The following is a 223,321-nucleotide window of genomic DNA, read 5'->3' as shown; positions in this document are numbered from 1 at the left end:
TCCATCAATTCTCCTTCTTTATTCTTGTTCTCTGATTCTATCATAAAACAAAAAAGTTTTCCACAGGTCAGAAGATAAAAGTTTCTCTAGTTATCCACAGATGGAAAAAGACAATTCACATTGTGCACAAGAGTTATCCACAAGTTGTGAATAAAAAAAGAAACCCTCTAAAATAAAGGGAGAGCAACATTTTTATGATGTGGATAAGTTTGTTTCTTTTTTCTCATCAATTCACAGGTCAAATTAGCTTGTTGATAATTCTGTTAAAATCTTCTTCCGTCGAAAAGTGGATCTGAATAGTTCCAGAGTGATTTTTGTGATAACGAAGAGTAACGGGGAGACCAAGTGATTTTTCTAGTTCTTTTTCTTTATCCTTTATGTGAATATCTTTTTTTGATTTTTGTTTTTTAGGAAGTTCTTGAAGTCTTTTTTCCAGAGTACGAACGGACCATTTTTCAGTAAGCACCTGATGATAGATAGTTAATTGCTTTTGGGTATCCTCAACAGATAAAAGCGCTCTAGCATGTCCTTGACTCAGTTTGCCATTTTCGATACTTGTCTGTATCTCTTTGGGAAGTTGGAGGAGTCTGAGAGCGTTACTGATATAGGGCCTGGATTTCCCCATAGCTTTTGCCAGTTCCTCGTGACTGTAAGCTAACTCATTAATTAAACTACGATAGGCCTTTGCTTCTTCAATAGGATTGAGATTCGAGCGTTGTAAATTTTCAATAATAGCTTGTTTACGACTCTCTTGATCTGAGACTTCCTTTACGACTGCAGGGATTTCTGTCATTCCCAGACGTTTACAGGCACGTAAACGTCTTTCCCCAGCAATTAGTTCATAACCAATAATGTCCGATTTTCGGACAATGATTGGCTGTATCAGTCCATTTTCAGCGATTGATTGGCTCAGTTCTGCTAATTCTTCATCAGAGAATTCTATACGAGGTTGAAAAGGATTTGGGTAGATTTCACTAATAGATAAAGCTTTGAGTTGTTCTTGCATGTTATTCCTTTCCAAAAAAGACCTTTACATTATTGTAAAGGTCTTTTGACAGATTTGTCAATGACTTAGTCAGATAAGTCTTCTGTAGATTTTGTTAATTTAAGTTCTTCAGTTTTCTTCTCTTTACCACGATAGAAGGTTACCTTGATTGTATCTCCGATACTATGGCTGTAAAGATTGGTTTGAATATCAGTTTTTGAGCTGATTTCCTTACCGTCAATTTCAGTAATAACATCATTTTCTTGAAGTTTACCATCAGCTGGCATACCTTTTTGAACGCTACCGACAACAACTCCAGATTTAACTTCATCTGGTAAATCTAATTTAGAAGTTGCACTGCTAGAAAGGCTATTAAGATCGGCCATTGAGATTCCTAGGGCTGGGCGTGTAACTTTACCGTCTTTTTCCAATTGATTAATGATTTCGACAACATCGTTTGATGGAATGGCGAATCCCATACCTTCAACGGCACTACCAGCGACTGCTGACGTTGATGAAATCTTACTTGAGTTAATACCGATAACTTGTCCTTCAATATTGACTAAGGCACCACCAGAGTTACCAGGGTTAATGGCAGCATCTGTTTGGATAGCATTTGTTGAGACAGTTTCACCATTGTCGTTTTGCATAGTTACGGTACGGCTAAGGCTAGATACGATTCCCTCTGTTACTGAGTTGGCGTATTCGGTACCAAGTGGGCTACCGATAGCAATTGCCTTTTCACCAACTGTGAGGGAGTTTGAATCTGCAAATTCTGCGACGGTTTTTATTTTATCTGAAGAAACTTTGACAACTGCTAGGTCAGAGTAAGTATCTTTACCAACGAGTTCACCAGTAATTTTTGATCCATCTGAAAGCATGATTTCAAGTTTTTTAGCACCATCAACAACGTGGTTGTTGGTTACGATGTAGGCCTCTTTCCCATCTTTTTTATAGATAACACCGGAACCTTCACCAGCGACTTGCAATCCATCAGAATCTTTTGATTTGTCTTGGCTAGAATCAGAACTATCATCTCCACCAAAAATACGACCATAAAGTTCATTTAGGGAATCTGAAGATGAGCCTTCTTGGTAATTGATGACAGAAACAACGGCATTTTGTACTTTCTTAACGGCCTTAGTTGTATCTGTTGTATTGTTGTATACGGTCTTAGCTGTTTTAACACCTGTATCTGTTGTATTGGTAAAAGATACCCCTGCTGCTGTTAATAGGATAAAGGCACCTAGTAGACCACCTAGTAAGCCAATAACAAGCATTGCAATTGGCGCTACTATTTTTTTCCAGTTAAATTTTTTCACGTTTAGTCCTCCTTTTTGATAAACATATCAAAGTAAGCTTAATTATATCATAAAGTGATTTTAAAAAACAGTTATCAACAGTCTGTGGATAAGTTTCAAAAAGTGTAGATAAAAAGCGATTTTATAAGGATAACTATAGATGCTTGACACGAAAAAGGTGTGGATAAGGTGTTAAAAGATTGTGGATATGTGCTATAATAAGCCTATGAAAGTTAAATTGATTACCGTTGGAAAACTGAAAGAAAAATATTTGAAAGATGGCATTGCGGAGTATGTCAAACGACTAGGACGCTTCACAAAATTTGAATCTATAGAATTAACGGATGAAAAGACGCCAGATAATGCAAGTGAAGCTGAAAATAAAGCTATCCTAGACAAAGAAGGACAGCGTATCTTGGCTAAAGTAGGTGATCGTGATTATGTCATTGCCTTAGCTATTGAAGGAAAACAATTTCCCTCGGAACAATTTGCTAAAGAGTTAGAGCAAGTGACCCTTAGAGGCTATTCAGATATTACTTTTATTATAGGGGGCAGTTTGGGACTCTCTCCAACAGTAAAAAAGAGAGCTAATCGATTGATGAGTTTTGGTCTCTTAACATTCCCTCATCAGCTTATGCGCCTTGTATTAGTAGAACAAATTTATCGTGCATTCATGATTCAGCAGGGAAGTCCTTATCATAAGTAGAAAAAAGGAAACAGACATGTTCAGAATGAAAAAACGCTCCTATCGTGTTTTTGAAGGATTACGAGTAGCAACTCTAGTTAGTTATATAGGAGGCTTCATTGATGCCTATACTTACAATACTCAAGACGGTCGATTTGCAAGTATCCAGACAGGCAATCTCCTCTATTTGGTCATTCACCTTGTTGAGGGGCATATTGCAAGAGCTTTTAGCTATGTAATACCTATTTTTTTCTTTGTTTTAGGTCAGTTTTTTGTTTTTTTTGTTAAGAAGTGGCTCATTAACCATAAGTGGGGATGGCATTTGCAAGCGATTAGACTTGCCCTTCTCTTGATGACTATTCTTGCAATTATTACACCATACGTTGATTCTACTATTACGATTGCAGGCTTGGCATTCTTCGCCTCTCTTCAAGTAGGTATTTTTAAGCGAGTCAGAGGTGTAAATTATGCTTCCTTTATGATGACTGGTAATATTACTAATACTTCTTTAACCATTGCTAGGGCTATTGACGAGGGTGATGCCAAAGTGCTTAAACAAGCTTCTTATACAACTGTTATCATCTTTACATTTATGGTAGGAGTCGCAGCCTCAACTTGGTTTGCTCAATATTTACATGAATACAGCCTATATACGACTTTGCTTCCCTTGTTTGTTTTAAATTATTTCTTATTTATCGAGGCAAAAGAAAAACGCAACTAGAGATTCTAGATTGCGTTTTTTTATCTGATCCCAGCAGGATTCGAACCTGCGACCGTTCGCTTAGAAGGCGAATGCTCTATCCAGCTGAGCTATGGGACCAATAACTCTATTAGTTTACAAAATATATAGCAACATGTCAATACTTTGTAAAAGCAAGATAAAAACTAACGTAAAATTCGAATAAATTTAGCAAAATTTAATATTTTTTTTGAAAAAAAGTATAGACAAAATCGAATACTCTGATATAATAATAAGAGTATTAACGAGATAAAAATCTCAGAACTTGGTCCGTTGGTCAAGGGGTTAAGACACCGCCTTTTCACGGCGGTAACACGGGTTCGAATCCCGTACGGACTATTTTTGCTACTTAGCAGTTTTATCCGCCATAGCTCAGTTGGTAGTAGCGCATGACTGTTAATCATGATGTCGTAGGTTCGAGTCCTACTGGCGGAGTGATAAGACACCTCAAGTTGTATAGCTTGAGTTTTTTTGTACCCAAAGTTAAATAGGTCTGGAACACTTGTTCCAGACCTATTTAATTTAAGATAATCAGCTTTTTTGAATAATAGTTGTTTTTCTGATGAAGTAAGCGTAGCAACAAAATATGATACTTGCCAATAGACTAATCAATGAACCTGTCTTAAGTCCATAGGGAATAAAGGTTAGAACAACTTTTCCTCTTCCACTAGGGACATCGACTTTCATGAACCCCTTTTGAGCTCGTTGAATCTTAACTTTTTTATGATTTATGGTCGCTGTCCATCCCTTATCATATGGAATGGTAAAGAATAGTGACGCATTCGTTTTACTGCTATAATCAACGAACACTTTATTTTTTGACGTAGTAACCTTGCTATCACGTTCATTAATAGTATCCATAGCTATCTGATAGTTTTGAGTATCAAGGGCATAAAAACTAGGATTATCAAAGGATATTGCTTTATTGCCAGAGAAACTAAGTTTGATGGTAACCATTGACTCTGTTTCAAAGTAGCCAAGGTCAAAAAAATCAAAGGTATTGTCAGTAACTTGATTCTTTGCCACACCGTTTACAGTAATTGACAGAGAGTGGTTATTGTCATCAGACCAAGAAATATTAGGAATACTAACATAGAGTTGACTATGTGGTGGAGCAATAACTTGATAGGTGATTGTTACAAAATCTTTATTCGAGTTGCTAACGTTTTTAGCCACGCGCTGATTCAAAGATCTAGCATCCTTATCAAACAGTTGAGATGGAGCTCGTTTAAAATAGGTTAAGTTAAGTCCAGAGAGAGTATTCAGCAAGCTAGTTTGATTGTCAAGCGTATTGACAGTGAAGTCAATATTATTGTAAATGCCATCAGTTAAGATAGCAAGCTGGCTTGCATTATTATTTTGATAAAGTCCCATTGTTTTCTCAGAAGTTATGTGATTAAAACCATACTTATTAAGGTCAAAGTTCGATAAATTATATTTTATTCCGAAGAGACTATCAGCGATAATGGTGTTATTTTGGTAACGTAGGTTTAAATTAGTCCCTTCAGATTTGAAGCCTAACCTATCGAGTGTTGAGCTTGAAGCGGTATTTCGAATGGATGAAAACTGAGAAATACCATTATAATTGAATTTCATACTGTCGTTACCAGTTTGAGCCTCTAACCTTTCAGTACGGTAAAAAGTCTTATTCGCTTGCTTAGTTTTTGAAACTAGTTTTGTAATGGCAGACATATTTTGTAGATAGCCTTCACGAGTTGGGAATACCCACTCATTTCCAAGAGCTCCAACAACATAGTAAGTACTTAATGTAAGCTCAAAAATGCAGAATAAGAAGGTGAAACAGCGAAAAACACTCCCAGGAACCTGCTGGCTAAAATAGCTAGTAAATAGAATGGCATAGGCTAGGAGAAATGCTAGACTTAATAGCCAGGAGACTGGTTCAATGAAGCTATAGTGAGATTGAAAGATCCAAGTTAGTAAGTAAGCGGTACTCAATCCTAAGAAAGATAGGAGGAGCCTTTTAAAAGAAAACTTTCTAATTCGGTTGAGTGTTTCTCCTGCTAAAAGAACAGTTAGGAGAGATAGGAGCCAAGAATAGCGATGGAGAAACATGTTAGGCGTGTGCATACCTTGCCAAAACAAATCAAGAGGTTGTAAGTAGAAACTAGCGATAAAGAAAGCTACTAATAAGAGGTAACCTAGACGTAATGATAGCTTGATTTCCCTACTAATAAAGAAAAGTAGAAAAAGAATCAAAGGTAAGATTCCCACATAAATCATAGGGATTGATCCGAATTTAGTAGTATCATAAACTCCAACGAGATTTTTCGCAAAGAAGTCAAAATAATAGGTAGACTCTGTCAACAAACTTGACGCACCTGTAAATTTTTCACCATGTGTTGTCAAGTCAAGTAGCGTTGGCAGCAGCATGACAGCACTACTTAAACCAGCTAGTATAGAGACAATTCCAAAGTCTATGAAATGAAGAATCTTACTCTTCCACCCCTTGATAGTTATCAATTGTACTATGGTGTAAAGGGTTAGGAAAATAGCCATCATATATCCAAAATAGTAGTTTTGGATAAAAAGGCAGGTTAGACTAAAAAAGTATAAGCCCCGTCTATTGAATCTTAGTAAGAGGTGTAAACCTAATATGATTAGAGGTGCTAGAATAAAGGCATCTAGCCAGGTGTTAATTTCTAACTGACTGGTAGCAAAGCTCATCAAAGCAAATCCTGTAGAAAGACATAGGATGAAACTTCTTGACACTTTTGTAAAGAGACGCTTAAAGCTAAAAGCTCCTGAGAGCCCAATAAGACCAAACTTAAGCAGTGTTATATAATAAAAAGCATCGGCCATTTGGTTGACAGTAAAGAAATAGTAAAGTGGAGACAAGAAGGAACCTAAGTAATAGCTTGTTAGAGCATAGAAATTAAGACCTAGCCCACTTGTAAAGGTGTAAAAGAGGCTTCCATCTCCATGAAGTATATTCCTAAGTCCAGTTGCAAAAATCACATACTGATGAAAACCATCACTTGTTAAAATAGTCCGCTCACTACCAGGATAGATTTTTTGGCTATACAGAACACCTATCATGATTAGTACTGGCAAGAAAAAGGCAGCCAGATAAAATAATAAAGTCGTATGGTATTTTTTATTTGTCATAATGATACTAAGACAGGTTGGGATATCCCAACCTGCATCTTTTTATAGTTTAATCAGCCCATAGTGCTTTGACTTTAGCTTGCACTTCTTCATTTTCAAGGAATTCATCATAAGTTTCATCAATACGGTCAATAACCCCATTTTTAGAAACGACTACGATGTGGTTCGCTATTGTTTGGATAAATTCATGGTCATGACTGGCAAAGATAACAGACTCTTTGAAGTCACGGACGCCATCATTCAGACTTGAGATTGATTCCAAATCCAAGTGATTAGTAGGATCATCTAGAAGAAGGACGTTAGATTTCAAAAGCATGAGCTTAGAAAGCATGACACGTACCTTTTCTCCCCCTGAGAGAACACTAACAGATTTATTAACCTCATCTCCTGAGAAGAGCATACGTCCAAGGAATCCACGCAAGAAGGTATCATCATCTTCCCCTTTTTCGGCAAATTGACGGAGCCATTCGAGAATTGATTCACCGGATGCAAAGTCTTTAGAATTATCTTTTGGAAGGTAAGAGTGGCTAGTAGTAACACCCCATTTGATTGTACCTTCGTAGTCAATATCATCAGCAAGAGCACGAATTAATGCAGTTGTTTGAATATCGTTTTGACCGATGATGGCAGTCTTATCTCCTGGTCGCAAGATGAAACTAATGTTATCAAGAATAGTCTCACCATCCATCTTAACAGTGAGATTTTCAACTGTTAGAAGGTCATTGCCGATTTCACGCTCTGCTTTAAAATTGATGAATGGATATTTACGACTTGATGGGACGATTTCTTCTAGTTCAATTTTATCAAGCATTTTCTTACGAGAAGTCGCTTGTTTAGATTTTGAAGCGTTGGCAGAGAAACGTGCAACGAATTCTTGAAGTTCTTTGATTTTTTCTTCTGCTTTTGCATTACGGTCAGCCTGCAAGCGTGCAGCCAATTCTGAAGATTGTTTCCAGAAGTCATAGTTACCGACATAGAGTTTGATTTTACCAAAGTCAAGGTCGGCCATATGCGTACACACCTTATTCAAGAAGTGACGGTCATGGGATACGACAATGACCGTATTTTCAAAATCAATCAAGAAATCTTCAAGCCATGAGATTGACTGGATATCAAGACCGTTGGTAGGTTCGTCAAGAAGTAGTACATCAGGTTTACCAAAGAGTGCTTTTGCAAGGAGCACCTTCACCTTGTCACCATTAGCCAATTCACTCATGTTTTGATAGTGAAGGTCTTCTGAGATATTTAGGTTCTGAAGCAATTGTGAGGCTTCGCTTTCAGCTTCCCAACCACCCAATTCAGCAAAGAGTCCTTCTAATTCAGCAGCACGGACACCATCTTCATCTGAAAAATCTTCCTTCATGTAGATGGCATCTTTTTCTTTCATAATATCGTAGAGGCGTTCATTCCCCATGATAACAACATCAATGACGCGTTCATCTTCATAGTCAAAGTGGTTCTGACGAAGAACAGAAAGACGCTCATCAGGACCAAGAGAGATATGTCCTGTTGTTGGTTCGATATCACCAGCTAAAATTTTCAAAAAAGTAGATTTACCAGCACCATTGGCACCGATAAGACCGTAAGTATTACCTGGCGTGAAGGCAATATTAACATCATCAAAAAGTTTACGATCGCTAAAACGAAGCGATACATCCGATACAGTAAGCATATAATATCCTTTATTTTTATTCTTAACTACTATTTTACGAGAAATTAGACTTTATTTCAATCGATTTTATAAGGGATTAATAAAGTCATTTGGAACTCTTTGGTAATCTTTTTGGAGGCTAAATCCACGTCCCATAACTGTAGAAGCAGGAACAATGACGATAAAGGCAGTTTCATCTATTTTTTGGATTTCTTCTTGAACTTTTGGAACCTCATGAGTTGACAAGGTAGTCATAATCATATTTTGTGCATGTCCAGTATGTCCACCAAGAACTGGAATTTTTGTTGCACCTCTATCAGCCACTCTAGTGATGTATTTTAGGATTTGTTCACTATTTTGCGAAATGATTAGAAGATTTCGTGATGAATTGAGTCCGACCATCATTTTATCAATTGTAAGAGAAACAACTCCAAGTGAGAGAATGGAGTACATAACAGTATCAGGTGGAAAGGCAATAGCACTGATTGCGACAATGATTCCATCAACAATAAGTAGTACCATTCCTAGTGGGAGTGGCGTATACTTGTGGAGAATTTGTGTGATAATTCCAGTTCCCCCAGTTGAGGAATTTCCATAAAAGACTATTCCTAGTCCTAACCCTAATACAATCCCACCAAAAATAGCAGCCAACAAAGGTTGTTTGGTGAGTGTAGGTAAGCCCTCGGTTAATTTAATAAAAGTTGGGAAGATAAGAGACCCATAGAAGGTTTTTAGGAGAACTTCGCGACCAAGAAAGCACCAACATAAAATTAACAAAGGGATGGTGGTTGCTAAGACGAAGTTAGCATTGTTCCAACCAAAAAGGGCGTTTAAACTAATGGCTAGTCCCCCGACACCACCCGAGGCAATATTATTCTTAACTAAAAGTGAATTATAGCCAACCGAAGCTATAAAAGAACCGATTGTAACTAAAAGTATATCTATTATTCGACGTTTCATATATTATCTCCTAGAAATGATATTCTTATTATCAAGTCTTTTTTAGTTTCCGTCAAGTATTGACTATTTTGGTTGTATCTAAGGTTGTGTTTCACGTGAAACTAGAAACATAATCTTGACAAGAATAGATAAAACAATGTAGAATAATAGTCATCAGAAGAGTAATTCTTTCCTTTTTTATAGAGAGCTGGTGGTTGCTGAAAACCAGTATGAAGGTGGAATGAATGGGCTGAAGAGAATTGACGGTTAACGTGAACACATAAACGTTAGGTTTGGCACCCCTTATCGTGCAACTTCTTTGTTGAGAAGGTTTGAGATGATAGCTTCAGAAAGAGTTATCAACTGAGGTGGTACCGCGTATCAAAAGTGATTAACGCCCTCACGCATGTTTTTGCGTGGGGATTTTTTTGTATTAGAGAGGTAATTATATGACGAAACCTATTATTTTGACGGGAGACCGTCCAACAGGGAAACTTCATCTAGGACACTATGTTGGTAGTTTAAAAAATCGTGTCCTTTTACAAAACGAAGATAAATATAACATGTTTGTCTTTTTGGCTGATCAGCAAGCCCTTACGGATCACGCCAAAGAGTCAGAGATTATCAAAGAATCAATTGGGAATGTTGCTTTAGATTATCTCTCTGTAGGTTTGGATCCAACGAAGTCGACTATTTTCATTCAAAGTCAGATTCCTGAGTTGGCTGAGTTGACTATGTATTACATGAACCTAGTTTCATTGGCACGTTTAGAGCGTAACCCAACGGTTAAGACGGAAATTGCTCAAAAAGGCTTCGGAGAATCTATTCCAACAGGCTTTTTAGTTTATCCAATTTCTCAGGCAGCTGATATCACGGCCTTTAAAGCAAATTATGTTCCTGTAGGTAATGACCAAAAGCCAATGATTGAGCAGACACGTGAAATTGCACGTAGCTTCAATCATACTTATCATTGTGATATTTTGGTTGAGCCAGAGGGAATCTACCCTAAAAATGAAGCTGCAGGACGCCTTCCAGGTCTAGACGGAAATGCTAAGATGTCAAAATCCTTAGGTAATGGTATCTTCCTTTCAGATGATGAGGACACTGTTCGTAAAAAAGTCATGAGCATGTATACGGATCCAAATCATATTCGTGTGGAAGATCCAGGCCAAATTGAAGGTAATATGGTTTTCCATTATCTTGATATCTTTGGTCGCGAAGAGGATGCTACTACAATTGCTGAAATGAAAGAACATTATCAACGAGGTGGTTTAGGAGATGTGAAGACAAAACGTTATCTTCTAGAAATCTTAGAACGTGAGTTAGCTCCAATTCGTGAACGTCGTTTAGAATATGCCAAGGATATGGGAGAAGTTTTCCGTATGCTTGAAAAAGGTAGTCAAGCAGCGCGTGAAGTTGCTGGACAAACATTGGCGGAAGTAAAAGAAGCGATGGGAATTAAGTATTTCTAAGAAATAAAAAGTAGGGACTCAAGATAATCTGGAGCTCTATTTTTATTTGGAAAAAGGTTTTCTTAGAATCTTATGCGAAATCTGTTGACAAATCATTTTAGCATGATATGATATTAACAATTAAAAAATAGGCTGGGGTTTTTGTACCTCAAAACTTTGAGAAAAGAGGACGATTATAATGTCAAATTGGGACACTAAATTCTTGAAAAAAGGTTACACTTTTGATGACGTATTGCTTATTCCTGCGGAAAGTCATGTTCTACCAAACAACGTCAACTTGAAGACGAAATTGGCTAAAAATTTGACATTAAATATCCCAATTATCACTGCAGCCATGGATACGGTCACAGATAGTAAGATGGCTATCTCAATTGCTCGTGCAGGTGGTTTGGGTGTCATTCACAAAAACATGTCTATTGCGGAACAAGCTGAAGAAGTTCGAAAAGTAAAGCGCTCTGAAAATGGTGTCATCATTGATCCATTCTTCCTAACGCCTGAAAATAAAGTTGCTGAAGCTGAAGAGTTGATGCAGCGTTACCGTATCTCAGGGGTTCCAATTGTTGAGACACTTGAAAATCGTAAATTGGTTGGTATTATCACAAACCGTGATATGCGTTTTATCTCTAATTACGATACTCCAATTTCAGAACACATGACTTCTGAGAAATTGGTCACTGCTCCAGTTGAAACAGATCTTGAAACAGCTGAAAGTATTCTTCATGAGCATCGTATTGAAAAGCTACCTCTAGTTGATGAAGAAGGTCGTTTATCAGGACTTATTACTATTAAGGATATCGAAAAAGTTATTGAGTTTCCTAATGCAGCTAAGGATGAGTTCGGTCGTCTTTTGGTAGCAGGTGCTGTAGGTGTTACTTCTGATACCTTTGAACGTGCAGAAGCTCTTTTTGAAGCAGGCGCAGATGCTATTGTCATTGATACTGCACATGGTCATTCAGCAGGTGTTCTTCGTAAAATTGCTGAAATTCGTGCCCACTTCCCAGACCGTACTTTGATTGCAGGAAATATTGCAACAGCTGAAGGTGCGCGTGCACTTTATGAAGCAGGTGTCGATGTCGTTAAAGTAGGTATCGGACCAGGTTCTATTTGTACAACACGTGTGGTTGCGGGTGTAGGTGTTCCTCAAGTCACTGCTATTTACGATGCTGCAAGTGTTGCGCGTGAATACGGAAAAACAATTATTGCTGATGGTGGTATCAAATACTCAGGTGATATTGTAAAAGCTCTTGCAGCAGGTGGTAATGCTGTAATGCTTGGTTCTATGTTTGCTGGTACTGATGAAGCACCAGGTGAAACTGAGATTTTCCAAGGTCGTAAATATAAATCATACCGTGGTATGGGATCAATTGCAGCGATGAAGAAGGGATCAAGCGATCGTTACTTCCAAGGTGCAGTTAATGAAGCGAATAAACTTGTTCCAGAAGGAATTGAAGGCCGTGTAGCTTATAAAGGTTCTGCTGCTGATATTGTATTCCAATTGATTGGCGGTATCCGTGCAGGTATGGGTTATACAGGTGCAGAAGATATTCAGGCTTTACATGACAAAGCTCAGTTTGTTGAAATGTCAGGTGCAGGACTTATTGAAAGTCACCCTCACGATGTTCAAATTACCAACGAGGCGCCTAACTACTCAGCTCATTAATAAACATAAAAGTACTTATCTCAGATAAGTACTTTTTGTTTACAGAGATATTTACAATAAGTTTACAACGTATTTACGTGATTATGGTTGTTGATAAAAGGGTTTAGGCGAAAATGATTTACAGCTTATTGGGTAACGCTTGTCACATGTGTCAATCACGAAAAATAGAAAAACAAGTCATTTAATCGACTTGTTTTTCATAAATATCACCATTCTTAACTAAGAAGGTCTTTAAATCAGGTGGTAGGTTACTCAGATGATCAAGTGAAGTTGTCGTCATGAAGGTTTGAACCTCTTCGTCAATACTTTCTAACAGTTTAAGTTGACGGTGATTGTCAAGCTCACTCATGACATCATCGAGGAGAAGAATAGGAAATTCACCTGTTACTTTTTTTATCAGAGCAATCTCAGCCATTTTTAAAGAAAGTATGAGACTACGTTGCTGCCCCTGACTACCGAAAGATGCGTTCATGTCATTAATGTAAAATGTTAAATCATCCCTATGCGGACCAACACCAGTGTTCTTTTTGAAGATATCTCTTTTGTGATTTTGCTTTAACGTGGTTAAAAATGATTCGCGAATAACTTTGTTATTTTCCAGTGGGATATTAGATTCGTAGGAGATTTTAAGGCGCTCTATCTGATTTGAGAGGTTACTATGATGTCTATCTGCCTCCTCCTCTAATTGCTTGATAAATTCTAGTCTATGTTCGATAACTCGTGTTCCAAAATCGGAAAGCTGTTCATCTAACACTGAGAGGAAATTAATGTCTACATTGTCAGTAGATTTGAGATAAGCATTACGTTGTTTGAGTACATGATTATAACTTGATAAGTCTGAGAGATAAACAGGCTTAATCTGTCCTAAATCAATATCTATAAATTTACGTCTCAGGCTTGGAGATCCTTTTACAAGTTGTAAATCCTCAGGAGCAAATAGCACCACAGTCATGTGACCGATATAATCGGATAATTTAGCTTGTTTGAGGTGGTTAACCTTTGTTATGCGTCCTTTATTAGATAAACTGATTTCCAGAGGTAGCTTCCCACTATGACGATGCACGATGCCGTTAAGTTTGAGAGTATTTTGTTGAAATTGAATCAGTTCTTTATCTGAACGGGTCCGATGACTACGTGTCAATGCTAGAAAATAGATGGCCTCAAGAATATTTGTTTTTCCTTGGGCATTGCGACCAAGAAAAATATTGAGATGAGGTGAGAAGCTCACAGAGGCTTCAGTATAATTTCTAAAGTGTTGAATATCAATTTTTTCGAGCCACATAGTTAGGTTCCTGGGAAACGAACGGGTTTTCGTTTAGTTTTATTGCTTTCTTTTGACGGATGTGCTTTTTGTTTCTTTTTATTATCCTGATTCATTTTTTTAACAATGGCAGCAACACGTGCTTTTTCAGCGACTGCTTTTTGATGTTCTTCAATTTCATTTGTCGTAGGAGCTACAATCGTTATTTCAAGTTCCTCAGACGGAATGGTAATAACATCTCCATAACGAAGTTTTTTTCCACGACGTTTTTCATCCTCACCGTTGAATAAAACGGTATTATTAGCCAAGAAACCTTTTATAGCTCCTCCACTATGAATGATACTTAATTCTTTTAAAAGTGCCTGCAGTGTGATGTATTCACCAAATAATTTATATTCCATAGTACCTCAACTTTCTCTTGAGATAAGATAGCATAAAAATGGTATAATTGGAAGCATAAACTTTTTAGAGGTTATCAATGAAAATTGCTGATGGTGTCTATGTACACTTCATTCCAACACAAAAATATAAAACTAATCGTATTGTTTTTCGAATGACAGGATCTTTGAATAAACAAACAATTGCTAAACGAGCCCTAGTTTCACAAATGTTAGCTACAGCCAATCAGACGTATCCAACAGTACAGTCTTTTAAAGAGAGACTAGCTTTTCTTTATGGAACACAGTTGTCAACTAGAGTGTCAACTAAAGGATTGACACATAGCGTTGACATCGAGTTGACATATCTGAAAGATACCTTTATCCCTACGAATGATGGATTGTTTTGGGAAGTGCTAGGATTTTTGAAAGAGTGTCTTTACAAGCCACTGTCAAGAGTAGCCCAATACCAAAATAAAGTATTTGACATAGAAAAACAAAATTTAATGACATACCTGGATGTTGACACGGAGAATAATTACTATTACAGTGAAGTTAAAGGAAGAGAGCTTTATTTTGTAAATGAGGGCTTGAAAGTTCCAAAATATGGTCAAGCAGAACTTGTTGAAGCAGAGACCTCGTTTACAGCTTATCAAGAATTTCAAAGTATGTTGACAAGAGATCGTATTGATATCTTTATGGTTGGAGAATTTGATGATTATCAAGTACTCCAAGCTTTACATCGTTTTCCTTTGGAAGGACGTCAAGTTGATTTACAGTTTAGCTATAGTCAACCTTATGTCAATGTTGTGAAAGAAAAGATAGAACCTAGACAGAGTAGTCAATCTATTTTACAGCTAGGGTACCAATTTCCGTGTCAATATGGAGATAAAGATTACTTTGCTTTAATTGTATTCAATGCAATGTTCGGTGAATTTGCCCATTCAGCCTTGTTTACAACACTTCGAGAAAAGGAAGGGTTGGCTTATTCAATTAGTAGCCAATTTGATATCTTTACAGGTTTACTAGAAGTTTACGCTGGAATTGAAAAATCTAATAGAGATCAGGCTATGCGAGGAATTAGTAGAGAATTGAATTACATTAAATTAGGACGTTTTTCAAGCTCTCTCCTGAATCAAACCAAAAAAATCATACGAATGAATGCTCTACTCTCTGAAGATCATGCCTTAACATTAGTGGAACAACGTTTTAATAAGGTGATTTTTGGCGATAAAAGTCTTTCATTGGAGAATTGGTTAGATGAGATTGAGAAGGTTACTAAAAAAGATGTTTGCCGTGTAGCACGTCAAGTTAAGCTACAGAGTTTGTTCTTTTTAGAAGGAGTGTCTTAAAATGGCTGCTTTGAAGAAACGTTATTATCAAAAAATTGATGAAGAAGTTTATTCAGCAATTTTAGATAATGGTATGTCTTTATCAATCATTAAGAAAAAAGGATTTGTAGAAAAAGTCGCCTTTTTGTCAACAAATTTTGGGGCGCTAGATAATCACTTTTATATTGATGGTGAGTCACAATCTTACCCTGCAGGTATTGCTCATTTTCTTGAACACAAGCTATTTGAGGATGAGCAGGGAAGGGATGTGACATTGGATTTTGTCAAGCTTGGAGCTGATGTCAATGCTTTTACAACATTGGAGAAGACAACATATTATTTTTCTACCCTTGACCACTTTGAGGAGTCTTTAGAGCTTTTATTAAAGTTTACATCGAGCTTTACAAGTTCTGAAGATGCTGTCAATCATGAAAAAAGAATTATTGAACAAGAGATAAATATGTATCAGGATGATCCTGACTACAGAGTTTATCTAGGTTGTTTACAAAGTTTGTATCCTAATACTATATTAGGACAAGATATTGCTGGAAGTGTTGATAGCATTGAAGAAATTACTGTAAAGGACTTAAAAGATAATTTTGATTGCTTTTACAGGCCAGCAAACTGTCATCTCGTCTTAGTGGGCGATTTTGATGTTGGAAACATTTACACTCTTGTCAATGAAAAACAAAGTAAGTTTACACCACCTGAGAGAATAGTCGAGAAAGAAAAGCACCCTATTGAGTCAGATATCCAAAAATTAGATAGTCTTCAAATGGAGATATTCATCTCAAAACTAGCCATTGGTTTTAAGAGTGTTCCTTTTACTGATAATCGTATGAGAGAAAATATACTGGTACAGTTATTGTTCAATTTACTGTTTGGCTGGACGTCTCCTTATTATCAAAATTGGTATGCTGAAGGAAAAATAGACGAGTCTGTGTCAATTGAATACGAGGTATCTAATCGATATTCATTTGTCGTTATGACTATGGACACTGCAGAGCCTATCCGTATGTCAAGTTTAATTCGTCAAGTGATGACATCGGCAGATAAAAAACGATTGTTGACGGAAGAAGCATTGGATTTACAAAAGAAAGCCTTGTATGGTGAATTTTTACGTAGTCTAGACAATATCCAGAATTTAGGGAGCCAATATTTAGCGTATTTTGAGAATGATAAAACATACTTTGATTTTGGTCAGGAACTGATGAGCATTACTTCCAAGGAGTTGAAGGATTTTTTGAATCACTATCTCTCAAATATGGAGATTACCGATTTTGTTGTCTTCCCTAAATAAGTGATTATTTGCTATAATAGAGACACGAAAACAAAGAAGAATATTAGAAAGGGGAAAAATGAAGTTACACTCTCTAGGTGAGCAATTACGTGCAGCGCGTATAAAGAAAGAGTTAAGTTTGTATGATGTAGAAAAATTTTCTGGAGTCGAAGCCCAGTTTCTTCTGGCTATGGAAATGGATCAACTTAAGGCTTTGCCAGAGGACATTCAGCAAGAGGCGCTTGAAAAGTATGCCACTTCGGTTGGTTTAGATGGAAAACGTCTGTTTGAGGAGCAGAGACAGAATGAGCAAAAACTAAAAAAAGAGAAGAAACCAGTTGAACGTAAGGAAGATACCTTAGCTGCTAAAGCTCCCATGTCACGCTTTTTAAAGCATAAACGTGAAGAAAAAAGAAAGTCTAACTATCTACCTTTACTAGTGCTTAGTGCGGTTTCGTTACTTATCATCTGCTCAGTAGGTTATATTATTGTTAGACATCTTTCTAATCAACCTCAAGTGATAAAACCAAATACTATCTCTACAGTTAATCATCTGTCGACGGCTAGTAAGGCTAAATCGTCACGAAGCATTTCTGAGGTTACCGTTTCGGGGGCAAATGTTACAACGACAACTCAAGGTAATCAACTAATGGTTGATTTCTCCAATGTAAATTCTTCAGTAGTTTTAGATGTGGAGTTATCAAAAGATAGTGATGACACATGGTTTTCAGTAGATAACTCAGATACTTCAGAGAGTTACCTCCTTTCAAAAACGAAAAATTCAAAATACTCTTTAGATTTTTCTGGTAAAACTAAACCAACTCAAATTATTATTGCTCAATCTTCAAAAGTAACTCTAAAGGTAAATGGGGAGTCACTTGATTTATCTCAATTAGATAAAAATACACCTAGCTACCTCACATTAAGAATCCAATAGAATCGAGAAGAAATGTTTAAAAAAGAAAATTTACCTAATTTATTGACACTTGCTAGAATTGTTTTGATTCCTATCTTTTTACTGATGACATCACTTGCGTCAAGTAATGTCATGCATATTGCTGCGGCGGTTGTCTTCGCTATTGCCAGTATTACAGATTATTTAGATGGCTATTTGGCACGAAAATGGCATGTTGTTACTAATTTCGGGAAATTTGCAGACCCATTGGCAGATAAGATGCTAGTGATGTCAGCATTTATTATGTTAGTCGGTATTAATCAAGCACCAGCCTGGGTGGTTTCAGTTATTATCTGTCGTGAGCTTGCAGTCACAGGTCTTCGTCTTTTATTAGTGGAGAATGGTGGTACAGTTCTCGCTGCAGCTATGCCTGGTAAGATTAAGACAGTGACTCAGATGTTATCTATTATTCTATTATTGTGTCATCTGCATTTTGTAGGAACAATTATGCTTTATATTGCTTTGTTCTTTACAATTTACTCAGGCTATGATTATTTCAAAGGTGCAGGTTTCTTATTTAAGGATACTTTCAAATAGTACGATAAATCAATGATTGAAATAAAAAATTTAAAGTTTAAATATCATCAAGATCAACCATCCTATATTCTTGATGATGTATCGTTTCACGTGAAACGTGGGGAATGGTTATCCATTGTAGGGCATAATGGTTCTGGAAAATCCACGACAGCACGTCTTATTGACGGACTATTAGTGGCAGAGTCTGGGCAGATTATTGTTGATGGTCAAGAATTAACAGAAGACAATGTCTGGGATATCCGTGATAAGATTGGTATGGTCTTTCAAAATCCAGATAATCAATTTGTTGGGGCAACTGTTGAAGATGATGTTGCTTTTGGTCTTGAAAATAAAGGTGTTCCCTATGAAGAAATGGCTTCAAGAGTTCAAGAGGCTCTGGAATTTGTAGGAATGTCAGAATTTAAGGATAGAGAGCCAGCTAGATTATCTGGAGGCCAAAAACAACGTGTGGCTATCGCAGGTATTGTAGCTATGAGACCATCTATTTTGATTTTGGATGAGGCAACTAGCATGCTTGACCCAGAAGGTCGCCAGGAATTGATTCAATCTATTAAAGCTATTCGTAAAGAATACGGAATGACTGTTTTATCAATTACTCATGATCTCGATGAGGTCGCTTTGAGTGACCGTGTTTTGGTTTTGAAAAAAGGTAAAGTGGAGTCTGTTTCAAGTCCTCGTGAACTATTTAGTAGAGGCTCAGAGTTAGTTGACTTAGGTTTAGATATCCCTTTTAGTGCATTATTAACTCAAAAGCTAAGAAATAAAGGTCTGATAGATTGTGAAGACTATCTGACAGAAAAGGAATTGGTAGAACAACTATGGGAATCTCTCTCAAAAATGTAAGTTATATCTATCAAGCGGGTACTCCTTTTGAGGGGCGTGCCCTTTTTGATATGACGACGACGATAAAAGATGGTTCATATACGGCCTTTATTGGACATACAGGAAGTGGTAAATCTACTATTATGCAGCTCTTGAATGGCCTTAATTTACCCACTAGTGGTCAGGTTCACGTTGATGATACGATCATAACCAGTCAATCAAAGAATAAGGACATAAAACCAATTCGTAAGAAGGTAGGTTTAGTTTTTCAATTTCCAGAAAGTCAGTTATTTGCAGAAACTGTTTTAGAAGATGTTGCCTTTGGACCTCAAAATTTCGGAGTTTCTAAGGAAGAAGCAGAACAACGTGCTATTGAAAGTCTAAAATTAGTTGGACTCCCGGAAGAGTTTCATGGACAGAATCCTTTTGATTTATCAGGGGGACAAATGCGACGTGTTGCCATCGCAGGGATTCTAGCTATGCAACCAGATATTCTAGTGCTGGATGAACCGACTGCCGGTCTAGATCCACAGGGCCGGAAGGAATTGATGTCTCTCTTTAAGGAGTTACATCTTTCTGGAATGACGATTGTTTTAGTTACTCACTTGATGGATGATGTTGCCGATTATGCGACAGCTGTGAATGTTATGGAAAAAGGGCAACTAGTGTTGTCGGGAGCTCCTAAAGATGTTTTTCAAAAGGTTACTTTTCTTAAAGAAAAGCAGTTAGGTGTTCCTAAAATCACAGAGTTTGCGCTACAGCTACAAGAAAAAGGTTATCAATTTGAAAGTCTCCCTATTACAATCGAGGAATTCGTAGAGGTGGTGTCGCATGGATAAGTTAATTATTGGACGTTATATTGTTGGGGACTCTTTTATACACCGATTAGACCCTAGAAGTAAATTATTAGCCATGCTGATTTATATTGTTATTATCTTTTGGGCTAATAATCCCTTAACTTATGCTGTAATAACTTTATTTACACTTTTCTTGGTTTTCTTGTCTAAAATAAAACTTGGTTTCTTTTTAGGTGGAATCAAACCAATGATTTGGATTATTTTATTTTCTACCCTATTTCAAGTTTTCTTCAATACAAAAGGGAGTGTGCTTTGGTCTATCGGCTTTTTAAAGATTACGGAAGTCGGTTTAAATCAAGGTTGGATGATATTCCTTAGATTTATCCTCATTATTAGTTTTTCCACCCTACTTACTCTAACGACAACACCTTTAAGTTTATCTGATGCAGTTGAATCACTTTTAAAACCTCTTACTGTTTTCAAAGTGCCAGCACATGAAATTGGTTTAATGCTATCTTTGAGTCTACGTTTTGTACCAACTTTGATGGATGATACGACTCGTATTATGAATGCTCAAAAGGCGCGTGGTGTTGACTTTGGTGAAGGAAATATTATTCAAAAGGTACGGTCAATAATACCTATTTTAATTCCTTTGTTTGCATCAAGCTTTAAACGAGCAGATGCTTTGGCGATTGCTATGGAAGCACGAGGCTATCAAGGTGGTGAAGGACGAATAAAATATCGTCGACTTTCATGGAATGGTCGAGATACCTTATCAATTATTGCTATTTTAGCTTTAGGATTAATGCTTTTTTATCTTAAGAGTTAATTCGTTGAGATAAATAAAAACTAGATCTTAAGACCTAGAAGTTTTAGATGGACGCCCACGTAGGCGTTCTTTTTTCGTCTAATCCCAACCTACTTGTAATATTTTTAATATCCCTAACAAGGGGATGTTATATTTCCAAGGTATCATAGATACATGGTTATAGTTCTTCAGCTTAATCTGGATTGAGAAATCCCTATATAGAGAAAGCAAGTTGATTTACCCATTAGTCATAAACAATAAAATAACTTAAAATCTTTGACTAATATGGATTGGACTATAAATAGATAAAGGAGCATCATCATGCAAAAAAAGAATACATCTAACACTAAAAAATTAGGTCTTTTTGGACTTGTTACAGTAGCAACACTTGGGGCAACAGCTTTAGCTAATGCAGAAACTTACACAGTTCAAAAAGGTGATACACTTTCAGCTATTGCTAAGAAAAATGGTACGACCGTAGATGAAATCGTTTCAAAAAACGGTATTCAAGATGCCAATAAGATTTCTATTGGTCAAAGCTTAACAATTAATGAAACAACTGAAGAGACTACAGAACCTTCAGCTACAACAGCTACAGCGGAAGCAGCTGTTGAATCAACACAATCAACAGAGTCTACACAAAGTGAAGATACTCAAGCGACCAATACAAATCTTTCTTCTTCAGAGGTAGCTGCCAAAGAAGAAATCGCTCAACGTGAGTCAAGCGGTAGCTATACAGCTCAAAATGGGCAATATTATGGACGTTACCAATTAGCATCATCATATTTGAACGGAGACTTGTCTCCTGAAAATCAAGAGAAGGTAGCAGATAATTATGTAGCAAGCCGTTATGGTTCATGGACAGCAGCTCTTGCTTTCTGGAATGCTAATGGTTGGTACTAAATCATTATTACTGACTTATGAGGAAAACTTGTAAAACCTCATACAAATAAGGGGAAAATGCCAGAATCTTGGCATTTTTTTATTAAAATGATAAATCATTGTAACATTAGACATAATACAAATAATCGGCAGTAATATTACTAAGTTATGATGAATGTAACTAGAATTAACTAGGAGGGATTTATGTTTAAAAAAAGTTATAAGGGACGCCGTATCAAATTAGCAGCGAAGAAATCATTGGCGGTACTAGTGGCAATTGTAACAAGTTTTATTGTCATTTTGGCAGTATCACTGTCTACACTAATTAATAAAGGGTTGGTTAATGCATTTTCAGATTCTGTTACCCCAGCACCTTCAACAGCATCAACAACGTCAGAATCGACAGCAGATTTAGTTAAATCAACAGAAATTAGCTCAAGCAAAGAGAATAAAGCTAACAAAGAAAAGGTTGAAGAAAGTAAGCCTCAGTCAGAAACAACAGGAGAATCGGTAGAATCAGCTGAAAAGTCTCAGTCAGATACTGCCACTATAAGCGCTGCTTCAACGAATACTGATACTACGTCGACTCAAATACTTGGAACAGCTCCTTCGGTTGCTGCAACTGGTAGTGGGTCAGTTGTTCTCTCAAATGGGAACACTGCAGGAGAAGTTGGTTCTTATGCGGCGGCACAGATGGCAGCAGCTACTGGTGTTCCTCAGTCAACTTGGGAGTCAATTATTGCGCGTGAGTCAAATGGTGATCATACTGCAGCAAATGGTTCAGGTGCATCAGGTCTTTTTCAAACAATGCCTGGATGGGGCTCTACTGCAACAGTTGAGGATCAAATTCAATCAGCCTTGAATGCCTATAACGCACAAGGTTTGTCAGCTTGGAATTACTAATATTAATAGAAGTTGGGAGCATGCTCTCAGCTTTTTAATTTGGATGTAGGTAATCTGTTTTATAGAGCTACTTGTTATTACTAGGTAGGGTATGGCCTTTTTGTTATAATAGGAATGAAAGGTATAGCAATGAAACAAATTTTTAAATCAAGAGAAAAGTTGTGGGTTTCTCTTATTATTATAGCTTTTGCTGTGTTATTGGTTACACCACAACTACTTACAAGAAAAGTCATTTTAGGTTCAGATTCCATCTTTCACTATAACAGGTTCTATGAAGCTGCTATGCAACTAAAAAATGGTAACCTTTCTTACTTTTTATCTTTATATGGATTCCAACAGTCAGGCCGCATTGTCAATGCTCTTTACGGTCCTTTTTTTGCCTATTTACAAGGAGGGCTTATTTTAATAAGTGGCACTTGGTTTCGTTATCAGATTGTGTCAAGGGTATTACTACATATACTAGCAGAGTCCTCAATGTATGCCTTGCTCAAGCAGTGTAAAGTTAAGACAAACATTGCCTTGTCACTAGGTTTACTCTATGCGACAACATTCTCTATCCAATACTGGACGATGCGTCAGGGTTTCTCTAGTTGGGGAGCAGCTTTACTACCTTTTTGTTTTATTCCAGCAATTCACTATGTCTTTTATCAAAAAGTAGAACCAATTAGACTTGCCTTGTCTATGGCATTGATTTTTCAGGTTCACGTACTCAGTGCTTTGATATTAGTGATGATGTATCTTCCTTTTTATCTTTACACTTTTGTAAAGTCTCCTATCGCTAAGAAAAAGGAAACCTTCGTTCAAGTCCTTATAGCAGTCATTCTATTCCTCTTACTGACTGTCAATGTCTGGTTAGTACTCCTATATTTGAGAGGGACTAATCATCTCTTAGATCCATTTATAAATAGAGAAATAGGTAAGAATGGGATAGATGGGACAGCAAGATATTGGCTATATACCCCAATTTCCTTAATGGTGTTACTCATTTTACAGTTTCTTTACGCTGTTTTGAATTGGAAGAAATTTGCTAGATGGAAAAAAATACTGCATTTTATTTATTTTGTCTTTTTCTTCTTGTCGACAGGTCTTTTTCCGTGGCAGCATCTAGTAGAAAATGGAAACACATTTGCTGAACTGATTCAATTTCCATTTAGATTCTTTGTTCCTGCCACCATTTTACTTTTAGCAATTACGGGGTTAACGGTCACGCGATTTGTAAACTGGCGAAAAAGTATTGCTGTTTTACTCTTTGCCTTTGCGGGTGTTGGTCTCATTCAGAATATGATGGATACTACCGATCGTGTAAAAACTGCGGCACAAGATGGTGAACTTATTTCCATTGTTAAACATACTTACGTTGAAGGAGATTACCAGACGATAAGTCTTACCATGAATGACAGTGACTTGTCACAGTTTTTAAATTTAGTTGTCAAACCCACACCAGATTACGTACCTATTTATGGGACAATAGGTAAGCAGAACACTTATGATCTTTATTACGAAAATATCGTTACGAATCAGAAGGCAGAAAAGCTACTAGAAGATGGTAATCTTGTATTAACTTGGCAAGCTGCTGAAGGGGAGGAACTGAATCTACCGATAGTTGTCTATAAAGATTCCATCTTGACACTAAATGGTAAAGAATTAGACAAGGATGCCTATAACTTGTCAACGATTGGTACACCGACCGTTTCATCACAAGAAGGACAGAATAAACTTGTGTTAAGTTATAAGGAGCCAGGATGGCTATTTGTAGCGTTATTGATTCCAATAATAGTCTTAGGAGTAATAGGTTTACAGTGGCTTTACACGAAAACAAGTATCAAAAAGGTTGCCTAGTGGTAACCTTTTTGCATTATTCTTTAATCATGATATAATTAAGCTTGCGTGCTTTTACGCTTCAAAATCGATCTTCAAATCGATATTTGAATAACTAGACCCTTCAAGTCTATGTTAATTTTTATTTGATGGGAGGAGTTATCTATGACTGATAATTCAAAAACACGTGTTGTTGTCGGTATGAGTGGTGGCGTTGATTCATCAGTAACAGCCTTACTTTTAAAAGAGCAAGGTTATGATGTAATCGGTGTTTTCATGAAAAACTGGGATGACACAGATGAATTTGGTGTGTGTACCGCAACCGAAGATTATAAAGATGTAGCAGCAGTAGCTGATCAGATTGGTATCCCCTATTACTCTGTCAACTTTGAAAAAGAGTACTGGGATCGTGTATTTGAGTATTTCTTAGCAGAGTACCGTGCAGGCCGTACCCCTAATCCAGACGTTATGTGTAATAAGGAAATCAAGTTTAAGGCTTTCTTAGATTATGCGATGACATTGGGAGCGGATTATGTGGCTACAGGACATTACGCTCAAGTTGTTCGCGATGAAGACGGCATTGTCCATATGTTGCGTGGTGCAGATAACAATAAAGATCAAACCTACTTCCTTAGTCAACTTTCGCAAGAGCAGTTGCAGAAAACGATGTTTCCTTTAGGACATCTACAAAAGCCAGATGTTCGTGAGATTGCTGAACGTGCAGGTCTTGCAACAGCCAAGAAAAAAGATTCAACAGGAATATGTTTTATTGGTGAGAAAAACTTTAAAGAGTTTCTTAGTCAATACTTGCCAGCTCAAAAAGGTCGTATGATGACTGTCGATGGTCGTGATATGGGTGAACACAACGGACTCATGTATTACACTATTGGTCAACGTGGTGGTATGGGTATTGGTGGCCAAAAAGGTGGCGATAATGCTCCTTGGTTTGTAGTAGGAAAAGATCTTTCTAAAAATATTCTTTACGTGGGTCAAGGTTTCCACCATGAGTCCTTGATGTCAACTTCTCTTGACGCTTCAATGATTCACTTTACTCGAGATATGCCAGAAGAATTTGAAATGGAATGCACAGCAAAATTCCGTTATCGTCAACCTGATAGTAAAGTTACTGTAAAGGTTAAGGGTGATAAAGCAGAGGTTGTTTTTGCTGAACCTCAGCGTGCTATTACACCAGGTCAAGCCGTTGTTTTCTATGATGGTCAGGAATGCTTGGGCGGCGGTATTATTGACCAAGCGTATAAAGACGGAAAAGTTTGTCAGTATATCTAACTGGAGTTAAGTAAAAACGATGAGTTCTCAATTTTTTTATGCATTTATGGCATTTTTCGCTATAATGAACCCAATTTCAAATCTTCCTGCTTACATGGCTTTAGTAGCAGATGATAGTCAAAAAATTTCACGAAAAATTGCTTTTAGGAGTCTTTTGATTGCCTTTGTTATTGTAACTGTTTTTATCTTTTCAGGAGATTTCATTTTTAAAGTATTTGGAATTACAATTATTTCTTTCAGAATTGCTGGCGGAATATTAGTGGCTGTTATCGGTTATCATATGATTAATGGTAATCATTCACCCAGCTATAAAGGAATGGAGCAGCAAGCAGTAAATTCAGATCCAATGTCTATTGCTATTTCTCCTCTTGCAATGCCACTTTTTGCGGGACCAGGTACAATTACAACTGCTTTAAGTCTGGCTAATGGAGGTTTGCAGAATCAACTGATAACCGTAGTTGCTTTTGCTCTACTATGTGTCATCACTTATCTCCTGTTAAGAAGTGCAAAACAAATTGCAGGCTTCTTGGGAGAAAATTTGATGAAAATTATAACGAAAATGATGGGACTTTTACTATTCTCCATAGGTATACAGATGATTATTGTCAGTGTGCAGACCTTGCTCAAACAGTGATTTGCATTGACAAAACGATTTGATTTGATAAAATAACTTTAACAATAGTCATGATGGTCAAAGCTCATGGATGTTGCAGGCTTTTTGTTCTGCACTTCTCAGAGTTTTGACTATTTTTGTGTGGTTTCGAAAGGAAGTAAAATGAGGCAAAAGGATTTTCGGACGAAAATAGATTCTACTGTTTTTGGTGTGAGAGCGACTGCTTTGATTGTAAAAGATAATCGCTTGTTTGTCATTGAAGATGAGGACGGCTGTTACACAATCGGAGGTGCTATTCAGGTCAATGAAACTACAGGAGATGCTGTAGTTCGGGAAGTCAAAGAGGAACTTGGTGTTACATCTAAAGCAGGTCCGCTAGCTTTCGTGGTTGAAAATCGTTTCGAACAAACTGGTGTTCACTATCACAACATCGAGTTCCACTACTTAGTAGACTTACTTGAGGAGGCACCTTTGGTCATGCAGGAAGATACAAAGCAATTACCTTGTCGTTGGATTGCTTTAGATGATTTACATACTGTTGACCTGAAACCGGCCTTTTTAAAATCAGCCCTACCAGACTGGGACGGAAAATTACGACACATCCATCTTGAGAAATAGGAGAAATAGAATGAATTATAACTTTATAGAAGAATACGATATCATTGTAATCGGTGCTGGTCACGCTGGTGTGGAAGCTAGCTTAGCTGCAGCCCGCATGGGATGTAAGGTTTTATTAGCGACTATTAACCTAGAGATGTTGGCTTTTATGCCATGTAATCCTTCTATTGGGGGATCTGCCAAGGGGATTGTTGTCCGTGAGATTGATGCCCTTGGTGGAGAGATGGGTAAAAATATTGATAAAACTTATATTCAGATGAAAATGTTGAATACCGGTAAGGGACCTGCTGTCAGAGCTTTACGTGCACAAGCCGATAAAGCCTTGTATGCTATGACAATGAAGCATACAGTTGAGCGTCAGGAAAACCTGACTCTCCGTCAGTCCATGGTTGATGAAATTCTTGTTGAAGATGGTAAGGTAGTTGGTGTAAGAACAGCCACAAATCAAAAATATGGAGCTAAAGCGGTTGTTGTCACAACAGGAACAGCTTTGCGTGGTGAAATTATCCTAGGTGAGCTCAAATATTCTTCAGGTCCTAATAACAGTCTTGCATCTGTTACATTGGCAGATAACTTGAGGGATCTTGGCCTTGAAATAGGAAGATTTAAAACAGGTACCCCTCCTCGTGTCAAGGCATCATCAATTAATTATGAAGAAACTGAAATTCAACCAGGTGACGAAAAGCCGAATCATTTTTCATTCTTGTCGAAGGATGAAGATTATCTTCAGGATCAAATTCCTTGTTGGCTAACTTATACGAATCAAGAGAGCCACGATATTATCAATAACAATTTACACCGTGCCCCAATGTTTTCAGGTATTGTCAAGGGTGTAGGACCTCGTTATTGTCCATCAATCGAAGATAAAATTGTCCGATTTGCCGATAAGAATCGCCATCAACTTTTCCTTGAACCTGAAGGAAGAGAGACTGAGGAAGTCTATGTGCAAGGCCTGTCAACTAGTCTGCCAGAAGATGTTCAAAAAGAGTTGATTCACTCAATTAAAGGTCTCGAAAAGGCAGAGATGATGCGAACTGGTTATGCGATTGAATATGATATCGTGCTCCCTCATCAACTACGTGCAACACTTGAAACGAAGTTGATTTCAGGTCTCTTTACAGCAGGACAGACCAACGGAACTTCTGGATACGAGGAGGCAGCAGGTCAAGGTCTAGTTGCTGGTATCAATGCGGCTCTTAAAGTTCAAGGTAAACCAGAACTTATTCTCAAACGTAGTGATGCCTATATTGGTGTAATGATTGACGATCTTGTCACAAAAGGAACCTTGGAGCCATATCGTTTATTGACATCACGCGCAGAGTATCGTCTCATATTACGTCATGATAATGCTGACATGCGCTTGACACCTATTGGTCGAGAAGTTGGTTTGGTTGACGATGAACGTTGGCGTATCTTTGAAATTAAGAAAAATCAGTTTGACAGCGAGTTGACACGTCTGTCAAAAGAAAAATTAAAACCTATTAAAGAGACGAATGAAAAAATTCAAGCTCTAGGCTTTAAGCCATTGACAGATGCCATGACAGCTAAAGAGTTTATGCGTAGACCAGAGATTGATTACGCCACAGCTACTCAGTTTGTAGGTCCAGCTGCAGAAGATTTGGACGCGAAGATAGTAGAGTTGCTTGAGACCGAAATCAAGTATGAAGGTTATATTAATAAAGCTTTGGATCAAGTAGCTAAGATGAAACGTATGGAAGAAAAGAGGATTCCAAAAAATATTGATTGGGATGCTATTGATTCCATTGCTACCGAAGCTCGTCAAAAATTTAAGAAAATCAATCCTGAGACCATTGGTCAAGCGAGTCGTATTTCAGGGGTCAACCCAGCAGATATCTCAATTTTGATGGTTTATCTTGAAGGTAATAATAAGGCCCGCAGGAAAGTAGACTAACGGTGCTAACACGTTTAAAAGCCTTTTAATTAAGGCTTTTTTATGTTATAATTGTTAGATTAAGAGGTTTTATATGAAAAGATTTCACTTTGCAACGATTCATCTTGTAATGATTGGGCTAATTCTTTTTGGAATTGCTACTATTTTTGTTCGCGTACTAAAATCGGAGTCTGCACTCATTTTTGCGCTTTTTATTATTATGGTAGTAGTTGTTGCCTTATTGCATTACCAAAAGACAACATATGAGTCCTTAGAAATAGAGCAATTAGATGAACTGAATCAGGATGTTGAAGATTCTTTGAAGACCCTTCTCGGAAAGATGCCTGTTGGGGTTATTACTTTTGATGAGAACGATCATATTGAATGGTTCAACCCCTATGCGAAGCTAGTACTTTCGGATGAAAATGGAAATTTCAATAAGCAGTTGATTGCGGATTTTATTTCCCAGAAACGAAAGGGGTCACCTTCGAATGTGATAACCGTTGGTGATAATAAATATGCCGCTTTTGTGGATTTTGACAATAAGTTGACATATTTTATTGACAATGTTTATGATCAAGATGAAAATGCTGATCCAAATATGACTCGTCCTGTTATCGGGATTATTTCAGTTGATAACTACGACGATGTGACAGGAAGTTTACCTGATGCCGATGTTTCAAAAATCAACACATTTGTGGCAGGGTTTATTTCTGAGTTTGCTAAGGCCAAGCATATTCATTATCGACGTATTGAAGGTGATCGTTTTTACTTCTTCACCAACTACAGTGTTTTGACAGAATTCATGGATCAAAAGTTTTCTGTCTTGGATGACTTCCGTCAGCAGGCTCAGGAGCGTGGTTTACCACTGACTTTGAGCATGGGAATTTCATTTGGTACGCTTAAGCATGATCAAATCGGTCAGGTTGCCTTGCAGAATTTAAATATCGCACTAGTTCGCGGTGGAGATCAAGCTGTTGTCAAGGAAAACGATGATCACAAGGAACTTCTTTATTTTGGAGGAGGTTCTGTTTCAACAGTAAAACGTTCTCGTACAAGAACAAGGGCCATGATGACTGCAATCTCTGATAAGTTGAAAACAGTCGAAAAAGTGTTTGTTGTCGGACATAAGAATCTCGATATGGATGCTCTAGGGGCAACTGTCGGTATGGCTCATTTTGCCAGTCAAATTGTTCGAAAAAGCTATGCTGTTTACGATGATACGGCTATGAATGCAGATATTGAGCGTGCAGTCGAACGGCTAAAAGAAGATGGTCAGTCACCTCTTATTACACTTTCAGAGGCCGAAGAGTTAGTCAACCAACATTCGTTGTTAATTATGGTTGACCATTCTAAAATCAATTTAACCTTATCTAAGGATTTTTATGATCGATTTAATGAAGTTATTGTTGTAGACCATCACCGTCGAGATGATGATTTTCCTGAAAATGCTGTTTTGACCTTTATTGAAAGTGGGGCGAGCTCAGCCTGTGAATTGGTTACGGAGTTGTTGCAATTCCAAGGTGCCCCAGAACGTTTGAGTAAAATCCAAGCCTCTATCCTTATGGCAGGTATCATGTTGGATACTAAAAATTTCTCAACTCGTGTGACTAGTCGAACCTTTGATGTCGCCTCTTATCTGCGTAGTTTAGGAAGTGATAGTGGAGAAATCCAAACGATCTCTGCTACTGATTTTGAAGAGTATCGACGTATCAATGAGCTAATTCTAGCAGGTGAACGTATTACAGATGATATCATTGTTGCCTCAGGTGATAATCCTAAATGTTATAATAATGTTGTGATTTCTAAGGCAGCAGATACGATGCTTGCCATGGCAGGTATCGAAGCAACTTTTGTTGTCGCTAGGACCAGTGATTCTACTGTGAATATATCTGCTCGAAGCCATAAAACGATTAATGTACAACGTATTATGGAGAAAATGGGTGGTGGAGGCCATTTCAACTTAGCGGCCTGCCAATTGCGAGACTGTAGTGTTGCTCAAGCAAAAAATAAATTGATTGAAACTATTATGGGAGAATTGGCTCCCAAGGAGGACTAAAATGAAAGTTATTTTCTTACAAGACGTTAAAGGTAAAGGTAAAAAAGGCGAAATTAAAGAAGTACCATCAGGTTATGCCCAAAACTTCTTGATTAAAAAGAATCTTGCTAAGGAAGCGACAAACCAAGCTATCGGTGAGTTGAAAGGCAAGCAAAAATCTGAAGAAAAACATGCAGCAGAGTTGTTGGCTGAAGCGAAGCAAGTTAAAGAGCAACTTGAAAAAGAAGAAAATCGTCTTCAATTTACTGAGAAGGTCGGACCAGACGGACGTACTTTTGGTTCAATTACAGCCAAAAAGATTGCAGAAGGACTTCAAAAACAATTTGGTATAAAAGTTGATAAACGTCATATTGAACTTGAACATCCTATTCGTGCGATTGGTCTGATTGAGGTTCCTGTAAAGCTTCATAAAGAAGTGAGCGCACAAATTAAACTTAACATCAAAAATAGTGCTGAGTAATTCGTTGACACTATAAGTAAATCTTGTAAAGGAGGGAATAATTGTGGCAGAGGCTCAAGAATTACGAGTACAACCTCATGATTTAGTAGCGGAACAGTCTGTTCTAGGGGCTATTCTCATTAACCCGGAAAAGTTGATTACAGTTCGAGAATTTATCGAAGCAGACGACTTTTACAAGTATTCCCATCGTGTCATTTTTAAAGCAATGGTAACGCTGTCGGATCGAAATGATGCCATTGATGCCACGACAGTACGTACCATTTTAGATGACCAAGATGACCTCCAAAATATAGGGGGTATTTCTTATCTTGTAGATTTGGTCAATAGTGTCCCAACATCCGCAAATGCTGAGTACTATGCTAAGATTGTGGCTGAGAAAGCCATGCTTCGACGTATTATAAATAGGCTGACAGAGACTGTCAACCAAGCATATGAGGGCGCAACGGAATCTGATGAAATTATTGCGAATGCTGAGAAAGCCTTGGTTGATGTTTCAGAGCATAGTAATCGTAGTGGTTTCCGCAAAATATCTGAAGTTCTTGACGTCAATTTTAATACCTTGGAGATGCGTTCTCAGCAAACATCAGATGTTACTGGATTACCAACAGGTTTCCGTGACCTTGACAAGATTACAACAGGTTTACACCCTGATCAATTAATTATTTTAGCAGCTCGCCCCGCAGTTGGTAAAACAGCCTTTGTGTTGAACATTGCTCAGAATGTTGGCACCAAGCAAAATAAAGCTGTTGCAGTCTTTTCATTAGAGATGGGTGCAGAAAGCTTGGTTGATCGTATGTTGGCAGCTGAAGGGATGATTGATTCTCATGCTTTACGTACAGGTCAATTGACAGAGCAAGATTGGAATAATGTTATGATTGCTCAAGGAGCACTGGCTGAGGCACCGATTTACATAGATGATACCCCTGGTATAAAGATTACTGAGATTCGTGCACGGTCCCGTAAATTGTCACAAGAAGTAGAGGGTGGTCTTGGTCTCATTGTGATTGACTACTTGCAGTTGATTACAGGTACGCGACCAGAAAATCGCCAACAAGAGGTTTCAGATATTTCAAGACAGTTAAAAATCCTGGCCAAGGAGCTCAAAGTTCCTGTAATTGCCTTGAGTCAGTTATCTCGTGGGGTTGAACAACGTCAGGACAAACGTCCAGTCTTATCTGATATCCGTGAGTCAGGATCTATCGAGCAGGATGCCGATATTGTCGCCTTCTTGTATCGTGATGATTACTACCGAAAAGAGGGTGAAGAACCAGAAAATGCGATTGAAGATAATACCATCGAAGTTATCCTAGAAAAAAACCGTGCTGGTGCGCGTGGAACAGTCAAGTTACTATTCCAAAAAGAATACAATAAATTTTCATCGATTGCTCAGTTTGAGGAATCATAATTTTCAGATTTAAGGAGATATATATATGAGTGATGCATTTGCAGATGTTGCTAAGATGAAAAACATCAAGGAAGCTATTAAGTCACATGAAGGTCAGCTAGTAGAATTGACCCTAGAGAATGGGCGTAAACGTGAAAAGAATAAAATTGGTCGATTGACAGAAGTTTATCCATCATTGTTTATTGTTGAATATCAAGACTTCAGTTCCCAAGCAGGAGCTATTAATAATAGTTATGTTGAATCTTACACTTATTCAGATATTTTGACTGAGAAGACTCTCATTCGTTATTTGAGTCCTGAGGAACAAGCTGAAATCGAAAATAAATAAGAAAAAGCCTTTACTTGGGCTTTTTTTCGTGGTAAAATATTTAAGTATGTGAAATAATAGCAGGATAAAATGAAGCTCGTCAACAGGAAGTCGGCTAGAAAAGTAACCTTTGCTGTTTGGGCGAAGTCTTTCTGAACGAATCAGGTTTATCTAAAACGTTATTTCCTAAAAATATTTTTTATAGGAGGACATTATTAATGTCACGTTATACAGGTCCATCATGGAAACAATCACGTCGCCTTGGTTTCTCACTTACAGGCACAGGTAAAGAATTGGCACGTCGTAACTACGTACCAGGTCAACACGGTCCAAACAACCGTTCAAAACTTTCAGAATACGGTTTGCAATTGGCTGAGAAACAAAAACTTCGTTTCTCATACGGTTTGGGTGAAAAACAATTCCGTAACTTGTTCGTACAAGCTACTAAAGTTAAAGGTGGAACACTTGGTTTCAACTTTATGGTTCTTTTGGAACGTCGTCTTGACAACGTTGTTTACCGTCTTGGTCTTGCAACTACTCGTCGTCAAGCACGCCAATTCGTAAACCACGGTCACATCCTTGTTGATGGTAAACGTGTTGATATCCCTTCATACCGCGTTGAAGTTGGTCAAGTAATCTCAGTTCGTGAAAAATCAGCTAAGGTTCCTGCTATCCTTGAAGCAGTAGAAGCTACTATCGGACGTCCAGCATTTGTATCATTCGATGCTGAAAAACTTGAAGGTTCATTGACACGTCTTCCAGAACGTGATGAAATCAACCCAGAAATCAACGAAGCACTTGTCGTTGAATTCTACAACAAAATGCTTTAATTTTAAGATTATTGTATCGAAAAGCCTGTTGTTATGGGCTTTTTTGTTTGTCTTAAATCATTGATTTCTAGGTTTGTTCAGTTACAAGTTTCCTAAAGCTATTTCATAGAATGAGACGGCTTTTTGTTTTCGAATATTAAAAAGACCCCTAGTCTGATACAAGTGACTAAGGGATTCGTAACATGATGACAGATGATTTTGAGGTATAAATTATTTATTATCCAATCCGCCTTCAAAATCTGCTGAAACGTTTGAAACGTAGTTGGTGAAGTAGCTTTCAAAATCTTTTTTTAGTTGGTCGTACTCCTCTTCGGAGTAATCTTTATCCTCTATATAAGCCTGAAATCTAGGAATTCCCAAATCTTTTTGGAGACGTTGGATTACTTCTGTCTTTGTCATAAGAACCTCTCTTTCATTCTTTATTTTACCATATTTCAAATTGTATGAAGCATACATGTTGTTTTAAAAGTTTACTTTTGATATACTGTCAAAGTTATTTAAGAAGGAGGCTACTATGTCTATTATTACACTAATCTTAGCTGGGATTGTTGCTTTGGAGCATCTCTATATCATGTATTTGGAAACTTTTGCGACACATTCAGACATGACTAGTCGTGTTTTCAATATGAGTAAAGAAGAACTTCAACGTGATTCTGTTACAAACTTATTTAAAAATCAAGGGATCTACAATGGTTTGATTGCTGTATTCCTCTTGTATGGGATTTTCACAAGTAGTCAGCTACTTGTAACTGTTTTTGTACTCAATGTTTTCTTTGCTGCTATTTATGGTGCTATGACTGCAAATAAGAAAATTATTTTAACTCAAGGTGGACCCGCAATCTTGACCTTACTTTCACTTATCATTTCCTTATTTTAAGGTTTTTATTGTAAAAGAAAAAGCTGCTTTAACTGTTGAAATGGTTTGCAGCTTTTTATGCTTTTGAAGTTGTTTTATTGTGGAATAAATCGTAGAAGAAAATCTGTCATTTCTCGGGGGGATTCTTTCTTTCCTTTATTTATCCAGGCTTGACAAGCACCAAAAATAGCGTGTGCAAAATAAATACTGGCATAGTCTTTCTCAAATCCTTTTAGAGATCTTTCTTCAGCAGTAGGGACAATGAAGTCCTCAGCTATCATACGCTGAAGTTTATGTATCAGAAAATCTTGAATTTCTTTTGATCCATTGGTAGACAAAAGAGCTGATAGGAGTTTTTCACGAGTAAGAAATTCAAAGATTTCGAGGAAGGCTCCCTCCTTCTTTCCTTCGTATTTATCGAAGATATACTCTAGTTTATGGAAAAGCTCTTTCTGATAACTATCAATCATTTCATACTTATCTTTGTAGTGGGTATAAAAACTTGAACGGCTAATCCCAGCTGTTTGAACCAGACGAATGGTAGTAATATCATTGAAATCTTGGTTTTTTAAGCATATTACTAAAGCGTCTAAAAGAGCTTTTTTAGTTTGAGCTCGCCTTTGATCTTTTGACATACAAATCTCCTTTTATACACTTTTAGACTATGTGTCCAAAAACTAATTGTTTAACATTGATTTTCATGTAAATGAGTTTATAATTGATTATATCATAAAAATAAACACAATGTCTAAAAAGGAGAAATATGTTAGCAGAATTAAAGGCGCTTCTTAAAAGTCCAAAGCTCTGGATAACTATTATTGGTGTCTCATTGATACCCGCTTTATATAATCTAATCTTTTTATCTTCTATGTGGAATCCTTATGGAAATGTAAAGCATCTACCAGTAGCCGTAGTGAACAAAGATAAGAGCGCTAGTTTCCAGAATAAAACTCTAAATATTGGTCATGACATGGTAGACAATATGTCTAAAAATAAAAATCTAGACTATCATTTTGTGACTGAAAATGAAGCCAAAAAAGGAATTGATGATGGTGATTACTATATGGTAATCACTTTTCCAGAAAATCTCTCAAGTAATGCAGCAAGTCTTTTGACAAATGATCCTAAGAAACTTGAAATTTCTTATCAGACAACAGCAGGGCATAGCTTCGTTTCTTCAAAAATGAGCGATTCTGCCATGTCTAAGTTAAAGGATACCGTTTCTAAAAATATTACGTCAACTTATGTTGGAGCTGTCTTTAAGAGTATGTCTCAACTTCAGGGTGGTATGGGAACTGCGGCGAATGGAGCTAGTCAATTATATGCAGGTGCAGGCGCACTTCAGTCTGGGAGTCAGACTTTATCAAGTGGTTTAGGAACTCTTGCTGGTTCTACACAGACATTGGCTACAGGTGTTGATACCTTGAGTTCAGGTGCATCTGCCTATACTTCAGGTGTGTCAACTTTGTCAGGTGCTCTGTCACAGTTAAACGCTAACTCTGAGGCTGTTAATTCTGCTGCAGGTCAATTTGTATCAGGAGCAGATGCTATGAGTACCTTAGTTACTGGTGCAGATTCTTTGTCAAGTGCACTCAATCAAATGGCTACGGCAACAAGTTTATCTGAAGAACAGCAAGCACAGTTGTCAACCTTGTCAACTAATTTAACCGATTTAAATACAGCAATTCAAAATCTCAATACAGCGGTAAGTAACACATCATTACCTAGTGGAACATCAACAACATCAGTAGATACAAGTTCAATAGCGACTTATCTTTCAAATATTTCTTCTGCGGCTAGTTCTATAGCTACAGCTAGTGCCACTGACAAAGCGAATGATTTGGCTGCGGTACAAGGAACAGCTGCTTATCAAAGCTTGACGGCAGATCAACAAGCAGAGATTACATCGGCAATTAGTAACGCAGGATCTACGGCTAGTAGTTACGCTTCAACTATTGCATCAGAAGTGTCAAGCATGTCAACAGCCTTATCTAGCTTGACAGGTACGACAACAACTAGTAGCGGAGATTCAAGTAGTTTAGCTTCTCTACAAACATCTATCTCAGGCATTGCAAGTTCGGCGAATGCACTTCTTCCTGTAGCTTCATCAACGGTATCATCAATGCAAGCTAATATTGCTAATGTCAATTCAGTACTTGTCAATCAATTATCACCAGGAGCAACTCAAGTGGCATCAGGTGTGTCAACAGCTCAAAGTACTCTAGCAACAGGTGCAAGCTCACTTTCAACTGGTTTGTCAACTTATACTGGTGCTGTGTCAACGATTGCCAGTGGTGCTCAAACTCTAGATGCTAACAGTAGTAGTTTAATGACTGGTTTTTCTACTCTTCAAAGTGGTACAAGTGCTCTCAATGCAGGTGCTCAACAATTAGCAACTGGAGGAAACACCTTAACAAATGGTTTGACAAGTCTGTCAACTAACCTTTCTACATTATCTGATTCATTAAACAAAGCTAATCAGCAACTCTCTCTTGTTTCTGTAAACTCAGACAATACAAAAATGGTGAGTGCTCCACTCAAAGAGAAGAAAACTGATAAGGATAAGGTTGACACTAATGGTGTGGGAATGGCTCCATATATGATTTCTGTTTCTCTTATGGTTGTCGCTCTTTCAACTAATGTTATCTTTGCTAAGAGCTTGACGGGAAGAAACTTTACGGGCCGTTTTGATTGGGCTAAAAATAAGTTACTTATCAATGGTATTATTACAACTATGGCTGCTATTGCGCTTTATATTGCCATTCGATTTGTGGGAGTTGAACCAAATCATCCATTAGCTACATTTGGTATGATTCTCCTTGCAGCATGTACTTTAATGGCGCTGGTTACAGCCCTTGTAGGTTGGAATGATAGATATGGCGCATTTGCTTCCATGATTATGCTGCTTTTGCAACTAGGGTCTAGTGCAGGGACTTATCCAATTGAACTTAGTCCTAAGTTCTTTAAGGTCATCCAACCTTTCTTACCAATGTCCTACTCCGTATCAGGTCTTCGTCAAACTATTTCAATGACAGGACAGATCTCAGATCAAGTTCGTATGCTATTTATTTTCTTACTTATCTTTGTAGTTGTAGGTATTATTATTTATAGACCAAAGTTTGAAAATGAATAAACTAAAAGCCAGCTCTAATGTGAGCGGGCTTTTTTATGTTATTCAACAGTTATATCACCGAGATCTGAGGTAATGGTAAGTGTATTATCCTTTGAAATCTTAAGGTTATTTGTAATGTCAACCTCTCCTGAGTGACTATCGGCTTGAACATTGAGCATATAATCTTTAAGAGCTAGTTCAATATCACCAGATGTAACATCAAGTTTATTGTGACCATTGAAAATTAGGTTATCTCCAGAGTAATCTCCCATTGCAATAGATAAATCTGAGTTAGTAAAAAGTGTATGATTACTATCAACACTACCAACATCAAGGTTAGCTTTTAGGTTGCTGACAATCATTTTAGTAAAAGTTAGGTCCCCTACATTTAGATTGATATCTGCTTGTTTGATGGTGCTATTACTTAAATCTAGATTTCCAGTTGCTAAATCAACCTTTAAAAAATCAATCGTTTGTTTTTTAGGGAGTGTAATGACAATGGTTTTATTTCTGACTTCCTCGTTGAGAGTAGAAAGCTCTACTAAATCTTTTAATCCGAAAAAGTTAATATGTTTGTTAGAAGTTGAATCTAATTCAGAGTTGCTATCATTGATAGTCAATTGATCATCCTTTACAGATGTGTCAATTGGATTTTTTGTTTTTTGGTAGTAAGAAAGCGTTGCTTTGTCAACATCACCATTTTTTATAAGCACATTGTAGTTACTACTTTTAATATCAATTTTATTGAAGTTCTCAACTTCTTTCTTGACATAATCTTGCTCACTTATAGTTTGATTTTGTAAATCTGTTAAGCCACCTTGGCTATAACCCCAAGCTACTAATCCTCCTCCTAAAAATAGAGAGATAAGAGACACTCCGAGGACAATCTTTTTCCAAGTTTTCATGATTTTCTTCCTTTCTTGATGAGCCATTTAATCAATAGGGTAATTAGCTTTACAATAAGTTTACAGATTTCAAATGAAATCAAAAGCAGTAAGAGTGCTCCTCCAAACATCAATAGACCTAGACCTACTCCAAACAGTGTTGAAGCTAGTGAAATATTTAAGAGAGAGAAGCTTGTAAAGAAAGTGTAAACACCACTAATGAGTAAAGCAAAAGTAAGAGCTAAGGCAGTCACTATAACTGCGAAAATAATCATAAGAAGTGTCACTATCATAGCTAAGAAGAATAGTAGAATTGGTAAGGCGACTGGACTGGCTAAAACAGCTAGAATCGCAATCCAAAGGATAGTTGTTTTATTGCGTAAGCTACTCTTTTCCTCAATAATCTTTTCGTCTAGAAGACGACTAATGACTTCATGTGCTGCTTCCTTAGGTGTACCCAGTTCTGCAATAACCCGAGCTTCATTCTCAGGTCCAGCCTCTTCAAAATATTCCATGAAATATTCGAGGGCCTCTTCATAGTCCTTTTGTGGTAATTTTCGTAGATATTTTGTTAATTTGGCTATATATTCAGTCCTTGTCATGTCTTAATCTCCCTTCTACAATACCATCCATAGTTTCTTTGTAGGTTAACCATTCTTCATTAAGAAATTGAAGTTGATTTTTTCCCTCTTGGGTAATACTATAATATTTACGTTTACGCCCTTGATACGCTTGGCTATAGGTGGTCATATAGCCTGCTTTTTCAAGCTTTTTTAGAATAGGATAAAGTGTTGACTCCTTGATATTAGCTGCAAGCTTTATGGTTTGACTAATCTCATAGCCATAAGAGTCTTCTCTATCGATAATAGCTAGTATTAGGAACTCTATCAGGATTGACGATGTTGGAAAATACATAGTGTGCTCCTTTGCTTTTAGATATGTATAAAAATTATATATAATTATTTTACACATTGAGTGTATCTCTTTTAGAAAGATATGTCAATATTTTATATATAAAAATTTTATATAATAGGGTTATCTTCTTTTTTATGATAATATGAAGTCAAGGAGTTCTTATGACTATTAAAGATAAACTAGCTCATTACGAGCCGAAGCCACTAGGGGAGAAAGGACGCTATGCAGTGCTTTTACCCTTGATATATGATATAAAAACTGATAAGTATCAAATCCTTTACCAAGTACGAAGTGAGCATATTTCTCAACCAGGTGAGGTCTCTTTTCCTGGTGGCCGTGTCGAAGATGGTGAGACTTTTCAAGAAGCTGCTATACGAGAAACGTGTGAGGAACTAAACTTAATTCCTGATCAAATTGACATTTGGGGAGAGATTGATTATCTGATTCATCAGGGGAGAACCATCCATTGCTTTGTTGGAAAGATAAATATAGAAAATTGGGAGGATATTCATCCGAATGAAGAGGTAAAACGATTATTTACAGTTTGTGTTGACAGGTTATTGACAGAGAATCCGATTTATTATAAAGTGACTTCTACCTTGAGTGATGCAAAAGATTTCCCATTTTTCCTCGTAAAAAACAGAGAAAAATACAATTTTGGGTATAGTGAACGTCATATTCCTTTTTACAGAAACTTGACAGAAAATATATGGGGAATGACAGCTATGTTTACACATAGGTTTACAGAAATTCTGAAAGATTTAGAGTAAAAATAAAAGATCAACGGTAATATGTTGATCTTTTTACTATTACTTAAATTGTTAATTTGCTACCAAAGGAGTGAAATTCATTTCTGAAATAGGATACTAGAGTATTCCTGAAATTATTTTCAAAATTAGTATCGAAGCTTTTAGCGAGGAGGTCAACTTCATAGTGAACATGATTTTTTTCGTTTCATTTGTGTCATTCCTATGCTAAAAAGATGGGGGGGGATACAGGCAGTTATGCTTTGGTATTATTCTGCCTAAGATTGATGATTCTATTGATATTTCTTAGGGAGTAACCTATGTTGAAGAGAAGGTAAAGCATATAACTATAAATAGTAAAGCTCCAAAAATCTGGGACAATACTGAGACTATAGACAAATAAGACTGTTGCACTAACAAAAATTAAACAGCTACATATTATTGAAAGTAGAGGATATCCTTTTGAAAATAATAGGCTTTCTACGATTAAGGCAAGAGCAGGCAGCAACAGTGTTAGGATGATAATAATAAAAATGAAGCGTTGTGTATCATCTAGCATCAAGTTACCCAATGATTTACCTAGGTAAAAACGAGAATCACTCCCACCAGGGTAAATCAATTCTCTTGTCAAGGGACTAACTAGGATTAGGGTGTCAAATAGTGAGAAAGCCGCCCATCTCCAAATAGGGAAAGACCATTCTTCCTCAGATAATTCGTTCTGAGTTCTTACTTCAGTTACTTCTAATTTGATTGCCATCAATATGTACCTCTTTTGGAAAGTCGTTATTTTGATTTAAGATATACCGTCCATCTGGTAGTTCAGAGTTTTTTAGTACTTGTTCTAATTGAGAATGTAAGTCAATTTCTTTAGTCGTGGAACCAGAAGGCAAACTCAATTGGACAGTAAGTTGTTTGTTTCGTAGAGCATCTTTAAGTGAAAAATCATAATAGCCACCTAGCGCTTTAGAATGTCCCCTCTCATAAGTATAGAGCGTCGTGTATGGTACAGGTTCTATCTGAACAATAATATTTTTTAAATCTTTCTCGGTACTTAAAGCTTCAGAGATATCATTGATAAATTTTTGATTTCTAGGGTTGATTTTAATAGACTTCTTAACAAAGTCGTCCCCATATTCTCTTTCATCAGGTAAAATCTTATATTCACTATTTTGGCGATTAAAATCTGAGTCGTTTTCTGTTGGGCTGGCAATGTAAGGATAGAGTAAATCTTGAATATGGAGAGGCAGTTGAGTCTTTACATGTGCTGTTTTGTTATTAATAGTCTCTTGATAATCAATATGGAAAATCAGGTAATGTTTAACCTCATCTTCTTCATTCATACGATAAGTAATTTTATCTGCCCAACCGATGCCAGTTATTTGTACTTTCCCTTGAAATCCACGAGTTTTATAAAACCCTTTAATATTTTCTTGAGCGTTGTTATAGAAAAAGATAGCAATCATGGTCAATAATAAAATAAAGGGCATAGTGATTTTAAGGTATTTGAAGCTATTTTTTACCATATTAGTTATGACTCTCCTTAACTAGTAGGTTGTAGTCTTTTTGACTTTTAACTTGCTCGAGGCGTCCAGTAGTTGTATTAGTGCTTGTAAAATACCAATAGATATCCTCCTTATCTGGTGTTAACTCTTTTTGCAGTTTAACAGCATCATCCAGATTAAGTGAGTCAGTTGTTACGATGATTAAGCTAAATCTTTTTTTGAGCGATTGGTCACTATATTTATTGTCATCTTGATCTTTGTAATCAGCAAAATTTCTTTCTTTGGTCCAGATAAGGGGCATGGAGTTGATAGTGAGGGAATCATCTTTATAACCTATAGAAAAATTATCCTTTGAAAGGAGATAGCGGTAAGGTTTAGCAAATCCGTGGTATCGACTGACTTTTGATGGTTTGGTTCTGGTTGCCTTATGGGTGCGTAAATTGACATAGAATACTTTTTTGTTGTCATAGGATGAAAATTTCACAAACTCATCCCTACCATCGGAGTACATGGTATTATCCATGGAACCGGGATTATTATATCCTAGTTTTTTAGCAAGGCCTAGTACATTAATAGTGTGTCCTTTTCCAGTATCTTTACCAAGCTGATAATAGTGAATAATATCATAATTTTTAGAGTCTTTCTTGTTTTTAGATAGTTTATACCTAGATTCTTGGAAGGCTAGGTAGGTGCGACCAACAGCTAATTGACTTCTCTCCAGTGATTTTTCATTTCCAAACTTAACACCTAAAACGTTAAAGTTTCCAATTTTGACGTTTTGAAAGGATGTTACAGTAACTTTTTTGTTAGTATAGTCGTAAAGTCTATCGTCTAAGGAATAAGCGGCCTGAATTCTATAACCATGGCGAACGAATGTACCTGTAAGTAGAATGGTTATAAAAATAAGGAGGTAAACATGCCACATACGCCATCTAAATGTTTCTAATTTAGTCATAGGACCTCCTCCTTGAGTAATAGAAAAACCATGAAAATCTTATTTTCATGGTTTTTAATTCAATTATTTTACCTCATCTGAAATTAAATATTATCTTGGTCAAAATTATGAGATTTTAGTTGAAATAGAAGAGGTTGATTACTTCGATACGGACTTTAGCAGAGCATCTCATCGACTTTCTTTGGCTGAAATAACTGAAATTGTTAAATATCAAAGTATGGGACAATGTTTGAAGCAATTACCAGAAGGCATAGGAAAAGGTGAAAGGGAATATTGGGAAAACAACTATAAAATAGATAGATAATGGGCTATTTTGATTGTTCACGGGAACCAAAATCTGATATTGCTTTTGCGGATATGAGATCTTTCTATACTAGTGTTGAGTGTGTGGAACGTGGATTGCATCCTTTAAGGACCTCGCTTTGTGTGATGATTAGAGCAGATAATTCAAACGGATTTATCTTAGCTTCCTCTCCAATGTTCAAGAAAGTCTTTTGAGCACCACAAGAGGCGAAGTCACAAACTCCGCCTCCTTCTACATATTTTTTGTTGTAATAGAATATTTTATTTGAAATATCAAGACTTATGCTTGATAAAGCTAGAAAACTTACCCTTTTCCAGCAAGAATATCTGATACTTTATACAATCCTGGGGAATATGTCCGACCAAATAGTTTTTTCGTCAAGGCATTAAACGTATAATGGTCATCTAAAATCAAGACTTCGTCATACGTTTTTAAGAGTGCAATAAAGTCATCGTCTGTTAAATTGGAATCATCTCTAGTATCGATATTTTTATTGCTGAGGTAATAACTTGTTGCGCTGTCGCTGTATGATGCCATTAAATCTAAAAATTTTTGGTCAACCGACACAAAATTTTCTCTGGCATCAACATTGACATCCCACAGATAATAACGACTAGCATATTGGGCAAAATAATTATCTACATTCTCCTTATCTGCTGTTACAACCAAAATTCTATCCGTTGACGAATTACTCTGACTTCCAGTAAACTGACGAATTTCTTTTGCGACCTCGTTTGTTTCCTGATTGTTATTGTAAACAATGCTATTATTTTCTGACAAGAACATTCCAATGGCATAAACTGTCAAAACAAGGCTCGCGTATTGGTACAAGTGTTTATTAAATAAGCTCTTGTAAGACCTAGCATTACGTTTACTAATGATTTTTTCATACAGACACTTGTCCATTACCCATGCTAAAGCCATGGTCAAACAACCAACAGCAAAGATAACGATGCTCGAAGCATAGCGCTCAAATCCTGCTAATTCTAACGCTTCATCAGTCGGCATTGCTGTCAGATACATGAGTAAAATGCCAATATAGTAAGTCACAATCGAAATATCAACAAATCCCCAAGTCAACAAGACAAATTTCTTATATTTCAAACGAATGCCAATCACAATAAAGGCAATCAGCATAATCAGATTGATTATCAAAATTCCATTGCTTGCCAAACTGTCAAACGTAAACACCGATTTGACAAAAAGAGTGATAATTTTTTGTGGGACGCCTGACAGATTTCCAGTCAATACCTGACCAAGTTCTGACATGGACACCGCATGCTTGGCACTTGAGGCATTTGGGAAATTATCCGTCACATGCTTTTGCCAAATAACAAAAGGAAGACAGCTGACTAGCAAGGTCATTATGAGCAGCACTAGTGCTTTTAAACGTGCTCTTTTACGAACAAGTAAACGCACAATACAAACCACATAAACTACTAAAACGAGAGCGACAAAGAAAAGTCCACTTACTTTGACGATACTTAATAATCCAAGAATTACCGCCGTATTTAGCGACAAAAACCAGAAACGATTACGATAGACAAAACAACCTGCTATGGCTGCCAAGGCCAAGGCCGGAAGCAGAAAATCAACCAGCAAATTATTTAATCGAATAGCAACGTTGAACGTATTAAAAACAGCAAACGAAGCAAAAATCATGCTAACCATTAAGACACGTCGATCATCACGAAGTGCCGCAAACATGGCATAAAGACTGGAAGCAATCAAGAAGAATTGCCCGACCAACATACTACCTTCTGAAAAGCCTACGATAGTCGTGAAAAAATAAATGAAAAGTGAACTTCCAACAGGATAGGTATAATAACTAATAATCGTATCCTGCTGTGTTGGCAATGCATTATTGATATGGAAAAATTTTACAATCGTTGCCCAATGCGTAAAATTATCATAATGTAAAAGCGGTGAATGCCAGAGCGTTATTCCAAACAAAAGCAAATAAGCCATCATTCCAAGCGCAATATAATCAAGTCTCCTAAAGCGATATTTCTTTTTCCATACCGCCCAAAGATAATAAAGACTCAAAAGACAGCCCAAAACAGAAATGGCATACACGGTCTGCAACATAAAGCCTAACAAACTACCAAGGTACAATACCAATGTAATGACTGAAAATGTAAACACCCATGTCAGACGGCGATTCATCTTCACAGTATTACGGAAAAAGGCATTGTACCCCATGGTAATCACAAAGAACAACAGTAATCTAGCAATACTAATCATACTCTCCCTCTCCATTCATTTGCTAAGGCTTTAAAAGCAGGTAAGCTATCCAAATCCGCTAAATTGGTAACTCGATAAAGCGATTCGTCTCTATCAGTATCATAGGACACAAAAGTCAACTGAATTGGCAAATCTTTGTAGGTAAATGCGACATTCGGTTCTTTTTTAGGATTTGTCAATTTTCCAGAAAATGTCATGTAATAATAATCTGTCTTTCTAAGCTGGCATTTGTTTCCAGCAACCTGAACCTCTTCATTGACACGAACTTTCGGAAAAGCTACTTGGTCATAGGCTGAAACAGGACGTTCATTATTTTGGAAACGTTGACTAAAGTTCTCAAATAAATCATCCCATGTTGTCATCCAAGGGTCTTTTTCCTTCGGAAGATTGTAATTAATGCGGTCATAAATGTACTGATAAAATTCGCGCTTATCAGCTTCAGGAACTTCTGAAAATTGAACGCCGTAGCGCCAACCATTATCAATCGCAAAAACACGAACAACATGACCTTTTACCCTCGCATGGTAATCACGTGATTGCAAATTAAGCGTCAGTTCTTTTTCTTTCGGCAAATACAATGGTAAATCCGTATAGAATGAAATCCCCGTTTCTGAAATATCACAGACTCTCACTTGGTAAGAATCATCATCAACCTCAATAACCATAGCTTCATCAACAGTAAAACGCTCACTTGAGCGATAAATCGGACGACCAAGCGCACAGAAAATCGCAAAGGTCAAATTGATGATATGATAAATCAACCAAAAACTGATAATACTTCCATAAAAAAGCTCTGAACCAAATTTTCCATAGTTAAAAGTCACCAAACCATAAACGGCTAATCCCCATAAAACAAGATAAGGAAGCGCATAAAGGTACAACGTCCACGACGTATCATTTCCCTTACGTGTCACCTTAAATTTTTTATCGCTAATGCCAAAGGACTCCAACATCATGGGAATAAACAAATACGGAGCAAAAATCGTTTCCACAATTTCTCCCCAAACCTGTGTTCGGTATTGTTTTGAGACTTCTCGCATTGACAAGTGTGTCAATGCGTAACTTGGCAACCAGAATAGGAACAGTAGCCAGATATTTGACACCACCACACGCACATGGAAAACCGTATATAAAATCGGTGCCAAGATATACAATAACCGTCTAAAGAAAGACCACCAATAAAGATAGCCATTAATATAAACAATTCTTTGCCCCTTTGTCAATTTGGGATTAAAGAAGATATTCATATTGTAGCTACTGCGAATAACGCCACGTCCCCAGCGCGCGCGCTGTTTGATGACACTCTTCAAATCTGTTGGCGTTAACCCACTAGCCATTGGACTTTTCGTCGAATAATTTACATAACCAGCCGCATTCATCCGAACACCTAGCTCGAAATCCTCCGTAATGGTATCTGTCGGAAAACCACCAACATCTTCAATCGCCTTGCGGAAAATAAGCGTATTAGACCCCGTATAAACCGCTGCACCGTGCGAATTATTGCAAACATTAATTTCTTTGGAAAAGAAATCTTGTTCGTTTGGTAAGGTTGATTCTGAAAACAAGTTAAATTGGAAAATATCAGCATTGTAAAAACTTTGTGGCGTTTGAATCAAACCAACTTTTGACTTATCATAATCGTCACCATTTTCATAAGCCTCAACTTGTTCAACAAAATAAGGCACAGTTTCCAACAGGAATTCACGATAAGGAATCATATCCGCATCAAATGTCGCCACCAAAGGTGATGACGTCTGACGTAAAGCATTATTGTAGTTTCCTGATTTGGCATCTTTATTATCCGCCAAACCAAAATAACCAACACCAAGCTCATCAGCCAATTTGGCAACTTCTAGACGATTGGTATCATCACAGACGTAGATATGCACCTTAGACTTATCAGGATATTCCATAAAAGTGCAGGCATTAATCGTCTTATAAAGCAACTCTGGATCCTCATTATGCGTTGCAATCAAAACATCCACATCTGGGTAACGCTCCTTAGCAATCTCAGGCTTTTCAAGCTCAAAGTCCTTTTGCTTATTCCAAATGAGAATGTAGCCTGTAATGGCTGAAACTAACTCACTTCCCCACAATAAAATCCCAAAGATCAGCGCAAACCATGAATCATGCCACGGAATAGTCGCCACCAAACGCCAAGTTAAATAAAAGGCAGTCGTTACAAATGCAATGAAATAGAGTATCCTCTTACTAGTCTTCATTCTCACCTCCACTAAAAATCAAATGTTTTTGCACAAAATAACTGACAAAGAAAAGTGTACCGTCAACTAAAATCTTCACCAATGAAATTGGCAGCGCCGCCAAGGCATTTCCTAGAACTGTTACCAATAAACTTGACAAAACAATCTGTACTACCACCAAAGTGAAGTATTTTATCGCACTATTTGATTGACCTCGTTTAAAGACCACCTTATGATTCAAGGTGAAATTAACAACAGATGATATCACACGCGCTAAAATCGAAGCTAACGTCACCGCACTAAAACTCAATCCATTAAACAAAGAAATTAAAATCGTAAAAGCAATAATATCAACCAAGAAGGAAAACAATGATGCAAAAATGTACTTGAAGAAAACCTTGTAAATTCTAATCGAGTCACGAATCGCATCAAAATGCGACGACTGATTTTCATCCAAATAAATCGTTGCAATGCCAACTTCACAAATCAGAATATTATCCTCTTTTGCCTCAAGTAACATATTCATCTCAAATTCATACCGTTCACCCTCCACGGTTAAGAGTTTTGGCAACCATGACATAGGAATCACACGAAGTCCCGTTTGCGTATCAGAAACGTGCACACCTGTCATAGCCCCCAAGACGTCTCTTGTCAATAAATTTCCAAATTTACTACGTAAAGGAACAGATTTTTCAAATGTTCTAACACCCAGCACCAAACTATCAGGATGTTGCAAAAATTCAGCCAAACATTTCATCATGTCTTCGTAGGTGTGTTGACCATCAGAATCAATCGTCACAATTCCTTTGGCATTAGGAAAATTGTCCAAAATATATGAAATAGCCGTTTTTAAAGCACGACCTTTTCCTTTATTATCAGCATGTCTTTGTAAATGACATGCATAGTTACTCTGCGCTATTGCAAATAACGGTGCAAAATCAGCTCCACTACCGTCATCGACTAGAATAATGTCAAACATTTGATTTTCCTTATCCCGAATATTTTTCAAAAGTTCTAACAAACGGTCATCAGGTTCATAGGCAGGAATGACAATAACAACATCTTGAAACATCATCGACGTTCTCCTTTCTGACTTTTAATTTCGTACATTTTCCTATCAGCTATTGCAAATAACGGTGCAAAATCAGCTCCACTACCGTCATCGACTAGAATAATGTCAAACATTTTATTTTCCTTTCTGACTTTTAATTTCGTACATTTTCTTATCAGCTATTGCAAAAAAATCAACGAAGTTTTTATGTGATTGATAAGAGTCCGTATAAGCACCTAAAGATGCTGTAATCCTCATATCTTTGAGAGTCATTTCTGCTTGAACAAGTTTTATTAAAAATTCAGCTTGATTTTCAGAAACTCCAGGGAGTAAAACCGCAAATTCATCTCCACCTAACCTTGCTATTACAGCACTTTCAGGCATTATCTTCGTTAAAATATCACCAAATTCAATTAGAATCTTATCTCCCGTAGCATGTCCAAAGGTATCATTTGCTTCCTTGAATTTATCCAAATCAGATATAATAACCGTAATTTGTTCTTCTTTACGTGTCAGACATTCCTCAAAAGCAAGCTCAATATATCGTCGATTATGAACCCGTGTTAAAACATCTTCGTATGCCATCCTCTGTATTTCAAGTTCATGAAGTCTCTGCTCTGTAACATCAAGAACAAAACAAAAAACACCAATCACTTTTTGGCGATTGTTATAAATGGGAGAATACATATTTTGCCAGTAAAGCGTTTTGTCGCCTGTCTTAATAGTATCCATAAATATAAATGTTTCACCCTTTTTCGCACGATCAACATTTGCTTTTAAACGCGCAGCATCTTCACTATTAAGATAATTCATTGGAAAGTCACCAATTTTGGGAGTGAAATAAAAGATTTCTTCCATGAGCCGAATATCATTCCTATTAACCGCAATAAAACGATAATCTAAGTCTACAGCATAGACGTTAATAAGTTTCGAACTCTGTAAGATAAAGTGGGATAGCATATGCTGTCTTCGATTAAGGTAAGATGCTAGGGTCCAAAGAACTAGTATTCCTATAAAGATTGCTAAAACGATGGGATTATCATGGTCAACCAAAACATCATCATACACTAAGCGCATTAATAACATTAACGCAGCAAAAATACTTAAGTACGTTAACAATCTTTGATGCTTGATTAAAAAATCACTTACTTTTCCTAATACCATTACAGCCTCACCATTCTAAGTAGTTTTAATACCTTCAGCATCCAAACTGTCTGTAACAAAACGTCCTGTAAAACCACCGATGAAGCCCGTAGCAGTATTGTCAATTCCTAAACGTTGTAGAATACGGCTGACATTAATCCCCTTACCGCCAGCGAATTTATCATCACTCTCTATACGGTTAACTTCACCAATCTCTACCTTGTCGATACGAACAATGAAGTCGATTGATGGGTTTAGCGTCACAGTATAAATCATACTTCAATAACCCTCGTTTTCTCTTTTAATTATTTAAGGAGCCCTTCGTCCGAAGCATTTGTGATTATGGTTACTTTCTCAACCTCGGCTACCTTAGCATAGGTAACCTGACCAAGTTTAGAAGCATCAGCTAGAACATAGGCTTTTTGCGCATTAGCTATCACTGTTCGTTTAATGACCGCCTCTTCCATATCTGGCGTTGTGAAATAATTGGCATCAACTCCATTAGCACCAATGAAAGCACAATCAAAATTCAGTTGTCTGATTTGTTCCAGAGCTGTACTTCCAATAGAGGCATCTGTTGAATGTTTAACCTTACCACCAATAATCCTAGTACTAATACCGAGATCTACCAGCTTAACAGCATGATGGATAGAATTAGTCACAACCGTCACCTGACGATTCATTTCCTCTAGATATGGTGAATATTTGTCATAAGTTCTAAGCCCAGCCTCAACGTGACCAATACTTACTTTATTGTAAAATGCAACCAATCCAGCAGCAAAAGTTGTTGTAGTATCACTATGAACTAAAACCAAATCAGGTTGTTCTTTCTTAACAACTGGATCAAAATTAGCCAAAATTTTAGAAGTAATTTCCTGAAGTGATTGATTTTTTTCCTATGATATCCAAATCATAATCAGGAACTATTTCAAAAGTCTCCAAAACCTGGTCAAGCATTTGATGGTGTTGAGCTGTGACTACTGTAATAGTATTAATGGTTTCTTGATGTTATTTCAACTCAAGAATTAACGGCGCCATCTTAATTGCCTCTGGTCTTGTCCCAAAGACAACCATAATATTTAATTTTCCCATAAGATCCCCCCTATGACCTATACAAAATCAATATAATATTGACAAATAAGACTCTACATTATCACTTTATTATCCCCAATAAAAAGGAAAATGAGTTATCCTTTCTCCAAAAGCATTAAAGGGAATGCCCTCGCTATTGGTCTTGTTTTGCAAATGATGTAAAGTAGATAAAGAAAAAGGTCTCAATAAAAAGACTATCATTACGTATAAAATTCAAGAAGTAAGACAAGAAAACTAAGTCATATCATCCAAGGATATCAATTGTTTTGAGATTTTCTAGTCTTCTCCCCCGAATTTAAAAATACACTATTTAATAAATAAAAAAACTGCAGGAGAAAAAACGCTTTGCTAATAAAAGTGTTTTTGAATCCAGCAGTATTGCTAATTTACATATATTTCATAAAAACTTCTCCCCATTTTAAAGAGCGTCCCCTTTACTTACGCTCTACCCCTATCTTACAAATCAAAATATCGGTATGATAACCCTATCCCAATACCATATCATATAGTACCAAGCACCAACACGTAATCGTATAAAACTCTCCCTAAAAGAGTTGAAAGATTACAATCAAGTTGGCTTAAAGTTACTACTACCAATATTCCCTATTCATATAGACGCTATAATTATAACATGTTATTTTTATTTTTCAACCTTTTTTAATTTTTTTATTATTTTAATGTATGTGACAACCATTATAATGAAGTCGTTTAAATTAAACACTCCTACTTAACAAATACTAATCAAATGATATTTATCTATATTTTAATAAATAATAATTAAACACCCTTTGGCTTTTAAATGGATTTGCATAAAAAAATCAGAATTCCTATTAAAATTCTGATGTACAGTAAAATCTGTACTTTTGTTTTTTTAAAATAATATAAAAAGCACTCTAGCTTCTATAGTTTAAACAAAACTACAGATTTTAGAGCGCTATTACTAAAAGAATAGAGTATTAATATTGATAATTAGACATTAGTCCTAATTAATTAATTCAAGGAGGGATATTTATGGCAAAGGGAATACTAATTAAAGCTCCAGATCTTTTTACAGTTGACGAACAGTTAGATATTCAAAAACAATTTAAAAGTGATGACATTGAGATTGCTTTCCTTAAGGGGGATCAGATTCAAGCTTCGTTCAATTCTTTTATTGAAATGTTGATTAATAATGATTTTTTGAATGATCTTGAAATAGCTCTATGTGTAGATATTTTGAAAGATATTATTAAGATTATTTCTAAGATGAAAAAAAAGAATGTAGTTATACTTGATGCTAAACAAAATGAAAAAACTGCTAAACTGACCATTAAATCTAATACCAGTAAAGGAACAATATATTTAGAAGTGCCATGCGATATTTCTGAATATGAACTCCAAGAGTCGATAGAAAAAATTATCGAAGCAAAAAGTATTCTCGATAATAATAGTAATGAAGGTCTAAATGATTTATATATTGTTGAAGATAAATCTGGAAATTTGTCAATTATGACATTAACCGAGTATATTAATTACAGGAAAAGTATTAGATAAGATATATTGCTATTATTTAATCAAGATTAAGTTGACTTGGCTCATTACGAACAGAAATCAATTAAGAAAAAGGTAGAGCAAAAGGTAGAGTTTGAATTGAAATACAGTGCAATATACTGCATTTTGCAAAAAGAAAAAACGCTTGAAATCAGCGTTTTTCTTTTGTATTGATTCGTATTGAAACCTTATTTTACCTCAGTGAGCGTAATGTATGGTTTAGTAATATTCATGATTGACAGAAACGTTGATTTTATGGGCTTTTTAACTTTTCAATTGTTGATGAACTTGGGTGATTTTGACCTTGCTTTAGTTTTAATCAGATAAAATCCTACTCATTATATCCCTGAGCATAGTAAGGAATATACTGCATGAATTTGTTCCCTGCATTTTCATCATATGGTTTAACTTTTCCGCTTTTGACTGCCGAAGAGATAATTTTTGTAGCTAATGCTGATTGCTTTGAAGTCAACCCAAAGCGGTCACGAACTGTTTTATTCGTCATGTAGTCATTTTCTACATACAGAATAGATGCATGATAGAATATTGCATTAACTCTTTCTTTATCGTTCATCTCGCTAATATTTTTTCTCTTGAAAATAGTAACGGAAGTATTATCCCCCTTGGCTGAAATGTCGGGTGCAGGAAGATTCTCACTTTCTAGAGTAATGATGATTTTATCAATTCCACTGCCACGAGATTCAACAAGGTGCATTTTTCGAAAAAGATTTGCTAAATCTTCATTACGAGAAATAGGCGGGAGGTCAAGTAATCTATCGGGTTCATTGATAGGAACACCAGGATTTGTAAACTCTATACGATTATCGTAAATTTCAATCATCGGATTCGTCCCAGATATAGAAAAGTCTTGGTGTACTATTTGATTAGCAACAATCTCTCTAATTACGATATCAGGATAGTCTGTTCTCTCAATTCTTTGGCCATTTTTATCATAAATTTCAGTAGTTAAAGGGAGTCTCATTCTAATATAATTAAGTAATCCCTCAAAACCGACAGCAACACCTTTTCCTGCGGTGATATCTTCTTTGGCATAGAACTTATTGTTTCCGTCGTAGCGGATAACTCTTATGGCATGTGACTTTAGTTTTTCAAAATTAGAGAGATTCTTAGCAAATGTATAGGCTCCCATGTTGGTTATATTGAAGCCACTACCTGATTGTTCAATAATGTTATCGTCAATCATGTGTTGCAATAATTCATCGTAGCTAGATTCAGGAGGATAATTTAACATTTTTCTGTATGTTTCGCAGTCTAGAAGTGAAATTAAATCATCGGTAGAGCAGTTGGTTAGTGCAAATTCTTTTTCAAAAGTACGTGCTTCAAAAGATTTCCACAATAATCGTTCCTTCTCTGGAAATTCAGCCAGATTTTTTAATGATGAGCCACTACGAATATATCTAGTCCCCTTAAAAGCAACGGGTCTTCCAACAGTCATATGAATAATCAAGGCAACAACTTTTAAACTTTCGACCTCAAATTCTTGAAATTGAATTGAAATTCTAGGGTCTAAGTTTCTCTCTAACCAAGATATTAGAGGCTCACCTCCATTTATTTTTTCTTCATATGGGAAAAAGTTAGTACCTATTATTTTTTTTTCATCAGAAATACCCCAAATAAGATAAGAAAATTGTTTGTTGAGCATTGCAGATGAATTAGCCAAAGCTGATATATATTTACCTAACTTTTCAGGTTCAATCTTATTACTTTTAAATTCTAGCAATTCAGATTCATCAAGTCTCATTAATTCTTGTAATTTTAACTCGTCCATCTTTATTTTCCATCTTTCTTCTTTTTAGAAGATTTAACTTCTCTAAACACTGTCAAATCAACTCTTTGCTTATTTTCCAAATTAAATCCAATAGCTGATGTTATCTATTTCTCCGCCCAGTCAGTCCAATCATCAAAGGTTGTATTATGGTAAAGTTCTATCAGTCGAGGTCTGATAGATTGGATAATATCGACTAATTCATGACCTTCATAAAATTGTGAAAAAGGCATACCAACTGTTGCTTGGGATATATCTGAAAGTAGCTGTCTTGTTGTTTGGCTATCCGCAAGTGTATTTATCAGAAAACCAAGTAAGTAATTGGAATCATAGCTAACTTCTACGCCTACTTGAGGTGAATCTTTAAGTAGGCGTTCATAGCCTTTTTTAACTTCTTGTTTGATTTTATCTTTGGTAAGATTTTCTAGATTTCCGATAAAATCATATGAAGTATAGATTTGATTGGCAAAGTAATCAGAAAGTTCTTTGACTTTAGTATCATCAAGTCCCCTTTGCTGACTTAGAAAGTTCTGAGCTTCCTGTCTAATTGAATTTTTTAGCGTGTCATAGAGCATTTCAAAGAAGATGTCGTCTAAGTAGCCTTCACTTGGGTAACCAAAATCATTTTCCCAGTCAGGATTTTCAAATGTTCCAATGCTTACCCCTCCGTTAGTTGTGACTGATTGTATTGGATCTGTTTTAATCCTAAAAAGCTCATCTTTTATCTTTAATGGGGTTTCAGGATATTCGTCTAGAAATTTACCATAACCGAGTTTTCTAAGATAAAGTTCAATGTATTCTTCTAATTCTCCATAGTAAAACCAACCTACAGGTTTCCCATAGATTTTTGACACTTTCTCTAAAACTTCAAGAGGAGCTAAGTTATCCCCTCTAACATATGCATTAATGGTTGATTTTTTGAGTCCTAGACGATTTCCAAAATCTGTAAAGGATAAATTCAATTCATCCTTGACTTGTCTAAGTCTTCGCCCCACAGACTTTTTATCAGGTTTAAGTATTTCAAACATAAGTTACCTCTTAGACCATTATAACACAGGAGTTTATAAAATCGTACATTTTTTGGAGATAACACTTGACATCGTGTATGATATCGTATATAATTATTGGCGAGCATTAGGATTGCTCAAAAAATTTTACACCATTCGTACATAAAAACGTATATGTTCGATAGAAAGGAGCTAACCTAACAATCAAAAAAGAAAGGAAGGTACAAAAAATCCTTGAACAACCTAGTACATCGTTCAAGGACAGTAAATCTAATTATTGTAATTATACCATCTATTTCGGATAAATGCTAGTTATCCAAAATCAGAAAAGGGGGTAATTATGAATTTAACAGGTATGGGACTACAAATAATAGAGTGGGTAGTCTACTTACAAGAGACAAAAGAGATAGTCTTAATAAAACCAGAGTATTGTAATGATTTGGATGCCAGATAACTCTATCACCTTATCAAGGGTACGGGATCTGAGCGATTAATTGAATCTAGAGCTTTGCAGATTGCGACTGACTTTCTCAATCAGAAAACACAGGTAAGCTAATGAATGAATACGATTATCAAGAAGTTGTGGACAGGGTTGACGGTCTTAACTCAGTTTCAACACTGAAAAAGTGGCGATTAAAAATTGAAAGCCTGACCGATACTCAATTTAAAGAAAGTAGGGTGAGAACGGGTCGAAACTCATATTCTAAAGTTTATCTTTTTACAGAAGATGACCTAAACCATTTTCAAGCGATTGCTGATAAGAAGTCTTCGTTGGGGCTAGAAAGTGCAATTCTAAGCGCTTATGGGTTTTCTAAAGAAAATGATTCTCAAAAGCCTATTAGAGAACTTGTTGATGAGCTAGAGGTCTCCTTTAAGGAAATCCAAGAAGATTATCGAAGGAACCTAGCAAAGTTGAAACAGGAGTTAGAAGTGCTTCTGGCTAGAATCCAGACCTTGGAGAAAGAGACGGAAGAGAAATCATCTAAGAGACTTGGATTCTTTCATCGATGAAGACGGTTCGCCACCCCACCGCTGGGCGAGTGGTCAACACGGTAGCCCAGAGCAGGTGGGGAAGGTGGCAAACGGCTGAACTCGATTTGACATTTGCACCCCAGCCCCTATTAGGGGGTGCACACATACATGAAATGTGGTCAAATCCCTTGATACGCAAGGAATTTGGTGATTTGAAGCAAAATTCACGAAAGAACCTTTATAAAGCCCATGATATCAATGGTTTACGACAGATTTCATGTAGGCGTAGTTTTTATGAACAGGAGAAAAATACATGACAAAATTTAACTTAACAGACGAAACTGTAAAAGTAGGCGATTTGAAATTGGATAAATCACAATTTGACATTCCAAAGAAAGTGACTATCCTTTCTTCACGGGTTGCTCCAGTCTATAAAAATATCAATGGCGAAAGCATTGCGACAGATGAAGTGGCTAAAATTACTTGTTCTGTACAAGATACAGACAAAATTCAGGCCTTGAAAGACTTGGGTTATTCCCCTGATGACCTTAAGAGCATTCGTTTGGAGATTGTAGATAATCTTGACAAGTTAGTTAAATCCGTTGAGAAGGATGAGCTGAATTCTCTCGTAGTAGAACTTGTAAATCCAGAAGTCCACCTTGGTTGGCGAGCTAACAGTAATGGTGGTGGAAATTGGGGTGGCTTAAAGCTAGTGGCAACCGATATTAAATTTATTGGAGCCTAAACATGGATAACTCAGTGATGTTAGACTATTTAGCTGTAACGATTAAAGGCTTAGCCCCAGATGATGTCATTGAGAAAATCCTCATTCTTCCTAAAGACAAGTTTGTCCTCAATGAATGGGGTATAAACAAGTACCAACGGCATTATGCCTTCTCAGAGATAAAGGTTTATTTCAATAAGGATTGGGAATCGAAAATGGGGGTCTTTATCGAACTGAGAGGGCAGGGGTGCCGTCAATATGAAGAATACATGGAAAGCAATGTCAATAATTGGGTAACATTAATGAAGCGTATTTCTGAATATCATAGTAACGTCACAAGGCTAGATATCGCCAATGATATCTTTGACGACAGCCTATCCGTCCCACTTATTTACAGTTACTGTAAAAGGCAACTCTGCATATCAACTGCTAAAACCTTTGATTACCATGAAAAGAGTATTCTTGAAAATGGTGAAAAGGTTGGTGAGATGGTAACGCTTGGTGTTAGAGGTACTCAGCAATGGTGTATCTATAACAAGCTGTTAGAGAAAAAACTAGACAAAGATTTACCAGAAACGCCATCATCATGGACAAGAGCAGAGCTTAGATGTTGGCAAGAAAAGGCAAATTTATTAGCTAAACAGATAAAAGATGGGCGACCGCTCAAAGAGATTTACTTTGAGGCAATTAACGGACATTATCGTTTTGTCAGTCCGAGAGACAAGGATTCTAACCGTTGGCGAAGAAAAAATGTAAAGTGGTGGAATGACTACCTAGAGACAAAAGAAAAGACTGTCTTGAGTGTTAAGCGAACGAAGCCAACTCTAAAACAGTCTGAGCTATGGACAGAAAAACAAGTCTCACGAACACTCGGGAAACTCTATGTGGCAAAAGCAGAATCACATGGACAAGAAAAGGCAGATAATTATATTCAGCACCTACTTGAGCTTGGTATATCTAAGCTAACGAAAGTAGACGAAACAGACATTCAGCAGTACAAACAAGAGCAATTAAGCTCAGCCTATTGGGGCATAAGAAAAGACGACTTGTAAAACGCTACAATCCGCCTTTCTAAAAATAACTATCTTGACTATAACTAGAATAGAAGGAGAATTCAATGGCAATATTAAAAACAGAACATGATTTTGACTTGACCCGTAACTGGTACCGAAAATCCGTCTTTTTAGATGAACTCTGGCATGGCATGACAGTTGTAACACTTAATAGCTATATTCGTCAGATGAAAGACAGTCCATACGCCTTCGGCATCAAAGGAACGCATGGCAACGTCTTTATCCACTCGGAAGTCTTTGTAGTATGGTTTGACTACAAAATTACTAACCAGTATGTTGCAAAGATAGTGTAGGGGGTACCTATGAGAGATAATGGTTCAAGAGTACTCATCATCAGTTCTTGGCGACCAGACCCTAATAAGGCGGGTAACGTCTTAGTGAAATTCGCTATGCGATTTACCCACCCTATTACTAAAAAATCTCACAAGAAATACCTTTCTACAGGTGCTAGTAAAGGGTGGTTTACTACTAAGGCAAGACCAAGTAAGAAAACATCATCTGGGAAAGAGCGTCTCTTGGTCAGTGATATAAAAAACTCGCAACTGATTACACAGGTCACGCAAGAACTAAATAAGTTAGTTGATGACTATATTGCTGAGGTAACAGGCGTAACACCCAAGAAAGCAAAGAGGATTTTAACCCTAGAAGAAATCGCCAAGCCCTTTGATGAAGATGGAAATCTTTATGGTAAAGCCTTTAGAGCATGGCATGAGAGGGTCAAGCCAGCCAATAATACCCTTAAAACAAGAGTTACTATCTACAACCGTTATATTGAGCCTAACTTTGATACAAGAATATCTATCACAAAATTTGCCTCTATGACAGATGAAATTCAAAATCTTATCAATGTTTCTTCTATGCACATGGCAAGAAACCTGCATATCTACCTTAAGATGATTTTTGACTGGTCAGTGGAAAATGGACAAATTACTCTTACACAAGACCCGATTACTAATAACAAGGTTAAAAGGCGAGTTCTGACAAAGAGTGAGGAGCAGAATAAGAAACGTGAAGACATTGCGGAAAAATACTTAGAAGCAAGCGAAGTTAACTATGTTCTCCGCCTGATAGAAAGCTGGACAGATAGGTCTGATAATCAACTTATTGCAGACGTGTTGAGAATGATTTTCCTAACAGGCATGAGACCAAGTGAGGTTTTGGGTTTGAATGAAGATATGCTTGATTTTGAGGGAAAGTGGATAAAGGTTCATTGGCAGAGGGCAAGTAAAAATAAATCAGATGAGGTTATGGAAGCTCTTAATCTTGATGAAAAGGAACGTTACCGAGCAGACCTTAAGACTAAGGAAAGTGTCCGTACGATTCCAATGAGTTCTGAGGTAGAGAAAATCTTGCGACACTACATTGACAGAAATAAGTTTCAAGCTCAATTCAATCCGACTTACCAAGACTTGGGCTATCTCTTTACTAGAACCTATATCAGGGCAGGTAATAGGCAAGGTTCTCCGCTTTATCACAACGAGCTATCACAATTCCTGAGAGGTGGTTCTAGTCAGTCAGTAAAGTATAATAAGAAGGCAGGTAAGTCCTATAAGGATATTGATAATTTCCTAGACTTTGGGAGACCGATTCATGTCATTCCTCATATGTTTCGTCATAGCTTTATTTCCATTATGGCAAGTGAAGGCATTGATCTCCCAACCATTCGAGAATTTGTCGGACACTCGGAGGATTCTAAGGAGATTGAACGTGTCTATCTCCACGTGATTAAGAAACAAAAAGACACCATGAGAGGAGCGGTTGAAAAGCTAGAGAAGTTGATTGAGTAACAAAAGTTAAACTTTAATCAGATAAAAACTAGATGAAATAGAATTTTGAACATTAGAAAAAAGCCTAGAAACATGCGTTTCATAGGCTTCTTTCTTAAAATGTTTGTTTCTTAATATGGCTTACTTTAGTGATGAAAGTCAAAAGAAAGAGTAGTGTAGATAGGATGATAGCTGGAAGGAAAAGACCTGTCCAATTAGTCATTCCCATTTTCAACAATCTGAGTGAATGGTTCATCAGACCAATCATTGCAAGGTTAATCACTAGGGAAATAAAGAACGCTAGTCCCGTTATAATAAGACTTTCCCAAAGTTTTGTATGCAACAGTTGAGCAGGGGAAACTCCTAATGTGGCTAACTGTTCCTGCTCTTTGGCCTCCTGGCGGACAGACAATAATGTCATGGAGACTACGTTTGCTAATATTAATAGTACAGGAGCTAGGAAAAAGGCAATAAAGGAAACTAATAATTCTAATTCACCGTCTTCTTGAAAGAAAGAAAAGATATTTTGCGAGAGTAGTTGAAAACTCCCAACCAATGTAATTCCAGCAACAACCGAAGCATTAATGGCTTTAAGGTAAGATTTTTGACTTAAAATTTGCCATTTTGCAAGGATTGGGGCATACCTGTGGCTAAGTAGTACGGGTGATAAAAGTTTGATAATACCAATTTGAAGATAGGGAGATAGAGCATAGATAGCAAAAACATTGACTAGCATGAGATAAAGCAAGGAACCAGTACCCAATAGTGGTTCTGAATGATAAAACATAAATAAAAGGGAAGCATATAGGGCAACTAAAATAGCCCATGGGACTGCTTTCTTAACAATTATCCAAAATTTAAAAGTTTTTCGTTCGACTTTCTGTTTAAGGAGTTTACTGGTATAGAAGTACCCACTAACAAAAGCGAGACTTGAAATTAAAGCTACGGTAGCAAGCAGTGCCAACGGTTGAGAACCAAAGTTTAAATCTGGCATCATACCTTTGCCAAAATACTTCTGTAAATAATAATAGTAGTAACGGCTTATCGGTGTTGCAATGAGAGCACCAGGTATACTGGAAATAAATGCCATTAAACTAATTTGTCCAGCAACTAAAATTGACAACTGCCAGCGGTTAGCACCTAAAATTTCCCAAAGTTGATAATCCGATTTGAAATAATTTAAAAGACTAGCAATGAGACTGGAAATAATAAGAAAAAGAGTTAGCCCGCCAAAGAAAATGGGCATAAGGAATACTGGGCTTGGGTCTGTTTGAACACTGAGTAGTACGTCCTTGTTTGCTATAATATTAAAGTCGCCTGAAAGGGATATCCCTGAAATGAGACTTGCCATAAAAAAGACAGGTACAGTTGCGGTCCATTCTTTCCAACTATATCTCCATTGGTAATAAATGAGTTTTAACATGATTTATCTCTCCCTTACATCAGTCTCTATACCTAAAGCCTTAGTTAATTCTTCAGACTTAGGTTTTATAATTTCTTGGGAAATCAAACCATCCTTAAGGATGAGTGCTCGGTCAGTTTTTGAAGCTAGCTCAATATCGTGAGTAACCATGAGGATACATTTCCCCTGATTAGCTAGTGTTCTTAAAATATCAAAAACAATTTGACGAGAGGTACTATCAAGCGCACCAGTAGGCTCATCTGCAAAAATAATCTGACTATCTGCTAAAATAGCTCGTGCAATAGCTATTTTTTGTTGTTCACCACCAGATAAGGTTGAAGGGAAGGCTTTGCTATCTGCCTTGAATTGCAATTTTTCCAGTAATTCAAGTATCTCTTGGTTGTTGACCTTTTTGCCTGATAATCTTAAAGGTAAGGCGATATTTTCAATAATAGGTAGTGCAGGTACCAAATTATAGGATTGGAAGATAAACGCTAAGGACTCACGTCTTAGTTTAGCAAGTTTATTAGGACTAGTTTGATAGGGATCTAAACCTTGAATCTCAACCTTTCCTTGACTTGGTTGCAATAGACCTGACATACATTTTAATAGTGTTGATTTTCCAGAACCACTGACACCTAATATAGATATAAATTCACCATAGTTAGCTGATAAACTGAGACCGTTTAAAATCTGAACAGTCTTACCCTTGCTTAATTCAAACGACTTAGCAAGGTTTGTTACTTCGATTGCCTGTGTTTTCATAGTCATTCTCCTATAAGTTGACTTTTTTCTATTGTATCATTTTTAATAAGCTGTTGTAAGTGAATAAATAATAGTTTGGTAAATAAAAGTTAGAAATAATTCAATCAGACAAAAATCAGACAAAACCGCAATTTAAGCACGAAAAAAGCCTAGAAACATGAGTTTCATAGGCTTTTCTTATCTTAATTATTTTACCTCAGTAAAGATTACGTGTTTACGCAATTTTGGTGAGTATTTTTTCAATTGAAGACGGTCTGGAGTGTTACGTTTGTTTTTTGAAGTAAGGTACAAGCGTTCACCAGATTCTTTGTGTTCAAGTGTAATATTTACGCGCATGGTATCTCCCTTCTATTATTTAGCTGCGTTAGCTTTAGCGATTTTACGTCCTTTGTAGTATCCTTTAAGTGATACACGGTGTGAACGTGAGTAATCTCCAGTTGTTTCGTCAAATTGTACTGATGGAGCAGTCAATTTGTAGTGTGTACGACGTTTGTTTTTCTTCGCTTTTGAAGTGTGACGTGCAGGTACTGCCATTTCTTTATTTCCTCCGAATTAATATTTATGTTCTTGATTTTAAATCAACTATAACAGAATAACATATCTTTTTTGTAAAGTAAAGTTACTTGACAAAAAACTTTCCAAGAAATGATATAGTTAAAAACTATATCATGAGATAACAAATACATATTTCACAGCTATAACAGCAAGTGCTAGAATAGGCTTATTATTACATTAAGTGAAAGCATAAAAAGGAGTAAATAACTATGAGTAAAGTTCATTATCATTTTGATCATGTTGGTTCTTACCTTCGTCCACAAGCTTTAAAAGAAGCACGTGAAAAATTTGCCAATGGTGAGATTTCGCAAGAAGAATTGTTGAAAGTACAAGATGAATTGGTTAAGGAATTGGTTCATCATGAGGTAGAAAATGGTCTTCAAGTAGTTTCTGATGGTGAATTTGGTCGTTCTTGGTGGCACCTTGATTTCCTATGGAACCTAACTGGTTTTGAAGCTTACCAACAAGAAGATTCATATAAATTCCATGGAGCTAAGACACGTACTACCAACGTTCGTATCAATGGTAAAATTGCCGAAAATCCTAATCATCCTTTCTATCGTGACTTTGAATATCTTAAATCAGTGACTCCTGAAGGAATTACTCCAAAAGTAACTATTCCAAGTCCATCACTCATCATTAACCGTGACCACCGTAGTGATCTTTATGCAGATTACTATGATTCATGGACAGATTTTCTTGATGATTTGGCAAAAGCTTACCATGATACCATCCAACATTTCTACGATTTGGGTGCACGTTATGTACAGTTGGATGATACGACTTGGGGTTATTTGATTCAACAGTTTGAGAATGAAAAAAATAATCCTGAGAAAACAGCTGAGTTGGCAAAAATTGCTGAGGATGATGTATACACTATCAATAAAGTCTTGGAAGGTCTTCCAGAAGATTTGACTTTGGCTACTCATATTTGTCGTGGAAACTTTAAATCAACTTATCTTTTTGAAGGTGGCTATGATTCAGTAGCTAAATATCTTGGGAAATTGAATTATGATATCTTCTTCTTGGAATACGATGATGCGCGTTCAGGTAGCTTCGCACCACTTCCAACGATTTGGAATAACCGTGATCATGTTGAATTGGTGCTTGGTGTGATTACTTCTAAGGATCCAGCTTTGGAAGATGTAGATGCTGCCATCGCTCGTATCCATGAAGCGGCTGAGCTTGTACCACTTAAGAACCTTGGTATATCAACTCAATGTGGTTTTGCATCAACTGAAGAAGGCAATATCTTGACTGAGCAAGACGAGTGGAATAAATTACAATTGATTAAAACAATTACTGATAAAGTTTGGTCATAATAGAAAAATGTAGAGGACAGGCTCAGCTTGTTCTCTATTTTTATGAGTATAGAAAGGAAGTGTCATGAACTATAAAGAGACAGGACAGAAGATTTTAGATGCTGTAGGAGGAAAGGAGAAAGTTCAGAATCTTGTAAACTGTGCTAAACGTTTATGTTTTACCTTAGCAGATGATTCTAAAGCTGATGATAAAGTTGTTCAAACTATCTAAGGTATTGTGAGTTTGGCTAAGAGTGGTGGCCAGTATCAAGTTGTTGTTGGGAGTGATGTACCAAATGTATACCGTGCTTTAGAAGGCTTATTAGACCTAGATGAAGTGTCTAAGGAATCATCGGAAAAACAAGACAGAACTCCTCTTCAAAGCTTTTTAGCCCTTATTTCTGGGATTTTCACACCAATCTTACCGGTAATTACAGCAGCAGGGATGACCAAAGCCGTTTTGTCTCTTTTGGTTGTCTTTAAGGTAGCAGCTGTAGATGATGTTAACGATCAAGTTCTTAATTTTATTGGTGATGCTGGATTTTATTTTTTACCTGTATTTTTAGGTGCTTCAGCAGCTCGATAGTTTAAGACAACCGCTCAATTGGGGATGTTGATTGGTGCTATTTTATTACACCCAACTTTTACGCAGATTGTGACAACTGCCAAGGAATCAGGTCATGGCGTCTATTTCTTTAGTATTCCCCTTACATTAACTTCTTACTCATCAACGGTTATTCCTGTTATTTTGGCAGTTTGGTTTATGAGTTACGTGGAGCACTTTGCAATTAAAATTTCACCAAAGGCTGTTAAATTTTTCTTGGTGCCTATGATTACGACCTTGATCACTGCAATCGTAACACTTTTGATTTTAGGTCCAGGTACTTTGGCTTCGAATGTGGCTCAGGGGGAGTAGCCCTTGCTATTGCTTTAAAAACTAAGGATACCAATAAAAAAGCTCTGGCTTCATCTGCTGGAATTACTGCAATTTGTGGGATTACGGAACCGGCTCTTTATGGGGTAACTTTGCAAAATAAAGCTGCCTTCATAGGATCTATTGTTGCAGGGGGAGTAGGTGGCTTCTTCCTTGGTATTTTAGGTGCGAGAAATTTTGCAGGTGCTTCCCCAGGTCTCTTGACGATTGCAGCCTATATCGGTGAAGATACACTTAAATATTTTTACACAGCTATTGCAGGTCTTGTAATTTCTGTTGTGATATCTTTTATTGTGACCTTCGTTCTTTATAAAGAAGATTAATGATTGTCGCAGGCCAAGAGGTCTGTTTCTTTCTTACGTTGAAAAAACCTCTACCATTTCCCAAAAGCTATGTAAATTATGATAGAATAGAGTGATTATATCTGTAATAACGGAAAAGGAGGGCAGGTCTATTTGAGACCTGTATCATTATTATGAAGCTTCAAAAACCTAAGGGAACGCAGGATATTTTACCTGCTGATAGTGCTAAATGGCAGTACGTAGAAAATGTTGCACGTGAAACATTTAAGAAATACAATTATGGTGAAATTCGTACACCTATGTTTGAACATTACGAGGTCATTTCACGTTCAGTAGGTGATACAACTGACATCGTTACTAAGGAAATGTACGATTTTCATGATAAGGGAGACCGTCATATCACACTTCGTCCAGAAGGAACAGCACCGGTTGTACGCTCTTATGTAGAAAATAAACTCTTTGCGCCAGAGGTTCAAAAACCCGTTAAAGTTTATTATATTGGATCAATGTTTCGTTATGAACGTCCTCAAGCAGGACGCTTGCGTGAGTTCCACCAACTTGGTGTAGAGTGCTTTGGATCAAAAAATCCAGCCACAGATGTTGAAACCATTGCTATGGTCTACCAACTCTTTAATACGCTTGGCATCAAGGAAGTTATCCTTCATTTGAATAGCCTTGGAAATACTGAGAGTCGTCTGGCTTATCGTCAGGCCTTGATTGACTACTTGATACCAATGCGTGATACTTTATCAAAAGATAGTCAACGCCGTTTGGATGAAAATCCTTTGCGAGTACTCGATTCAAAAGAAAAAGAAGATAAGGTTGCAGTTGAAAATGCACCCTCTATTCTTGATTATTTAGATGACGAAAGTCAAGCGCACTTTGACGAAGTGCGTGCCATGCTCGATAGTCTTAACATTCCTTATGTGATTGATACTAATATGGTACGTGGTCTTGATTACTATAACCACACGATTTTTGAATTTATTACCACTATTGATAATTCTGAATTGACAATCTGTGCGGGCGGTCGTTACGATAGTTTGGTTGAATACTTCGGTGGTCCAGAAACAGCTGGTTTTGGTTTTGGACTTGGTTTAGAACGCTTGCTTTTGGTTCTTGATAAACAAGGTATTGAACTTCCGGTGGAAGAAAGTCTAGATGTTTACATTGCAGTACTTGGTTCAGGTGCTAATGGTAAAGCTCTTGAGTTAGTTCAAGCTATCCGCTATCAAGGATTTAAAGCTGAACGTGATTACCTTGGACGGAAGATTAAGGCACAATTCAAGTCAGCAGATACCTTCAAGGCCAAGACTGTTATCACATTAGGTGAGAGTGAAGTGGAGTCAGGTCAAGTTAATGTCAAAAATAATTCTACTCGTGAGGAAGTTACTGTAAGTTTCGAAGAGCTAACTAAGAACTTTGCAGCAGTCCTCAAACAGTTAGAAAAGTAGGGGGCATATGATTAGTATAGTTGATATGCTCAAACGGAGTGAAAAGTTTAGTTTGGCTTTTGATCGTAGTATGCCTATTCGTTTCCAACAACAGTTTTGGCAGTTGATTGCTTTTCTTGATAAGCATGAAATTACTTGGTTTAATGATGAGCCTGCAAGTGATCATGCGATGTGTCAGCAATTACTTGGTCAAGTTTGGCGTCAAGATTGTCAAGATGTAGTCTTGAGTTTTGAAACTCAGGAACGTTATTTGGGATGGCAGGTAGACGAGGAAACTGATGAACTTAGTGTTATCATTGAAGATGTTTACGGTTTCCGCTGGAATAGTTTACTTGACTTAGAAACAGCTGATTATCGTTTTGAAGATTTTGAAGAGTTTGCTGAAGATTACGTGGATACTAGTGATTTGTTGAAACAATTTGGCAAATAGTTTGATAAAAAAGAAAGTCTATTAAAATTCTAACCTGAAATGGGTGGGGTTTTGATGGGCTTTTTGCTATAATAGTTAAGACTAAAAAATTAACGAAAGAAGTGTATTTATGGAACGTTCTATGTATGCCGGACGTGTTCGTAGTGAACACATCGGAACTACTATTACTTTGAAAGGTTGGGTATCTCGCCGTCGTAACCTTGGAGGTTTGATTTTCATCGATCTTCGTGACCGTGAAGGTTTGATGCAGTTGGTTGTTAACCCTGAGAATGCGGATGCAACTGTGGTTGAAACAGCTGAGAGCTTGCGTAGCGAATTTGTTATTGAAGTAACAGGAACTGTTGAAGCGCGTGAACAAGCTAATGATAACTTGCCTACAGGTGCTGTCGAACTTAAAGTTGAAGACCTTAAAATCCTTAATACTGCCAAAACAACACCATTTGAAATCAAAGATGGTGTTGAGGCTAGTGATGATACACGTATGCGTTACCGCTACTTGGATCTTCGTCGTCCAGAGATGTTGGAAAACTTTAAGCTCCGTGCAAAGGTAACTCACGCCATCCGTAATTATCTTGATGACTTGGAATTTATCGATGTTGAAACACCAATGTTGACAAAATCTACACCAGAAGGTGCTCGTGATTACTTGGTTCCAAGCCGTGTTAGCCAAGGCCACTTTTATGCTCTTCCGCAAAGTCCCCAAATCACTAAACAATTATTAATGAATGCTGGTTTTGACCGTTATTATCAAATTGTTAAGTGTTTCCGTGATGAAGATTTGCGTGGAGATCGTCAACCTGAGTTTACACAAGTTGACTTGGAAACCTCATTCCTTAATGAGCAAGAAATCCAAGATATTACTGAAGGGTTGATTGCTAAAGTCATGAAAGAAACTAAAGGTATTGAAGTTACACTACCATTTCCACGTATGTCTTATGATGATGCCATGAATAACTATGGTTCTGACAAGCCAGATACACGCTTTGACATGCTTTTACAAGACTTGACAGAGGTTGTCAAGGGGGTAGACTTCAAAGTGTTTGCTGAGGCACCAGCTGTTAAGGCAATTGTTGTCAAAGGAAATGCAGACAAATACTCACGTAAAAGCATTGACAAGTTGACAGAGTTTGCCAAACAATTTGGCGCTAAAGGTCTTGCTTGGGTTAAGATGACTGACGGAGCTCTAGCTGGTCCAGTTGCTAAATTCTTGACAAGTATTGAAGAAAAGTTGACAGATGCTTTACACCTTGAAGAGAATGATCTAGTTCTTTTTGTAGCAGATACTCTTGAAATCGCTAATAACACACTTGGTGCTTTGCGTAATCAGATTGCTAAAGAACTTGACATGATTGACAATACTAAGTTCAACTTCCTTTGGGTTGTCGATTGGCCAATGTTTGAGTGGTCTGAAGAAGAAGGACGCTATATGTCTGCTCACCACCCATTTACTTTGCCAACAGAAGATTCTGTAGCAGAGCTTGAAGGTGATCTTTCCAAGGTTCGTGCTGTGGCTTATGATATTGTCTTGAATGGTTATGAGCTTGGTGGGGGTAGTCTACGTATCAATCATAAAGACCTACAGGAACGTATGTTGAAAGCCCTTGGCTTCTCTGAAGAATCAGCCTACGAGCAATTTGGATTCCTTCTTGAAGCTATGGACTATGGTTTCCCACCACATGGTGGTTTGGCTATCGGTCTTGACCGTTTTGTTATGCTTCTTGCAGGTAAAGATAATATCCGTGAAGTGATTGCCTTCCCTAAAAATAATAAAGCATCAGATCCTATGACTCAGGCTCCAAGTCTTGTGGCTGATAAACAGTTGGAAGAACTTGCCCTTCATGTAGATTTAGAAAATGAATAAAGCACCTCTTCATAAACATGTTAAATTTGTAGCGAAAAAGTCTGCGAAGAGAATGGGCGTTTTGCAGGCTGTTCGTAGTATTTCCCGTGAAAAGTATACTGAAAAAGTCTCAGCGTCTTTACTTTATGGGCTCTTATCGTCAATCGCCGTTAATTTCTTTTTTCAACCTGGACATGTTTACTCCAGTGGAGCGACAGGTTTGGCACAGGTTTTATCGGCATTGAGTGTTAGAACTTTGGGCTTTGAGATACCAGTATCATTGACTTTCTACGCGATTAATATCCCTCTCTTGATTTTGGCTTGGTATAAGATTGGCCATAAATTTACTATCTTTACCTTCATTACAGTAACGATGAGTTCCCTTTTTATTCAGGTGATGCCACATGTAACCTTGACAGAGGATCCTTTGATCAATGCTATCTTTGGTGGTTTGGTCATGGGAACAGGGATTGGTTTCGGTTTAAAATCTCGTATCTCTAGCGGAGGGACGGATATCGTTAGCCTCACTATTCGTAAGAAAACAGGCCGTGATGTTGGTAATATCTCCTTGATTGTCAATGGGATTATCATGGTTTTTGCGGGCATTCTTTTTGGTTGGAAATACGCTCTCTATTCAATGGTTACGATTTTTGTTTCTAGTCGAGTAACGGATGCGATTTTCACTAAACAAAAGAAAATGCAGGCTATGATTGTTACAAGTAATCCAGATCCAGTTGTACGAATGATCCAGAAGAAACTCCACCGTGGAGTAACGTTGATTAATGATGCGGAAGGAACATATAATCACGAAAAGAAAGCCGTATTATTGGCGATTATTACGCGTGAAGAGTATACTGACTTCAAGCATTATATGAGAAAAGCAGACCCTAAAGCTTTTGTCTCCATTGCAGAAAATGTACATATTCTAGGTCGTTTTGTTGATTTAGATGACTAACAAAAAAAGAAAGTTGACGAACGTTAGCTTCTTTTTTGTTGGATAGAATTCTTGACGAAATGCTTGCTTGACTTTACAATATCAGTATGATTAGATTTTTAATTCCAACCGCAAAAGAAATGAAGGCCAGTAAGGAAGTTCCGTCTCAAAAATTATCTGAAAAGAGTGCGGCTATCCTAACTGAAATGGCAAAATTATCCACAGATGAATTGTCCACAGCTTATAAAATAAAGCCTGAGCAGGCTGAGAAAGAGAAGCAGCGCTGGGCTGCGATTTTGTCTGGAGAAGCGAAGAACTATCCGGCTGTCGAGCTTTTTAATGGACTGATGTATCGTCACATCAAACGTAGTGACTTATCCACATATGAAAAAGATTTCTTAGGCCAACAAGTATTCATCACATCTTCCTTTTATGGGATTATTCCCGCTTTTTATCCGATTCAAGAACATCGTCATGATTTTCATACGAAGATCAAGGTTAATGGTCAGTCCTTAAAAAACTATTGGCGTGCTGAATATGACCAATTTCTAGAGGAGAGTCAAGCTCCAGTTGTTTCTTTACTTTCAAGTGAATTTGAGGATGTTTTTAGTCCAACTCTTCGTAAGCAGTTATTCACGGTTAGCTTTATGGAAGACCGCAATGGGGTTCTTAAGACTCACTCTACGATCTCCAAAAAGGCAAGAGGGGCTTTTTTGACAGCTGTTATGGAGGAGAATTGTCAAACGATTAATGCTTTACGAAAATTGTCTTTTGATGATTTTAACTATCGTGAGGATTTATCCTCTAACAATGAGCTAGTTTTTGTTAAAATCGTCTAAAAAAGTCTGAGTTATCAACTCAGACTTTTTCTTATAGCATATCTTTACGATCAACTTGTTCATAGTTAGTTTGACCGTCATTTAGTTTGTCCCAAATAACGACTGCTCCTTGATCAAGAGATTTTTTGACATCAATAATACGTTGATTAGATGATCCTCGAAACTGGAGCATAAGATTCTTTTTAGTGATGTCAAAGCGGCCGTCAACGAGAATATCAACGAGTTGAAGAAGTTCTAGTTTATCAGGGGTTTCAAGCATCAACTCCTCCCAAGTATACCCAGTCCAAGACCAGATATCTTTTTCCGGGAGTTCCTTACGAATGCGTTTGACTAAGGGAATGAGAATTCCTGTGTTTAGGAAGGGTTCACCACCAAGTAGCGTGAGACCTTGTACGTAAGGTTGAGCTAGATCCCTCATGATTTGTTCTTCAAGTTCTTTAGTATAGGGAATTCCTGCCTTAAAGGACCAAGTGGCAGCGTTATAGCATCCCTCGCAATGAAACATGCAACCAGAGACGTAAAGGGAGTTACGTACGCCTTCACCATCAACGAAATTAAAAGCTTTGTAGTCAATAATGCGTCCTAGGCTAAGCTCTTCAGACTTCCATTCCTGTGGTTTTGGTGTATTCCATGTCATGATTCTACTCCAAATCTATCCAATAGCGCTCAGTTTCATGGCGAATGTCCTCCAACTGACCACCGTTGGCTAATATAACAGCTCGGCTAGCAGGATTCTTGATACTACAAGTGACCAGAACACGATGAATATTCTTTTCTTTAGCTATTTGTAAGCCTTGACGGAGAGATTCTTTCGCATAACCCTTTCCTCGTTCGGATGGACGGATAGAGTAGCCGATATGGCCCCCTTTTTCTAGTAAGTAGTCATTTAATCGGAGACGAAGGTTGAGAAAGCCAAGAGCCTGGCCTGCTTCGTCAAAACTAACTAGCTGGATAGCAGGAACCCAGTTTTCAGGAATATTGAGTCCCGCTTCCGCTTGAAGATTTTCTTCTAGCCACTCTTCATAAACAAAATTGTAGGCGTTCCAAAATCCACCATCATGAGCAGCTTGCTCCCTTTCAAATTCAGCCATCATCTCTAAGATAGCTTCTTTATCTGTTTGACTTGGACGGCGTAAAATCATATTACTTCTTCTTTCCAGCTTTTTTCAAAAGGGCTTGGACACGTGCTTTTTTATCATTTTTGACGGTTGCATTTTTTTCGTGGTAACGTTCCACTTGTTGCATACCTTTATAATCTAATTGATATTTTCCCATAATATTCCTTTCTAAAAATGAAATAAGCAAAGCAGTTGGAAGGTATCATCCAGCTGCTTCTAGTTTATTATAATGTATTCTAGGTCGTATTAAAGGTGTTTACCTTCATATTTTATGGTTGAACCGTTCATGTGTTTGACTCGAGCTGAGATTTCTTTGTGGCGTCCTTTAACCATTGGGCGTGCCTGTGGATTTCCTAGATAACCGCAAGTACGTTTGACAACATCAACTGTTTTAGGATCTGTGTTGCCACAGTTAGGACACATGAATCCACGTTCTGTTGGGGTGAAGTCCCCTTCAAAGTCACACTTGTAGCATTTATCTATTGGAGTATTCGTTCCAAGATAACCGACACGGTCATAAGCAAAGTCCCAGACAGCTTCGAGTGCTTTAGGGTTTTGCTGGAGGACTGGATATTCACAATAATGGATGAATCCACCAGTTGCGCCAGCTTCTGGGTAAGCTTTTTCGAATTCTAATTTTTCAAATGGTGTTGGATTTTTACGAACATCGTAGTGGAAAGAGTTGGTGTAATATTCTTTATCTGTGATATCAGTCACGACACCGAATTTTTCGGTATCCAAACGACAGAAGCGATCAGTCAAACTTTCTGATGGTGTTGAATAAACAGAGAAATGATAATCATATTCGTCAGACCAACCTTCACAAGCATTTTTCATAGCTTTTACGATATTTAAAGTAAATGCCTTGGCTTCTAGATTTGTCTCCCAGTCACTACCATAAAAAACAGATGCTACTTCATAAAGCCCAATATAACCAAGTGATACGGTTGCACGGCGATGTTTGAAGAGTTGATCTACATTGTCGAATTTACCTAGACGTTGGCCAAAGGCCCCATACTGATAAAGTATAGGCGCATTAGCAGGTGTAGCTTCTTTGACACGTTCAACTCGATAGACGAGTGCATCTTTGGCAATTCCCATTCTTTCTTCAAAAATTTCCCAAAATTTATCTTGGTCTCCCTTAGATTCTAGGGCAATTCGAGGAAGATTAAGGGTTACAACCCCCAGATTCATTCGTCCAGAATTAACTTCAACACCATTTTCATCCTTCCACCCCTGTAGGAAGGAACGACATCCCATAGGAGCCTTGAAGGAACCCGTCAATTCAATGACTTTGTCATATGATAGGACATCCGGGTACATACGCTTTGTTGCACATTCAAGAGCTAGTTGCTTAATATCGTAGTTAGGTGAGCTAGGCTCTAAGTTAAGTCCACGTTTTAAGGTAAAAATCAGTTTAGGGAAAATAGCTGTACGGTGTTCGGAGCCAAGTCCTAAAATACGAACTTGTAGGATAGCCTTTTGGATTTCACGCTCAAACCAGCTTGTTCCCAAACCGAAACCTAGAGAGGTAAAGGGAGTCTGTCCATTTGAAGTGAAAAGCGTATTAATCTCATATTCAAGAGATTGCATAGCATCGTAGATATCTTTACGCGTTTTGGCGCGTGCATAATCTTCACGTTTTTCTTCAGCTACCCACTCTTTAGCATCAGCTAAGTGTTTTTTGTAGTTAAGTTCTGCGTAAGGAGCTAAAAACTCATCGATTCGGTCTGCAGTACATCCACCATATTGACTAGAGGCAACATTTGCGATGATTTGTGAAATTTGTGCTGTTGCAGTTTGAATGGATTTAGGACTCTCAACTTCAGCGTTACCAATTTTAAAACCATTTGCCAACATGCCTTTGAAGTCAATCAAACAACAGTTGGTCATAGGTGTGTAGGGGCTGTAGTCTAAATCGTGGAAATGGATATCTCCTTTTTGATGAGCATTTGCCACGTGTGGAGGAAGCATCTTAAGTCCTACAGACTTTCCGACAATTCCTGCGGTTAGATCACGTTGTGTATTGTAAAGGTCGCTATCTTTATTAGCATTTTCATGAACAACAGCTTGATCTTTATTAACAAGTTTACTGATGGTGAAATTGATGTCAGTAGCCTGAGAACGCTCAAAATCACGTTTGGTACGATAGTTAATATATTCTTGAGCGATAGCATATTCGTTAGCTTCGAGTAACTCATGCTCTACAATGCTTTGGATTTCATATATTTTGATATTTTGAGTGAAGCGGTCATTAATTTCAGCAACAATACGGTTGGCAATTCCCTCCAATTTTGCTTCAATTAAGGGTGTGATAGGTGTAATAGCTTCACTCGCTTTGAGAATAGCTTCATATATTTTACTTGAATCAAAGACAACCATACGACCATCACGTTTGATGACTTTGATATCAGGGTTGATTGTAACCATTTCTTTTTCTAATGTAATCATCTAAAAATCACCTCGTTACTAATTATAGCACTAGGCAAAAAAAAATCAATATATTGTGGTATATTTTTATCTCAACCACTATATATTGATTTTTTGACCTATTTTAGGACGTAAACAGTGTATCGTTCAACGCCTTTTACAGGGGCTTTTTTATAGTTTTTTGAAAGTGTAGATTTAACATCAGAAGGTAGTTGTGTATCCTGTTGGACAACGATATATTGTGCTGAATCTTGGATAATAGTATCTGAGAGAGCTTTCTGATGACTAGATTTAGCTGTGTTAAGTTCTGGAAGAACAAATTGTGAGGCTGCTTTACGACCGCTTTCCAAATAAATTTTTGCTGAGGAATCATAAACGTAGATAGTTTCATCTTTTTTGGTATTTTTAGCGAGGTAATTTGCAACAGTACTACGTTCAGTATTATTCCCTAAATTAAATAGGAACATAATGATTGGCATCGCAAAAGCGAATGCAAAGACTGCAATAGGTAAGAAGTAATTACGACTAAGGAAGATACCAAAAACTTTAAGTGTGTGAATTTGGTTACCATTACGACGTCGGTGAGAAGTTCGCTCTGCTCTCTTTTTAATAGCATCATCTAAAGAAAGTGCTGTTAAGACTAGACCATAAGGTACGATATTGAGCATACTGTAAAGTCCAAAGCTTTGAGAGAACAAGCTGTAAACCACTGTAAAGATAAAACTAAGGAGCAGTACCCACTTGATGCTCTTATCTTTAGCCTCGCCAAGAAGGTGGTTGCTTGTAGTAAGTGCACCAATAAGTAACCCAGAGCCTAAAACAGCAAAGCTTTGATAGGCTAATGTAAGTAGAAAGTCATTTTTTTCTACAGCGAGTTGTGTAAAGTTGTAAACCAAAACTTGGTTAATGTAGTCCGATGTAATTTGTAAATTAAGGATAAAGTAAAGACATAGATACAATACTAGAATATTACCAAAAACAATACAAAGAACTTGATAAAAACCACGAGCAAAGTGTTTGTTGACAAGGTTGTAAACGAATATTGTCACAAGTGACAATATCCAGAAAATAAGAGTTCGAGCTTCAAAGAGGGCCCCGGCAGTTCCAGCAAAGCCGTAAAGAATAAAGGCTTCGTCACGACTATGACCCGCAAAGTAACGAGTTAAGAAGAAGATTGCACCTAGGACAAAAGGCATAGCAAATTGGATAGGGTAAAGCCCACCAAAACCAAGTGTTCCATTAGTGACATAGAAAATAATACTAATTAGAGTGGCAATTTCCTTCTTACTTGTCATGTGCATGACAGTCTTGTAAAGGTAACTACCAGAAAGATAGTAGGCGAGGAATTGTATAGGAATTAGCCAAAGCGTTGATCCTAAACGGAAAGCCAGAGAAACCAGGAGGTAATAAAAGAATCCACCTGTCGCAAAAAAGTCAGAGTAAGGTAAGCTACCATTGGCAAACATTTTTGCAATATAAAGGTTTTGAGACTGTATATTATTGGCAAAGTCTGTAAAGCAGGGAACTGATATACTAAAAATACTTAAGATCAAACTGAAAATCAGGATATGACCTTTATGCTTCCATGGAAGTGAGATCTTAGTTTTTTTCTCTATTTGAGAAGAATCTGATTCTTCGTTATGTCCTTGAATTGTCACTTCAATCTTTTCGGATTGACTATCTTGTGTATGAGATCGATGGTGGCTTCGATGATAACCTTGGTAGCCACTTGAATCTACAGTATTGTCTTCGTTGTATGGACTCACAATTAAACTCCTTTGTTGACATTTGGAAAGTTATAAATAGAAGGGTCTTGCCTCCTAATTGTCTTATTTAAAGTATATCAGATAATACCATTTAGTCAATTTTCCTCTAATTTCTTACATTTAATAAAAAATATCTAAAAAAGAGACTGAGATACAATATCCCAATCTCTTTTTAACAAGCCATTTCTTTGCCTATGGCATTGAATATTTTTAGTTTTCGTCGATAAAGCTATTGAAAACTTCTTCGATCATATCCCATTCAGCATCTGAATCTTCAGGGATTGGTTGAAGGTCGCCTTCAGTACCGTCTTCATTTTCAGTGAATGAGTATGCTTGTATTTCGATTTCTCCATTAGCATCTTCTTCAGCACCAGCTGGTACTAAAAGAACATAGTTTTTACCAAATTCTTCGCGTCCATCAATAGTCAACAAGATTTCAAAAAGTGTTTCATTTCCTTGTTCGTCTACTAAAGTGATGACTTCATGATCATGGTTGTGGTCGTGATTGTGTGACATATTGTTCTCCTTTTTGAAGAGAGCGCTGAATAGTGAGGAAAATCTAGTATATTTGCTTGTCAGTTTACTAGATTGTCACTTGACTATTAGGTCTCTATTACACTTTCTTAAAACATTCGATCGAGGTAGTTTTGTAGAATAAGTTGGGCAGCTAATTTATCAATAACTTTTTTACGTTTACCACGGCTGACATCTGCTTGTTCAACTAACATACGCTCGGCTTGAACAGTTGTCAAGCGCTCGTCTTGGTAATCTACAGGAATTCCAAAGATTTCCTTGATTTTGTCACCATAGGCTTTGCTTGCCTCAACACGTGGTCCTTCAGTGTTATTCATGTTTTTAGGAAGACCAACAACAAATTTTTCTACCTTATATTCTTTAACAAGCTCGCCTAGTCGGTCGAAACCAAACTCTTCAGCCTCCTCGTCAATTTTGATAATTTCAACGCCTTGGGCTGTAAAACCGAGGGGGTCACTAATCGCAACTCCTACTGTTTTTGAGCCAACATCAAGTCCCATTACTCGCATTAGAGGTCAATTCCATTTCCTTTAAGATAATAGCGAACGAGTTCTTCAACGATTTCATCACGTTCGTATTTACGAATCTGGTTACGGGCGTCATTATAACGCGGAACATAAGCAGGGTCACCGCTCAGAACATAACCGACGATTTGGTTGATAGGATTATAACCTTTCTCAGCCAACGAACGGTAAACATTTGTCAAAGTATTACTGATTTCATCTTTGCTACCGTCGTCTAGGTTGAAACGAACAGTTTCATCTGTAAATCCCATACTGACACCTTCTTTCTATAAGAATTATCTGTTAGTTCTTTATTATAACATAAATATACCCAAAAGGGAAAGACGATAAATAAAAAAAGAGACGACTAAAGTCATCTCTCTTAATATCCAATAAGATTAAACGCGTTCAACTTTACCAGATTTAAGCGCACGAGCTGAAGCCCAAACTTTTTTAGGTTTACCATCAACAAGGATAGTAACTTTTTGAAGGTTAGGTTTAACGGCACGTTTAGTTTTGTTCATAGCGTGTGAACGGTTGTTTCCAGAAACAGTTTTACGTCCTGTAAAGTAACATACTTTAGCCATTTCGTGTTTTCCTCCTAGGTAGAATTTATTACGGATGTGCTAGCACCACATACCAAAACATTCTATCATAAGAATTTAGGTTTGACAAGAACTATTTATAATTTCTTTTTGTAACAAAATAGTATATGCTTATTATAATAAGAAAAAATCAGTTAAAAAAGGAGAGAAGATGCCAGATAATCTTGCTCTACGCATGCGTCCACGTACAATTTCAGAGGTGATTGGTCAGAAGCATCTGGTTGGTGAAGGTAAAATTATTCGCCGTATGGTAGAAGCTAATATGCTATCGTCAATGATTCTCTACGGGCCACCAGGAATCGGGAAGACCTCAATAGCTAGTGCTATTGCAGGAACAACAAAATTTGCTTTTAGAACCTTTAATGCTACAGTTGATAGCAAGAAACGCCTGCAAGAAATTGCGGAAGAGGCTAAATTTTCAGGTGGCTTAGTTCTGCTTCTAGATGAGATTCATCGTTTAGATAAAGCTAAACAAGACTTTTTATTACCACTCTTAGAGAATGGTAATATTATCATGATTGGGGCTACAACGGAGAATCCGTTTTTTTCTGTAACACCAGCCATCCGTAGTCGTGTACAAATATTTGAGTTGGAACCACTCTCTAACGAGGATATTAAGGAAGCTATCCTAGGTGTTTTAGAGGACAAGGAGCGTGGTTTTGACTTTGATGTCCAGTTAGATGATGATGCTCTAGATTTTATTGCTACAGCTACTAATGGTGATTTACGTTCGGCTTATAATTCGTTGGATCTAGCTGTCATGTCGACGCCAGCTTCAGAAGATGGGCTTCGCCATATTACTTTAGATACAGTGGAAAATAGTTTACAACGTAGCTATATCACCATGGATAAAGACGGTGATGGACACTATGATGTGCTCTCTGCTTTGCAAAAATCTATTCGAGGCTCTGATGTTAATGCCAGTCTTCATTATGCAGCGCGTTTGGTTGAAGCAGGAGATCTCCCTAGTCTAGCGCGTCGCTTGACTGTGATTGCATACGAGGATATTGGTTTAGCTAATCCTGATGCGCAAGTTCACACGGTTACAGCTTTGGAAGCTGCACAGAAAGTAGGTTTCCCAGAGGCGCGTATTTTGATAGCCAATGTAGTTGTTGACTTAGCTTTATCTCCTAAGTCGAATTCGGCTTATATGGCTATGGATGCTGCCTTGGCAGACCTTAGAAAATCAGGAAATTTACCGATTCCTCGTCATTTGAGAGATGGGCACTATGCTGGAAGTAAGGAACTGGGCAATGCACAAGATTACAAGTATCCCCATGCTTATCCTGAAAAGTGGGTCAAGCAACAATACCTTCCGGATAAATTAAGAGGTGTGAATTATTTCCACCCCAATGAAACCGGGAAATATGAAAGAGCTCTTGGAGCTAATAAAGACCGAATCGATAAGTTATCTAGATAATGCGAGAGGAATCAACGAAAACGATTGCAAAAAAATAGATTTTTCCTCTTGCAATAATTTTCAAAAGTGGTATTATAAAAACATAGAAATTGCTGTGGTATACGAATCCACATATAAGTGTTGACCGACTAATTTTTGTATTATCGGGAGACAGAGGTCTATTAACAGTGTGCAGGCTGGCTCACCCAGAAGCAACTGAAGTTAGTAGCGAGTCGCCCACCTGCTTTTTTACGTCGCGGGTTCAATACAAACCGTGGATCATCGGTACCAATACAGCATCCAGCCTCCTTAGCTCAGTTGGTAGAGCAGTGGACTCTTAATCCATGGGTCACAGGTTCGAGCCCTGTAGGGGGCATCAAACTTCAACAGTAAAAGCCTTGATAACCAAGGCTTTTTTGCTTGTCTTAAGAGCATTTGCCCCATCGTTTGCCCCACATTTTTTTATGAGCAATCTTTCCAGATATCTCTGATTTGATTAAATTCCTCAAAAATTTTCTCTTCTAAAGTGTGTCCATATACTTCTACCAACATTGAAATATCTCTATGCCCTAGAATTTTTGCAATAACTCCAAGGTCAAACCCTTTGTGCCAGAGGTAGCTTCCATAGGTGTGACGTGCTCCTTTTGTCGTGATAATTGGATAAATGTCCAACTCATTTAAGAGAACACTCAAAGCTTTATTGACACTTGCAATATCTGGTACCAAGTGAATATATCCATAATGCTGAAAAATCATTTTATACCTATTCTTGATTCCTAGCTCTTTATTAGCCTTCTCCTGTTCAATTTTTAGGACTTGTAATATCTTAATGCATTCTTCATCTATCGGTACCATCCGAATAGACGTTTTGTTTTTTGGAGGGACAAATTTATGAGAAAGGGTATTAAACCTCCTATATGTTTTTAGTAGTCCTCTGTCAAAATCAACTTCATTCCAAGTTAACGCTATTAACTCTCCAAACCTCATGCCTGTTTTTAATAGAAAATAGACGATATAAGGAACAATTGAACGTTGGTAATCAAATTTTCTCTTTACTGCTAAAAGTAAATCCAGATAGTCCTTTTCTGTATGTAAATATTTCTCTTCTGTCATCTGTTGTTCTTTGGATGAAAATAACTCGACATGTTGTGTAAAATCATCTATTAGAACTTTGTCTGCAATTGCCATTTGGATGCTCTGATGAATCCCCGTATTCAATCTACCAAGAAAATTTCTCCCAACTGTTTGTCCATACTTATTCATTATTCTTTGGTATTCACTCGCACGAATTTGAGTGACTTTTTTATTTCCAAATAATCTTTCAATTGTGTTTTTACGGAGAAGATATTTTTTCTTTGTCTCTTCCGACCTACTACTCGGTAGAATTTTTAGTTCAAGCCATTCTTGATAGAGATCGACAAGAGAAATATCTCTAGAAATTCTTTTCCCTAAACGAAGTTCTTGCAGAATCGGCTCAGCTTCTGACTCTGCAAGTTTTTTTGTTTTAAAACCGCTATTATGAGCAACAGTTTTTCCTTCGTTACGAATTTCATAGGTCCATAAGTTACTATCTCCTCGCTTTCGATAACGAACACTTGCCATATTACGCCACCTCTGTTCCTAGAATCTCATTTACAACACTTTTTGGAACAACCATCAAACGTTTACGATTATAAAATGTATAACCTCGTGATACAAGTAATTCTCTTGCCTGATGGATAATATCATTTGCAGTGTGAGGGCGATAGCCCATTTCAATTAATTCTTTGTTACTAATTAAATTATGATCCATAGTTATCCTCCTTATTTATTTTCTAAATTCAGAAACTCGCCTACAAGCAGTTGTAATTCTGTATTTAATTTAGGGAGATTATGTATTAATACTTCTTTTAATTCTTCCGCAAATTGGTTCGTTTCTTCTCTCAATAGTTTGCGGACTCTTGTTTTTTTCTTTTTGATGCTATCTGATTTTAAATTTGGAAAAGCCAATGACAACAGTTCAGGATTGTTGAGAAAGATAATTGTAAATGCTCTTTGCTCCACTCGAATATGTTCTAGCTTATAAAATCCGAAATTATCAAGTCGATTCATAATATCTTGGACCATCTCCTCCCCAATCGCTTTGGTTCTGAGTTGGAACTCTAGTCTCCACCAAAACGGATTTACAGCCAAATCTAGCTTCTCTTCTCGCTTGTGAGCAATGATTTCTTTATTCTTATCATATAACCTAACTTGTACATTACTACCGCTAGAACCCCAATATTTCGTCTCTAATTCGCCCCCTCGACCATAGAAGACCTTATGGGTAACACCACCTTTAATATGTTGCAAATTAACGATCTCAGGCCTGTTGAAAATGTCAAATGCCAAATCAAAACGAGACAAACGTACCGTCAATGAATTCAATCTGGCAAAGTACATTAATTGCCTCCATACTTTCATTCCATCAAATTCTTTTAAAGTGTTAGGATTGAAATCAATCCGAATCAATTGTTCACCTCCATAAGTGGATAATTGAAAAAATATAATATTGATTGAATCATACTCATTAAAATCTTTAGCTAAAGTAAAGACATCATCTCGAACATTATCATATATTTCAAATGAATCAACTCTTGTACTTATTGCCTGTTTCAGATTTTTGAAAATCCGCCTTAGGGAACCAGTATCTGTATCCCAGATAACCGTTAGTCTATCAATACTGACATCTAACCTCTGTACTAATTCTCCTATTTCACATCGTTCTTGAATGCTTCTTAAATCTTGTATAGAAACCAACAAAATTGTCCCCCCTTCTTTTAGATTTTTTAGGTCTCAGAAACACCGTCAAATCAACGTTTGTCCGTTCCGTCGTTCTTTGGACGTTGTCCTAAGTGTACCTTTTTGCTGGCTGTTAGAATAGCCAGCTTTTACTTGGCTAGAAATTGTCTGGACGTCAGTCTGCAGGACTTCGCCTGACTTCCCGTCAGGCTCGTCCCTTGTCCTTGTCCACACAATTTCTAGCTCCAAGGCTTCGAATAGTCATAAGTCATAGTCTCGTCCTCAACTTCTTCCTCACTCACTATTCCTAAACAGATGAACTATTTTGTATTATTTATAACTTATTTTTAAGTTATAAATATATTTTATAAAAAATATTTTTGGAAGTCAATTAAAAACTTGATTTGTAAGTTTATAGGTGATAGAATAAGTTTAAAATAAAAAACAGGAGTTCATCATGACCTTTATTATTCAAAATTTTGGACCCAATTTGGCACGACTACGCATAGAAAAAGGAGTGAGTCAAACTCAACTTGCGGAAGATTTAGGAATCGGTAAACAATCCATCTCTGACTACGAAAAACAAAAAAGCTACCCCACCTTTGCAAATTTAGATAAGATAGCAGAATATTTTAATGCAACTCCAACTCAACTTTTTGGAACTAGTAAAGAGATTGAATTAGAAAAGAGTGTTCTTGAATCGAATGAATACTCTGATAAAGTAAGTGAGATCTTAAAGGCTGTCAAATACATCGAACATTTTCTACAAACTGATGGACAGTACTTAGAGGATTTACTTTACCTAACAAGAGGCAACCAACTATACACAGAAGATGGAGATGAGTTGTATATTGATCCAACTTCTCAGAAAAGAACACTCCATAACCAATATGAACCTGGTTTTATTGTAGCAAGAGATAGATCCCCACTAGAACTCTTAATTGAAAATAAGGACCTATTAGATTAAAAAAAGCGAGGATATGTACTGATCCCAAAAGTTAGATTTTTTCTGTCTAACTTTTGGGGTGCAGTACATTTTCAACTCTCTTATTTATTTTCTTATCTCACATAATTACTTCACATATTCAGGCTCATCAAATTCATTTTTTTCAATAACATATGCCACATTTGCATCCTTATTGATCAAAGAACATATATCTATTAAACTACAAAAGCTCTCTGACCGCAAAATTCCGTTAATTTACAACCTTATTCCTACTTTCTATTTTACTTTTCTGACAGATAAGATTATAATAAGAAGTATTTATTTTCGGAGGTTTTTATGTCATTTCTATCAAAAAATTGGGCAGGACTGTTAGTCTGTCTGATCATTTCTATCATCTCTTGGGTTTTAGGAGGCTTTCTGCCTGTTGTGGGAGCACCTGTTTTCGCCATTTTTATCGGAATGATTCTCTACCCCTTTCTCACTCCCTATAAACAACTGGATGCTGGTTTGACTTATAGCTCCAAAAAATTGCTTCAGTATGCTGTTATCTTACTTGGTTTTGGACTCAATATCTCTCAAGTTTTCGCAGTTGGAAAATCTTCCCTTCCTGTCATCCTTTCGACTATTTCTATCGCTTTAATTATTGCTTTCTTTTTCCAACGATTTTTTAACATGGATACAAAGCTAGCTACCTTGATTGGGGTAGGCTCTTCTATCTGTGGCGGTTCTGCCATTGCAGCGACTGCTCCTGTTATTCACGCCAAGGAAAAAGAAGTAGCCCAAGCCATTTCTGTTATCTTTTTCTTCAATGTCTTGGCAGCTCTTATCTTTCCAACTCTAGGTTCTTGGCTCCATCTCTCCAACGAAGGTTTTGCTCTCTTTGCGGGTACTGCGGTCAACGATACTTCCTCTGTAACAGCCACAGCTAGCGCCTGGGATAGTCTGTATCATACCAATACTCTAGAATCTGCAACCATTGTCAAACTGACTCGTACCTTAGCTATTATCCCTATTACTCTCTTCCTCTCCTATTGGCAAAGCCGTCAACAAGACAACAACCAAGGAGTAAAGCTTAAAAAAATCTTCCCCGTTTTCATTCTCTACTTCATCCTAGCTTCTCTGCTAACTACCGTCCTTACTTCTTTTGGTGTTAGCAATAGCTTCTTTTCACCTCTCAAACAGCTCTCCAAATTCCTCATCATCATGGCTATGAGTGCTATTGGTCTCAAAACTAACCTAGTTGCTATGATCAAATCCAGTGGAAAATCCATTCTTCTTGGAGCCCTTTGCTGGATCGCTATCATCCTGACTAGTCTTGGCATGCAATTACTCATCGGTATTTTCTAAGAAAAAAGGGAGCCTAAAGGCTACCTCAGAACGTAGACAAACGTCATTTTTGGCGTTTGTCTTTTTGTATCTTCAAAGATATTTTGTCTTATCATCTACTATTCCATCCAAAAATCTGATTTAAAGCAAAATAAAAAGGGATATTCTGTTCTGACCCCAAAAAGTTAGACAAATAATTTAAGCAAAGGATTTAGTTCTGTATTGTACAGGACTGAGTCCTTTTAGTTTTACCTTAATGCGTTTGTTGTTGTAATAATTAATATAGTCTACAATAGCTTGTTCCAAATGCTCAATTGACTTGAACGTCTTCTCATAACCATAAAACATCTCAGACTTAAGAATGCCAAAGAAGGATTCCATCATGCCGTTGTCTGGACTATTGCCTTTACGTGACATAGATTGTTGGATTCCCTTGTCCTCTAAAAAATGATGATAGAAATCATGTTGATATTGCCATCCCTGGTCACTGTGTAGAATAGTGTTCTCATAGTACTTCTCTGTGAAAGCTTGTTCCAACATCATTTTTACTTGTGCTAAGTTGGGCGAAGTAGAAAGATTGTAGGCGATAATTTCGCTGTTAAAACCATCTAAAACTGGTGATAAATAGAGTTTTTGGCTGCTTGCTGGAATGGCAAACTCTGTCACATCTGTGTAGCACTTTTCCATTGGTTTTGATGCTTCAAACTGGCGTCGAATGAGATTTTCTGCTTTCTTACCAATCTCTCCTTGATATGAAGAGTACTTCCGTTTTTGGCGAATTCGAGCACTTAAACCAAGAGCCTTCATCAGACGTTGCACTTTCTTATGATTTACCACGAAGCCACGATTTCTCAATGCAAGAGTGATGCGACGATAGCCATAATTTCCTTTGTGTTCAGTAAAAATAGCTTGAATTTCAGCTTTGATAGTTTGATTCTTATCCGTTTGATCCAGCTGTTTTAAGTGGTAATAATAGGTCGAACGAGCAAGCCTAATAATCTTTAGAAGAATCTCTAAAGCAAACTCTGTTACCAATTCTAGAACAATTTCCGTTTTTCTTCTTGCTCTTTCTCGTCCTTCAATCGGAGTTCTCTTAACTTTTTTAGAACAGCGTTCTCCGCTCTCAAGTACTCATTTTCTGCTTGAAGTCGCTCTAGTTCTGTCATCTCTTCAGGTTTCTTCTTTGGCTTACGTCCCATTTTAGGCGGTCTCCCTCTTGCTTTCTCAACAATAGTATACCCATTTTTCTTGTATTGTGCTATCCAATTGTTAAGCAAACCTTGATTGGAGAGGCCATAGTCCAGAGAAACACTTTGTTGGGAACAACCTTCAAGCAGAACCTTATTAATCATTTCTCGTTTTAATTTAGGAGAATAGTAACGCTTCTTTCCCTTTTTGACGATGTTTATTCCATAACGGTCAATTAATTTCACCATGTACTTTAGACCAGAAACGTTCACCTCAAATTGATTTGAAAGTCGTTTAAAGCTTTCTCCTTGCTTTCTCAGTTCATATATTTGAACTTTATCTTCATAAGTCAATTTCATAATAAAAACACCCCAAAAGTTAGATTTTTTCTGTCTAACTTTTGGGGTGCAGTTCATTCCCTATCCATTTCGATAATTTTTTCATTAATTTGTTTTTCCATTTTATCCTCCGATTAGTCTCGCACTGATATTTATTGATAACAACACTATATTTCTAGTATAGCATAATCATTAGATATTATAGGTTTTCAAACCAAATGAGAGTCATTCGTTTTTGCCCCACTTTTGCCCCATTTTTAAATCATGACATTGGAAATACCTAAAAGTACTTCCCTAAAATCACTTATATTTCAATATTTTTAATTACTCTCAATATGAAAATCCTTTCCAAATCCATGTAGGGGGCATCTTAATATCGGAAAGAGACTTGCTTATAAGTCTCTTTTTATTTTTCTAAGAAAGAACTCACTTTAAACAGAAATTTACGTGCTTGTTTGTCTAAACGAGAGTTGTTCCCAATGATAATTTCTTCTAAAATATATGCTTTGTGTTATGATAATAGTCAAGAAACAGAAATGAAAAAGGAGACATGAGTTGAAAATTGCAATCATTGGCTATAGCGGCTCTGGAAAGTCGACTTTGGCAAATTTTTTAGGTCAACACTACAATTGTGAGGTTCTTCATTTAGATAAAATTCATTTCACATCAAATTGGCAAGAGCGAACAGTTGATGAAATGACTGGCGATATATCAACATTTATGCTACAAAGTGATTGGATTATTGAAGGGAATTACTCGGCCTGTCTTTATGAAGAACGTATGAGGGAAGCTGACTGTATTGTCTATTTCAACTTTAACAGAGTTAATTGTCTCTATCGGGCGTTTAGGCGTTATTTAACATATAGGGGAAAGACACGTCCTAGCATGGCAGAAGGTTGTAATGAAAAATTTGATTTTGCATTTGTGAAATGGATTTTATTAGACGGACGTTCTAAAAAATATGTAGAGCGATATAATGCAGTTGTTAAAAATTATTCTGACAAGACAATTATTTTAAAGAATCAAAGGCAGTTAAATGATTATATGAAGCAGGTTAAATAGCTGATAGTTGTACATAAGAAGCAAGGTTAAAAAGATATAGTAAATAACTAGTTGCAATCTTAGCTATAACTGTCAGAATATTTTGTAAGAAGCGCTTTCAACGTTGAACAAATAGACTTTTTTCTGCTATAATAAACTGTAACGCAAAACTTGTGGGTGAAATTCCCACCGTGAAGTTTTTCAAGAAAGGTGGGGACAGCCTCGTAAAGGTGGAGCTGTCCGTTATCAAAATAATATGACATCAGTAGTTGTTGTGGGTACCCAGTGGGGTGATGAAGGTAAAGGAAAAATTACAGATTTCCTAAGTCAAGATGCCGAAGTGATCGCACGTTATCAAGGTGGAGACAATGCAGGTCACACGATTGTTATCGATGGTAAGAAATTTAAATTGCACTTGATTCCATCAGGTATTTTCTTCCCAGAGAAAATATCTGTTATCGGGAACGGTGTAGTGGTCAATCCTAAATCACTTGTCAAAGAGTTGGAATATCTTCATGCAGAAGGTGTGTCAACAGAGAGCCTTCGTATTTCTGACCGTGCACACGTTATTTTGCCGTACCATATTAAACTTGATCAACTGCAAGAAGCCGCCAAAGGTGACAATAAGATTGGTACAACTAACAAAGGTATTGGTCCTGCCTATATGGATAAGGCTGCGCGTGTAGGTATCCGTATTGCAGACCTTTTGGACAAAGAAATCTTTGCTGATCGTTTGAAAACGAACTTAGCTGAGAAAAACCGTCTTTTCAGTAAGATGTATGAAGCTGAAGAATTATCATTCGATGAGATTTTTGAAGAATACTACGCTTACGGACAACAAATTAAGCAATATGTCACAGATACATCCGTTATCTTGAATGACGCTCTTGATGCAGGTAAACGTGTCCTCTTTGAAGGAGCTCAAGGGGTTATGCTTGATATTGACCAAGGTACTTACCCATTTGTAACGTCATCAAACCCAGTTGCGGGTGGTGTTACAATCGGTTCTGGTGTTGGTCCATCTAAAATTAATAAGGTAGTCGGTGTATGTAAGGCCTATACGAGTCGTGTTGGTGATGGTCCTTTCCCAACTGAGTTATTTGATGAAGTTGGTGAACGCATCCGTGAAGTTGGTCATGAATATGGAACAACAACAGGACGTCCACGTCGTGTAGGATGGTTTGACTCAGTGGTGATGCGCCATAGTCGTCGTGTATCAGGCATCACAAACCTCAGCTTGAACTGTATCGATGTTCTCTCAGGTCTTGACACTGTAAAAATTTGTGTAGCTTATGACCTTGATGGTGAGCGTATTGATCACTACCCAGCTAGTCTTGAGCAACTGAAACGTTGTAAACCAATCTATGAAGAATTGCCAGGTTGGGAAGAAGACATCACAGGTTGTCGTAGTTTAGATGAGCTTCCTGAAAATGCTCGTAATTATGTTCGTCGTGTTGGTGAATTGGTAGGTGTACGTATCTCTACTTTCTCTGTAGGACCAGGACGTGAACAAACAAACATCCTTGAAAGTGTTTGGTCAAATATCTAAAGCCAACAAAAGGAGAATCTAGGAAACTAGGTTCTCTTTTCTCACGCCTTAAACATATAGATTAATATGAATGTTGCAACTGTTAAAAAAGGTTACTAATTTTTCGATATGATTAGGAAAGAAACCTTTCTATTTGATTAGTTTTTCGGTATAATATGGATTGATTAAATGAAAATTAATGAGAACCTACTTTCATGATTTAAAAGTGTGTTCATAATTTTGACGAAGAAAATAAGTGAGCATATCTCTTAATAGTTTTGGGCAAGAGGTGAATAATGAATAAGATTGTATTTGTTTGTCTGGGGAATATTTGTCGTAGCCCAATGGCAGAATTTGTGATGAAAGAGCTGGACCAAGAAAAGTCTTTGCATATCGAAAGTCGCGCGACATCTTCATGGGAGCATGGAAATCCAGTTCATCAAGGAACCCAAAAGATTTTAAGGAAATATGCTATTTCTTTTGACTCTTACAAGGGCTCACAACAGATTAGTCAGGCCGATTTTGAGTTCTTTGATTTAGTTGTGGGAATGGATGAGTCAAATGTTGAGGATCTTCTACAGATATCTGCAGGGCGTTATGACGATAAAATCAAGCTTTTCAGACCTGGTGGAGTTCCGGACCCATGGTATACAGGTGACTTTGAAGAAACATACAAATTGGTAACTGCAGGTTGTCGAGACTGGTTACAGTGGATTAAGGATAGACAATGAATTTTAAACAACTAAAGGATTTTGATTTTAAAAATATTGATATTGACCGAAATCAATTTGAGCGTATTACAGTAGGGGTTATTATTTTATGCGCCCTGTCCTTGTTTTTGGTGACTATAAAAACGCAACATTCTATCAAGATTGATGGGACTAAGATTGCCTATAAAGGTCAGATGCAGAACCATCGATTGAATGGTCAAGGAACTTTGACCTATGATAATGGTGATACCTATACGGGAGAATTTAAGAATGGTTCCTTTAATGGTCAAGGAACCTTCAAATCTCATGAGGGTTGGATTTATCAAGGAGAGTTCAAGTCTGGTCAAGCCGATGGTCAAGGAAAATTGACTACTGAAAATAAGGTTACCTACAAAGGAAAATTTAAACAGGGGATTTTTAAAGGATGAGAATTAACTGGTTTTCTTATATTCGTGTGACAGGACTTCTTTTGGTTCTGATTTATCATTTCTTCCCAAGTATTCTTCCTGGGGGCTTCATCGGTGTTGATGTCTTCTTTACCTTCTCAGGGTATTTGATTACAGCACTTTTGATTGATGAGGTATCTAGGACGCATCGCATTGATTACCTTGGTTTTATGCGACGACGCTTCTACCGGATAGTACCACCACTTGTGTTGATGGTTCTTATCTGCACCCCTTTGGCACTCTTGGTTCGAAATGATTTTATTGCAGGTATTGGACGTCAAATCACCTCTGTTATCGGTTTTGTAACTAACTATTATGAGATTTTGACCGGGGGAAATTATGAGAACCAGTTTAACCAGCATATTTACCTCCATACATGGAGTCTGGCTATTGAGGTTCACTATTATATTCTTTGGGGTGCCTTGCTTTGGTTCTTAGCTAAGCGTGTTAAACATCAAAATAAATTTAGAAGCCTAGTCTTTATGGTATCTCTTGCCTGCTTTATGGTGAGTTTCCTATCAATGTTTATTAGTGCTTTCTTTGTTGATAGTTTTTCTCGCTTATATTTCTCGTCAATTACGCATGCCTATCCGTTTTTCCTAGGTTCGCTTTTTGCGACACTTTCAGGTGTGTATGAAACGACCGCTAGGTTCAAGAAAAATATACGCCTTTGGACTCTGAAAAAGACAGTCCTTTATATGGTAGGAAGTTTTGCCTTGCTCGTATTGTTGGGCTTAGTTCTCCATTTTGAGGAACGCATTACCTATCTATTTGGTTTTGTTTTAGCTAGTTTGTTCACGGCTGTTATGATTTACTCTGCCCGTGTCCTTCATGAGAAATTGCCTGGAAAATCAGAGCCTGCTCTTATTAGTTATTTGGCAGAGATTAGCTATAGTGTCTATCTTTTTCACTGGCCACTATATATTATCTTTAGTCAATTGACCAATAATATTATTGCAGTCATTCTGACAACGATTCTGTCAATTGTTTTCGCAACACTTTCCTACTATATAATAGAGCCATTTATTGCAGGAAGAAAGGCCAGTCTCTTTGGAATAGATTTAGACTTGACGCCGTACCGACATATTGTGCTTTATGTTTTTAGTGGTCTTACTTTAATTACAGTGCTTATTTCTCTCTTTGCGCCAGCTGTAGGAAACTTCGAGAAAGATTTAGAAGCTAATGGTTTGTCGCAAGCTCAGACTAAGATGAAATTAACGCGTACCAATGCGGAAAACAGTCAGGCTACTTCATTTGGTGTGAATAAGGGAGTGACAGTTTTAGGGGACTCCGTAGCTCTTAGATCAAAAGATCAGCTGGAATCAAGTATTGATAATGTCGCTATAGATGCAGTTGTCAGTCGTAACCTATCAACAATCAATGATTTGCTTAAAGATTACGCGGATAGTAATGCTCTTGCTAAGGATGTTGTCATTGCTGGTGGTGTTAATGAGATTGACGACTATAAAGGCGTTATTAATAAAATCATCAAGAATTTACCTAAGGGTCACCATATTATCTTTGTGACACCATATAATGGTAGTAAATCTGGTAATGAGGCCCAATCTTTGATTCAGTTACGTAAGTATGAGTTAGAGATGGCTAAGAAATACGACTTTGTGACGGTTGCTGACTGGTATCAAGTGGCTAAAGAAAATATTTCTATCTGGAATGGTACAGATGGGGTTCACTTTGGATCTGATAGCGACTCTATTAACCGTGGTGCTAAACTCTATACTAAGACAATTAAAGAAGCTATAGAGAAAGCTGATAAGGCACCAGTTAAGGGTGGTAAGAAATAATCAAAAGAGAAGGCAAGTCTTGTCTTCTTTTTTATGGACAAATTTTGACTGCATTTTTTGTTTTGTGCTAAAATAAGCCTATGGCAAGAATATTAGATAATGATTTACTAGGAGATGAAGAGTATGTTGAGCGTACCCTTCGTCCTCAGTACTTTAAGGAATATATTGGTCAAGATAAGGTTAAGGACCAATTAAAGATTTTTATAGAGGCAGCTAAACTTCGTGATGAAGCATTGGATCATACTCTTTTGTTTGGTCCTCCAGGTTTAGGGAAAACGACCATGGCTTTTGTGATAGCTAATGAGATGGGCGTCAATTTAAAGCAGACGTCTGGGCCAGCAATTGAGAAGGCTGGAGATCTGGTTGCCATACTAAATGACTTGGAGCCAGGTGATATCTTATTTATTGATGAGATTCATCGAATGCCTATGGCAGTGGAAGAAGTACTTTATAGTGCTATGGAAGATTACTACATCGATATCATGATTGGTGCAGGTGAAACAAGTCGTAGTGTTCACCTAGAGTTACCACCGTTCACTTTAGTGGGTGCAACCACACGAGCAGGTATGTTGTCAAATCCATTGAGGGCTCGTTTTGGGATTAATGGTCATATGGAATATTATGAGTTACCAGATTTGAAGGAAATTATAGAACGCACTTCAGAAATCTTTGATATGACTATAACACCTGAGGCTGCCCTAGAGTTAGCACGTCGTAGTCGTGGAACGCCACGTATTGCTAACCGCCTACTTAAGCGTGTGAGAGACTATGCACAAATTATGGGTGATGGCATCATTGATGATAAGATTGCAGACAAGGCGTTGACTATGTTGGATGTGGACCATGAAGGACTAGATTATGTCGACCAAAAAATTCTCCGAACCATGATTGAGATGTATGGTGGTGGACCGGTTGGTCTAGGGACCTTGTCAGTTAATATTGCTGAAGAGCGAGAAACGGTAGAAGATATGTATGAACCCTATCTAATTCAAAAAGGATTTATTATGCGAACACGAACAGGACGTGTTGCAACGGTTAAAGCCTATGAACACATGGGGTACGACTACACTAAAGAAAGTTGATAAAAAATCCATCGAAGGTGGATTTTTTTGTTTAGTCAAAAAGAAAAAAGAAAAAAACTTTAAAAATCCCTTGCAATGAGTGGGTTCTTTTGTTATTATATTATGGTGCTGTAAATACAGCGCTTAGCTATGATACAAGAGGTTGCGACACGCCTGGTTGCACTGCCACGCAATCCGTGTTGGTTTTCTTGAGGAGCTAGCCTATTATCTTAAATAGACGAAAGAGGAGAAAAAATGGCAAACAAAAAAATTCGTATCCGTTTGAAAGCTTACGAACACCGTACGCTTGATACAGCGGCTGAAAAAATCGTAGAAACTGCAACTCGCACAGGTGCGACAGTTGCTGGACCAGTTCCACTTCCAACTGAACGTAGTCTCTACACAATTATTCGTGCGACTCACAAATATAAAGATTCTCGCGAACAATTTGAAATGCGTACACACAAACGTCTTATCGACATCATCAACCCAACTCAAAAAACAGTTGACGCTTTGATGAAACTTGATCTTCCAAGTGGTGTGAACGTAGAAATCAAACTTTAATTTAAAGTTTGATTCAATGAGCATAAAAAACGCTCGTTAAAAACTTTTTTGAGCATAAAAAACGCTCATAAAAAACTTTTTGAAAAAACAATAAAGTAAAGGAAATATTTTCTCATGACAAAAGGAATCTTAGGGAAAAAAGTGGGAATGACTCAAATCTTCACTGAAGCAGGTGAATTTATCCCTGTTACTGTCATCGAAGCTACTCCAAACGTTGTGCTTCAAGTTAAAACTGTTGAAACAGACGGTTACGAAGCAGTTCAAGTTGGTTTTGACGACAAACGCGAAGTATTGAGCAACAAACCTGCCAAAGGCCACGTAGCGAAAGCTAACACAGCTCCTAAGCGCTTCATTCGTGAATTCAAAAACATTGAAGGCTTGGAAGTTGGATCAGAAATCACTGTTGACACATTCGAAGCTGGAGATGTTGTTGACGTAACTGGTACTTCAAAAGGTAAAGGTTTCCAAGGTGTTATCAAACGCCACGGTCAATCACGTGGACCTATGGCTCACGGTTCTCGTTACCACCGTCGTCCAGGTTCAATGGGACCTGTTGCGCCTAACCGTGTTTTCAAAAACAAACATTTGGCAGGACGTATGGGTGGCAACCGTGTGACAATTCAAAATCTTGAAGTTGTACAAGTTATCCCAGAGAAAAACGTTATCCTTATCAAAGGTAACGTACCAGGTGCTAAGAAATCTCTTATCACTATCAAATCAGCAGTTAAAGCTGCTAAATAATAAGAAAGGAGAAATCAGTTAAAAATGGCAAACGTAAAACTATTTGACCAAACTGGTAAAGAAGTTAGCACAGTTGAACTTAACGACGCTATCTTCGGTATCGAACCAAACGAATCAGTAGTATTTGATGTCGTAATCAGCCAACGTGCTAGCCTTCGCCAAGGTACTCACGCGGTTAAAAACCGTTCAGCAGTATCAGGTGGTGGACGTAAACCATGGCGTCAAAAAGGGACTGGACGTGCTCGTCAAGGTTCTATCCGCTCACCACAATGGCGTGGTGGTGGTGTTGTCTTCGGACCAACTCCACGTTCTTACGGATACAAACTTCCACAAAAAGTTCGTCGCCTTGCATTGAAATCTGTTTACTCAGCTAAAGTTGCAGAAGATAAATTTGTAGCAGTTGAAGCTCTTTCATTTGCAGCTCCAAAAACTGCTGAATTCGCAAACGTTCTTTCAGCTCTTAGCATCGATTCTAAAGTACTTGTTATCGTTGAAGAAGGAAACAAATTCGCTGAACTTTCAGCACGTAACCTTGCAAACGTAACTGTTGCAACTCCTGCAACTGCAAGCGTACTTGACATCGTAAACGCAGATAAACTTCTTGTTACTAAAGAAGCTATCTCATCAATCGAGGAGGTTCTTGCATAATGAATTTGTATGACGTAATCAAAAAACCTGTTATCACTGAGAAATCTATGATTGCTCTTGAAGCAGGAAAATACACTTTCGAAGTTGATACACGTGCACACAAACTCTTGATCAAACAAGCAGTTGAAGCTGCATTTGAAGGTGTTAAAGTTGCTAGCGTGAACACTGTAACTGTTAAACCAAAACAAAAACGTGTTGGACGTTACACTGGTTTCACTTCAAAAACTAAAAAAGCTATCATCACTCTTACAGCTGATTCTAAAGCAATCGAGTTGTTTGCAGCTGAAGCTGAATAATCAAAGGAGAAATTAACGTGGGTATTAAAGTTTATAAACCAACGACAAATGGCCGTCGTAACATGACTTCTTTGGATTTCGCAGAAATCACTACAAGCACTCCTGAAAAATCATTGCTTGTTTCTCTTAAGAACAAAGCTGGTCGTAACAACAACGGTCGTATCACTGTACGTCACCAAGGTGGCGGACACAAACGTCACTACCGTTTGATTGACTTCAAACGTAACAAAGATGGCGTTGAAGCAGTTGTTAAAACAATTGAGTATGATCCAAACCGTACTGCAAACATCGCTCTTGTACACTACACTGACGGGGTTAAAGCTTACATCATCGCACCTAAAGGTCTTGAAGTAGGTCAACGTATCGTTTCAGGTCCAGATGCGGATATCAAGATTGGTAACGCTCTTCCACTTGCAAACATCCCAGTTGGTACAGTTATCCACAACATCGAGCTTCAACCAGGTAAAGGTGCTGAACTTATCCGTGCCGCTGGTGCTTCTGCTCAAGTTTTGGGTCAAGAAGGTAAATACGTACTTGTTCGTCTTCAATCAGGTGAAGTTCGTATGGTTCTTGGTACATGTCGTGCAACTATCGGTACTGTAGGTAACGAACAACAATCACTTATCAACCTTGGTAAAGCCGGCCGTAATCGCTGGAAAGGTATTCGCCCAACAGTTCGTGGTTCTGTAATGAACCCTAACGATCACCCACACGGTGGTGGTGAAGGTAAAGCACCAGTTGGACGTAAAGCGCCATCTACTCCATGGGGTAAACCTGCGCTTGGTCTTAAAACTCGTAACAAGAAAGCTAAATCTGACAAACTTATCGTTCGTCGTCGTAACGAAAAATAATTTAGTCGCTTAGCACATAACATCCGCCAACTCGGTAGCATTTCTTAGTGCAAGCCGCTGTGGTACATTCAATTTAAAGGAGAAAACTACAAAATGGGACGTAGTCTTAAAAAAGGACCTTTCGTCGATGAGCATTTGATGAAAAAAGTTGAAGCTCAAGCAAATGACGAAAAGAAAAAAGTAATTAAAACTTGGTCACGTCGTTCAACGATTTTCCCAAGTTTCATCGGATACACTATCGCAGTTTATGATGGACGTAAACACGTTCCTGTTTACATCCAAGAAGACATGGTAGGTCACAAACTTGGTGAATTTGCACCAACTCGTACTTACAAAGGTCACGCAGCTGACGATAAGAAAACACGTCGTTAATAGGAGGAGGACACAATGGCAGAAATTACTTCAGCTAAAGCAATGGCTCGTACAGTGCGTGTTTCACCTCGTAAAACACGTCTTGTTCTTGATCTTATCCGTGGTAAGAACGTTGCTGATGCAATCGCAATCTTGAAATTCACTCCAAACAAAGCAGCTCGCATTGTTGAGAAAACTCTTAACTCTGCTATCGCTAACGCAGAAAACAACTTTGGTTTGGAAAAAGCTAACTTGGTAGTATCTGAAACATTCGCAAACGAAGGACCAACAATGAAACGTTTCCGTCCACGTGCGAAAGGTTCAGCTTCACCAATCAACAAACGCACAACTCACGTAACAGTAGTTGTGTCAGAAAAATAAGGAGGTAAACTCGTGGGTCAAAAAGTACATCCAATTGGTATGCGTGTCGGGATCATCCGTGACTGGGATGCGAAATGGTATGCTGAAAAAGAATACGCAGATTACCTTCACGAAGATTTGGCAATCCGCAAATTCATTCAAAAAGAACTTGCAGACGCTTCAGTTTCAACTATTGAAATCGAACGTGCTGTAAACAAAGTTATTGTTTCACTTCACACTGCAAAACCAGGTATGGTTATCGGTAAAGGTGGATCAAACGTTGACGCTCTTCGCGCTCAACTTAACAAATTGACTGGAAAACAAGTACACATCAACATCGTTGAAATCAAGAAACCTGATTTGGACGCTCACCTTGTTGGTGAAACAATTGCTCGCCAACTTGAGCAACGTGTTGCTTTCCGTCGTGCACAAAAACAAGCTATCCAACGTGCAATGCGTGCTGGAGCTAAAGGAATCAAAACTCAAGTATCAGGTCGTTTGAACGGTGCAGATATTGCCCGTGCAGAAGGATACTCTGAAGGTACAGTTCCACTTCACACACTTCGTGCTGATATCGATTACGCTTGGGAAGAAGCTGACACAACTTACGGTAAACTTGGTGTTAAAGTTTGGATCTACCGTGGAGAAGTTCTTCCAGCTCGTAAAAACACTAAAGGAGGCAAATAACAAATGTTAGTACCTAAACGTGTTAAACACCGTCGTGAATTCCGTGGAAAAATGCGCGGTGAGGCTAAAGGTGGTAAAGAAGTATCATTCGGTGAATACGGTCTTCAAGCTACAACTAGCCACTGGATTACAAACCGTCAAATCGAGGCTGCTCGTATTGCCATGACTCGTTACATGAAACGTGGTGGTAAGGTTTGGATTAAGATCTTCCCACACAAATCATACACTGCTAAAGCTATCGGTGTACGTATGGGTTCTGGTAAAGGGGCACCTGAAGGTTGGGTAGCACCAGTTAAACGTGGTAAAGTAATGTTCGAAATCGCAGGTGTTTCTGAAGAAGTTGCACGTGAAGCGCTTCGTCTTGCTAGCCACAAATTGCCAGTTAAATGTAAATTCGTGAAACGTGAAGCAGAATAAGGAGAAGACATGAAACTTGAAGAAATCAAAAAGTTTGTTGCTGAGCTTCGTGGCTTGTCTCAAGAAGAGCTTGCTAAAAAAGAAAACGAACTTAAGAAAGAACTTTTCGACCTTCGTTTCCAAGCTGCAGCAGGTCAACTTGATCAAACTGCCCGTTTGAACGAAGTGAAAAAACAAATTGCACGTGTTAAAACTGTGCAATCTGAAATCAAATAATAGATTGGGAAAGGAGCAATTCTAATAATGGAACGTAATCAACGTAAAACCCTTGTTGGACGCGTAGTATCTGACAAGATGGATAAAACAATCACAGTTGTAGTTGAAACTAAACGTAACCACCCAGTCTATGGTAAACGTATCAACTATTCTAAAAAATACAAAGCACATGATGAAAACAACGTTGCTAAAGAAGGCGATATCGTTCGTATCATGGAAACTCGCCCACTTTCAGCTACAAAACGCTTCCGTCTTGTAGAAGTTGTGGAAGAAGCTGTTATTATCTAATAAAACTAAAAGGAGACAATTGAAATGATTCAACAAGAAAGTCGCTTAAAAGTTGCTGATAATAGCGGTGCTCGTGAAATCTTGACTATCAAAGTTCTTGGTGGTTCAGGACGTAAATTCGCTAACATCGGCGACGTTATCGTTGCAACTGTTAAACAAGCTACACCAGGTGGAGCTGTTAAAAAAGGTGATGTTGTTAAAGCTGTTATCGTTCGTACAAAAACTGGTGCTCGTCGTCCAGACGGTTCATACATCAAGTTTGATGACAACGCTGCAGTAATCATCCGCGATGACAAAACTCCTCGTGGAACTCGTATCTTTGGCCCTGTTGCACGTGAATTGCGTGAAGGTGGATACATGCGTATCGTATCTTTGGCGCCAGAAGTACTTTAATCTGAATTAACACAAACTTAGTCCCCTGAAATGTTCAGGGTGCCCATTAGGGCGTAAGAAATAATAGGAGAAATACTCAAATGTTTGTAAAAAAAGGCGATAAAGTTCGCGTTATTGCTGGTAAAGACAAAGGAACTGAAGCAGTAGTTCTTAAAGCTCTTCCAAAAGTAAACAAAGTTGTTGTTGAAGGTGTTGCAATCATCAAAAAACACCAAAAACCATCAGCTGAAAACCCTCAAGGTGCTATCGTGGAAAAAGAAGCACCAATCCACGCTTCAAACGTTCAAGTTCTTGACAAGAACGGTGTAGCTGGACGTGTAGGTTACAAAGTTGTTGACGGCAAAAAAGTTCGTTACAACAAAAAATCAGGCGAAGTGCTTGACTAATCACGAAGGAAAGGAGAAAGTATTAAATGGCTAACCGTCTTAAAGAAAAATACACTAACGAAGTAATTCCAGCTTTGACTGAAAAATTCAATTATTCTTCAGTTATGGCTGTGCCAAAAGTTGATAAAATCGTTATCAACATGGGTGTTGGTGAAGCTGTAAACAACGCTAAAACTCTTGAAAAAGCTGCTGCTGAGTTGGCACTTATTTCAGGTCAAAAACCATTGATTACTAAAGCTAAGAAATCAATCGCTGGCTTCCGTCTTCGTGAAGGTGTAGCGATCGGTGCTAAAGTTACCCTTCGTGGTGAACGCATGTACGAATTCTTGGATAAATTGGTATCAGTATCACTTCCACGTGTTCGTGACTTCCATGGTGTTCCAACTAAATCATTTGATGGACGTGGTAACTACACACTTGGTGTTAAAGAACAACTTATCTTCCCAGAAATCAACTTCGACGATGTTGATAAAGTACGTGGTATGGATATCGTTATCGTAACTACTGCTAACACTGACGAAGAAGGTCGTGAATTGCTTAAAGGCCTTGGAATGCCTTTTGCAAAATAATCTAGGAGGTAAATAAATTGGCTAAAAAATCAATGATTGCTAAGAACAAACGCCCTGCGAAGTTCTCTACGCAAGCTTACACTCGTTGCGAACGTTGTGGACGTCCACACTCAGTTTATCGCAAATTTAAACTTTGCCGTGTTTGCTTCCGTGAATTGGCTTACAAAGGTCAAATTCCAGGTGTTACCAAAGCTTCTTGGTAAAAACATGGTACATTTAAGTTAGTTTTACCTAATTTGAATGTATTTAACACAATCTGAGCCTAGCTCAATCATTAACTAGCAAGTGAATTATTCAAACTACTAGTAAGAGGAGAAAATATAAAATGGTTATGACTGACCCAATTGCAGATTTCTTGACACGTATTCGTAACGCTAACCAAGCTAAACACGAAGTCCTTGAAGTACCTGCATCAAACATTAAAAAAGGTATCGCTGAAATCCTTAAACGTGAAGGTTTCGTAAAAAATGTTGAAGTTATCGAAGATGACAAACAAGGTATCATCCGCGTATTCTTGAAATACGGACAAAACGGTGAACGTGTTATCACTAACTTGAAACGTATTTCTAAACCAGGTCTTCGTGTTTACTCTAAACGTGAAGATGTTCCTAAAGTTCTTAACGGACTTGGAATCGCGATCATCTCTACTTCAGAAGGTCTTTTGACTGATAAAGAAGCTCGTCAAAAGAACGTTGGTGGAGAAGTTATCGCTTACGTTTGGTAAGAAGTTGATACTAAGCACTTATCTCAAATGATTTGTGCGAGTTTCGTTGATTATATTCTATGAAACTCATCCCCGTGAAAACTAGTCACTTTGTGGCTTGATAATCTAACAGGAGAATTAAATACTATGTCACGTATTGGTAATAAAGTTATTACTTTGCCTGCTGGTGTTGAAGTAACAAACAACGATAACGTTGTTACTGTTAAAGGACCTAAAGGCGAACTCACTCGTGAGTTTAACAAAAACATTGAAATCAAAGTTGAAGGTAATGAAGTTACACTTCACCGTCCAAACGACTCAAAAGAAAACAAAACAATCCACGGTACTTCACGTGCAAACTTGAACAACATGGTTGTTGGTGTTTCTGAAGGTTTCAAAAAAGAACTTGAAATGCGCGGTGTCGGATATCGTGCGCAACTCCAAGGAACAAAACTTGTTCTTTCAGTTGGTAAATCTCACCAAGACGAAGTTGAAGCTCCAGAAGGTATTACTTTTGAAGTACCATCTGCAACTTCAATCGTTGTAAGTGGTATTAACAAAGAAGTTGTTGGTCAAACAGCAGCTTACATCCGTAGCCTTCGTTCACCAGAACCTTACAAAGGTAAAGGTATCCGTTACGTTGGTGAATACGTACGTCGTAAAGAAGGTAAAACTGGTAAATAATAGGATTTTATCCTTATGGCAATTCTTTGTGGATTGTCTCTTTACCAAAAGCTCTCATGAGCTAGCATTATAATTAAGAGGTGAAAATTGTGATTTCGAAACCAGATAAAAACAAACTCCGCCAAAAACGCCACCGTCGCGTTCGCGGAAAACTCTCTGGAACTGCTGATCGCCCACGTTTGAACATTTTCCGTTCTAATACAGGCATCTACGCTCAAGTTATTGATGACGTAGCGGGTGTAACGCTCGCAAGTGCATCAACTCTTGATAAAGAAGTTTCTAAAGGAACTAAAACAGAACAAGCCGTTGTTGTCGGTAAACTTGTTGCTGAACGCGCAGTAGCTAAAGGTATTTCTGAAGTGGTGTTTGACCGCGGTGGATATCTCTATCACGGACGTGTTAAAGCTTTGGCTGACTCAGCTCGTGAAAACGGATTGAAATTCTAATAGGGAGGACACTTAATAATGGCATTTAAAGATAATGCAGTAGAACTTGAAGAACGCGTAGTTGCTATCAACCGTGTTACTAAAGTTGTAAAAGGTGGACGCAACATGCGTTTTGCTGCTCTTGTTGTTGTTGGTGACCGTAATGGTCGCGTAGGATTTGGTACTGGTAAATCTCAAGAGGTTCCAGAAGCTATCCGTAAAGCAGTTGAAGCAGCTAAGAAAAACCTTATCGAAGTTCCTATGGTTGGTACAACTATTCCTCACGAAGTTCGTTCAGAATTTGGTGGAGCGAAAGTATTGTTGAAACCAGCTGTTGAAGGGGCTGGGGTTGCCGCTGGTGGTGCAGTTCGTGCCGTCATCGAATTGGCTGGTGTTGCTGATGTAACATCTAAATCACTCGGTTCAAACACTCCAATCAACATCGTTCGTGCGACTGTTGAAGGATTGAAACAACTTAAACGTGCTGAAGAAGTTGCGGCTCTTCGTGGCATCTCAGTATCTGACTTGGCATAAGAAAGGAGATAACAATGGCTCAAATTAAAATTACTTTGACTAAGTCTCCAATCGGACGCAAACCAGAACAACGTAAAACAGTTGTTGCTCTTGGACTTGGTAAATTGAATAGCTCAGTTGTTAAAGAAGACAACGCTGCTATCCGTGGTATGGTCAACGCAGTATCTCACTTGGTAACTGTAGAAGACGTTAAATAAAAATTGATTTAAGTCGTGAGGGTTACCTTGCGACTTAAACTGAATTTCATGTATAGGCGAGTTTCTAATCAAGCTACCTTACTTGGTTAGAGGCGCTAGCATTTTACAAAAAGAGGAGAAAATAATAATGAAACTTCATGAATTGAAACCTGCTGAAGGTTCTCGTAAAGTCCGTAACCGTGTAGGTCGTGGTACTTCATCTGGTAACGGTAAAACTTCAGGCCGTGGTCAAAAAGGTCAAAAAGCTCGTAGCGGTGGTGGCGTACGTCCAGGATTTGAAGGTGGACAAACTCCATTGTTCCGTCGTCTTCCAAAACGTGGATTCACTAACATCAACGCTAAAGAATACGCACTTGTAAACCTTGATCAATTGAACGTTTTTGAAGATGGTACAGAAGTAACTCCAGCAGTTCTTAAAGAAGCTGGAATCGTTCGTGCTGAAAAATCAGGCGTTAAAGTTCTTGGTAACGGCGAATTGACTAAGAAATTGACTGTTAAAGCAGCTAAATTCTCAAAATCTGCTGAAGCAGCTATCACTGCTAAAGGTGGTTCAATCGAAGTCATCTAATGAGGGGTAACTCATTATGTTCTTTAAACTATTAAAAGATGCGTTGAAAGTCAAAAACGTTCGTAATAAGATTTTATTTACAATCTTCATTATTTTCGTTTTTCGTGTAGGAACTCATGTAACAGTTCCTGGTATCAATGCGGAAAGTTTGAAACAATTAAGTGATTTACCTTTCTTGAACATGCTTAACTTGGTGTCTGGTAATGCTATGAATAACTTCTCAATCTTTTCGATGGGGGTTAGTCCTTATATTACGGCATCAATCATTGTCCAACTTTTGCAGATGGATATCTATCCAAAATTTGTGGAGTGGGGCAAACAAGGTGAAGTTGGTCGTCGTAAATTAAATCAGGCGACTCGTTATATTACTCTTGTTTTAGCATTTGGTCAATCGATTGGTATCACAGGTACTTTCAATACACTCTCATCAATTTCTTTGGTTAAGACACCTAATGTTTCAACCTATTTATTGATTGGGACAATTTTAACTGCTGGTAGCATAATTGTGACATGGCTTGGTGAACAAATCACAGATAAAGGTTTTGGTAATGGTGTGTCAATGATTATCTTTTCAGGGATCATTGCTTCTATTCCAAAAATGTTCTCAACAATTTACGAGGATTTCTTTGTCAACGTTCGTTCAGGAGAATTGACTCGTTCATATATCATAGTTGCTTTGTTAATTGTGGTAGGTTTGGCGATTGTCTTCTTTACGACATTTGTTCAACAGGCAGAATATCAAATTCCAATTCAATATACTAAATTGGTTCAAGGGGCTCCAACGAGTTCTTACCTTCCATTGAAAGTAAATCCAGCTGGTGTTATTCCCGTTATCTTTGCTAGCTCGATTACAACAATTCCTAGTACTATTCTTCCATTCTTCTCGAAGGTTACATGGTTATCACACTTACAAGGACTACTCTCGTATAATACACCTAGTGGAATGATTACTTATGCGATATTGATTATCTTATTCTCATTCTTCTACACATTTGTCCAAGTAAATCCTGAAAAAACTGCTGAAAATCTTCAAAAGAATGGGTCTTACATTCCTAGTGTTCGTCCAGGTCGTGAGACTGAAAAGTACATGTCTTCATTGCTTAAGAGATTGGCAACAATCGGGGCTGTATTTCTCGCGTTTATTTCATTGGCTCCAATTGCGGCTCAACAGTTTATGCACCTTACAAGCTCAATCGCGCTTGGTGGTACATCTCTCTTGATCTTGATTTCAACTGGTATCGAAGGTATGAAACAACTCGAAGGTTACCTATTGAAACGTCAGTACGTTGGATTTATGAATCTTGAAGACTAAGTCTTCTCATGAACAATTGAGAGGGAAAGAAAGGTTACTTTCTGTCCCTTCTCTTTTGTTTTTTGATAACTCTACCAATGTGTTAAAACCTTGATAGAGTTATTTGAAAACAAAAATAAGGAGTTCGTAAGATGAATCTTTTAATTATGGGTCTACCAGGTGCTGGTAAAGGGACTCAAGCTGCAAAAATTGTTGAAGAATTTGGTGTAGCTCACATCTCAACTGGTGATATGTTCCGTGCTGCTATGGCTAACCAAACTGAAATGGGTGTTTTGGCCAAATCATTCATCGATAAAGGTGAATTGGTACCAGATGAAGTAACAAACGGAATCGTTAAAGAGCGTTTGGCTCAAGACGACATTAAGGAAAAAGGATTCCTTTTGGATGGTTTTCCTCGCACAATCGAACAAGCTCATTCCTTGGATCAAATCTTGGTTGATCTTGGTTTGGAGCTTGATGGAGTAATCAATATCGAAGTGGATCCATCTTGCCTTCTTGAACGCTTGAGTGGTCGTATTATTCACCGCGAAACAGGTGAAACTTACCATAAAGTATTCAACCCACCAGCTGACTACAAGGAAGAAGACTATTACCAACGTGAAGATGACAAACCAGAAACAGTGAAACGCCGCTTGGATGTGAATATTGCTCAAGGTGAGCCAATTATTGCACATTACCGTGAGCTTGGTCTTGTATCTGATATTCAAGGTAACCAAGATATCGACGATGTATTCGCTGATGTTAAAAAAGCGATTGCAGCAATTAAATAATTATATAATCTTACTTGCGTATCAGACTTAAGCATGTTATAATACTTTAGTCTGACTTATAATTGTTACCTCTGTGCTCAGAGGAAATCAAATCGAAATTTTAGGGGGTACTTTTGCGTGGCAAAAGAAGACGTGATTGAAATTGAAGGTAAAGTTGTAGAAACTATGCCTAATGCTATGTTTACTGTTGAATTGGAAAATGGACACCAAATTTTGGCGACAGTTTCTGGTAAAATCCGTAAAAACTACATTCGTATTTTGGTCGGTGACCGTGTGACTGTTGAAATGAGTCCTTATGATTTGACACGTGGACGCATCACATACCGCTTTAAATAATCGAAATAATTGGAGGGATTGAAACATGAAGGTAAGACCATCGGTTAAACCAATTTGCGAATACTGTAAAGTTATTCGTCGTAACGGTCGTGTTATGGTAATTTGTCCAACAAATCCAAAACACAAACAACGTCAAGGATAATATAGAAAGGAGAAATCATGGCTCGTATTGCTGGAGTTGACATTCCAAACGATAAACGTGTAGTAATTTCACTTACTTACGTATACGGTATCGGACTTGCAACATCTAAGAAAATCTTGGCTGCTGCAGGCGTTTCTGAAGACATCCGCGTTAAAGATTTGACAAATGATCAAGAAGACGCTATCCGTCGCGAAGTGGATGCAATCAAAGTTGAAGGTGACCTTCGTCGTGAAGTTAACCTTAACATCAAACGTTTGATGGAAATCGGTTCATACCGTGGTATCCGTCACCGTCGTGGACTTCCTGTCCGTGGACAAAACACTAAAAACAATGCCCGCACTCGTAAAGGTAAAGCTGTTGCGATTGCAGGTAAGAAAAAATAACTAAAATAAAATAGGAGGTAAAAACATTGGCTAAACCAACACGTAAACGTCGTGTGAAAAAGAATATCGAATCTGGTATTGCTCACATTCACGCTACTTTCAATAACACTATTGTTATGATTACAGATGTGCATGGTAACGCTGTAGCATGGTCATCAGCTGGTGCTCTTGGTTTCAAAGGTTCTCGTAAATCTACACCATTTGCTGCACAAATGGCTTCAGAAGCTGCTGCTAAATCTGCACAAGAACATGGTCTTAAAACAGTTGAAGTAACTGTTAAAGGTCCTGGTTCAGGTCGTGAGTCTGCTATCCGTGCTCTTGCTGCTGCAGGTCTTGAAGTAACAGCAATCCGTGATGTAACACCTGTACCACATAATGGTTGTCGTCCTCCAAAACGTCGTCGTGTGTAATCTTTAATAACAATAGTACACAAGGTTCGTTTCGAGGGAGTATAATAAATGATTGAGTTTGAAAAACCAATAATAACAAAAATTGATGAAAATAAAGATTACGGCAAATTTGTCATCGAACCACTAGAACGTGGTTATGGTACAACTTTGGGTAACTCTCTTCGTCGTGTACTTTTGTCATCACTTCCAGGTGCTGCCGTAACATCAATTAAGATTGATGGAGTACTCCACGAATTTGATACCGTACCAGGCGTCCGTGAAGACGTGATGCAAATCATCCTTAATATTAAAGGACTTGCTGTAAAATCTTACGTCGAAGACGAAAAGACAATTGAACTTGATGTCCAAGGTCCAGCTGAAGTTACTGCTGGAGACATCTTGACTGATAGCGACATTGAAATTGTTAACCCTGATCATTATCTTTTCACTATCGCTGACGGCGCTTCTTTGAAAGCGACTATGACAGTAGCTACAAACCGTGGTTATGTTCCAGCAGATGAAAACAAGAAAGACGATGCACCAGTGGGAACATTGGCTGTAGATTCAATCTACACACCAGTGAAAAAAGTCAATTATCAAGTTGAACCTGCCCGTGTAGGTAGCAATGATGGTTTTGATAAATTGACAATCGAAATCATGACAAACGGAACAATCATCCCTGAAGATGCCCTCGGTCTCTCGGCTCGCGTTTTGATTGAACACTTGAACTTGTTTACTGACCTTACTGATGTTGCTAAAGCTACTGATGTAATGAAAGAAACTGAAAAAGTGAACGATGAAAAGGTGCTTGACCGTACCATCGAAGAACTTGATTTGTCTGTACGCTCATATAACTGTTTGAAACGTGCCGGTATTAATACCGTTCATGATTTGACAGAAAAAACTGAGCCTGAAATGATGAAAGTCCGTAACCTAGGTCGCAAATCTCTTGAAGAAGTCAAAGTTAAGTTGGCTGATCTTGGACTTGGACTCAAAAACGATAAATAATAATATAGGAGGATAACATGGCTTACCGTAAACTTGGACGCACAAGCTCACAACGTAAAGCGGTTCTTCGTGATTTGACTACAGATCTTATCATTAACGAAGCAATCGTTACAACTGAAGCACGTGCTAAAGAAATCCGTAAAACAGTTGAAAAAATGATCACTCTTGGTAAACGTGGTGATTTGCACGCACGTCGTCAAGCAGCTGCATTTGTACGTAACGAAATTGCATCTGAAAGCTATGATGAAGCAACTGATAAATATACATCAACAACTGCTCTTCAAAAACTTTTCTCAGAAATCGCACCTCGTTATGCTGAACGTAACGGTGGATACACTCGTATCCTTAAAACAGAACCACGTCGTGGCGATGCTGCCCCAATGGCAATCATCGAACTTGTTTAATTTTTATCAATTTTGTTGAGTGTTATGATGATGGAATAGCTTAGCTTTTCTTAGTCTAGCTCTGGTCTACCGCTGGGCATACGCCTAGCGGGAACACTCATCATAAAAATGGGAATAAATAAGCATGTAACGCTTGTTTACGAAAGGTAATACGGTTATTTTTCGTAAGCAGGCGTTTTTTTGTCTATAAATCGTCTGAATATTTTGATATAATGGAATAAGCTTATTTTAAAAAGGGGGACATTATTTTGACAACAGCCAAGGAATTGCTTAAGCAAAGGTACTATGAGCCAATTAAGGAGCAACCCGAATTATTTGTGGGGATTGAGTTGGAATACCCAGTTGTTAATTTGAGTGGTAATGCTACAGATGTCTCTCTTACAAAACAGTTACTAGTCTATCTTTTGGATAATTTTGATTTTCAAGCTGATAAGTATGATTCTTATAATAATCCTATTCAGCTTATCGATAAAGCTTCTGGAGACATGATTCTTTTTGAAGTTTCGTACAATACGATCGAGTTTGCTTTTGCAAAGGCTGAGAGAATTTCTGAGGTTGAGGAACGTCTGGATACTTACCTCAGTATAATCCAATCCTATCTTCAGAATCATAATCATGAGTTGCAAGGTTGGGGAGTGAATCCAAACTGGGCAAAAAATGACAACAGACCTGTTAAATCTCCTCGTTATGAAATGCTTATGGATTTTCTCGAGCTATCTAAAGCAAAGAACGATCCTTTCTTTCATGATTATCCAGAATATGCTTCTTTCATCTGTGGGAGTCAGGTACAATTAGATGTTTCAAAAACATCCTATTTAAGAGTCTTAAATGCTTTTAACCAAATAGAGGGACCCAAGGCAGTATTATTGGCAAACTCTGAGTTTTGGGATTCTGATTGGGATTTAGCGCTTTCCCGTGATGTTTTCTGGGAGAATTCCATGCATGGTGTGTTTGAGGAAAATGCAGGAGTATTTCCTAAGGTATTTAAGAATGAAGATGACTATTTTTCTTACTTGTCTGAGACAGCCATTTTTACTGCTAAGCGTGGTGACGAAACCTACTATTTTGAACCAATACGTGCTAAAGACTATCTAAGTATGCCATCTATCAAAGCACACTCTATTCGTGGCCAAGTGGTCACTATTGAACCAAGTGAGGAAGATTTTAAGACTCATCGTTCTTATCAATTCCAAGATTTAACGACACGAGGGACTATTGAGTTTCGTAGTGTATGTACCCAACCTTTCTCATCAACCTTTGCGCCAGCAGCCTTTCACCTTGGTCTTTTAGTCAATTTGGTAAATCTAGAAAATATTTTGAATGACTCACCTTTTTTTGAAGCATTTGACTATGATTACCCTAGAATTCGTCGTTTATTTTCGAAAAAAGATATTTCTGCTACAGACCTCAAAATGATTTTACCTTTGACAGAATCGTTATTGTCTTGTGCTGAGGATGGCTTAAAATCGCGTGGTTTTGGAGAAGAAGTTTACTTAGCTCCCCTTAGAGAGAAATTAGATAGGCTGAATAAGAGTTTAGCTTAACCTTTGACAAGAGATATGATAGATAGTTTTTGCTAAAAATTTTAAAAAAAGTCAAAAAAGTATTGACGTCAGCAAACAATAAATGGTATTATATAATAGTTGTTTCGAAAGAGACAAGAGAAAGTTACTAAAAAACTTTCAAAAAAGTATTGACACGAGTTGTCAATCTTGATATAATAACTAATGTTGTTAGCGGAAATGGCGGAATTGGCAGACGCGCAGGACTAAGGATCCTGTGACCGCTTTAGGTCGTGAGGGTTCAAGTCCCTCTTTCCGCAGAGTAACCAGTCACATGACTGGTTTTTTTATATTAAAAAATCAAAACGCTTACAAATTGTAGAAAAGCTAGTTTTTTGAGTTCAATTGTGATAGAATAAACTTGTAAACGGGTTCAAACCCAAAAAAATATAGGAGGCCTTTATAATGGCAATCGTTTCAGCAGAAAAATTTGTCCAAGCAGCTCGTGATAATGGTTACGCAGTTGGTGGATTTAACACAAACAACCTTGAGTGGACTCAAGCTATCTTGCGTGCAGCAGAAGCTAAACAAGCTCCAGTACTTATCCAAACTTCTATGGGTGCAGCTAAGTACATGGGTGGTTACAAATTGTGTAAAGTCCTTATCGAAGAATTGGTTGAATCAATGGGTATCACTGTACCAGTTGCTATTCACCTTGACCACGGTCACTACAATGACGCTTTGGAATGTATCCGTGTAGGTTATACTTCAGTTATGTTTGACGGTTCACACCTTCCAGTTGAAGAAAACCTTGAAAAAGCAGCTAAAGTTGTTGAATTTGCACACGCTAACGGTGTATCAGTTGAAGCTGAAGTTGGTACAATCGGTGGTGAAGAAGATGGTATCATCGGTGATGGTGAATTGGCACCAATCGAAGATGCTAAAGCTATGGTTGCAACTGGTATCGACTTCCTTGCAGCAGGTATCGGTAACATCCACGGTCCTTACCCAGAAAACTGGAGCGGACTTCACCTTGACCACTTGCAAAAATTGACAGAAGCTGTTCCTAACTTCCCAATCGTATTGCACGGTGGATCAGGTATTCCTGACGATCAAATCCAAGAAGCTATCAAACTTGGTGTTGCTAAAGTTAACGTTAACACTGAATGTCAAATCGCATTTGCTAACGCAACACGTAAATTTGTTGCTGAATACGAAGCAAATGAAGCAGAATACGACAAGAAGAAACTCTTCGACCCACGTAAATTCTTGAAACCAGGTTTCGAAGCTATTACAGAAGCTGTTGAAGAACGTATCGACGTATTCGGTTCAGCAAACAAAGCTTAATTAGACTATATAAGCTTGAAATGAAAGGGTTTGTCCAATATGGACAAGCTTTTTTCTTATGTTTTGCCACAGATTTGCCATACTTTCTAAATGTCAGTCCCTTTTGATTATAGATGTAGTGCAAACAAAGCGCAATTAGGCTATTAAAACAAGGTCCTTTCTGGGTCTTGTTTTTTTGTACCCAAATAAATAGTTAGTATCTGCGAATCAATCTGTGATTGAGAGTGAACAAATTTTAAAGAGATGGTATGGCTTTGGTTGATAGATTCTATTTCCTAACTTTTTAAGATATGCTATAATATGAATATGTTTGATAATTATATTGTACCCGTATTTTTTGGTGGTGGAGCTCTTGCTCTACTAGGTTTAGTGTTATTTGGTTGGGCCTTGCCTTCATTTTTGAAGGGTAAGTGGTCTTATTTGATTTCTTTGCTAGGTTTAGGTTTGGTTGCTTTTGCCTATTTTGATGCGGCGATTGTTATCACTTATAAAATCTGGCTTGGATTGCTAGGTGTTATCATGATTGGTTGGGGACTTCCTTTCAACAATCGTAAGGGACGCCGTGCGATGACTATGTTCTGGGCTGTCATGGCAATCGTTGTAGGTGTTGCTGCTATTGCATTCACTATTGCTTATGGTGTTATTAACCGCCACTAACATGAATCTGTAAAACATGCTATAATAATGGCATGTTTTATTTTATGACCCTATCATTTATTATCATGCCTGCCTTGGGCTGTTTCTTAATAGGCTTGGCTTTTGCTAAATCAGATCGTTGGGACTTTTCTTGGATTTTATCCTTAATTGGTTTGGTGGCCTTTATTTCTTCTTTTTGGCATATAGCACGCGTAGATTTATGGTTTATGTTAAGTTATAGTGTTGGTCCTTTTTTGATGGGATTTGGTTTCTCTTGGGATCTAAGTAAGAAACGCCGTGGGCAGTTATTATTATTAGGGGGATTTTTCCTTATCTTTTTTGTGATTCTGTACTATCTTATTGTGCGAATCCTGAATACAGCTGTTGTCTAAAGGAGGGCTGTTGTGATGTTGCTAGATTTAGAAGAGAAGACACGTGTGCTTGTAGAAGATATTGTTGAACGTTCCGCTATTGGGCGAGGAGCTATCTTTGTCTTGGGATTGTCTTCCAGTGAGGTCGCTGGTGGGATAATCGGAAAAGCCTCTAGCCGTGAAATTGGCCAACGAATTGTGAAAACGATTCTTGAAGTTTTGGAATCTAAAGGAATTTACCTGGCTGTTCAAGGCTGCGAACATCTGAATCGTGCTTTGGTCGTTGAGCGTGAGCTCGCCATGGCTAAAGATTTGGAAATTGTTAATGTTCTTCCGACCTTGCATGCTGGGGGAAGTGGTCAGCTGGCTGCTTTCGACTATATGAAGGATCCTGTTGAGGTGGAGGAAATTGTCGCTCAGGCTGGTATCGATATTGGGGATACCTCTATTGGTATGCATGTGAAGAGGGTCCAAGTTCCTCTTCGCCCGATTACTCCAGAATTAGGTGGTGCTCATGTGACTGCTTTGGCGAGTCGTCCTAAGTTAATTGGTGGAGCTCGTGCTGAGTATCTAGCAGATCCTATCCGTAAAAACTAAAAAGTATCGGACATTCTTGTCCGATACTTTTTCTGTGAGCAGAGCCCTTTCTTTCAATGACGACGCTTGGCATAATCGACAAATTTGAATTTTTCAAGTTTGTGGCGACTTTCCGTAAATTGGAACTGTTTTCCATTAGTTAAATAAACTTTAGAACGGATACAAACAACGTGCTGGTCTTTACCTAGGTCGATAAGAATCTTATCTTGATCGGTAGCATTATCAATAGTGATTTCTTTAAAGGCGTGGGAAATGCTAAGGTTGAGCTGATTCTCGATGTAGTCGTAAATAGAGTGTTCAGCAATGCTACGGTTTAGTTGAGGAACAAGGCTAGTATCTAGGTAATCAATATCTATAACAGAGGCGCAGCTATCGACGACTCTTTGACGAACAACACGCCAGACCTGTCGGCTATTAGAAAACCCAGTTCTTTCTGAGAGTTTGGAATCAACGATGATTTTATCCAGAGAAATAACGTTGGTTTGCGAATTAAGGCCTTGTTGTACTATTAGCTCCTGGTAACTAGTAAGGTCAGACACAGGAAAGTTGATTTGTTCCTGGTTAATAACCTGGGAGCCAGAGCCATGAATCTTTTTGACCAAGCCTTCTTCAACGAGTAAGGTTAATGCTTTTCGTATAGTGTCTCGACTAACCTGGTAAGATTGACCCAGTTCTTGCTCGGTCGGGAGAAAGTCTCCCACTTGATATTTTTGATCATGGATAGCTTTCTCTAAATCCTTATAAATAATCTGGTATTTTTTCATCGCCCTCCTCATTTGTAGGTAAAAAAACATACAACTAATGTTTTTTTCAAAAAATATGTTAAAAAAATTCCGGAACACTTGCAGACAAATTTGCAACCGTTTACAATTAGTTTATCAAGTCAATCAGATATTGTCAAAAAAGAAAAGGAGATTCAAATGGGTAAATTTGAACAAGAAGCCAAAGATCTGCTTGCTGCAATCGGTGGTAAAGAAAATGTGACTGCTGTTACTCACTGTGCGACGCGTATGCGTTTCGTTCTTGGTGATGACAAGAAGGCAGATGTGAAAACAATCGAAGCCATTCCTGCTGTTAAGGGGACTTTCACCAATGCAGGTCAATTCCAAGTTATCATTGGTAATGATGTGCCAATCTTTTATAACGATTTCACTGCTGTATCAGGGATTGAAGGTGTTTCTAAAGAAGCTGCTAAATCAGCTGCCAAGAGCAACCAAAACCCAGTTCAGCGTGTTATGACAACCTTGGCGGAGATCTTTACACCTATTATTCCAGCCCTTATCGTTGGTGGATTGATTCTTGGTTTCCGTAATGTTCTTGAGGGTGTGCATTGGTCAATGCTTGACGGTAAGACAATTACCGAGGTTTCGCAGTTCTGGTCAGGTGTGAATCACTTCTTATGGCTACCTGGTGAAGCTATTTTCCAATTCTTGCCTGTAGGTATTACTTGGTCTGTTTCTCGTAAAATGGGAACTAGCCAAATTCTTGGAATTGTTTTGGGGATCTGTCTGGTGTCACCACAATTGCTTAACGCTTATTCAGTAGCATCGACACCAGCGTCTGAAATTGCTAAGAATTGGGTTTGGGATTTTGGATTCTTTACTGTTAATCGTATAGGTTATCAAGCGCAAGTTATTCCAGCCCTTCTTGCTGGTTTATCACTTTCTTATCTTGAAATTTTCTGGCGTAAACATGTACCAGAAGTAGTATCAATGATTTTTGTACCGTTCTTGTCATTGATTCCAGCCCTTATTTTGGCTCATACTGTTTTAGGTCCTATTGGTTGGACTATTGGCCAAGCCCTCTCAACAGTGGTTCTTGCTGGTTTGACAGGTCCTGTAAAATGGCTTTTCGGTGCTGTTTTTGGTGCACTTTATGCGCCGTTCGTTATTACTGGTCTTCACCACATGACCAATGCTATCGATACTCAGTTAATTGCAGATGCTGGTGGAACAGCTCTTTGGCCTATGATTGCTCTATCAAATATTGCTCAAGGTTCAGCTGTTTTTGCTTACTATATTATGCATCGTCATGATGAACGTGAGGCTCAAATTTCACTTCCAGCTACTATTTCAGCTTATCTTGGTGTTACAGAACCAGCCCTCTTCGGGGTTAACGTCAAATATATTTACCCATTTGTTGCGGGTATGATTGGTTCATCTATCGCAGGTCTTCTATCAGTAACCTTTAACGTTACAGCGGCCTCTATCGGTATTGGTGGTTTGCCTGGTATCCTATCAATTCAACCTAAATATATGATTCCATTTGCAGCAATCATGCTTGTTGCTATCATTGTACCTATGGTCCTAACTTTCTTCTTCCGCAAGGCGGGTCTCTTTACTAAGACAGAAGATGATACAGAACTTAAGAAAGAATTTGCAGCTCAAGAAGAGGCTGAATTTGCATCACATACTGCGACTCCAACTGTTCTTGCTGAATCAGCAGAGGTTGTTAGCCCACTTGCTGGTCAAGTTAAACCACTTAGCCAAGCCACAGACCCAGTTTTCTCATCAGGTGTCATGGGACAGGGGGTAGTCATCGAACCAAGTCAAGGCGAATTGGTTTCACCAGTAAATGGTACAGTGACAGTATTCTTCCCAACTAAGCACGCCGTAGGCATCGTTTCTGAAGAAGGTGCTGAAATGCTAATGCACATTGGTATGGATACCGTTAGCCTTGACGGAAAAGGTTTTGTGGCTCATGTTGAACAAGGTGATAAAGTTGTTGTTGGTCAACAATTGATTAGTTTTGATATGGATGTTATTAAAAAGGCTGGTTTGGTCACTGAGACTCCAGTTATCATTACAAATCAAGATGATTTCCAAGCAGATGTTGAAGGGGATCTTCCACGTGATATCAAACGTGGTGATGCTCTCATGATTGCTCATCGAACAAAATAAGCTAAGGGGTGGAGGCGTTACGGTTCCACCTCTACATATAAAGGACAAAAGAGGAAAAATCACATGGCATTAGATAAAACAAAGGTTGTATACCAAATTTATCCAAAATCATATAAGGACACTACAGGAAATGGAATCGGTGATTTCAGAGGCATCATTGAAAAAATTCCTTATCTATCAGAGTTAGGCGTGGATATGGTTTGGCTCAATCCTTTCTATCCGAGCCCACAACGTGACAATGGTTACGATATTTCAGACTATACAGCCGTTAACCCTGTCTTTGGAGACATGACTGATTTTGAAGAAATGGTCCGTGTTGGAAAAGAGCACAAGATTGATTTCATGCTAGACATGGTGCTCAACCATTGCTCAACGGAGCATGAGTGGTTCCAAAAAGCTTTGGCTGGAGACCAGTATTATCAAGATTTCTTCTTTATTCAGGACCAACCAACCGATTGGTTGTCTAAATTTGGTGGTTCTGCCTGGGCTCCTTTTGGAGATACAGGGAAATACCATCTTCACCTCTTTGATGAAACACAGGCGGACCTTAATTGGCGCAATCCCAATGTCCGTAAGGAGTTGTTCAAGGTGGTCAACTTCTGGCGTGACAAGGGAGTCAAAGGCTTCCGTTTCGATGTGATCAATTTGATTGGGAAAGATGAAGTCTTAGTGGATTGCCCTGAAAATGAAGGGAAACCAGCTTATACGGATAAACCAATTGTCCATGACTATCTTCGTATGATGAATGAAGCGACCTTTGGTTCTGATGGTAGCTTTATGACAGTTGGAGAGATGTCATCGACAACAATTGACAACTGTGTTCTTTATTCAGCACCGGAGCGTCACGAGTTGTCTATGGCCTTTAACTTCCATCATCTTAAAGTAGATTATGAAGATGGACAAAAATGGACTATTACTCCCTTTGATTTTGAAGAGCTCAAACGTCTCTATCATACATGGGGTAAGGAAATGAGTGAACGAGGTGGTTGGAGTGCCCTTTTCTGGAATAACCATGACCAGCCACGTGCTTTGAATCGCTTTGTGGATATCAAGAATTTCCGTAATGAAGGAGCGACCATGCTAGCAGCTAGCATCCATTTGTCACGTGGAACTCCGTATATCTACATGGGCGAAGAAATCGGCATGATTGATCCAGACTATGATTCCATGGCAGACTATGTGGATGTGGAATCCATCAATGCCTGCCAGATGCTTTTGGATCAAGGTAAGTCTCCTGAGGAAGCCTTTAAGATTATCCAAGCTAAGTCACGAGATAATTCGCGTACGCCCATGCAATGGGATGCTTCTGAACATGCAGGTTTTTCAACAGGCACTCCATGGTTGAAAGTTGGTAAATCTTATAAAGACATCAACGTTGAAAATGAAATTGATGGACCAATCTTTAAATTCTATAAAGAATTGATTCGCTTGCGCAAAGAAATGCTTATCATTTCAGAAGGAAGCTATCAGCCAGCATTTGAGGATAGTCAAGAAGTCTACGCTTTTGAACGCTACTTAGACGATCAAAAACTCTTGGTACTCAATAATTTTTATGGAAGTGAAGTCGAAGTAGCGATTCCAGCAGAATATCAGTCAGGGCGCGTGCTCTTATCCAACTATGATGATGTAGAGCTTGCTGAAAAGGTAAGTCTTAAGCCTTATCAAACCCTAGCAATCTTAGTAAAATAAGCCAAACTTTCCTCAGTAAATGCTTTTGCTGGGGAATTTTGTTATAATGAAAGCACTTTTAATGTTGATGGAGGAAGTGTAATGACACGCTTACAAGATGATTTTTATGAATACGTCAATGGGAAATGGGCTGAGACAGCAGTCATTCCAGATGATAAACCTTCGACTGGTGGCTTTATGGACTTGGATCGAGATATCGAAAACTTGATGTTGGATATTACCGGAAAATGGCAACGGGGAGAAGAATTACCCGAAGATAGCATTCTGCAAAACTTTGTCAAATACCACAAGATGGTAGCTGATTTTGATGCACGGGAAGCAGCTGGTGTGGCACCAGTCATGCCCTTGATCAATGAAATCAAGGCTCTGTCTTCTTTTGAAGACTATACCAGCAAGTTGGGCACCTATGAACTAGCTGGCAAACCAAATCTCTTGCCATTTAGCGTGTCACCAGACTTTAAGAATGCCCAAATGAATGTCTTGTGGGGAGAAGCACCGGCTCTCATCTTGCCAGATACGACCTACTATGAAGAAGGTAACGAAAAAGGTCCAGAATTAGTAGCTATCTGGCGTCAAATGATGGAAAAACTCTTGGCAAAATTTGATTTCTCAGAGGAAGAAATCAAAGATATCCTGGATAAGGTCATTGCAGGGGACGCAGAATTGGCCAAATATGTCTTGTCAAACGAAGAAAAATCAGAGTACAACAAACTCTACCATCCCTATGAGTGGGCGGATTTCAAGGCCTTGGTCCCAGAATTGCCACTCGATGCCTTCTTTACAGAAGTGATCGGACAAACACCAGATAAAATCATCGTGCCAGAAGAGCGTTACTGGAAGGAATTCGCACCAACATTCTATTCAGCATCCAACTGGGAGACCCTTCATGCTGCATTGAAACTCGGAGCAGCTCTTTCTTGGACTCTATTCTTGACCGAAGAAATCCGTGTTTTGGCTGGTGAATATAGCCGTACGATTGCAGGTATTCCAGAACCTCGTCCAAAAGAAAAAGCAGCCTTATCAATAGCAGAAGTACCATATAGCCAAGCGCTTGGACTCTGGTATGCAGGTGAAAAATTCTCACCAGAAGCAAAAGCAGACGTGGAGCATAAAGTAGCGACCATGATTGAGGTCTACAAGGATCGTCTAGAAAAAGCAGACTGGCTCGCTCCTGAGACTCGTAAAAAAGCCATTGTCAAGCTCAATGTCATCACACCTCATATCGGCTACCCTGAAAAATTACCAGAAACGTATGCCAAGAAGGTTATCGACGAGAGCAAGACTTTGGTGGAAAATGCTCAAGCCCTTTACGAAATTTCCGTTGCCCATACTTGGAGCAAGTGGAACCAACCAGTTGATCGGAGCGAATGGCACATGCCAGCTAATATGGTCAATGCCTACTATGATCCGCAACAGAACCAAATCGTCTTCCCAGCAGCGATTTTACAAGCACCTTTCTATGACCTTCACCAATCATCATCAGCCAACTACGGCGGAATTGGTGCAGTCATTGCCCATGAAATTTCACACGCCTTTGACACCAATGGTGCTTCCTTTGACGAGCACGGTAGCTTGAAAGACTGGTGGAAGCCAGAAGATTACGAAGCCTTTACCGCTCGCACGCAAAAAGTCATCGATCAGTTTGAAGGGCAAGACTCTTACGGTGCTAAGATTAACGGGAAATTGACCGTTTCTGAAAACGTGGCAGATCTAGGAGGCATCGCTGCAGCCCTTGAAGCAGCTAAGAAAGAGGAAGATTTTTCAGCAGAAGAATTCTTCACCAACTTTGCTCGCATCTGGCGCATGAAAGCTCGGACAGAATATATGCAACTTCTTGCAAGTGTTGATGTCCACGCACCAGGAAAACTCCGTACCAATGTTCAACTACCAAACTTCGACGAATTCCACAAGGAATTTGACGTTAAAGAGAGCGACGGCATGTGGCGTGCCCCAGAAGATCGCGTGATTATTTGGTAATAATGATGAAATCTGTCCAAAAATGGATGGATTTCTTTATTTTTATCGTTGTAAGGGTTTACATAGTGACTAGAAAACGCTATAATATACTTGTGTTAAAGCTTGTGAAGTTTTTAACAAGTATTCAAAGGAGTTTCATATGACTAAACAAACTAAAGATGTTCAAACAGTAATAGATGAATTGGCAACAAAAGGGGTTGAAGCCCTTGATGCTATGGCTAACTTTACGCAGGAGCAAGTGGACCATATTGTTCACCAAGCTGCGATTGCTGCTCTAGATAAACACATGTATTTGGCTAAATTGGCCGTTGATGAAACAGGGCGCGGTATTTACGAAGATAAAGCCATCAAGAACATGTATGCTTCTGAATACATTTGGAATAGTATTAAATATGACAAAACTGTAGGCGTTATTGCTGAAGATAAAGAACAAGGCTTGGTTTCTATCGCTGAGCCGGTTGGTGTTATCTGTGGGGTTACACCAACAACTAACCCAACTTCAACAACCATTTTCAAAGCCCTCATTGCTCTTAAGACACGTAACTCTATCATCTTTGCCTTCCACCCATCAGCTCAGAAATCATCTGCAGAGGCTGCTCGTATTGTTCGTGATGCAGCTATTGAAGCAGGTGCACCTAAGGACTGCATCCAGTGGATTGAAGAGCCATCTATCGAAGCAACTGGTCTTTTGATGAACCATCCTAAGATTGCCACAGTACTTGCGACTGGTGGACCTGGAATGGTTAAGGCTGCTTATTCAACTGGTAAACCAGCGCTTGGTGTAGGAGCCGGAAACGTCCCATCTTATATCGCTGCTGATGCTAAGGTTAAACGTGCGGTCAACGATATCATCGTTTCAAAAACTTTTGATAATGGTATGATTTGTGCGTCTGAACAAGCAGCTATCGTTGATGCAGCTATTTATGACGAAGTTAAGGCTGAATTTGAAGCACATCAATGTGTCATCATTTCTAAAAAAGCTGACATTGCTAAATTGGAAAAAGTCGTTCTTAATGAAGCGCGTACAGCTGTAAATGGTGCCATTGTAGGTCACTCAGCTATTGAAATTGCTGAAAAAGCTGGCCTTAAAGTTCCTGCAGGTACAAAAATGCTTTTGGCAGAAATTCCAGATGCAACAATGGAACACCCACTTGCCTTGGAAAAATTATCTCCAGTACTTGCTCTTATCAAATCTGATGGCGTTGAAGATGGATTCAAAAAAGCAGAAGGTATGCTCAATTTGGGTGGTCTTGGACACACTGCTGTTATCCACACTGAAAATGAAGAGCTCCAACTCCAATATGGTATCCGTATGAAAGCCTGCCGTGTCTTGGTTAATAGCCCATCAGCTGAAGGTGGTATCGGTAATATCTACAATAACATGATCCCATCATTGACTCTTGGTTGTGGTTCACACGGTCATAACTCAGTGTCACACAATGTTAGCTCATTTGATCTCTTGAATGTTAAAACATTGTCAAAGCGTCGCAATAACATGCAATGGTTTCGCGTCCCACCAAAAATCTTCTTCGAAAAAGATTCAATAACTTACTTGCGTCACATTGAAGCTGAGCGCGTGATGTTGGTTTGTGACCCTGGTATGGTTCAGTTTGGTTATGCAGACTTGGTTAAACGCCAATTGGAACTTAACCGCCACAGACCGGTAGTAGATGTTTTCTCAGATGTTGAGCCAAACCCATCTACTAATACCGTTTATAAAGGTTTGGAACGCTTTGTAGATTTCCAACCAGATGTAATCATCGCTCTTGGTGGTGGTTCTGCAATGGACGCTGCTAAGGCTATGTGGATGTTCTTTGAACACCCAGATGTAAGCTTCTTCGGTGCTAAACAAAAATTCTTGGATATCCGTAAACGTACTTACAAGATTCCTTACGCTCAGAAGACACAATTCATCTGTATCCCAACAACTTCAGGGACAGGTTCAGAGGTAACGTCATTTGCGGTTATCACTGATAGTGAAACTCATATCAAGTACCCATTGGCAGATTATGCTTTGACTCCGGACATTGCTATCGTTGACCCTGCTTTGGTTATGAGTGTACCTGCCAGCGTTACAGCAGATACAGGTATGGACGTTTTGACTCACGCTATTGAATCTTATGTATCAGTCATGGCTAGTGACTATACACGTGGGCTTTCACTCCAAGCGATTAAACTTGTTTTTGAAAATCTTGAACATTCTTACCGCTTTGGTGATGAAGAATCACGTGAAAAGATGCATAATGCGTCAACAATGGCTGGTATGGCCTTCGCCAATGCCTTCCTTGGTATCAACCACTCACTAGCTCATAAGGTTGGTCCTATGTTTGACATTCCACACGGACGTACTAATGCGATTTTGATGCCTCACGTTATCCGTTACAACGGTCGTGATCCTCAAAAACACGCTATGTTCCCTAAATATGACTACTTCCGTGCAGACAAAGATTACGCAGATATCGCTCGTTTTATGGGATGGGGTACTGACAAGCAATCAGATGCTGAATTGGTTGAAGTTTTGGCACAAAAAGTATACGAATTGGGTATTGCCGTTGGTATTGCCATGAACTGGAAGGGACAAGGTGTTACTAAGAAACTTCTTCAAGACACTGCCTATACTTTGGCCGAACATGCTTATGAAGACCAATGTACAACAGCTAATCCGAAAGAACCACTTATTTCAGAATTGAAAGAAATCATCGAAATTGCCTTTGATTATAAAGGATAAGCGATAGACTAAAGTAGCTCTATAAGGGCTACTTTTTTTGCTAGAAACCTTCTATATTAGAGTGTTTATCCAAATTAAAAATAAAGGACTTTCCCGAATAAGATAGAAAAACGCTTTAAGAATTGTTATAATAACCTTACAGCGAGATAAGGAGATTCCTATGACAAAAGAAGAAGGGCTTAGTTTGGGTGAAACATCACATCCTCTCAAGTCTCGTGAATTGAAGCCACCAGTGGCTTCTGCAGCAGGAAATAGAGCGACTAATAAGTTTAAAGAGTTTAATGCTGATAGGATGGTGAGTGTTCAATTCAATCCTAGTCAACAAGTAAAAGAATCAAAGGAGCCAGTAACCTCAAAGAATATTGTGGGGATGATATCAGGTGTGATTGCAGCGATACTCACCATACTTTTAATTGTTTGTCTCGTGATGGGATACCGTTATCGAGCCGCAAGCATTGAGGGCGATTGGACAAGCCCAACCTTTAGTGAGAAAATGTTAGCCACTCTGAAAGATACTGCTAATACTAAGAATAAAGTTAGTAACGCTTTACCACAAGGTCAAGATCTTATCACCGATATCAATACAGTAATGACTATTACTGACAATAAGGCTCACTTAAAAGTGAGCTTTGTTTACAATCGTAAAGACCTTTATCAGGCTTACCAGAGTAGAGTTACTGAATTGAAAGGTCAGTACGGCGAGGAGTTCTCGGAGGTTTTTGATAGTTATTCATTGTCAGAAAAAGACTACTATAAACAGTTTGACGAGACGGTGAAGAAAGAACTTCCAAAGAGTTATACCTACGATGCCAAAACCGGTCGTGTCACAACAACTGCTTTTACGGGTGATATTAACCGTTGGGAGCAAACAATCACTGTGGATAAGGCTGGAGATTCAGATGCTTTTAAAAAAGGTGATGTATTAGATTATACGCCTAACAATGGAGGCTTTACTATTAAGGCACACAGTGAATTTGGTGACATTAGCTTTACAAAAAAATAAATAAAAAAGGAAATTAAAGGGGAATATAAATGACAAGAGCAGAATGGTTGGACTATTTTGAAACGGTAAACGGACGTAAGCCGAGTGTTCAGGAAATGGCGGATGCTTTGAAAGCTGGGGAGTTTGTTAATGAAGCACCGGCTAAAACTGAAGATACAGCTACTACTGAACCTATTAAGGTTGAGGCAGAAATCGTCGAGACAAGTACTAGTCCTCTACCAACTGAAACGGCACCAGTAGTAACAGCAACTGCACCTTCTACGGTTCCTTTTCCAGAAGGACAAGCAGCTATGGCAAATTTGGCTCCTAAAAAACCAATGGATCCCAAAAAGAAAAAACGCATCCTAGTCTCAGTTTTGTCAGCAGTAGTCCTTGTCTTCTTATGTATCGGTGGCTTTATGACTTACCGTTATGTGACAGGTAATATTGATGGCAAATGGTACAGTAGTTCTCTAGGTAGAGAGTATAGCTCAAGCATGTCTGAAAGTTTGACAGACTTGGATAGTAAGGAGCTTGAAAAGTACTTTAAAGATACTGCTGTAACCATGAAAGTAAAAGGTAGCAATGCGAAGGTGACTGCTAGCTATACTTTTGATAAGAAAACCTATATCAAGGACTATCGTGAGAGGGTTCAGAAGTCCTTCTCAGCCTTTGGAGATTTATTTAAAGCCTTCTATGGAGATTCCTTTGAAAACTATTATAGTGAGGAAACCATAGAAAAAGAACTTGATGAAGCTCTTGAAAAAGCTGCAAAAGACAGCGGTCAAAAGTATGATTCGAAGACAGGCGAAACAACGACAATCCTTTTCAAAGGGAAGGTTAGCCGTTTGGGACATAAGATGACTGTTACTTCTGTCAACAAAGACGTTGATATCGATAGTCTCAATGTGAAAAAAGGTCAAGAGCTAAAAGTGACTAAAAAAGATAAGAAAGTAACGCTTAGTGGTGATGGGAAATCAAAAGATATCACTTTCTCAACTAAGAATGACACCAAAGATAAATTTTAAGATGACATCCGGAATAGCTATTCCGGATTTTTTCATGTCTTTGAGAGGAGAAAATGGGGTGATATCCGAATGATTTTTCCACAAGTCATAAAACGTGTAGAAATATTCTGACAATTATGCTACAATAGAGCCACAGACTATCTAAAAAGAGGATTTACCATGACACTTGTATACCAATCAACACGTGACGAAAATAATAAAGTAACTGCTAGTCAAGCTATTCTTCAAGGTTTGGCAACAGATGGTGGCTTGTTCACACCATTGTCAACACCTGAGGTTGCTTTGGACTTTGATCAATTGAAAGACGCTTCTTACCAAGAAGTTGCTAAATTGGTCTTGTCAGCTTTCTTGGATGATTTTACGGAAGAGGAATTAGATTACTGTATCACAAATGCTTATGACGACAAGTTTGATACAGCTGCTATTGCACCAGTAGTTAAACTTAAGAACCACTACAACCTTGAACTTTTCCATGGTTCTACTATCGCTTTTAAAGATATGGCCCTTTCAATCTTGCCTTACTTGCTAACAACATCAGCTAAAAAGCAAGGTGTTGATAATAAGATTGTTATTTTGACAGCGACATCAGGTGATACTGGTAAGGCTGCTATGGCTGGTTTTGCAGATGTTCCTGGAACTGAAATTATTGTCTTTTATCCAAAAGACGGTGTTTCAAAAATCCAAGAATTGCAAATGACCACTCAAATAGGAGCTAACACTCACGTTATTGCCATTGATGGTAACTTTGATGATGCCCAAACCGATGTGAAACGTATGTTTAATGATGTTAACTTGCGTGAGAAATTGTTGGCTCATCATACGCAATTCTCATCAGCTAATTCAATGAATGTTGGTCGTTTGGTACCACAAGTGGTTTACTATGTGTATGCCTATGCGCAGTTGGTGAAGGCAGGTCATATCCAAAACGGAGATAAGGTTAACTTCACAGTACCAACAGGAAACTTTGGTAACATCTTGGCGGCTTACTATGCACGTCAAATTGGTGTCCCAGTTGGTAAATTAATCTGTGCTTCTAACGAAAATAATGTCCTTACAGACTTCTTTGCAACAGGTACTTATGACAAGAAACGCGACTTCAAGGTAACAACAAGTCCTTCTATGGATATCTTGGTATCTTCTAACTTAGAACGCTTGATTTTCCACCTTCTTGGTAATGATGCAGCTAAGACTAAAGAGCTTATGGATGCACTTGTGACTAAGGGTGAGTACACTTTGGCTGATGAAGATAAAGATATTCTTGATTTGTTTGCAGCAGGATTTGCAACTGAGGATGAAACAGCTGCTGAAATCAAACGTGTTTATGAGGAAGACAAGTATATTGAAGATCCTCACACAGCAGTTGCCTCAGCTGTTTACGAAGCCTATGTTCAAAAGACAGATGATCACACCCCAACTGTTATCGCTTCAACAGCTAGCCCATACAAGTTCCCACGTGTGGCTGTTTCAGCTGTTACTGGTAAAGACAGTGGTGATGACTTCAAAGCGGTAGAAGATTTGCATCAACTTTCAGGTGTAGCTATCCCAGCTGCTGTAGATGGACTTGAACGTGCAGAAGTTCGCCATAAAACAGTTGTTGCTGCAGCTGATATGCAAAAAGCAGTTGAAAGCTATCTTGGTGTATAAGAATAAAAAAATAGGAGCTGAGAAATCAGCCCTATTTTTATCAATATAAAAGAAAATATGATGACAGAAACAAAGAAAATTTTAAACATAGCCTTACCGGCTATGGCTGAAAACCTCTTACAAATGTTGATGGGGGTTGTCGATTCTTACCTAGTAGCTCAGGTTGGTATTGTTGCTATATCGGGGGTTTCCGTGGCCAATAATATCATTACGATTTATCAAGCTATCTTCATTGCCCTGGGGGCTTCGAGTGCTAGTGTCATTGCTAGAAGCCTAGGAAAAGGAGACGTTAAAGCGACTAACAGAGACACCTGGGATGCTATTATTATTACCCTTGCTCTTAGTCTTGTCTTGGGTCTACTCTCTATTTTTGGTGGTGGAGCCATTCTTAATCTTCTGGGTACTGAGCAATCGGTGACTCAGGCTGGTAGTCTCTATCTAGCCCTTGTCGGTGGTGGAGTGGTCTTTTTAGGCTTGATGACCACTTTTGGTAATATTCTACGAGCCAAGGGGCGCCCTCGTATTTCCATGGTTGTCAGTCTTTTGACCAATGTGCTTAATGCTATTTTATCCTCTTTAGCCATATTTGTTGGCCATTGGGGAATTATTGGGGTAGCGACAGCAACGGTTTTTTCTCGTCTGGTTGGGACAGTGATTCTATGGACAGCCATGAAATTGGATGTGAAGCAGTTTGAAATTACCAAACCTTTTAACAAGGAGTTATTGGGGATTGCCCTACCAGCTGCAGGTGAACGACTGATGATGCGTGCGGGTGATGTGGTAATTGTGGCTATTATTGTGACCTTTGGTACAGCTGTTGTCGGTGGTAATGCCATTGGTGAAAACCTTACCCAGTTTAACTATATGCCTGGTATGGGAGTAGCGACAGCGACGGTAATCCTAGTTGCCAATAGTTTGGGTCGAGGGGATAAGGCGCAGATGAAGCGTATTATTCGAGAATCTTACTGGATTTCGACTTTCTTAATGGTTTTGGTTTCAGGAAGCATCTTACTTTTTGGCCAAGGCTTGTCAAACCTCTTTACAGATAATAAAGCAGCCATTGCAGCCAGTCAAGTAGTTATTCTTTATTCTTTCCTTGGGAATCCTGTGACTTCGGGAACTTTAGTCTACACAGCAGTCTGGCAAGGTCTGGGCAAGGCCAAGATGCCTTTTTATGCAACGACTATTGGGATGTGGCTTATCCGAATTTTCTCAGGATACTTCTTGGGTGTAAGCTTGGGGATGGGACTTGCAGGAGTCTGGATTGCAACGGTTGTTGATAATATATGGCGTGCGGTCTTTCTCTACGTGATGTACCGTCGTTATCTCGTAAAGAGAAAGTTTTAATGATAAATACTGAGGAGATACTCTTATTCAAAGGGTATCTTCTTCTTATTTTTTACAAGTAAGCTCGAATATGGTAAAATAAGCTGATAAAAACTTTTTGAGGTAGTAATTATGACTGTAAAAATCAATACAAAAGATGGTCAAATCGAATTGTCAGATGATGTCATCGCAACAGTAGTTGGCGGTTCAGCAACAGAAATTTTTGGCGTTGTCGGTATGGCAAGTAAGAGTGCTATCCGAGATAATTTTCAAGCACTTCTTGGAAAGGAAAACTACGCAAAAGGAGTTGTCGTGAAATCTACTGATGCAGGTATCACTGTGGATGTTTACACTGTTATGAGTTACGGTGTTAAGATTAGTGAGGTTTCAAAAAATATTCAAGAACGTGTGAAATTTAATCTTGAGAATCAACTCGGTATCAAGGCTGAAACAGTAAATGTTTACGTTCAAAATATTAAAGTCGTAGGAGAAAACTAGTGTCTAAAATTACAACAAGCTTGCTTCAGGAGATGGTCCAAGCGGCAGCAACACGTTTAGGTAAGCAAGCAGAATATGTGAATTCACTCAATGTCTTCCCAGTACCAGATGGAGATACTGGAACAAACATGGGAATGACTATGGATAACGGAGCCAAAGCTGTCGCAGATCAATCAGCTTCAACAGTTGGTGAAGTTGGTCAGATTTTATCTAAAGGTCTTTTGATGGGTGCCCGTGGTAACTCGGGTGTTATCACGTCACAATTGTTCCGTGGATTTGGTCAAAGTATCAAGGATAAAACGGAACTTGACGGCCAAGATCTAGCTCATGCCTTCCAAGCAGGTGTTGAAGTTGCCTATAAAGCAGTTATGAAACCTGTCGAAGGAACAATCCTTACAGTATCACGTGGTGCAGCTTCAGCAGCGATTAAGAAAGCTGAATCTACGAATGATGCTGTTGAGGTTATGCGTGCAGCTCTCGATGGAGCTAAGGCTGCCTTGGCTAAGACACCAGAGATGCTTCCAGTTTTGAAAGAAGTTGGTGTGGTAGACTCAGGTGGTCAAGGTTTGGTCTTCATTTATGAAGGTTTCTTGTCAGCCCTCACAGGTGAGTATATCGCTTCAGAGGACTTCCAAGCGACACCTGCTACGATGACAGAGATGATTAATGCAGAACACCATAAGTCAGTTGCTGGTCATGTTGCAACAGAAGACATTACCTTCGGTTACTGTACGGAAATCATGATTGGTCTCAAACAAGGTCCGACTTATGTGAAAGACTTTGACTATGAAGAGTTCCAAAATTACTTGAGTAACCTTGGGGATTCTCTTCTTGTGGTTAACGACGATGAAATTGTAAAAGTTCACGTCCATACAGAGGATCCAGGTCTTGTCATGCAAGAAGGTCTTAAATATGGGGCTCTTGTTAAAGTTAAGGTTGACAACATGCGTAACCAACACGATGCACAAGTTCAAAAAGAAGAAGCTATCCAAGCTACACCTTCTGCTCCTAAAGACTTTGCCCTTATTGCAGTTGTTGCTGGAGATGGACTTGCAGATATCTTCAAATCACAAGGTGTTGACTATGTGATTTCAGGTGGTCAAACAATGAACCCATCAACAGAAGATATTGTTAAGGCTATTGAACAGGTCAATGCTAAGAATGTAATCATCTTGCCAAACAATAAAAACATCTTTATGGCAGCGCAATCAGCTGCTGAAGTAGTAGATGTCAATGCGGCTGTTGTTGAAACACGTACAGTTCCACAAGGATTTACAAGTTTGCTTGCTTTTGATCCTAGCCAAAGTATCGAAGCCAATGTTGAAGCTATGACAGCTAGTCTTTCAGATGTAACAAGTGGTAGCGTGACATTGGCGGTACGTGATACAACTATCGATGGTCTTGAGATTCATGAAAATGATATCCTTGGTATGGTGGATGGTAAGATCCTTGTGTCTACACCAGATATGGACCAAGCCCTTCTTGACACCTTTGACAAGATGATTGACGAAGACAGTGAAATTGTTATGATTTACGTCGGCGAAGAAGGTAATCAAGAACAAGCTCAAGCACTTGCGGAAAAATTGGAAGAGGCTCACGAAGATATCGAAGTTGAAATCTTCCAAGGAGACCAACCAGTTTATCCATACCTCTTCAGTGTTGAATAATTTTGAATAATCATTTAGGAAGTCTTAGGGCTTCCTTTTTGTTTTGTCAGTTTTGATATAGCGGGGATATCTTTTCGGAATTACAAAAATATTCTGAAAATTCCTTGACATTACTTTCCAAAGTGGTAACATATGTTGTAAGAAATTTTATAGATTGAAGGTAACATCATGAGAAGTGATATGATCAAAGTTGGTGTTGATAAGGCACCAGCACGCGGACTTTTGTATGCGACTGGGCAAGTTAAATCTGCCAATGATATGCAAAAGCCCTTCATTGCTATTTGTAACTCTTATATTGATATTGTTCCAGGGCATGTTCACTTGCGTGAATTAGCAGATATTGCCAAGGAAGCCATCCGCGAGGCTGGCGGTATTCCTTTTGAGTTTAATACCATTGGTGTGGATGATGGGATTGCCATGGGGCATATTGGGATGCGTTACAGTCTTCCATCTCGTGAATTGATTGCCGATTCTGCAGAAACAGTTATTAATGCCCACTGGTTTGACGGGGTTTTCTACATTCCTAACTGTGATAAGATTACACCAGGGATGATTTTGGCGGCCATGCGTACTAATGTGCCAGCAGTATTTTGTTCTGGTGGCCCTATGAAGGGTGGCGTTGACATGACTGGTCACCAAGCGACGCTATCAAGTTTGTTTGAAGCTGTAGGTACCTATCAGGCTGGAGATATGAGCAAGGAAGAGCTCGATTATTTGGAGAAAAATGCTTGTCCAACTTGTGGTTCATGCTCAGGAATGTTTACCGCTAACTCAATGAACTGTTTGATGGAAGTTTTGGGCCTTGCCCTTCCAGGTAACGGTACTATCCTAGCCGTTTCAGATGAACGTCGTGAATTGGTTCGTCAGGCAGCCATAAAATTGATGGATAACATCAAAAATAATGTTCGCCCACGTGATATTGTGACCAAAGAAGCCATCGATGATGCGTTTGCTCTAGATATGGCCATGGGTGGTTCAACCAATACTGTTCTTCATACGCTTGCTATTGCGCGTGAGGCCGGTATTGACTATGATCTTAAAGACATTAACGAGATTGCCAAGAAGACACCTTATCTCTCTAAAATTGCACCTTCAAGTGTTTACACTATGCATGATGTCCATGAAGCTGGTGGTGTTCCAGCCATTATCAATCAGTTGATTAAAAAAGGAGCCATTAAGGGTGATCGTATTACAGTTACTAGTAAAACTTTGAAAGAAAACGTAGCTGGTGCTGAAATCAAGAATGAAGAAATTATCCATCCAATTGAGAATCCTATCTCACCAGTTGGTGGTTTGTCTATCCTTTACGGAAATATTGCTCAGGATGGAGCTGTTATCAAGGTCGGTGGTGTAGATCCATCTGTTAAAACTTTCCGTGGTAAAGCTATTTGTTGTGATTCACAAAATCAGGCCCTTGAGTTGATTGATAATGGAACAGTTAAGAAGGGCCATGTCGTTGTCATTCGTTACGAAGGTCCTCAGGGTGGACCTGGTATGCCAGAAATGTTGGCACCAACTTCTAAGATTGTCGGACGCGGTCTTGGTAAGGATGTGGCTCTGATTACGGATGGTCGTTTCTCAGGAGCTACTCGTGGTATTGCGATTGGTCACGTTTCTCCAGAAGCAGCAGAAGGTGGTAATATCGCCCTAATCGAAGATGGCGATGAAATCGTGATTGACCTACCAAATCGTACCCTTGATCTGCTTGTAGATGATGCAACCCTTGAAGAACGTCGCAAACATTTGAAACCTTTCAAATCAAAAATTTCAAGTGGTTGGTTGCGTCGCTATACAGCCTTTGCTAAATCAGCCAATGTTGGCGGAACTTTGATGAGTGACGAAGAATTCGAAGAACGTAAAGCAGAACGTCAAGCACAAGAAAAAAACTAAGAACATTCTTTCCGAAGAGTTTGTGATATTTTTCTCCGAAACCCTTGCAAATTTGGTTAAAAATGTTATCATAGTATACAAGGTTTTGAATTTTTAGACAATTCGAAAAAAACAACTACTAAAGGAGGTCCATGTGAAGAAAATTGAACTTGAAGAAGCACGCTCTGGTGCTGATTTAATTCTAGATACACTTCTTGAACTTGGGATTTCAACTATCTTTGGATATCCTGGCGGAGCGGTTCTTCCTTTGTATGATGCTATTTACAAAAATGACAAGATTAATCATATCTTATCTCGTCATGAGCAAGGAAGTCTGCACGAAGCTGAAGGTTATGCCAAATCAACTGGTAAACTCGGTGTTGCTCTTGTAACGAGTGGTCCTGGTGCTACTAATGCTATTACAGGGATTGCAGATGCTATGAGTGATAGCGTACCTCTCCTAGTCTTTACTGGTCAGGTCGCAACACCAGGTATTGGTAAGGATGCCTTCCAAGAGGCTGACATTGTCGGAATTACCATGCCGATTACAAAATACAATTATCAGATTCGCGATACAGCTGATATTCCTCGTATTATTAGGGAAGCGGTTCATATTGCAACAACTGGCCGACCTGGTCCAGTTGTTATCGACCTCCCTAAAGATGTCGTAGCTAAGGAAACAGCCTTCATCAACAATCCTGAAATTAATCTTCCAAGTTACCAACCGACGCTAAGACCAAACGAAATGCAAATCAAGAAAATCTTGAAGCAGTTGGGTAAAGCTAAGAAGCCGGTTATTGTAGCTGGAGGTGGGGTGTCTTATTCTGAATCTGCTAAGGAGCTAGTTGCTTTTGCAGAACGCTACCAAATCCCAGTTGTTACAAGTCTTTTAGGTCAAGGGACAATTGCTACTAGTCATCCCCTCTTCTTGGGTATGGGTGGTATGCACGGTTCATATGCAGCTAACATTGCTATGACCGATGCTGACTTTATGATTGCCATTGGTTGTCGTTTTGATGACCGTTTGACAGGTAATCCTAAAACATTTGCCAAGAATGCCAAGGTTGTCCATATTGATGTAGATCCAGCTGAGATTGGTAAAATTATTGCAGTGGACCTTCCAGTTGTTGGTGATGCCAAGCAAGCTCTTGAAATGCTCTTAGCAGAACCAGTGGTTAAGAATAACACTGAAAAATGGATTGAAAAAGTTACAAAAGACAAAGAGCGTGTACGTTCTTACGATAAGAAAGAACGTATGGTACAGCCTCAGGCAGTTATCGAGCGTATCGGTGAATTGACTAAGGGTGACGCGGTTGTTGTTACTGACGTTGGTCAACATCAAATGTGGACAGCTCAGTATTATCCATACCAAAATGAGCGTCAATTGGTGACCTCAGGTGGTCTTGGAACAATGGGATTCGGTGTCCCAGCAGCAATTGGTGCTAAAATTGCTAATCCTGATAAAGAAGTTATCCTCTTTGTTGGTGATGGTGGTTTCCAAATGACGAATCAAGAATTGGCTATCTTAAATGTTTACAAGGTGCCAATCAAGGTTGTTATGTTGAATAACCACTCACTTGGTATGGTACGTCAATGGCAAGAGTCCTTCTACGAAGGGCGTACATCAGAGTCTGTCTTTGATACCCTTCCAGATTTCCAATTGATGGCTCAAGCTTACGGCATTAAGTCTTACAAGTTTGATAATCCAGAGACAATTAATCAGGATTTGGAAGTTATCAAGGAAGACGTGCCAATGTTCATCGAGGTGGATATCTCTCGTAAAGAGCATGTATTGCCAATCGTTCCGGCTGGTAAGAGTAATCACGAAATGTTGGGGGTGAAGTTCAATGCGTAGAATGTTAACAGCTAAACTTCAGAACCGTTCAGGTGTCCTTAATCGCTTCACAGGTGTTCTTTCACGACGTCAAGTTAACATTGAAAGTATCTCTGTAGGGGCTTCTGAGGATCCTAACGTTTCACGTATTACGATTATTATTGATGTGAATTCTCAAAATGAAGTGGAACAAATCATCAAACAGCTTAATCGTCAGATTGATGTGATTCGCATCCGTGATATCACGGATCAGCCACACTTGGAACGTGAAGTTATCCTAGTTAAGGTATCAGCACCAACCTCTAAACGTGCTGAAATCTTGGCGATTATTCAACCTTTCCGTGCTTCGGTGGTTGATGTGGCACCAAGCTCTATCACTATCCAGATGACTGGTGATGCTGAAAAGAGCGAGGCGCTTCTACGAGTTATTCGTCCTTACGGAATCAAAAATATCGCTCGTACGGGTGCTACTGGATTTACCCGTGATTAAAAAATCCAACTTAAATTTGTTAACCCAGCCTTAAAAAGGCAATAAATTATTTTTTTAGAAAAGAGACATATTACTATGGCAGTTCAAATGGAATATGAAAAAGACGTAAAAGTAGCAGCACTTGACGGTAAAAAAATCGCCGTTATCGGTTACGGTTCACAAGGTCATGCGCATGCACAAAACTTGCGTGATACAGGTCACGATGTGATCATTGGTGTTCGTCCAGGTAAATCATTTGATAAAGCTAAGGAAGATGGTTTTGATACTTACACAGTAGCAGAAGCAACTAAATTGGCTGATGTTATCATGATCTTGGCTCCAGACGAAATCCAACAAGAACTTTACGAAGCAGAAATTGCTCCAAACCTTGAAGCTGGTAATGCTGTTGGTTTTGCACACGGATTTAACATCCACTTCGAATTCATCAAAGTTCCTAAAGATGTTGATGTCTTCATGTGTGCTCCTAAAGGACCTGGTCACTTGGTACGTCGTACATTTGAAGAAGGTTTTGGTGTTCCTGCACTTTACGCAGTATACCAAGATGCTACAGGTAACGCTAAAGACATCGCTATGGACTGGTGTAAAGGTGTTGGTGCAGCACGTGTTGGTCTTCTTGAAACAACATACAAAGAAGAAACTGAAGAAGATTTGTTTGGTGAACAAGCAGTTCTTTGTGGTGGTTTGACTGCCCTTATCGAAGCTGGTTTTGAAGTCTTGACTGAAGCTGGATATGCTCCAGAATTGGCTTACTTTGAAGTGCTTCACGAAATGAAATTGATTGTTGACTTGATTTACGAAGGTGGATTCAAGAAAATGCGTCAATCAATCTCTAACACTGCTGAATACGGTGACTATGTATCAGGTCCACGTGTTATCACTGAACAAGTGAAAGAAAATATGAAAGCAGTTCTTGCTGACATCCAAAACGGTAAATTCGCTAACGACTTCGTTAACGACTACAAGGCTGGACGTCCAAAACTTACTGCTTACCGTGAAGAAGCTGCTAACCTTGAAATCGAAAAAGTTGGTGCTGAATTGCGTAAAGCAATGCCATTCGTTGGTCAAAACGACGATGACGCATTCAAAATCTATAACTAATGTGATAGTCTCGAAAACCAGCCTAGTGCTGGTTTTTTTGTGTTCTGAAGAGAGTAGTTGGGAATCAATCCTACTGCTCTTTTTTGGTAGATAAATTGTAAAATATAGTGCAACAAAAAAACTCACTCCATTAAGGAGTGAGAATAGCCATAAATTAGTACGTCAAGACAAAGTTTTTCTTCTTACCACGACGGATAACAGTAATTTCATTATCAATTTTATCTGTATCTGAGAGAGTGTAATCCAAGTCTTGTACACGTTCACCGTTGATGTAGATAGCGCCGTTTTGGACATCTTCACGTGCTTGACGTTTAGATGGTGAAATTTTTGCATTGACGAGAAGTTCAACGATGTTCAGATTTTCATCTGCTGAAATTTCATATGTTGGGACACCGTTGAGGGCAACTTTAAGGTCGCGTGCTGAGAGAGCTTTAAGGTTACCAGCGAAGAGTTGTTCAGTGATGTGAACAGCTTGTTCGTAGGCTTCTTTACCGTGAACCAAAGTAACAACTTCACGAGCCAAAACCTTTTGTGCCAAACGTTGGTGACGAGCTTGGTCAAATTCTTTACCGATCTCTTCGATCTCTTCAAGTGACAAGAAAGTGAAAATCTTCAAGAAGCGAACGGCGTCATCATCCATGACGTTGAGCCAGAATTGGTACATTTCGTAAGGGGTTGTTTTAGTAGCATCAAGCCAGACAGCGTTACCTTCTGATTTACCGAATTTTTTACCAGTTGAATCTGTGATAAGTGGTACAGTGATGACGTGTCCAGATTTATCTGCTTTACGACGCAAGAGCTCAGTACCTGCTGTCATGTTACCCCATTGGTCAGAACCACCAATTTGGAGGGTTACGCCGTACTTATCGTTGAGTTCATAGAAATCGTAACCTTGCATGATTTGGTAGGCAAACTCAGTGTAAGAGATACCTGTTTCGATACGTTTCTTAACAGATTCCTTACTCATCATGTAGTTAACTGTGAAGTATTTACCTACGTCACGCAAGAAATCAATGAAGCTGACTGAACCAAACCAGTCATAGTTGTTGACCATAACGGCCTTGTTGTCACCATTTTCAAAATCAAGGAAACGAGAGAGTTGTCCTTGGATTTTTTCAACCCAACCTTCAACAGTTTCTTTGGTTTGCAGGCTACGTTCAGCATCTTTAAATGATGGGTCACCAATCAAACCTGTTGCACCACCAACGAGGGCGTAAGGTTTGTGTCCGGCCAATTGAAGTCGGCGACTTGTAAGGATAGCGACAAGGTGTCCAAGGTGGAGACTGTCTGCTGTTGGGTCATAACCAGTGTAGTATGAGACTGGTCCCTCTTCAAAGGCTTTTACAAGGGCTTCTTCATCAGTGGTTTGAAAAATCAAGCCACGTGCTTTTAGTTCTTCAAAAATTGTCATGATATTCTCCAGTAAAGTATATTCTGCACCATTATACCAAAAGAAAGCAACCCTATGCAAGCTTTGTCAAAGTTTGTTATAATAGGCTTTGAGGTATTTCTATGAATTTTGAAAAAATAATAAATTATTTTAGGCGACTAGGGCAGACTATTCGTACAAAGTTTGCTGGTTCTAGGTCTAAAAGAGGAGATAAATCTTTTAAAGAAAGGAAAGCTACGACTGGATCTAAGTGGAATCGTAAGCAAGCACGTAAGTCGCCTGAGGATGGGATGACACTCTTAGACATGGGTGATGTTTTCTTAAAAACCTTAAAGCTCTTGTCTGATTTCTTTTATGTGGTTATTATCGTTCTTACCTTATTCGGTGCAGGAATTGGTTTGGGTTATCTGGGGAGTCAAATTGAGTCTGTTCCGTCGATTAAGGACAAAACCTTGTTGAATCAGATTAGTGAGGTTAGTTTGGTATCTTCGATGAGCTATTCCGATTCCAAGAAGATTGCGGATATTGATACTGACTTGCTGAGAACACCTATTGAGAGTGATGCTATTTCTAACAATGTCAAAAATGCCATCATTGCGACTGAGGATGAAAATTTTAAAAAGCATAAGGGTGTTGTACCAAAGGCAGTTTTTAGGGCTTTGGTGTCATCAGTTTTGGGGCTTGGCTCTTCAAGTGGTGGTTCGACGCTAACGCAGCAGTTAATCAAGCAACAGGTAACAGGCGATGCGCCAACCTTTAAACGTAAGGCGGCAGAGATTATCTATGCCTTACAATTGGAGCGTCGCGCTTCTAAAAATGAAATTTTAACCGATTATCTGAATGTTTCTCCTTTTGGACGTAACAACAAGGGGAAAAATATTGCTGGTATTGAGGAGGCTGCTCAAGGTATCTTTGGGGTATCTGCAGCGGATTTGACAGTTCCTCAGGCGGCCTATCTGGCAGGTTTGCCACAGAGCCCGATTGTCTACTCACCTTATACAGCTGACGGTCAATTAAAAAATGCAGAGGATCTTTCTTATGGCTTAGCACGTCAGCAAGATGTACTCTACAATCTTTATCGCGGTGGCTATCTAGATAAGTCGCAGTATGAAAGCTATAAGGATTATGATATCACTAAAGATTTCAAGGCTGGTGAGAAGTCTGATGCCGTAAGTCATGACTATTTGTACTATTCTGTCATGTCTGAGGCTCAGGATGTCATGTATGATTATCTCGTTAAACGTGACAAGGTATCGAGTCAAGATTTGAAAAATGATAAGACCAAGGAAAGCTATCGTGAGAGGGCTCTTCAAGAGCTACAAACCGGTGGCTACAGCGTTAAGACAACTATTGATAATGCAGTTTATAATGCGATGCAAGATGCTGCGAGTCAATATGGTGTCCTCCTCGACCAAGGAGGCAATAGTGGAGTTGAAGTCGGAAATGTGCTCATGGATAATGCGACTGGAGCAATTCTAGGATTTGTTGGTGGTCGTAGTTACGAAAATAACCAAAATAACCATGCCTTTGATACGGCACGCTCTCCGGGATCTACAATTAAGCCTATTATTGCCTATGGAATTGCTATTGATCAAGGCTTGATGGGGAGCTCAAGTATCCTTTCTAACTACCCAACTAATTTTACGGGTGGAACGCCTATTCTCCATGATGGTGATAAGGGGACAGCTATGATGAACCTACAAGAGGCACTCAATACCTCATGGAACATTCCAGCCTTTTGGACTTATCAAATGCTTCAACGTCATGATGTTGATGTTGAGGGTTACATGACCAAGATGGGTTATAAGATTGCTAATTACAATATCGAGAGTTTGCCTCTTGGTGGGGGGGTTGAAACCACGGTTGCCCAGCAAGTAAATGCCTATCAGATGCTTTCAAATGGTGGCGTCTATGAAAAGGGCCATATGATTGATAGTATTACTGACCGGACTGGCGAAGTTATCTATCAACATAAATCTGAAGGGGTGCAAGTCTTTTCAAGAGCTACGGCTAGTATCATGGATAACTTACTCAAAGAAGTTGTGGTTAAGGGAGCGACAACTCAATTTCATTCTGAGTTGAAAAATGTCAATGGTGCAGCGGCTTCAGCTGACTGGATGGGTAAAACAGGAACGACAAATAATTTTGTAGATTCTTGGTTGATAGTGTCGACGCCTGGTATTACCCTTGGAGGTTGGGCTGGTTATGACAACAATGCACCTACCAATTCTAAAACGGGTTACATATATAATTCCCAATACATGGCTCGTTTAACTTCCGCCATCTACAATGCCAATCCAGGTATTTTTAAAACGGGAGATAAGTTTAATATCGATTCAAGTGCTATTAAGGCAAGTGTGCTCAAATCAACAGGCCTTAAACCAGCAACAGTGTCTGTTAATGGTCGTAGTGTTTCTGTAAGTGGTGAAATGGTTGATACTTATTGGGCTAAAAATGGGCCTGGAGATACAACCTACAAATTTGCTATTGGTGGAACTGACAGTGACTATCAAAAAGCCTGGTCTAGCATTCTTGGAGGGCATTAGGAATTCCCAAGAAAACTTGCAAAAAAGCAAAAAATTAGGTATAATATAGACAACTATTTGTCGTCTTACTTGGTTGAAATATTGTCCAATCAAGAGATACAGCAGTTAAATCAACGTTTTTTCGGTCAGATTTAGCTGCTATTTTTGTGCTTATTTTTAGGATTTTCAAGTGTTGTAACTCATATTTAAAGGTTCTAAAAATTCACAAACTAAGTGTTTTGCTTATCCTTGATCAGATAAGTGGATGTTAGTGTTTAATCACTTGTTAATGGGACAAGCAACTGAATAAGGCAGAAGACAAATATTTAAAGTGCACGACTTGCAAAGCAGGTCTCGAATGTAGAAAAGGAGTAGAAGACTTGGCAGGACATGACGTTCAATACGGGAAACATCGTACCCGTCGTAGTTTTTCAAGAATCAAAGAAGTTCTTGATTTACCAAACTTGATTGAAATCCAAACGGATTCATTCAAAGAATTCTTGGATACTGGTCTTAAAGAGGTTTTTGAGGATGTACTTCCTATCTCAAACTTCACAGACACTATGGAATTGGAATTCGTTGGTTACGAATTGAAAGAGCCTAAGTATACACTTGAAGAAGCTCGTATCCACGATGCATCATACTCAGCACCTATCTTTGTGACTTTCCGTCTTATTAACAAAGAAACTGGTGAAATCAAAACTCAGGAAGTCTTCTTCGGAGATTTCCCTATTATGACTGAGATGGGTACTTTCATCATCAATGGTGGTGAACGTATTATCGTTTCTCAGTTGGTGCGCTCACCTGGTGTTTACTTTAACGATAAGGTTGATAAAAACGGTAAAGTGGGTTATGGATCAACAGTTATCCCTAACCGTGGGGCATGGCTTGAGCTTGAAACAGATTCAAAAGACATTGCCTACACTCGTATCGACCGTACACGTAAGATTCCATTCACAACGCTTGTGCGTGCGCTTGGATTCTCAGGTGATGACGAAATTGTTGATATCTTTGGTGATAGCGAGTTGGTTCGTAATACCATTGAAAAAGATATCCACAAAAACCCAGCAGATTCACGTACTGATGAAGCGCTTAAAGAAATTTATGAACGTCTTCGTCCAGGTGAACCCAAAACTGCTGACAGCTCACGTAGCTTGCTTGTAGCTCGTTTCTTTGATCCACGTCGTTATGACTTGGCTGCTGTTGGTCGTTACAAAGTCAATAAAAAACTTAACATCAAGACACGTCTTTTGGGACAAACAATTGCTGAAAACTTGGTAGATCCTGAAACAGGTGAAATCCTTGTTGAAGCTGGTACTGAAATGACACGTGATGTGATTGATTCAATCGCAGAATACTTGGATGGTGATTTGAACAAATTTGTATACACACCAAACGATTATGCGGTGGTTACAGAACCTGTTGTTCTTCAAAAATTCAAGGTTGTTGCACCAAATGATCCAGATCGTGTGGTTACAATTGTTGGTAATGCCAACCCAGATGACAAAGTTCGTGCTTTGACAACAGCGGATATCTTGGCTGAAATGAGTTACTTCCTCAACCTTGCTGAAGGTATCGGTAAAGTAGACGATATCGACCACCTTGGTAACCGTCGTATCCGTGCCGTTGGTGAATTGCTTGCTAACCAATTCCGTATTGGTTTGGCTCGTATGGAACGTAACGTACGTGAGCGTATGTCAGTTCAAGATAACGAAGTCTTGACACCACAACAAATCATCAATATTCGCCCTGTAACTGCTGCTGTTAAAGAATTCTTCGGTTCTTCACAGTTGTCACAGTTTATGGACCAACACAACCCATTGTCAGAGTTGTCACACAAACGTCGTTTGTCAGCCTTGGGACCTGGTGGTTTGACACGTGACCGTGCCGGATATGAAGTTCGTGACGTGCACTACACGCACTACGGTCGTATGTGTCCAATTGAAACACCTGAAGGACCTAACATCGGTTTGATCAATAACTTGTCTTCATATGGACACCTTAACAAGTACGGTTTCATTCAAACACCATATCGTAAGGTTGACCGTGCAACTGGTAAAGTAACCAACGAAGTGGTTTGGTTGACTGCTGATGAAGAAGATGAGTACACAGTTGCTCAGGCTAACTCTAAATTGAACGAAGATGGAACATTTGCAGAAGAAATCGTTATGGGTCGTCACCAAGGTAATAACCAAGAGTACCCATCACACCTTGTAGATTTCGTGGATGTTTCTCCTAAACAGGTAGTTGCCGTTGCGACAGCATGTATTCCTTTCTTAGAAAACGATGACTCTAACCGTGCCCTTATGGGTGCCAACATGCAACGTCAGGCTGTGCCTTTGATTGATCCTAAAGCACCTTATGTTGGTACTGGTATGGAATATCAAGCTGCCCACGATTCAGGAGCTGCAGTTATCGCCCAACACGACGGTAAAGTTGTCTACTCTGATGCTGATAAAGTTGAAGTTCGTCGTGAAGATGGTTCTCTTGATGTTTATACTATTCAAAAATTCCGTCGTTCAAACTCAGGTACTGCCTATAACCAACGTACTTTGGTTAAGGTTGGCGATATTGTTGAAAAAGGTGACTTTATCGCTGATGGTCCATCTATGGAAGGTGGAGAAATGGCCCTCGGTCAAAACCCTATCGTCGCATACATGACATGGGAAGGTTACAACTTCGAGGATGCCGTTATCATGAGTGAGCGTCTTGTGAAAGATGACGTTTATACATCTGTTCACTTGGAAGAATTCGAATCAGAAACACGTGATACAAAGCTTGGGCCTGAAGAAATCACACGTGAATTGCCAAACGTTGGTGAAGAAGCCCTCAAAGACCTTGACGAAATGGGTATTATCCGTATCGGTGCTGAGGTTAAAGAAGGTGACATTCTTGTTGGTAAGGTAACACCTAAGGGTGAAAAAGACCTTTCTGCTGAAGAACGTCTTCTCCACGCTATCTTTGGTGATAAATCTCGTGAAGTACGTGATACGTCACTCCGTGTACCTCACGGTGGTGATGGTGTCGTTCGTGATGTTAAAATCTTCACACGTGCAAACGGTGACGAATTGCAATCAGGTGTTAACATGCTTGTTCGTGTTTACATCGCTCAAAAACGTAAGATCAAGGTCGGAGATAAGATGGCCGGTCGTCACGGTAACAAAGGGGTTGTTTCTCGTATTGTTCCGGTTGAAGACATGCCTTACCTTCCAGACGGTACACCAGTTGATATCATGTTGAACCCACTTGGGGTGCCATCACGTATGAACATCGGTCAGGTTATGGAACTTCACCTTGGTATGGCTGCACGTAACTTGGGTATCCACATCGCAACACCAGTCTTTGATGGAGCAAGCTCAGAAGACCTCTGGGATACTGTTCGTGAAGCAGGTATGGATAGTGATGCTAAGACAATCCTTTACGATGGACGTACTGGTGAACCATTTGATAACCGTGTGTCAGTTGGTGTCATGTACATGATCAAACTTCACCACATGGTTGATGATAAACTTCACGCTCGTTCAGTAGGTCCTTACTCACTTGTTACCCAACAACCTCTTGGTGGTAAAGCACAATTTGGTGGACAACGTTTCGGTGAGATGGAGGTTTGGGCCCTTGAAGCTTATGGTGCATCAAATATCCTTCAAGAAATCTTGACTTACAAGTCAGATGACGTTAACGGACGTTTGAAAGCCTATGAAGCTATCACTAAAGGTAAACCAATTCCAAAACCAGGTGTACCAGAATCATTCCGAGTACTTGTTAAAGAATTGCAATCACTTGGTCTTGATATGCGTGTCCTTGATGAGGATGACTACGAAGTTGAATTACGTGATCTTGATGAAGGTGAAGACGATGATGTCATGCACGTTGATGATCTTGAAAAAGCACGTGTACAACAAGCCAAAGAAGCTGCTGAATTAGAAAAAGCTAAAGAAGAAGCTTCAGATAAAACAGAATAAAATAAGCTTTAGAGAGGGAGTTCACTCTCTCTGCTAAGGTAGCTGATAAAGGTGAGAATAGCGCTGCTATTGTCAATAGAACAAAAGAAAGGTAATACTAGTGGTTGACGTAAATCGATTTAAAAGTATGCAAATCACACTAGCTTCACCAACTAAGGTCCGTTCATGGTCTTATGGTGAAGTTAAGAAACCTGAAACAATCAACTACCGTACGCTCAAACCAGAACGCGAAGGTCTCTTCGACGAAGTGATCTTTGGTCCTACCAAAGACTGGGAATGTGCGTGTGGGAAATACAAACGTATCCGTTATAAAGGTATCGTTTGTGACCGCTGTGGTGTTGAAGTAACACGTGCTAAGGTTCGTCGTGAACGTATGGGTCACATCGAGTTGAAAGCACCAGTATCACACATCTGGTACTTCAAGGGAATCCCTTCTCGTATGGGATTGACTTTGGACATGAGTCCTCGTGCGCTTGAAGAAGTTATTTACTTCGCAGCTTACGTGGTTATTGATCCAAAGGAAACACCACTTGAACCAAAATCTCTCTTGACAGAACGTGAATATCGTGAAAAATTGCAAGAGTATGGACATGGTTCATTTGTCGCTAAAATGGGTGCCGAAGCTATCCAAGATCTCTTGAAACAAGTAGATTTGGAAGCTGAAATTGCTGAACTCAAAGAAGAGTTGAAAACAGCAACTGGTCAAAAACGTGTTAAAGCTGTTCGTCGTTTGGACGTTCTTGATGCCTTCTACAAGTCTGGTAACAAACCAGAATGGATGGTGCTTAACATCTTGCCAGTATTGCCACCAGACCTTCGTCCAATGGTTCAATTGGATGGTGGACGTTTTGCGGCATCTGACTTGAACGATCTTTATCGTCGTGTTATCAACCGTAACAATCGTTTGGCTCGTTTGCTTGAATTGAATGCCCCAGGTATCATCGTGCAAAACGAAAAACGTATGTTGCAAGAAGCGGTAGATGCCCTTATCGATAATGGACGTCGTGGACGTCCAATCACTGGACCAGGTAGTCGTCCACTTAAATCTTTGAGCCACATGCTTAAAGGTAAACAAGGTCGTTTCCGCCAAAACTTGCTTGGTAAACGTGTTGACTTCTCTGGACGTTCCGTTATCGCCGTTGGTCCAACACTTAAAATGTACCAATGTGGTGTGCCACGTTTGATGGCCATCGAACTTTTCAAACCATTTGTGATGCGTGAAATCGTTGCGCGTGAATACGCAGGTAACGTGAAAGCCGCTAAACGTATGGTTGAACGTGGTGATGAACGTATTTGGGATATTCTTGAAGATGTTATCAAGGAACACCCAGTACTTCTTAACCGCGCACCTACCCTCCACCGTTTGGGTATCCAGGCCTTCGAACCTGTCTTGATTGATGGTAAGGCCCTTCGTCTTCACCCATTGGTATGTGAGGCCTACAATGCCGACTTTGACGGTGACCAAATGGCCATCCACGTTCCATTGTCTGAAGAAGCTCAAGCTGAAGCACGTTTGCTCCTTCTTGCGGCTGAACACATCCTTAACCCTAAAGACGGTAAACCGGTCGTAACGCCATCTCAGGATATGGTTCTTGGTAACTACTACTTGACTATGGAAGAAGAAGGCCGTGAGGGTGAAGGTATGGTCTTCAAGGATATTGATGAGGCAGTTATGGCTTATCGTAATGGTTATGTTCACTTGCATAGCCGTGTCGGTATCGCAGTAGACAGCATGCCTGATAAACCTTGGAAAGAAAACCAACTTCACAAGATTATGGTTACAACTGTTGGTAAGATTCTCTTTAACTCAATTATTCCAGCAGAAATTCCATATCTTCAAGAAACAACAAATGAGAACTTGACAGATAGTACACCAGATAAGTACTTCCTTGAACCAGGTCAAGATATCCAAACAGTTATTGATAGTTTGGAAATTAATGCGCCATTCAAGAAGAAAAATCTTGGTAACATCATCGCTGAAACCTTCAAACGTCTTCGTACGACTGAAACATCAGCCTTCCTTGACCGTTTGAAAGACCTTGGTTACTACCACTCAACACTTGCTGGTTTGACAGTGGGTATCGCCGATATCCCAGTTATCGATAACAAACAAGAAATTATCGATGCTGCTCACCACCGTGTTGAAGAAATTAACAAGGCCTTCCGTCGTGGTTTGATGACAGATGATGACCGTTATGTTGCTGTTACAACAACATGGCGTGAAGCGAAAGAAGCACTTGAAAAACGTCTGATTGAGACACAAGATCCTAAGAACCCAATCGTTATGATGATGGACTCAGGAGCTCGTGGTAACATCTCTAACTTCTCTCAACTTGCCGGTATGCGTGGTTTGATGGCTGCTCCTAACGGACGTATCATGGAATTGCCTATCCTTTCAAACTTCCGTGAAGGTTTGAGCGTTTTGGAAATGTTCTTCTCTACTCACGGTGCGCGTAAAGGTATGACCGATACGGCCCTTAAGACAGCCGACTCAGGTTACCTTACTCGTCGTTTGGTTGACGTTGCCCAAGATGTTATCATCCGTGAAGATGACTGTGGAACAGACCGTGGTCTTCTCATCCGTGCGATTACTGACGGTAAAGAAGTTACGGAAACACTTGAAGAACGTCTTCAAGGTCGTTACACTAAGAAATCAGTTAAGAATCCTACAACAGGTGAAGTAATCGTAGGTCCAGATACTTTGATTACTGAAGACATGGCTGCTGCTATTGTCAATGCTGGTGTTGAAGAAGTAACTATCCGTTCAGTCTTTACATGTAACACACGTCACGGTGTCTGCCGTCACTGTTACGGTATCAACTTGGCAACAGGTGATGCGGTTGAAGTTGGTGAAGCAGTTGGTACTATCGCCGCTCAATCTATCGGGGAACCTGGTACACAGCTTACTATGCGTACCTTCCACACCGGTGGGGTAGCCTCAAACACCGATATCACACAGGGTCTTCCACGTATCCAGGAAATCTTTGAAGCACGTAACCCTAAAGGGGAAGCGGTTATCACTGAAGTTAAAGGTACTGTTATTGAAATCGAAGAAGATGCCGCAACACGTACTAAGAAAGTCTTCGTTCAAGGTAAGACTGGAATGGGTGAATACGTTGTTCCATTTACAGCTCGTATGAAAGTTGAAGTGGGTGACGAAGTACACCGTGGTGCAGCCTTGACAGAAGGGTCAATCCAACCTAAACGTCTCCTTGAAGTGCGTGATACCTTGTCAGTTGAAACTTATCTTCTTGCAGAAGTACAAAAAGTTTACCGTAGCCAAGGGGTAGAAATCGGTGACAAACACGTCGAAGTAATGGTTCGTCAAATGCTTCGTAAAGTACGTGTTATGGATCCAGGTGATACAGATCTCCTTCCAGGTACACTTATGGACATTTCTGACTTCACAGATGCTAACAAGGATATTGTTATCTCTGGTGGTGTTCCTGCAACATCTCGTCCAGTCCTTCTTGGTATTACGAAAGCCTCACTTGAAACAAATTCATTCTTGTCAGCGGCTTCCTTCCAAGAAACAACACGTGTGCTTACAGATGCAGCTATCCGTGGTAAGAAAGACCATCTCCTTGGTCTTAAAGAAAATGTTATCATTGGTAAGACTATTCCTGCTGGTACAGGTATGGCTCGTTACCGTAACATTGAACCACTTTCAGTTAACGAAGTTGAAGTTATTGAAAACATTGCTGTTGATGAAGCAATTGTGGAATCATCTGAAGACTAAAACGAAATCAAAAGAACTCACAATGAATTGTGAGTTCTTTTCGTATTTATATGACTAGAATTTCTTCAATGATTGATAAATATAAAATATAAGACCATTTTTTTTATCTTTTCCAGAAAATTTTGTATAATAGGAACACCAAAGATGAAGTGAGAAAGAAAAATGTACCAAGTAGTTGAAATGAAAGGGGATTTGGAACCGTGGTGGTTCTTAGAAGGCTGGCAAGAAGATATCATCAGTACTAAGGAATTTGAAAATTTTTATGATGCCCTCAAGTACTATAAAAAACTTTGGTTTGCCATGGAAGAAACCTTACCAAGTTATATCAGCCGTAGTAGTGTCATGACTGCTTTTTGGGACCAAGAGGATAAACACTGGTGTGAGGAGTGTGACGAATACCTGCAGGTCTATCAATCGATTGCTCTTTTGGATGATTGGCAGGAAATTCCTGAGGAAAAATACCGTCCGGGATATGAAAAGCGAAATGACCTTCCAAATCATGCCCACTGTAAAATTAAACGTTAAACAATGCACAAGCTCGAATTTTTTTCGGGCTTCTTTTCATTTTCTTAAACTTTTTACGAATAGGTCTATGAGGAGGTCCTTATGGTAACAGAATTTGCTAAGGAAATGATCAAAAATGCTGATAGTTGTGGGGCTCAAGACATCTATGTCATTCCACGTCAGGATAATTACGAGCTCTATATGCGAGTTGGCCAGGAGAGGAGATTAATTGATGTATATCGGCCTGATTTCATGGCTAGTCTTATTGGTCACTTTAAATTTGTGGCAGGAATGATGGTGGGTGAGAAGCGTAGGAGTCAACTAGGTTCCTGTGACTATGATTGTGGTGATGGTCAAAGGGTTTCTCTGCGTTTATCAACCGTTGGGGATTATCGTGGCTTAGAAAGTTTAGTTATTCGTGTTCTACATTCCGAACGTCGAGAATTGGTGTATTGGAATCAAGGAATCCAGCCGATTATGGATGCTTTGGATTATCGTGGCTTGTATCTCTTTGCAGGTCCCGTAGGTTCTGGAAAGACTACGCTTATGCATGAATTGGTTCAGGAGCGTTTTAAGGGACAGCAGGTGATTTCGATTGAAGATCCTGTGGAAATTAAACAGGATAATGTCTTGCAACTCCAGGTAAATCAGGCAATTGACATGACCTATGATAATTTGATTAAGCTATCACTACGTCACCGCCCGGATGTTTTGATTATTGGAGAAATTCGAGATAAGGAGACTGCTCGAGCGGTTATTAGAGCTAGTCTGACAGGAGTGACTGTTCTTTCAACTATTCACGCAAAGAGTGTGGCAGGTGTTTATGAGCGTCTTCTGGACCTCGGTGTAGATAAGTCTGAGTTGGATAATGCTCTTCAAGGGATTGCCTATATGCGTTTGATTAAGGGAGGAGGTGTGATTGATTTTGCCAGTGAAAATTTCCAAAGCCATTCGTCAACCAGCTGGAACCAACAGTTGGAAGGCTTGGTTCAACAAGGATATCTCACTGAAGGGGATATCCAAGGGGAAAAAATTAAAGATTAATCAGCAAGTCAAGGTTATCCAGCTTTTCAAACAACTTCTAAAAGCAGGGTTTACTTTAACTGAAATCGTAGCCTTTTTGGAGCGAAGTCACTTGTTGAAAGAATCGTCATTATCTCTTATGAAAGCAAGCTTAATGCGAGGCGACAGGCTAGACCAGATGTTTGCGTCAGTGGGTTTTTCGGACAATATTGTTACTCAGATTGCCCTTGCTGATAAGCACGGTAATCTTCTAGGGAGTTTAACCAAGATTGAAACCTACATGCTTCGCATGACCAAGGTTCGCAAGAAACTCATGGAGGTAGCGACCTACCCTATCCTACTCCTGGGTTTCCTGATTCTGATTATGTTAGGACTTAAAAATTATCTTTTACCTCAACTGTTAGAGGGTGATGGTAAGGATAATTGGGCTGTACAGTTGGTTCAAATCTTTCCCCAGCTCTTCTTTGTGAGTTTGTGTGGACTTCTTGTATTAAGCTTAATTCTTTATCTATGGGTCAAACACCAGCCAGCCCTTGTCTTTTACCGACGAATGGCAAAAATCCCTTTTATAGGGCAAACTGTCAGGCTATATACGACTGCCTATTATGCTAGGGAATGGGGAAATCTCTTAGGACAAGGCATTGACCTGTTAGATTTGGTTTCTCTTATGCAAGAGCAAAAGTCCAAGCTCTTTCGTGAGCTGGGGGCTGATTTAGAAGAGGCCTTAATGCTAGGACAGAGTTTTCCTGACCGTATTGCTACTCACCCTTTTTTCACTAAGGAACTATCCTTGATTATTGCTTATGGAGAGGCTAATGCTAGGTTGGGCTATGAGTTAGAAGTCTATGCTGAAGAGGTTTGGCAGGCTTTCTTTAACCGTCTTAATAAGGCAACAACCTTTGTGCAACCCCTCATTTTTATTATTGTTGCTGTCGTGATTGTAATGATCTATGCAGCCATGCTATTACCAATGTATCAAAATATGGAAGGAATGATGTCATGAAAATGATGTTAAAAAAATTGAATGCCGTTAAACTACGAGCTTTTACGCTAATTGAAATGCTAGTCGTGCTTCTCATTATCAGTATTCTCCTCTTGCTTTTTGTTCCTAACTTGAGTAAGCAGAAGGATTCTGTTAAAGAGACTGGAAATGCGGCTGTGGTCAAGGTCGTGGATTCTCAAGCAGAACTTTATGAAATGAAGAATAACAAGACAGCTAGCTTAGCAGCTCTTGTTTCAGAAGGTCAAATCACGCAAAAACAGGCAGATTCATACAATGATTACTATGCGAAACATGGTGGCGAAAGCCGCTCAGTGGCCAATTAGAGCCTTTACCTTGTTGGAGAGTCTGGTGACTCTAGCAGTGGTTGCCTTTCTCACTCTGAGTTTATCAGGCTCAGTCACAGGTATTTTTCAGCAGGTTGAGACTAATCTTTTTTATCTGCGCTTTGAGTACCTATACCGAGATAGTCAGCGCTTGGCAGCGGCGGAAGGGTCCAATGTTGAATTGCAGTTGTCCAAGGATAAAATCAGTAACGGAAAATCCAGTCTGGTGATTCCTAAAAATATACATCTGGATAAGGGGCAGACGCTAGTGTTTGATGCCAAAGGAGGCAACTCTAGCCTCACAAAGATTCGTTTTTCAAGTGATAAGGAGGTGGTGACCTATCAGCTTAACATGGGCAGCGGTAAATATAAAAAGACGGTCTCTTAGAGGCTATATTCTTATCGAAAGCTTGGTAGCAATGGCTGTCTTAGTACTCGTCAGTGGTCTTATCTTGGATCAGATCAATACCAATCGTAGGCTAATGGCTAGGAATCTCCACCAACAGGAGGTCTTGAGTGTGGCAACCATGGCAGTTCAGACCAAACAGGATCAGTTGACCTTAAATGGCATCACAGTGACGGTAAAACGTAGCCAGCAAGGTATCGCAGTTTATGAATCAGGAAAGGAGATTATTCATGTCTCTCAATAGCAAGGTTCGTGCTTTTACCCTCTTGGAATGTCTAGTAGCTCTATTGGTGATTGCTGGTTCAGTTCAAGTTTATCAAGGTCTGACCACAGTATTGGTGAGCAATGTTAAGCAGGTCAAGCAACAAGAAAACCAAGACTGGCTCCTATTTGTCCAACAAATGGAGGCAGAGTTAGAAGGTTGTCAGTTGGTAAAGGTAGAAGGGAACAAGCTCTATGTTAAGCAGGATAATCAAGACCTGGCTTTTGGCCTTTCAAGTGCTACTGATTTTCGAAAAACAAATGCTGACGGTCGAGGCTACCAACCAATGCTTTTCAATGTAAAAGCTAGTACAATTAGTCAAAATAACCAGATAGTCACCATCCAAGTGACTCTTAAAAATGGGCTACAAAGGAGTTTTGTTTATGCTTTTGAAAAAACAGGTTAGGGGAGGCGTTCTTCTCTACGCTCTTTTTATGGCTGGCATTTTCACACTTCTTCTGCATGTTTATCTGGAGCGGGTGGTTGCTAGCTCTAGACAGAACCAAGCACAAATGATCTCCAGTCAGAGTCGTCTCATGGCAGAGATGACCATGGACTTGGCGGACAAGGAAGCAGGTGCTTTTAGTTTCTCTCAGGGAACTACGGCTTATGAGGTTAAGGACAAACAAGTGATTGTTAGAGTTGCCAGTAAAGGCCAAATCAAGACCTATCGTTATGTGAAGAAGCAGGAGCAGAAATAGAAATTCTCTTTCCTTTTTGATATGATAGAAGGACGGAGGAAATCATGAATTTTGAAGCAATTGAGACAGCCTTTGAGCTGTTGTTAGAAAATGTCCAAACCATTGAAAATGATCTTGGAACCCATGCTTACGATGCGCTTATTGAGCAAAATTCCTATTATTTGGGGGCTGAGGTAGCTAATGAAGTCATCATCAAAAACAACGAGAAATTACGTGCCCTTAATCTAAGCAAAGAGGAGTGGCGTCGCGCTTTTCAGTTCTTGTTTATCAAGCTAGGGCAATTGGAAGCCTTACAAGCCAATCACCAATTTACACCTGATGCTATTGGATTTATCATTCTTTACCTACTTGAAGGGTTGACCAAGGACGACCAATTAGATGTTTTGGAGATTGGTTCGGGGACAGGAAACTTGGCTGAGACTCTTCTAAATAATAGTCAGAAAACCCTTAATTATATGGGAATGGAAGTTGACGATCTCCTTATCGATTTGTCAGCTAGTATTGCTGATGTGGTGAATTCAAGTGCAGTTTACATCCAAGAAGATGCTGTTCGACCACACATTCTCAAAGAGAGTGATGTTATTATTAGTGACCTACCTGTTGGTTACTACCCTAATGATGAGATTGCGAGTCGTTTCAAGGTTGCAGCAACTGGTGAACACACCTATGCCCATCACCTTCTCATGGAGCAATCACTCAAGTACTTGAAGAAAGATGGTATTGCTATTCTTTTGGCACCAACTAATCTTTTAACAAGCCCACAAAGTGATTTGCTTAAGAAATGGCTGTCAGGCTATGCTGATATTATTGCAGTTATCACTCTTCCAGAAGCAGCTTTTGGCAATAAACGTAACATGAAGTCTATCTTTGTGCTTAAAAAACAAACTGAAAATGCTCCTGAGACCTTTGTTTATCCACTTAGCGATTTGCAAAACCCAGAGGTCCTCAAAGATTTTACAGAGAATTTTCAAAAATGGAAATCAGATAATTCCATTTTCTAGCAAAACATGTTAGAATAGGACTATATTATTGAAAGCGTTTTACAAAGAGGTGGCTTATGACAAAAACAATAGCAATTAATGCAGGAAGCTCAAGCTTGAAATGGCAACTATATGAGATGCCAGATGAAGTTGTTCTTGCTAAGGGTTTGATTGAACGTATCGGCTTGAAAGATTCTGTTTCAACAGTAAAATTTGATGACCGTTCAGAATCGCAAACTCTAGATATTGCTGACCATGTTCAGGCAGTAAAAATCTTGCTTGATGATTTGATTCGTTTTGATATTATCAAGAGCTATGATGAAATCACAGGTGTTGGTCACCGTGTGGTTGCTGGTGGAGAATATTTCAAAGAATCAAGCTTGGTGGATGAAGATGCCTTGGCTAAGATTGAAGAATTGTCAGCCTTAGCGCCTTTACACAATCCAGGTGCAGCTTCAGGGATTCGTGCCTTTAAGGAGCTCCTCCCAGATATTACAAGTGTTGCTGTTTTTGATACAGCCTTCCATACATCTATGCCAGAAGTGGCCTACCGTTATCCAGTGCCTAATCGTTACTATACAGACTACCAAGTCCGTAAGTATGGAGCACACGGAACTAGTCACCAATATGTTTCTCAAGAAGCAGCTAAGTTGTTAGGTAAGTCAATTGAAGAAACTAAGATTATCACAGCCCATGTGGGAAATGGTGTTTCAATTACTGCGGTTGATGGTGGTAAATCAGTAGACACATCAATGGGGTTGACACCACTTGGTGGCGTTATGATGGGAACACGTACTGGGGACCTTGACCCTGCGATTATTCCATTTGTTATTGATCGTGAGCCTGAAATGGCAGATGCTGAGCGTATCCGTCACGTCTTTAATAAGGAATCAGGTCTTCTTGGCATTTCTGAAAAATCAAGTGATATGCGTGATATCATTGCTGGTAAGAATGCTGGCGATGAAAAATGTGCCTTGGCTTATGATCTTTATGTGGATCGTTTGCGTAAATACATTGCTCAATACTTCGGTGTGTTGAACGGAGCGGATGCTATCGTCTTTACAGCAGGTATTGGTGAAAACTCTGCGGAAGTTCGTGCTTCAGTTTTGGATGGTCTCACTTGGTTTGGTATTGAAGTGGATCCTGAAAAGAATGTCTTTGGACATGTAGGCGATATTACAACAGCAGAGTCAGCTGTTAAAGTATTTGTTATTCCAACAGATGAAGAGTTGGTGATTGCGCGTGATGTTGAGCGCCTTAAAACTAAATAAGTTATCAAAAATTTGATAAGACCAGAAAAGTTGGCCGAGTGATTGGCTAGCTTTTTTGAATGCTCTGAAAGCATCATTTGTCGATGTCTATATATGTGTAATTCAATAAGTAAAGAAAACTTTACAAAAAATGTAAAAAAGACTTTACAAAATATGTAAAGTAGACTATACTATAAATGTAAAGTTAACTTAACAAAGAAAAGTAAGGAGTTTAACTATTTGAAAATAAACGATAAGGTTGAGGTACCACATGGAAACAAAAATTCAGGAACTTCGCAAGGCTAATAAGATTAGTCAGGCAGAGTTAGCAGATGAAATGGGAGTCACGAGACAGACCATCATTTCACTCGAAAAAGGTCGCTATAATGCGTCGTTGGAACTAGCTTTTAAAATTGCTAGATATTTTGGAAAGACTATTGAAGAAGTCTTTATTTTTGAGGAAGATTAAGGAGAAAAGATATGTTTAAACAAGTCATGAAGAAAATTGGTGTTATTGTTTTAGCGCTCACTCTACTAATCTTAGATTTAACACTATTAGGTGCTTTCCCGCTACTTACTCAGGATGGTAAGTTTTCACTTGTGGAGCAAATAGGTTACGGTATTTGGGCATTAGGGAGTTTGACTATTTTTATCGTGATTGCTTATAGATTTAAACTTTTATCGCTTAAAGAGATTAATTGGAGACGTCTCGTTGCGATTGCTTCTCTTAATCTCGTCATCTTTTTCCTAGGTGATCTTCTAGGGTATTTTATTGGTCAGTTAACACACAATGCGACTATGGAAAATCAAGATGCTTTAAATGATATCTTTGCCCACGTACCATTCTATCTTCACCTAGTAGTCGCCGGTTTTATTATTCCGATTATGGAAGAAATCATTTTTAGGGGACTCTTAGCCAAGGTGCTCTTTGGAAAATACTTTAAGACGGGTCTTGTTATTTCCAGTCTTCTCTTTATGGCTGGTCACTCAGCATTTACGCTTCAGACAATTGTCATCTATGGTATTATGTCAGCTGGTCTTGCGATAACATATTATAAGACTAAGCGTATCGAGTACAGTATGGGTGTTCATATCTTAAACAATAGCATAAGTGTACTACTCAGTCTTTTCGTTTAAGGTGAATAAGTGTTTAAAGTTGTCAGTGAAAAAAGTTATATTGCTCTTATAAAGGATAATAAAGGGAGTGTTAAGATATGTTAATAAAAATGTTAGTAGGAAAGAGAAAAACAGAGGATGAGTTTAAGAAATACATTACACGAGTAGCCTGTTCTCTTTTGTCTTTGGGTGTTTTGGGATTGTTTATTATTCGCTCTAACAGTCTTAGTGATTATGCTCTAGGCTTAGTTTTAGGACTTACCATTGGGGTTTATGTTTTGTCAATCTATTATTTTGCGACGCTTACTCATCCTAAACGTCTTCACCAGATGTATATTGCTGCCTATGATGAGCGAAATAAACAGATTTTAATGGCGACAGCAGTTGCAACTCTGATTTTAGAGTTTTTGCTTATCTTTGCTTTGATTGCTCTATATGCCTTTGTCAATATTCAGTTGCCATATGTTACAGTCTTATCAGTCTTGCTCTATGGCTTAGTATTGGGATTTGCTCTTATTCGTCTCATCCTATCTAAAATAGGATAAGAGCCTATATTATCTTGAAAAATTCACCTCTCGTTCTCTTTTTGTCTTGTCAAATAAGTTTTATTGTATTATAATAAAGATACAAATAAATGATGAAAAGAGGTAGATTCTCATGAACAAAGGGTCAATTCTCAAACGCTTTCTTTATTTTTTACTAGCTTTCCTAATACTAATTATTGATCAAGTTCCAACCATCTATTTAGGTGTCAAAGATATAAGGCTGGTCTGTCTCTTAATTTTTGTCTTGCTTCTTATGAGCGCAGGAGCTCTTTTCTTAGGAAAACGTCTTGGGCTTTTCGAAGGCTTTAAGGCCCTTTCTTCCCTGAAGGCCTGGGGTATGATTGGCTTGACCTACCTAGGTATTTATATCGTTACTAGGATTGGTTCTATGGTCATGATGATGGAAGGTGTTAGTAATAGCACCAATCAGGCAGCCATAGAAAATGCCCATATGAATCCCTTCCTCCTCATAACGTTTACGGTAATTATGGCACCGATTGTGGAAGAGCTGGTTTTTCGCGGGCTCCTCATGGGACGCGTCTTTAATCCAGATTCTATTGTTGGCTTGATTGTTAGTAGTTTACTTTTTGGCCTTGTTCATATGCCGAATAGTATCGGTGTTTGGATTGTATATGCAGGTATGGGTCTTGCCCTTGGAATAGCATATCGTAAGTTTCAAAAGTTAGAGTACTGTATCATTGCCCATATCATTAACAATAGCATTGCGGTTTCAATGTTGTTACTCTTACAATTTTTAGCGCCATATACCAAATAAAGCTCGGAATCTTCCGAGCTTTTTTCTTATAGTTTTTTGGCTTTAGCAATGGTTGTATCAATACTTGAAACTACACTATGGGTGAGGCCTGTACGCTCAAGGTCCATGAGACCGGCGATAGTAGTCCCACCAGGGCTACAGACCTTGTCAATAAGATCATGTGGACTGTCGCTACCAAGACTGAGATTTTCAGCAGTAGCTAGAACCGTCTGTGTGGCAATGGTCAGAGCGACCTGCTTACTTAGGCCATTTTTGACACCAGCCTTGGCTAGAGCCTCGATAAAGAGGGCGATGTAGGCAGGGCTAGAACCTGCTAGGGCAGTAAAGGTATCAAAGTCTTTCTCAGCCAATTCAACAGTGGTTCCAAAACTGTCTGTGATTTCCTTGGCAACTGCCAAAAGGTCCTCGGATACCTTATCATTAGTGCAAAGACCAGTAGTGCTTTTGAGGATCTGAGCATTAAGGTTCGGCATGATACGAATAAGAGGAAGGTCTGGACTGGTGAGGGAAGCAAGGCGTTCCAAGGTCACTCCAGCAGCCATACTTATGATAGGTTGATGAAAATTGAGACCGGCTAGTACCTTGTCAAACATTTGAGGTTTGATACCAAGGATGACCAGGTCAGCATTATCCAACAATTCCTGATGGGAAGCAGCCGCTTCAACCTCTAGTTCCTCTGCAAGCTGGCGTGAACGAGCCAAGGAAGACCCTGAAATAATGATACGATGTGAGCTTGTATTTAGGCCGTTGATAATGGCTGTTGCCATTTTTCCGACACCGATAAAACCTATAATCATGGGTTACTCCTTATCTTAGTAGTTTTTAATTAAATCTACTGTTGAGCGATCCAACTTCTTAACAATAGCTTGTAAGAAGGCCTGTGCTTCTAGGAAGTCATCCATCGCATAAAGGGTTTGGTGCGAGTGAATGTAGCGGGCACAAACACCGATAGTTGTTGATGGAACACCAGCATTCTGCAAGTGAGCGGCACCAGCATCTGTTCCGCCCGCAGCACAGTAGTATTGGTATTTGATACCCGCTTCTTCAGCTGTAGTCAAAAGGAAATCTTTCATATTTGGCAACATGATGTGACCTGGATCGAAGAAACGAATAAGGGTACCATCGCCTACCTTACCTTGATTACCATAGATATCCCCTGCAGGAGAACAGTCCACTGCAAAGAAAACTTCAGGATCAAATTTAGTGGTAGAGACATGGGCACCACGTAAACCAACTTCTTCTTGAACATTGGCACCAGCAATTAGAGTATTGTTGAGTTCTTGATTCTTAACGTTTTCCAAGAGTTCACGAATCATGAGAACACCATAACGGTTATCCCAAGCTTTAGAAATGACATTCTTTTGATTGGCTGTTAGAATTGTTTCTGATTCAGGAATGATGACATCACCTGGGAAAACACCGTAGGCATTTGCTTCTTCTTGGTTAGCAAAACCAGCATCAAAGACGATATCAGAAACACTAGGAAGACTTGAAGCTCCGCCACTAGCACGTAAGAAATGAGGTGGCACTGAACCTGAGATGACAGGATAGACACGACCGTCACGAGTGTGTAGGGTGAAGCGTTGTGAGCTGACAACCAGTGGGTTCCAACCACCAAGTTCGACGACACGGAAAGTCCCGTCTGCTTTGATTTCCTTAATCATAAACCCAACTTCATCCATGTGGGCAGCCACAAGCACCTTAGGGGCATTTTCTGCTTGGCTATGCTTGATACCGAAAATACCACCGAGACCATCTGTTTGGACCTCATCTACAAGTGGGGTGATGTTTTTGCGAAGGTAGTCGCGTACAGGAGCTTCAAAGCCTGAAGTAGCACTGAGCTCGGTTACTTCTTTAATTTTGTCAAATAGGGTAGTCATAAAATCCTCCTTGAGTAGTACTTGCTACTATTTTAGCACGATTCTCAAGAGATAGGTAGCCTCTCCCCATTCGTCTAAAATTATGGTAAAATGTTTCTTATGAAACGTAAAACATTGGCCTTGTTTGCTGGAGGCGTAGGAGCTTTAGGTCTCTTGGCAATGGCAGAGAAGTATAGACAGTCACGTGCAGAAATGAAGAAGGCTGCATTAATCCAAGATATTAGACAAGAATTATCTCACTTGGGGACTATCGCAGTCCTTTATACAAATCCCACTGATAAGGAAAATCCAGGACTTACAGGAGGTATCGTCTTAGAGGATGGACGTTCCTATAGCTTTGTTTATGCAGAGGATATCTTGACCTATGAGGAGGAGCAGGCATGATTATTCCTAAGAATCTTGAAGAATTGGCAAGCTATGTTGAAAGTGATCAAAAGGTGGTTTTCTTTTTCACTGCCGATTGGTGTCCAGACTGCCAGTTCATCTATCCCGTTATGCCTGAAATTGAAGCCCTCCATCCAGATATGACCTTTGTGCGTGTCAACCGTGATGATTATATGGCTTTGGCGCAAACTTGGAATATTTTTGGTATCCCAAGTTTTGTCGTGACTCAGAAAGGTCAAGAATTGGGACGCTTGGTCAATAAAGCTCGTAAAACCAAAGAAGAAATCACTGCCTTTTTGTCGGAGATTTAAAAGATGAAAATCAATCACTTTCCTAATATCTCTCTTGATATTTCAGAAACTAAAGAAAAGTATCTGACAGAAAAAAATGAGGAGATCATCGAAGAATTATGCCAAATTTTAGTAGAGCATTCCAAAATTGAAAGTGATATCTTCCTAAAACACCAAGAAATAAACACCTACAAAAAGGAAAATAATCTTCCTACACATCAAACTATTCCTGGAGAAATGGAGTTATTTGATGAATTTAAAGAGAAGTTGACTCCTTTAGCTCAAAAACACTTGACTGATAACTGTTATAAAAGAGTTTTTTCAGCTTCTTTTGGTTCTCCAGGCACCTATGATTTTGTGTTAGAGCCCTGTCGAGCTAAGTTTATTATGAAGAGTAAGGCTAAGATGTTTCTCGAATTTTCTTATGGGAATGACTTTTGGTACCATAAACAATTTATCATAAAATTAACAGAGAGTGACTGGAAAATTGACAAGATTAGTTATCGCTATGGTAGTAATGACGATTCTTGGCATGTCAGTCGATTTTAAAATCTATAAAAGAACTATTGAAGGAGAACCCATGATTTTTGCATACAATAAGGAACAAGTTGGTGACGTTTTGTTGGTTATCTTGGAAGATACTAAGGACATCAAACGTAGCGTAGAACGTAAAGGTAAAGTGGCGCGTGTCACAGCTGATGAAACAGGCAAGACTCTTGCTTGGAATATTTTTGAAGCGTCAAGCCTCATTGATATCGAAGGTAACGGTCAAGTTTTCTTGTCAGACCAAGATGTAGCTGTTTTGAACGAGGAATTGGCTAAAGAGGGCTTTGAAGAGCGTTTGGAAAACACACAAGGACCAGTCTTTGTGGTTGGACAAATTGATGAAATGGTTGCACATCCAGACAGTGACCACCTTAACATCTGCCAAGTGAACATCGGTGATAAGAAGGTCCAAATCGTTGCAGGAGCACCAAACGCAGCCCTTGGTCTTAAAACTATCGTAGCTCTTCCTGGTGCTATGATGCCTAGCGGTGCCCTTATCTTCCCAGGAAAACTTCGTGGTGAAGATAGTTATGGTATGATGTGTGCCCCACGTGAGTTGGCACTTCCAAATGCCCCACAAAAACGTGGTATTATTGAACTTGATGATTCAGCAGTAGTCGGAGAGGCTTTTGATCCAGCCAAACACTGGAAAGGGTAAATAAGACAAGAAGCGGTAAGTAAGCCGCTTTTTTTTCAGGAGAGCTCGTCTTGGCAAATGGTTCAAAATTTTCGAGAACCTCTTTATGCTTACCAAGTTCATCATCAAAATATAATAGTATTGCTCTCAATCTCTATTATTTGCCAAAACAACTTTATCCGAGCAATTATCTAAAAAATGTGGCTTCAAGTTTATTAATCAAGTTGTGTTTTATTTATCTGTCAGACTCAGATTTGGTGATGATTATAAAAGAAAGGAAAGTTCAATGGCTTACAACAAACATAAGGGAGTCCTTGTTTTTATGATTCTCTATACAGTCCTCTTTGTTTTTGACGGTATACGAGTATTTGATGCTCCCTTACCTTCTTCTTTAACGACCTATTTAGTTTATACCATCATGTTTTTGTATGGTTGCTTCTTATTTAAGTCTGAATTGCTCAAAAAGTGGGAAGAGGTCAGAAGTTCTAAAAGAAAATTTTTCTTGGGGGTTTTAAAAGGCTGGCTCTTACTTGTCCTGGTGACCATTTTCTTTGGACTACTATCGGCAATATTGAGGCAGGTTTTGGGACTAAGTGAACAAGGACTAAACGAGGCTAATATACAAAGTACCTTTAAAGAACAACCACTACTGATAGCAGTTTTCGCCTGTATCATTGGACCTTTGGTGGAAGAACTCTTTTTCCGTCAAATTTTATTGCATTGTTTACAGAGACATTTGCCAAGCTGGCTAAGCATTTGTGTGGTAGGATTTGTTTTCGCCTTGACCCATATGCACAGTTTGTCTTTATCAGAGTGGGTCAGTGCAGTTGGTTACTTAGGTGGCGGAGTAACCCTTTCAATTATTTATGTGAATGAAAAGGGAAATATTTACTATCCCTTGATGGTTCATGTGCTAGGAAATATTTTATCTTTTATAGTATTGGTCATTGGTAGTATGCAATAAGTGAATTCCAAACTATTTCAGCTTACAAAGAAAAAGGCAAAGGACTCTCGTCTCTCTTCTATCAATAGAAGAACTTCAAAACGGAGTGTTAAAATTATTTTAAGTGGTAACTCTGGGTCAGCAGAGGATGATTTGAGTAAGTAAACTAATGACAAGTTTGTATGGCGATAACTGTTCTTTGAATCGACAGCTCATACCAAGCTTCCTACTTCCTTTGCTAGTAGCTCAGCTCATCTTCAGATGTCTAATATTTAGTGACAAGTACATTTATTGAAGAACTCATCCTGCTTTTCACCCGAATAGATTTTACTTTTTTCTATTTAATTGAAGTCAATAATGTGATATATATATTATTTTTATTCTTGCTTTTTCAAAATCTGTCACTTTTTTTACTTCCGCTTACGAATAGATAGGTGGAGGTAAAAAAATGTATAACAAAGTTATTTTAATTGGACGTTTGACGGCGACTCCTGAAATGGTAAAAACTGCTAGCGATAGGTCTTTTACACGTGTTACAGTTGCGGTTAATCGTCGCTATAAGACGCAAAATGGTGAGCGTGAGGCTGATTTTATTACAGTGGTTGTCTGGGGGCGTTTGGCTGAGACCTTAGCATCTTATGCTAGCAAGGGGAGTTTAATTTCTCTTGATGGTGAGCTTCGTACCCGTAAGTACGATAAGGATGGTAAAACTCATTACGTTACTGAAGTGCTTTGTTCCTCTTTCCAACTTCTGGAGAGTCGTGCTCAGCGTGCTGTTAGGGAAAATAATCCTGATAATGACTTGGCTGACCTCGTCTTGGAAGAAGAGCTTCCCTTCTAGTTTATCCTTTGACTAGCTATCTAGGTCTCCTATCTTTGAAGCAACCTCTATAAAAAATCATTATCTTGTTCCATACCTTGTTTTGAAGAATTGTTGGAGATAAAATATTAAACACTTGTTAGACTAATAAACAGTAAAATTAGATAAGACTTAGGATGATAGGTGTTTAATAGTGTAGATAGACTAGAAAAAATAGTTTAGGAAGCCATAAAACGTTGATATATCAACGTTTTAAATGTTAAGCAAAATATTCAAAAGAATGCATACAATTAACAGTTGTTTCTAATCTATATTATTGTTTTATTACCGATTTTTAAATTAAATGATAGAGGTTTCATGATAAACTATAGATGGGTAAGGAAAAAGCTATAAAAGTTACTTTTATAGTAGGCATTATTTGTTTGGAAGGAAAGTGTGAAATATCACAACTATAACGCTATCCTTGCAATTGTTTGAGACAGTTGCATTTTTGTTTATCGTTTTTGTTTATCGTTGTGAGGCCTTAGGCCTGTATAATGATTTCACAGACAATTGACTATGACACTCCGACTGACATATGAATTAGGATGTTAAGCGGTCGTTGACTTTTCGTCTAGCCTTGGGGGAACACATTGGTGTGATTCCTAAGACTCACCAGACTAATGTGTTTGAAGCTAGGATGATTCGTCTTAGCTTTTTTTGTGTCCTTTAAAATGGAGGTCTTCGGTATTTCTTTTCTTATGCTATAATAGAAGGACTAAGTGAGATATTGTCTCGCAAATCTTGGAACGGGAGTGACACTAATGCTTGACTTTACCCAAGAAGAGAAAGACTTTTTTATGTCTGAAGCTCTTAAGGAGGCCGAAAAATCTCTAGATAAAGCAGAGATTCCAATTGGCTGTGTCATCGTTAAAAATGGCGAAGTCATAGGCCGTGGGCACAATGCACGTGAGGAGCTCAATCAAGCTATCATGCATGCGGAGGTCATGGCTATTCAAGAGGCTAATAGGACTGTAGGCAATTGGCGTTTGTTAGATTGTACCCTCTTTGTAACCATCGAACCCTGTGTCATGTGTAGTGGGGCAATTGGCTTGGCTCGTATTCCTAAAGTTATCTATGGAGCAAGCAATCAAAAGTTTGGTGGTGCGGGTAGCCTTTACGATATCCTAAGAGATGAGCGTCTCAACCATCGCGTAGAAGTAGAGACTGGTGTCATGGAGGAAGAGTGTGCTAAGATTATGCAAGACTTTTTCCGTCAGAGTCGTGAACGCAAAAAAGAAGCCAAACGATTGGCTAAATTGGAAACAAGGCAAGAGATGTAAACAAAAGTGCAAGTCCAAAGGGACTTGCACTTTTTAATGGAAGATGATTTTTTTGTTTTCCTGAAGGCAATTTAGGTCACTCTTTCTATGCTTTATTTTTTTCTTTCTCACTTGTTAAAAGAAAAATAGGCATAAAGAGAATCAGAGTACCAAAAGCGGACTTCAAATTAGTATCAATAATTGGTGTTCCTAATCGTACATAAAAGATAAGGTTGATTAGGAGTATCAGAAGTAGGCTACTGATAATTCCAGCTAAAGCTATTTTTACGAGTAAATAGTTATTCATTTTAGGTGATTGATTAGCAGTAGTATTATTTGTTTGATTGTTTATATGTTTCATGAGTTATCATCCTCAAAATCTTTGAGATGTCAGCCGAGTTCTGTTAGTTAGTGGGTGAGGTTATAGAAAGACTTACCTGCAGCATAGCTAAGGTCATAAGTCAGTTTTGCAGCAGCAATGCCAACAGAAATAGCGGCCCAAGGAACCACTCCACCTGATACAGTTTCAAGTTCTTGAGTAGTCATGTTTTTACGATTGTTAATGGTCTTAGTCATTGTTCATATGTCCTTTCTTTTATCTCGCAGAGTCCATGTAGCCATTGTAGGCTCCAAGGCATACCATAGTTCCAATAGGTCCTGAAGCTAGGCAGAGCCCTCCAATGGCAAGGTTAGTCTTCCATCCGCCTCCTGTTACTGAGGCTAGGTCAGCTGCCTTCATTTCTTTGTTAATCATTGTCATTCTCCTTTTTTTATTTTTGGTGAGTTTTTAAATCTCATACCCTCTCACCACGAGTTAAGAGATATGTTAAATATGACTTCTCCTTTCAATAAAGTCAGCCATGTCACTAGCTTTTGGTGCTTTACTCAAGCTATGGATTTATTATAAGGTGTCGAGAAATAAAAAAGTAGTGACATAAATGTCACCATGGTAAGTCTTATGTTTTATCGAAGGTTATACTGACAGAAGAAGATAATAGGGATTGATAGGGGTAGGTCTAGCTAGTCTTATCATAAGTTCTCTACTTGCAATCACTTCAATTTATGGTATAATATTTTTCGGAGCAACATCTGTGCGTGAAGCGGGTCAGGGGAGGAATCCAGCAGCCCTAAGCGATTTCAGGTGTGTGCTCTTTTTTTGTGTTAAGGAGGATTTATGGCCAAATTTAGTGTTTTTAAAGATCAAGAGAGTCTTTTTGCTTGTCCTATCTGTCAGGCGCCAATGCATTTGGATTTGTCTAGCTTGGTTTGTCAGAATAGGCATACCTTTAATATCGCCAAGCAGGGCTTTGTTAATTTTTTGAGACAGACCAAGGGAGATAAGCACTATGATATGGCTTCTTTTGAAAAGAGGAGTCAGATTCTTGCGGCAGGCTATTACGATCCTATTCTGGAGGTGATTTCAGAGCACTTGCGTGACCTTCCTAAACACTCGCACGTTCTAGATGTTGCCTGTGGTGAAGGCTATTATAGCCGTCAGTTGGCTCAAGAGTTTGACAAGGATTTCATGGCCTTTGACTTGTCTAAGGATTCAATCCTTCTTGCGGCACGTCAAAATCCTCAGAAAAACGTAGCTTGGTTTGTTGGCGATTTGGCTCAATTGCCTTTACGTGAACATAGTATTGATGTGATTTTAGATATTTTTTCACCAGCTAATTATCAAGAATTTGGACGACTTTTGTCTGATTATGGCTTGGTTTTTAAGGTTATTCCTCATGAGGATCATCTTAAAGAGTTTCGCCAATTGTTACCGGAGGCGCAGGCTTATTCGAACCAGGATGTTCTGGAACATTTTCAAGAGTCCTGTGACCTTTTGGAGCGTGTGACGATTGCTAAGACTTGGTCTATGCCATCAGAGCATGTTCAAACATTTGCTGAGATGACACCTCTTTTCTTCCATACCAATAAGGATACTTTGGACTTGACTTCAGTGACGCAATTAACCGTTGCGGGAGAGCTGCTGATTGGTCGTATTAGAGATGATAAGCAATCCTAACAGTCGTTGGGATTTTTTTGATGGGAAAATATCTCAGTTAGCTTGTTTGGTCTTCCTAAAAGGTGTATGATGGGAGCAATAAGTAAGAAAGTTTCAGTAATGGGTAAAAAGTGATGAAAAATAGAGCCTATAAGAACTACATTTTTGATTTTTATGGTACCTTGGTTGATATCCTAACTGATGAGAAGGATCCTGTGTTATGGGATACATTAGGCCAGCTATATCAGGCTTATGGAGCGGCTTATGAAGGTGATGCTCTTAAAAAGGCTTATGCTAAGCGTGTGGCTCAGACTCGTAAGGAGTTAATAGAGATTAAAGGAGTTGCTTATCCAGAAGTTGATTTAGTTCACATTTTCAACCAGCTTTATGTAGATGGTCGGTCTCAGTCTAGTAACTCTAGTCAGCCGGACGATTGGGGAAATTTGATAGCCATGGTCTTTCGCGTCTTATCTCGTAAGCAGTTGTTAGCTTATCCGCATACCAAGGAGGTTTTGACCTTTCTAAAAGAGCAGGGCTGTCGTCTCTATCTCTTGTCTAATGCTCAAGCAGCCTTTACTAATGCTGAGATTGACTTAATGGAGTTAAGACCTTACTTTGATGCCATTTACCTGTCTTCGGATGCGGGTATCTGTAAGCCTCAACCTGAATTTTTAAAGCAAGTTTTGGATGATCATGGGTTAAAGCCATCTGAGACTGTCATGGTGGGAAATGACCTGACGACTGATATTGCTGTGGCTGAGGCAGTTGGGATCGATGGTATCTTGCTGAATACCTTCCCTTATTCTCGTCGAGAGTTGGAGAAATCCCCAATTAAACCAGATCGAGTGATTACTGACATAGAGGCTCTAAAGACAAATTTTACATAAAAATACACTCTATTTGGCAAAAGCAAAGACAATTATCAGAATTTTTGGTATAATAATTCCTAACTTTATGTGAATGGAGAATCTCATGACTGCACAAAAAATGTCTGCACAAGAAATTATCGCTTTTATCGGTAATGCTGAAAAGAAAACGAATGTTAAAGTAACTTTTGAAGGGGAATTGGCAACTGCTGTTCCGGCTTCTGTCACTAAGCTTGGTAATGTTCTTTTCGGAGACTGGAAAGAAATCGAACCACTTCTTGCGAATTTGACTGAAAACAAGGACTATGTTGTGGAACAAGATGGCCGTAACTCAGCTGTTCCATTGCTTGATAAACGTCACCTTAATGCGCGTATCGAACCAGGCGCTATTATCCGTGACCAAGTAACTATCGAAGATAATGCTGTCGTTATGATGGGTGCTGTTATCAACATCGGTGCTGAAATTGGTGCTGGTACTATGATTGATATGGGCGCAATCCTTGGTGGTCGTGCTACTGTTGGTAAAAACAGCCACATCGGTGCGGGTGCGGTCCTTGCTGGTGTGATTGAACCAGCTTCAGCAGACCCAGTTCGTATCGGTGACAACGTTCTTGTTGGTGCTAATGCTGTTGTTATTGAAGGTGTTCAAGTTGGTAATGGTTCAGTCGTTGCTGCTGGAGCTATCGTTACTCAAGATGTTCCTGAAAATGTGGTTGTAGCTGGTGTTCCAGCTCGTATCATCAAGGAAATCGATGAAAAAACACAACAAAAAACAGCACTCGAAGACGCTTTGCGTAATTTGTAACATATTGATAGTAGAGGCCTGTAAGGCCTCTATTTCTAGATTCTCTATAAAATAAATATAAATAAAAAGGACAAAAACATGACACTTGATTTAATCAAAATCAGACGAGACCTTCACCAAATTCCTGAAATTGGTTTGGAAGAATTTAAAACTCAGGCTTACCTCTTAGAGCGTATTGCCGAAATGACTGAAGGTAAGGACTTTGTGGAGCAACGTACTTGGCGTACAGGAATTCTTGTCTATCTTCACGGGCATGCTCCTGAAAAAATCATTGGTTGGCGTACAGATATTGATGGCCTCCCAATCGTAGAGGAAACAGATCTTGACTTCAAGTCTACTCATGAAGGTCGTATGCATGCTTGTGGACACGATATGCACATGACCACAGCACTTGGTCTTTTGGACCAGATGCTTCAAGTACAACCTAAAAATAACATGCTCTTCCTCTTCCAACCAGCCGAAGAAAATGAAGCTGGTGGTATGCTTATGTATGAAGATGGTGCCTTTGGAGATTGGTTGCCAGATGAGTTCTATGGCCTCCACGTCCGTCCAGATTTCAAGGTAGGTGATATTGCGACTAACACAAGTACCCTTTTTGCTGGGACTTGTGAAGTCCTCGTTACTTTCAAGGGGAAAGGTGGACATGCGGCCTTTCCACATGAGGCCAATGATGCTCTTGTAGCAGCTTCTTACTTTATTACTCAAGTGCAAACGATTGTCAGTCGTAATGTTGACCCTATTCAGGGTGGGGTAGTTACCTTTGGTTCTTTCCATGCAGGAACTACTAATAATGTTATCGCTGAAACTGCAGAGGTTTATGGAACTATTCGTACCCTTACTCAGGAAATGAGTCTCCTTATCCAGAAGCGTGTGCGCCAGATTGCAGAAGGTGTAGCAGCTAGCTTTGGTATGGAAGTGGATATCATGTTGAAACAAGGTGGTTATCTTCCTGTGGAAAATAATCCAGCCTTGGCCAAAGAGTTGATGGCCTTCTTTGATGCTAGCCCAGAAGTTAACCTGATTGATTGTCCACCGGCTATGACTGGAGAGGATTTTGGTTATTTGCTTAGTAAAGTTCCTGGTGTCATGTTCTGGTTGGGAATCGACACGCCATATGCACTTCACCATCCTAAGATGAGCCCAAATGAAGATGCTCTCGCTTTTGCAGTGGCTGAAATTGGAAAATTCCTTAAACACAAGGCAGAAGCCTAATCAGAGTCGATAAAGCTAAAAAATCTACCAAGTCTGACTTTTGGTAGATTTTTTGATATGATAAACCTATGAAAAATGAACTTAGAAAAACAGTCTTGGCTCAATTAACTTCACAAGAACCTGAGACTAAGGCTAAGATAGATAAACATCTTTTGGAGCAATTGATTGCCTTACCTGCTTATAAAGAGGCTCAGGTGATTGCGACTTATTTGTCTTTTCCTCATGAATATGATACCAGTCTTTTAATCAATCAGGCTTTAAAGGATGGTAAACGACTTTTGATTCCTAAAACATATAAACAAGGTCGAATGATTTTTGTGGATTATGATCCAGATAATCTTGTTGCAACCTCTTTTGGCTTGATGGAACCTGCGTCTGATTTGGCTGTGGAAAAATCAGAGATTGATTTGATTCATGTGCCAGGAGTAGTTTTCAATGATGAAGGCTATCGCATTGGTTACGGAGCAGGTTACTATGATCGCTATTTGTCTGATTTTGAAGGGGAGACAGTTAGTACGGTTTATCCTTGCCAGAAACATGATTTTCAACCAGACAGCTATGATATTCCTGTTAAGGAGGTCGTCACATGCAAATAAATGAGTGGAAGAAATACCCGGCAACCTATCTATTGTTGGGGCTTACGACGTTGACTTTTATCTGTCAATATCTTTTAAACGGCTTTCAAGCGACTTCGCCTTTGAGCCTTTTTAAGATGGGAGCTATGTACGGTGCGTTTGTTCAGTACAGTCCCTTGAACCTTTGGCGTCTTGTAACACCAATTTTTGTGCATATAGGTGTTGAGCATTTTCTATTTAATATGCTTACTCTTTACTTTATGGGGAAAATGGCTGAGCAGATTTTTGGGACTCCACGTTTTCTAGGGCTTTATTTGTTAGCGGGTGTTATGGGAAATGCCTTTACCTTACTTTTTACGCCTAATGTTATTGCAGCTGGTGCTTCGACATCCTTGTTTGGACTTTTTGCGGCTGTTGTGATTCTTGGTTATTACAGTCACAGCCCCTTGCTTAATCAGTTAGGCCGTAATTATTTGGTTTTGATTGTTATTAACTTAATCTTCAACCTTTTTACACCTAGTGTTGGGATTACAGGCCATCTCGGTGGTTTAGTTGGAGGTGCTCTTGCAGCTATCTTTTTGGCCAACAAGGTTGAAAGTCGCTTATTTAGTAAAGGTTGGCGTTCTACATCCCTTTTAACCTACATTTTACTATTGCTGATTCTTCTAGGATTCACTTATTTTTAAGTCATATGAAAAATCCATCGAATGTTATGTTCGATGGATTTTATTTTAGTCTTTTTTAGCTGCTTTGCCTTCAAGTTTGTGGCCCAAGTCAATGAGGTATTGCTTGAGGTCATCTTTAACTTGAGGATGTTTAAGTGCGTAATCGATAGACGTTTTCATGAATCCGAATTTGTCACCGACATCATAACGGTTTCCAGTAAATTCGCGAGCAAAGACGCGTTGTGTCTTGTTAAGTGTATCGATGGCATCAGTCAGTTGGACTTCGTTTCCAGCACCTGGTTTTTGAGTTTCCAAAATACCGAAAATTTCAGGTGTTAGAAGATAACGTCCGATGATAGCAAGATCACTTGGTGCATCTTCTGGATTTGGTTTTTCAACGAAAGTTTCAACGCTATAACGTCCATTTTCGCCTTTGCCTTGAGGGGCGATGACACCATATGAAGAAACTTCTTCGTGAGGTACAGGCATAACTGCAATGGTTGATGCATGTGTTTCCTCATAGTCGTTAATGAGCTGCTTAGTCAAAGGTACTGCTTTGTCATTAGTGATATCCATGAGGTCGTCACCAAGCATGACAACGAATGGCTCATTTCCGACAAATGCTTTGGCTTGAAGAACTGCATCCCCAAGACCACGCGGATGGCTTTGACGGATAAAGTGGAGGTTGATAGCAGTGGTGTCATTAACCAATTTCAACAAGTCTGTCTTACCTTTTTGTTCCAAGTTGTATTCTAACTCGAAGTTTGAATCAAAGTGGTCTTCGATAGAACGTTTTGACTTACCAGTAACCACCAAGATATCTTCAATACCTGATTTGAGGGCTTCTTCAACGATAAATTGGATGGTTGGCTTGTCAACGATTGGCAACATTTCTTTGGCCAAGGCCTTAGTAGCTGGTAAAAAGCGTGTTCCGAGTCCTGCAGCGGGGATGATAGCTTTTCTAACTTTTTGATTCTTCATGAGAACTCCTTAGATTTTTATTTTTTATCCCATTCATTTTCAGAGCGCAATTCATTGGACATCATATTGAGAATAGATTCCTTGATATCAGCACCCTCATAGATAGATTTGTAGATTGCTGTTGTAATTGGCATGTAGACACCGAGTTCTTGGGCGATTTCGTAGGCAACCTTTGTGGTTGAAATACCTTCGATAACCATTCCCATGTTACGTTCAATGTCTTCTAATTTTTCTCCACGACCGAGCGCATCCCCAGCACGCCAGTTACGTGAATGGATAGAAGTTCCTGTAACAATAAGGTCACCAACCCCAGATAGACCGCTGTAAGTCAAAGGATCGGCACCGAGTTTCACACCAAGACGAGTAATTTCTGCAAGTCCACGAGTAATAACGGCTGCCTTAGCATTGTCCCCATATCCCATACCGTGGAGGGCACCTGCACCTACCGCGATAATGTTTTTAAGAGCACCAGCTGTTTCAACACCAATCACATCTGAATTGGTGTAGAGGCGGAAGTAGTTATTACTGAAAATGCCTTGGACATAGCGTGCCACTTCAAGATCCTTAGATGCTGCTGTAATCAAAGTGATATCGCGAACGATAGTTTCTTCAGCGTGACTTGGACCAGATACGACAACAATGTCACTGCGAAGTTCCTCAGGAATCTCTTCTTCAAGGATTGTTGAAAGACGTTCGTGTGTTCCAGGTTCCAATCCTTTTGAAGCATGCATGACAACAACTTTGTGGTCCAAAAGTTCGGCAACTTGTTTAGCAACTAAGCGAGTAACTTTGGTTGGAACAACAAAGAGAACAGCGTCGACACTATCTAGGGCTTCAGACAGTTCCTTGTAGGCTTTAATGTTTTCATCCAAAACCACATCCTTGAAGTAGCGGGTGTTGGTGTGTTTCTCGTTAATTTCATCAATTTGTTCAGGGATGTTTCCCCAAATACGGACCTCGTGTCCGTTGTCGTTGAGTACCTGAGCAAGGGCAGTTCCCCATGAACCAGGGCCCAAGACAGCGATTTTTTGTTTTTTCATCATTAGGTCTCCCTTTAGGTCCTTTCTAACAAAGTAGAAAAAGACTGTATTCTTTCTCATTATAACATAAGAAAAGCATGTTTGTCTTGTACTCTCTGTTAGTAAGGCTGATGGCCATTTATTTTTTCAGCCAATTTTGGGCAATGTAGCCTCCAATGAGGGCAGCCATGAGCGTTCCTCCAATCAGGATTAAGACATGACTGCCTGTAAAGGGAACCATAACTTGATTGACATAATCTTGAGTTTTCCCTTTGGCCAGGAGCTGTGCGATATAAGTTTTGGGCGCAAGCCACATGGTGATAATGGGTGCTAAGTTCCCTAGGGAAAAAATCATATAGGAGAGTAGATTAAGTTTATTATTCTCATAGTTCCCTTTCTTAGCTAGAAAATCAGCGACAAGGCCAGCTAAAAAGCTAGGAAGAAAGGCTAGAACAAAGTGCCCAGAGGCAAAGAAGAAGAGGGACATAAAGATACCCAGACAGGTAATAGCTCCAAATTGTTTAGTTTTTCTGATAAGCCCCAAATAGACCCAGCCTGCAAAGATAGCAGCTAAAGCAGGCGTATGATACATATTTTTGACTTTGAAAAAGATTAAATCAATGGCGACTGCAAGGGCTAGGCAAATAAAATAGAGTAGAATAGCTATACTGGTTTGTTTGATGAATGTCTTTTGACGCATGAGGTCTCCTAATCAATGTGAGGTGTTTTAGTTTTATTGAGCCAAGAGTATGCCAAACCAATGAAAATACCTCCGCCAATCCAGTTACCGAAGAAAACGACTATCCACTGACGTAGAATATTTGCCAAAGTGAAATTATCCACAGCATCACGCACACCGTTGAAACCGAGCAACATGAAAGAGGCAAAGTTAGCAATCAAGTGTTCATTAATTAAAAATACAAACATAAAGATGGCTGATAGCGCAATGAAAATCTTAGCAGATTCTTCTTTGAGGAGCATGTAACCCAAGATGGCAATATTAACGAACATATTCGCTGTAATACCTTCTGTAAAGTTCATCCAATCTGTTTTTCCAAGCTTGGTTGAGACAGCGGTAACTAAGAAACTCTTGTCAGTCAAATGTTGGAAAGAGAAGGATTGGTTGAAGAACCAGGCCAAGATAAGGGCACCGACAAAATTAAAGAAGGTACAGTAGAGGAGGATGGTACACACCTTGCTCCATTTGATTTTACCATAATAGGCACCACTGGTCAGGAACATCATGTTTGAAGTAGCCAACTCTCCATTGAATATGAGAACGAAGACCAGTCCGATGGCAAAGATAAAGGCAAAAACAAAACGAGAAAGGGCCGGAATACCTGTAGCGATAACATCCGCACCAATAATTCCTACAGCAGTTGACATGGTAAGATAAGCTCCTGCAAGCATAGAACGCAAGGCATAGCGACCCAGACTTTCGTCAAAGAGAGCTTCTTTTTTAGCACAAGCAGCGAATACTTTTTCTTTAAATTGAGACATAGGTTTACCTCTAAAATATGTGGCATGGAGCATGGCAAATGCGCAAGCTCGAGTGAAACTTAATCTAGGATGACCATGAAAAAAAGTCAGGACAGTTGTCCCAACTTTTCCAAGTCTTAATATGAGGATGCTCCAGATGTAGCATCTGCGGCTGGGGCTGCGTCGCCACCATGACCACCCGCATCTGATGCACCAGATGTGGCGTCGCTACCGCCATGACTAGCTGCAGCTGGTGCAAAAGGACCGCTTCCTCCGACAAGGCGTTGACCAGTTGTTTCGAGATACCAGTCAAGCCATGGTTTAAAGTTAAAGACGATTTCATTGATTCCTGCATAAGAACCATCATCATAGTACATAGCCTGATAGTTATGCGTATTAATAACTCCTTCAGGTGACCCTGGAACAATCGTACGAACATATTCTTGGTTACCATTACGAAGTGTACCGATAACCCATTCCACATTTTTCATACGAGCTGGTGGAAGTGAGCCGTGAACAGTTGACATACGGCTACCAGATTGAGGTGGCACACGTTTGGCAAACATAGTGTCAGGATCTTGATGGGCGTTGTTGTAGTAGAGGAACTGGTTGTTATCATCGGCATAGGTCAATTCAAATGGCATAGCCTTGAGGAACATGTCAATTTGATTAACCGTCAAAATACCGTGGTCCAATTTTACGTAGGTATCACCAGATACCGCACCAGTGATTTCAGCTACTTTTTCTACCCACTCTGGATCGTCAGGATCAACTTCGGTAACAGTTGTAGCGATTGGGTTGTTACAATCCAAGTCTTCAGGTTCAATTGGTTTTGGTTTTTTCAATTTAGAAACCACTCCTACATATTGGATGAAATTATCTAAGCACTGTTCAAGGAAGTTAACAGTACCTTCGTTGGTAATGTTTCCCTCAAGGTCAAAGGCTTCTTTAGCCTTTCCAAGCAAGAATTCATTACCTGGAAGTGTATAAGCATTAACACCAGGCGCTTCAAGGATTTTACGCAAATGCACTTGGGCACGTGAAGTCCCTTGATCGTAGTAAGAAGCACCAACAATCATTACAGGCTTGTTTTCAAAAGGGTGCACTTCGAATGATAGCCACTCTAATACTGATTTAAGTGCTGCAGAGATAGTGTGGTTGTGCTCAGGTGTTGCAATGATGACACCGTCAGCGCGTGTAATTTTATTATTAAGTAAGCGAAGTTGGAAACTTTCATCCCATTTTTCATCTTGGTTAAACATAGGGACTTCATCAATTTCTAAAACTTCAAGTTCAAATTTAATTTTAAAATGTCTTCTGATAAATTCGAGCAGTTTACGGTTATATGATTGATCATAATTTGCTCCAACGAGTCCAACAAATTTCATAGTTTATATTCTCCTGTCTTATAGGCTTTCCCAGTCGAAGTCTTCAGCTTCTTTATGTAATAACTCTGTAGCATGTGAGAGTTTACCAGTAATTTTGACGTAGAGACGGAAGTCATCGAAAATAGCATCTAATTTTTTGATGACATCGAGGTCAACTAAATCGCCGTTGCTATCAAAAGCTTGAAGGGAATGTGAAAGCAAGAATTCGTCTGGAAGCACATTAGCTTTGATTTCTGGAGCATTCAAAATTTGACGAAGTTGTAGCTGTGCACGAGAAGCTCCTAGAGTTCCATAAGATGCTCCTGTAATCATAACAGGCTTATTCAAAAGAGGGAAAACACCGTATGAGACCCAAGCTAAAGCATTCATGAGAACAGCTGGAATTGAGTGGTCATACTCAGGTGTTCCAATAATAACCCCATCAGCCTCATCGATTTTTTTAACGATTTCAAGGACACTTTCTGGCAATTGTTTGTTAGCGGGTTTGTTAAAGACAGGGAGGTCTTTGATTTCAACAAGTTCGATGTCTGCCTTATCTGCAAAATGTTTCTGAATATATTGCAATAATTGTCTATTAGTTGAACGTTTTGAATTCGTACCAACAAGTCCGATGAATTTCATGACAATTCTCCTTAAAAGTATTATATCTATTATTATGTTAGCGTTTTCCTGGTTAAAAGTCAATCTTCGTTTAATGAGAAAGTGATTAGACTATTACCTTTGTCATCTTATTTCGAATAGATTATAATGGGATAGATTTAAAAGTCTGAAGCTAGCATGGCTAGTTTTACAAGAATTAATTTATAGATGTATCGAAAGGAAAAATAATGACAAAAATTCGTGGATTTGAACTTGTATCAACCTATACCAATCAGGACTTGCTTCCAAAACGGGAGACAGCCCATGCAGCTGGCTACGACTTAAAGGTGGCAGAGCGCACAGTGATTGCACCAGGAGAAATCGTCCTCGTCCCAACTGGGGTCAAGGCTTATATGCAAGCGGGTGAGGTGCTATATCTTTATGATCGTTCTTCTAATCCTCGCAAAAAAGGTCTGGTCTTGATCAACTCTGTTGGAGTTATTGATGGCGATTACTATGGAAATCCAGGGAATGAGGGTCACATCTTCGCCCAGATGAAAAATATTACGGATCAGCCCGTGACTCTTGAAGTTGGCGAACGCATCGTTCAAGGTGTCTTTATGCCCTTCTTAATTGTAGATGGAGATGAAGCTGACGGTGTTCGTACAGGTGGTTTCGGATCGACAGGGAAATAGAGAAAGAATATGGCAGACTATTTATTAGTTGTAGATATGCAGTCAGACTATGTTGCTGTAGGAAAAGCATATCATGAAGAACTGACTGTAGCTGTAAATGACAAAATTGCCAGCTATCCCAGTGACCGGGTTATCTATATTCTCAATCGTTTTTTCTGGGAGAGAAAAGATAGAAAGAAGAAATTTGCGACCGGCTTGCTGCTTGCATCTTCTCGTATCTTTGAGAAGCGTCGGGCTTCTTGCTTTACCAATCTGGATTTAAAAGAGTTTCTGGAGGGGAATGCTGCTAAAAGCTTAGAGTTTATAGGGGTAGATGGCAATGGCTGTGTCAAGGCTTCCATTTTGGCAGCTGTCAAGGAGAATTATCAGGTTTCTGTTGATTTGTCCGCTGTCGGAGTTGCCAACCAGAAGAAATTAAAAAAAACATTGCATAAGTGGCATTCTGTCGGAGTAATCGTAGAAGGAGAATTATCATAGCAAAGAAAAAATCAACTTTTGTTTGTCGAGAATGTGGCTACAATTCACCCAAATATCTAGGGCGCTGTCCCAACTGTTCTTCTTGGTCCTCTTTTGAAGAAGAGGTTGAGGTGCAGGAGGTGAAAAATGCCCGTGTCAGTTTGACGGGTGAAAAGTCTAAACCAACTAAATTAAAAGAAGTATCCTCAATCAATTATGCCCGCATAAAGACTGATATGGACGAGTTTAACCGTGTTTTAGGTGGCGGTGTGGTTCCGGGCAGTCTGGTTCTTATTGGAGGAGATCCAGGGATAGGGAAATCAACCCTCCTCTTACAGGTGTCAACGCAACTGGCTAACAAGGGTACGGTCCTCTATGTATCTGGAGAAGAATCTGCCGAGCAAATCAAATTGCGGAGCGAACGTTTAGGTGATATTGATAACGAATTTTATCTTTATGCTGAGACCAATATGCAAGCGGTTCGCAGTCAAGTAGAGACCATCAAACCTGATTTCCTCATTATCGACTCTATTCAGACCATCATGAGTCCAGAGATTTCTGGCGTTCAAGGTTCTGTATCTCAGGTTCGTGAAGTCACTGCTGAACTCATGCAGATTGCTAAAACCAATAACATTGCCACTTTTATTGTTGGACATGTGACCAAGGAGGGACAACTGGCTGGGCCACGTATGTTGGAACACATGGTGGATACGGTACTCTATTTTGAGGGGGAACGTCATCATACCTTCCGTATTTTACGAGCAGTCAAAAACCGTTTTGGTTCAACCAATGAGATTGGGATTTTTGAGATGCAGTCTGGTGGTTTGGTAGAAGTGCTAAACCCTAGCCAGGTTTTCTTAGAGGAACGCCTAGACGGTGCCACAGGTTCTGCCATTGTTGTGACAATGGAAGGTAGCAGACCTATCTTAGCTGAAGTTCAAGCCTTGGTGACACCAACCGTCTTTGGTAATGCCAAGCGGACAACGACGGGACTGGACTTTAACCGTGTCAGCCTCATTATGGCTGTTTTAGAGAAACGTTGTGGCCTTCTTCTCCAAAATCAAGATGCCTATCTCAAATCGGCTGGTGGTGTCAAATTGGACGAGCCAGCTATTGACCTTGCTGTAGCCGTTGCGATTGCTTCTAGTTACAAGGAGCTTCCAACCAATCCACAAGAAGCTTTCATAGGAGAAATTGGGTTGACTGGAGAGATTCGCCGAGTAACTCGCATTGAACAGCGTATTAATGAGGCTGCTAAATTAGGTTTTACTAAGATTTATGCTCCTAAAAATTCGCTTCATGGCATGAAGATTCCAGAAGGTATCCAGATCATTGGGGTCACGACGGTAGGAGAAGTACTCAAAAAAGTCTTTTCTTAAAAAAATGCCTCAAAGCCAGAATTTGGAAGCGCTTGCAAAAATACCTGTTCGATGCTATACTTTTCTTAAGAATAGGGAGGTATTTATTATGCAATTTTTTACAGACAGCAACATGCAGTTCCCTTTAGTAGAGTTATCTCTTAATCAAGGTGAAACAGTCTTTATCCAGCGTGGCAGTATGGTATATCACACACCGAATGTGACACTGAGTACCAAATTAAATGCCAGTGGATCAGGTTTAGGTCGCTTTGTAAAAGCAGTTGGGCGTTCAATGGTTTCGGGCGAAAGTAGCTTTATTACTCAGGTTGTCTCGCAGTCCAATAATGGCTATATAGCCTTGGCCCCTGATTCTCCAGGTCAAGTGATTCCACTTTATTTAGGTGAAAAACAGTACCGACTCAACGACGGTGCCTTTCTAGCACTTGATGGCACAGCTTACTATACAATGGAGCTCCAGTCTGTTGGTAAGGCTCTTTTTGGTGGTCAGGGTGGTTTCTTTGTAATGACTACCCAAGGCCAAGGAACTCTCTTGGCAAATGCTTACGGCTCTATTAAAAAAATTGAGCTAAACAATCAAGAAGTGACTATTGATAATGCTCATGTCGTTGCCTGGAGTCAGACACTTGATTATAATATTCACCTGGAAAATGGTTTCTGGCAGTCTATTGGGACAGGAGAGGGTGTTGTTAATACCTTTAGAGGAACAGGTGAAATTTATGTTCAAAGTCTCAATCTTCAAACCTTTGCAGGCTTGCTTAATAGATACTTGCCAAAACGTTCATAATATAAATTGAAGGAGGATGGATGCTTGTTAGCATTTATTCTCCTTTTTTATGTTGCGGACTCAATAGCTGACAAGTTAATAAAAAGATGATAAGATAGTGTGTAAATAATTTGATAGTCAAATTATTTTCTTCATTAGAAAGTGAGTTATTATGTCTTATTTTGAAAACTTTCTCAATGCCAACAAAGCCTATGTTGACCTCCACGGGACAGCCCATCTTCCCTTGAAACCAAAGACTAAGGTGGCTATTGTGACTTGTATGGATTCACGCCTTCACGTTGCTCAGGCCTTGGGGTTGGCCCTAGGTGACGCTCATATTTTGCGTAATGCGGGTGGTCGTGTGACGGAAGATATGATTCGTTCTTTGGTCATTTCTCAACAACAGATGGGGACACGAGAAATCGTAGTTCTTCACCATACAGATTGTGGTGCTCAGACCTTTAAGAACGATGAGTTTACCGCCTATCTCAATAAAGAACTTGGTGTTGATGTTTCTGATCAAGATTTTCTTCCATTCACAGATGTAGAAGAGAGTGTTCGTGAAGATATGGCCATTCTTCGTCAGTCACCGCTTATCCCTGAGGATGTTATCATCTCCGGTGCGGTTTATGATGTAGATACTGGTCGAATGACTCAAGTTCAACCCTAATACCGAAAAGTTAAGCAGGCAAGGTTGCCTGCTTTTTTCATGGTTTGACATAAAAAACTCAGCACACAATAAATCTGCTGAGTTAATCTAGTTCTTAAGAAACAATAAAAATGAGAATCACGGTCCCCAAATAGAAAAGACTGGTGATAAAAAAGCTGATACGCCAGAACAACTTAAGAAAACGTTTAAATTTAAAGGATTGTGTTTTTCTCAGCATTTGAATCGTGATAATTATAGCCGCCAAGGATAATAAAATGGTGATGTAAGGCAAAAAGCTATGGGTAAAGAAACGGGCTGACACAGCAACTAGCTCAATAAAATAAAGAGGGAAGGTAAGGTCAGCAAAATTAAGCCCGAGGTATTTTAAACTGAAGAAGCGGTGGATAATAAAAGCAAAGATAGGTGTTAGAATCAAAAATGCTATAGCAAAGAATTTATATAGAATCATAAGTCTATTTTACCTCGAAAAGCCCTTTATGTAAATTTTTTCCTAAACTTAATAAGAAATTCTTGCATCTAAAAAGAATTTCTGTATAATAGATAAGGTATGTAAAAACATACTTGTGGGAGGTAACAAAACTTACTTACCGCCAAAACCACAATAGGAGGAAATTACAAAATGGCTAAAAAAGTCGAAAACATCGTAAAACTTCAGATTCCTGCTGGTAAAGCGACTCCAGCTCCACCAGTTGGACCAGCTCTTGGTCAAGCCGGAATCAACATCATGGGATTCACTAAAGAGTTTAACGCTCGTACAGCTGACCAAGCTGGTATGATCATCCCAGTTGTTATCTCTGTGTATGAAGATAAATCATTTGATTTCATCACTAAAACACCACCAGCTGCTGTTCTTTTGAAAAAAGCTGCAGGTGTTGAAAAAGGTTCAGGTACTCCAAACTCAGTTAAAGTTGCTTCAGTAACTCGTGCACAAGTACAAGAAATTGCTGAAACTAAAATGCCTGACTTGAACGCTGCAAACATCGAATCAGCTATGCGTATGATCGAAGGTACTGCACGTTCAATGGGATTCACTGTTACTGACTAATTCAGTTAACAAGAAAACCACAGACGTCGTCTCACTTCGCTGAGTGACGTGGAAGATGAAAGTCGTTATGACCACATTACACAAGGAGAAATAATTAACATGGCTAAAAAAAGCAAACAAATGCGTGCTGCTCTTGAAAAGATCGACAGCACAAAAGCTTACAGCGTAGAAGAAGCTGTAGCTCTTGCACAAGAAACTAACTTCGCAAAATTCGATGCTACTGTTGAAGTATCATACAACCTTAACATCGACGTTAAGAAAGCTGACCAACAAATCCGTGGAGCAATGGTATTGCCAAACGGTACTGGTAAAACTCAACGCGTTCTTGTATTTGCTCGTGGTGCTAAAGCTGAAGAAGCTAAAGCAGCAGGTGCTGACTTCGTTGGTGAAGACGAACTCGTTGCTAAAATCAACGGTGGATGGCTTGACTTTGACGTTGTTGTTGCAACACCAGACATGATGGCAATCGTTGGTCGTCTTGGACGTGTCCTTGGACCACGTAACTTGATGCCAAACCCTAAAACTGGTACTGTAACTATGGACGTTGCTAAAGCAGTTGAAGAGTCTAAAGGTGGTAAAATCACTTACCGTGCTGATAAAGCAGGTAACGTACAAGCTATCATCGGTAAAGTTTCATTCGAAACTGAAAAATTGGTTGAAAACTTCAAAGCATTTAACGATGCAATTCAAAAAGCTAAACCAGCTACAGCGAAAGGTGCTTACATCACAAACCTTTCAATCACTACTACACAAGGTGCTGGTATCAAAGTTGATCCTAACTCATTGTAAGAGTAGTAAAGGGCCTATCTTCGGATAGGTTTTTTTCTTGGTCTAAACACGAAATTTGAGTAGAAAATAAAAAATATTCAGAAAGTAGTGTTGCTTTTTCGAATTTATGGTATAATTTAAGCGTATACACATAATTATTGATTTTTGAACTTTTTACGTTGCGAATTTAAGGAGGCAATGAATGAAAAAGAGTAAGGTATTTTTACTGGCAGCCGTAGGCCTGTTATCTGTAGGTGTTTTAACGGCTTGCTCGTCATCAAGTAAGACGTCTGGTAAGACTTATAATTATGTCTACGGTGGCGATCCTGCAACCCTAGACTATCTTGCTACAAACAAGAAAAATATGACGACAGCTGTGAGTAATGGTGTTGATGGTTTGTTTGAAAATGACCAATATGGGAATCTAAAACCTTCTGTAGCCGAAAACTGGTCTGTTTCTCAAGATGGTTTGACATATACTTACAAGATTCGTAAGGGTGTCAAATGGTATACTTCAGATGGTGAAGAGTATGCTGATGTGACGGCTAAGGACTTTGTGACAGGACTTAAACATGCTGCGGATACAAATTCTGAAGCGATTTATTTGCTACAAAACTCAGTTAAGGGCTTGAATGATTACCTTTCAGGTGCCAACAAGGACTTTTCAAATGTAGGTATCAAGGCTGTTGATGATTACACCTTGCAATATACGCTTAGTCAACCAGAACCTTATTGGAATTCAAAATTGACCTACTCTGTTACTTGGCCTGTTAATGGAGAATTCTTGAAATCTAAAGGTAAAGACTTTGGTAAGTCAACAGATCCGACTTCTATTCTCTATAACGGTCCATACCTTCTTAAATCTTTGACAACGAAATCATCTATTGAGTTCACCAAGAATGAAAACTATTGGGATAAGGATAATGTCTTCTTTGATACAGTTAAATTGACTTACGATGATGGTACAGACCAAGAATCCTTGGAACGTAACTTCACAGATGGAGTCTATAACTTAGCTCGTCTATACCCAACTAGTTCAAACTATTCTAAAGTTGAAAAACAGTACAAAGACAATATTTTCTATACACAACCTGGAGCAGCTGTAGAAGGTGTCGGTATTAATATCGATCGTCAAACTTATGGTCATACATCTAAAGAAAATGACCAGCAAAAGACATCAACTAAGACAGCTCTTCTTAACAAAGATTTCCGTCAAGCATTAGGTTTTGCTATTGACCGTACGAATTATGCTGCACAACTTAACGGTAAAGAGGGTGGTAGTACTGCCGTTCGTAATATCTATGTTAAACCAGACTTTGTTCAAGCAGATGGTAAAGATTTCGGAACTATGGTAATGGATCAATTACCAAGCTATGGTGATGAGTGGTCTGGTGTGAATCTTGCAGATAGTCAAGATGGTCTTTATAATCCAGAAAAAGCTAAGGCTGAATTTGCTAAAGCTAAGGAAGCTCTTCAAGCAGAAGGGGTTCAGTTCCCAATCCATTTGGATGTTCCTGTCAATCAGTCAAATAAAATCTTTGTGAATCAAGTGCAGTCACTTAAACAATCTATTGAATCAGCTCTTGGAAAAGATAATGTTGTACTTGATCTTCACCAATTGTCAACTGATGATTTCTATAATATTACCTACTCTGCTTCAAATGCAGCTGCAGAGGATTGGGACTTGTCAGTAGGTGTGGCTTGGGAGCCTGATTACCTTGATCCATCAACTTATCTTGATGTCTTGAAGACTACAAATAGTGAAAATACTAAATCTTTCATGGGTTATGACGATCCAAATAGTCAAGCGGTTCAAAAAGTAGGTCTTAAAGAATATGACCAATTGGTTGATGATGCTTCTAAGGAAACAACAGACTTGACGGCTCGTTATGAAAAATATGCAAAAGCTCAGGCATGGTTGACGGATAGTGCACTTTATATCCCAACGACTACTTATAATGGTGCAGCCGCTGTCATTTCTCGTATTAAGCCATTCTCAGGAGCATATGCTCAAGCTGGTGATAAAGGTTCTACATACTACTTCAAGTATCTTAAATCTCAAGATGATATTGTAACTAAGAAACAATACGACTCAGCTTATAAAGATTGGCTTAAAGAAAGAGCGAAATCTAATGACAAAGCTCAAAAAGATCTTGCTAAACACGTTAAGTAATCTATCGAAAACGTCTACCTTTAGGTAGTCGTTTTTTTAACAAAATTTCTCGAACCACCCCTAGATTGTGATATAATAAGAAAGATTGGTACTCGCTTCTAGATTTTTATTTGGAAAATTTGAAGGCTAGAGTTACCTACGGGTACTTATCGTCTTAAGGTTGTTCCAAAGGGAAGGATTTAGGCTTAATAGGTATCCAAAGACTGAAGAATGAAACATAAAAAGGAGATTTATCTTGGCTAAAGATATTCGCGTTCGTTACGCACCAAGTCCAACAGGGCTACTACACATTGGTAATGCCCGTACAGCATTGTTTAACTACCTCTATGCACGTCATCATGGCGGTACTTTCATTATCCGTATTGAAGATACTGACCGTAAACGTCACGTTGAAGATGGTGAGCGTTCACAGCTTGATAACTTGCGTTGGTTGGGGATTGACTGGGATGAAAGTCCTGAAACACACGAAAATTATCGTCAATCAGAGCGTTTGCCACTTTACCAAAAGTATATTGATCAACTTTTGGCAGAAGGTAAAGCCTATAAGTCATATGTAACTGAAGAAGAGTTGGCCGCTGAGCGCGAACGTCAAGAAGCAGCAGGTGAACCACCTCGTTATATTAACGAGTTTCTTGGTATGACTGAAGAAGAAAAAGCTGCCTACATCGCAGAACGTGAAGCAGCAGGTATTGTTCCTACAGTTCGTTTGGCGGTTAATGAGTCAGGAATTTATAAATGGCATGATATCGTTAAGGGAGATATCGAATTTGAAGGTGGTAATATCGGTGGCGATTGGGTTATCCAGAAGAAAGATGGTTACCCAACTTACAACTTTGCGGTAGTTGTTGATGACCACGATATGCAAATCTCACACGTTATCCGTGGAGATGACCATATTGCCAATACACCAAAACAACTCATGGTTTATGAAGCTCTTGGTTGGGAAGCACCTGAGTTTGGACACATGACCCTTATCATCAATTCTGAAACTGGTAAGAAGTTGTCTAAACGTGATACTAACACCCTTCAGTTTATCGAAGACTACCGTAAAAAAGGTTACCTTCCAGAAGCAGTATTCAACTTCATTGCTCTGCTTGGTTGGAATCCTGGCGGTGAAGACGAAATCTTTTCTCGTGAAGAACTCATTAAACTTTTTGATGAAAACCGTCTAAGTAAGTCACCAGCGGCCTTTGATCAGAAGAAATTGGATTGGATGAGTAACGACTACATTAAGAATGCAGATTTCGATAAGGTCTTTGCTCTTTGCAAACCTTTCTTGGAAGAAGCTGGTCGTTTAACAGATAAAGCTGAAAAATTAGTGGAACTCTACAAACCACAAATGACAGCTGCAGAAGAAATTGTCCCTCTTACAGATCTCTTCTTTGAAGATTTCCCAGAATTGACAGATGCTGAAAAAGAAGTTATGGCTGGTGAAACAGTACCAACAGTACTTGAGGCTTTTAAAGCCAAACTCGAAGCTATGTCTGATGATGAGTTTGTTGTTGAAAACATTTTCCCTCAGATTAAGGCTGTTCAAAAAGAAACAGGAATCAAAGGGAAAAACCTTTTCATGCCAATCCGTATTGCTGTTTCAGGAGAAATGCACGGTCCAGAATTGCCAGACACTATTTTCTTGCTTGGTCGTGAAAAATCAATCAAACATATTGATAAAGTTCTTGCAACATTATAAAAACAAACCCAACAATTGTTGGGTTTTCGAATGCACATAAACAATGTATCAGCAATTAATGGGGTATTACTAAGAGTGTATTTGTAATATAATGATGATATTTCGTAATCATATCATCATTTTCAAAACTTTAAATTAGTTTTATAATAGATTGGTAATAAAAAGTAGGGAGGAGTGAGCATTATGAGAAGATTTGGTTGGTATTTCTACTACGTCATTGGCATGTACCCATAAAAAGAGGTAATGAGTCAGTTAAAGAGCTTAGTTTTTCTAAGCTCTTTTTTATGTTTATGAAAAGTAGGGGATATGGGAAATGGTCTGACGCTCATATTAATAATTGATTGTTCTTAACCAAGAAAAAATAAATTTATATTTTTAGCTTTTTCTAATAGGAATGACGCTAAATTATATATTTATGTTACAATAAAGTAGGTTGATTTTTGAAAGGAAGGGGGGAGTCTAGAGATGATCGTTTTGTTTACGGTTCTACGTCTATTGGCTATTTTAATTGTTAGTCACGATATGTCAGGTTTGCTCAAAACTTGGAAGAGTAAATGCTGGTTTATCGCAGGGAGTCTCTTGCTCTCTCTATTTGTCGGAGGCATTACAGGGTCGCTCTTAGCACTTTTGTTCTGCTATCTTTTCTTAAATAAAATATCAAGTAGTGAAAAGAATTCTTTTCTTTTCACCTTTTTGCCGTGGGTTTTTGTTGAAGTCACCTCGAAACTGCTTCAACTTTACTTTTTCCCATGGATTTTTCAAATTAATTATTTACAGGTCAAGGACACCCCAGTACTTATTGCTCTGTCTTATCTCTTGATTTATCCAATTTTTCATCTGATTGTCAAAGTATTCTTTATTGACTTTGGTGCTCTCAATGTTATGGGAAATAACCATACTTACCAAGTTAGGCAACGCTTATTGGTTGGGGTTACTCTGGCTTATATTGTTTTATCTTTAATTATTTTCTATGCCAGTAACATCTTTCCTTACACAGGCCTCTTTATTTATTTAGCAGGCAGTATTACGATTGTTTACTCCATTCTCTTTATTTTGCTCTTTGCTCAGCTTAATATCTATTCTAAGAGAAGAGTGAAAAACCAGTTGGCCGAAGAAATGGCTAGACATGAGGAAAGTTTAGAGGAATATAGCCACCGTTTAGAAAATCTCTATAATGATATTTCTCAGGTGAAGAAGGATTATCTTGAAGGACTTAAGACAATGGAGGTTAGTATCCAACGTCGAGACTTACCTGCTTTGAAACAAGAGTATGCAGAGCTTTTAGAGAAATCTGGAAATAGCTTAACTTTGTCAAATTATGAATTGTCACGTTTGATCAACTTAGAAATCACGTCTCTCAAGAGTCTCTTTTCTGCTAAAGTGCTTGAGGCAGAGAACTTAGGAATTAAGGTCAATTTGGAGTTACCAGATGTTATATCGTCAACTCAGATAGAGGCCTTAGATTTGGTTGTGATTTCTTCTGTCTTCTTAAACAATGCTATTGAGTCGGCAGTGGATTCTGAAAATCCTACTTTAACCATATCCTTCTTTAAAAATCAAGGTTATCTTATCTTGGTTATTGATAATACAACCAGAGAAGAACGTATTCCTGTGTCAAGGATTTTTGATGAAGGGGTTTCTAGCAAAGGTGAAGGCCGAGGACTTGGTTTGTCTAAGGTCGCAGATATACTTAATCGCTATCCAAAAGTAAATCTTGAGACTCGTAGTTGTGACCATCATTTTACCCAGGTCCTCTCTTTTCAGGATAATTGATAAATCAAAGATAATATTTGTGGAGGATAAGGGAAAATAGAAAGGGGAAAAGCATATGCAACTTGCGATTGATGGTCTTATTGCTTTGGTTGTTGTCGTTTCACATCTTGTGATTTTAGCTAGAATGGCTTATCTAGATGTTTTTACTTACCGTTACATTCCTTATGTAATCGTAGTAACTGCTGTTAAGTGGTTAGCCAAGGTTCTATGGCAAATTGATATTCCAGATGCAATCTATCTCCTAGTCTTTATTTTTCTTGAAAAACCTCAGGCTTTACGAGAAGAAAAGTATTTTTATGCTTTCTATGCCCCTGTCTTTTGGACCTTGATTACAAGTTTCTTTAGTTTTTATCTTTTCCGAGTTTTCTTTAATAAGCCGGTCGAGTTGGTTCCAAACCATTTAGGAATCTTGGCTGTAGATAGTGTTGTTCTTCCCTTCTTTCTAGGCTTGCAAAAAATGTTTGGTTTAGATAGCTTTTTTAAGGAACCATATCAGGACTTGCAGGATAAATATAAGAGCATGCTCTTGCAAGTTGATCATATTTTAATTATCAGTTATCTGCTTATCCTCTTTAAACAGGAGATATTCTCCTTGCTCCTGAGTCAGACCTACCTCCCGGGTTACCCTCAAATTTATATTTGGGTTGGTTTTCTTATACACATGTATATTCTTGTTCGTTTTGTTTCCTACGGTAAAGGTGTTCGTGATAGTAAAATTCTTAGAGAACAAGAGGAGCATTTGAGGAGTCTGGAAGCTTATAATGAAAAAATCGAAACTGCCTATAAGAGTGTACGCTCATTTAAACATGATTATGAAAACATACTCATTAGTATGCAGACAAGTATTGATAGTGGGGATTTTGACCTTATTGAACAAACCTATCAGGATATTTTGAAAAAGGCGGGTCAAGAACTCATTGAAGAAGATGACGAAAATGTCTCTTGAGTATAAACAGGAAATATTATCATGAACTTACAACTTTGGACCATGGTATCCCTTGAAAATAGTATTATTCAAATTATTAGTTTTCATATTACCTGGTTTATTTATAAAAAACTAACAAGGAGCACACTAGCTTACTGGAAAGTATTTTGTTTAAGTCTCTTAGGTATAGTGGTATCACTTGGTAAAGGTGATGGCTTCTATTATCAAGTTGTTATCTTTTTAGCTTTGGCCTTAAAGGAACGTCGGGAACATCGTTTGACGCTCTGGGCAAGCCTCTTTTTTGGAGCTTTCTCGGTTATTTTTACAGATTTATTTGCGACTTTTACCCCATTTTATGTATTCAATAATCTGTTTACAAATATGACTTTAAGTGAGATTCAAGAAAACTTCTTCCTCAAATTGTTATCTTTTGTACTGATTTACCCATTCTTTCTCTATGTCAATTATCTTTCAAGTTCAGATGTTGATAAGGTCAAGGAATTGATTTATTCACGTGGTCGCGAACGTCTGTTGATAGCCGTTGATCTGACCTTTGCACTCTACATTACTTGTAGTACTATTTTGGTATCAACAGGTAGTGATGTGGGAGAGCCAATTTTTATTGCAATGGCAGTTTATCTCCTAATGGTAACAACCTTGAACCGCTATTCTCATAAATTTGTCAGAGAACGCAGTAAGGAAGCTGTGGAGACCTATGTCTATAACTTGGAAGTCTATAATAAACATATTGAGGATCTTTTTACAAAAGTAAAGCCTATTGAAAAAGACTTTGAGAGTCTTTTGGTAGCTCTTGAGACTCCATTGGCTAAAAATCAATTATCAGAGGTTTTATCCGTTTATCATGAGCATTTGAATCATCTTAAACTTGATAATTTGGACTTAAATGATAAGTTGGCTCCTCTGTTCGAGATTCCTTATCCGGTATTAAGAAGTTGGATTGTAAACCAAATCATTCCTTTGGAACAAAAGGGTATCACCGTTAGGTTGGATGTCAACGTTGATGCTTATCCTAACAATTTAAATATTGCAGTTCTTATTAGAGTTTTAGAACGTTGCGTGAACTTAGCTGAAAAACTTTGGGCCAAGGAGCCGGAGACAGATATTGGTTTCCTTATTCAACAGAATGAGGATGGCAATCTCAGCTTTATTCTTGAGAATACCAACCAGGAAGCTGATCCGAAACTAGACGATAGTCTGGCTATTAGTCGTGATTTTGCCCAGTTTTGCTGGTCAAACGGTATCGGTTTAACAAATAAAAAAGAATTATTTAAAACCTATCAAATTGTTACGGTAGGACTATAATCGTAGAAAGGAGGATAACTATGCTAGGTAACATCTTATTTCAAATTTTGATGTTTGTCATCATTTGGGATATCTACTTACGTATTGGTGGGCAAAACACTAATCTTAAAAATCGTATGCTTTATTTGTTATTTGATGTTGCTCTATGCATTTGGGGACAACTCATTGGACGCTATATAGGCATAGTACCTCCCTTAGTAGCCATTGTCACATTGACATTTAGTTATCAACTGAATAAAAGTGTCACTTCTGTAGAGCGCTTTTTTCTAGGTTTTTACCCGGTGGTACTCGTCGATTTGGCAAGACGTTTTTTGGCTACCTTCTTCTTCCCGCCGATACTTGGCATAACTGCTACTACTTTAAACAACAATATTTGGTGGTCTATGGTACCGCTTTCCTTTGTCATGTTGACGGTCAGAATAGTAGATTTTATTTTACGTCTAGACTTTACAGATATCTTGAAAGTTGCGACCCAACAAGAAAAAAAGAACCGTCTGGGTTTGGTCAACATGCTTCTTTTACTTTACTATTTAGTTATCTTTTTGGTGTCGACATTTGATACTTATTTTCCAGAGTTACATCTTGAGAGTAGGTTTCGCGTACCATTGGTAATGGGATATCTCTACTTACTCCTCTTTGTACTAGGAGCTGTGAACCAGTTTGCTAAGGAAAAAATAGAGCAGGATTTGGCCATGAAGCAAGCCAACTATCTTGATGATTTGAAGCGCGAGAATACTAGGGTGGAAGGTTTGTATAGAGACTTGATGCATGTTCGCTCTAACTATAATTTTCTGCTTAATAATTTGAGAGATATCGAAAGAACAGGAGATATTCGTTCTTACAAAAAAGATTTAGTTGATCTTTATGTCAATCGAGATCAGCACAGCTTTTCGACTCAGGTCACAGATTTGGATAATATCCAAAACCCAAGTATTCATAGTCTACTTTCATCAAAATATCATGAAGCTCAGATGTATCGACTCAATATTCATGCAGAGATTCCAGATCCAGTGACTCATAACTATCTAACTGATTTAGATTTAGCTGTTGTTTTGGGTCACCTCATGGATAATGCTATTCATGGTGCTCGTAAAGCCAGTGAGGGTTTCATTAGTCTGGCCTATTTTGATGAAGAAGATTGCCAGAGTTTTATTATTGAAAGTACAATTGCAGATGAGCAAGTTCCACTTTCAATGATGAGTACCCAGACTCCTCATCCTGAGGGTGGTATAGGTGTTAATGCTGTTCAAGATATCTTGGAACGTTATCCGAATACGTCCTTCTCTGTCCGTAGTCAGAATCATAAAATGATGCAAATACTAGAAATGAGGCCCTAATATGAATATTTACATTTTAGAAGATGACTTAATGCAGCAAACACGTATTAGTGACATCATCAGAGAATTGGTTTCAGAGGGCACGTTTTCCGTACGAAAACTTGAAGTTTTTTCTAAACCTCACAAACTATTGTCCAGTATCAACGAAAAGGGCAACCATCAGGTTTTCCTTTTGGATATTGATATTGATGGTGAGCGAAAGAAGGGGCTAGAAGTAGCCTCAGAAATTCGCCAACAAGATGCTAATGCGGTTATTATTTTTGTGACAACTCACTCAGAGTTTGCACCGATTAGTTTTAAATACAAGGTTTCTGCACTAGATTTTATTGATAAGACAGTTTCTAATGCAGAGTTCAAACAACAACTAAAACAAACATTGACTTTTGTAAATCAAAAAGTTGGAGATTTGGATGATGATGAGATATTTGTGTTTGAAACAGCACAGTCTCGAATTCAAGTCCCTATGAGAGATATTTATTACTTTGCGACTGCTGTGACACCTCATAAGGTGATGCTGATTACCAAAACAGAGCGTTTGGAGTTTTATGCCAATCTTGGAGATATTACTTCGGTGAATAAAAAACTCTTTTCTTGTCATCGCTCGTTTTTAGTTAATTTGGATAATATTTCTCGTATTGATAAGACTCAGTTGATGATTTACTTTGAAAATGACGATTCTTGTCCAGTTTCACGTTTGAAAATGAAGGCCTTGCTTAAAAAATGGTCTGAGGTAAAAGAACATTAGTCATTGACTAATGTTCTTTTTAGTCTAAAAAAGTATGTGTATATTTCATGGGTGATTGATTATTTTATAAGTGAGTAAATTCTGTAAAAACACAAAATAGATGTCTTTTAGTGATGAAATTTAGAGATTTATAAAAAAATAACTACAAATAATGCAGTTCAGGATGAAAAAACGACATTCTATGAAATCGTATAGACAATTAAATTGAAAAAAGTTATTATATAATCAAGATATGTGATTCGGAAATGAGACATCGTCAATCTTATTGAAATCTACATACACTTTATGAAAATAAATAATGTACTTTTATATAACTTTTTCCTAATCCCCATTTTTTATTGGCCGCTCGTCCAATTACATATCTTTTTTATAGAAATTAATAGGCTTGAGAAATCAAGCCTTTTTTTCTTTTTAAGAGGATTAGTGCAGATTGGGATAAAAAATACATTCTGTGAGTGAAATTCGACATTTTAGGAAATGAAGATATACATTTTGGGATTGCATGCTATAATGTAATCAAGGTTAGAGAGCAAGAAGAATGTATGGTTTAAGTTAGTCCCTTAAACATAATAATTTCCCTCATTCATTCTATCTAAAATTGCTGTTGTGTTCTCTACCGATGATGCTGTTGTTCAAAAGGTCTGTACTTTGTACAGGCCTTTTGGCATTTTAGAAGATAGATAGTTAAAGATGCTTTTGAGTCTATTTGTATCGTTTCAAGAGTGTTTTTTTATTTTCCACTATTCCTTGCATAAAATTGAATAAAAATTAAGATTTACGCACTTTTAAGGTCGAAAAATAAATAAAAACAAATAAAAACGAAATAAATATAAAAAAATAACAAAAAATTGTTGACAATTGAATAAATATGCAATATAATAAATCTCGTAAGGTTGATAGAGATAGCAACCGCAAGAAAATATAAGAAAAGAGAAAATATTATGTCAAAAGAGAAAGTTATTCTTGCCTATTCGGGAGGTCTTGATACCTCAGTCGCTATTACATGGCTTAAAAAAGATTACGATGTTATTGCTGTTTGTATGGATGTCGGTGAAGGTAAAGATCTTGAGTTCATCCATGACAAAGCTTTGACAGTTGGAGCTATCGAGTCATACGTGCTTGATGTCAAAGACGAGTTTGCTGAAGACTATGTGCTTCCAGCACTTCAGGCTCACGCTTACTATGAACAAAAATATCCTTTGGTTTCAGCGCTTAGCCGTCCAATTATTGCTAAAAAATTAGTTGAGATTGCTCATGAAACAGGAGCAACAACTATCGCTCACGGTTGTACTGGTAAAGGTAATGACCAAGTTCGTTTCGAAGTTGCCATTGCTGCCCTAGATCCAAGTCTTAAAGTAGTAGCGCCAGTGCGTGAATGGAAATGGTCTCGTGAGGAAGAAATTGAGTATGCTAAGGCTAATGGTGTTCCAGTTCCAGCAGACCTTGATAATCCTTACTCAGTCGATCAAAACCTTTGGGGACGTGCTAACGAGTGTGGTGTTCTTGAAAATCCTTGGAATCAAGCTCCAGAAGAAGCTTTTGGAATTACCAATTCACCAGAGTCTGCACCAGATGAAGCTGAATATGTCGATGTAACCTTTAAAGAAGGGAAACCAGTTGCCCTTAACGGTAAAGAAATGAAATTGGCTGACCTTATCCAAGAAATGAATGTTATTGCTGGCAAGCATGGTGTTGGACGTATCGACCACGTTGAGAATCGTCTTGTGGGTATCAAGTCACGTGAAATTTATGAATGCCCAGGAGCTATTGCGCTTTTGACAGCTCATAAAGAAATTGAGGACCTAACTTTGGTACGTGAAGTTTCTCATTTCAAACCAATTCTTGAAAATGAATTGTCAAACCTTATCTACAATGCTTTGTGGTTTAGCCCGGCAACACAAGCTATCATTGCTTATATTAAGGAAACACAAAAAGTTGTTAATGGTATCGCTAAAGTCAAACTTTATAAAGGGCATGCTCAGGTTGTAGCACGTCAATCAGCTAATTCATTGTATGATGAAAACTTGGCTACTTACACATCAGCGGACAGCTTTGATCAGGATGCTGCGATTGGATTTATCAAGCTTTGGGGGCTTCCAACACAGGTAAATTCTCAAGTTAACCATCCGTTTGACAATTAATGACAGATTTCATAAGAAAAGCAGGATATGAGAAGGAAAATTCTTAATATCAGATAAAAGTGGACAGGGAGCCACATCTGATACTCTTTTCTTATAACTTATATTATTATCGTTAAGGCGTTCTGAGAAGCGTCACGAGCCTAAATAAACTACGACTGAGATCGGGATTTAGGAAAACAAGTGTCCAGAGAGACAAATTAAGCTAGACAAATACTATCTAGCTTTTTTCATTTAAGTTATTGTGACCCAAGAGGTCGTTGCTTGTTATAAGTATTAAGAAAGGATGGAAGATTATCTCAGTGTAGGGAAATCTTCAAAATAAAACTATGGCAGAAAATCATAAACTATGGGGCGGTCGGTTCGAAGCTAGTCTTGAAAAATGGGTAGAAGAATTTGGTGCTTCAATCTCCTTTGACCAAAAGATGGCAGAGTTTGACCTTAAAGGGTCTATTGCTCATGTCACTATGCTTGGTGAGACAGGAATTATTACCAAAGAGGAAGCTTTACAAATTAAACAGGGATTGGAAGAGCTGCTTGAGGAATATAAGGCTGGTAAACTAGAATTCGATGTTTCCAATGAAGATATTCATATGAATATGGAGAGCCTTTTAACAGCTAAAATTGGACCAGTAGCAGGAAAACTTCATACAGCACGTTCACGTAACGACCAAGTGGCAACGGATATGCACTTGTATTTAAAAGCCAAACTCGTGGAAGTTATTGAGAAGCTTGATAATTTACGTGGTACTTTAGTCAACCTAGCAGACAAACATACCTACACAATTATGCCAGGCTACACCCACTTGCAGCATGCACAACCGATTTCTTTTGGTCACCACTTGATGGCTTATTACAACATGTTTACACGTGATGCCGAACGTTTTGAATTTAATATCAAGCATACGGATATCTCTCCACTCGGAGCTGCTGCACTGGCAGGAACAACTTTCCCAATTGATCGTAATATGACATCTGACTTAATGGGCTTCGCAAAGCCATATAGCAATTCCTTGGATGCTGTTTCTGATCGTGACTTTATTCTCGAATTCTTGTCAAACTCAAGTATTCTAATGATGCATATGACACGTATTTGTGAAGAAATCATTAACTGGTGTTCTAACGAGTTTAAGTTTGTGACTCTATCAGATACTTTTTCAACAGGCTCTTCCATTATGCCTCAAAAGAAAAACCCAGATATGGCAGAACTAATTCGTGGGAAATCAGGTCGTGTCTATGGCAATCTGATTGGATTATTGACTGTGATGAAGTCATTACCTTTAGCCTACAATAAAGATCTCCAAGAAGATAAAGAAGGTATGTTTGATACGGTAGAAACGATTACTGTTGCTATTGATATTCTCGCAGGTATGCTCAATACAATGACTGTTAACGACAAGCATATGGCAGAATCAACAGAGAAAGATTTTTCAAATGCTACAGAGTTGGCTGATTATCTTGCGTCTAAAGGACTTCCATTCCGTGAAGCACATGAGATTGTTGGAAAACTTGTCCTTGAGTGTACCAAAGCTGGTTATTATCTTCAGGATGTTCCTCTCGAACGTTATCAAGAAGTTTCAGATTTAATTGAAGAGGACATCTATGAGACGCTTAAATCTCATACAGCTGTTGAACGTCGTCATTCCCTTGGTGGAACTGGTTTTGACCAGGTTAAATGGCAAATCAAAGAAGCTCAAAAAGCTCTAAAAAAATAAGTCTCTAAGGCCCTAACCATAAGGTTTTGGGCTTTTTTGCTATTTATGATATAATAGTACTAATTTTGAGTTTGGAGTCGCATTTTGAAAAAATCTTATCGCGTTAAGAAAGAGAAAGACTTTAAAGCATTATTTGATGCAGGACACAGTGTTGCTAATCGAAAATTTGTTGTCTACTGTCTGAATCGTAATCTGCCTCATTTTAGAGTAGGTTTGTCAGTCAGTAAGCGTCTTGGTAATGCGGTTACTCGGAATCGGGTAAAACGTCGTCTACGACATGCACTGATGGACATGTCATCTCAGTTAGAACATCAAGATTTTGTCGTTATTGCTCGCAAAGGTGTCGAAGACTTAAGTTATCAAGACATTTATAGCAATCTCGTTCATGTCTTAAAAATAGCAAAGTTATATAAGGACTAGAAAATTATTTTGCTTCTTTACATTGTAGGATAAACTAAGATCATTCCTGATTTTTGAGATAGTCTTAATGAATGGAAGCAAGCAGTTCTTCATCGTATTAAAAAGGAGTTTTTAGTGAAGAAAAAACTTAATTTATCTATTTTAGGTGCAGGAGTTCTCTTGCTTTTGTCCGCATGTGGACGAAGTGATGTTACAAGTCATTCTACAGGCCTTTGGGAACGTCTCATTTTAATGTTTGGGAAGGCTATTCAAGGGCTCTCATTTGGAGGTTCCATTGGATTAGGGATTATCATTTTCACGATCTTAATTCGTGCGGTAATGATTCCTCTTTATAATCGCCAAATTAAGTCAAGCCGTGAACTACAAGAGTTGCAGCCAGAGTTACGTCGCTTGCAGAGTGAGTATCCTGGACGCGAGAATCGTGAAGCTCTTGCTTATGCACAACAAGATCTTTATAAAGAGCATGGTGTAAATCCTTACGCAAGCTTTGTTCCTCTCTTGATTCAATTTCCTATTTTGATGGCTCTTTATGGAGCGCTCACGCGAGTGCCAGAATTGCGAGAAGGAACATTCCTCTGGGTTGACCTAGGTCAGAAAGACCCTTACTTTATTCTTCCGATTTTGGCGGCTGCTTTCACCTTCCTTTCAACTTGGTTGACCAATAAGGCAGCTAAAGATCGTAGTGCAATGCTTCTTGTTATGAATATCATGCTTCCAATCTTTATTTTCTGGTTTGGAACTCAGATTTCTTCAGGGGTAGCACTTTACTGGGCAGTTTCAAACGCCTTCCAAGTTATTCAGATTTTGGTTTTTAATAATCCGTTTAAAATCATCGAAGAACGTAATCGTTTGGAAATGGAAGAAAAAGAACGTAAAGCTAAGATTCGTCGTGCCAAGAAAAAGGCGCATAAACGTAAATAAGGAGGCTTATTATGGTTGTCTATTCTGGACGAACAGTCGAACAAGCTATTGAAAGAGGTTTGAAAGATCTTAATTTACCCCGTATGAGGGCTCATATTAAGGTGATTTCTCGTGAGAAAAAAGGTTTTCTAGGGTTTGGAAAGAAGCCAGCTCGAGTTAGCGTTGAACCAATAAATGAAAAGATAGCTCATGAAGCTGATCAAAACACCGTTAAAGTGGCTCCTGATGCTATAAAACAATTCGACGATTCTCTTGCAAGTCCAAAAGACGAAACGATTGCTTTCAATAAAGTGACAAAACTCGTTACGGTTTCAGATAATAAGGAAATTGCACAAGAAAACTTAAAGCAACCAGTGTCTACAGAGCCCCTTGGTGAAGAGTTGACAGATAAGAAACAGGAGCAACCAAAGGCAACAATTATTCCTCTATCTGTTAAACGTGAGTCATCAGAAGAGGATGCTACAGAATTTATGGCAAGTTCGCTTGAACCTCAACTAGAACCAGTTGCTCAAGTTCAGACGCTGGAAACTTCAGAAGGGGATTTCAGTGCTTTTGTGGCATCTGAGTTTAGTTCAGATGATTCTTCTGAAAATAATTTAGAAGATATTCAAGCAGCTGCAGATGATGTTTTATCTTATCTTGAAAAAATTATCTATGAAATGGATGTTGATGCTAGCCTAGAGGTTAGTCACAATCGTCGCAATATTATCATTCAGATTGAAACAGACCAACCTGGTCGTGTTATCGGTTATCATGGCAAGGTTCTCAAGTCTTTACAACTTTTAGCGCAAAATTATTTGCACGATCGTCATTCTAAACGCTTTAGTGTTGTTCTTAATGTTCGTGATTATTTGGAGCAACGCACAGAGACTTTGATTGATTTAGCAGAAAAAACGGCAGCTAAAGTAAAAGAAACAGGCCGAGAGTATGTTATGGATCCAATGACGAATAGCGAACGAAAAATTATCCATAAGGCACTTTCTCAAATTGAAGGGGTTGAAAGTCACTCGGAAGGGGACGATCCTAACCGTTACGTTGTTGTGACAAAAGTATAATTAGAATAGCGTTATTGCTTACAGAAACTAGTCTTATTTGAAGGCTAGTTTTTTTGACAATTAAAAGTAGACGGTGTATACTTTAATAAAAGTAATCGCTGTCTACTTATATGCAAATAGGAGTCAAAATGAAACGTAATACTGCTGAATTGAAGGAAAAGTTAATCACAACTGGAATTGAGGAGATAAGAATAAGAGGGATCGATCAACTATCTATCCGAACGGTGGCTCAAAAATGCGGGATCACCCATGGAGCACCCTATAAGCACTTTGAAAATAAGGGTGTATATCTTCAGGTAGTTTTAGAGCGTTTATCTGAGATCTTTTTGAAGTATCTGACACAAGGAATAGGCTCTTCTCTTGATGTAAGGGATCAATTAGTATTAATGGGCTGTAATTTTGTGGAATTTGCTCAAAAAGAAACAAACAGTTTTGAGGCCTTATTTATTAAGTTTCCTTTCAATTATATGGAACTAACCCAGGGCAGTATCTCTGTTAATACCCATTTACCAGGATTTGAGCACTTTAAGAGTGTGGTTTTGAAGCTAAAAAGTGAAATGAACATTTCTGGTAGTGAGACAGAAATATTAGTTCATATCTGGAGTTTTATTACTGGATTAGCTGTTTTGGTAAGGAGTCCTATTGGTGAAAATTTCAATAGTAACACTATTAAAGAGACTGTTAGTACTATGTTAGACATCTACGTTAAAGGAGCTAAACAATGAAAACCTTAATTATTTACGCACATCCAAACGACAAGAGCTACAATGCCTCTATACTAGAGACTATCAAGGAGAATTTATCGTCTAAACATGAGTTAAAGGTTCTAGATTTGTATAAAGAGCGGTTCGATTCTGTTTTACGCTTTGATACAACGCATAGGAGAAGAGACCTAGCGCACGATGTAGCTATGAAAGACTATCGAGATTTAATAATTTGGGCAGATCAGTTGATTTTTATTTTTCCAACTTGGTGGAGTGGAATGCCGGCTATCTTGAAAGGATTTATTGAACGCGTTTTTGTTGCTGGGTTTGCCTATGAAAATACACCCCGTGGATTGGATGGTAAACTGACAGGGAAAGCTTGGATTATTACAACCCACAATACACCAAAGATAGTTCTACCTTTAGTTCAAGATTATAGCAAAGTTCTAAAATTTCAAGTCCTAAAACCTTGTGGTATTAAATCGGTCAAAGTTACCCAGATTTCACCTGTTGAGTATATGGGTGACCATAAGCGAAAAGAGGTGCTCAAGAAAATAGCTAAAATAGCAAGAAGGTTATGAGCAAGCGATGATATAGGGATAGTAATGTGGTCTACAATTATCACCAGCCTAAGGGTTTCAAAGATATAATTAAATTAATATCTAAGTAATTCTTGACAAGATTAAGCTATTGCTATAAAATAGTATGGTATGTTTAGTAACTGATCAAAAATAGCCGGCTAAACGAATACGAAAATCTATCAGGAGGTATTCAACGTGAAACGTACTTATCAACCAAGTAAAATCCGTCGTCAACGTAAACACGGATTCCGTCACCGTATGTCAACTAAAAATGGACGTCGTGTTCTTGCAGCTCGTCGTCGTAAAGGACGTAAAGTTCTTTCAGCATAAGACATTATTGAAAGCAACAGTGCTCGAGACTGTTGTTTTTTTGTTTGCTATGAATGTTAGTGTTGGTGTTTGATGGTATTCATCGAGAGTTTGAAAATATAGAGCTGACAATTCTTGTAATTTTTGATAAACTAAAGCGGTTGTGGATAATGACCACTGACTAAAAAATACTTAGGACTGTTTTTCCTAATGTAAGGAGTATAAATGACTGATTTTCCTATTAAATATCGTCTTATAAAGAAAGAAAAACACACAGGAGCACGTCTGGGGGAAATTATCACGCCTCATGGAACTTTTCCAACGCCGATGTTTATGCCTGTAGGCACCCAAGCTACAGTAAAAACGCAATCCCCTGAAGAATTAAAACAGATGGGTTCAGGAATTATTTTGGCCAACACCTATCATTTATGGCTAAGACCTGGTGATGAGCTCGTTGCTAAAGCTGGAGGACTCCATAAATTCATGAATTGGGACCAAGCGATTCTTACAGATAGCGGTGGTTTCCAAGTTTATTCATTGGCAGAAAAACGCAATATTTCTGAAGAAGGTGTAACATTTAAAAATCACCTTAACGGAAGTAAGATGTTTTTATCTCCTGAAAAAGCGATCTCGATTCAGAACAATCTCGGTTCAGATATTATGATGAGCTTTGACGAATGTCCTCAATTTTACCAACCATACGATTATGTGAAAAATTCTATTGAACGGACAAGTCGTTGGGCAGAACGAGGGCTAAAAGCACACCGTCGCCCACATGATCAAGGCCTATTTGGAATTGTGCAGGGAGCAGGTTTTGAAGACCTTCGTAGACAATCTGCACAGGATTTGGTTTCTATGGATTTTCCAGGTTATTCAATTGGAGGTCTTGCGGTTGGAGAAACTCACGAAGAGATGAATGCCGTACTAGACTTTACTGTACCTTTGCTTCCTGAGAATAAACCACGTTATCTTATGGGTGTAGGAGCACCAGATAGTTTAATTGATGGTGTTATTCGTGGTGTGGACATGTATGATTGTGTCCTCCCAACACGAATTGCTCGTAACGGAACTTGTATGACGAGTCAAGGGCGTCTCGTGGTAAAAAATGCGAAGTATGCAGAAGATTTTAGTCCTATAGATCCTGAGTGTGATTGTTATACATGTAAGAATTACACACGTGCTTATGTGAGACATTTGTTGAAAGCAGATGAAACGTTTGGAATTCGCCTGACAAGTTACCATAATCTCTACTTCTTGGTAAATTTAATGGCCAAGGTACGACAAGCTATTATAGATGACAATTTACTTGAGTTTCGCCAAGATTTCATCGAAAAATATGGTTATAATGCAAGTAAAAGAAATTTTTAAATAATTTATTTAGCAGTACATGATTATACTGCTTTATTTTTTTTTAAAAACCCTATTGACAAGTATTGATTTGGGTGTTAAGATATAAAAGTTGTCTTAACAGACTTGCCACAAACTTGAAAAGGTTCCAAAACTTTAAAAAAGTTATTGACAAGATAAGTCAAAGATGATATTATAAATAAGCTGTTTCGGAAGAGGCGGCGAACACGAGAAGTAAAAAAACTTCAAAAAAAGTGTTGACAATCTATTCTAGATTTGCTAGAATATAGGAGTTGTCTTAAGAGAGACAAAGACCTTTGAGAACTGAATAAGAAACCAAGTGCAGGGTTATGATAGAAGAAATTATAACCTGTCAATTTACAAGAATAAATCGTCAGAAGACGGTAATGAGTTAACGCTCGAACAATTATTAAATTTTTAATGAGAGTTTGATCCTGGCTCAGGACGAACGCTGGCGGCGTGCCTAATACATGCAAGTAGAACGCTGAAGAGAGGAGCTTGCTCTTCTTGGATGAGTTGCGAACGGGTGAGTAACGCGTAGGTAACCTGCCTTGTAGCGGGGGATAACTATTGGAAACGATAGCTAATACCGCATAACAATGGATGACACATGTCATTTATTTGAAAGGGGCAATTGCTCCACTACAAGATGGACCTGCGTTGTATTAGCTAGTAGGTGAGGTAACGGCTCACCTAGGCGACGATACATAGCCGACCTGAGAGGGTGATCGGCCACACTGGGACTGAGACACGGCCCAGACTCCTACGGGAGGCAGCAGTAGGGAATCTTCGGCAATGGGGGCAACCCTGACCGAGCAACGCCGCGTGAGTGAAGAAGGTTTTCGGATCGTAAAGCTCTGTTGTAAGTCAAGAACGAGTGTGAGAGTGGAAAGTTCACACTGTGACGGTAGCTTACCAGAAAGGGACGGCTAACTACGTGCCAGCAGCCGCGGTAATACGTAGGTCCCGAGCGTTGTCCGGATTTATTGGGCGTAAAGCGAGCGCAGGCGGTTTGATAAGTCTGAAGTTAAAGGCTGTGGCTCAACCATAGTTCGCTTTGGAAACTGTCAAACTTGAGTGCAGAAGGGGAGAGTGGAATTCCATGTGTAGCGGTGAAATGCGTAGATATATGGAGGAACACCGGTGGCGAAAGCGGCTCTCTGGTCTGTAACTGACGCTGAGGCTCGAAAGCGTGGGGAGCGAACAGGATTAGATACCCTGGTAGTCCACGCCGTAAACGATGAGTGCTAGGTGTTGGATCCTTTCCGGGATTCAGTGCCGCAGCTAACGCATTAAGCACTCCGCCTGGGGAGTACGACCGCAAGGTTGAAACTCAAAGGAATTGACGGGGGCCCGCACAAGCGGTGGAGCATGTGGTTTAATTCGAAGCAACGCGAAGAACCTTACCAGGTCTTGACATCCCGATGCTATTTCTAGAGATAGAAAGTTACTTCGGTACATCGGTGACAGGTGGTGCATGGTTGTCGTCAGCTCGTGTCGTGAGATGTTGGGTTAAGTCCCGCAACGAGCGCAACCCCTATTGTTAGTTGCCATCATTCAGTTGGGCACTCTAGCGAGACTGCCGGTAATAAACCGGAGGAAGGTGGGGATGACGTCAAATCATCATGCCCCTTATGACCTGGGCTACACACGTGCTACAATGGTTGGTACAACGAGTTGCGAGTCGGTGACGGCAAGCTAATCTCTTAAAGCCAATCTCAGTTCGGATTGTAGGCTGCAACTCGCCTACATGAAGTCGGAATCGCTAGTAATCGCGGATCAGCACGCCGCGGTGAATACGTTCCCGGGCCTTGTACACACCGCCCGTCACACCACGAGAGTTTGTAACACCCGAAGTCGGTGAGGTAACCTTTTGGAGCCAGCCGCCTAAGGTGGGATAGATGATTGGGGTGAAGTCGTAACAAGGTAGCCGTATCGGAAGGTGCGGCTGGATCACCTCCTTTCTAAGGAAAAACGGAATGTACTTGAGTTTCTTATTTAGTTTTGAGAGGTCTTGTGGGGCCTTAGCTCAGCTGGGAGAGCGCCTGCTTTGCACGCAGGAGGTCAGCGGTTCGATCCCGCTAGGCTCCATTGAATCGAAAGATTCAAGTATTGTCCATTGAAAATTGAATATCTATATCAAATTCCATATGTAATTAATTACATATAGATAGTAACAAGAAAATAAACCGAAACGCTGTGAATATTTAATGAGTTAGGTCGCAAGACCAAAATAAGGTTAAGTTAATAAGGGCGCACGGTGGATGCCTTGGCACTAGAAGCCGATGAAGGACGTGACTAACGACGAAATGCTTTGGGGAGCTGTAAGTGAGCAATGATCCAGAGATGTCCGAATGGGGGAACCCGGCAGGTAATGCCTGTCACTCATTACTGTTAAGGTAATGTAGAGGAAGACGCAGTGAACTGAAACATCTAAGTAGCTGCAGGAAGAGAAAGCAAAAGCGATTGCCTTAGTAGCGGCGAGCGAAACGGCAAGAGGGCAAACCGAAGAGTTTACTCTTCGGGGTTGTAGGACTGCAACGTGGACTTAAAGATTATAGAAGAACTACCTGGGAAGGTAGGCCAAAGAGAGTAATAGCCTCGTATTCGAAATAGTCTTTATACCTAGCAGTATCCTGAGTACGGCGAGACACGAGAAATCTCGTCGGAATCTGGGAGGACCATCTCCCAACCCTAAATACTCTCTAGTGACCGATAGTGAACCAGTACCGTGAGGGAAAGGTGAAAAGCACCCCGGGAGGGGAGTGAAATAGAACCTGAAACCGTGTGCCTACAACAAGTTCGAGCCCGTTAATGGGTGAGAGCGTGCCTTTTGTAGAATGAACCGGCGAGTTACGATATGATGCGAGGTTAAGTTGAAGAGACGGAGCCGTAGGGAAACCGAGTCTTAATAGGGCGCATTAGTATCATGTCGTAGACCCGAAACCATGTGACCTACCCATGAGCAGGTTGAAGGTGAGGTAAAACTCACTGGAGGACCGAACCAGGGCACGTTGAAAAGTGCTTGGATGACTTGTGGGTAGCGGAGAAATTCCAAACGAACTTGGAGATAGCTGGTTCTCTCCGAAATAGCTTTAGGGCTAGCGTCGATGTTAAGTCTCTTGGAGGTAGAGCACTGTTTGGGTGAGGGGTCCATCCCGGATTACCAATCTCAGATAAACTCCGAATGCCAACGAGATATAATCGGCAGTCAGACTGCGAGTGCTAAGATCCGTAGTCGAAAGGGAAACAGCCCAGACCACCAGCTAAGGTCCCAAAATATATGTTAAGTGGAAAAGGATGTGGGGTTGCACAGACAACTAGGATGTTAGCTTAGAAGCAGCTATTCATTCAAAGAGTGCGTAATAGCTCACTAGTCGAGTGACCCTGCGCCGAAAATGTACCGGGGCTAAAACATATTACCGAAGCTGTGGATACCTTTATAGGTATGGTAGGAGAGCGTTCTATGTGCGAAGAAGGTGTACCGTGAGGAGTGCTGGAGCGCATAGAAGTGAGAATGCCGGTATGAGTAGCGAAAGACAGGTGAGAATCCTGTCCACCGTAAGACTAAGGTTTCCAGGGGAAGGCTCGTCCGCCCTGGGTTAGTCGGGACCTAAGGAGAGACCGAAAGGTGTATCCGATGGACAACAGGTTGATATTCCTGTACTAGAGTATATAGTGATGGAGGGACGCAGTAGGCTAACTAAACCAGACGATTGGAAGTGTCTGGCCAAGCAGTGAGGTGTGATATGAGTCAAATGCTTATATTTATAACATTGAGCTGTGATGGGGAGCGAAGTTTAGTAGCGAAGTTAGTGATGTCACACTGCCAAGAAAAGCTTCTAGCGTTAATTATACTCTACCCGTACCGCAAACCGACACAGGTAGTCGAGGCGAGTAGCCTCAGGTGAGCGAGAGAACTCTCGTTAAGGAACTCGGCAAAATGGCCCCGTAACTTCGGGAGAAGGGGCGCTGACTTATGGTCAGCCGCAGTGAATAGGCCCAAGCAACTGTTTATCAAAAACACAGCTCTCTGCTAAATCGTAAGATGATGTATAGGGGGTGACGCCTGCCCGGTGCTGGAAGGTTAAGAGGAGTGCTTAGCGTAAGCGAAGGTATGAATTGAAGCCCCAGTAAACGGCGGCCGTAACTATAACGGTCCTAAGGTAGCGAAATTCCTTGTCGGGTAAGTTCCGACCCGCACGAAAGGCGTAATGATTTGGGCACTGTCTCAACGAGAGACTCGGTGAAATTTTAGTACCTGTGAAGATGCAGGTTACCCGCGACAGGACGGAAAGACCCCATGGAGCTTTACTGCAGTTTGATATTGAGTATCTGTACCACATGTACAGGATAGGTAGGAGCCTATGACCTCGGGACGCCAGTTTCGAGTGAGGCGTTGTTGGGATACTACCCTTGTGTTATGGCTACTCTAACCCAGATAGGTTATCCCTATCGGAGACAGTGTCTGACGGGCAGTTTGACTGGGGCGGTCGCCTCCTAAAAGGTAACGGAGGCGCCCAAAGGTTCCCTCAGAATGGTTGGAAATCATTCGCAGAGTGTAAAGGTATAAGGGAGCTTGACTGCGAGAGCTACAACTCGAGCAGGGACGAAAGTCGGGCTTAGTGATCCGGTGGTTCCGCATGGAAGGGCCATCGCTCAACGGATAAAAGCTACCCTGGGGATAACAGGCTTATCTCCCCCAAGAGTTCACATCGACGGGGAGGTTTGGCACCTCGATGTCGGCTCGTCGCATCCTGGGGCTGTAGTCGGTCCCAAGGGTTGGGCTGTTCGCCCATTAAAGCGGCACGCGAGCTGGGTTCAGAACGTCGTGAGACAGTTCGGTCCCTATCCGTCGCGGGCGTAGGAAATTTGAGAGGATCTGCTCCTAGTACGAGAGGACCAGAGTGGACTTACCGCTGGTGTACCAGTTGTTCTGCCAAGAGCATCGCTGGGTAGCTATGTAGGGAAGGGATAAACGCTGAAAGCATCTAAGTGTGAAGCCCACCTCAAGATGAGATTTCCCATGATTTTATATCAGTAAGAGCCCTGAGAGATGATCAGGTTGATAGGTTAGAAGTGGAAGTGTGGTGACACATGTAGCGGACTAATACTAATAGCTCGAGGACTTATCCAAAGAAAGTAACTGAGACATATTGACAACGATTTGGTTTCTTGATACAGTATAGATATTCAATTTTGAGTTGAGAATACTCAGAGTTAAGTGACGATAGCCTAGGAGATACACCTGTTCCCATGCCGAACACAGAAGTTAAGCCCTAGTACGCCTGATGTAGTTGGGGGTTGCCCCCTGTTAGATACGGTAGTCGCTTAGCGCAAAGGGAGTTTAGCTCAGCTGGGAGAGCATCTGCCTTACAAGCAGAGGGTCAGCGGTTCGATCCCGTTAACTCCCATAGGTCCCGTGGTGTAGCGGTTATCACGTCGCCCTGTCACGGCGAAGATCGCGGGTTCGATTCCCGTCGGGACCGTTCAAGTAGAAATATTTGAGACTCGTTAGCTCAGTTGGTAGAGCAATTGACTTTTAATCAATGGGTCACTGGTTCGAGCCCAGTACGGGTCATATATGCGGGTGTGGCGGAATTGGCAGACGCACCAGATTTAGGATCTGGCGCTTAACGGCGTGGGGGTTCAAGTCCCTTCACCCGCATTAGAAAAGTTAGCCGGCTTAGCTCAGTTGGTAGAGCATCTGATTTGTAATCAGAGGGTCGCGTGTTCAAGTCATGTAGCCGGCATAAAATGCGAACGTAGTTCAGTGGTAGAACACCACCTTGCCAAGGTGGGGGTCGCGGGTTCGAATCCCGTCGTTCGCTTGAGGAGCCGGGGTGGCGGAACTGGCAGACGCACAGGACTTAAAATCCTGCGAAAGGAAACTTTCGTACCGGTTCGATCCCGGTCCTCGGCATAATATAATAATGAGCACCCTTAGCTCAACTGGATAGAGTACCTGACTACGAATCAGGCGGTTAGAGGTTCGACTCCTCTAGGGTGCATTTTATCGGGAAGTAGCTCAGCTTGGTAGAGCACTTGGTTTGGGACCAAGGGGTCGCAGGTTCGAATCCTGTCTTCCCGATTTAGACCTTTGAGAACTGAATAAGAAACCAAGTGCAGGGTTATGATAGAAGAAATTATAACCTGTCAATTTACAAGAATAAATCGTCAGAAGACGGTAATGAGTTAACGCTCGAACAATTATTAAATTTTTAATGAGAGTTTGATCCTGGCTCAGGACGAACGCTGGCGGCGTGCCTAATACATGCAAGTAGAACGCTGAAGAGAGGAGCTTGCTCTTCTTGGATGAGTTGCGAACGGGTGAGTAACGCGTAGGTAACCTGCCTTGTAGCGGGGGATAACTATTGGAAACGATAGCTAATACCGCATAACAATGGATGACACATGTCATTTATTTGAAAGGGGCAATTGCTCCACTACAAGATGGACCTGCGTTGTATTAGCTAGTAGGTGAGGTAACGGCTCACCTAGGCGACGATACATAGCCGACCTGAGAGGGTGATCGGCCACACTGGGACTGAGACACGGCCCAGACTCCTACGGGAGGCAGCAGTAGGGAATCTTCGGCAATGGGGGCAACCCTGACCGAGCAACGCCGCGTGAGTGAAGAAGGTTTTCGGATCGTAAAGCTCTGTTGTAAGTCAAGAACGAGTGTGAGAGTGGAAAGTTCACACTGTGACGGTAGCTTACCAGAAAGGGACGGCTAACTACGTGCCAGCAGCCGCGGTAATACGTAGGTCCCGAGCGTTGTCCGGATTTATTGGGCGTAAAGCGAGCGCAGGCGGTTTGATAAGTCTGAAGTTAAAGGCTGTGGCTCAACCATAGTTCGCTTTGGAAACTGTCAAACTTGAGTGCAGAAGGGGAGAGTGGAATTCCATGTGTAGCGGTGAAATGCGTAGATATATGGAGGAACACCGGTGGCGAAAGCGGCTCTCTGGTCTGTAACTGACGCTGAGGCTCGAAAGCGTGGGGAGCGAACAGGATTAGATACCCTGGTAGTCCACGCCGTAAACGATGAGTGCTAGGTGTTGGATCCTTTCCGGGATTCAGTGCCGCAGCTAACGCATTAAGCACTCCGCCTGGGGAGTACGACCGCAAGGTTGAAACTCAAAGGAATTGACGGGGGCCCGCACAAGCGGTGGAGCATGTGGTTTAATTCGAAGCAACGCGAAGAACCTTACCAGGTCTTGACATCCCGATGCTATTTCTAGAGATAGAAAGTTACTTCGGTACATCGGTGACAGGTGGTGCATGGTTGTCGTCAGCTCGTGTCGTGAGATGTTGGGTTAAGTCCCGCAACGAGCGCAACCCCTATTGTTAGTTGCCATCATTCAGTTGGGCACTCTAGCGAGACTGCCGGTAATAAACCGGAGGAAGGTGGGGATGACGTCAAATCATCATGCCCCTTATGACCTGGGCTACACACGTGCTACAATGGTTGGTACAACGAGTTGCGAGTCGGTGACGGCAAGCTAATCTCTTAAAGCCAATCTCAGTTCGGATTGTAGGCTGCAACTCGCCTACATGAAGTCGGAATCGCTAGTAATCGCGGATCAGCACGCCGCGGTGAATACGTTCCCGGGCCTTGTACACACCGCCCGTCACACCACGAGAGTTTGTAACACCCGAAGTCGGTGAGGTAACCTTTTGGAGCCAGCCGCCTAAGGTGGGATAGATGATTGGGGTGAAGTCGTAACAAGGTAGCCGTATCGGAAGGTGCGGCTGGATCACCTCCTTTCTAAGGAAAAACGGAATGTACTTGAGTTTCTTATTTAGTTTTGAGAGGTCTTGTGGGGCCTTAGCTCAGCTGGGAGAGCGCCTGCTTTGCACGCAGGAGGTCAGCGGTTCGATCCCGCTAGGCTCCATTGAATCGAAAGATTCAAGTATTGTCCATTGAAAATTGAATATCTATATCAAATTCCATATGTAATTAATTACATATAGATAGTAACAAGAAAATAAACCGAAACGCTGTGAATATTTAATGAGTTAGGTCGCAAGACCAAAATAAGGTTAAGTTAATAAGGGCGCACGGTGGATGCCTTGGCACTAGAAGCCGATGAAGGACGTGACTAACGACGAAATGCTTTGGGGAGCTGTAAGTGAGCAATGATCCAGAGATGTCCGAATGGGGGAACCCGGCAGGTAATGCCTGTCACTCATTACTGTTAAGGTAATGTAGAGGAAGACGCAGTGAACTGAAACATCTAAGTAGCTGCAGGAAGAGAAAGCAAAAGCGATTGCCTTAGTAGCGGCGAGCGAAACGGCAAGAGGGCAAACCGAAGAGTTTACTCTTCGGGGTTGTAGGACTGCAACGTGGACTTAAAGATTATAGAAGAACTACCTGGGAAGGTAGGCCAAAGAGAGTAATAGCCTCGTATTCGAAATAGTCTTTATACCTAGCAGTATCCTGAGTACGGCGAGACACGAGAAATCTCGTCGGAATCTGGGAGGACCATCTCCCAACCCTAAATACTCTCTAGTGACCGATAGTGAACCAGTACCGTGAGGGAAAGGTGAAAAGCACCCCGGGAGGGGAGTGAAATAGAACCTGAAACCGTGTGCCTACAACAAGTTCGAGCCCGTTAATGGGTGAGAGCGTGCCTTTTGTAGAATGAACCGGCGAGTTACGATATGATGCGAGGTTAAGTTGAAGAGACGGAGCCGTAGGGAAACCGAGTCTTAATAGGGCGCATTAGTATCATGTCGTAGACCCGAAACCATGTGACCTACCCATGAGCAGGTTGAAGGTGAGGTAAAACTCACTGGAGGACCGAACCAGGGCACGTTGAAAAGTGCTTGGATGACTTGTGGGTAGCGGAGAAATTCCAAACGAACTTGGAGATAGCTGGTTCTCTCCGAAATAGCTTTAGGGCTAGCGTCGATGTTAAGTCTCTTGGAGGTAGAGCACTGTTTGGGTGAGGGGTCCATCCCGGATTACCAATCTCAGATAAACTCCGAATGCCAACGAGATATAATCGGCAGTCAGACTGCGAGTGCTAAGATCCGTAGTCGAAAGGGAAACAGCCCAGACCACCAGCTAAGGTCCCAAAATATATGTTAAGTGGAAAAGGATGTGGGGTTGCACAGACAACTAGGATGTTAGCTTAGAAGCAGCTATTCATTCAAAGAGTGCGTAATAGCTCACTAGTCGAGTGACCCTGCGCCGAAAATGTACCGGGGCTAAAACATATTACCGAAGCTGTGGATACCTTTATAGGTATGGTAGGAGAGCGTTCTATGTGCGAAGAAGGTGTACCGTGAGGAGTGCTGGAGCGCATAGAAGTGAGAATGCCGGTATGAGTAGCGAAAGACAGGTGAGAATCCTGTCCACCGTAAGACTAAGGTTTCCAGGGGAAGGCTCGTCCGCCCTGGGTTAGTCGGGACCTAAGGAGAGACCGAAAGGTGTATCCGATGGACAACAGGTTGATATTCCTGTACTAGAGTATATAGTGATGGAGGGACGCAGTAGGCTAACTAAACCAGACGATTGGAAGTGTCTGGCCAAGCAGTGAGGTGTGATATGAGTCAAATGCTTATATTTATAACATTGAGCTGTGATGGGGAGCGAAGTTTAGTAGCGAAGTTAGTGATGTCACACTGCCAAGAAAAGCTTCTAGCGTTAATTATACTCTACCCGTACCGCAAACCGACACAGGTAGTCGAGGCGAGTAGCCTCAGGTGAGCGAGAGAACTCTCGTTAAGGAACTCGGCAAAATGGCCCCGTAACTTCGGGAGAAGGGGCGCTGACTTATGGTCAGCCGCAGTGAATAGGCCCAAGCAACTGTTTATCAAAAACACAGCTCTCTGCTAAATCGTAAGATGATGTATAGGGGGTGACGCCTGCCCGGTGCTGGAAGGTTAAGAGGAGTGCTTAGCGTAAGCGAAGGTATGAATTGAAGCCCCAGTAAACGGCGGCCGTAACTATAACGGTCCTAAGGTAGCGAAATTCCTTGTCGGGTAAGTTCCGACCCGCACGAAAGGCGTAATGATTTGGGCACTGTCTCAACGAGAGACTCGGTGAAATTTTAGTACCTGTGAAGATGCAGGTTACCCGCGACAGGACGGAAAGACCCCATGGAGCTTTACTGCAGTTTGATATTGAGTATCTGTACCACATGTACAGGATAGGTAGGAGCCTATGACCTCGGGACGCCAGTTTCGAGTGAGGCGTTGTTGGGATACTACCCTTGTGTTATGGCTACTCTAACCCAGATAGGTTATCCCTATCGGAGACAGTGTCTGACGGGCAGTTTGACTGGGGCGGTCGCCTCCTAAAAGGTAACGGAGGCGCCCAAAGGTTCCCTCAGAATGGTTGGAAATCATTCGCAGAGTGTAAAGGTATAAGGGAGCTTGACTGCGAGAGCTACAACTCGAGCAGGGACGAAAGTCGGGCTTAGTGATCCGGTGGTTCCGCATGGAAGGGCCATCGCTCAACGGATAAAAGCTACCCTGGGGATAACAGGCTTATCTCCCCCAAGAGTTCACATCGACGGGGAGGTTTGGCACCTCGATGTCGGCTCGTCGCATCCTGGGGCTGTAGTCGGTCCCAAGGGTTGGGCTGTTCGCCCATTAAAGCGGCACGCGAGCTGGGTTCAGAACGTCGTGAGACAGTTCGGTCCCTATCCGTCGCGGGCGTAGGAAATTTGAGAGGATCTGCTCCTAGTACGAGAGGACCAGAGTGGACTTACCGCTGGTGTACCAGTTGTTCTGCCAAGAGCATCGCTGGGTAGCTATGTAGGGAAGGGATAAACGCTGAAAGCATCTAAGTGTGAAGCCCACCTCAAGATGAGATTTCCCATGATTTTATATCAGTAAGAGCCCTGAGAGATGATCAGGTTGATAGGTTAGAAGTGGAAGTGTGGTGACACATGTAGCGGACTAATACTAATAGCTCGAGGACTTATCCAAAGAAAGTAACTGAGACATATTGACAACGATTTGGTTTCTTGATACAGTATAGATATTCAATTTTGAGTTGAGAATACTCAGAGTTAAGTGACGATAGCCTAGGAGATACACCTGTTCCCATGCCGAACACAGAAGTTAAGCCCTAGTACGCCTGATGTAGTTGGGGGTTGCCCCCTGTTAGATACGGTAGTCGCTTAGCGTTTATCCGCCATAGCTCAGTTGGTAGTAGCGCATGACTGTTAATCATGATGTCGTAGGTTCGAGTCCTACTGGCGGAGTATAATTCTCATTGCTAGACGCAGGTCTAGCTTTTTTTGTTAAGTTATTTACTTGTTAAAAGTTTAAATTTCAGATATGATAATACTATATTTTAAATTGAGAGGTATTCTATGTCAAATTTTGCATCTGCTTTTACACCTATTTCTGTTTCTTCGGCTAAGGAGAATATTGATACAGCTGAAAAATTTATTTTATTTATTGGACGTCCTTCTTGTCCATATTGTCAACTTTTTGAACCTAAATTATCAAATGTGGCACGTAATTCAAATCTTACTATTTTCTATATTAATAGCGAAAATAGTGAAGAATTAGAAGATATTCAAGCTTTACGTAAAAGATATGGTATTGCTACAGTTCCTGCTCTCTTTGTTTCAGAAAATGGAGCTGCTAAGGTTGTATGTGACTCATCTCTTTCTGAGGATGATATTTTAGATTTTATTTCTTAGTCTTTTTGGAGGTTCTTATGTTTATTTGTAAACACGAGGTCCAGTATTATGAAACAGATCGAATGGGTATTACTCATCATTCTAATTATGTTCGATGGATGGAAGAGGCGAGAACTTTTTTTCTAAGAGAGATAGGTTGGCCTTATGAAAAAATTGAAGAGGAGGGAATTATCTCTCCTGTTACTTCAATTTCCTGTGACTATAAAGCTACTTCTACTTTTGCAGATGTAATTTCTATCGAGATTAATGTTAAAAGAGTTAAATCTGCTAAACTTACTTTTGTATACAATATGGTAAATCAAAACGGAATCCTTGTTTGTACAGCTGTTTCTGAACATAGTTTCTTGTCTAAGGGCGGTAGTTTTGTCAATCTTAAAAGAGATTATTCGTCATTTTTTAATCTTTTAAAAGAGCATTCAGTTATGCAATAAAAAAGAAGAAAATCAAATCGATTTTCTTCTTTTATTTGGCAAGGAGTTTTTTATAAATAGCTAAATTTTCATCATCAAATACGTTAAATATTACTTTTTTTATTATACTTGACTCGTCAATAAAGGTTTTGACTGTTTGAATGGCGATTTTGGCAGCTTCTTGTTTTGGAAAATTGAAATCTCCAGTTGATAGACATGGTATAGCAATTGATTCAATGTTATTTTTCTCAGCTAGTGCTAATACTGAAAGATAACTTTTTGCTAAAAGATCCTCATCAATTTGTGTCGGTTGGTCTACTATTTTTGGACCTACTGTATGAATGACAAAGGCAGAAGGAAGATTGTAAGCTGGGGTGATTTTAGCCATGCCAACGGGTTCTTCATATCCTTGTTCTAAGATGAGCTCGAAACAAGCTTGGCGTAACTGAACACCTGCGTATGTATGAATAGCGTTATCTACACAATCATGAAGTGGTTTCATACATCCAAGTAAGGTTTTATTAGCTGCATTTACGATTGCATCTACTTCGAGTCTTGTAATATCACCTTTCCAGAGGTAGATTCGATCATCTTGTGGAATGGGCTGGAGCGAACTGAGTTGTACAAATCCTCTTTCTCCTTTTCTAACTTGTAGGTAAAGGTCTTGGATTGTTAAGAATTGTGTTGATGCTGCCATTGGTTTACGTGTATTAAAGAGTGCTCTGAGAAGTTTTTGTTTTTCCTCGAGTTCTTCTGGGATAATCAAATCATGTAATTCTAGATTTTCTTTTTTGAGTTCACCTATGAGATAGGTAATCATTGCATCTTTATCCATATTTACTCATTTCTATTTTTATAGTTTTTTATTATTATACTCCCAAGACTGCCTGTGGGCAAGTGATGTCTATGATAGGTAATGACTAATATTTGATAAGAATTTTTTATGTATGTGTCAAATTCTTGCAATAGCCTTTAGAATCATATAGAATAGGTCTACAAAAGTTTTATAATGTCTAGGAGGATGATTAAATGACACAAGTAGTAACAGATGCTACATTTGAACAAGAAACAGCTGAAGGCCTCGTTTTGATTGATTTTTGGGCAACTTGGTGTGGGCCTTGCTTGATGCAAGCACCAATTCTTGAGCAACTTTCTGAAGAAATTTCAGAAGATGAACTTAAGATTGTTAAAATTGATGTTGATGAGAACCCAGAAACAGCTCAGAAGTTTGGAATTATGTCTATTCCAACTTTACTCTTCAAAAAAGATGGTAAGGTTGTTAAGCAAGTAGCAGGTGTACATACAAAAGAACAAATTAAAGCTATCGTTGCCGAGCTTAGCTAACTAATCGTCACAGTCCCGTTTGGGGATTTTTATTTTTAGTTTATTCAAACGACGAGGAGAATCATATGTCTTATTCATTTCAAAATCCTGGTGATGAGGTTATAGAATCTTATTTAAAATCTGCAAAGACGATTGCAATTGTTGGTTTATCTCATCGCAAGGAGGCAGCATCTTATCAGGTTGCTCATTTTCTACAAGCTGCTGGTTATCGTATTATACCAGTAAATCCCAAACTAGAAGGTCAGGAGCTTCTAGGAGAGCATGTTTATGCTCATCTTAAAGATATCCCATTTTCGATTGATATTGTTGATGTATTTAGACGAAGTGAGCTTTTACCAGATGTTGCCTATGATTTTCTTGAAACGGATGCAACAGTTTTTTGGAGTCAAATTGGTCTTGAGAATGAGGAGGCTGAGACTATTCTTCGTCAAGCGAATAGACAGGATATTGTAATGAATCGTTGTACAAAGAGAGAATATATGCGACTCTTTGTTTAATAAAATGAAAAGGTGAGTGAGCTATGCTCGCTCGTTTTTGTTATAATAGAGCTATGATTGAAATTTTTGATACGCATACCCATCTTAATGTGGATAATTTTGCAGGAAAAGAACAAGAAGAAATAGATTTTGCAGCTGAACTAGGTGTTGTTAAAATGAATATTGTCGGTTTTGATAAACCAACAATAAATAAATCTTTAGCACTATCAGAGAGATATGATCAATTATATAGTACGATTGGATGGCATCCTACGGAAGCGGGTTCCTATTCTCAGGAAATTGAGGATATGATTGTATCACAATTGGATAATCCGAAAGTAGTGGCACTTGGGGAAATCGGTTTGGATTATTATTGGATGGAAGATCCTAAAGAAACTCAGATTGATGTCTTTAAGCGTCAAATAGCTTTGTCAAAGGAACACAATTTACCTTTTGTTGTCCATACACGTGATGCACTTGAGGATACCTACGCTGTTATTAAAGAAGTTGGTGTTGGTCCTCGTGGGGGGATTATGCACTCATACTCAGGATCCCTAGAAATAGCTCAAAAATTTGTTGATCTTGGAATGATGATTTCATTTTCAGGTGTTGTAACTTTTAAGAAGGCTTTGGATGTCCAAGAAGCTGCTCAGAAGTTACCTTTAGATAAGATTCTGGTTGAAACGGATGCACCGTATTTGGCACCTGTTCCCAAACGTGGTCGTGAGAATCGTACAGGCTATACACGTTACGTAGTAGACAAGATTGCTGAGCTTCGTGGTTTAACGAGTGAAGAAGTGGCTAGGGCTACTTATGACAATGCGATGAGGATTTTTGGTCTGGATGAATAGAATAAAGATTCAAGAAGTCATCGTCGTAGAAGGTAAGGATGATACGGCAAATTTGAGACGTTTTTATGAGGTGGATACCTATGAGACTAGAGGATCCGCTATTAATGAGGATGACTTAGAGCGTATCGATAAGCTTAATGACTTACGCGGAGTGATTGTTTTTACTGATCCAGACTATAATGGTGAACGTATCCGTAAAATCATTATGGAAGCTGTTCCGACAGCAAAGCATGCTTTTTTAAACCGTGGGGAAGCAACACCAAAATCTAAGACTAAAGGTCGTTCATTGGGTGTTGAGCATGCGAGTTTTGAGGATCTTCAAAAGGCCTTATCTGGAGTTTTAGGTAGTTACGATGATGATAATCAGTTTGATATTAGTAAATTAAATCTTATGAAGTTAGGGCTGCTAATGGGAGCAGATAGTCGAAAGCGTCGAGAATATTTGGGCGAGGCGCTTCGTATTGGTTATTGCAATGGAAAGCAGCTTTTAAAGCGTTTGGAATTGTTTGGAATCACATTAGAGGAGCTAGAAGAGGCTATGTCAAATTACTAGATTACCAGTGATTTTAACATCAAATCGCTACTAAGTAGCTTATTATTGAGGTTGGGATAATTAAGGGTTTGGACCTGTTTTGTGTCCAAGTATAAAAATCGTGAAAATAATAAGAAAAGAGAATAAATGAGAATTGCAGATTATAGCGTGACCAAGGCTGTCCTTGAACGCCATGGCTTTACCTTTAAGAAGTCTTTTGGACAGAACTTCTTAACAGATACAAATATTTTACAAAAAATTGTTGATACGGCAGAGATTGATAAAAGTGTCAATGTAATCGAAATTGGACCTGGTATCGGAGCATTAACAGAATTCTTAGCTGAAAATGCTGCGGAAGTTATGGCTTTTGAAATTGATGATCGCTTGGTTCCGATTTTAGAGGATACATTACGTAATCATGAAAATGTTAACGTAATTAATGAAGATGTTCTCAAGGCGGATTTACAGACACGTGTCAAAGAGTTTAAAAATCCAGAACTACCAATTAAGGTAGTCGCCAATTTGCCATATTATATTACGACGCCAATCTTGATGCATTTGATTGAGAGTAAGATTCCTTTTGCAGAATTTGTTGTTATGATGCAAAAAGAGGTTGCTGACCGCATTTCTGCAGAGCCTAATAGCAAGGCTTATGGTTCTCTATCAATTGCTGTGCAGTATTATATGACCGCTAAAGTGGCATTTGTTGTCCCTCGTACAGTCTTTGTACCAGCCCCGAATGTTGACTCAGCAATTTTGAAGATGACGCGCCGTGAACAACCGTTGGTTGAAGTTAAAGATGAGGATTTCCTTTTCCGAGTGGCTAAGGCTAGCTTTGTCCATCGTCGTAAGACATTGTGGAATAATTTAACAAATCATTTTGGTAAATCTGAAGAAGTGAAAACCAAACTTGAGCAGGCTTTGGAAATTGCTGATATAAAACCTTCTATTCGTGGAGAGGCTCTATCTATTTCTGATTTTGCACACTTATCAGATGCTTTGAGTGAAGCAGGTCTATAATTCAAAAATCCCACTGAATTTCAGTGGGATTTTTAGCTATGCGGAGAAAGGGATTTGAACCCTCACGCTTGAAAAAGCACATGCGCCTGAAGCATGCGTGTCTGCCATTCCACCACCTCCGCAGTGATAGGATTATTATACTGCAAATTACTAAAAATGCAAGGAGCTTAAGGAAATGGAAATGTGGTTTGTTTTGGATCAGAAAAGCGTGTTGTTTTGTGGTATAATAGGGCTATTAAACGATTGAGGAGTTCACTTGCAAGGAAGAATTATCAAAGCACTGGCAGGTTTCTATTATGTAGAGCATGATGGTGTTGTATACCAGACGCGTGCGCGAGGAAATTTTAGAAAAAAAGGACAAAAACCTTACGTTGGGGATTTTGTCGAATTTTCAGCAGAGGAAAATTCAGAAGGCTATATCCTTAAAATTGGTCAACGAATCAATAGCTTAGTGCGCCCACCCATTGTCAATATAGATCAGGCTGTGGTCATTATGTCTGCTAAGGAACCGGATTTCAATAGTAATCTTCTGGACCGTTTCTTGGTTTTACTAGAGCATAAAAATATAAAACCTGTAATTTATATTTCTAAGATGGATTTGGTTGAAGATGATTCAGAAATGAAAGCCATTCAAAAACAGTATCAAAAAATTGGTTTTGATTTTATCTTCAGTTTGGAAGAACTATTGCCGCTCTTGACTGCTAAAATAACAGTCTTTATGGGACAGACAGGTGTTGGAAAATCAACCTTGTTGAACCGTATTGCCCCACAGTTACATTTAGAAACAGGTGAGATTTCAGACAGTTTAGGTCGTGGGCGTCATACTACAAGGGCTGTAAGTCTTTATGATGTTCATGGAGGGAAGATTGCTGACACACCAGGATTCTCTTCGCTAGATTATGAAGTGGATAATGCAGAGGACTTGAGTGAAGCTTTTCCAGAAATCCGTCAAGCTAGTCATGGCTGTAAATTCCGTTCTTGTACTCATACCCATGAGCCTTCTTGTGCTGTTAAGGATGAGGTTGAAGATGGCCAAATATGGCAAGTCCGTTATGATAATTACCTTCAATTTTTAAGTGAAATTGAAAACCGTCGTGAAACATATAAAAAAACTGTAAAAAGAAAGTAGGTCTCTCATGTCTTATAAAATTGCTCCGTCTATCCTAGCTGCTGATTACGCTAATTTTGCTTCAGAACTAGCTCGTATTGATGCATCAGGTGCGGAATATGTTCACATTGATATTATGGATGGTCAATTTGTCCCTAATATCAGTTGGGGAGCAGATGTGGTCGCTAGCATGCGTAAACATAGCAAGTTGGTTTTTGATTGCCACCTTATGGTTGTTGATCCTGAGCGTTATGTGGATGCCTATGCACAAGCTGGTGCAGATATCATGACTATTCATGTTGAAGCCACTAAACATATCCATGGTGCCCTCCAGAAAATCAAAGCTGCTGGTATGAAAGCAGGTGTTGTGATTAATCCTGGAACCCCAGTCGAGGCACTTACTCCTGTACTTGATTTAGTGGATCAAGTACTTATTATGACTGTAAATCCAGGTTTTGGTGGTCAGGCGTTCATTCCAGAAATGATGTCTAAAGTAGAGCGTGTTGTTGAGCTTCGCGAAAAAGGTGGCTATTCATTCGATATTGAAGTTGATGGTGGTGTAGATAACAACACCATTGCAGCATGTGCCAAGGCGGGGGCTAATGTTTTTGTAGCGGGCTCTTACCTCTTCAAAAATCCTGATTTGACAGCGCAAGTTCAAACGCTTCGTGATGCTATCGATGCCTAAAATAGCTTTATTTGTCGGTGGTGAGCTAGAGTGGTTCACTACCGATTTTGATTATTTTGTTGGGGTGGATCGCGCGTGCTTACGTTTGTTGGAGTTAGGTTTACCTCTTGATTTGGCTGTCGGAGACTTTGATTCAGTATCGCGGTCAGAGTTAGAGATGATTCAATCAGCTGCCAAAGATTGTAGGATTGCTCCAGCTGAAAAGGATGACACGGATACAGAGTTAGCCCTAAAAATTGTATTTCAATTATATCCTGAGGCGGAAGTAACTATTTTCGGTGCTTTTGGTGGCAGAATTGATCATATGTTATCAAATATATTTTTGGTCAGTGATCCTGAATTAGCTCCTTTTATGAGGCATATCTGTTTGCAGGATAAGCAAAATAAGATTACTTATTATCCAGAAGGAAGTCATAACTTGTTACCAGAACCTGGAATGACATATGTTTCTTTTTTACATGAAGGTGATGGAGAACTGACGATTTTGGGAGCAAAATACGAATTAACTAGTATGAATTATTTTCAAAAGAAAATCTACTCTAGTAATGAATTTGTTGATGGTCCAATTCAAGTGATTGTGCCAAATGGATATGTGATTGTCATCCAGACTAAAGATAGGAGTTAGTATGATCTATCTACTTACACTTTTAACTTTATTAAGCTTTGGGATTCTTATTGTTCTTTTCTTGAGAAATATGGAGTTAAAAGAACAGATTAATAAGAGTTTGGAAGAAAATGCAGATAATCTTTCAGATCAAATTTCGTTTCAATTGGAAAGTTTTGCTAAGACAAACCAACTGGAAACGACAAAGCAATTGAACCAATTGCAGATGGAACTATATCAACAGTTGACAGATATCCGAGAAGTTTTACATCAAAATTTGTCTGATAATCGAGACCGTTCTGACCAACGTCTTGAGCAAATAAACCAAAGCTTAACCAAAGCTGTTAAAGATATGCAGGATTCCAATGAGAAACGTTTGGAACAAATGCGTCAGACAGTTGAAGAGAAACTTGAGCAAACCCTACAAACACGTTTACAAGCCTCTTTTGAGACAGTTTCAAGACAGTTAGAGTCAGTTAACCAGGGCTTAGGGGAAATGAAAAATGTAGCCAAGGATGTCGGAAGTCTTAACAAGGTCCTTTCAAATACAAAAACACGAGGCATTCTGGGAGAGCTTCAATTAGGACAAATTATTGAAGACATATTGACTGTTAATCAGTACGAACGAGAATTTCCTACGGTATCAGGTTCAAGTGAACGAGTTGAATATGCAATCAAAATGCCAGGAAACCATAAAGACGAATATATCTACCTTCCCATTGATTCTAAGTTTCCTTTGGAAGATTACTATCGTCTGGAAGATGCTTATGAGTCTGGTAATAAAGAGGAAATTGAGAATCACCGTAAGTCTCTTTTGACTAGTATTAAGCGATTTGCCAAGGATATTAACAAGAAGTATCTTAACCCACCTGAAACCACAAATTTTGGTATATTATTTTTGCCGACGGAAGGACTTTATGCTGAGGTAGTACGCCAACCAGCCTTCTTTGATGCCCTTCGTCGCGAGGAGAATATTGTTATCGCAGGGCCGTCAACTTTATCAGCACTCTTGAATTCATTGTCCGTAGGATTTAGAACTTTGAATATTCAAAAGAATGCAGATGATATTAGTAAGGTTTTAGGCAATGTCAAACTAGAATTTAGCAAGTTTGGAGATATGTTAGCTAAAGCTCAGAGACAATTGAATACAGCAAGTAAAACAGTCGATAGTCTTCTCAACACAAGGAGTAGGGCAATTGTTAGAGCTCTTGATACAATTGAAACCTATCAAGACAGTGCGACACAAAGTTCGTTAGATTTACCACGATTAGAAAACGAGGACAAGCATGAAGATTAATCAAATGAAAAAAGACGAGTATTTTGAAGGTTTTTATCTGATTAAGCGTGCAGAGGTACGTAAGACAAGAGCAGGAAAGGATTATATTGCCTTTACTTTTCAGGATGATACTGGAGAGATTTCAGGAAACCTGTGGGATGCTCAGCCTTATAATGTCGAAGAATTTACCGCAGGTAAAGTAGTGCATATGGAGGGGCGTCGAGAAGTTTATAATAATACTCCTCAGGTAAACCAAATAACCTTACGCTTGCCTACATTTGGTGAGACAAATGATCCAGCTGATTTCAAAGAGAAACCACCGGTAAATCCTACTGAAGTACGCGAATACCTAGAGCAAATGATTTTCAAGATTGAGGAAGCAACTTGGCAGCGTGTTGTTCGTGCTCTTTATCGAAAGTATAATAAAGAGTTTTTCACTTTTCCAGCTGCTAAAACAAATCACCATGCTTTTGAAAGTGGACTAGCCTATCATACGGCTACTATGGTTCGCCTAGCGGACAGCATTGGAGATATTTATCCAGAGCTCAATAAGAGTCTACTTTTTGCAGGGATTATGCTTCATGATTTAGCTAAGGTTATTGAACTTACTGGTCCTGAAAACACTGAGTATACGGTTCGTGGGAACTTAATTGGTCATATTGCCTTGATTGATGAAGAAATTACCAAGGTCCTTGTGGAACTTAATATTGACGATACGCGTGAGGATGTCGTTGTTTTGCGTCATGTTATTCTCAGCCACCACGGACAACTGGAGTATGGTAGCCCAGTTCGCCCGCGTATTATGGAAGCAGAAATTATTCATATGATTGATAATCTTGATGCCAGTATGATGATGATGACGACAGCTCTTAACCTAGTAGGACCAGGAGAAATGACAAATCGTCTCTTTGCTATGGATAATCGTTCCTTCTACAAGCCAAAATTTGATTAAAATCGAAATTAAGCGAGCATTTTATATGAAAATGTTCGTTTTTTGCTGTATTATGGTATAATAGTTAAAAAGTACAGAAAATATAGGTAACATATGAAATTAAAACGAAGTGAACGCATGGTAGTGATTTCAAACTACCTAATTAATAATCCCTATCAATTGACAAGTCTCAATACTTTTGCAGAGCGATATGAAGCTGCTAAGTCTTCAATCTCAGAAGATGTTGCTATCATTAAAAAAGCTTTTGAGGAAAGTCAAATAGGAGAAATCGAAACAGTAACTGGTGCATCTGGCGGTGTTATGTTTACACCGACCATTTCTGATGAAGATGCAAGAAGTCTGGTTGAAGATCTTTGTAAACGTCTTTCAGAGAGTGATCGTATCTTACCAGGTGGTTATCTCTACCTATCTGATTTATTGAGTACACCGTCTATTTTGAAAAATGTTGGTCGTATCATTGCCAGTGCCTTTAAGGGACAAAAAATTGATGCCGTTATGACTGTAGCAACTAAAGGAGTTCCTTTAGCAAATGCAGTAGCAGATGTCTTAAACATTCCGTTTGTTATTGTTCGTCGTGACTTAAAAATTACAGAAGGTTCAACTGTATCGGTAAACTACGTTAGTGGTTCAAGTGACCGTATTGAAAAGATGTTCCTTTCAAAACGTAGTTTGAAACCCAATAGCCGCGTCCTTATTGTTGACGATTTTCTTAAAGGTGGTGGTACCATTACGGGTATGATTAGCTTGCTTTCAGAATTTGATAGTGAGTTAGTAGGTGTAGCTGTATTCGCAGAAAATGCCAAAGGTGATCGTGATATCCATGACTATAAATCATTACTTACGGTTTCTGATATTGATGTAAAAGCACAGAAGGTAGAAGTTGAAGTTGGTAATATTTTTGACAAGTAATTAATCCACGATATTATTCCTAATTTGATGATTAGGAATTTTTCTTTTTAACAAGAAACTGTTGACAATAACCATCGAAAAATGATATTATATTAGACGGTACTTTTTACTTTTGGTCTCTCAAAAGTGTACAGAGACGTGCTGACATAAGTTGCAAAAGTACACACAGATATGGGCTGTCACCAAGTGCCATATCAACCAAAAATAAAAAACACAGGAGAATGTAGATGCCTACAATTAACCAATTGGTTCGTAAACCACGTCAATCAAAAGTTGTTAAATCTAAATCACCAGCTTTGAACGTTGGTTACAACAGCCACAAAAAAGTTCAAACTAACGTATCTTCACCACAAAAACGTGGTGTTGCAACACGTGTTGGAACAATGACACCTAAGAAACCTAACTCAGCCCTTCGTAAATTCGCTCGTGTACGTTTGAGCAACCTTATTGAAGTTACTGCTTACATCCCAGGTATCGGACACAACCTCCAAGAACACAGCGTTGTTCTTATCCGTGGTGGACGTGTAAAAGACCTTCCAGGGGTACGTTACCACATCGTCCGTGGTGCACTTGATACTGCAGGTGTAGCTGATCGTAAACAAAGCCGTTCTAAATACGGTGCTAAACGTCCTAAAGGATAAGAAGGGAGATAAGATAAAATGAGTCGTAAAAATAGAGCGCCTAAACGCGAAGTATTGGCAGATCCATTGTACAATTCAAAAATCGTTACACGTCTTATCAACCGTGTAATGCTTGACGGTAAACGTGGTACTGCTGCAACAATCGTATACGATGCTTTCGAGCAAATTAAAGAAGCAACTGGAAACGATGCTCTTGAAGTATTTGAAACAGCTATGGACAACATCATGCCTGTACTTGAAGTACGTGCACGTCGTGTCGGTGGTTCAAACTACCAAGTCCCAGTTGAAGTTCGTCCAGAACGTCGTACAACTCTTGGTCTTCGTTGGTTGGTTAACGCATCACGTGCGCGTGGTGAACACACTATGAAAGATCGTCTTGCAAAAGAAATCATGGATGCTGCAAACAACACTGGTGCATCAGTTAAGAAACGTGAAGATACTCACAAAATGGCTGAAGCAAACCGTGCCTTTGCACACTTCCGCTGGTAATCATAAGTTTCAAGCTGAATTACAGTCATATATTCATAAGCTTAGATTATGGATTTGTAATAAGCTGACTTTGAATTCAAATAATATCATTCATATCATTTGAAAACCAGTTAAATATTAGTGAAAAAACGGGTAGGTCCTGCCTATCCGTTTTTTGACAATAATGTTATAATAAATAAGTAAACTAAAATATTTATAGGAGAATAAACCTAATGGCACGCGAATTTTCACTTGCAAAAACTCGTAATATCGGTATCATGGCCCACGTCGATGCCGGTAAAACAACTACAACAGAGCGTATCCTTTACTACACTGGTAAAATCCACAAAATCGGTGAAACTCACGAAGGTGCATCACAAATGGACTGGATGGAGCAAGAACAAGAACGTGGTATCACAATCACATCTGCCGCTACAACAGCACAATGGGATGGTCACCGCGTTAACATCATCGATACACCAGGACACGTGGACTTCACAATCGAAGTACAACGTTCACTCCGTGTATTGGATGGTGCCGTAACCGTTCTTGACTCTCAATCAGGTGTAGAACCTCAAACTGAAACAGTTTGGCGTCAAGCAACTGAGTATGGTGTTCCACGTATCGTATTTGCCAACAAAATGGATAAAATCGGTGCAGACTTCCTTTACTCAGTAAGCACACTTCACGATCGCCTTCAAGCAAACGCACACCCAATCCAATTGCCAATTGGTGCTGAAGATGATTTCCGTGGTATCATTGACTTGATTAAAATGAAAGCTGAAATCTATACTAATGACCTTGGTACAGATATTCTTGAAGAAGATATTCCAGCAGATTACGTTGATCAAGCAAACGAATACCGTGAAAAATTGATCGAAGCAGTTGCTGAAACTGACGAAGATTTGATGATGAAATACCTTGAAGGTGAAGAAATCACTAACGAGGAATTGAAAGCAGCTATCCGTCGTGCAACAATCAATGTTGAATTTTTCCCAGTTCTTTGTGGTTCTGCCTTCAAGAACAAAGGTGTTCAATTGATGCTTGATGCGGTTATCGATTACCTTCCAAGCCCACTTGATATCCCTGCAATCAAAGGTATCAACCCAGATACAGACGAAGAAGAAACTCGTCCAGCATCTGATGATGAGCCATTTGCAGCTCTTGCCTTCAAGATCATGACTGACCCATTTGTAGGTCGTTTGACATTTATCCGTGTTTACTCAGGTATCCTTCAATCAGGTTCATACGTAATGAACACATCTAAAGGTAAACGTGAACGTATCGGACGTATCCTTCAAATGCACGCTAACAGCCGTCAAGAAATTGAACAAGTATATGCCGGTGATATCGCTGCTGCTATCGGTTTGAAAGATACTACAACTGGTGACTCATTGACTGATGAAAAAGCTAAAGTTATTCTTGAGTCAATCGAAGTTCCAGAACCAGTTATCCAATTGATGGTTGAGCCTAAGACTAAAGCTGACCAAGATAAGATGGGTATCGGTCTTCAAAAACTTGCTGAAGAAGATCCAACATTCCGTGTTGAAACTAACCCTGAAACTGGTGAAACAGTTATCTCTGGTATGGGTGAACTTCACCTTGATGTCCTTGTTGACCGTTTGAAACGTGAACACAAAGTTGAAGCAAACGTAGGTGCTCCACAAGTATCATACCGTGAAACATTCCGTGCAGCTACACAAGCACGTGGTTTCTTCAAACGTCAATCTGGTGGTAAAGGTCAGTTTGGTGATGTTTGGATTGAATTTACTCCAAATGAAGAAGGTAAAGGTTTCGAATTCGAAAATGCTATCGTCGGTGGTGTGGTTCCACGTGAATTCATCCCTGCAGTAGAAAAAGGATTGGAAGAATCTATGGCTAACGGTGTCCTTGCTGGATACCCAATGGTTGATATCAAAGCTAAACTTTACGATGGTTCATACCACGATGTCGACTCATCTGAAACTGCCTTCAAGATTGCTGCGTCTCTTGCACTTAAAGAAGCTGCTAAGACTGCACAACCAACTATCCTTGAACCAATGATGCTTGTAACAATCACTGTTCCTGAAGAAAACCTTGGTGATGTTATGGGTCACGTTACAGCTCGTCGTGGACGTGTTGATGGTATGGAAGCACATGGTAACAGCCAAATTGTTCGTGCATATGTTCCACTTGCTGAAATGTTCGGTTATGCAACAACACTTCGTTCTGCAACTCAAGGACGTGGTACATTCATGATGGTATTTGACCACTATGAAGATGTTCCTAAATCAGTTCAAGAAGAAATCATCAAGAAAAATTCTGGTGAAGCTTAATTAGAACTTATAAAGTTAAGGTACTTATGAAAGTAAGTGCCTTTTCTATTTGCAATTTTTTGAAAAAAATTATATAATATGACTGTTGAAAGGTTGAATTGAAAGCGCTCAAGTTAATCTTTTCACAATAGGGAGAGCTTGCTCTCAAAATTATATTTATTTGATTTTCATAAGGAGGAAATCACTAATGGTAGTTAAAGTTGGTATTAACGGTTTCGGTCGTATCGGTCGTCTTGCTTTCCGTCGTATCCAAAACGTAGAAGGTGTTGAAGTTACACGCATCAACGACCTTACAGATCCAGTTATGCTTGCACACTTGTTGAAATACGACACAACTCAAGGTCGTTTCGACGGTACTGTTGAAGTTAAAGATGGTGGATTTGAAGTTAACGGTAAATTCGTTAAAGTTTCTGCTGAACGTGACCCAGAACAAATTGACTGGGCTAACGACGGTGTAGAAATCGTTCTTGAAGCAACTGGTTTCTTTGCTAAGAAAGATGCTGCTGAAAAACACTTGCACGAAGGTGGAGCTAAGAAAGTTGTTATCACTGCTCCTGGTGGAAACGATGTTAAAACAATCGTATTTAACACTAACCACGACATCCTTGACGGTACTGAAACAGTTATCTCAGGTGCTTCATGTACTACAAACTGCTTGGCTCCAATGGCTAAAGCATTGCAAGATAACTTCGGTGTTAAACAAGGTTTGATGACTACTATCCACGCTTACACTGGTGACCAAATGATCCTTGACGGACCACACCGTGGTGGTGACCTTCGTCGTGCACGTGCTGGTGCTGCAAACATCGTTCCTAACTCAACTGGTGCTGCTAAAGCTATCGGTTTGGTTATCCCAGAATTGAACGGTAAACTTGACGGTGCTGCACAACGTGTTCCAGTTCCAACTGGATCAGTTACTGAATTGGTAGCAGTTCTTGAAAAAGACGTTACTGTTGATGAAGTGAACGCAGCTATGAAAGCAGCTTCAAACGAATCATTCGGTTACACTGAAGATCCAATCGTATCTTCAGATATCGTAGGTATTTCTTACGGTTCATTGTTTGATGCAACTCAAACTAAAGTACAAACTGTTGATGGTAAACAATTGGTTAAAGTTGTTTCTTGGTACGACAACGAAATGTCATACACTTCACAACTTGTACGTACTCTTGAATACTTCGCGAAAATCGCTAAATAATTCAATTGTATAAAAAGAAGAGCTTCGGCTCTTTTTTTTTATTTCTCAAAATAATAAAACAGGCGTATAAATTGGCTGTTATAATCTCAGTAGTATTGTGATTTATGAATAAGCTAGAAGGAATTCCAAATAAGTAGAAAGAGCATGACACAACCCCAGGAGTTTTTATTGTGTTTTTGAATGGCTAGCATACCATAAATTAGTATAAAAACGGTAAGTGCTTCAAATAAGGTATAGATATCAAAACCAATGATTCCATGGATAAGAAGGCAAAAAATCGCACAAGTTATTGCTCCACTATCTAACCAAGAGTAAGGAGA

General features: G+C 39.1%; 225 protein-coding genes, 18 tRNA genes, 6 rRNA genes, 2 other RNA genes, 3 pseudogenes and 1 other annotated feature (1 of these 255 only partly in view). Of the genes and pseudogenes, 195 read left to right on the top strand and 59 right to left on the bottom strand.

The features are described from left to right. Positions 1 to 238: 238 nt before the first annotated feature. Positions 239 to 1,006, bottom strand: coding sequence for a ParB/RepB/Spo0J family partition protein (locus BSR19_RS10505; protein WP_060972962.1), 768 nt, complete (start codon positions 1,004 to 1,006; stop codon positions 239 to 241). A 65-nt stretch (positions 1,007 to 1,071) separates the two neighbouring features. Continuing rightward, positions 1,072 to 2,307, bottom strand: coding sequence for a S1C family serine protease (locus BSR19_RS10500; RefSeq protein ID WP_002892211.1), 1,236 nt, complete (start codon positions 2,305 to 2,307; stop codon positions 1,072 to 1,074). Positions 2,308 to 2,512: 205 nt separating this feature from the next. Here BSR19_RS10500 and rlmH point away from each other — a divergent pair, with 205 nt between their 5' ends. Together rlmH and BSR19_RS10490 are read left to right on the top strand one after the other, a co-directional pair. Continuing rightward, positions 2,513 to 2,992: a 23S rRNA (pseudouridine(1915)-N(3))-methyltransferase RlmH gene (gene rlmH, locus BSR19_RS10495; protein ID WP_037598563.1), complete on the top strand. Its 480-nt coding sequence runs from the start codon at positions 2,513 to 2,515 to the stop codon at positions 2,990 to 2,992. A 16-nt stretch (positions 2,993 to 3,008) separates the two neighbouring features. Continuing rightward, a complete protein-coding gene (locus BSR19_RS10490) occupies positions 3,009 to 3,692 on the top strand; it encodes a YoaK family protein (RefSeq protein ID WP_060972963.1) in 684 nt (227 codons plus the stop codon). A gap of 25 nt (positions 3,693 to 3,717) precedes the next feature. On the opposite strand, the gene BSR19_RS10485 is transcribed toward BSR19_RS10490, so the two are convergent. Beyond that, a tRNA-Arg gene (locus BSR19_RS10485) sits at positions 3,718 to 3,791 on the bottom strand. A 186-nt stretch (positions 3,792 to 3,977) separates the two neighbouring features. On the opposite strand from BSR19_RS10485, the gene BSR19_RS10480 reads away from it, so the two are divergent. After that, positions 3,978 to 4,049, top strand: a tRNA-Glu gene (locus BSR19_RS10480). A 22-nt stretch (positions 4,050 to 4,071) separates the two neighbouring features. Beyond that, positions 4,072 to 4,145: transfer RNA gene (locus BSR19_RS10475), tRNA-Asn, on the top strand. A 96-nt stretch (positions 4,146 to 4,241) separates the two neighbouring features. Here BSR19_RS10475 and BSR19_RS10470 read toward each other — a convergent pair. The 3 genes from BSR19_RS10470 to BSR19_RS10460 all read right to left on the bottom strand — a co-directional run bounded on the left by BSR19_RS10470 (position 4,242) and on the right by BSR19_RS10460 (position 9,447). After that, on the bottom strand, positions 4,242 to 6,836 hold the full coding sequence (locus BSR19_RS10470) for a YfhO family protein (protein ID WP_060972951.1): 2,595 nt from the start codon (positions 6,834 to 6,836) through the stop codon (positions 4,242 to 4,244). A gap of 49 nt (positions 6,837 to 6,885) precedes the next feature. Beyond that, positions 6,886 to 8,508 carry an ABC-F family ATP-binding cassette domain-containing protein gene (locus BSR19_RS10465; protein ID WP_060972950.1) on the bottom strand — a complete coding sequence of 541 codons (1,623 nt, stop codon included), beginning with the start codon at positions 8,506 to 8,508 and terminating at the stop codon, positions 6,886 to 6,888. 66 nt (positions 8,509 to 8,574) lie between these two features. After that, the gene (locus BSR19_RS10460) at positions 8,575 to 9,447 is read right to left on the bottom strand and encodes a YitT family protein (RefSeq protein ID WP_049545979.1); all 873 of its coding nucleotides are present in this window, start codon (positions 9,445 to 9,447) and stop codon (positions 8,575 to 8,577) included. 144 nt (positions 9,448 to 9,591) lie between these two features. Then, positions 9,592 to 9,831: a binding site (T-box leader), on the top strand. A 44-nt stretch (positions 9,832 to 9,875) separates the two neighbouring features. Here BSR19_RS10460 and trpS point away from each other — a divergent pair. After that, positions 9,876 to 10,898 carry a tryptophan--tRNA ligase gene (gene trpS, locus BSR19_RS10455; RefSeq protein WP_037599375.1) on the top strand — a complete coding sequence of 341 codons (1,023 nt, stop codon included), beginning with the start codon at positions 9,876 to 9,878 and terminating at the stop codon, positions 10,896 to 10,898. A 178-nt stretch (positions 10,899 to 11,076) separates the two neighbouring features. Beyond that, a complete protein-coding gene (gene guaB / locus BSR19_RS10450; RefSeq protein WP_021144763.1) occupies positions 11,077 to 12,558 on the top strand; it encodes an IMP dehydrogenase in 1,482 nt (493 codons plus the stop codon). Positions 12,559 to 12,739: 181 nt separating this feature from the next. Here guaB and recF read toward each other — a convergent pair whose 3' ends face one another. Continuing rightward, the gene (recF, locus tag BSR19_RS10445) at positions 12,740 to 13,840 is read right to left on the bottom strand and encodes a DNA replication/repair protein RecF (RefSeq protein ID WP_013991340.1); all 1,101 of its coding nucleotides are present in this window, start codon (positions 13,838 to 13,840) and stop codon (positions 12,740 to 12,742) included. A 2-nt stretch (positions 13,841 to 13,842) separates the two neighbouring features. Then, the gene (yaaA, locus tag BSR19_RS10440) at positions 13,843 to 14,220 is read right to left on the bottom strand and encodes a S4 domain-containing protein YaaA (RefSeq protein ID WP_049528182.1); all 378 of its coding nucleotides are present in this window, start codon (positions 14,218 to 14,220) and stop codon (positions 13,843 to 13,845) included. Positions 14,221 to 14,297: 77 nt separating this feature from the next. Between yaaA (BSR19_RS10440) and yfmF the strand changes: the two genes are divergently transcribed. The 19 genes from yfmF to rpsD all read left to right on the top strand — a co-directional run bounded on the left by yfmF (position 14,298) and on the right by rpsD (position 33,798). Then, positions 14,298 to 15,548, top strand: coding sequence for an EF-P 5-aminopentanol modification-associated protein YfmF (yfmF, locus tag BSR19_RS10435; RefSeq protein WP_013991338.1), 1,251 nt, complete (start codon positions 14,298 to 14,300; stop codon positions 15,546 to 15,548). A 1-nt stretch (position 15,549) separates the two neighbouring features. After that, a complete protein-coding gene (gene yfmH / locus BSR19_RS10430; protein WP_014632479.1) occupies positions 15,550 to 16,827 on the top strand; it encodes an EF-P 5-aminopentanol modification-associated protein YfmH in 1,278 nt (425 codons plus the stop codon). Positions 16,828 to 16,885: 58 nt separating this feature from the next. Beyond that, complete coding sequence (locus BSR19_RS10425; protein ID WP_013991336.1) at positions 16,886 to 17,743, top strand: helix-turn-helix domain-containing protein; 858 nt, start codon at positions 16,886 to 16,888, stop codon at positions 17,741 to 17,743. A gap of 12 nt (positions 17,744 to 17,755) precedes the next feature. After that, complete coding sequence (gene pgsA, locus BSR19_RS10420) at positions 17,756 to 18,298, top strand: CDP-diacylglycerol--glycerol-3-phosphate 3-phosphatidyltransferase (RefSeq protein ID WP_002885640.1); 543 nt, start codon at positions 17,756 to 17,758, stop codon at positions 18,296 to 18,298. A 12-nt stretch (positions 18,299 to 18,310) separates the two neighbouring features. Further along, positions 18,311 to 19,141 carry an energy-coupling factor ABC transporter ATP-binding protein gene (locus BSR19_RS10415; protein ID WP_002885731.1) on the top strand — a complete coding sequence of 277 codons (831 nt, stop codon included), beginning with the start codon at positions 18,311 to 18,313 and terminating at the stop codon, positions 19,139 to 19,141. Next, the gene (locus tag BSR19_RS10410) at positions 19,117 to 19,959 is read left to right on the top strand and encodes an energy-coupling factor transporter ATPase (RefSeq protein ID WP_045772057.1); all 843 of its coding nucleotides are present in this window, start codon (positions 19,117 to 19,119) and stop codon (positions 19,957 to 19,959) included. The genes BSR19_RS10415 and BSR19_RS10410 overlap by 25 nt, the downstream gene beginning before the upstream one ends. After that, the gene (locus BSR19_RS10405; RefSeq protein ID WP_045001313.1) at positions 19,952 to 20,746 is read left to right on the top strand and encodes an energy-coupling factor transporter transmembrane component T family protein; all 795 of its coding nucleotides are present in this window, start codon (positions 19,952 to 19,954) and stop codon (positions 20,744 to 20,746) included. The genes BSR19_RS10410 and BSR19_RS10405 overlap by 8 nt, the downstream gene beginning before the upstream one ends. Positions 20,747 to 21,046: 300 nt before the next feature. After that, positions 21,047 to 21,628 (top strand): aggregation-promoting factor, encoded by a 582-nt coding sequence (gene apf, locus BSR19_RS10400; protein WP_014632483.1) that lies wholly within the window; start codon positions 21,047 to 21,049, stop codon positions 21,626 to 21,628. A gap of 183 nt (positions 21,629 to 21,811) precedes the next feature. After that, a complete protein-coding gene (locus tag BSR19_RS10395; RefSeq protein WP_014632484.1) occupies positions 21,812 to 22,510 on the top strand; it encodes a transglycosylase SLT domain-containing protein in 699 nt (232 codons plus the stop codon). 129 nt (positions 22,511 to 22,639) lie between these two features. Beyond that, positions 22,640 to 24,349, top strand: a complete 1,710-nt coding sequence (locus BSR19_RS10390; RefSeq protein WP_014632485.1) for a hypothetical protein — start codon at positions 22,640 to 22,642, stop codon at positions 24,347 to 24,349. A gap of 144 nt (positions 24,350 to 24,493) precedes the next feature. Then, on the top strand, positions 24,494 to 25,615 hold the full coding sequence (mnmA, locus tag BSR19_RS10385) for a tRNA 2-thiouridine(34) synthase MnmA (RefSeq protein WP_014632486.1): 1,122 nt from the start codon (positions 24,494 to 24,496) through the stop codon (positions 25,613 to 25,615). A gap of 19 nt (positions 25,616 to 25,634) precedes the next feature. Further along, positions 25,635 to 26,249: a MarC family protein gene (locus BSR19_RS10380; protein WP_045001316.1), complete on the top strand. Its 615-nt coding sequence runs from the start codon at positions 25,635 to 25,637 to the stop codon at positions 26,247 to 26,249. A gap of 141 nt (positions 26,250 to 26,390) precedes the next feature. Beyond that, positions 26,391 to 26,846 carry an NUDIX hydrolase gene (locus tag BSR19_RS10375; RefSeq protein ID WP_049528201.1) on the top strand — a complete coding sequence of 152 codons (456 nt, stop codon included), beginning with the start codon at positions 26,391 to 26,393 and terminating at the stop codon, positions 26,844 to 26,846. Between the two features lie 10 nt (positions 26,847 to 26,856). Continuing rightward, positions 26,857 to 28,758: a tRNA uridine-5-carboxymethylaminomethyl(34) synthesis enzyme MnmG gene (gene mnmG / locus BSR19_RS10370; protein WP_049528204.1), complete on the top strand. Its 1,902-nt coding sequence runs from the start codon at positions 26,857 to 26,859 to the stop codon at positions 28,756 to 28,758. Between the two features lie 73 nt (positions 28,759 to 28,831). Continuing rightward, on the top strand, positions 28,832 to 30,796 hold the full coding sequence (locus BSR19_RS10365; protein ID WP_013991330.1) for a DHH family phosphoesterase: 1,965 nt from the start codon (positions 28,832 to 28,834) through the stop codon (positions 30,794 to 30,796). Between the two features lies 1 nt (position 30,797). Then, positions 30,798 to 31,256: a 50S ribosomal protein L9 gene (gene rplI, locus BSR19_RS10360; RefSeq protein ID WP_002885729.1), complete on the top strand. Its 459-nt coding sequence runs from the start codon at positions 30,798 to 30,800 to the stop codon at positions 31,254 to 31,256. 43 nt (positions 31,257 to 31,299) lie between these two features. Continuing rightward, positions 31,300 to 32,661 (top strand): replicative DNA helicase, encoded by a 1,362-nt coding sequence (gene dnaB / locus BSR19_RS10355; RefSeq protein WP_002892156.1) that lies wholly within the window; start codon positions 31,300 to 31,302, stop codon positions 32,659 to 32,661. A gap of 25 nt (positions 32,662 to 32,686) precedes the next feature. Further along, on the top strand, positions 32,687 to 32,989 hold the full coding sequence (locus BSR19_RS10350) for a Veg family protein (RefSeq protein ID WP_002885699.1): 303 nt from the start codon (positions 32,687 to 32,689) through the stop codon (positions 32,987 to 32,989). A gap of 197 nt (positions 32,990 to 33,186) precedes the next feature. Further along, positions 33,187 to 33,798, top strand: a complete 612-nt coding sequence (gene rpsD / locus BSR19_RS10345) for a 30S ribosomal protein S4 (protein WP_002885833.1) — start codon at positions 33,187 to 33,189, stop codon at positions 33,796 to 33,798. A gap of 210 nt (positions 33,799 to 34,008) precedes the next feature. Here the strand turns inward: rpsD and BSR19_RS10340 are convergent, their stop codons facing one another. Then, entirely contained in the window at positions 34,009 to 34,197 is a 189-nt protein-coding gene (locus BSR19_RS10340; RefSeq protein ID WP_003095232.1) for a hypothetical protein, read from the bottom strand. 115 nt (positions 34,198 to 34,312) lie between these two features. Here BSR19_RS10340 and BSR19_RS10335 point away from each other — a divergent pair, with 115 nt between their 5' ends. Then, positions 34,313 to 34,675, top strand: a complete 363-nt coding sequence (locus BSR19_RS10335; protein WP_037599356.1) for a DUF1304 domain-containing protein — start codon at positions 34,313 to 34,315, stop codon at positions 34,673 to 34,675. Positions 34,676 to 34,749: 74 nt separating this feature from the next. Here BSR19_RS10335 and BSR19_RS10330 read toward each other — a convergent pair whose 3' ends face one another. After that, entirely contained in the window at positions 34,750 to 35,289 is a 540-nt protein-coding gene (locus tag BSR19_RS10330; RefSeq protein WP_060972940.1) for a TetR/AcrR family transcriptional regulator, read from the bottom strand. Positions 35,290 to 35,417: 128 nt separating this feature from the next. Here BSR19_RS10330 and BSR19_RS10325 point away from each other — a divergent pair, with 128 nt between their 5' ends. Then, a complete protein-coding gene (locus tag BSR19_RS10325; protein ID WP_156247074.1) occupies positions 35,418 to 37,787 on the top strand; it encodes a YhgE/Pip domain-containing protein in 2,370 nt (789 codons plus the stop codon). A 38-nt stretch (positions 37,788 to 37,825) separates the two neighbouring features. Here BSR19_RS10325 and BSR19_RS10320 read toward each other — a convergent pair whose 3' ends face one another. From BSR19_RS10320 to BSR19_RS10310, 3 genes are read right to left on the bottom strand one after another with little or no spacing between them, the layout of a single operon-like run. Next, positions 37,826 to 38,671 (bottom strand): DUF4097 family beta strand repeat-containing protein, encoded by an 846-nt coding sequence (locus tag BSR19_RS10320; protein ID WP_156247073.1) that lies wholly within the window; start codon positions 38,669 to 38,671, stop codon positions 37,826 to 37,828. Then, positions 38,668 to 39,252: a DUF1700 domain-containing protein gene (locus BSR19_RS10315; protein ID WP_156247072.1), complete on the bottom strand. Its 585-nt coding sequence runs from the start codon at positions 39,250 to 39,252 to the stop codon at positions 38,668 to 38,670. Before BSR19_RS10315 ends, BSR19_RS10320 begins: the two co-directional genes overlap by 4 nt. Beyond that, entirely contained in the window at positions 39,239 to 39,565 is a 327-nt protein-coding gene (locus BSR19_RS10310; RefSeq protein WP_060972952.1) for a PadR family transcriptional regulator, read from the bottom strand. Before BSR19_RS10310 ends, BSR19_RS10315 begins: the two co-directional genes overlap by 14 nt. 161 nt (positions 39,566 to 39,726) lie before the next feature. Here BSR19_RS10310 and BSR19_RS10305 point away from each other — a divergent pair, with 161 nt between their 5' ends. Further along, on the top strand, positions 39,727 to 40,335 hold the full coding sequence (locus tag BSR19_RS10305; RefSeq protein ID WP_156247071.1) for an NUDIX hydrolase: 609 nt from the start codon (positions 39,727 to 39,729) through the stop codon (positions 40,333 to 40,335). Between the two features lie 232 nt (positions 40,336 to 40,567). Here the strand turns inward: BSR19_RS10305 and BSR19_RS10300 are convergent, their stop codons facing one another. Genes BSR19_RS10300 through BSR19_RS10290 form a run of 3 tightly spaced genes read right to left on the bottom strand, consistent with a single transcriptional unit; the run spans position 40,568 to position 42,768 of the window. Further along, on the bottom strand, positions 40,568 to 41,068 hold the full coding sequence (locus BSR19_RS10300) for a hypothetical protein (protein WP_156247070.1): 501 nt from the start codon (positions 41,066 to 41,068) through the stop codon (positions 40,568 to 40,570). After that, a complete protein-coding gene (locus tag BSR19_RS10295; RefSeq protein WP_156247069.1) occupies positions 41,043 to 41,834 on the bottom strand; it encodes a hypothetical protein in 792 nt (263 codons plus the stop codon). Before BSR19_RS10295 ends, BSR19_RS10300 begins: the two co-directional genes overlap by 26 nt. 1 nt (position 41,835) lies before the next feature. Next, positions 41,836 to 42,768, bottom strand: a complete 933-nt coding sequence (locus BSR19_RS10290) for a hypothetical protein (protein WP_156247068.1) — start codon at positions 42,766 to 42,768, stop codon at positions 41,836 to 41,838. A gap of 181 nt (positions 42,769 to 42,949) precedes the next feature. Between BSR19_RS10290 and BSR19_RS11830 the strand changes: the two genes are divergently transcribed. Continuing rightward, the gene (locus BSR19_RS11830) at positions 42,950 to 43,072 is read left to right on the top strand and encodes a hypothetical protein (protein WP_269434323.1); all 123 of its coding nucleotides are present in this window, start codon (positions 42,950 to 42,952) and stop codon (positions 43,070 to 43,072) included. Beyond that, a pseudogene (locus tag BSR19_RS10280) lies at positions 43,072 to 43,263 on the top strand (Y-family DNA polymerase); the annotation flags it as partial. The gene BSR19_RS11830 and the pseudogene BSR19_RS10280, both read left to right, overlap by 1 nt. A gap of 112 nt (positions 43,264 to 43,375) precedes the next feature. Here the strand turns inward: BSR19_RS10280 and BSR19_RS10275 are convergent. From BSR19_RS10275 to BSR19_RS10250, 6 genes and pseudogenes are all read right to left on the bottom strand, one after another. Then, positions 43,376 to 45,316 carry a hypothetical protein gene (locus tag BSR19_RS10275; RefSeq protein ID WP_156247098.1) on the bottom strand — a complete coding sequence of 647 codons (1,941 nt, stop codon included), beginning with the start codon at positions 45,314 to 45,316 and terminating at the stop codon, positions 43,376 to 43,378. Further along, entirely contained in the window at positions 45,313 to 47,538 is a 2,226-nt protein-coding gene (locus tag BSR19_RS10270; protein WP_156247067.1) for a glycosyltransferase family 2 protein, read from the bottom strand. The genes BSR19_RS10275 and BSR19_RS10270 overlap by 4 nt, the downstream gene beginning before the upstream one ends. Beyond that, positions 47,528 to 48,592 (bottom strand): bifunctional glycosyltransferase family 2/GtrA family protein, encoded by a 1,065-nt coding sequence (locus BSR19_RS10265; RefSeq protein WP_156247066.1) that lies wholly within the window; start codon positions 48,590 to 48,592, stop codon positions 47,528 to 47,530. Before BSR19_RS10265 ends, BSR19_RS10270 begins: the two co-directional genes overlap by 11 nt. Positions 48,593 to 48,703: 111 nt before the next feature. Continuing rightward, positions 48,704 to 49,732: a sensor domain-containing diguanylate cyclase gene (locus BSR19_RS10260; RefSeq protein WP_073686034.1), complete on the bottom strand. Its 1,029-nt coding sequence runs from the start codon at positions 49,730 to 49,732 to the stop codon at positions 48,704 to 48,706. Between the two features lie 21 nt (positions 49,733 to 49,753). Next, a pseudogene (locus BSR19_RS10255) lies at positions 49,754 to 49,987 on the bottom strand (PfkB family carbohydrate kinase); the annotation flags it as partial. Positions 49,988 to 50,016: 29 nt separating this feature from the next. Continuing rightward, positions 50,017 to 50,568, bottom strand: a complete 552-nt coding sequence (locus tag BSR19_RS10250) for a DeoR/GlpR family DNA-binding transcription regulator (protein WP_231605968.1) — start codon at positions 50,566 to 50,568, stop codon at positions 50,017 to 50,019. Positions 50,569 to 51,814: 1,246 nt separating this feature from the next. On the opposite strand from BSR19_RS10250, the gene BSR19_RS10245 reads away from it, so the two are divergent. Next, positions 51,815 to 52,336, top strand: a complete 522-nt coding sequence (locus tag BSR19_RS10245) for a hypothetical protein (protein WP_060973107.1) — start codon at positions 51,815 to 51,817, stop codon at positions 52,334 to 52,336. 328 nt (positions 52,337 to 52,664) lie between these two features. On the opposite strand, the gene BSR19_RS10240 is transcribed toward BSR19_RS10245, so the two are convergent. Further along, positions 52,665 to 54,122, bottom strand: coding sequence for an ATP-binding protein (locus BSR19_RS10240; protein WP_002887466.1), 1,458 nt, complete (start codon positions 54,120 to 54,122; stop codon positions 52,665 to 52,667). 104 nt (positions 54,123 to 54,226) lie between these two features. Next, the gene (locus BSR19_RS10235) at positions 54,227 to 55,147 is read right to left on the bottom strand and encodes a helix-turn-helix domain-containing protein (protein ID WP_002887469.1); all 921 of its coding nucleotides are present in this window, start codon (positions 55,145 to 55,147) and stop codon (positions 54,227 to 54,229) included. A 534-nt stretch (positions 55,148 to 55,681) separates the two neighbouring features. On the opposite strand from BSR19_RS10235, the gene BSR19_RS10230 reads away from it, so the two are divergent. The 5 genes from BSR19_RS10230 (at position 55,682) to BSR19_RS10210 (ending at position 59,682) form a co-directional block, all read left to right on the top strand. Continuing rightward, positions 55,682 to 56,137, top strand: a complete 456-nt coding sequence (locus BSR19_RS10230) for a hypothetical protein (protein WP_064521344.1) — start codon at positions 55,682 to 55,684, stop codon at positions 56,135 to 56,137. Positions 56,138 to 56,411: 274 nt separating this feature from the next. Further along, entirely contained in the window at positions 56,412 to 56,843 is a 432-nt protein-coding gene (locus BSR19_RS10225) for a hypothetical protein (RefSeq protein ID WP_002887471.1), read from the top strand. A 2-nt stretch (positions 56,844 to 56,845) separates the two neighbouring features. Next, on the top strand, positions 56,846 to 57,874 hold the full coding sequence (locus tag BSR19_RS10220; protein ID WP_002887472.1) for a replication initiation factor domain-containing protein: 1,029 nt from the start codon (positions 56,846 to 56,848) through the stop codon (positions 57,872 to 57,874). Positions 57,875 to 57,939: 65 nt separating this feature from the next. Continuing rightward, positions 57,940 to 58,188 carry a hypothetical protein gene (locus BSR19_RS10215; protein WP_156247065.1) on the top strand — a complete coding sequence of 83 codons (249 nt, stop codon included), beginning with the start codon at positions 57,940 to 57,942 and terminating at the stop codon, positions 58,186 to 58,188. Positions 58,189 to 58,197: 9 nt separating this feature from the next. After that, positions 58,198 to 59,682, top strand: a complete 1,485-nt coding sequence (locus BSR19_RS10210) for a tyrosine-type recombinase/integrase (protein WP_002887476.1) — start codon at positions 58,198 to 58,200, stop codon at positions 59,680 to 59,682. Positions 59,683 to 59,776: 94 nt separating this feature from the next. Here BSR19_RS10210 and BSR19_RS10205 read toward each other — a convergent pair whose 3' ends face one another. From BSR19_RS10205 to rpmF, 4 genes are all read right to left on the bottom strand, one after another. Then, positions 59,777 to 61,084: an FtsX-like permease family protein gene (locus BSR19_RS10205; RefSeq protein ID WP_021152667.1), complete on the bottom strand. Its 1,308-nt coding sequence runs from the start codon at positions 61,082 to 61,084 to the stop codon at positions 59,777 to 59,779. Positions 61,085 to 61,087: 3 nt separating this feature from the next. Beyond that, the gene (locus tag BSR19_RS10200) at positions 61,088 to 61,828 is read right to left on the bottom strand and encodes an ABC transporter ATP-binding protein (protein ID WP_002887480.1); all 741 of its coding nucleotides are present in this window, start codon (positions 61,826 to 61,828) and stop codon (positions 61,088 to 61,090) included. A gap of 186 nt (positions 61,829 to 62,014) precedes the next feature. Then, positions 62,015 to 62,164: a 50S ribosomal protein L33 gene (gene rpmG / locus BSR19_RS10195; protein WP_002262412.1), complete on the bottom strand. Its 150-nt coding sequence runs from the start codon at positions 62,162 to 62,164 to the stop codon at positions 62,015 to 62,017. 15 nt (positions 62,165 to 62,179) lie between these two features. Beyond that, complete coding sequence (gene rpmF, locus BSR19_RS10190; RefSeq protein WP_002885630.1) at positions 62,180 to 62,362, bottom strand: 50S ribosomal protein L32; 183 nt, start codon at positions 62,360 to 62,362, stop codon at positions 62,180 to 62,182. Between the two features lie 230 nt (positions 62,363 to 62,592). Between rpmF and BSR19_RS10185 the strand changes: the two genes are divergently transcribed. The 10 genes from BSR19_RS10185 to yaaA (BSR19_RS10145) all read left to right on the top strand — a co-directional run bounded on the left by BSR19_RS10185 (position 62,593) and on the right by yaaA (BSR19_RS10145) (position 70,417). Then, entirely contained in the window at positions 62,593 to 63,705 is a 1,113-nt protein-coding gene (locus BSR19_RS10185) for a vitamin B12 independent methionine synthase (RefSeq protein WP_060973097.1), read from the top strand. Positions 63,706 to 63,769: 64 nt separating this feature from the next. Beyond that, positions 63,770 to 63,916: a PTS transporter subunit EIIB gene (locus tag BSR19_RS11665; protein WP_002892127.1), complete on the top strand. Its 147-nt coding sequence runs from the start codon at positions 63,770 to 63,772 to the stop codon at positions 63,914 to 63,916. Positions 63,917 to 63,922: 6 nt separating this feature from the next. Then, positions 63,923 to 64,270 (top strand): hypothetical protein, encoded by a 348-nt coding sequence (locus BSR19_RS11660; protein WP_060973096.1) that lies wholly within the window; start codon positions 63,923 to 63,925, stop codon positions 64,268 to 64,270. 24 nt (positions 64,271 to 64,294) lie between these two features. Further along, positions 64,295 to 64,600 carry a PTS transporter subunit EIIC gene (locus BSR19_RS11655; protein WP_231605967.1) on the top strand — a complete coding sequence of 102 codons (306 nt, stop codon included), beginning with the start codon at positions 64,295 to 64,297 and terminating at the stop codon, positions 64,598 to 64,600. Between the two features lie 110 nt (positions 64,601 to 64,710). Then, on the top strand, positions 64,711 to 64,941 hold the full coding sequence (locus tag BSR19_RS11650; RefSeq protein ID WP_231605966.1) for a hypothetical protein: 231 nt from the start codon (positions 64,711 to 64,713) through the stop codon (positions 64,939 to 64,941). A 152-nt stretch (positions 64,942 to 65,093) separates the two neighbouring features. Beyond that, entirely contained in the window at positions 65,094 to 66,374 is a 1,281-nt protein-coding gene (gene hisS, locus BSR19_RS10165; RefSeq protein ID WP_156247064.1) for a histidine--tRNA ligase, read from the top strand. A gap of 7 nt (positions 66,375 to 66,381) precedes the next feature. Then, positions 66,382 to 66,804: a hypothetical protein gene (locus BSR19_RS10160; RefSeq protein ID WP_002892121.1), complete on the top strand. Its 423-nt coding sequence runs from the start codon at positions 66,382 to 66,384 to the stop codon at positions 66,802 to 66,804. A 109-nt stretch (positions 66,805 to 66,913) separates the two neighbouring features. Then, positions 66,914 to 68,665 (top strand): aspartate--tRNA ligase, encoded by a 1,752-nt coding sequence (aspS, locus tag BSR19_RS10155; protein WP_060973094.1) that lies wholly within the window; start codon positions 66,914 to 66,916, stop codon positions 68,663 to 68,665. Beyond that, positions 68,658 to 69,599 carry a YitT family protein gene (locus tag BSR19_RS10150; protein ID WP_002892117.1) on the top strand — a complete coding sequence of 314 codons (942 nt, stop codon included), beginning with the start codon at positions 68,658 to 68,660 and terminating at the stop codon, positions 69,597 to 69,599. The genes aspS and BSR19_RS10150 overlap by 8 nt, the downstream gene beginning before the upstream one ends. An 86-nt stretch (positions 69,600 to 69,685) precedes the next feature. Continuing rightward, the gene (gene yaaA, locus BSR19_RS10145) at positions 69,686 to 70,417 is read left to right on the top strand and encodes a peroxide stress protein YaaA (protein ID WP_060973093.1); all 732 of its coding nucleotides are present in this window, start codon (positions 69,686 to 69,688) and stop codon (positions 70,415 to 70,417) included. A gap of 31 nt (positions 70,418 to 70,448) precedes the next feature. Here yaaA (BSR19_RS10145) and nrdG read toward each other — a convergent pair whose 3' ends face one another. The 9 genes from nrdG to rpmB all read right to left on the bottom strand — a co-directional run bounded on the left by nrdG (position 70,449) and on the right by rpmB (position 77,355). After that, positions 70,449 to 71,054: an anaerobic ribonucleoside-triphosphate reductase activating protein gene (gene nrdG, locus BSR19_RS10140; protein ID WP_060973092.1), complete on the bottom strand. Its 606-nt coding sequence runs from the start codon at positions 71,052 to 71,054 to the stop codon at positions 70,449 to 70,451. A gap of 4 nt (positions 71,055 to 71,058) precedes the next feature. Next, complete coding sequence (locus BSR19_RS10135) at positions 71,059 to 71,559, bottom strand: GNAT family N-acetyltransferase (protein ID WP_060973091.1); 501 nt, start codon at positions 71,557 to 71,559, stop codon at positions 71,059 to 71,061. A 1-nt stretch (position 71,560) separates the two neighbouring features. Further along, the gene (locus BSR19_RS11825; RefSeq protein WP_002885877.1) at positions 71,561 to 71,692 is read right to left on the bottom strand and encodes a hypothetical protein; all 132 of its coding nucleotides are present in this window, start codon (positions 71,690 to 71,692) and stop codon (positions 71,561 to 71,563) included. An 89-nt stretch (positions 71,693 to 71,781) separates the two neighbouring features. Beyond that, a complete protein-coding gene (nrdD, locus tag BSR19_RS10125) occupies positions 71,782 to 73,986 on the bottom strand; it encodes an anaerobic ribonucleoside-triphosphate reductase (RefSeq protein WP_156247063.1) in 2,205 nt (734 codons plus the stop codon). Between the two features lie 98 nt (positions 73,987 to 74,084). Next, positions 74,085 to 75,731, bottom strand: coding sequence for a hypothetical protein (locus BSR19_RS10120; RefSeq protein WP_002892107.1), 1,647 nt, complete (start codon positions 75,729 to 75,731; stop codon positions 74,085 to 74,087). Between the two features lie 210 nt (positions 75,732 to 75,941). Further along, a complete protein-coding gene (locus BSR19_RS10115; RefSeq protein WP_002887079.1) occupies positions 75,942 to 76,247 on the bottom strand; it encodes a DUF1292 domain-containing protein in 306 nt (101 codons plus the stop codon). A 107-nt stretch (positions 76,248 to 76,354) separates the two neighbouring features. Continuing rightward, positions 76,355 to 76,774 carry a Holliday junction resolvase RuvX gene (ruvX, locus tag BSR19_RS10110; RefSeq protein ID WP_002887078.1) on the bottom strand — a complete coding sequence of 140 codons (420 nt, stop codon included), beginning with the start codon at positions 76,772 to 76,774 and terminating at the stop codon, positions 76,355 to 76,357. Beyond that, the gene (locus BSR19_RS10105; protein WP_002885737.1) at positions 76,774 to 77,040 is read right to left on the bottom strand and encodes an IreB family regulatory phosphoprotein; all 267 of its coding nucleotides are present in this window, start codon (positions 77,038 to 77,040) and stop codon (positions 76,774 to 76,776) included. Before BSR19_RS10105 ends, ruvX begins: the two co-directional genes overlap by 1 nt. Before the next feature lie 126 nt (positions 77,041 to 77,166). Beyond that, on the bottom strand, positions 77,167 to 77,355 hold the full coding sequence (gene rpmB / locus BSR19_RS10100) for a 50S ribosomal protein L28 (RefSeq protein WP_002885786.1): 189 nt from the start codon (positions 77,353 to 77,355) through the stop codon (positions 77,167 to 77,169). 169 nt (positions 77,356 to 77,524) lie between these two features. On the opposite strand from rpmB, the gene BSR19_RS10095 reads away from it, so the two are divergent. From BSR19_RS10095 to BSR19_RS10085, 3 genes are all read left to right on the top strand, one after another. Beyond that, the gene (locus tag BSR19_RS10095; RefSeq protein WP_107372413.1) at positions 77,525 to 78,793 is read left to right on the top strand and encodes a replication-associated recombination protein A; all 1,269 of its coding nucleotides are present in this window, start codon (positions 77,525 to 77,527) and stop codon (positions 78,791 to 78,793) included. An 86-nt stretch (positions 78,794 to 78,879) separates the two neighbouring features. After that, a non-coding RNA gene (gene ssrS, locus BSR19_RS10090) (6S RNA) lies at positions 78,880 to 79,075 on the top strand. Further along, a tRNA-Lys gene (locus BSR19_RS10085) sits at positions 79,076 to 79,148 on the top strand. Positions 79,149 to 79,234: 86 nt separating this feature from the next. Here BSR19_RS10085 and BSR19_RS10080 read toward each other — a convergent pair. From BSR19_RS10080 to BSR19_RS11885, 4 genes are read right to left on the bottom strand one after another with little or no spacing between them, the layout of a single operon-like run. Next, entirely contained in the window at positions 79,235 to 80,374 is a 1,140-nt protein-coding gene (locus BSR19_RS10080) for a site-specific integrase (protein WP_156247062.1), read from the bottom strand. A gap of 1 nt (position 80,375) precedes the next feature. Next, a complete protein-coding gene (locus BSR19_RS10075) occupies positions 80,376 to 80,564 on the bottom strand; it encodes a DUF3173 domain-containing protein (RefSeq protein ID WP_002903611.1) in 189 nt (62 codons plus the stop codon). An 11-nt stretch (positions 80,565 to 80,575) separates the two neighbouring features. Then, entirely contained in the window at positions 80,576 to 81,553 is a 978-nt protein-coding gene (locus BSR19_RS10070) for a replication initiation protein (protein WP_156247061.1), read from the bottom strand. A gap of 45 nt (positions 81,554 to 81,598) precedes the next feature. Further along, positions 81,599 to 81,781 (bottom strand): hypothetical protein, encoded by a 183-nt coding sequence (locus tag BSR19_RS11885; RefSeq protein ID WP_156247060.1) that lies wholly within the window; start codon positions 81,779 to 81,781, stop codon positions 81,599 to 81,601. A 208-nt stretch (positions 81,782 to 81,989) separates the two neighbouring features. Here BSR19_RS11885 and BSR19_RS10060 point away from each other — a divergent pair, with 208 nt between their 5' ends. Together BSR19_RS10060 and BSR19_RS10055 are read left to right on the top strand one after the other, a co-directional pair. Continuing rightward, positions 81,990 to 82,499, top strand: coding sequence for a helix-turn-helix domain-containing protein (locus tag BSR19_RS10060; RefSeq protein ID WP_003014221.1), 510 nt, complete (start codon positions 81,990 to 81,992; stop codon positions 82,497 to 82,499). A 315-nt stretch (positions 82,500 to 82,814) separates the two neighbouring features. Then, positions 82,815 to 83,825, top strand: coding sequence for a YeiH family protein (locus BSR19_RS10055; RefSeq protein ID WP_003009857.1), 1,011 nt, complete (start codon positions 82,815 to 82,817; stop codon positions 83,823 to 83,825). Positions 83,826 to 84,002: 177 nt separating this feature from the next. On the opposite strand, the gene BSR19_RS10050 is transcribed toward BSR19_RS10055, so the two are convergent. Then, positions 84,003 to 85,351 (bottom strand): IS3 family transposase gene (locus BSR19_RS10050; RefSeq protein WP_156247097.1). Its coding sequence is split into 2 segments (ribosomal slippage): positions 84,003 to 84,901 and positions 84,901 to 85,351, totalling 1,350 coding nucleotides; the frame shifts between segments, so codons are not numbered across the junction. Between the two features lie 534 nt (positions 85,352 to 85,885). Here BSR19_RS10050 and BSR19_RS10045 point away from each other — a divergent pair. The 41 genes from BSR19_RS10045 to BSR19_RS09845 all read left to right on the top strand — a co-directional run bounded on the left by BSR19_RS10045 (position 85,886) and on the right by BSR19_RS09845 (position 110,993). Continuing rightward, positions 85,886 to 86,392 (top strand): DNA topology modulation protein, encoded by a 507-nt coding sequence (locus BSR19_RS10045; protein WP_037620457.1) that lies wholly within the window; start codon positions 85,886 to 85,888, stop codon positions 86,390 to 86,392. A 235-nt stretch (positions 86,393 to 86,627) separates the two neighbouring features. Beyond that, positions 86,628 to 87,920 (top strand): adenylosuccinate synthase, encoded by a 1,293-nt coding sequence (locus BSR19_RS10040; protein WP_014632520.1) that lies wholly within the window; start codon positions 86,628 to 86,630, stop codon positions 87,918 to 87,920. A 275-nt stretch (positions 87,921 to 88,195) separates the two neighbouring features. Then, complete coding sequence (locus BSR19_RS10035) at positions 88,196 to 88,630, top strand: low molecular weight protein-tyrosine-phosphatase (RefSeq protein ID WP_084915215.1); 435 nt, start codon at positions 88,196 to 88,198, stop codon at positions 88,628 to 88,630. After that, on the top strand, positions 88,627 to 89,037 hold the full coding sequence (locus tag BSR19_RS10030; protein ID WP_014635145.1) for an MORN repeat-containing protein: 411 nt from the start codon (positions 88,627 to 88,629) through the stop codon (positions 89,035 to 89,037). Before BSR19_RS10035 ends, BSR19_RS10030 begins: the two co-directional genes overlap by 4 nt. Continuing rightward, the gene (locus BSR19_RS10025) at positions 89,034 to 90,857 is read left to right on the top strand and encodes an acyltransferase family protein (protein WP_060973086.1); all 1,824 of its coding nucleotides are present in this window, start codon (positions 89,034 to 89,036) and stop codon (positions 90,855 to 90,857) included. The genes BSR19_RS10030 and BSR19_RS10025 overlap by 4 nt, the downstream gene beginning before the upstream one ends. 80 nt (positions 90,858 to 90,937) lie before the next feature. After that, positions 90,938 to 91,939, top strand: a complete 1,002-nt coding sequence (gene ruvB, locus BSR19_RS10020; protein WP_002892095.1) for a Holliday junction branch migration DNA helicase RuvB — start codon at positions 90,938 to 90,940, stop codon at positions 91,937 to 91,939. A 234-nt stretch (positions 91,940 to 92,173) separates the two neighbouring features. Continuing rightward, a complete protein-coding gene (gene rpsJ, locus BSR19_RS10015; RefSeq protein ID WP_002885653.1) occupies positions 92,174 to 92,482 on the top strand; it encodes a 30S ribosomal protein S10 in 309 nt (102 codons plus the stop codon). Positions 92,483 to 92,596: 114 nt separating this feature from the next. After that, the gene (rplC, locus tag BSR19_RS10010; RefSeq protein ID WP_002885755.1) at positions 92,597 to 93,223 is read left to right on the top strand and encodes a 50S ribosomal protein L3; all 627 of its coding nucleotides are present in this window, start codon (positions 92,597 to 92,599) and stop codon (positions 93,221 to 93,223) included. A 24-nt stretch (positions 93,224 to 93,247) separates the two neighbouring features. Next, positions 93,248 to 93,871, top strand: coding sequence for a 50S ribosomal protein L4 (rplD, locus tag BSR19_RS10005; RefSeq protein WP_002885795.1), 624 nt, complete (start codon positions 93,248 to 93,250; stop codon positions 93,869 to 93,871). Continuing rightward, positions 93,871 to 94,167, top strand: a complete 297-nt coding sequence (locus BSR19_RS10000; RefSeq protein WP_002887066.1) for a 50S ribosomal protein L23 — start codon at positions 93,871 to 93,873, stop codon at positions 94,165 to 94,167. The genes rplD and BSR19_RS10000 overlap by 1 nt, the downstream gene beginning before the upstream one ends. 17 nt (positions 94,168 to 94,184) lie before the next feature. Beyond that, positions 94,185 to 95,018 (top strand): 50S ribosomal protein L2, encoded by an 834-nt coding sequence (gene rplB / locus BSR19_RS09995; RefSeq protein WP_002887065.1) that lies wholly within the window; start codon positions 94,185 to 94,187, stop codon positions 95,016 to 95,018. A gap of 93 nt (positions 95,019 to 95,111) precedes the next feature. After that, positions 95,112 to 95,390, top strand: a complete 279-nt coding sequence (rpsS, locus tag BSR19_RS09990) for a 30S ribosomal protein S19 (RefSeq protein ID WP_000533765.1) — start codon at positions 95,112 to 95,114, stop codon at positions 95,388 to 95,390. A gap of 15 nt (positions 95,391 to 95,405) precedes the next feature. Then, positions 95,406 to 95,750 carry a 50S ribosomal protein L22 gene (gene rplV / locus BSR19_RS09985; protein ID WP_002887063.1) on the top strand — a complete coding sequence of 115 codons (345 nt, stop codon included), beginning with the start codon at positions 95,406 to 95,408 and terminating at the stop codon, positions 95,748 to 95,750. A 12-nt stretch (positions 95,751 to 95,762) separates the two neighbouring features. Further along, the gene (rpsC, locus tag BSR19_RS09980; RefSeq protein WP_002885727.1) at positions 95,763 to 96,416 is read left to right on the top strand and encodes a 30S ribosomal protein S3; all 654 of its coding nucleotides are present in this window, start codon (positions 95,763 to 95,765) and stop codon (positions 96,414 to 96,416) included. A 3-nt stretch (positions 96,417 to 96,419) separates the two neighbouring features. Beyond that, positions 96,420 to 96,833 carry a 50S ribosomal protein L16 gene (gene rplP, locus BSR19_RS09975; RefSeq protein WP_000960950.1) on the top strand — a complete coding sequence of 138 codons (414 nt, stop codon included), beginning with the start codon at positions 96,420 to 96,422 and terminating at the stop codon, positions 96,831 to 96,833. Positions 96,834 to 96,842: 9 nt separating this feature from the next. Beyond that, entirely contained in the window at positions 96,843 to 97,049 is a 207-nt protein-coding gene (gene rpmC / locus BSR19_RS09970) for a 50S ribosomal protein L29 (RefSeq protein ID WP_002885754.1), read from the top strand. A 27-nt stretch (positions 97,050 to 97,076) separates the two neighbouring features. Then, positions 97,077 to 97,337: a 30S ribosomal protein S17 gene (gene rpsQ / locus BSR19_RS09965; RefSeq protein ID WP_002885836.1), complete on the top strand. Its 261-nt coding sequence runs from the start codon at positions 97,077 to 97,079 to the stop codon at positions 97,335 to 97,337. A 24-nt stretch (positions 97,338 to 97,361) separates the two neighbouring features. Continuing rightward, complete coding sequence (rplN, locus tag BSR19_RS09960; protein ID WP_002885711.1) at positions 97,362 to 97,730, top strand: 50S ribosomal protein L14; 369 nt, start codon at positions 97,362 to 97,364, stop codon at positions 97,728 to 97,730. A gap of 80 nt (positions 97,731 to 97,810) precedes the next feature. Next, positions 97,811 to 98,116 (top strand): 50S ribosomal protein L24, encoded by a 306-nt coding sequence (rplX, locus tag BSR19_RS09955; protein WP_002885874.1) that lies wholly within the window; start codon positions 97,811 to 97,813, stop codon positions 98,114 to 98,116. A gap of 26 nt (positions 98,117 to 98,142) precedes the next feature. Next, entirely contained in the window at positions 98,143 to 98,685 is a 543-nt protein-coding gene (gene rplE, locus BSR19_RS09950; protein WP_002887058.1) for a 50S ribosomal protein L5, read from the top strand. Positions 98,686 to 98,702: 17 nt separating this feature from the next. Then, positions 98,703 to 98,888 carry a type Z 30S ribosomal protein S14 gene (locus BSR19_RS09945; protein WP_001085699.1) on the top strand — a complete coding sequence of 62 codons (186 nt, stop codon included), beginning with the start codon at positions 98,703 to 98,705 and terminating at the stop codon, positions 98,886 to 98,888. A 122-nt stretch (positions 98,889 to 99,010) separates the two neighbouring features. Then, entirely contained in the window at positions 99,011 to 99,409 is a 399-nt protein-coding gene (gene rpsH, locus BSR19_RS09940; RefSeq protein ID WP_002885642.1) for a 30S ribosomal protein S8, read from the top strand. A gap of 126 nt (positions 99,410 to 99,535) precedes the next feature. Beyond that, complete coding sequence (gene rplF / locus BSR19_RS09935) at positions 99,536 to 100,072, top strand: 50S ribosomal protein L6 (RefSeq protein ID WP_002887056.1); 537 nt, start codon at positions 99,536 to 99,538, stop codon at positions 100,070 to 100,072. An 89-nt stretch (positions 100,073 to 100,161) separates the two neighbouring features. Continuing rightward, positions 100,162 to 100,518, top strand: coding sequence for a 50S ribosomal protein L18 (gene rplR / locus BSR19_RS09930; RefSeq protein WP_002885810.1), 357 nt, complete (start codon positions 100,162 to 100,164; stop codon positions 100,516 to 100,518). Positions 100,519 to 100,536: 18 nt separating this feature from the next. Continuing rightward, positions 100,537 to 101,031 carry a 30S ribosomal protein S5 gene (rpsE, locus tag BSR19_RS09925; RefSeq protein ID WP_002885626.1) on the top strand — a complete coding sequence of 165 codons (495 nt, stop codon included), beginning with the start codon at positions 100,537 to 100,539 and terminating at the stop codon, positions 101,029 to 101,031. Positions 101,032 to 101,045: 14 nt separating this feature from the next. After that, entirely contained in the window at positions 101,046 to 101,228 is a 183-nt protein-coding gene (rpmD, locus tag BSR19_RS09920; protein ID WP_002885773.1) for a 50S ribosomal protein L30, read from the top strand. Between the two features lie 127 nt (positions 101,229 to 101,355). Further along, a complete protein-coding gene (gene rplO / locus BSR19_RS09915) occupies positions 101,356 to 101,796 on the top strand; it encodes a 50S ribosomal protein L15 (protein WP_002885849.1) in 441 nt (146 codons plus the stop codon). A 16-nt stretch (positions 101,797 to 101,812) separates the two neighbouring features. After that, positions 101,813 to 103,108, top strand: a complete 1,296-nt coding sequence (gene secY, locus BSR19_RS09910) for a preprotein translocase subunit SecY (protein ID WP_014635140.1) — start codon at positions 101,813 to 101,815, stop codon at positions 103,106 to 103,108. A 131-nt stretch (positions 103,109 to 103,239) separates the two neighbouring features. After that, positions 103,240 to 103,878: an adenylate kinase gene (locus BSR19_RS09905; RefSeq protein WP_048790850.1), complete on the top strand. Its 639-nt coding sequence runs from the start codon at positions 103,240 to 103,242 to the stop codon at positions 103,876 to 103,878. Between the two features lie 117 nt (positions 103,879 to 103,995). Next, a complete protein-coding gene (gene infA / locus BSR19_RS09900; RefSeq protein WP_001040189.1) occupies positions 103,996 to 104,214 on the top strand; it encodes a translation initiation factor IF-1 in 219 nt (72 codons plus the stop codon). 25 nt (positions 104,215 to 104,239) lie between these two features. Beyond that, the gene (gene rpmJ / locus BSR19_RS09895; protein ID WP_000868345.1) at positions 104,240 to 104,356 is read left to right on the top strand and encodes a 50S ribosomal protein L36; all 117 of its coding nucleotides are present in this window, start codon (positions 104,240 to 104,242) and stop codon (positions 104,354 to 104,356) included. A 17-nt stretch (positions 104,357 to 104,373) separates the two neighbouring features. Further along, positions 104,374 to 104,739, top strand: a complete 366-nt coding sequence (gene rpsM / locus BSR19_RS09890; protein WP_002885820.1) for a 30S ribosomal protein S13 — start codon at positions 104,374 to 104,376, stop codon at positions 104,737 to 104,739. Between the two features lie 26 nt (positions 104,740 to 104,765). After that, the gene (rpsK, locus tag BSR19_RS09885) at positions 104,766 to 105,149 is read left to right on the top strand and encodes a 30S ribosomal protein S11 (protein ID WP_002885718.1); all 384 of its coding nucleotides are present in this window, start codon (positions 104,766 to 104,768) and stop codon (positions 105,147 to 105,149) included. 48 nt (positions 105,150 to 105,197) lie between these two features. Further along, positions 105,198 to 106,136: a DNA-directed RNA polymerase subunit alpha gene (locus BSR19_RS09880; RefSeq protein ID WP_002885793.1), complete on the top strand. Its 939-nt coding sequence runs from the start codon at positions 105,198 to 105,200 to the stop codon at positions 106,134 to 106,136. Positions 106,137 to 106,153: 17 nt separating this feature from the next. Then, entirely contained in the window at positions 106,154 to 106,540 is a 387-nt protein-coding gene (gene rplQ, locus BSR19_RS09875) for a 50S ribosomal protein L17 (protein WP_002885709.1), read from the top strand. A gap of 248 nt (positions 106,541 to 106,788) precedes the next feature. Continuing rightward, positions 106,789 to 108,084, top strand: coding sequence for a glutamyl-tRNA synthetase (locus BSR19_RS09870; protein WP_037604092.1), 1,296 nt, complete (start codon positions 106,789 to 106,791; stop codon positions 108,082 to 108,084). 192 nt (positions 108,085 to 108,276) lie between these two features. Further along, positions 108,277 to 108,362 (top strand) — tRNA-Leu (locus BSR19_RS09865). A 145-nt stretch (positions 108,363 to 108,507) separates the two neighbouring features. Continuing rightward, positions 108,508 to 109,389, top strand: a complete 882-nt coding sequence (locus BSR19_RS09860; protein ID WP_002885816.1) for a class II fructose-bisphosphate aldolase — start codon at positions 108,508 to 108,510, stop codon at positions 109,387 to 109,389. 300 nt (positions 109,390 to 109,689) lie between these two features. Continuing rightward, on the top strand, positions 109,690 to 110,046 hold the full coding sequence (locus tag BSR19_RS09855) for a hypothetical protein (RefSeq protein ID WP_045001354.1): 357 nt from the start codon (positions 109,690 to 109,692) through the stop codon (positions 110,044 to 110,046). A gap of 32 nt (positions 110,047 to 110,078) precedes the next feature. Further along, positions 110,079 to 110,417, top strand: a complete 339-nt coding sequence (locus BSR19_RS09850) for a hypothetical protein (protein ID WP_156247059.1) — start codon at positions 110,079 to 110,081, stop codon at positions 110,415 to 110,417. A 15-nt stretch (positions 110,418 to 110,432) separates the two neighbouring features. After that, complete coding sequence (locus tag BSR19_RS09845; RefSeq protein ID WP_084915223.1) at positions 110,433 to 110,993, top strand: TIGR01440 family protein; 561 nt, start codon at positions 110,433 to 110,435, stop codon at positions 110,991 to 110,993. Positions 110,994 to 111,046: 53 nt separating this feature from the next. Here the strand turns inward: BSR19_RS09845 and treR are convergent, their stop codons facing one another. Further along, on the bottom strand, positions 111,047 to 111,757 hold the full coding sequence (gene treR, locus BSR19_RS09840; protein WP_156247058.1) for a trehalose operon repressor: 711 nt from the start codon (positions 111,755 to 111,757) through the stop codon (positions 111,047 to 111,049). A gap of 156 nt (positions 111,758 to 111,913) precedes the next feature. On the opposite strand from treR, the gene treP reads away from it, so the two are divergent. From treP to ilvC, 14 genes and pseudogenes are all read left to right on the top strand, one after another. Further along, complete coding sequence (treP, locus tag BSR19_RS09835) at positions 111,914 to 113,893, top strand: PTS system trehalose-specific EIIBC component (protein WP_156247057.1); 1,980 nt, start codon at positions 111,914 to 111,916, stop codon at positions 113,891 to 113,893. Between the two features lie 63 nt (positions 113,894 to 113,956). Beyond that, positions 113,957 to 115,582, top strand: a complete 1,626-nt coding sequence (treC, locus tag BSR19_RS09830; protein WP_156247056.1) for an alpha,alpha-phosphotrehalase — start codon at positions 113,957 to 113,959, stop codon at positions 115,580 to 115,582. A gap of 81 nt (positions 115,583 to 115,663) precedes the next feature. Continuing rightward, on the top strand, positions 115,664 to 117,559 hold the full coding sequence (locus tag BSR19_RS09825; RefSeq protein WP_156247055.1) for a M13 family metallopeptidase: 1,896 nt from the start codon (positions 115,664 to 115,666) through the stop codon (positions 117,557 to 117,559). A 115-nt stretch (positions 117,560 to 117,674) separates the two neighbouring features. Next, positions 117,675 to 120,287, top strand: a pseudogene (adhE, locus tag BSR19_RS09820) (bifunctional acetaldehyde-CoA/alcohol dehydrogenase); the annotation flags it as partial. Positions 120,288 to 120,447: 160 nt separating this feature from the next. Beyond that, positions 120,448 to 121,290, top strand: a complete 843-nt coding sequence (locus tag BSR19_RS09815; RefSeq protein WP_156247053.1) for a hypothetical protein — start codon at positions 120,448 to 120,450, stop codon at positions 121,288 to 121,290. 29 nt (positions 121,291 to 121,319) lie between these two features. Beyond that, a complete protein-coding gene (locus tag BSR19_RS09810) occupies positions 121,320 to 122,297 on the top strand; it encodes a hypothetical protein (RefSeq protein ID WP_156247052.1) in 978 nt (325 codons plus the stop codon). 159 nt (positions 122,298 to 122,456) lie between these two features. Next, positions 122,457 to 123,941, top strand: a complete 1,485-nt coding sequence (thrC, locus tag BSR19_RS09805) for a threonine synthase (RefSeq protein WP_156247051.1) — start codon at positions 122,457 to 122,459, stop codon at positions 123,939 to 123,941. 60 nt (positions 123,942 to 124,001) lie between these two features. Then, entirely contained in the window at positions 124,002 to 125,288 is a 1,287-nt protein-coding gene (locus BSR19_RS09800) for an MATE family efflux transporter (protein WP_156247096.1), read from the top strand. Positions 125,289 to 125,399: 111 nt separating this feature from the next. After that, complete coding sequence (locus BSR19_RS09795; protein ID WP_002885694.1) at positions 125,400 to 125,765, top strand: Asp23/Gls24 family envelope stress response protein; 366 nt, start codon at positions 125,400 to 125,402, stop codon at positions 125,763 to 125,765. After that, positions 125,765 to 127,432 carry a DAK2 domain-containing protein gene (locus BSR19_RS09790; protein ID WP_070437464.1) on the top strand — a complete coding sequence of 556 codons (1,668 nt, stop codon included), beginning with the start codon at positions 125,765 to 125,767 and terminating at the stop codon, positions 127,430 to 127,432. The genes BSR19_RS09795 and BSR19_RS09790 overlap by 1 nt, the downstream gene beginning before the upstream one ends. A gap of 168 nt (positions 127,433 to 127,600) precedes the next feature. Then, a complete protein-coding gene (gene ilvD / locus BSR19_RS09785; protein WP_156247050.1) occupies positions 127,601 to 129,322 on the top strand; it encodes a dihydroxy-acid dehydratase in 1,722 nt (573 codons plus the stop codon). Between the two features lie 133 nt (positions 129,323 to 129,455). Continuing rightward, positions 129,456 to 131,156, top strand: a complete 1,701-nt coding sequence (locus tag BSR19_RS09780; protein WP_156247049.1) for an acetolactate synthase large subunit — start codon at positions 129,456 to 129,458, stop codon at positions 131,154 to 131,156. Further along, positions 131,149 to 131,625 (top strand): acetolactate synthase small subunit, encoded by a 477-nt coding sequence (ilvN, locus tag BSR19_RS09775; protein WP_002887025.1) that lies wholly within the window; start codon positions 131,149 to 131,151, stop codon positions 131,623 to 131,625. The genes BSR19_RS09780 and ilvN overlap by 8 nt, the downstream gene beginning before the upstream one ends. Before the next feature lie 75 nt (positions 131,626 to 131,700). Beyond that, positions 131,701 to 132,723, top strand: a complete 1,023-nt coding sequence (gene ilvC, locus BSR19_RS09770) for a ketol-acid reductoisomerase (RefSeq protein ID WP_110980822.1) — start codon at positions 131,701 to 131,703, stop codon at positions 132,721 to 132,723. A 154-nt stretch (positions 132,724 to 132,877) separates the two neighbouring features. Here the strand turns inward: ilvC and tyrS are convergent, their stop codons facing one another. Further along, positions 132,878 to 134,134, bottom strand: a complete 1,257-nt coding sequence (tyrS, locus tag BSR19_RS09765; protein WP_003092098.1) for a tyrosine--tRNA ligase — start codon at positions 134,132 to 134,134, stop codon at positions 132,878 to 132,880. A gap of 101 nt (positions 134,135 to 134,235) precedes the next feature. On the opposite strand from tyrS, the gene pbp1b reads away from it, so the two are divergent. From pbp1b to BSR19_RS09680, 17 genes are all read left to right on the top strand, one after another. Beyond that, entirely contained in the window at positions 134,236 to 136,659 is a 2,424-nt protein-coding gene (gene pbp1b, locus BSR19_RS09760) for a penicillin-binding protein PBP1B (protein ID WP_156247048.1), read from the top strand. A 359-nt stretch (positions 136,660 to 137,018) separates the two neighbouring features. Next, positions 137,019 to 140,600, top strand: coding sequence for a DNA-directed RNA polymerase subunit beta (rpoB, locus tag BSR19_RS09755; protein ID WP_002885744.1), 3,582 nt, complete (start codon positions 137,019 to 137,021; stop codon positions 140,598 to 140,600). A 100-nt stretch (positions 140,601 to 140,700) separates the two neighbouring features. After that, positions 140,701 to 144,339 carry a DNA-directed RNA polymerase subunit beta' gene (rpoC, locus tag BSR19_RS09750; RefSeq protein WP_037603707.1) on the top strand — a complete coding sequence of 1,213 codons (3,639 nt, stop codon included), beginning with the start codon at positions 140,701 to 140,703 and terminating at the stop codon, positions 144,337 to 144,339. A 162-nt stretch (positions 144,340 to 144,501) separates the two neighbouring features. Continuing rightward, positions 144,502 to 144,864 carry a DUF1033 family protein gene (locus BSR19_RS09745; RefSeq protein ID WP_002887019.1) on the top strand — a complete coding sequence of 121 codons (363 nt, stop codon included), beginning with the start codon at positions 144,502 to 144,504 and terminating at the stop codon, positions 144,862 to 144,864. An 81-nt stretch (positions 144,865 to 144,945) separates the two neighbouring features. Continuing rightward, complete coding sequence (gene comGA / locus BSR19_RS09740) at positions 144,946 to 145,887, top strand: competence type IV pilus ATPase ComGA (RefSeq protein WP_002885658.1); 942 nt, start codon at positions 144,946 to 144,948, stop codon at positions 145,885 to 145,887. Further along, entirely contained in the window at positions 145,769 to 146,869 is a 1,101-nt protein-coding gene (gene comGB / locus BSR19_RS09735) for a competence type IV pilus assembly protein ComGB (RefSeq protein ID WP_156247047.1), read from the top strand. The genes comGA and comGB overlap by 119 nt, the downstream gene beginning before the upstream one ends. Next, entirely contained in the window at positions 146,866 to 147,192 is a 327-nt protein-coding gene (comGC, locus tag BSR19_RS09730; RefSeq protein ID WP_002885815.1) for a competence type IV pilus major pilin ComGC, read from the top strand. The genes comGB and comGC overlap by 4 nt, the downstream gene beginning before the upstream one ends. Further along, a complete protein-coding gene (gene comGD, locus BSR19_RS09725) occupies positions 147,152 to 147,580 on the top strand; it encodes a competence type IV pilus minor pilin ComGD (protein WP_014632541.1) in 429 nt (142 codons plus the stop codon). Before comGC ends, comGD begins: the two co-directional genes overlap by 41 nt. Positions 147,581 to 147,611: 31 nt before the next feature. After that, entirely contained in the window at positions 147,612 to 147,842 is a 231-nt protein-coding gene (comGE, locus tag BSR19_RS09720; protein ID WP_002887015.1) for a competence type IV pilus minor pilin ComGE, read from the top strand. After that, entirely contained in the window at positions 147,829 to 148,266 is a 438-nt protein-coding gene (gene comGF, locus BSR19_RS09715; protein WP_045769383.1) for a competence type IV pilus minor pilin ComGF, read from the top strand. The genes comGE and comGF overlap by 14 nt, the downstream gene beginning before the upstream one ends. After that, positions 148,244 to 148,561: a competence type IV pilus minor pilin ComGG gene (gene comGG / locus BSR19_RS09710; RefSeq protein WP_156247046.1), complete on the top strand. Its 318-nt coding sequence runs from the start codon at positions 148,244 to 148,246 to the stop codon at positions 148,559 to 148,561. The genes comGF and comGG overlap by 23 nt, the downstream gene beginning before the upstream one ends. Before the next feature lie 44 nt (positions 148,562 to 148,605). Next, a complete protein-coding gene (locus BSR19_RS09705) occupies positions 148,606 to 149,562 on the top strand; it encodes a class I SAM-dependent methyltransferase (RefSeq protein ID WP_138261573.1) in 957 nt (318 codons plus the stop codon). A 56-nt stretch (positions 149,563 to 149,618) separates the two neighbouring features. Further along, the gene (locus tag BSR19_RS09700; protein ID WP_138261572.1) at positions 149,619 to 150,812 is read left to right on the top strand and encodes an acetate kinase; all 1,194 of its coding nucleotides are present in this window, start codon (positions 149,619 to 149,621) and stop codon (positions 150,810 to 150,812) included. Positions 150,813 to 151,062: 250 nt separating this feature from the next. Further along, positions 151,063 to 151,260: a helix-turn-helix transcriptional regulator gene (locus BSR19_RS09695; protein ID WP_002885716.1), complete on the top strand. Its 198-nt coding sequence runs from the start codon at positions 151,063 to 151,065 to the stop codon at positions 151,258 to 151,260. Positions 151,261 to 151,271: 11 nt separating this feature from the next. Next, positions 151,272 to 151,928, top strand: coding sequence for a CPBP family intramembrane glutamic endopeptidase (locus tag BSR19_RS09690; protein WP_037601483.1), 657 nt, complete (start codon positions 151,272 to 151,274; stop codon positions 151,926 to 151,928). 77 nt (positions 151,929 to 152,005) lie between these two features. Then, positions 152,006 to 152,452, top strand: a complete 447-nt coding sequence (locus tag BSR19_RS09685; RefSeq protein ID WP_013991259.1) for a hypothetical protein — start codon at positions 152,006 to 152,008, stop codon at positions 152,450 to 152,452. Positions 152,453 to 152,564: 112 nt separating this feature from the next. Further along, the gene (locus BSR19_RS09680; protein ID WP_111686674.1) at positions 152,565 to 153,227 is read left to right on the top strand and encodes a CPBP family intramembrane glutamic endopeptidase; all 663 of its coding nucleotides are present in this window, start codon (positions 152,565 to 152,567) and stop codon (positions 153,225 to 153,227) included. A 26-nt stretch (positions 153,228 to 153,253) separates the two neighbouring features. Here BSR19_RS09680 and proC read toward each other — a convergent pair whose 3' ends face one another. Then, a complete protein-coding gene (gene proC, locus BSR19_RS09675; protein ID WP_002885846.1) occupies positions 153,254 to 154,024 on the bottom strand; it encodes a pyrroline-5-carboxylate reductase in 771 nt (256 codons plus the stop codon). Positions 154,025 to 154,039: 15 nt separating this feature from the next. Next, a complete protein-coding gene (gene pepA / locus BSR19_RS09670; protein ID WP_014632550.1) occupies positions 154,040 to 155,107 on the bottom strand; it encodes a glutamyl aminopeptidase in 1,068 nt (355 codons plus the stop codon). A 99-nt stretch (positions 155,108 to 155,206) separates the two neighbouring features. Between pepA and BSR19_RS09665 the strand changes: the two genes are divergently transcribed. The 7 genes from BSR19_RS09665 to tadA all read left to right on the top strand — a co-directional run bounded on the left by BSR19_RS09665 (position 155,207) and on the right by tadA (position 160,049). Beyond that, on the top strand, positions 155,207 to 155,491 hold the full coding sequence (locus BSR19_RS09665) for a DUF4651 domain-containing protein (RefSeq protein ID WP_002885838.1): 285 nt from the start codon (positions 155,207 to 155,209) through the stop codon (positions 155,489 to 155,491). Continuing rightward, positions 155,488 to 155,802, top strand: a complete 315-nt coding sequence (locus BSR19_RS09660; RefSeq protein WP_002885723.1) for a thioredoxin family protein — start codon at positions 155,488 to 155,490, stop codon at positions 155,800 to 155,802. Before BSR19_RS09665 ends, BSR19_RS09660 begins: the two co-directional genes overlap by 4 nt. Positions 155,803 to 155,805: 3 nt before the next feature. Next, positions 155,806 to 156,330 (top strand): hypothetical protein, encoded by a 525-nt coding sequence (locus BSR19_RS09655; protein ID WP_156247045.1) that lies wholly within the window; start codon positions 155,806 to 155,808, stop codon positions 156,328 to 156,330. Positions 156,331 to 156,361: 31 nt separating this feature from the next. After that, a complete protein-coding gene (gene ytpR, locus BSR19_RS09650; protein WP_002885779.1) occupies positions 156,362 to 156,985 on the top strand; it encodes a YtpR family tRNA-binding protein in 624 nt (207 codons plus the stop codon). 265 nt (positions 156,986 to 157,250) lie between these two features. Beyond that, complete coding sequence (locus BSR19_RS09645; RefSeq protein WP_045001371.1) at positions 157,251 to 157,928, top strand: CPBP family intramembrane glutamic endopeptidase; 678 nt, start codon at positions 157,251 to 157,253, stop codon at positions 157,926 to 157,928. 427 nt (positions 157,929 to 158,355) lie between these two features. Continuing rightward, positions 158,356 to 158,748 carry a single-stranded DNA-binding protein gene (locus tag BSR19_RS09640; RefSeq protein ID WP_014632554.1) on the top strand — a complete coding sequence of 131 codons (393 nt, stop codon included), beginning with the start codon at positions 158,356 to 158,358 and terminating at the stop codon, positions 158,746 to 158,748. A gap of 782 nt (positions 158,749 to 159,530) precedes the next feature. Further along, positions 159,531 to 160,049 carry a tRNA adenosine(34) deaminase TadA gene (tadA, locus tag BSR19_RS09635; RefSeq protein ID WP_014632555.1) on the top strand — a complete coding sequence of 173 codons (519 nt, stop codon included), beginning with the start codon at positions 159,531 to 159,533 and terminating at the stop codon, positions 160,047 to 160,049. Between the two features lie 85 nt (positions 160,050 to 160,134). On the opposite strand, the gene BSR19_RS09630 is transcribed toward tadA, so the two are convergent. Genes BSR19_RS09630 through BSR19_RS09620 form a run of 3 tightly spaced genes read right to left on the bottom strand, consistent with a single transcriptional unit; the run spans position 160,135 to position 160,782 of the window. Then, positions 160,135 to 160,389: a hypothetical protein gene (locus BSR19_RS09630; RefSeq protein ID WP_045001373.1), complete on the bottom strand. Its 255-nt coding sequence runs from the start codon at positions 160,387 to 160,389 to the stop codon at positions 160,135 to 160,137. 47 nt (positions 160,390 to 160,436) lie between these two features. After that, positions 160,437 to 160,604 carry a class IIb bacteriocin, lactobin A/cerein 7B family gene (locus BSR19_RS09625; RefSeq protein WP_002887002.1) on the bottom strand — a complete coding sequence of 56 codons (168 nt, stop codon included), beginning with the start codon at positions 160,602 to 160,604 and terminating at the stop codon, positions 160,437 to 160,439. Between the two features lie 19 nt (positions 160,605 to 160,623). Further along, the gene (locus BSR19_RS09620) at positions 160,624 to 160,782 is read right to left on the bottom strand and encodes a class IIb bacteriocin, lactobin A/cerein 7B family (RefSeq protein WP_002885650.1); all 159 of its coding nucleotides are present in this window, start codon (positions 160,780 to 160,782) and stop codon (positions 160,624 to 160,626) included. A gap of 320 nt (positions 160,783 to 161,102) precedes the next feature. Here BSR19_RS09620 and ffs point away from each other — a divergent pair. The 7 genes from ffs (at position 161,103) to BSR19_RS09585 (ending at position 166,165) form a co-directional block, all read left to right on the top strand. After that, positions 161,103 to 161,188, top strand: an RNA gene (gene ffs / locus BSR19_RS09615) — signal recognition particle sRNA small type. Between the two features lie 14 nt (positions 161,189 to 161,202). Beyond that, positions 161,203 to 162,042: a methyltransferase domain-containing protein gene (locus BSR19_RS09610; protein WP_156247044.1), complete on the top strand. Its 840-nt coding sequence runs from the start codon at positions 161,203 to 161,205 to the stop codon at positions 162,040 to 162,042. 113 nt (positions 162,043 to 162,155) lie between these two features. Further along, positions 162,156 to 162,908, top strand: coding sequence for an HAD family hydrolase (locus tag BSR19_RS09605; protein ID WP_037598514.1), 753 nt, complete (start codon positions 162,156 to 162,158; stop codon positions 162,906 to 162,908). 85 nt (positions 162,909 to 162,993) lie between these two features. Continuing rightward, positions 162,994 to 163,692, top strand: a complete 699-nt coding sequence (gene dapD, locus BSR19_RS09600) for a 2,3,4,5-tetrahydropyridine-2,6-dicarboxylate N-acetyltransferase (protein WP_060973061.1) — start codon at positions 162,994 to 162,996, stop codon at positions 163,690 to 163,692. A 78-nt stretch (positions 163,693 to 163,770) separates the two neighbouring features. Beyond that, on the top strand, positions 163,771 to 164,904 hold the full coding sequence (locus BSR19_RS09595) for an N-acetyldiaminopimelate deacetylase (protein WP_060973060.1): 1,134 nt from the start codon (positions 163,771 to 163,773) through the stop codon (positions 164,902 to 164,904). A 68-nt stretch (positions 164,905 to 164,972) separates the two neighbouring features. After that, complete coding sequence (locus BSR19_RS09590; RefSeq protein ID WP_060973059.1) at positions 164,973 to 165,500, top strand: 5-formyltetrahydrofolate cyclo-ligase; 528 nt, start codon at positions 164,973 to 164,975, stop codon at positions 165,498 to 165,500. Next, positions 165,491 to 166,165, top strand: a complete 675-nt coding sequence (locus tag BSR19_RS09585; protein ID WP_060973058.1) for a rhomboid family intramembrane serine protease — start codon at positions 165,491 to 165,493, stop codon at positions 166,163 to 166,165. The genes BSR19_RS09590 and BSR19_RS09585 overlap by 10 nt, the downstream gene beginning before the upstream one ends. 45 nt (positions 166,166 to 166,210) lie before the next feature. Here BSR19_RS09585 and galU read toward each other — a convergent pair whose 3' ends face one another. From galU to BSR19_RS09555, 6 genes are all read right to left on the bottom strand, one after another. Next, positions 166,211 to 167,125, bottom strand: a complete 915-nt coding sequence (gene galU / locus BSR19_RS09580) for a UTP--glucose-1-phosphate uridylyltransferase GalU (protein WP_037601510.1) — start codon at positions 167,123 to 167,125, stop codon at positions 166,211 to 166,213. Positions 167,126 to 167,142: 17 nt separating this feature from the next. Next, a complete protein-coding gene (locus BSR19_RS09575; protein WP_037598511.1) occupies positions 167,143 to 168,165 on the bottom strand; it encodes an NAD(P)H-dependent glycerol-3-phosphate dehydrogenase in 1,023 nt (340 codons plus the stop codon). A 118-nt stretch (positions 168,166 to 168,283) separates the two neighbouring features. Continuing rightward, positions 168,284 to 168,844, bottom strand: coding sequence for an MptD family putative ECF transporter S component (locus tag BSR19_RS09570; protein ID WP_060973057.1), 561 nt, complete (start codon positions 168,842 to 168,844; stop codon positions 168,284 to 168,286). Positions 168,845 to 168,852: 8 nt separating this feature from the next. Beyond that, the gene (locus tag BSR19_RS09565; RefSeq protein WP_060973056.1) at positions 168,853 to 169,644 is read right to left on the bottom strand and encodes a formate/nitrite transporter family protein; all 792 of its coding nucleotides are present in this window, start codon (positions 169,642 to 169,644) and stop codon (positions 168,853 to 168,855) included. Positions 169,645 to 169,760: 116 nt separating this feature from the next. Continuing rightward, positions 169,761 to 171,011 (bottom strand): NAD(P)H-dependent oxidoreductase, encoded by a 1,251-nt coding sequence (locus BSR19_RS09560; protein WP_060973055.1) that lies wholly within the window; start codon positions 171,009 to 171,011, stop codon positions 169,761 to 169,763. 18 nt (positions 171,012 to 171,029) lie between these two features. Beyond that, positions 171,030 to 171,632 (bottom strand): NADPH-dependent FMN reductase, encoded by a 603-nt coding sequence (locus tag BSR19_RS09555; protein WP_002886986.1) that lies wholly within the window; start codon positions 171,630 to 171,632, stop codon positions 171,030 to 171,032. A 206-nt stretch (positions 171,633 to 171,838) separates the two neighbouring features. Here BSR19_RS09555 and BSR19_RS09550 point away from each other — a divergent pair, with 206 nt between their 5' ends. The 5 genes from BSR19_RS09550 (at position 171,839) to BSR19_RS09530 (ending at position 175,553) form a co-directional block, all read left to right on the top strand. Beyond that, positions 171,839 to 172,285 (top strand): dUTP diphosphatase, encoded by a 447-nt coding sequence (locus BSR19_RS09550; protein ID WP_002886985.1) that lies wholly within the window; start codon positions 171,839 to 171,841, stop codon positions 172,283 to 172,285. A 9-nt stretch (positions 172,286 to 172,294) separates the two neighbouring features. Further along, positions 172,295 to 172,762: an isochorismatase family protein gene (locus tag BSR19_RS09545; RefSeq protein WP_060973054.1), complete on the top strand. Its 468-nt coding sequence runs from the start codon at positions 172,295 to 172,297 to the stop codon at positions 172,760 to 172,762. Continuing rightward, positions 172,759 to 174,120 (top strand): DNA repair protein RadA, encoded by a 1,362-nt coding sequence (gene radA, locus BSR19_RS09540; protein WP_082759652.1) that lies wholly within the window; start codon positions 172,759 to 172,761, stop codon positions 174,118 to 174,120. The genes BSR19_RS09545 and radA overlap by 4 nt, the downstream gene beginning before the upstream one ends. A gap of 88 nt (positions 174,121 to 174,208) precedes the next feature. Continuing rightward, positions 174,209 to 174,904, top strand: coding sequence for a TIGR00266 family protein (locus BSR19_RS09535; RefSeq protein ID WP_037598509.1), 696 nt, complete (start codon positions 174,209 to 174,211; stop codon positions 174,902 to 174,904). A gap of 151 nt (positions 174,905 to 175,055) precedes the next feature. Beyond that, positions 175,056 to 175,553 (top strand): beta-class carbonic anhydrase, encoded by a 498-nt coding sequence (locus BSR19_RS09530; RefSeq protein WP_002886981.1) that lies wholly within the window; start codon positions 175,056 to 175,058, stop codon positions 175,551 to 175,553. 94 nt (positions 175,554 to 175,647) lie between these two features. On the opposite strand, the gene BSR19_RS09525 is transcribed toward BSR19_RS09530, so the two are convergent. Continuing rightward, the gene (locus BSR19_RS09525) at positions 175,648 to 176,001 is read right to left on the bottom strand and encodes a DUF3397 domain-containing protein (RefSeq protein WP_060973052.1); all 354 of its coding nucleotides are present in this window, start codon (positions 175,999 to 176,001) and stop codon (positions 175,648 to 175,650) included. 171 nt (positions 176,002 to 176,172) lie between these two features. Here BSR19_RS09525 and rplK point away from each other — a divergent pair, with 171 nt between their 5' ends. The 38 genes from rplK to BSR19_RS09335 all read left to right on the top strand — a co-directional run bounded on the left by rplK (position 176,173) and on the right by BSR19_RS09335 (position 208,640). Continuing rightward, positions 176,173 to 176,598 carry a 50S ribosomal protein L11 gene (gene rplK, locus BSR19_RS09520; RefSeq protein ID WP_002885648.1) on the top strand — a complete coding sequence of 142 codons (426 nt, stop codon included), beginning with the start codon at positions 176,173 to 176,175 and terminating at the stop codon, positions 176,596 to 176,598. A gap of 99 nt (positions 176,599 to 176,697) precedes the next feature. Then, on the top strand, positions 176,698 to 177,387 hold the full coding sequence (rplA, locus tag BSR19_RS09515) for a 50S ribosomal protein L1 (protein ID WP_037598508.1): 690 nt from the start codon (positions 176,698 to 176,700) through the stop codon (positions 177,385 to 177,387). 181 nt (positions 177,388 to 177,568) lie between these two features. Further along, entirely contained in the window at positions 177,569 to 179,539 is a 1,971-nt protein-coding gene (locus BSR19_RS09510) for a peptide ABC transporter substrate-binding protein (RefSeq protein ID WP_060973051.1), read from the top strand. Between the two features lie 235 nt (positions 179,540 to 179,774). Continuing rightward, positions 179,775 to 181,229 carry a glutamate--tRNA ligase gene (gene gltX, locus BSR19_RS09505; RefSeq protein WP_060973050.1) on the top strand — a complete coding sequence of 485 codons (1,455 nt, stop codon included), beginning with the start codon at positions 179,775 to 179,777 and terminating at the stop codon, positions 181,227 to 181,229. A gap of 465 nt (positions 181,230 to 181,694) precedes the next feature. After that, positions 181,695 to 183,002 carry a GHKL domain-containing protein gene (locus BSR19_RS09500; RefSeq protein WP_037600068.1) on the top strand — a complete coding sequence of 436 codons (1,308 nt, stop codon included), beginning with the start codon at positions 181,695 to 181,697 and terminating at the stop codon, positions 183,000 to 183,002. Positions 183,003 to 183,057: 55 nt separating this feature from the next. Continuing rightward, on the top strand, positions 183,058 to 183,948 hold the full coding sequence (locus tag BSR19_RS09495) for a histidine kinase (RefSeq protein WP_156247043.1): 891 nt from the start codon (positions 183,058 to 183,060) through the stop codon (positions 183,946 to 183,948). Positions 183,949 to 183,969: 21 nt separating this feature from the next. Continuing rightward, a complete protein-coding gene (locus BSR19_RS09490) occupies positions 183,970 to 185,250 on the top strand; it encodes a hypothetical protein (RefSeq protein ID WP_156247042.1) in 1,281 nt (426 codons plus the stop codon). Positions 185,251 to 185,270: 20 nt separating this feature from the next. Next, on the top strand, positions 185,271 to 186,587 hold the full coding sequence (locus tag BSR19_RS09485) for a GHKL domain-containing protein (RefSeq protein ID WP_156247041.1): 1,317 nt from the start codon (positions 185,271 to 185,273) through the stop codon (positions 186,585 to 186,587). 1 nt (position 186,588) lies between these two features. After that, a complete protein-coding gene (locus BSR19_RS09480; RefSeq protein ID WP_156247040.1) occupies positions 186,589 to 187,332 on the top strand; it encodes a response regulator transcription factor in 744 nt (247 codons plus the stop codon). 941 nt (positions 187,333 to 188,273) lie between these two features. Continuing rightward, positions 188,274 to 189,473 carry an argininosuccinate synthase gene (locus tag BSR19_RS09475; protein WP_037598503.1) on the top strand — a complete coding sequence of 400 codons (1,200 nt, stop codon included), beginning with the start codon at positions 188,274 to 188,276 and terminating at the stop codon, positions 189,471 to 189,473. A gap of 326 nt (positions 189,474 to 189,799) precedes the next feature. Beyond that, a complete protein-coding gene (gene argH, locus BSR19_RS09470; protein ID WP_037601513.1) occupies positions 189,800 to 191,185 on the top strand; it encodes an argininosuccinate lyase in 1,386 nt (461 codons plus the stop codon). Positions 191,186 to 191,269: 84 nt separating this feature from the next. Then, a complete protein-coding gene (gene rnpA, locus BSR19_RS09465; protein WP_155213332.1) occupies positions 191,270 to 191,605 on the top strand; it encodes a ribonuclease P protein component in 336 nt (111 codons plus the stop codon). 114 nt (positions 191,606 to 191,719) lie between these two features. Further along, the gene (locus BSR19_RS09460) at positions 191,720 to 192,526 is read left to right on the top strand and encodes a membrane protein insertase YidC (protein WP_037601519.1); all 807 of its coding nucleotides are present in this window, start codon (positions 191,720 to 191,722) and stop codon (positions 192,524 to 192,526) included. Positions 192,527 to 192,537: 11 nt separating this feature from the next. Beyond that, positions 192,538 to 193,581 (top strand): RNA-binding cell elongation regulator Jag/EloR, encoded by a 1,044-nt coding sequence (gene jag, locus BSR19_RS09455; protein WP_156247039.1) that lies wholly within the window; start codon positions 192,538 to 192,540, stop codon positions 193,579 to 193,581. Positions 193,582 to 193,709: 128 nt separating this feature from the next. Continuing rightward, positions 193,710 to 194,306 (top strand): TetR/AcrR family transcriptional regulator, encoded by a 597-nt coding sequence (locus BSR19_RS09450; protein WP_156247038.1) that lies wholly within the window; start codon positions 193,710 to 193,712, stop codon positions 194,304 to 194,306. Further along, complete coding sequence (locus BSR19_RS09445) at positions 194,303 to 194,866, top strand: NAD(P)H-dependent oxidoreductase (RefSeq protein WP_156247037.1); 564 nt, start codon at positions 194,303 to 194,305, stop codon at positions 194,864 to 194,866. The genes BSR19_RS09450 and BSR19_RS09445 overlap by 4 nt, the downstream gene beginning before the upstream one ends. Positions 194,867 to 195,061: 195 nt before the next feature. Then, a complete protein-coding gene (rpmH, locus tag BSR19_RS09440) occupies positions 195,062 to 195,196 on the top strand; it encodes a 50S ribosomal protein L34 (protein WP_002885866.1) in 135 nt (44 codons plus the stop codon). Positions 195,197 to 195,400: 204 nt separating this feature from the next. Next, the gene (tgt, locus tag BSR19_RS09435; RefSeq protein WP_070576644.1) at positions 195,401 to 196,543 is read left to right on the top strand and encodes a tRNA guanosine(34) transglycosylase Tgt; all 1,143 of its coding nucleotides are present in this window, start codon (positions 195,401 to 195,403) and stop codon (positions 196,541 to 196,543) included. Between the two features lie 416 nt (positions 196,544 to 196,959). Beyond that, positions 196,960 to 198,507, top strand: a 16S ribosomal RNA gene (locus BSR19_RS09430). 54 nt (positions 198,508 to 198,561) lie between these two features. Next, positions 198,562 to 198,634 (top strand) — tRNA-Ala (locus tag BSR19_RS09425). Between the two features lie 146 nt (positions 198,635 to 198,780). After that, positions 198,781 to 201,680 (top strand): 23S ribosomal RNA (locus BSR19_RS09420). Between the two features lie 83 nt (positions 201,681 to 201,763). After that, positions 201,764 to 201,879, top strand: a 5S ribosomal RNA gene (gene rrf / locus BSR19_RS09415). A gap of 5 nt (positions 201,880 to 201,884) precedes the next feature. Further along, a tRNA-Val gene (locus BSR19_RS09410) sits at positions 201,885 to 201,957 on the top strand. A 2-nt stretch (positions 201,958 to 201,959) separates the two neighbouring features. Beyond that, positions 201,960 to 202,032: transfer RNA gene (locus BSR19_RS09405), tRNA-Asp, on the top strand. 19 nt (positions 202,033 to 202,051) lie between these two features. Continuing rightward, positions 202,052 to 202,124 (top strand) — tRNA-Lys (locus BSR19_RS09400). 5 nt (positions 202,125 to 202,129) lie between these two features. After that, positions 202,130 to 202,211 (top strand) — tRNA-Leu (locus tag BSR19_RS09395). Between the two features lie 12 nt (positions 202,212 to 202,223). After that, positions 202,224 to 202,296: transfer RNA gene (locus BSR19_RS09390), tRNA-Thr, on the top strand. Between the two features lie 6 nt (positions 202,297 to 202,302). Further along, a tRNA-Gly gene (locus BSR19_RS09385) sits at positions 202,303 to 202,374 on the top strand. A 6-nt stretch (positions 202,375 to 202,380) separates the two neighbouring features. Next, positions 202,381 to 202,466: transfer RNA gene (locus BSR19_RS09380), tRNA-Leu, on the top strand. A 14-nt stretch (positions 202,467 to 202,480) separates the two neighbouring features. Beyond that, positions 202,481 to 202,554: transfer RNA gene (locus tag BSR19_RS09375), tRNA-Arg, on the top strand. Between the two features lie 6 nt (positions 202,555 to 202,560). Continuing rightward, positions 202,561 to 202,634 (top strand) — tRNA-Pro (locus tag BSR19_RS09370). Between the two features lie 129 nt (positions 202,635 to 202,763). After that, positions 202,764 to 204,311, top strand: a 16S ribosomal RNA gene (locus BSR19_RS09365). A 54-nt stretch (positions 204,312 to 204,365) separates the two neighbouring features. Beyond that, positions 204,366 to 204,438: transfer RNA gene (locus BSR19_RS09360), tRNA-Ala, on the top strand. 146 nt (positions 204,439 to 204,584) lie between these two features. Beyond that, positions 204,585 to 207,484, top strand: a 23S ribosomal RNA gene (locus BSR19_RS09355). Positions 207,485 to 207,567: 83 nt separating this feature from the next. Next, positions 207,568 to 207,683: ribosomal RNA gene (rrf, locus tag BSR19_RS09350) — 5S ribosomal RNA — on the top strand. The 16S, 23S and 5S rRNA genes sit together here with 12 tRNA genes alongside, the layout of an rRNA operon. Positions 207,684 to 207,688: 5 nt before the next feature. Continuing rightward, a tRNA-Asn gene (locus tag BSR19_RS09345) sits at positions 207,689 to 207,762 on the top strand. Between the two features lie 111 nt (positions 207,763 to 207,873). Further along, a complete protein-coding gene (gene traF, locus BSR19_RS09340; protein ID WP_060971720.1) occupies positions 207,874 to 208,209 on the top strand; it encodes a conjugal transfer protein TraF in 336 nt (111 codons plus the stop codon). Positions 208,210 to 208,226: 17 nt separating this feature from the next. Beyond that, entirely contained in the window at positions 208,227 to 208,640 is a 414-nt protein-coding gene (locus BSR19_RS09335) for an acyl-CoA thioesterase (RefSeq protein ID WP_060973403.1), read from the top strand. A 31-nt stretch (positions 208,641 to 208,671) separates the two neighbouring features. Here the strand turns inward: BSR19_RS09335 and BSR19_RS09330 are convergent, their stop codons facing one another. Next, positions 208,672 to 209,454 (bottom strand): protein-ADP-ribose hydrolase, encoded by a 783-nt coding sequence (locus tag BSR19_RS09330; RefSeq protein ID WP_049546079.1) that lies wholly within the window; start codon positions 209,452 to 209,454, stop codon positions 208,672 to 208,674. Between the two features lie 194 nt (positions 209,455 to 209,648). Between BSR19_RS09330 and trxA the strand changes: the two genes are divergently transcribed. The 5 genes from trxA (at position 209,649) to rsmA (ending at position 212,842) form a co-directional block, all read left to right on the top strand. Next, positions 209,649 to 209,963: a thioredoxin gene (gene trxA, locus BSR19_RS09325; protein ID WP_060973402.1), complete on the top strand. Its 315-nt coding sequence runs from the start codon at positions 209,649 to 209,651 to the stop codon at positions 209,961 to 209,963. Between the two features lie 65 nt (positions 209,964 to 210,028). Continuing rightward, complete coding sequence (locus BSR19_RS09320; protein ID WP_060973401.1) at positions 210,029 to 210,460, top strand: CoA-binding protein; 432 nt, start codon at positions 210,029 to 210,031, stop codon at positions 210,458 to 210,460. Between the two features lie 53 nt (positions 210,461 to 210,513). Then, positions 210,514 to 211,290 carry a TatD family hydrolase gene (locus BSR19_RS09315; protein WP_060973404.1) on the top strand — a complete coding sequence of 259 codons (777 nt, stop codon included), beginning with the start codon at positions 210,514 to 210,516 and terminating at the stop codon, positions 211,288 to 211,290. Continuing rightward, positions 211,283 to 211,843, top strand: coding sequence for a ribonuclease M5 (rnmV, locus tag BSR19_RS09310; RefSeq protein ID WP_060973400.1), 561 nt, complete (start codon positions 211,283 to 211,285; stop codon positions 211,841 to 211,843). Before BSR19_RS09315 ends, rnmV begins: the two co-directional genes overlap by 8 nt. A gap of 126 nt (positions 211,844 to 211,969) precedes the next feature. Further along, positions 211,970 to 212,842 carry a 16S rRNA (adenine(1518)-N(6)/adenine(1519)-N(6))-dimethyltransferase RsmA gene (rsmA, locus tag BSR19_RS09305; RefSeq protein ID WP_060973399.1) on the top strand — a complete coding sequence of 291 codons (873 nt, stop codon included), beginning with the start codon at positions 211,970 to 211,972 and terminating at the stop codon, positions 212,840 to 212,842. Positions 212,843 to 212,881: 39 nt separating this feature from the next. Here the strand turns inward: rsmA and BSR19_RS09300 are convergent. Continuing rightward, positions 212,882 to 212,964, bottom strand: a tRNA-Leu gene (locus tag BSR19_RS09300). Between the two features lie 134 nt (positions 212,965 to 213,098). On the opposite strand from BSR19_RS09300, the gene rsgA reads away from it, so the two are divergent. The 10 genes from rsgA to gap all read left to right on the top strand — a co-directional run bounded on the left by rsgA (position 213,099) and on the right by gap (position 223,001). Beyond that, positions 213,099 to 213,971, top strand: coding sequence for a ribosome small subunit-dependent GTPase A (gene rsgA / locus BSR19_RS09295; RefSeq protein WP_156247036.1), 873 nt, complete (start codon positions 213,099 to 213,101; stop codon positions 213,969 to 213,971). A gap of 7 nt (positions 213,972 to 213,978) precedes the next feature. Beyond that, positions 213,979 to 214,638 (top strand): ribulose-phosphate 3-epimerase, encoded by a 660-nt coding sequence (gene rpe / locus BSR19_RS09290; RefSeq protein WP_060973397.1) that lies wholly within the window; start codon positions 213,979 to 213,981, stop codon positions 214,636 to 214,638. Beyond that, positions 214,631 to 215,263: a thiamine diphosphokinase gene (locus BSR19_RS09285; RefSeq protein ID WP_060973396.1), complete on the top strand. Its 633-nt coding sequence runs from the start codon at positions 214,631 to 214,633 to the stop codon at positions 215,261 to 215,263. The genes rpe and BSR19_RS09285 overlap by 8 nt, the downstream gene beginning before the upstream one ends. Position 215,264: 1 nt before the next feature. Continuing rightward, on the top strand, positions 215,265 to 216,539 hold the full coding sequence (locus BSR19_RS09280; RefSeq protein WP_156247035.1) for a DNA recombination protein RmuC: 1,275 nt from the start codon (positions 215,265 to 215,267) through the stop codon (positions 216,537 to 216,539). Further along, a complete protein-coding gene (locus tag BSR19_RS09275) occupies positions 216,529 to 217,470 on the top strand; it encodes a 3'-5' exoribonuclease YhaM family protein (protein WP_060973394.1) in 942 nt (313 codons plus the stop codon). Before BSR19_RS09280 ends, BSR19_RS09275 begins: the two co-directional genes overlap by 11 nt. A gap of 93 nt (positions 217,471 to 217,563) precedes the next feature. Beyond that, positions 217,564 to 218,379 (top strand): pur operon repressor, encoded by an 816-nt coding sequence (purR, locus tag BSR19_RS09270; protein WP_060973393.1) that lies wholly within the window; start codon positions 217,564 to 217,566, stop codon positions 218,377 to 218,379. A 227-nt stretch (positions 218,380 to 218,606) separates the two neighbouring features. After that, entirely contained in the window at positions 218,607 to 219,020 is a 414-nt protein-coding gene (gene rpsL / locus BSR19_RS09265; RefSeq protein ID WP_002884809.1) for a 30S ribosomal protein S12, read from the top strand. An 18-nt stretch (positions 219,021 to 219,038) separates the two neighbouring features. Then, the gene (gene rpsG, locus BSR19_RS09260; protein WP_002884746.1) at positions 219,039 to 219,509 is read left to right on the top strand and encodes a 30S ribosomal protein S7; all 471 of its coding nucleotides are present in this window, start codon (positions 219,039 to 219,041) and stop codon (positions 219,507 to 219,509) included. Positions 219,510 to 219,721: 212 nt separating this feature from the next. Beyond that, the gene (gene fusA / locus BSR19_RS09255; RefSeq protein WP_002891917.1) at positions 219,722 to 221,803 is read left to right on the top strand and encodes an elongation factor G; all 2,082 of its coding nucleotides are present in this window, start codon (positions 219,722 to 219,724) and stop codon (positions 221,801 to 221,803) included. A 187-nt stretch (positions 221,804 to 221,990) separates the two neighbouring features. Continuing rightward, the gene (gene gap, locus BSR19_RS09250; protein ID WP_002884461.1) at positions 221,991 to 223,001 is read left to right on the top strand and encodes a type I glyceraldehyde-3-phosphate dehydrogenase; all 1,011 of its coding nucleotides are present in this window, start codon (positions 221,991 to 221,993) and stop codon (positions 222,999 to 223,001) included. Positions 223,002 to 223,114: 113 nt separating this feature from the next. Here gap and BSR19_RS09245 read toward each other — a convergent pair whose 3' ends face one another. Continuing rightward, positions 223,115 to 223,321: the final stretch of a hypothetical protein gene (locus BSR19_RS09245; RefSeq protein ID WP_060973392.1), read on the bottom strand. 498 nt of this gene lie beyond the right edge of the window; the window shows 207 of its 705 coding nt (coding positions 499–705); its start codon lies beyond the right edge, outside the window; its stop codon occupies positions 223,115 to 223,117.

The sequence above is a fragment of the Streptococcus salivarius genome, assembly GCF_009738225.1.
In the GTDB taxonomy this organism is placed as follows: Bacteria; Bacillota; Bacilli; order Lactobacillales; family Streptococcaceae; genus Streptococcus.
The sequence above is the reverse complement of the archived record's forward strand: the minus strand, read 5'-3'. Positions and strand labels throughout refer to the sequence as shown.

Excerpts from the sequence above, each read along its gene's own strand:
- BSR19_RS10505 (WP_060972962.1), bottom strand. The coding sequence starts at position 1,006 with ATGCAAGAACAACTCAAAGCTTTATCTATTAGTGAAATCTACCCAAAT.
- rlmH (WP_037598563.1), top strand. The coding sequence starts at position 2,513 with ATGAAAGTTAAATTGATTACCGTTGGAAAACTGAAAGAAAAATATTTG.
- BSR19_RS10490 (WP_060972963.1), top strand. The coding sequence starts at position 3,009 with ATGTTCAGAATGAAAAAACGCTCCTATCGTGTTTTTGAAGGATTACGA.
- BSR19_RS10470 (WP_060972951.1), bottom strand. The coding sequence starts at position 6,836 with ATGACAAATAAAAAATACCATACGACTTTATTATTTTATCTGGCTGCC.
- BSR19_RS10465 (WP_060972950.1), bottom strand. The coding sequence starts at position 8,508 with ATGCTTACTGTATCGGATGTATCGCTTCGTTTTAGCGATCGTAAACTT.
- BSR19_RS10460 (WP_049545979.1), bottom strand. The coding sequence starts at position 9,447 with ATGAAACGTCGAATAATAGATATACTTTTAGTTACAATCGGTTCTTTT.
- trpS (WP_037599375.1), top strand. The coding sequence starts at position 9,876 with ATGACGAAACCTATTATTTTGACGGGAGACCGTCCAACAGGGAAACTT.
- guaB (WP_021144763.1), top strand. The coding sequence starts at position 11,077 with ATGTCAAATTGGGACACTAAATTCTTGAAAAAAGGTTACACTTTTGAT.
- recF (WP_013991340.1), bottom strand. The coding sequence starts at position 13,840 with ATGTGGCTCGAAAAAATTGATATTCAACACTTTAGAAATTATACTGAA.
- yaaA (WP_049528182.1), bottom strand. The coding sequence starts at position 14,220 with ATGGAATATAAATTATTTGGTGAATACATCACACTGCAGGCACTTTTA.
- yfmF (WP_013991338.1), top strand. The coding sequence starts at position 14,298 with ATGAAAATTGCTGATGGTGTCTATGTACACTTCATTCCAACACAAAAA.
- yfmH (WP_014632479.1), top strand. The coding sequence starts at position 15,550 with ATGGCTGCTTTGAAGAAACGTTATTATCAAAAAATTGATGAAGAAGTT.
- BSR19_RS10425 (WP_013991336.1), top strand. The coding sequence starts at position 16,886 with ATGAAGTTACACTCTCTAGGTGAGCAATTACGTGCAGCGCGTATAAAG.
- pgsA (WP_002885640.1), top strand. The coding sequence starts at position 17,756 with ATGTTTAAAAAAGAAAATTTACCTAATTTATTGACACTTGCTAGAATT.
- BSR19_RS10415 (WP_002885731.1), top strand. The coding sequence starts at position 18,311 with ATGATTGAAATAAAAAATTTAAAGTTTAAATATCATCAAGATCAACCA.
- BSR19_RS10410 (WP_045772057.1), top strand. The coding sequence starts at position 19,117 with ATGGGAATCTCTCTCAAAAATGTAAGTTATATCTATCAAGCGGGTACT.
- BSR19_RS10405 (WP_045001313.1), top strand. The coding sequence starts at position 19,952 with ATGGATAAGTTAATTATTGGACGTTATATTGTTGGGGACTCTTTTATA.
- apf (WP_014632483.1), top strand. The coding sequence starts at position 21,047 with ATGCAAAAAAAGAATACATCTAACACTAAAAAATTAGGTCTTTTTGGA.
- BSR19_RS10395 (WP_014632484.1), top strand. The coding sequence starts at position 21,812 with ATGTTTAAAAAAAGTTATAAGGGACGCCGTATCAAATTAGCAGCGAAG.
- BSR19_RS10390 (WP_014632485.1), top strand. The coding sequence starts at position 22,640 with ATGAAACAAATTTTTAAATCAAGAGAAAAGTTGTGGGTTTCTCTTATT.
- mnmA (WP_014632486.1), top strand. The coding sequence starts at position 24,494 with ATGACTGATAATTCAAAAACACGTGTTGTTGTCGGTATGAGTGGTGGC.
- BSR19_RS10380 (WP_045001316.1), top strand. The coding sequence starts at position 25,635 with ATGAGTTCTCAATTTTTTTATGCATTTATGGCATTTTTCGCTATAATG.
- BSR19_RS10375 (WP_049528201.1), top strand. The coding sequence starts at position 26,391 with ATGAGGCAAAAGGATTTTCGGACGAAAATAGATTCTACTGTTTTTGGT.
- mnmG (WP_049528204.1), top strand. The coding sequence starts at position 26,857 with ATGAATTATAACTTTATAGAAGAATACGATATCATTGTAATCGGTGCT.
- BSR19_RS10365 (WP_013991330.1), top strand. The coding sequence starts at position 28,832 with ATGAAAAGATTTCACTTTGCAACGATTCATCTTGTAATGATTGGGCTA.
- rplI (WP_002885729.1), top strand. The coding sequence starts at position 30,798 with ATGAAAGTTATTTTCTTACAAGACGTTAAAGGTAAAGGTAAAAAAGGC.
- BSR19_RS10350 (WP_002885699.1), top strand. The coding sequence starts at position 32,687 with ATGAGTGATGCATTTGCAGATGTTGCTAAGATGAAAAACATCAAGGAA.
- rpsD (WP_002885833.1), top strand. The coding sequence starts at position 33,187 with ATGTCACGTTATACAGGTCCATCATGGAAACAATCACGTCGCCTTGGT.
- BSR19_RS10340 (WP_003095232.1), bottom strand. The coding sequence starts at position 34,197 with ATGACAAAGACAGAAGTAATCCAACGTCTCCAAAAAGATTTGGGAATT.
- BSR19_RS10335 (WP_037599356.1), top strand. The coding sequence starts at position 34,313 with ATGTCTATTATTACACTAATCTTAGCTGGGATTGTTGCTTTGGAGCAT.
- BSR19_RS10330 (WP_060972940.1), bottom strand. The coding sequence starts at position 35,289 with ATGTCAAAAGATCAAAGGCGAGCTCAAACTAAAAAAGCTCTTTTAGAC.
- BSR19_RS10325 (WP_156247074.1), top strand. The coding sequence starts at position 35,418 with ATGTTAGCAGAATTAAAGGCGCTTCTTAAAAGTCCAAAGCTCTGGATA.
- BSR19_RS10320 (WP_156247073.1), bottom strand. The coding sequence starts at position 38,671 with ATGAAAACTTGGAAAAAGATTGTCCTCGGAGTGTCTCTTATCTCTCTA.
- BSR19_RS10315 (WP_156247072.1), bottom strand. The coding sequence starts at position 39,252 with ATGACAAGGACTGAATATATAGCCAAATTAACAAAATATCTACGAAAA.
- BSR19_RS10310 (WP_060972952.1), bottom strand. The coding sequence starts at position 39,565 with ATGTATTTTCCAACATCGTCAATCCTGATAGAGTTCCTAATACTAGCT.
- BSR19_RS10305 (WP_156247071.1), top strand. The coding sequence starts at position 39,727 with ATGACTATTAAAGATAAACTAGCTCATTACGAGCCGAAGCCACTAGGG.
- BSR19_RS10300 (WP_156247070.1), bottom strand. The coding sequence starts at position 41,068 with ATGGCAATCAAATTAGAAGTAACTGAAGTAAGAACTCAGAACGAATTA.
- BSR19_RS10295 (WP_156247069.1), bottom strand. The coding sequence starts at position 41,834 with ATGGTAAAAAATAGCTTCAAATACCTTAAAATCACTATGCCCTTTATT.
- BSR19_RS10290 (WP_156247068.1), bottom strand. The coding sequence starts at position 42,768 with ATGACTAAATTAGAAACATTTAGATGGCGTATGTGGCATGTTTACCTC.
- BSR19_RS10275 (WP_156247098.1), bottom strand. The coding sequence starts at position 45,316 with ATGATTAGTATTGCTAGATTACTGTTGTTCTTTGTGATTACCATGGGG.
- BSR19_RS10270 (WP_156247067.1), bottom strand. The coding sequence starts at position 47,538 with ATGAAGACTAGTAAGAGGATACTCTATTTCATTGCATTTGTAACGACT.
- BSR19_RS10265 (WP_156247066.1), bottom strand. The coding sequence starts at position 48,592 with ATGATGTTTCAAGATGTTGTTATTGTCATTCCTGCCTATGAACCTGAT.
- BSR19_RS10260 (WP_073686034.1), bottom strand. The coding sequence starts at position 49,732 with ATGGTATTAGGAAAAGTAAGTGATTTTTTAATCAAGCATCAAAGATTG.
- BSR19_RS10245 (WP_060973107.1), top strand. The coding sequence starts at position 51,815 with ATGGCAAAGGGAATACTAATTAAAGCTCCAGATCTTTTTACAGTTGAC.
- BSR19_RS10240 (WP_002887466.1), bottom strand. The coding sequence starts at position 54,122 with ATGGACGAGTTAAAATTACAAGAATTAATGAGACTTGATGAATCTGAA.
- BSR19_RS10235 (WP_002887469.1), bottom strand. The coding sequence starts at position 55,147 with ATGTTTGAAATACTTAAACCTGATAAAAAGTCTGTGGGGCGAAGACTT.
- BSR19_RS10230 (WP_064521344.1), top strand. The coding sequence starts at position 55,682 with ATGAATGAATACGATTATCAAGAAGTTGTGGACAGGGTTGACGGTCTT.
- BSR19_RS10225 (WP_002887471.1), top strand. The coding sequence starts at position 56,412 with ATGACAAAATTTAACTTAACAGACGAAACTGTAAAAGTAGGCGATTTG.
- BSR19_RS10220 (WP_002887472.1), top strand. The coding sequence starts at position 56,846 with ATGGATAACTCAGTGATGTTAGACTATTTAGCTGTAACGATTAAAGGC.
- BSR19_RS10215 (WP_156247065.1), top strand. The coding sequence starts at position 57,940 with ATGGCAATATTAAAAACAGAACATGATTTTGACTTGACCCGTAACTGG.
- BSR19_RS10210 (WP_002887476.1), top strand. The coding sequence starts at position 58,198 with ATGAGAGATAATGGTTCAAGAGTACTCATCATCAGTTCTTGGCGACCA.
- BSR19_RS10205 (WP_021152667.1), bottom strand. The coding sequence starts at position 61,084 with ATGTTAAAACTCATTTATTACCAATGGAGATATAGTTGGAAAGAATGG.
- BSR19_RS10200 (WP_002887480.1), bottom strand. The coding sequence starts at position 61,828 with ATGAAAACACAGGCAATCGAAGTAACAAACCTTGCTAAGTCGTTTGAA.
- rpmG (WP_002262412.1), bottom strand. The coding sequence starts at position 62,164 with ATGCGCGTAAATATTACACTTGAACACAAAGAATCTGGTGAACGCTTG.
- rpmF (WP_002885630.1), bottom strand. The coding sequence starts at position 62,362 with ATGGCAGTACCTGCACGTCACACTTCAAAAGCGAAGAAAAACAAACGT.
- BSR19_RS10185 (WP_060973097.1), top strand. The coding sequence starts at position 62,593 with ATGAGTAAAGTTCATTATCATTTTGATCATGTTGGTTCTTACCTTCGT.
- BSR19_RS11665 (WP_002892127.1), top strand. The coding sequence starts at position 63,770 with ATGAACTATAAAGAGACAGGACAGAAGATTTTAGATGCTGTAGGAGGA.
- BSR19_RS11655 (WP_231605967.1), top strand. The coding sequence starts at position 64,295 with ATGTTGATTGGTGCTATTTTATTACACCCAACTTTTACGCAGATTGTG.
- hisS (WP_156247064.1), top strand. The coding sequence starts at position 65,094 with ATGAAGCTTCAAAAACCTAAGGGAACGCAGGATATTTTACCTGCTGAT.
- BSR19_RS10160 (WP_002892121.1), top strand. The coding sequence starts at position 66,382 with ATGATTAGTATAGTTGATATGCTCAAACGGAGTGAAAAGTTTAGTTTG.
- aspS (WP_060973094.1), top strand. The coding sequence starts at position 66,914 with ATGGAACGTTCTATGTATGCCGGACGTGTTCGTAGTGAACACATCGGA.
- BSR19_RS10150 (WP_002892117.1), top strand. The coding sequence starts at position 68,658 with ATGAATAAAGCACCTCTTCATAAACATGTTAAATTTGTAGCGAAAAAG.
- yaaA (WP_060973093.1), top strand. The coding sequence starts at position 69,686 with ATGATTAGATTTTTAATTCCAACCGCAAAAGAAATGAAGGCCAGTAAG.
- nrdG (WP_060973092.1), bottom strand. The coding sequence starts at position 71,054 with ATGACATGGAATACACCAAAACCACAGGAATGGAAGTCTGAAGAGCTT.
- BSR19_RS10135 (WP_060973091.1), bottom strand. The coding sequence starts at position 71,559 with ATGATTTTACGCCGTCCAAGTCAAACAGATAAAGAAGCTATCTTAGAG.
- BSR19_RS11825 (WP_002885877.1), bottom strand. The coding sequence starts at position 71,692 with ATGGGAAAATATCAATTAGATTATAAAGGTATGCAACAAGTGGAACGT.
- nrdD (WP_156247063.1), bottom strand. The coding sequence starts at position 73,986 with ATGATTACATTAGAAAAAGAAATGGTTACAATCAACCCTGATATCAAA.
- BSR19_RS10115 (WP_002887079.1), bottom strand. The coding sequence starts at position 76,247 with ATGTCACACAATCACGACCACAACCATGATCATGAAGTCATCACTTTA.
- ruvX (WP_002887078.1), bottom strand. The coding sequence starts at position 76,774 with ATGCGAGTAATGGGACTTGATGTTGGCTCAAAAACAGTAGGAGTTGCG.
- BSR19_RS10105 (WP_002885737.1), bottom strand. The coding sequence starts at position 77,040 with ATGGGATTTACAGATGAAACTGTTCGTTTCAACCTAGACGACGGTAGC.
- rpmB (WP_002885786.1), bottom strand. The coding sequence starts at position 77,355 with ATGGCTAAAGTATGTTACTTTACAGGACGTAAAACTGTTTCTGGAAAC.
- BSR19_RS10095 (WP_107372413.1), top strand. The coding sequence starts at position 77,525 with ATGCCAGATAATCTTGCTCTACGCATGCGTCCACGTACAATTTCAGAG.
- BSR19_RS10080 (WP_156247062.1), bottom strand. The coding sequence starts at position 80,374 with ATGGCAAGTGTTCGTTATCGAAAGCGAGGAGATAGTAACTTATGGACC.
- BSR19_RS10075 (WP_002903611.1), bottom strand. The coding sequence starts at position 80,564 with ATGGATCATAATTTAATTAGTAACAAAGAATTAATTGAAATGGGCTAT.
- BSR19_RS10060 (WP_003014221.1), top strand. The coding sequence starts at position 81,990 with ATGACCTTTATTATTCAAAATTTTGGACCCAATTTGGCACGACTACGC.
- BSR19_RS10055 (WP_003009857.1), top strand. The coding sequence starts at position 82,815 with ATGTCATTTCTATCAAAAAATTGGGCAGGACTGTTAGTCTGTCTGATC.
- BSR19_RS10040 (WP_014632520.1), top strand. The coding sequence starts at position 86,628 with ATGACATCAGTAGTTGTTGTGGGTACCCAGTGGGGTGATGAAGGTAAA.
- BSR19_RS10035 (WP_084915215.1), top strand. The coding sequence starts at position 88,196 with ATGAATAAGATTGTATTTGTTTGTCTGGGGAATATTTGTCGTAGCCCA.
- BSR19_RS10030 (WP_014635145.1), top strand. The coding sequence starts at position 88,627 with ATGAATTTTAAACAACTAAAGGATTTTGATTTTAAAAATATTGATATT.
- BSR19_RS10025 (WP_060973086.1), top strand. The coding sequence starts at position 89,034 with ATGAGAATTAACTGGTTTTCTTATATTCGTGTGACAGGACTTCTTTTG.
- ruvB (WP_002892095.1), top strand. The coding sequence starts at position 90,938 with ATGGCAAGAATATTAGATAATGATTTACTAGGAGATGAAGAGTATGTT.
- rpsJ (WP_002885653.1), top strand. The coding sequence starts at position 92,174 with ATGGCAAACAAAAAAATTCGTATCCGTTTGAAAGCTTACGAACACCGT.
- rplC (WP_002885755.1), top strand. The coding sequence starts at position 92,597 with ATGACAAAAGGAATCTTAGGGAAAAAAGTGGGAATGACTCAAATCTTC.
- rplD (WP_002885795.1), top strand. The coding sequence starts at position 93,248 with ATGGCAAACGTAAAACTATTTGACCAAACTGGTAAAGAAGTTAGCACA.
- BSR19_RS10000 (WP_002887066.1), top strand. The coding sequence starts at position 93,871 with ATGAATTTGTATGACGTAATCAAAAAACCTGTTATCACTGAGAAATCT.
- rpsS (WP_000533765.1), top strand. The coding sequence starts at position 95,112 with ATGGGACGTAGTCTTAAAAAAGGACCTTTCGTCGATGAGCATTTGATG.
- rplV (WP_002887063.1), top strand. The coding sequence starts at position 95,406 with ATGGCAGAAATTACTTCAGCTAAAGCAATGGCTCGTACAGTGCGTGTT.
- rplP (WP_000960950.1), top strand. The coding sequence starts at position 96,420 with ATGTTAGTACCTAAACGTGTTAAACACCGTCGTGAATTCCGTGGAAAA.
- rpmC (WP_002885754.1), top strand. The coding sequence starts at position 96,843 with ATGAAACTTGAAGAAATCAAAAAGTTTGTTGCTGAGCTTCGTGGCTTG.
- rpsQ (WP_002885836.1), top strand. The coding sequence starts at position 97,077 with ATGGAACGTAATCAACGTAAAACCCTTGTTGGACGCGTAGTATCTGAC.
- rplN (WP_002885711.1), top strand. The coding sequence starts at position 97,362 with ATGATTCAACAAGAAAGTCGCTTAAAAGTTGCTGATAATAGCGGTGCT.
- rplX (WP_002885874.1), top strand. The coding sequence starts at position 97,811 with ATGTTTGTAAAAAAAGGCGATAAAGTTCGCGTTATTGCTGGTAAAGAC.
- rplE (WP_002887058.1), top strand. The coding sequence starts at position 98,143 with ATGGCTAACCGTCTTAAAGAAAAATACACTAACGAAGTAATTCCAGCT.
- rpsH (WP_002885642.1), top strand. The coding sequence starts at position 99,011 with ATGGTTATGACTGACCCAATTGCAGATTTCTTGACACGTATTCGTAAC.
- rplF (WP_002887056.1), top strand. The coding sequence starts at position 99,536 with ATGTCACGTATTGGTAATAAAGTTATTACTTTGCCTGCTGGTGTTGAA.
- rpsE (WP_002885626.1), top strand. The coding sequence starts at position 100,537 with ATGGCATTTAAAGATAATGCAGTAGAACTTGAAGAACGCGTAGTTGCT.
- rpmD (WP_002885773.1), top strand. The coding sequence starts at position 101,046 with ATGGCTCAAATTAAAATTACTTTGACTAAGTCTCCAATCGGACGCAAA.
- rplO (WP_002885849.1), top strand. The coding sequence starts at position 101,356 with ATGAAACTTCATGAATTGAAACCTGCTGAAGGTTCTCGTAAAGTCCGT.
- secY (WP_014635140.1), top strand. The coding sequence starts at position 101,813 with ATGTTCTTTAAACTATTAAAAGATGCGTTGAAAGTCAAAAACGTTCGT.
- BSR19_RS09905 (WP_048790850.1), top strand. The coding sequence starts at position 103,240 with ATGAATCTTTTAATTATGGGTCTACCAGGTGCTGGTAAAGGGACTCAA.
- rpmJ (WP_000868345.1), top strand. The coding sequence starts at position 104,240 with ATGAAGGTAAGACCATCGGTTAAACCAATTTGCGAATACTGTAAAGTT.
- rpsM (WP_002885820.1), top strand. The coding sequence starts at position 104,374 with ATGGCTCGTATTGCTGGAGTTGACATTCCAAACGATAAACGTGTAGTA.
- BSR19_RS09880 (WP_002885793.1), top strand. The coding sequence starts at position 105,198 with ATGATTGAGTTTGAAAAACCAATAATAACAAAAATTGATGAAAATAAA.
- rplQ (WP_002885709.1), top strand. The coding sequence starts at position 106,154 with ATGGCTTACCGTAAACTTGGACGCACAAGCTCACAACGTAAAGCGGTT.
- BSR19_RS09860 (WP_002885816.1), top strand. The coding sequence starts at position 108,508 with ATGGCAATCGTTTCAGCAGAAAAATTTGTCCAAGCAGCTCGTGATAAT.
- BSR19_RS09855 (WP_045001354.1), top strand. The coding sequence starts at position 109,690 with ATGAATATGTTTGATAATTATATTGTACCCGTATTTTTTGGTGGTGGA.
- BSR19_RS09850 (WP_156247059.1), top strand. The coding sequence starts at position 110,079 with ATGTTTTATTTTATGACCCTATCATTTATTATCATGCCTGCCTTGGGC.
- BSR19_RS09845 (WP_084915223.1), top strand. The coding sequence starts at position 110,433 with ATGTTGCTAGATTTAGAAGAGAAGACACGTGTGCTTGTAGAAGATATT.
- treR (WP_156247058.1), bottom strand. The coding sequence starts at position 111,757 with ATGAAAAAATACCAGATTATTTATAAGGATTTAGAGAAAGCTATCCAT.
- treP (WP_156247057.1), top strand. The coding sequence starts at position 111,914 with ATGGGTAAATTTGAACAAGAAGCCAAAGATCTGCTTGCTGCAATCGGT.
- treC (WP_156247056.1), top strand. The coding sequence starts at position 113,957 with ATGGCATTAGATAAAACAAAGGTTGTATACCAAATTTATCCAAAATCA.
- BSR19_RS09825 (WP_156247055.1), top strand. The coding sequence starts at position 115,664 with ATGACACGCTTACAAGATGATTTTTATGAATACGTCAATGGGAAATGG.
- BSR19_RS09815 (WP_156247053.1), top strand. The coding sequence starts at position 120,448 with ATGACAAAAGAAGAAGGGCTTAGTTTGGGTGAAACATCACATCCTCTC.
- BSR19_RS09810 (WP_156247052.1), top strand. The coding sequence starts at position 121,320 with ATGACAAGAGCAGAATGGTTGGACTATTTTGAAACGGTAAACGGACGT.
- thrC (WP_156247051.1), top strand. The coding sequence starts at position 122,457 with ATGACACTTGTATACCAATCAACACGTGACGAAAATAATAAAGTAACT.
- BSR19_RS09800 (WP_156247096.1), top strand. The coding sequence starts at position 124,002 with ATGACAGAAACAAAGAAAATTTTAAACATAGCCTTACCGGCTATGGCT.
- BSR19_RS09795 (WP_002885694.1), top strand. The coding sequence starts at position 125,400 with ATGACTGTAAAAATCAATACAAAAGATGGTCAAATCGAATTGTCAGAT.
- ilvD (WP_156247050.1), top strand. The coding sequence starts at position 127,601 with ATGAGAAGTGATATGATCAAAGTTGGTGTTGATAAGGCACCAGCACGC.
- ilvN (WP_002887025.1), top strand. The coding sequence starts at position 131,149 with ATGCGTAGAATGTTAACAGCTAAACTTCAGAACCGTTCAGGTGTCCTT.
- ilvC (WP_110980822.1), top strand. The coding sequence starts at position 131,701 with ATGGCAGTTCAAATGGAATATGAAAAAGACGTAAAAGTAGCAGCACTT.
- tyrS (WP_003092098.1), bottom strand. The coding sequence starts at position 134,134 with ATGACAATTTTTGAAGAACTAAAAGCACGTGGCTTGATTTTTCAAACC.
- pbp1b (WP_156247048.1), top strand. The coding sequence starts at position 134,236 with ATGAATTTTGAAAAAATAATAAATTATTTTAGGCGACTAGGGCAGACT.
- BSR19_RS09745 (WP_002887019.1), top strand. The coding sequence starts at position 144,502 with ATGTACCAAGTAGTTGAAATGAAAGGGGATTTGGAACCGTGGTGGTTC.
- comGA (WP_002885658.1), top strand. The coding sequence starts at position 144,946 with ATGGTAACAGAATTTGCTAAGGAAATGATCAAAAATGCTGATAGTTGT.
- comGC (WP_002885815.1), top strand. The coding sequence starts at position 146,866 with ATGAAAATGATGTTAAAAAAATTGAATGCCGTTAAACTACGAGCTTTT.
- comGD (WP_014632541.1), top strand. The coding sequence starts at position 147,152 with ATGCGAAACATGGTGGCGAAAGCCGCTCAGTGGCCAATTAGAGCCTTT.
- comGE (WP_002887015.1), top strand. The coding sequence starts at position 147,612 with ATGGCTGTCTTAGTACTCGTCAGTGGTCTTATCTTGGATCAGATCAAT.
- comGF (WP_045769383.1), top strand. The coding sequence starts at position 147,829 with ATGTCTCTCAATAGCAAGGTTCGTGCTTTTACCCTCTTGGAATGTCTA.
- comGG (WP_156247046.1), top strand. The coding sequence starts at position 148,244 with ATGCTTTTGAAAAAACAGGTTAGGGGAGGCGTTCTTCTCTACGCTCTT.
- BSR19_RS09705 (WP_138261573.1), top strand. The coding sequence starts at position 148,606 with ATGAATTTTGAAGCAATTGAGACAGCCTTTGAGCTGTTGTTAGAAAAT.
- BSR19_RS09700 (WP_138261572.1), top strand. The coding sequence starts at position 149,619 with ATGACAAAAACAATAGCAATTAATGCAGGAAGCTCAAGCTTGAAATGG.
- BSR19_RS09695 (WP_002885716.1), top strand. The coding sequence starts at position 151,063 with ATGGAAACAAAAATTCAGGAACTTCGCAAGGCTAATAAGATTAGTCAG.
- BSR19_RS09690 (WP_037601483.1), top strand. The coding sequence starts at position 151,272 with ATGTTTAAACAAGTCATGAAGAAAATTGGTGTTATTGTTTTAGCGCTC.
- BSR19_RS09685 (WP_013991259.1), top strand. The coding sequence starts at position 152,006 with ATGTTAATAAAAATGTTAGTAGGAAAGAGAAAAACAGAGGATGAGTTT.
- BSR19_RS09680 (WP_111686674.1), top strand. The coding sequence starts at position 152,565 with ATGAACAAAGGGTCAATTCTCAAACGCTTTCTTTATTTTTTACTAGCT.
- proC (WP_002885846.1), bottom strand. The coding sequence starts at position 154,024 with ATGATTATAGGTTTTATCGGTGTCGGAAAAATGGCAACAGCCATTATC.
- pepA (WP_014632550.1), bottom strand. The coding sequence starts at position 155,107 with ATGACTACCCTATTTGACAAAATTAAAGAAGTAACCGAGCTCAGTGCT.
- BSR19_RS09665 (WP_002885838.1), top strand. The coding sequence starts at position 155,207 with ATGAAACGTAAAACATTGGCCTTGTTTGCTGGAGGCGTAGGAGCTTTA.
- BSR19_RS09660 (WP_002885723.1), top strand. The coding sequence starts at position 155,488 with ATGATTATTCCTAAGAATCTTGAAGAATTGGCAAGCTATGTTGAAAGT.
- BSR19_RS09655 (WP_156247045.1), top strand. The coding sequence starts at position 155,806 with ATGAAAATCAATCACTTTCCTAATATCTCTCTTGATATTTCAGAAACT.
- ytpR (WP_002885779.1), top strand. The coding sequence starts at position 156,362 with ATGATTTTTGCATACAATAAGGAACAAGTTGGTGACGTTTTGTTGGTT.
- BSR19_RS09645 (WP_045001371.1), top strand. The coding sequence starts at position 157,251 with ATGGCTTACAACAAACATAAGGGAGTCCTTGTTTTTATGATTCTCTAT.
- BSR19_RS09640 (WP_014632554.1), top strand. The coding sequence starts at position 158,356 with ATGTATAACAAAGTTATTTTAATTGGACGTTTGACGGCGACTCCTGAA.
- tadA (WP_014632555.1), top strand. The coding sequence starts at position 159,531 with ATGCTTGACTTTACCCAAGAAGAGAAAGACTTTTTTATGTCTGAAGCT.
- BSR19_RS09630 (WP_045001373.1), bottom strand. The coding sequence starts at position 160,389 with ATGAAACATATAAACAATCAAACAAATAATACTACTGCTAATCAATCA.
- BSR19_RS09625 (WP_002887002.1), bottom strand. The coding sequence starts at position 160,604 with ATGACTAAGACCATTAACAATCGTAAAAACATGACTACTCAAGAACTT.
- BSR19_RS09620 (WP_002885650.1), bottom strand. The coding sequence starts at position 160,782 with ATGATTAACAAAGAAATGAAGGCAGCTGACCTAGCCTCAGTAACAGGA.
- BSR19_RS09610 (WP_156247044.1), top strand. The coding sequence starts at position 161,203 with ATGGCCAAATTTAGTGTTTTTAAAGATCAAGAGAGTCTTTTTGCTTGT.
- BSR19_RS09605 (WP_037598514.1), top strand. The coding sequence starts at position 162,156 with ATGAAAAATAGAGCCTATAAGAACTACATTTTTGATTTTTATGGTACC.
- dapD (WP_060973061.1), top strand. The coding sequence starts at position 162,994 with ATGACTGCACAAAAAATGTCTGCACAAGAAATTATCGCTTTTATCGGT.
- BSR19_RS09595 (WP_060973060.1), top strand. The coding sequence starts at position 163,771 with ATGACACTTGATTTAATCAAAATCAGACGAGACCTTCACCAAATTCCT.
- BSR19_RS09590 (WP_060973059.1), top strand. The coding sequence starts at position 164,973 with ATGAAAAATGAACTTAGAAAAACAGTCTTGGCTCAATTAACTTCACAA.
- BSR19_RS09585 (WP_060973058.1), top strand. The coding sequence starts at position 165,491 with ATGCAAATAAATGAGTGGAAGAAATACCCGGCAACCTATCTATTGTTG.
- galU (WP_037601510.1), bottom strand. The coding sequence starts at position 167,125 with ATGAAGAATCAAAAAGTTAGAAAAGCTATCATCCCCGCTGCAGGACTC.
- BSR19_RS09575 (WP_037598511.1), bottom strand. The coding sequence starts at position 168,165 with ATGAAAAAACAAAAAATCGCTGTCTTGGGCCCTGGTTCATGGGGAACT.
- BSR19_RS09570 (WP_060973057.1), bottom strand. The coding sequence starts at position 168,844 with ATGCGTCAAAAGACATTCATCAAACAAACCAGTATAGCTATTCTACTC.
- BSR19_RS09565 (WP_060973056.1), bottom strand. The coding sequence starts at position 169,644 with ATGTCTCAATTTAAAGAAAAAGTATTCGCTGCTTGTGCTAAAAAAGAA.
- BSR19_RS09560 (WP_060973055.1), bottom strand. The coding sequence starts at position 171,011 with ATGAAATTTGTTGGACTCGTTGGAGCAAATTATGATCAATCATATAAC.
- BSR19_RS09555 (WP_002886986.1), bottom strand. The coding sequence starts at position 171,632 with ATGAAATTCATCGGACTTGTTGGTACGAATTCAAAACGTTCAACTAAT.
- BSR19_RS09550 (WP_002886985.1), top strand. The coding sequence starts at position 171,839 with ATGACAAAAATTCGTGGATTTGAACTTGTATCAACCTATACCAATCAG.
- BSR19_RS09545 (WP_060973054.1), top strand. The coding sequence starts at position 172,295 with ATGGCAGACTATTTATTAGTTGTAGATATGCAGTCAGACTATGTTGCT.
- BSR19_RS09535 (WP_037598509.1), top strand. The coding sequence starts at position 174,209 with ATGCAATTTTTTACAGACAGCAACATGCAGTTCCCTTTAGTAGAGTTA.
- BSR19_RS09530 (WP_002886981.1), top strand. The coding sequence starts at position 175,056 with ATGTCTTATTTTGAAAACTTTCTCAATGCCAACAAAGCCTATGTTGAC.
- BSR19_RS09525 (WP_060973052.1), bottom strand. The coding sequence starts at position 176,001 with ATGATTCTATATAAATTCTTTGCTATAGCATTTTTGATTCTAACACCT.
- rplK (WP_002885648.1), top strand. The coding sequence starts at position 176,173 with ATGGCTAAAAAAGTCGAAAACATCGTAAAACTTCAGATTCCTGCTGGT.
- rplA (WP_037598508.1), top strand. The coding sequence starts at position 176,698 with ATGGCTAAAAAAAGCAAACAAATGCGTGCTGCTCTTGAAAAGATCGAC.
- BSR19_RS09510 (WP_060973051.1), top strand. The coding sequence starts at position 177,569 with ATGAAAAAGAGTAAGGTATTTTTACTGGCAGCCGTAGGCCTGTTATCT.
- BSR19_RS09500 (WP_037600068.1), top strand. The coding sequence starts at position 181,695 with ATGATCGTTTTGTTTACGGTTCTACGTCTATTGGCTATTTTAATTGTT.
- BSR19_RS09495 (WP_156247043.1), top strand. The coding sequence starts at position 183,058 with ATGCAACTTGCGATTGATGGTCTTATTGCTTTGGTTGTTGTCGTTTCA.
- BSR19_RS09490 (WP_156247042.1), top strand. The coding sequence starts at position 183,970 with ATGAACTTACAACTTTGGACCATGGTATCCCTTGAAAATAGTATTATT.
- BSR19_RS09485 (WP_156247041.1), top strand. The coding sequence starts at position 185,271 with ATGCTAGGTAACATCTTATTTCAAATTTTGATGTTTGTCATCATTTGG.
- BSR19_RS09480 (WP_156247040.1), top strand. The coding sequence starts at position 186,589 with ATGAATATTTACATTTTAGAAGATGACTTAATGCAGCAAACACGTATT.
- BSR19_RS09475 (WP_037598503.1), top strand. The coding sequence starts at position 188,274 with ATGTCAAAAGAGAAAGTTATTCTTGCCTATTCGGGAGGTCTTGATACC.
- argH (WP_037601513.1), top strand. The coding sequence starts at position 189,800 with ATGGCAGAAAATCATAAACTATGGGGCGGTCGGTTCGAAGCTAGTCTT.
- jag (WP_156247039.1), top strand. The coding sequence starts at position 192,538 with ATGGTTGTCTATTCTGGACGAACAGTCGAACAAGCTATTGAAAGAGGT.
- BSR19_RS09450 (WP_156247038.1), top strand. The coding sequence starts at position 193,710 with ATGAAACGTAATACTGCTGAATTGAAGGAAAAGTTAATCACAACTGGA.
- BSR19_RS09445 (WP_156247037.1), top strand. The coding sequence starts at position 194,303 with ATGAAAACCTTAATTATTTACGCACATCCAAACGACAAGAGCTACAAT.
- tgt (WP_070576644.1), top strand. The coding sequence starts at position 195,401 with ATGACTGATTTTCCTATTAAATATCGTCTTATAAAGAAAGAAAAACAC.
- traF (WP_060971720.1), top strand. The coding sequence starts at position 207,874 with ATGTCAAATTTTGCATCTGCTTTTACACCTATTTCTGTTTCTTCGGCT.
- BSR19_RS09335 (WP_060973403.1), top strand. The coding sequence starts at position 208,227 with ATGTTTATTTGTAAACACGAGGTCCAGTATTATGAAACAGATCGAATG.
- BSR19_RS09330 (WP_049546079.1), bottom strand. The coding sequence starts at position 209,454 with ATGGATAAAGATGCAATGATTACCTATCTCATAGGTGAACTCAAAAAA.
- trxA (WP_060973402.1), top strand. The coding sequence starts at position 209,649 with ATGACACAAGTAGTAACAGATGCTACATTTGAACAAGAAACAGCTGAA.
- BSR19_RS09320 (WP_060973401.1), top strand. The coding sequence starts at position 210,029 with ATGTCTTATTCATTTCAAAATCCTGGTGATGAGGTTATAGAATCTTAT.
- BSR19_RS09315 (WP_060973404.1), top strand. The coding sequence starts at position 210,514 with ATGATTGAAATTTTTGATACGCATACCCATCTTAATGTGGATAATTTT.
- rnmV (WP_060973400.1), top strand. The coding sequence starts at position 211,283 with ATGAATAGAATAAAGATTCAAGAAGTCATCGTCGTAGAAGGTAAGGAT.
- rsmA (WP_060973399.1), top strand. The coding sequence starts at position 211,970 with ATGAGAATTGCAGATTATAGCGTGACCAAGGCTGTCCTTGAACGCCAT.
- rpe (WP_060973397.1), top strand. The coding sequence starts at position 213,979 with ATGTCTTATAAAATTGCTCCGTCTATCCTAGCTGCTGATTACGCTAAT.
- BSR19_RS09285 (WP_060973396.1), top strand. The coding sequence starts at position 214,631 with ATGCCTAAAATAGCTTTATTTGTCGGTGGTGAGCTAGAGTGGTTCACT.
- BSR19_RS09280 (WP_156247035.1), top strand. The coding sequence starts at position 215,265 with ATGATCTATCTACTTACACTTTTAACTTTATTAAGCTTTGGGATTCTT.
- BSR19_RS09275 (WP_060973394.1), top strand. The coding sequence starts at position 216,529 with ATGAAGATTAATCAAATGAAAAAAGACGAGTATTTTGAAGGTTTTTAT.
- purR (WP_060973393.1), top strand. The coding sequence starts at position 217,564 with ATGAAATTAAAACGAAGTGAACGCATGGTAGTGATTTCAAACTACCTA.
- rpsL (WP_002884809.1), top strand. The coding sequence starts at position 218,607 with ATGCCTACAATTAACCAATTGGTTCGTAAACCACGTCAATCAAAAGTT.
- rpsG (WP_002884746.1), top strand. The coding sequence starts at position 219,039 with ATGAGTCGTAAAAATAGAGCGCCTAAACGCGAAGTATTGGCAGATCCA.
- fusA (WP_002891917.1), top strand. The coding sequence starts at position 219,722 with ATGGCACGCGAATTTTCACTTGCAAAAACTCGTAATATCGGTATCATG.
- gap (WP_002884461.1), top strand. The coding sequence starts at position 221,991 with ATGGTAGTTAAAGTTGGTATTAACGGTTTCGGTCGTATCGGTCGTCTT.